The organism is Halpernia frigidisoli, assembly GCF_900113805.1.
GTDB lineage: Bacteria > Bacteroidota > Bacteroidia > Flavobacteriales > Weeksellaceae > Halpernia > Halpernia frigidisoli.
This window is the reverse complement of record NZ_FOQT01000001.1, coordinates 288,358-519,043: the sequence shown is the minus strand read 5'-3', so window position 1 is coordinate 519,043 and position 230,686 is coordinate 288,358. Positions and strand designations below refer to the sequence as shown.

226 protein-coding genes and 3 pseudogenes (2 of these 229 running past the window's edge) are annotated in these 230,686 nt (G+C 33.3%); 113 read left to right on the top strand and 116 right to left on the bottom strand.

From position 1 onward, the window contains the following. From BM238_RS02495 to BM238_RS02480, 4 genes are all read right to left on the bottom strand, one after another. Positions 1-1,852 carry the 5' portion of an efflux RND transporter permease subunit gene (locus tag BM238_RS02495; protein ID WP_090078596.1) on the bottom strand. 1,328 nt of this gene lie to the left of the window's left edge, so the window shows 1,852 of its 3,180 coding nt (coding positions 1-1,852); its start codon is at positions 1,850-1,852; its stop codon lies off the left edge, out of view. A gap of 152 nt (positions 1,853-2,004) precedes the next feature. Beyond that, entirely contained in the window at positions 2,005-3,081 is a 1,077-nt protein-coding gene (locus BM238_RS02490; RefSeq protein WP_090078595.1) for an efflux RND transporter periplasmic adaptor subunit, read from the bottom strand. A 23-nt stretch (positions 3,082-3,104) separates the two neighbouring features. After that, positions 3,105-4,451 carry a TolC family protein gene (locus BM238_RS02485; RefSeq protein ID WP_090078594.1) on the bottom strand — a complete coding sequence of 449 codons (1,347 nt, stop codon included), beginning with the start codon at positions 4,449-4,451 and terminating at the stop codon, positions 3,105-3,107. Between the two features lie 48 nt (positions 4,452-4,499). Then, the gene (locus tag BM238_RS02480; RefSeq protein ID WP_177205411.1) at positions 4,500-5,105 is read right to left on the bottom strand and encodes a TetR/AcrR family transcriptional regulator; all 606 of its coding nucleotides are present in this window, start codon (positions 5,103-5,105) and stop codon (positions 4,500-4,502) included. A 219-nt stretch (positions 5,106-5,324) separates the two neighbouring features. On the opposite strand from BM238_RS02480, the gene BM238_RS02475 reads away from it, so the two are divergent. The 7 genes from BM238_RS02475 to BM238_RS02445 all read left to right on the top strand — a co-directional run bounded on the left by BM238_RS02475 (position 5,325) and on the right by BM238_RS02445 (position 10,707). Continuing rightward, complete coding sequence (locus BM238_RS02475; RefSeq protein ID WP_090078592.1) at positions 5,325-6,077, top strand: hypothetical protein; 753 nt, start codon at positions 5,325-5,327, stop codon at positions 6,075-6,077. Between the two features lie 66 nt (positions 6,078-6,143). Then, positions 6,144-6,533 carry a hypothetical protein gene (locus BM238_RS02470; RefSeq protein WP_090078591.1) on the top strand — a complete coding sequence of 130 codons (390 nt, stop codon included), beginning with the start codon at positions 6,144-6,146 and terminating at the stop codon, positions 6,531-6,533. 10 nt (positions 6,534-6,543) lie between these two features. Beyond that, the gene (csgH, locus tag BM238_RS02465; protein ID WP_143093336.1) at positions 6,544-6,948 is read left to right on the top strand and encodes a curli-like amyloid fiber formation chaperone CsgH; all 405 of its coding nucleotides are present in this window, start codon (positions 6,544-6,546) and stop codon (positions 6,946-6,948) included. A gap of 47 nt (positions 6,949-6,995) precedes the next feature. Then, a complete protein-coding gene (locus BM238_RS02460; RefSeq protein ID WP_177205410.1) occupies positions 6,996-7,280 on the top strand; it encodes a CsgE family curli-type amyloid fiber assembly protein in 285 nt (94 codons plus the stop codon). Between the two features lie 25 nt (positions 7,281-7,305). Continuing rightward, positions 7,306-7,710 (top strand): curli assembly protein CsgF, encoded by a 405-nt coding sequence (locus BM238_RS02455; protein ID WP_090078588.1) that lies wholly within the window; start codon positions 7,306-7,308, stop codon positions 7,708-7,710. 34 nt (positions 7,711-7,744) lie between these two features. Then, positions 7,745-9,202 carry a CsgG/HfaB family protein gene (locus BM238_RS02450; RefSeq protein WP_090078587.1) on the top strand — a complete coding sequence of 486 codons (1,458 nt, stop codon included), beginning with the start codon at positions 7,745-7,747 and terminating at the stop codon, positions 9,200-9,202. Between the two features lie 5 nt (positions 9,203-9,207). Next, positions 9,208-10,707 (top strand): carboxypeptidase regulatory-like domain-containing protein, encoded by a 1,500-nt coding sequence (locus BM238_RS02445; RefSeq protein WP_090078586.1) that lies wholly within the window; start codon positions 9,208-9,210, stop codon positions 10,705-10,707. Between the two features lie 77 nt (positions 10,708-10,784). On the opposite strand, the gene BM238_RS02440 is transcribed toward BM238_RS02445, so the two are convergent. Then, a complete protein-coding gene (locus BM238_RS02440; protein ID WP_090078585.1) occupies positions 10,785-11,426 on the bottom strand; it encodes a response regulator transcription factor in 642 nt (213 codons plus the stop codon). A gap of 201 nt (positions 11,427-11,627) precedes the next feature. Beyond that, complete coding sequence (dnaE, locus tag BM238_RS02435) at positions 11,628-16,223, bottom strand: DNA polymerase III subunit alpha (RefSeq protein ID WP_090078584.1); 4,596 nt, start codon at positions 16,221-16,223, stop codon at positions 11,628-11,630. Between the two features lie 200 nt (positions 16,224-16,423). On the opposite strand from dnaE, the gene BM238_RS02430 reads away from it, so the two are divergent. The 4 genes from BM238_RS02430 to BM238_RS02415 all read left to right on the top strand — a co-directional run bounded on the left by BM238_RS02430 (position 16,424) and on the right by BM238_RS02415 (position 19,697). Continuing rightward, the gene (locus tag BM238_RS02430; RefSeq protein WP_090078583.1) at positions 16,424-17,020 is read left to right on the top strand and encodes a DUF2975 domain-containing protein; all 597 of its coding nucleotides are present in this window, start codon (positions 16,424-16,426) and stop codon (positions 17,018-17,020) included. A gap of 2 nt (positions 17,021-17,022) precedes the next feature. Beyond that, complete coding sequence (locus BM238_RS02425; protein WP_090078582.1) at positions 17,023-17,232, top strand: helix-turn-helix domain-containing protein; 210 nt, start codon at positions 17,023-17,025, stop codon at positions 17,230-17,232. Between the two features lie 170 nt (positions 17,233-17,402). Then, positions 17,403-17,576, top strand: a complete 174-nt coding sequence (locus BM238_RS02420) for a hypothetical protein (RefSeq protein ID WP_143093335.1) — start codon at positions 17,403-17,405, stop codon at positions 17,574-17,576. A 45-nt stretch (positions 17,577-17,621) separates the two neighbouring features. Continuing rightward, the gene (locus BM238_RS02415; RefSeq protein ID WP_090078580.1) at positions 17,622-19,697 is read left to right on the top strand and encodes an alpha-ketoacid dehydrogenase subunit alpha/beta; all 2,076 of its coding nucleotides are present in this window, start codon (positions 17,622-17,624) and stop codon (positions 19,695-19,697) included. A 154-nt stretch (positions 19,698-19,851) separates the two neighbouring features. Here BM238_RS02415 and cax read toward each other — a convergent pair whose 3' ends face one another. Further along, positions 19,852-20,916 (bottom strand): calcium/proton exchanger, encoded by a 1,065-nt coding sequence (gene cax / locus BM238_RS02410; RefSeq protein ID WP_090078579.1) that lies wholly within the window; start codon positions 20,914-20,916, stop codon positions 19,852-19,854. A gap of 302 nt (positions 20,917-21,218) precedes the next feature. Between cax and ligA the strand changes: the two genes are divergently transcribed. The 7 genes from ligA to BM238_RS02370 all read left to right on the top strand — a co-directional run bounded on the left by ligA (position 21,219) and on the right by BM238_RS02370 (position 32,618). Then, entirely contained in the window at positions 21,219-23,228 is a 2,010-nt protein-coding gene (gene ligA / locus BM238_RS02405; protein ID WP_090078578.1) for an NAD-dependent DNA ligase LigA, read from the top strand. Continuing rightward, positions 23,225-23,713 (top strand): hypothetical protein, encoded by a 489-nt coding sequence (locus tag BM238_RS02400; protein WP_090078577.1) that lies wholly within the window; start codon positions 23,225-23,227, stop codon positions 23,711-23,713. Before ligA ends, BM238_RS02400 begins: the two co-directional genes overlap by 4 nt. Before the next feature lie 26 nt (positions 23,714-23,739). Then, the gene (locus tag BM238_RS02395; RefSeq protein ID WP_177205409.1) at positions 23,740-24,165 is read left to right on the top strand and encodes a Fur family transcriptional regulator; all 426 of its coding nucleotides are present in this window, start codon (positions 23,740-23,742) and stop codon (positions 24,163-24,165) included. Positions 24,166-24,207: 42 nt separating this feature from the next. After that, positions 24,208-26,154: a heavy metal translocating P-type ATPase gene (locus BM238_RS02390; protein ID WP_090078576.1), complete on the top strand. Its 1,947-nt coding sequence runs from the start codon at positions 24,208-24,210 to the stop codon at positions 26,152-26,154. Positions 26,155-26,281: 127 nt separating this feature from the next. Then, positions 26,282-26,962 (top strand): leucine-rich repeat domain-containing protein, encoded by a 681-nt coding sequence (locus BM238_RS02385; protein ID WP_090078575.1) that lies wholly within the window; start codon positions 26,282-26,284, stop codon positions 26,960-26,962. A 439-nt stretch (positions 26,963-27,401) separates the two neighbouring features. Further along, positions 27,402-29,537, top strand: a complete 2,136-nt coding sequence (locus BM238_RS02375) for a S46 family peptidase (RefSeq protein WP_090078573.1) — start codon at positions 27,402-27,404, stop codon at positions 29,535-29,537. 354 nt (positions 29,538-29,891) lie between these two features. After that, positions 29,892-32,618 (top strand): M4 family metallopeptidase, encoded by a 2,727-nt coding sequence (locus tag BM238_RS02370; RefSeq protein WP_090078572.1) that lies wholly within the window; start codon positions 29,892-29,894, stop codon positions 32,616-32,618. 53 nt (positions 32,619-32,671) lie between these two features. Here the strand turns inward: BM238_RS02370 and BM238_RS02365 are convergent, their stop codons facing one another. Both BM238_RS02365 and BM238_RS02360 read right to left on the bottom strand, forming a co-directional pair. Next, positions 32,672-34,108 carry a hypothetical protein gene (locus tag BM238_RS02365; RefSeq protein WP_143093334.1) on the bottom strand — a complete coding sequence of 479 codons (1,437 nt, stop codon included), beginning with the start codon at positions 34,106-34,108 and terminating at the stop codon, positions 32,672-32,674. A 61-nt stretch (positions 34,109-34,169) separates the two neighbouring features. Next, the gene (locus BM238_RS02360; protein WP_090078570.1) at positions 34,170-37,037 is read right to left on the bottom strand and encodes a M16 family metallopeptidase; all 2,868 of its coding nucleotides are present in this window, start codon (positions 37,035-37,037) and stop codon (positions 34,170-34,172) included. Positions 37,038-37,353: 316 nt separating this feature from the next. Here BM238_RS02360 and prmA point away from each other — a divergent pair, with 316 nt between their 5' ends. Then, on the top strand, positions 37,354-38,181 hold the full coding sequence (gene prmA, locus BM238_RS02350) for a 50S ribosomal protein L11 methyltransferase (RefSeq protein WP_090078568.1): 828 nt from the start codon (positions 37,354-37,356) through the stop codon (positions 38,179-38,181). Positions 38,182-38,481: 300 nt separating this feature from the next. Here prmA and murI read toward each other — a convergent pair whose 3' ends face one another. The 5 genes from murI to BM238_RS02325 all read right to left on the bottom strand — a co-directional run bounded on the left by murI (position 38,482) and on the right by BM238_RS02325 (position 43,930). Beyond that, positions 38,482-39,312 (bottom strand): glutamate racemase, encoded by an 831-nt coding sequence (gene murI / locus BM238_RS02345; protein WP_090078567.1) that lies wholly within the window; start codon positions 39,310-39,312, stop codon positions 38,482-38,484. A 185-nt stretch (positions 39,313-39,497) separates the two neighbouring features. Continuing rightward, complete coding sequence (gene hemW / locus BM238_RS02340; protein WP_233741918.1) at positions 39,498-40,607, bottom strand: radical SAM family heme chaperone HemW; 1,110 nt, start codon at positions 40,605-40,607, stop codon at positions 39,498-39,500. 204 nt (positions 40,608-40,811) lie between these two features. Beyond that, positions 40,812-41,762, bottom strand: coding sequence for a PorP/SprF family type IX secretion system membrane protein (locus BM238_RS02335; protein ID WP_090078565.1), 951 nt, complete (start codon positions 41,760-41,762; stop codon positions 40,812-40,814). Between the two features lie 48 nt (positions 41,763-41,810). After that, positions 41,811-42,869, bottom strand: a complete 1,059-nt coding sequence (locus tag BM238_RS02330; RefSeq protein ID WP_090078564.1) for an RluA family pseudouridine synthase — start codon at positions 42,867-42,869, stop codon at positions 41,811-41,813. A 50-nt stretch (positions 42,870-42,919) separates the two neighbouring features. Continuing rightward, entirely contained in the window at positions 42,920-43,930 is a 1,011-nt protein-coding gene (locus BM238_RS02325) for a PASTA domain-containing protein (RefSeq protein ID WP_090078563.1), read from the bottom strand. 149 nt (positions 43,931-44,079) lie between these two features. Between BM238_RS02325 and BM238_RS02320 the strand changes: the two genes are divergently transcribed. From BM238_RS02320 to BM238_RS02305, 4 genes are all read left to right on the top strand, one after another. Further along, positions 44,080-45,060: a D-alanine--D-alanine ligase gene (locus tag BM238_RS02320; protein WP_090078562.1), complete on the top strand. Its 981-nt coding sequence runs from the start codon at positions 44,080-44,082 to the stop codon at positions 45,058-45,060. Positions 45,061-45,138: 78 nt separating this feature from the next. Further along, positions 45,139-45,600 (top strand): pantetheine-phosphate adenylyltransferase, encoded by a 462-nt coding sequence (coaD, locus tag BM238_RS02315; RefSeq protein ID WP_090078561.1) that lies wholly within the window; start codon positions 45,139-45,141, stop codon positions 45,598-45,600. 33 nt (positions 45,601-45,633) lie between these two features. After that, positions 45,634-46,008: a four helix bundle protein gene (locus tag BM238_RS02310; protein WP_233741897.1), complete on the top strand. Its 375-nt coding sequence runs from the start codon at positions 45,634-45,636 to the stop codon at positions 46,006-46,008. 51 nt (positions 46,009-46,059) lie between these two features. Beyond that, positions 46,060-46,695 carry a trimeric intracellular cation channel family protein gene (locus BM238_RS02305; RefSeq protein ID WP_090078559.1) on the top strand — a complete coding sequence of 212 codons (636 nt, stop codon included), beginning with the start codon at positions 46,060-46,062 and terminating at the stop codon, positions 46,693-46,695. A gap of 57 nt (positions 46,696-46,752) precedes the next feature. On the opposite strand, the gene BM238_RS02300 is transcribed toward BM238_RS02305, so the two are convergent. Both BM238_RS02300 and BM238_RS02295 read right to left on the bottom strand, forming a co-directional pair. After that, positions 46,753-47,316 carry a hypothetical protein gene (locus BM238_RS02300; protein ID WP_090078558.1) on the bottom strand — a complete coding sequence of 188 codons (564 nt, stop codon included), beginning with the start codon at positions 47,314-47,316 and terminating at the stop codon, positions 46,753-46,755. Positions 47,317-47,399: 83 nt separating this feature from the next. Next, positions 47,400-47,891, bottom strand: coding sequence for a dihydrofolate reductase (locus BM238_RS02295; protein ID WP_090078557.1), 492 nt, complete (start codon positions 47,889-47,891; stop codon positions 47,400-47,402). A 78-nt stretch (positions 47,892-47,969) separates the two neighbouring features. Between BM238_RS02295 and BM238_RS02290 the strand changes: the two genes are divergently transcribed. The 4 genes from BM238_RS02290 to BM238_RS02275 are packed head-to-tail and all read left to right on the top strand — an operon-like array spanning position 47,970 to position 50,314. Beyond that, positions 47,970-48,575: a LemA family protein gene (locus tag BM238_RS02290; RefSeq protein WP_090078556.1), complete on the top strand. Its 606-nt coding sequence runs from the start codon at positions 47,970-47,972 to the stop codon at positions 48,573-48,575. Positions 48,576-48,578: 3 nt separating this feature from the next. Beyond that, on the top strand, positions 48,579-49,004 hold the full coding sequence (locus BM238_RS02285; RefSeq protein WP_090078555.1) for a TPM domain-containing protein: 426 nt from the start codon (positions 48,579-48,581) through the stop codon (positions 49,002-49,004). Continuing rightward, a complete protein-coding gene (locus BM238_RS02280) occupies positions 48,985-49,779 on the top strand; it encodes a TPM domain-containing protein (protein ID WP_090079094.1) in 795 nt (264 codons plus the stop codon). Before BM238_RS02285 ends, BM238_RS02280 begins: the two co-directional genes overlap by 20 nt. Before the next feature lie 22 nt (positions 49,780-49,801). Next, a complete protein-coding gene (locus tag BM238_RS02275) occupies positions 49,802-50,314 on the top strand; it encodes a hypothetical protein (protein WP_090078554.1) in 513 nt (170 codons plus the stop codon). A gap of 77 nt (positions 50,315-50,391) precedes the next feature. Here the strand turns inward: BM238_RS02275 and katG are convergent, their stop codons facing one another. From katG to BM238_RS02230, 10 genes are all read right to left on the bottom strand, one after another. Continuing rightward, positions 50,392-52,674 carry a catalase/peroxidase HPI gene (gene katG, locus BM238_RS02270; protein WP_090078553.1) on the bottom strand — a complete coding sequence of 761 codons (2,283 nt, stop codon included), beginning with the start codon at positions 52,672-52,674 and terminating at the stop codon, positions 50,392-50,394. A 160-nt stretch (positions 52,675-52,834) separates the two neighbouring features. Next, positions 52,835-53,365, bottom strand: a complete 531-nt coding sequence (locus BM238_RS02265) for a GNAT family N-acetyltransferase (protein ID WP_090078552.1) — start codon at positions 53,363-53,365, stop codon at positions 52,835-52,837. Positions 53,366-53,373: 8 nt separating this feature from the next. Beyond that, positions 53,374-55,137 (bottom strand): discoidin domain-containing protein, encoded by a 1,764-nt coding sequence (locus BM238_RS02260; protein WP_090078551.1) that lies wholly within the window; start codon positions 55,135-55,137, stop codon positions 53,374-53,376. 101 nt (positions 55,138-55,238) lie between these two features. Further along, positions 55,239-55,670, bottom strand: coding sequence for a hypothetical protein (locus BM238_RS02255; protein ID WP_090078550.1), 432 nt, complete (start codon positions 55,668-55,670; stop codon positions 55,239-55,241). 179 nt (positions 55,671-55,849) lie between these two features. Continuing rightward, on the bottom strand, positions 55,850-56,101 hold the full coding sequence (locus tag BM238_RS02250; protein WP_090079093.1) for an acyl carrier protein: 252 nt from the start codon (positions 56,099-56,101) through the stop codon (positions 55,850-55,852). A 13-nt stretch (positions 56,102-56,114) separates the two neighbouring features. After that, positions 56,115-57,383: a beta-ketoacyl-[acyl-carrier-protein] synthase family protein gene (locus BM238_RS02245; protein ID WP_090078549.1), complete on the bottom strand. Its 1,269-nt coding sequence runs from the start codon at positions 57,381-57,383 to the stop codon at positions 56,115-56,117. Positions 57,384-57,387: 4 nt separating this feature from the next. Then, positions 57,388-57,816: a 3-hydroxyacyl-ACP dehydratase FabZ family protein gene (locus BM238_RS02240; RefSeq protein WP_090078548.1), complete on the bottom strand. Its 429-nt coding sequence runs from the start codon at positions 57,814-57,816 to the stop codon at positions 57,388-57,390. Positions 57,817-57,822: 6 nt separating this feature from the next. Next, the gene (locus BM238_RS14635; RefSeq protein ID WP_317040665.1) at positions 57,823-58,308 is read right to left on the bottom strand and encodes a helix-turn-helix domain-containing protein; all 486 of its coding nucleotides are present in this window, start codon (positions 58,306-58,308) and stop codon (positions 57,823-57,825) included. Beyond that, on the bottom strand, positions 58,302-58,736 hold the full coding sequence (locus tag BM238_RS14630; protein ID WP_317040664.1) for a hypothetical protein: 435 nt from the start codon (positions 58,734-58,736) through the stop codon (positions 58,302-58,304). Before BM238_RS14630 ends, BM238_RS14635 begins: the two co-directional genes overlap by 7 nt. A 37-nt stretch (positions 58,737-58,773) precedes the next feature. Then, entirely contained in the window at positions 58,774-59,811 is a 1,038-nt protein-coding gene (locus BM238_RS02230; protein ID WP_090078547.1) for an aldo/keto reductase, read from the bottom strand. 210 nt (positions 59,812-60,021) lie between these two features. Here BM238_RS02230 and BM238_RS02225 point away from each other — a divergent pair, with 210 nt between their 5' ends. Beyond that, on the top strand, positions 60,022-61,104 hold the full coding sequence (locus BM238_RS02225; protein ID WP_090078546.1) for an alkene reductase: 1,083 nt from the start codon (positions 60,022-60,024) through the stop codon (positions 61,102-61,104). A 64-nt stretch (positions 61,105-61,168) separates the two neighbouring features. Here BM238_RS02225 and BM238_RS02220 read toward each other — a convergent pair whose 3' ends face one another. The 11 genes and pseudogenes from BM238_RS02220 to BM238_RS02165 all read right to left on the bottom strand — a co-directional run bounded on the left by BM238_RS02220 (position 61,169) and on the right by BM238_RS02165 (position 74,609). After that, a complete protein-coding gene (locus BM238_RS02220; RefSeq protein ID WP_090078545.1) occupies positions 61,169-61,954 on the bottom strand; it encodes an SDR family oxidoreductase in 786 nt (261 codons plus the stop codon). Next, the gene (locus BM238_RS02215; RefSeq protein WP_090079092.1) at positions 61,948-63,000 is read right to left on the bottom strand and encodes a type III polyketide synthase; all 1,053 of its coding nucleotides are present in this window, start codon (positions 62,998-63,000) and stop codon (positions 61,948-61,950) included. The genes BM238_RS02220 and BM238_RS02215 overlap by 7 nt, the downstream gene beginning before the upstream one ends. Positions 63,001-63,227: 227 nt before the next feature. Continuing rightward, the gene (locus BM238_RS02210; protein WP_090078544.1) at positions 63,228-63,938 is read right to left on the bottom strand and encodes a methyltransferase domain-containing protein; all 711 of its coding nucleotides are present in this window, start codon (positions 63,936-63,938) and stop codon (positions 63,228-63,230) included. After that, the gene (locus BM238_RS02205) at positions 63,938-65,077 is read right to left on the bottom strand and encodes an NAD(P)/FAD-dependent oxidoreductase (protein WP_090078543.1); all 1,140 of its coding nucleotides are present in this window, start codon (positions 65,075-65,077) and stop codon (positions 63,938-63,940) included. Before BM238_RS02205 ends, BM238_RS02210 begins: the two co-directional genes overlap by 1 nt. A gap of 30 nt (positions 65,078-65,107) precedes the next feature. Beyond that, positions 65,108-67,015, bottom strand: coding sequence for an acetate--CoA ligase (gene acs, locus BM238_RS02200; protein ID WP_090078542.1), 1,908 nt, complete (start codon positions 67,013-67,015; stop codon positions 65,108-65,110). Between the two features lie 134 nt (positions 67,016-67,149). Continuing rightward, a complete protein-coding gene (locus tag BM238_RS02195; protein ID WP_090078541.1) occupies positions 67,150-69,051 on the bottom strand; it encodes an AMP-binding protein in 1,902 nt (633 codons plus the stop codon). Between the two features lie 65 nt (positions 69,052-69,116). Next, entirely contained in the window at positions 69,117-69,479 is a 363-nt protein-coding gene (locus BM238_RS02190; protein WP_090078540.1) for a response regulator transcription factor, read from the bottom strand. Between the two features lie 5 nt (positions 69,480-69,484). Next, positions 69,485-72,175: an ATP-binding protein gene (locus tag BM238_RS02185; protein ID WP_090078539.1), complete on the bottom strand. Its 2,691-nt coding sequence runs from the start codon at positions 72,173-72,175 to the stop codon at positions 69,485-69,487. 279 nt (positions 72,176-72,454) lie between these two features. Beyond that, positions 72,455-72,682, bottom strand: coding sequence for a DUF6814 family protein (locus BM238_RS02175; RefSeq protein ID WP_090078537.1), 228 nt, complete (start codon positions 72,680-72,682; stop codon positions 72,455-72,457). An 18-nt stretch (positions 72,683-72,700) separates the two neighbouring features. Continuing rightward, positions 72,701-74,017: pseudogene (locus tag BM238_RS02170) on the bottom strand (MFS transporter); the annotation flags it as partial. Between the two features lie 136 nt (positions 74,018-74,153). Then, positions 74,154-74,609, bottom strand: coding sequence for an Lrp/AsnC family transcriptional regulator (locus BM238_RS02165; protein WP_090078535.1), 456 nt, complete (start codon positions 74,607-74,609; stop codon positions 74,154-74,156). 234 nt (positions 74,610-74,843) lie between these two features. On the opposite strand from BM238_RS02165, the gene BM238_RS02160 reads away from it, so the two are divergent. From BM238_RS02160 to BM238_RS02130, 7 genes are all read left to right on the top strand, one after another. Continuing rightward, entirely contained in the window at positions 74,844-75,722 is an 879-nt protein-coding gene (locus tag BM238_RS02160; protein ID WP_090078534.1) for an aspartate carbamoyltransferase catalytic subunit, read from the top strand. A 23-nt stretch (positions 75,723-75,745) separates the two neighbouring features. Next, complete coding sequence (locus BM238_RS02155) at positions 75,746-76,099, top strand: four helix bundle protein (protein ID WP_090078533.1); 354 nt, start codon at positions 75,746-75,748, stop codon at positions 76,097-76,099. A 59-nt stretch (positions 76,100-76,158) separates the two neighbouring features. Next, a complete protein-coding gene (locus tag BM238_RS02150; RefSeq protein ID WP_090078532.1) occupies positions 76,159-77,241 on the top strand; it encodes a carbamoyl phosphate synthase small subunit in 1,083 nt (360 codons plus the stop codon). 33 nt (positions 77,242-77,274) lie between these two features. Further along, a complete protein-coding gene (locus BM238_RS02145) occupies positions 77,275-77,643 on the top strand; it encodes a four helix bundle protein (RefSeq protein ID WP_090078531.1) in 369 nt (122 codons plus the stop codon). A gap of 76 nt (positions 77,644-77,719) precedes the next feature. Next, positions 77,720-80,902: a carbamoyl-phosphate synthase large subunit gene (gene carB, locus BM238_RS02140; protein ID WP_090078530.1), complete on the top strand. Its 3,183-nt coding sequence runs from the start codon at positions 77,720-77,722 to the stop codon at positions 80,900-80,902. A 151-nt stretch (positions 80,903-81,053) separates the two neighbouring features. Further along, positions 81,054-81,362 (top strand): hypothetical protein, encoded by a 309-nt coding sequence (locus tag BM238_RS02135; protein ID WP_233741896.1) that lies wholly within the window; start codon positions 81,054-81,056, stop codon positions 81,360-81,362. A gap of 22 nt (positions 81,363-81,384) precedes the next feature. Then, the gene (locus tag BM238_RS02130; protein WP_090078529.1) at positions 81,385-82,092 is read left to right on the top strand and encodes a YqjF family protein; all 708 of its coding nucleotides are present in this window, start codon (positions 81,385-81,387) and stop codon (positions 82,090-82,092) included. A gap of 15 nt (positions 82,093-82,107) precedes the next feature. On the opposite strand, the gene BM238_RS02125 is transcribed toward BM238_RS02130, so the two are convergent. Then, the gene (locus tag BM238_RS02125) at positions 82,108-82,407 is read right to left on the bottom strand and encodes a type II toxin-antitoxin system RelE/ParE family toxin (RefSeq protein WP_090078528.1); all 300 of its coding nucleotides are present in this window, start codon (positions 82,405-82,407) and stop codon (positions 82,108-82,110) included. Further along, positions 82,397-82,651: a hypothetical protein gene (locus tag BM238_RS02120; protein ID WP_090078527.1), complete on the bottom strand. Its 255-nt coding sequence runs from the start codon at positions 82,649-82,651 to the stop codon at positions 82,397-82,399. The genes BM238_RS02125 and BM238_RS02120 overlap by 11 nt, the downstream gene beginning before the upstream one ends. 132 nt (positions 82,652-82,783) lie before the next feature. Between BM238_RS02120 and BM238_RS02115 the strand changes: the two genes are divergently transcribed. The 5 genes from BM238_RS02115 (at position 82,784) to pheA (ending at position 87,768) form a co-directional block, all read left to right on the top strand. Then, positions 82,784-84,319 carry an ABC transporter permease/substrate-binding protein gene (locus BM238_RS02115; RefSeq protein WP_090078526.1) on the top strand — a complete coding sequence of 512 codons (1,536 nt, stop codon included), beginning with the start codon at positions 82,784-82,786 and terminating at the stop codon, positions 84,317-84,319. A gap of 1 nt (position 84,320) precedes the next feature. Next, positions 84,321-84,962, top strand: a complete 642-nt coding sequence (locus BM238_RS02110) for an ABC transporter ATP-binding protein (protein ID WP_090078525.1) — start codon at positions 84,321-84,323, stop codon at positions 84,960-84,962. 87 nt (positions 84,963-85,049) lie between these two features. Next, positions 85,050-86,093: a bifunctional transcriptional activator/DNA repair enzyme AdaA gene (locus tag BM238_RS14625; protein ID WP_090078524.1), complete on the top strand. Its 1,044-nt coding sequence runs from the start codon at positions 85,050-85,052 to the stop codon at positions 86,091-86,093. A 79-nt stretch (positions 86,094-86,172) separates the two neighbouring features. Then, on the top strand, positions 86,173-86,775 hold the full coding sequence (locus BM238_RS02100) for a DUF2911 domain-containing protein (protein ID WP_090078523.1): 603 nt from the start codon (positions 86,173-86,175) through the stop codon (positions 86,773-86,775). A gap of 153 nt (positions 86,776-86,928) precedes the next feature. Further along, positions 86,929-87,768, top strand: a complete 840-nt coding sequence (pheA, locus tag BM238_RS02095) for a prephenate dehydratase (RefSeq protein ID WP_090078522.1) — start codon at positions 86,929-86,931, stop codon at positions 87,766-87,768. An 81-nt stretch (positions 87,769-87,849) separates the two neighbouring features. On the opposite strand, the gene BM238_RS02090 is transcribed toward pheA, so the two are convergent. Further along, the gene (locus BM238_RS02090; RefSeq protein WP_090078521.1) at positions 87,850-88,701 is read right to left on the bottom strand and encodes a T9SS type A sorting domain-containing protein; all 852 of its coding nucleotides are present in this window, start codon (positions 88,699-88,701) and stop codon (positions 87,850-87,852) included. Positions 88,702-88,906: 205 nt separating this feature from the next. Further along, positions 88,907-90,184 carry a replication-associated recombination protein A gene (locus tag BM238_RS02085; RefSeq protein ID WP_090078520.1) on the bottom strand — a complete coding sequence of 426 codons (1,278 nt, stop codon included), beginning with the start codon at positions 90,182-90,184 and terminating at the stop codon, positions 88,907-88,909. Positions 90,185-90,273: 89 nt separating this feature from the next. Here BM238_RS02085 and yidD point away from each other — a divergent pair, with 89 nt between their 5' ends. The 3 genes from yidD to BM238_RS02070 all read left to right on the top strand — a co-directional run bounded on the left by yidD (position 90,274) and on the right by BM238_RS02070 (position 92,461). Beyond that, entirely contained in the window at positions 90,274-90,534 is a 261-nt protein-coding gene (gene yidD, locus BM238_RS02080; protein ID WP_090078519.1) for a membrane protein insertion efficiency factor YidD, read from the top strand. A gap of 1 nt (position 90,535) precedes the next feature. Continuing rightward, the gene (gene lgt / locus BM238_RS02075) at positions 90,536-91,405 is read left to right on the top strand and encodes a prolipoprotein diacylglyceryl transferase (protein WP_090078518.1); all 870 of its coding nucleotides are present in this window, start codon (positions 90,536-90,538) and stop codon (positions 91,403-91,405) included. A 69-nt stretch (positions 91,406-91,474) separates the two neighbouring features. Next, positions 91,475-92,461, top strand: a complete 987-nt coding sequence (locus tag BM238_RS02070; protein WP_090078517.1) for a DNA topoisomerase IB — start codon at positions 91,475-91,477, stop codon at positions 92,459-92,461. Here BM238_RS02070 and BM238_RS02065 read toward each other — a convergent pair. After that, complete coding sequence (locus tag BM238_RS02065) at positions 92,458-93,957, bottom strand: NAD(P)H-hydrate dehydratase (protein ID WP_090078516.1); 1,500 nt, start codon at positions 93,955-93,957, stop codon at positions 92,458-92,460. The two genes, BM238_RS02070 and BM238_RS02065, sit on opposite strands and share 4 nt — an antisense overlap. Before the next feature lie 92 nt (positions 93,958-94,049). Here BM238_RS02065 and BM238_RS02060 point away from each other — a divergent pair, with 92 nt between their 5' ends. After that, positions 94,050-94,646, top strand: coding sequence for an LURP-one-related/scramblase family protein (locus tag BM238_RS02060; RefSeq protein WP_090078515.1), 597 nt, complete (start codon positions 94,050-94,052; stop codon positions 94,644-94,646). A gap of 80 nt (positions 94,647-94,726) precedes the next feature. Continuing rightward, positions 94,727-95,098: a large conductance mechanosensitive channel protein MscL gene (gene mscL / locus BM238_RS02055; RefSeq protein ID WP_090078514.1), complete on the top strand. Its 372-nt coding sequence runs from the start codon at positions 94,727-94,729 to the stop codon at positions 95,096-95,098. Between the two features lie 67 nt (positions 95,099-95,165). Here the strand turns inward: mscL and BM238_RS02050 are convergent, their stop codons facing one another. Next, on the bottom strand, positions 95,166-96,125 hold the full coding sequence (locus BM238_RS02050) for a D-2-hydroxyacid dehydrogenase (RefSeq protein ID WP_090078513.1): 960 nt from the start codon (positions 96,123-96,125) through the stop codon (positions 95,166-95,168). 28 nt (positions 96,126-96,153) lie between these two features. Next, a complete protein-coding gene (locus BM238_RS02045; RefSeq protein WP_090078512.1) occupies positions 96,154-96,555 on the bottom strand; it encodes an LNS2 domain-containing protein in 402 nt (133 codons plus the stop codon). Between the two features lie 170 nt (positions 96,556-96,725). Between BM238_RS02045 and idi the strand changes: the two genes are divergently transcribed. Together idi and gcvT are read left to right on the top strand one after the other, a co-directional pair. Then, positions 96,726-97,235 carry an isopentenyl-diphosphate Delta-isomerase gene (idi, locus tag BM238_RS02040; RefSeq protein ID WP_090079090.1) on the top strand — a complete coding sequence of 170 codons (510 nt, stop codon included), beginning with the start codon at positions 96,726-96,728 and terminating at the stop codon, positions 97,233-97,235. 170 nt (positions 97,236-97,405) lie between these two features. Beyond that, the gene (gcvT, locus tag BM238_RS02035; RefSeq protein ID WP_090078511.1) at positions 97,406-98,485 is read left to right on the top strand and encodes a glycine cleavage system aminomethyltransferase GcvT; all 1,080 of its coding nucleotides are present in this window, start codon (positions 97,406-97,408) and stop codon (positions 98,483-98,485) included. 73 nt (positions 98,486-98,558) lie between these two features. Here the strand turns inward: gcvT and BM238_RS02030 are convergent, their stop codons facing one another. Both BM238_RS02030 and ruvB read right to left on the bottom strand, forming a co-directional pair. After that, on the bottom strand, positions 98,559-98,906 hold the full coding sequence (locus BM238_RS02030; RefSeq protein WP_090078510.1) for an arsenate reductase family protein: 348 nt from the start codon (positions 98,904-98,906) through the stop codon (positions 98,559-98,561). Between the two features lie 15 nt (positions 98,907-98,921). After that, the gene (ruvB, locus tag BM238_RS02025) at positions 98,922-99,944 is read right to left on the bottom strand and encodes a Holliday junction branch migration DNA helicase RuvB (RefSeq protein ID WP_090078509.1); all 1,023 of its coding nucleotides are present in this window, start codon (positions 99,942-99,944) and stop codon (positions 98,922-98,924) included. A 94-nt stretch (positions 99,945-100,038) separates the two neighbouring features. On the opposite strand from ruvB, the gene BM238_RS02020 reads away from it, so the two are divergent. The 11 genes and pseudogenes from BM238_RS02020 (at position 100,039) to BM238_RS01965 (ending at position 109,061) form a co-directional block, all read left to right on the top strand. Next, entirely contained in the window at positions 100,039-100,707 is a 669-nt protein-coding gene (locus BM238_RS02020; protein WP_090078508.1) for a transporter, read from the top strand. A gap of 131 nt (positions 100,708-100,838) precedes the next feature. Further along, positions 100,839-101,963 carry an MFS transporter gene (locus BM238_RS02015; RefSeq protein ID WP_233741895.1) on the top strand — a complete coding sequence of 375 codons (1,125 nt, stop codon included), beginning with the start codon at positions 100,839-100,841 and terminating at the stop codon, positions 101,961-101,963. A gap of 96 nt (positions 101,964-102,059) precedes the next feature. Then, positions 102,060-103,293, top strand: a pseudogene (gene hutI / locus BM238_RS02010) (imidazolonepropionase). Positions 103,294-103,298: 5 nt separating this feature from the next. Beyond that, a complete protein-coding gene (gene paaB / locus BM238_RS02005) occupies positions 103,299-103,580 on the top strand; it encodes a 1,2-phenylacetyl-CoA epoxidase subunit PaaB (protein WP_090078507.1) in 282 nt (93 codons plus the stop codon). Positions 103,581-103,675: 95 nt separating this feature from the next. After that, entirely contained in the window at positions 103,676-104,425 is a 750-nt protein-coding gene (paaC, locus tag BM238_RS02000; protein WP_090078506.1) for a 1,2-phenylacetyl-CoA epoxidase subunit PaaC, read from the top strand. A gap of 99 nt (positions 104,426-104,524) precedes the next feature. Next, the gene (gene paaD / locus BM238_RS01995) at positions 104,525-104,989 is read left to right on the top strand and encodes a 1,2-phenylacetyl-CoA epoxidase subunit PaaD (RefSeq protein ID WP_090078505.1); all 465 of its coding nucleotides are present in this window, start codon (positions 104,525-104,527) and stop codon (positions 104,987-104,989) included. Between the two features lie 144 nt (positions 104,990-105,133). Further along, positions 105,134-105,934, top strand: coding sequence for an enoyl-CoA hydratase/isomerase family protein (locus BM238_RS01990; RefSeq protein WP_090078504.1), 801 nt, complete (start codon positions 105,134-105,136; stop codon positions 105,932-105,934). Between the two features lie 2 nt (positions 105,935-105,936). Continuing rightward, positions 105,937-106,752, top strand: coding sequence for a GLPGLI family protein (locus BM238_RS01985; protein WP_090078503.1), 816 nt, complete (start codon positions 105,937-105,939; stop codon positions 106,750-106,752). After that, entirely contained in the window at positions 106,752-107,897 is a 1,146-nt protein-coding gene (locus BM238_RS01980; RefSeq protein ID WP_090078502.1) for a 3-hydroxyacyl-CoA dehydrogenase NAD-binding domain-containing protein, read from the top strand. Before BM238_RS01985 ends, BM238_RS01980 begins: the two co-directional genes overlap by 1 nt. 254 nt (positions 107,898-108,151) lie before the next feature. After that, on the top strand, positions 108,152-108,565 hold the full coding sequence (locus tag BM238_RS01970; protein WP_090078500.1) for a PaaI family thioesterase: 414 nt from the start codon (positions 108,152-108,154) through the stop codon (positions 108,563-108,565). A 28-nt stretch (positions 108,566-108,593) separates the two neighbouring features. Then, positions 108,594-109,061, top strand: coding sequence for an acyl-CoA thioesterase (locus BM238_RS01965; protein WP_090078499.1), 468 nt, complete (start codon positions 108,594-108,596; stop codon positions 109,059-109,061). A 157-nt stretch (positions 109,062-109,218) separates the two neighbouring features. On the opposite strand, the gene rny is transcribed toward BM238_RS01965, so the two are convergent. The 7 genes and pseudogenes from rny to BM238_RS01930 form a co-directional block, all read right to left on the bottom strand. Continuing rightward, positions 109,219-110,787 carry a ribonuclease Y gene (gene rny / locus BM238_RS01960; RefSeq protein WP_090078498.1) on the bottom strand — a complete coding sequence of 523 codons (1,569 nt, stop codon included), beginning with the start codon at positions 110,785-110,787 and terminating at the stop codon, positions 109,219-109,221. A gap of 344 nt (positions 110,788-111,131) precedes the next feature. Continuing rightward, positions 111,132-111,335 (bottom strand): annotated as a pseudogene (locus tag BM238_RS01955) (cell division protein ZapA); the annotation flags it as partial. After that, positions 111,335-111,637: a hypothetical protein gene (locus tag BM238_RS01950; protein WP_090078496.1), complete on the bottom strand. Its 303-nt coding sequence runs from the start codon at positions 111,635-111,637 to the stop codon at positions 111,335-111,337. The pseudogene BM238_RS01955 and the gene BM238_RS01950, both read right to left, overlap by 1 nt. Before the next feature lie 216 nt (positions 111,638-111,853). Then, a complete protein-coding gene (locus BM238_RS01945) occupies positions 111,854-112,447 on the bottom strand; it encodes a hypothetical protein (RefSeq protein ID WP_090078495.1) in 594 nt (197 codons plus the stop codon). Between the two features lie 2 nt (positions 112,448-112,449). Continuing rightward, positions 112,450-112,962 (bottom strand): stage II sporulation protein M, encoded by a 513-nt coding sequence (locus tag BM238_RS01940; RefSeq protein ID WP_090078494.1) that lies wholly within the window; start codon positions 112,960-112,962, stop codon positions 112,450-112,452. Continuing rightward, positions 112,959-113,822 carry a M48 family metallopeptidase gene (locus tag BM238_RS01935; RefSeq protein ID WP_090078493.1) on the bottom strand — a complete coding sequence of 288 codons (864 nt, stop codon included), beginning with the start codon at positions 113,820-113,822 and terminating at the stop codon, positions 112,959-112,961. Before BM238_RS01935 ends, BM238_RS01940 begins: the two co-directional genes overlap by 4 nt. 54 nt (positions 113,823-113,876) lie before the next feature. Continuing rightward, entirely contained in the window at positions 113,877-114,188 is a 312-nt protein-coding gene (locus tag BM238_RS01930) for a hypothetical protein (RefSeq protein WP_090078492.1), read from the bottom strand. A 114-nt stretch (positions 114,189-114,302) separates the two neighbouring features. Here BM238_RS01930 and BM238_RS01925 point away from each other — a divergent pair, with 114 nt between their 5' ends. The 3 genes from BM238_RS01925 to BM238_RS01915 are packed head-to-tail and all read left to right on the top strand — an operon-like array spanning position 114,303 to position 115,031. Beyond that, on the top strand, positions 114,303-114,521 hold the full coding sequence (locus tag BM238_RS01925; RefSeq protein WP_090078491.1) for a helix-turn-helix domain-containing protein: 219 nt from the start codon (positions 114,303-114,305) through the stop codon (positions 114,519-114,521). 23 nt (positions 114,522-114,544) lie between these two features. Then, entirely contained in the window at positions 114,545-114,763 is a 219-nt protein-coding gene (locus BM238_RS01920) for a DUF2683 family protein (RefSeq protein ID WP_090078490.1), read from the top strand. 1 nt (position 114,764) lies between these two features. After that, entirely contained in the window at positions 114,765-115,031 is a 267-nt protein-coding gene (locus tag BM238_RS01915; protein WP_090079089.1) for a Txe/YoeB family addiction module toxin, read from the top strand. A gap of 59 nt (positions 115,032-115,090) precedes the next feature. Here the strand turns inward: BM238_RS01915 and porT are convergent, their stop codons facing one another. The 3 genes from porT to BM238_RS01900 all read right to left on the bottom strand — a co-directional run bounded on the left by porT (position 115,091) and on the right by BM238_RS01900 (position 117,266). Beyond that, positions 115,091-115,876 (bottom strand): type IX secretion/gliding motility protein PorT/SprT, encoded by a 786-nt coding sequence (porT, locus tag BM238_RS01910; protein ID WP_090078489.1) that lies wholly within the window; start codon positions 115,874-115,876, stop codon positions 115,091-115,093. Then, positions 115,876-116,538, bottom strand: coding sequence for a bifunctional demethylmenaquinone methyltransferase/2-methoxy-6-polyprenyl-1,4-benzoquinol methylase UbiE (ubiE, locus tag BM238_RS01905; protein WP_394333972.1), 663 nt, complete (start codon positions 116,536-116,538; stop codon positions 115,876-115,878). The genes porT and ubiE overlap by 1 nt, the downstream gene beginning before the upstream one ends. Positions 116,539-116,696: 158 nt before the next feature. Then, positions 116,697-117,266: a hypothetical protein gene (locus BM238_RS01900; RefSeq protein WP_090078487.1), complete on the bottom strand. Its 570-nt coding sequence runs from the start codon at positions 117,264-117,266 to the stop codon at positions 116,697-116,699. Positions 117,267-117,452: 186 nt separating this feature from the next. Here BM238_RS01900 and BM238_RS01895 point away from each other — a divergent pair, with 186 nt between their 5' ends. The 4 genes from BM238_RS01895 to BM238_RS01880 all read left to right on the top strand — a co-directional run bounded on the left by BM238_RS01895 (position 117,453) and on the right by BM238_RS01880 (position 122,240). Then, positions 117,453-118,529: a 3-oxoacyl-ACP synthase III family protein gene (locus BM238_RS01895; protein ID WP_090078486.1), complete on the top strand. Its 1,077-nt coding sequence runs from the start codon at positions 117,453-117,455 to the stop codon at positions 118,527-118,529. Further along, positions 118,530-119,738 carry a metallophosphoesterase gene (locus BM238_RS01890; RefSeq protein ID WP_090078485.1) on the top strand — a complete coding sequence of 403 codons (1,209 nt, stop codon included), beginning with the start codon at positions 118,530-118,532 and terminating at the stop codon, positions 119,736-119,738. Positions 119,739-119,845: 107 nt separating this feature from the next. Further along, the gene (locus BM238_RS01885) at positions 119,846-120,367 is read left to right on the top strand and encodes an NAD(P)H-dependent oxidoreductase (protein WP_090078484.1); all 522 of its coding nucleotides are present in this window, start codon (positions 119,846-119,848) and stop codon (positions 120,365-120,367) included. A gap of 1 nt (position 120,368) precedes the next feature. Beyond that, positions 120,369-122,240 carry a monovalent cation:proton antiporter-2 (CPA2) family protein gene (locus tag BM238_RS01880; RefSeq protein ID WP_090078483.1) on the top strand — a complete coding sequence of 624 codons (1,872 nt, stop codon included), beginning with the start codon at positions 120,369-120,371 and terminating at the stop codon, positions 122,238-122,240. Positions 122,241-122,421: 181 nt separating this feature from the next. Here BM238_RS01880 and BM238_RS01875 read toward each other — a convergent pair whose 3' ends face one another. Next, a complete protein-coding gene (locus BM238_RS01875) occupies positions 122,422-123,672 on the bottom strand; it encodes a CinA family nicotinamide mononucleotide deamidase-related protein (RefSeq protein WP_090078482.1) in 1,251 nt (416 codons plus the stop codon). A gap of 138 nt (positions 123,673-123,810) precedes the next feature. Between BM238_RS01875 and BM238_RS01870 the strand changes: the two genes are divergently transcribed. Further along, on the top strand, positions 123,811-124,722 hold the full coding sequence (locus BM238_RS01870; RefSeq protein ID WP_143093333.1) for a hypothetical protein: 912 nt from the start codon (positions 123,811-123,813) through the stop codon (positions 124,720-124,722). 46 nt (positions 124,723-124,768) lie between these two features. Here the strand turns inward: BM238_RS01870 and BM238_RS01865 are convergent, their stop codons facing one another. The 7 genes from BM238_RS01865 to BM238_RS01835 form a co-directional block, all read right to left on the bottom strand. Then, entirely contained in the window at positions 124,769-125,317 is a 549-nt protein-coding gene (locus BM238_RS01865; protein ID WP_090079088.1) for a lipocalin family protein, read from the bottom strand. Positions 125,318-125,333: 16 nt separating this feature from the next. Beyond that, complete coding sequence (pdeM, locus tag BM238_RS01860) at positions 125,334-125,975, bottom strand: ligase-associated DNA damage response endonuclease PdeM (RefSeq protein WP_090078480.1); 642 nt, start codon at positions 125,973-125,975, stop codon at positions 125,334-125,336. Continuing rightward, entirely contained in the window at positions 125,972-128,431 is a 2,460-nt protein-coding gene (locus BM238_RS01855; RefSeq protein ID WP_090078479.1) for a ligase-associated DNA damage response DEXH box helicase, read from the bottom strand. Before BM238_RS01855 ends, pdeM begins: the two co-directional genes overlap by 4 nt. A gap of 54 nt (positions 128,432-128,485) precedes the next feature. Then, positions 128,486-129,448, bottom strand: a complete 963-nt coding sequence (locus tag BM238_RS01850) for a Fic family protein (RefSeq protein ID WP_090078478.1) — start codon at positions 129,446-129,448, stop codon at positions 128,486-128,488. Between the two features lie 61 nt (positions 129,449-129,509). Next, positions 129,510-131,090, bottom strand: coding sequence for an ATP-dependent DNA ligase (locus BM238_RS01845; protein WP_090078477.1), 1,581 nt, complete (start codon positions 131,088-131,090; stop codon positions 129,510-129,512). After that, on the bottom strand, positions 131,087-132,106 hold the full coding sequence (locus BM238_RS01840; protein ID WP_090078476.1) for a ligase-associated DNA damage response exonuclease: 1,020 nt from the start codon (positions 132,104-132,106) through the stop codon (positions 131,087-131,089). The genes BM238_RS01845 and BM238_RS01840 overlap by 4 nt, the downstream gene beginning before the upstream one ends. A gap of 26 nt (positions 132,107-132,132) precedes the next feature. After that, a complete protein-coding gene (locus tag BM238_RS01835) occupies positions 132,133-133,338 on the bottom strand; it encodes an NAD(P)/FAD-dependent oxidoreductase (RefSeq protein WP_090078475.1) in 1,206 nt (401 codons plus the stop codon). A gap of 183 nt (positions 133,339-133,521) precedes the next feature. On the opposite strand from BM238_RS01835, the gene BM238_RS01830 reads away from it, so the two are divergent. From BM238_RS01830 to BM238_RS01820, 3 genes are read left to right on the top strand one after another with little or no spacing between them, the layout of a single operon-like run. Next, positions 133,522-133,986, top strand: coding sequence for a SpoIIAA family protein (locus tag BM238_RS01830; protein WP_233741893.1), 465 nt, complete (start codon positions 133,522-133,524; stop codon positions 133,984-133,986). A 23-nt stretch (positions 133,987-134,009) separates the two neighbouring features. Beyond that, complete coding sequence (locus BM238_RS01825) at positions 134,010-134,519, top strand: pyridoxamine 5'-phosphate oxidase family protein (RefSeq protein WP_090078474.1); 510 nt, start codon at positions 134,010-134,012, stop codon at positions 134,517-134,519. A gap of 24 nt (positions 134,520-134,543) precedes the next feature. Further along, a complete protein-coding gene (locus BM238_RS01820) occupies positions 134,544-135,050 on the top strand; it encodes a Dps family protein (protein WP_233741892.1) in 507 nt (168 codons plus the stop codon). A 66-nt stretch (positions 135,051-135,116) separates the two neighbouring features. Here BM238_RS01820 and BM238_RS01815 read toward each other — a convergent pair whose 3' ends face one another. Both BM238_RS01815 and BM238_RS01810 read right to left on the bottom strand, forming a co-directional pair. Continuing rightward, positions 135,117-135,896, bottom strand: a complete 780-nt coding sequence (locus tag BM238_RS01815; protein ID WP_090078473.1) for a zinc ribbon domain-containing protein — start codon at positions 135,894-135,896, stop codon at positions 135,117-135,119. A gap of 3 nt (positions 135,897-135,899) precedes the next feature. Continuing rightward, positions 135,900-136,997, bottom strand: coding sequence for a Nif3-like dinuclear metal center hexameric protein (locus tag BM238_RS01810; protein ID WP_090079085.1), 1,098 nt, complete (start codon positions 136,995-136,997; stop codon positions 135,900-135,902). A 53-nt stretch (positions 136,998-137,050) separates the two neighbouring features. On the opposite strand from BM238_RS01810, the gene BM238_RS01805 reads away from it, so the two are divergent. Beyond that, positions 137,051-137,890 (top strand): ion transporter, encoded by an 840-nt coding sequence (locus tag BM238_RS01805; RefSeq protein ID WP_090078472.1) that lies wholly within the window; start codon positions 137,051-137,053, stop codon positions 137,888-137,890. 57 nt (positions 137,891-137,947) lie between these two features. Here BM238_RS01805 and BM238_RS01800 read toward each other — a convergent pair whose 3' ends face one another. From BM238_RS01800 to BM238_RS01790, 3 genes are all read right to left on the bottom strand, one after another. Next, positions 137,948-139,045 (bottom strand): peptidylprolyl isomerase, encoded by a 1,098-nt coding sequence (locus BM238_RS01800; RefSeq protein WP_090078471.1) that lies wholly within the window; start codon positions 139,043-139,045, stop codon positions 137,948-137,950. Positions 139,046-139,057: 12 nt separating this feature from the next. Beyond that, the gene (locus tag BM238_RS01795) at positions 139,058-139,567 is read right to left on the bottom strand and encodes an FKBP-type peptidyl-prolyl cis-trans isomerase (protein WP_090079084.1); all 510 of its coding nucleotides are present in this window, start codon (positions 139,565-139,567) and stop codon (positions 139,058-139,060) included. 93 nt (positions 139,568-139,660) lie between these two features. Beyond that, positions 139,661-140,734: a branched-chain amino acid aminotransferase gene (locus BM238_RS01790; RefSeq protein ID WP_090078470.1), complete on the bottom strand. Its 1,074-nt coding sequence runs from the start codon at positions 140,732-140,734 to the stop codon at positions 139,661-139,663. 83 nt (positions 140,735-140,817) lie between these two features. Here BM238_RS01790 and mnmD point away from each other — a divergent pair, with 83 nt between their 5' ends. Beyond that, positions 140,818-141,507, top strand: a complete 690-nt coding sequence (mnmD, locus tag BM238_RS01785; RefSeq protein WP_090078469.1) for a tRNA (5-methylaminomethyl-2-thiouridine)(34)-methyltransferase MnmC2 — start codon at positions 140,818-140,820, stop codon at positions 141,505-141,507. Positions 141,508-141,529: 22 nt separating this feature from the next. After that, positions 141,530-141,958 (top strand): NUDIX domain-containing protein, encoded by a 429-nt coding sequence (locus tag BM238_RS01780; protein ID WP_090078468.1) that lies wholly within the window; start codon positions 141,530-141,532, stop codon positions 141,956-141,958. Here the strand turns inward: BM238_RS01780 and BM238_RS01775 are convergent. Further along, the gene (locus BM238_RS01775; protein ID WP_090078467.1) at positions 141,941-142,729 is read right to left on the bottom strand and encodes a S1/P1 nuclease; all 789 of its coding nucleotides are present in this window, start codon (positions 142,727-142,729) and stop codon (positions 141,941-141,943) included. The genes BM238_RS01780 and BM238_RS01775 overlap by 18 nt on opposite strands. Positions 142,730-142,796: 67 nt before the next feature. Beyond that, entirely contained in the window at positions 142,797-143,501 is a 705-nt protein-coding gene (locus BM238_RS01770; RefSeq protein ID WP_090079083.1) for a DUF4294 domain-containing protein, read from the bottom strand. Between the two features lie 51 nt (positions 143,502-143,552). Here BM238_RS01770 and BM238_RS01765 point away from each other — a divergent pair, with 51 nt between their 5' ends. The 4 genes from BM238_RS01765 (at position 143,553) to rpe (ending at position 146,351) form a co-directional block, all read left to right on the top strand. Beyond that, on the top strand, positions 143,553-144,629 hold the full coding sequence (locus BM238_RS01765; protein WP_090078466.1) for a M42 family metallopeptidase: 1,077 nt from the start codon (positions 143,553-143,555) through the stop codon (positions 144,627-144,629). A 261-nt stretch (positions 144,630-144,890) separates the two neighbouring features. Next, complete coding sequence (locus tag BM238_RS01760) at positions 144,891-145,244, top strand: hypothetical protein (RefSeq protein WP_090078465.1); 354 nt, start codon at positions 144,891-144,893, stop codon at positions 145,242-145,244. Positions 145,245-145,374: 130 nt separating this feature from the next. After that, positions 145,375-145,689 carry a hypothetical protein gene (locus BM238_RS01755; protein ID WP_090078464.1) on the top strand — a complete coding sequence of 105 codons (315 nt, stop codon included), beginning with the start codon at positions 145,375-145,377 and terminating at the stop codon, positions 145,687-145,689. A gap of 11 nt (positions 145,690-145,700) precedes the next feature. Beyond that, positions 145,701-146,351, top strand: a complete 651-nt coding sequence (rpe, locus tag BM238_RS01750; RefSeq protein ID WP_090078463.1) for a ribulose-phosphate 3-epimerase — start codon at positions 145,701-145,703, stop codon at positions 146,349-146,351. Between the two features lie 133 nt (positions 146,352-146,484). On the opposite strand, the gene BM238_RS01745 is transcribed toward rpe, so the two are convergent. The 8 genes from BM238_RS01745 to BM238_RS01710 form a co-directional block, all read right to left on the bottom strand. Continuing rightward, positions 146,485-148,107, bottom strand: a complete 1,623-nt coding sequence (locus tag BM238_RS01745) for an NADP-dependent glyceraldehyde-3-phosphate dehydrogenase (protein WP_090078462.1) — start codon at positions 148,105-148,107, stop codon at positions 146,485-146,487. 179 nt (positions 148,108-148,286) lie between these two features. Continuing rightward, positions 148,287-148,706, bottom strand: coding sequence for a nucleoside-diphosphate kinase (locus BM238_RS01740; protein WP_090078461.1), 420 nt, complete (start codon positions 148,704-148,706; stop codon positions 148,287-148,289). Positions 148,707-148,883: 177 nt separating this feature from the next. Then, a complete protein-coding gene (gene rsgA, locus BM238_RS01735; RefSeq protein ID WP_090078460.1) occupies positions 148,884-149,816 on the bottom strand; it encodes a ribosome small subunit-dependent GTPase A in 933 nt (310 codons plus the stop codon). Further along, complete coding sequence (locus BM238_RS01730; protein WP_090078459.1) at positions 149,809-150,588, bottom strand: Fic family protein; 780 nt, start codon at positions 150,586-150,588, stop codon at positions 149,809-149,811. The genes rsgA and BM238_RS01730 overlap by 8 nt, the downstream gene beginning before the upstream one ends. Positions 150,589-150,592: 4 nt before the next feature. Continuing rightward, complete coding sequence (locus BM238_RS01725; protein WP_090078458.1) at positions 150,593-151,672, bottom strand: chorismate mutase; 1,080 nt, start codon at positions 151,670-151,672, stop codon at positions 150,593-150,595. 35 nt (positions 151,673-151,707) lie between these two features. Then, positions 151,708-152,271 (bottom strand): hypothetical protein, encoded by a 564-nt coding sequence (locus BM238_RS14485; RefSeq protein WP_233741891.1) that lies wholly within the window; start codon positions 152,269-152,271, stop codon positions 151,708-151,710. A gap of 65 nt (positions 152,272-152,336) precedes the next feature. After that, positions 152,337-153,422 carry a DNA polymerase III subunit gamma/tau gene (dnaX, locus tag BM238_RS01715; protein ID WP_090078457.1) on the bottom strand — a complete coding sequence of 362 codons (1,086 nt, stop codon included), beginning with the start codon at positions 153,420-153,422 and terminating at the stop codon, positions 152,337-152,339. Positions 153,423-153,689: 267 nt separating this feature from the next. Further along, complete coding sequence (locus BM238_RS01710; protein WP_090078456.1) at positions 153,690-157,175, bottom strand: glycosyltransferase family 117 protein; 3,486 nt, start codon at positions 157,173-157,175, stop codon at positions 153,690-153,692. Between the two features lie 324 nt (positions 157,176-157,499). Between BM238_RS01710 and BM238_RS01705 the strand changes: the two genes are divergently transcribed. From BM238_RS01705 to BM238_RS01690, 4 genes are all read left to right on the top strand, one after another. Next, the gene (locus tag BM238_RS01705; RefSeq protein WP_090078455.1) at positions 157,500-158,537 is read left to right on the top strand and encodes a PLP-dependent cysteine synthase family protein; all 1,038 of its coding nucleotides are present in this window, start codon (positions 157,500-157,502) and stop codon (positions 158,535-158,537) included. Between the two features lie 107 nt (positions 158,538-158,644). Next, positions 158,645-159,919: an aminotransferase class I/II-fold pyridoxal phosphate-dependent enzyme gene (locus BM238_RS01700; RefSeq protein WP_090078454.1), complete on the top strand. Its 1,275-nt coding sequence runs from the start codon at positions 158,645-158,647 to the stop codon at positions 159,917-159,919. A gap of 94 nt (positions 159,920-160,013) precedes the next feature. After that, on the top strand, positions 160,014-162,209 hold the full coding sequence (locus tag BM238_RS01695) for a B12-binding domain-containing radical SAM protein (protein ID WP_090078453.1): 2,196 nt from the start codon (positions 160,014-160,016) through the stop codon (positions 162,207-162,209). A gap of 36 nt (positions 162,210-162,245) precedes the next feature. Beyond that, complete coding sequence (locus BM238_RS01690; protein ID WP_090078452.1) at positions 162,246-163,013, top strand: COG4705 family protein; 768 nt, start codon at positions 162,246-162,248, stop codon at positions 163,011-163,013. 63 nt (positions 163,014-163,076) lie between these two features. Here BM238_RS01690 and BM238_RS01685 read toward each other — a convergent pair whose 3' ends face one another. After that, on the bottom strand, positions 163,077-163,358 hold the full coding sequence (locus BM238_RS01685; RefSeq protein WP_090078451.1) for a FoF1 ATP synthase subunit delta/epsilon: 282 nt from the start codon (positions 163,356-163,358) through the stop codon (positions 163,077-163,079). Between the two features lie 91 nt (positions 163,359-163,449). After that, positions 163,450-164,958, bottom strand: coding sequence for a F0F1 ATP synthase subunit beta (gene atpD / locus BM238_RS01680; protein ID WP_090078450.1), 1,509 nt, complete (start codon positions 164,956-164,958; stop codon positions 163,450-163,452). 101 nt (positions 164,959-165,059) lie between these two features. Here atpD and BM238_RS01675 point away from each other — a divergent pair, with 101 nt between their 5' ends. Continuing rightward, on the top strand, positions 165,060-165,980 hold the full coding sequence (locus tag BM238_RS01675) for a bifunctional riboflavin kinase/FAD synthetase (protein ID WP_090078449.1): 921 nt from the start codon (positions 165,060-165,062) through the stop codon (positions 165,978-165,980). Here BM238_RS01675 and BM238_RS01670 read toward each other — a convergent pair. The 10 genes from BM238_RS01670 to BM238_RS01620 all read right to left on the bottom strand — a co-directional run bounded on the left by BM238_RS01670 (position 165,977) and on the right by BM238_RS01620 (position 176,356). Continuing rightward, positions 165,977-168,628 (bottom strand): carboxypeptidase regulatory-like domain-containing protein, encoded by a 2,652-nt coding sequence (locus BM238_RS01670; RefSeq protein WP_090078448.1) that lies wholly within the window; start codon positions 168,626-168,628, stop codon positions 165,977-165,979. The genes BM238_RS01675 and BM238_RS01670 overlap by 4 nt on opposite strands. A gap of 82 nt (positions 168,629-168,710) precedes the next feature. Beyond that, positions 168,711-169,484, bottom strand: coding sequence for a GLPGLI family protein (locus BM238_RS01665; protein ID WP_090078447.1), 774 nt, complete (start codon positions 169,482-169,484; stop codon positions 168,711-168,713). A gap of 4 nt (positions 169,485-169,488) precedes the next feature. Next, positions 169,489-169,803 carry a hypothetical protein gene (locus tag BM238_RS01660; RefSeq protein ID WP_090078446.1) on the bottom strand — a complete coding sequence of 105 codons (315 nt, stop codon included), beginning with the start codon at positions 169,801-169,803 and terminating at the stop codon, positions 169,489-169,491. 226 nt (positions 169,804-170,029) lie between these two features. Then, complete coding sequence (locus BM238_RS01650; RefSeq protein ID WP_090078444.1) at positions 170,030-170,806, bottom strand: GLPGLI family protein; 777 nt, start codon at positions 170,804-170,806, stop codon at positions 170,030-170,032. Positions 170,807-170,855: 49 nt separating this feature from the next. Beyond that, positions 170,856-171,095, bottom strand: coding sequence for a hypothetical protein (locus BM238_RS01645; protein WP_090078443.1), 240 nt, complete (start codon positions 171,093-171,095; stop codon positions 170,856-170,858). A 293-nt stretch (positions 171,096-171,388) separates the two neighbouring features. Further along, positions 171,389-172,159 (bottom strand): GLPGLI family protein, encoded by a 771-nt coding sequence (locus tag BM238_RS01640; RefSeq protein ID WP_090078442.1) that lies wholly within the window; start codon positions 172,157-172,159, stop codon positions 171,389-171,391. A 4-nt stretch (positions 172,160-172,163) separates the two neighbouring features. Then, positions 172,164-172,484: a hypothetical protein gene (locus tag BM238_RS01635; RefSeq protein WP_090078441.1), complete on the bottom strand. Its 321-nt coding sequence runs from the start codon at positions 172,482-172,484 to the stop codon at positions 172,164-172,166. A gap of 193 nt (positions 172,485-172,677) precedes the next feature. Then, positions 172,678-173,031 carry an MmcQ/YjbR family DNA-binding protein gene (locus BM238_RS01630; RefSeq protein ID WP_090078440.1) on the bottom strand — a complete coding sequence of 118 codons (354 nt, stop codon included), beginning with the start codon at positions 173,029-173,031 and terminating at the stop codon, positions 172,678-172,680. A 274-nt stretch (positions 173,032-173,305) separates the two neighbouring features. Continuing rightward, on the bottom strand, positions 173,306-175,390 hold the full coding sequence (locus BM238_RS01625) for a M13 family metallopeptidase (protein WP_090078439.1): 2,085 nt from the start codon (positions 175,388-175,390) through the stop codon (positions 173,306-173,308). A 138-nt stretch (positions 175,391-175,528) separates the two neighbouring features. Next, positions 175,529-176,356: a head GIN domain-containing protein gene (locus tag BM238_RS01620; protein ID WP_090078438.1), complete on the bottom strand. Its 828-nt coding sequence runs from the start codon at positions 176,354-176,356 to the stop codon at positions 175,529-175,531. 76 nt (positions 176,357-176,432) lie between these two features. On the opposite strand from BM238_RS01620, the gene BM238_RS01615 reads away from it, so the two are divergent. The 3 genes from BM238_RS01615 (at position 176,433) to BM238_RS01610 (ending at position 179,394) form a co-directional block, all read left to right on the top strand. Next, a complete protein-coding gene (locus BM238_RS01615; RefSeq protein WP_090078437.1) occupies positions 176,433-178,586 on the top strand; it encodes a M3 family metallopeptidase in 2,154 nt (717 codons plus the stop codon). Between the two features lie 72 nt (positions 178,587-178,658). After that, positions 178,659-178,799, top strand: a complete 141-nt coding sequence (locus BM238_RS14355) for a hypothetical protein (protein WP_177205408.1) — start codon at positions 178,659-178,661, stop codon at positions 178,797-178,799. Between the two features lie 145 nt (positions 178,800-178,944). Then, positions 178,945-179,394, top strand: coding sequence for a DUF4442 domain-containing protein (locus BM238_RS01610; protein WP_090078436.1), 450 nt, complete (start codon positions 178,945-178,947; stop codon positions 179,392-179,394). Positions 179,395-179,398: 4 nt separating this feature from the next. Here the strand turns inward: BM238_RS01610 and BM238_RS01605 are convergent, their stop codons facing one another. Then, entirely contained in the window at positions 179,399-180,037 is a 639-nt protein-coding gene (locus BM238_RS01605; RefSeq protein WP_090078435.1) for a DUF4919 domain-containing protein, read from the bottom strand. Positions 180,038-180,129: 92 nt separating this feature from the next. Next, positions 180,130-180,276, bottom strand: coding sequence for a hypothetical protein (locus tag BM238_RS14350; RefSeq protein ID WP_177205407.1), 147 nt, complete (start codon positions 180,274-180,276; stop codon positions 180,130-180,132). 439 nt (positions 180,277-180,715) lie between these two features. On the opposite strand from BM238_RS14350, the gene BM238_RS01600 reads away from it, so the two are divergent. The 11 genes from BM238_RS01600 to BM238_RS01550 all read left to right on the top strand — a co-directional run bounded on the left by BM238_RS01600 (position 180,716) and on the right by BM238_RS01550 (position 190,316). Continuing rightward, positions 180,716-181,474, top strand: a complete 759-nt coding sequence (locus BM238_RS01600; protein ID WP_090078434.1) for an exodeoxyribonuclease III — start codon at positions 180,716-180,718, stop codon at positions 181,472-181,474. A gap of 152 nt (positions 181,475-181,626) precedes the next feature. Then, complete coding sequence (locus tag BM238_RS01595) at positions 181,627-182,556, top strand: hypothetical protein (RefSeq protein WP_090078433.1); 930 nt, start codon at positions 181,627-181,629, stop codon at positions 182,554-182,556. Between the two features lie 161 nt (positions 182,557-182,717). After that, positions 182,718-183,977 carry a putative DNA modification/repair radical SAM protein gene (locus tag BM238_RS01590; RefSeq protein WP_090078432.1) on the top strand — a complete coding sequence of 420 codons (1,260 nt, stop codon included), beginning with the start codon at positions 182,718-182,720 and terminating at the stop codon, positions 183,975-183,977. 2 nt (positions 183,978-183,979) lie between these two features. Further along, on the top strand, positions 183,980-184,744 hold the full coding sequence (locus tag BM238_RS01585; RefSeq protein ID WP_090078431.1) for a TIGR03915 family putative DNA repair protein: 765 nt from the start codon (positions 183,980-183,982) through the stop codon (positions 184,742-184,744). A 56-nt stretch (positions 184,745-184,800) separates the two neighbouring features. Next, positions 184,801-185,079 (top strand): TIGR03643 family protein, encoded by a 279-nt coding sequence (locus tag BM238_RS01580; protein ID WP_090079081.1) that lies wholly within the window; start codon positions 184,801-184,803, stop codon positions 185,077-185,079. 155 nt (positions 185,080-185,234) lie between these two features. Further along, the gene (locus BM238_RS01575; protein ID WP_233741890.1) at positions 185,235-186,179 is read left to right on the top strand and encodes an FAD-binding domain-containing protein; all 945 of its coding nucleotides are present in this window, start codon (positions 185,235-185,237) and stop codon (positions 186,177-186,179) included. Between the two features lie 138 nt (positions 186,180-186,317). Next, the gene (locus tag BM238_RS01570; RefSeq protein WP_090078429.1) at positions 186,318-186,944 is read left to right on the top strand and encodes a flavin reductase family protein; all 627 of its coding nucleotides are present in this window, start codon (positions 186,318-186,320) and stop codon (positions 186,942-186,944) included. Further along, on the top strand, positions 186,944-187,072 hold the full coding sequence (locus tag BM238_RS01565; RefSeq protein ID WP_177205406.1) for a DUF2256 domain-containing protein: 129 nt from the start codon (positions 186,944-186,946) through the stop codon (positions 187,070-187,072). Before BM238_RS01570 ends, BM238_RS01565 begins: the two co-directional genes overlap by 1 nt. After that, positions 187,047-188,549, top strand: coding sequence for a cryptochrome/photolyase family protein (locus BM238_RS01560; RefSeq protein ID WP_317040662.1), 1,503 nt, complete (start codon positions 187,047-187,049; stop codon positions 188,547-188,549). Before BM238_RS01565 ends, BM238_RS01560 begins: the two co-directional genes overlap by 26 nt. 75 nt (positions 188,550-188,624) lie before the next feature. Further along, complete coding sequence (locus BM238_RS01555; protein WP_090078426.1) at positions 188,625-189,098, top strand: CYTH domain-containing protein; 474 nt, start codon at positions 188,625-188,627, stop codon at positions 189,096-189,098. Positions 189,099-189,143: 45 nt separating this feature from the next. Beyond that, a complete protein-coding gene (locus BM238_RS01550) occupies positions 189,144-190,316 on the top strand; it encodes a BaiN/RdsA family NAD(P)/FAD-dependent oxidoreductase (RefSeq protein ID WP_090078425.1) in 1,173 nt (390 codons plus the stop codon). Positions 190,317-190,374: 58 nt separating this feature from the next. Here BM238_RS01550 and tpx (BM238_RS01545) read toward each other — a convergent pair whose 3' ends face one another. Further along, entirely contained in the window at positions 190,375-190,872 is a 498-nt protein-coding gene (gene tpx / locus BM238_RS01545; RefSeq protein ID WP_090078424.1) for a thiol peroxidase, read from the bottom strand. Between the two features lie 219 nt (positions 190,873-191,091). Between tpx (BM238_RS01545) and BM238_RS01540 the strand changes: the two genes are divergently transcribed. Next, positions 191,092-193,302 (top strand): NADP-dependent isocitrate dehydrogenase, encoded by a 2,211-nt coding sequence (locus tag BM238_RS01540; protein ID WP_090078423.1) that lies wholly within the window; start codon positions 191,092-191,094, stop codon positions 193,300-193,302. Positions 193,303-193,383: 81 nt separating this feature from the next. Here BM238_RS01540 and BM238_RS01535 read toward each other — a convergent pair whose 3' ends face one another. The 3 genes from BM238_RS01535 to BM238_RS01525 form a co-directional block, all read right to left on the bottom strand. Beyond that, the gene (locus tag BM238_RS01535; protein WP_090078422.1) at positions 193,384-194,574 is read right to left on the bottom strand and encodes an MFS transporter; all 1,191 of its coding nucleotides are present in this window, start codon (positions 194,572-194,574) and stop codon (positions 193,384-193,386) included. A gap of 120 nt (positions 194,575-194,694) precedes the next feature. Next, complete coding sequence (locus BM238_RS01530; protein WP_090078421.1) at positions 194,695-195,288, bottom strand: hypothetical protein; 594 nt, start codon at positions 195,286-195,288, stop codon at positions 194,695-194,697. Position 195,289: 1 nt separating this feature from the next. Next, complete coding sequence (locus BM238_RS01525) at positions 195,290-195,796, bottom strand: RNA polymerase sigma factor (RefSeq protein ID WP_090078420.1); 507 nt, start codon at positions 195,794-195,796, stop codon at positions 195,290-195,292. Between the two features lie 74 nt (positions 195,797-195,870). On the opposite strand from BM238_RS01525, the gene BM238_RS01520 reads away from it, so the two are divergent. Together BM238_RS01520 and tpx (BM238_RS01515) are read left to right on the top strand one after the other, a co-directional pair. Continuing rightward, the gene (locus BM238_RS01520) at positions 195,871-197,394 is read left to right on the top strand and encodes a S41 family peptidase (RefSeq protein ID WP_143093332.1); all 1,524 of its coding nucleotides are present in this window, start codon (positions 195,871-195,873) and stop codon (positions 197,392-197,394) included. Between the two features lie 208 nt (positions 197,395-197,602). Further along, a complete protein-coding gene (gene tpx / locus BM238_RS01515) occupies positions 197,603-198,112 on the top strand; it encodes a thiol peroxidase (protein WP_090079080.1) in 510 nt (169 codons plus the stop codon). A 55-nt stretch (positions 198,113-198,167) separates the two neighbouring features. Here the strand turns inward: tpx (BM238_RS01515) and BM238_RS14345 are convergent, their stop codons facing one another. The 6 genes from BM238_RS14345 to BM238_RS01490 form a co-directional block, all read right to left on the bottom strand. Then, entirely contained in the window at positions 198,168-198,335 is a 168-nt protein-coding gene (locus tag BM238_RS14345; RefSeq protein WP_177205405.1) for a hypothetical protein, read from the bottom strand. Positions 198,336-198,452: 117 nt separating this feature from the next. Continuing rightward, positions 198,453-198,788, bottom strand: coding sequence for a hypothetical protein (locus tag BM238_RS01510; RefSeq protein WP_090078418.1), 336 nt, complete (start codon positions 198,786-198,788; stop codon positions 198,453-198,455). A gap of 69 nt (positions 198,789-198,857) precedes the next feature. Continuing rightward, complete coding sequence (locus BM238_RS01505) at positions 198,858-199,535, bottom strand: peptidoglycan DD-metalloendopeptidase family protein (protein WP_090078417.1); 678 nt, start codon at positions 199,533-199,535, stop codon at positions 198,858-198,860. Continuing rightward, positions 199,536-199,850 (bottom strand): hypothetical protein, encoded by a 315-nt coding sequence (locus tag BM238_RS01500; protein WP_090078416.1) that lies wholly within the window; start codon positions 199,848-199,850, stop codon positions 199,536-199,538. A gap of 135 nt (positions 199,851-199,985) precedes the next feature. Next, positions 199,986-200,282 (bottom strand): hypothetical protein, encoded by a 297-nt coding sequence (locus BM238_RS01495; protein WP_090078415.1) that lies wholly within the window; start codon positions 200,280-200,282, stop codon positions 199,986-199,988. A gap of 15 nt (positions 200,283-200,297) precedes the next feature. Continuing rightward, complete coding sequence (locus BM238_RS01490) at positions 200,298-202,283, bottom strand: urocanate hydratase (RefSeq protein WP_090078414.1); 1,986 nt, start codon at positions 202,281-202,283, stop codon at positions 200,298-200,300. Positions 202,284-202,675: 392 nt separating this feature from the next. Here BM238_RS01490 and BM238_RS01485 point away from each other — a divergent pair, with 392 nt between their 5' ends. Continuing rightward, the gene (locus BM238_RS01485; RefSeq protein ID WP_090078413.1) at positions 202,676-203,059 is read left to right on the top strand and encodes an acyl-CoA thioesterase; all 384 of its coding nucleotides are present in this window, start codon (positions 202,676-202,678) and stop codon (positions 203,057-203,059) included. A gap of 84 nt (positions 203,060-203,143) precedes the next feature. Then, positions 203,144-203,572, top strand: a complete 429-nt coding sequence (locus BM238_RS01480) for a DUF1090 family protein (protein ID WP_090078412.1) — start codon at positions 203,144-203,146, stop codon at positions 203,570-203,572. Between the two features lie 62 nt (positions 203,573-203,634). On the opposite strand, the gene BM238_RS01475 is transcribed toward BM238_RS01480, so the two are convergent. Beyond that, complete coding sequence (locus BM238_RS01475; protein WP_090079079.1) at positions 203,635-203,925, bottom strand: hypothetical protein; 291 nt, start codon at positions 203,923-203,925, stop codon at positions 203,635-203,637. Between the two features lie 174 nt (positions 203,926-204,099). On the opposite strand from BM238_RS01475, the gene BM238_RS01470 reads away from it, so the two are divergent. Together BM238_RS01470 and BM238_RS01465 are read left to right on the top strand one after the other, a co-directional pair. Next, positions 204,100-205,077: a beta-ketoacyl-ACP synthase III gene (locus tag BM238_RS01470; protein WP_090078411.1), complete on the top strand. Its 978-nt coding sequence runs from the start codon at positions 204,100-204,102 to the stop codon at positions 205,075-205,077. Between the two features lie 74 nt (positions 205,078-205,151). Further along, positions 205,152-205,976, top strand: coding sequence for an SDR family oxidoreductase (locus BM238_RS01465; RefSeq protein WP_090078410.1), 825 nt, complete (start codon positions 205,152-205,154; stop codon positions 205,974-205,976). A gap of 172 nt (positions 205,977-206,148) precedes the next feature. Here the strand turns inward: BM238_RS01465 and BM238_RS01460 are convergent, their stop codons facing one another. Both BM238_RS01460 and BM238_RS01455 read right to left on the bottom strand, forming a co-directional pair. Next, positions 206,149-207,120, bottom strand: a complete 972-nt coding sequence (locus BM238_RS01460; RefSeq protein WP_090078409.1) for a 2-hydroxyacid dehydrogenase — start codon at positions 207,118-207,120, stop codon at positions 206,149-206,151. 133 nt (positions 207,121-207,253) lie between these two features. After that, positions 207,254-207,904: a protein-L-isoaspartate(D-aspartate) O-methyltransferase gene (locus tag BM238_RS01455; RefSeq protein WP_090078408.1), complete on the bottom strand. Its 651-nt coding sequence runs from the start codon at positions 207,902-207,904 to the stop codon at positions 207,254-207,256. A 240-nt stretch (positions 207,905-208,144) separates the two neighbouring features. Between BM238_RS01455 and BM238_RS01450 the strand changes: the two genes are divergently transcribed. From BM238_RS01450 to BM238_RS01425, 6 genes are all read left to right on the top strand, one after another. Further along, complete coding sequence (locus tag BM238_RS01450; protein WP_090078407.1) at positions 208,145-209,107, top strand: Gfo/Idh/MocA family protein; 963 nt, start codon at positions 208,145-208,147, stop codon at positions 209,105-209,107. 9 nt (positions 209,108-209,116) lie between these two features. Continuing rightward, positions 209,117-209,995, top strand: coding sequence for a class A beta-lactamase, subclass A2 (gene bla / locus BM238_RS01445; protein WP_090078406.1), 879 nt, complete (start codon positions 209,117-209,119; stop codon positions 209,993-209,995). 3 nt (positions 209,996-209,998) lie between these two features. After that, positions 209,999-210,817 (top strand): M23 family metallopeptidase, encoded by an 819-nt coding sequence (locus BM238_RS14620; RefSeq protein WP_090078405.1) that lies wholly within the window; start codon positions 209,999-210,001, stop codon positions 210,815-210,817. A gap of 15 nt (positions 210,818-210,832) precedes the next feature. Beyond that, the gene (locus tag BM238_RS01435) at positions 210,833-211,726 is read left to right on the top strand and encodes a 3-hydroxyacyl-CoA dehydrogenase family protein (RefSeq protein WP_090078404.1); all 894 of its coding nucleotides are present in this window, start codon (positions 210,833-210,835) and stop codon (positions 211,724-211,726) included. 186 nt (positions 211,727-211,912) lie between these two features. Further along, on the top strand, positions 211,913-212,158 hold the full coding sequence (locus BM238_RS01430; protein ID WP_090078403.1) for a hypothetical protein: 246 nt from the start codon (positions 211,913-211,915) through the stop codon (positions 212,156-212,158). A gap of 276 nt (positions 212,159-212,434) precedes the next feature. Beyond that, positions 212,435-214,297: a CocE/NonD family hydrolase gene (locus BM238_RS01425; protein ID WP_090078402.1), complete on the top strand. Its 1,863-nt coding sequence runs from the start codon at positions 212,435-212,437 to the stop codon at positions 214,295-214,297. Positions 214,298-214,418: 121 nt separating this feature from the next. On the opposite strand, the gene BM238_RS01420 is transcribed toward BM238_RS01425, so the two are convergent. The 5 genes from BM238_RS01420 to BM238_RS01400 form a co-directional block, all read right to left on the bottom strand. Then, a complete protein-coding gene (locus BM238_RS01420) occupies positions 214,419-214,826 on the bottom strand; it encodes an META domain-containing protein (RefSeq protein ID WP_090078401.1) in 408 nt (135 codons plus the stop codon). 37 nt (positions 214,827-214,863) lie between these two features. Continuing rightward, complete coding sequence (pheT, locus tag BM238_RS01415) at positions 214,864-217,260, bottom strand: phenylalanine--tRNA ligase subunit beta (RefSeq protein WP_090078400.1); 2,397 nt, start codon at positions 217,258-217,260, stop codon at positions 214,864-214,866. Continuing rightward, a complete protein-coding gene (locus BM238_RS01410) occupies positions 217,260-218,540 on the bottom strand; it encodes a hemolysin family protein (RefSeq protein ID WP_090079078.1) in 1,281 nt (426 codons plus the stop codon). Before BM238_RS01410 ends, pheT begins: the two co-directional genes overlap by 1 nt. A 76-nt stretch (positions 218,541-218,616) precedes the next feature. After that, complete coding sequence (dnaN, locus tag BM238_RS01405; RefSeq protein ID WP_090078399.1) at positions 218,617-219,747, bottom strand: DNA polymerase III subunit beta; 1,131 nt, start codon at positions 219,745-219,747, stop codon at positions 218,617-218,619. A 254-nt stretch (positions 219,748-220,001) separates the two neighbouring features. Further along, complete coding sequence (locus BM238_RS01400) at positions 220,002-221,816, bottom strand: TonB-dependent receptor plug domain-containing protein (RefSeq protein ID WP_090078398.1); 1,815 nt, start codon at positions 221,814-221,816, stop codon at positions 220,002-220,004. 212 nt (positions 221,817-222,028) lie between these two features. Between BM238_RS01400 and uvrA the strand changes: the two genes are divergently transcribed. Then, the gene (uvrA, locus tag BM238_RS01395; RefSeq protein ID WP_090078397.1) at positions 222,029-224,812 is read left to right on the top strand and encodes an excinuclease ABC subunit UvrA; all 2,784 of its coding nucleotides are present in this window, start codon (positions 222,029-222,031) and stop codon (positions 224,810-224,812) included. Between the two features lie 63 nt (positions 224,813-224,875). On the opposite strand, the gene BM238_RS01390 is transcribed toward uvrA, so the two are convergent. Then, a complete protein-coding gene (locus tag BM238_RS01390; RefSeq protein ID WP_090078396.1) occupies positions 224,876-225,310 on the bottom strand; it encodes a hypothetical protein in 435 nt (144 codons plus the stop codon). Between the two features lie 181 nt (positions 225,311-225,491). On the opposite strand from BM238_RS01390, the gene BM238_RS14475 reads away from it, so the two are divergent. The 4 genes from BM238_RS14475 (at position 225,492) to BM238_RS01375 (ending at position 227,482) form a co-directional block, all read left to right on the top strand. Continuing rightward, on the top strand, positions 225,492-225,896 hold the full coding sequence (locus BM238_RS14475) for a hypothetical protein (RefSeq protein ID WP_233741889.1): 405 nt from the start codon (positions 225,492-225,494) through the stop codon (positions 225,894-225,896). Beyond that, positions 225,881-226,273 (top strand): YHYH protein, encoded by a 393-nt coding sequence (locus tag BM238_RS14470; RefSeq protein ID WP_317040674.1) that lies wholly within the window; start codon positions 225,881-225,883, stop codon positions 226,271-226,273. Before BM238_RS14475 ends, BM238_RS14470 begins: the two co-directional genes overlap by 16 nt. After that, positions 226,273-226,866, top strand: coding sequence for a toxin-antitoxin system YwqK family antitoxin (locus tag BM238_RS01380; protein ID WP_221404918.1), 594 nt, complete (start codon positions 226,273-226,275; stop codon positions 226,864-226,866). The genes BM238_RS14470 and BM238_RS01380 overlap by 1 nt, the downstream gene beginning before the upstream one ends. Positions 226,867-226,951: 85 nt before the next feature. Then, on the top strand, positions 226,952-227,482 hold the full coding sequence (locus tag BM238_RS01375; RefSeq protein WP_317040673.1) for an SCO family protein: 531 nt from the start codon (positions 226,952-226,954) through the stop codon (positions 227,480-227,482). Positions 227,483-227,537: 55 nt separating this feature from the next. Here BM238_RS01375 and BM238_RS01370 read toward each other — a convergent pair whose 3' ends face one another. The 4 genes from BM238_RS01370 to BM238_RS01355 form a co-directional block, all read right to left on the bottom strand. Then, complete coding sequence (locus BM238_RS01370; protein ID WP_090078395.1) at positions 227,538-227,846, bottom strand: ATP-dependent Clp protease adaptor ClpS; 309 nt, start codon at positions 227,844-227,846, stop codon at positions 227,538-227,540. Further along, positions 227,846-229,204 (bottom strand): hemolysin family protein, encoded by a 1,359-nt coding sequence (locus BM238_RS01365; RefSeq protein ID WP_090078394.1) that lies wholly within the window; start codon positions 229,202-229,204, stop codon positions 227,846-227,848. Before BM238_RS01365 ends, BM238_RS01370 begins: the two co-directional genes overlap by 1 nt. A 153-nt stretch (positions 229,205-229,357) precedes the next feature. Next, positions 229,358-229,615, bottom strand: coding sequence for a SemiSWEET transporter (locus BM238_RS01360; protein ID WP_090078393.1), 258 nt, complete (start codon positions 229,613-229,615; stop codon positions 229,358-229,360). Between the two features lie 35 nt (positions 229,616-229,650). Then, positions 229,651-230,686 carry the final stretch of an AsmA-like C-terminal region-containing protein gene (locus tag BM238_RS01355; RefSeq protein ID WP_090078392.1) on the bottom strand. Its footprint extends 1,856 nt past the window's final position, so 1,036 of the gene's 2,892 nt are visible here — the last part of the coding sequence; its start codon lies off the right edge, out of view; its stop codon occupies positions 229,651-229,653.

Below are 230,686 nucleotides of genomic sequence, written 5' to 3'. Positions count from 1 at the left end.
CGCCACCAAAACCGTCGCTGGTTTGTCCAACAGTTGTGATAGTTCTCGCAACTTCGCTTTTACTTCTTAGAAATTTTTCAGCTTTTTGCGTCATAAAGTTGGATTGCTCAATTGAAGCATCTTTTGGTAATTCTATTTGCACCAAAAATTCTCCTTTGTCAATTTTAGCGAAAAATTCACCACCGATGAAGCCACCGCCAAATAAGCCGAAAATTGATCCGAAAAATAGAAAAACCACCAATAACATGGTTATTATTTTATTCTTTTTACTTTTTAATGACCAGGTTAAAAGTCCGGAGATCCAGTGTGTGAAATCATCCAGTTTTTTCTCAAAAGCTAAAATGAATCTTTGGAATACATTTTTTCCTGTTAAAACCTCCAATTTTCCAAATCGGGAAGACAGCCAGGGAACGATGGTAAATGAAGACAATAATGAGAGCAAAGTTGCAATCACCACCGTAACACAAAACTGTGAAATAATGTTTGAGACCAAACCTGTGCTTAAAGCGATAGGTAAAAATACCACGACAATTACCAAAGTGATCGCCATTACGGTAAATCCAATTTCGGAAGTTCCATCATAAGCCGCGCGGACTTTATTCTTGCCCATTTCCATATGGCGGTAAATATTTTCAAGAACTACAATTGCATCATCAACCAAAATACCAACAACAAGCGAAAGCCCGAGTAAACTCATTAAATTTAAAGTATATCCCAAAAGATAAATCCCAATAAAAGTAGCGATCAACGAAGCTGGTATGGAAACCATTACGATGAAGGCATTACGAATACTGTGTAAAAATAAAAGCATTACCAAAGCCACCAAACCAACTGCGATCAACAAATCATGCGTTACATTGTCGGCAGCTGTTAATGTAAATTCTGTGGAATCATTTACAATATCAATTTTTACATTTTCTTTTTTATAATCTGTCTGAATTTTTGCGATTGCAGCACGCGTCAGTTCACTTACCTCAACGGCATTTGCATCCGTCTGTTTGACAACCTGAACGATAATTGCCGCTTTTTGATCAACTCTTGCTATTTTTTCTACATCTTTTTGGGCATCCTCTACAAAGGCAATATCTCCCAAACGAACCTGCGCACCATCTTTCGTCTGTAAAACCAGATTATTTAATTCCTCCGTACTTCTGTATTTCCCGGAAAGTCTGATGATTGTAGTATTATCTCTTGTTTTCACATTTCCGGTGGGGAAATCTAAATTTGAACTTAAGATCGCCTGCTGAATTTCCGGTACAGATAATCCGTAACCTTCAATTTTTGCAGGATCGAGATTTACCTTGATTTCACGCTCCTGTCCTCCTATCAAATTTACCTGTGCAACGCCTTTAACTCGTGAAAGTACAGGCTCAATTTTTTTATCTAAAAGATCATAAAAATCTTTCTGATTTAAAGAAGAAGTTGCACCAGCCGTAATAATAGGCAGATCACTAAGGGAAAATTTTAGCAAAGATGGCGGTTTTGCATCTTCCGGAAGATCTGCTAAAATCGCATTGATTTTTCTCTGCGCATCGCTAATGGCATAATTTGTATCAGCTCCAGCATTTAAAGTCACCGTTACCAAAGACAGACTTTCAAAGGATTTCGATTCTACTTTTTTTACATTTTCAAGAGAAGAAATGGCGTCTTCAATTTTCTTTGTAACTGAATTTTCTACCTCACTTGGCGCTGCGCCAGGATAAACTGTGGAAATAGTGATCGTGTTAATATCAAATTTCGGGATCAGTTCATAGCCTAAACTTTTATAACTAAAGATGCCGCCGATGGTAAGAATTGTAAAAAGTACAATAATTAGGGTGGGACGTTTTATCGATATTTCTGCTAATTTCATAAGAATATGCTAATTAATTTTTATGGTCTTATGGAATCGCTAAAGTTTATCAAGGCTAAAATACCATGTTTAAAAATCAGCGATTTCATATGTTTTTATTGTTTTAAATAACCAGAGATTTACCTAAATAACTGGATTTTAAACTTAAATTTTTATTTTGCAACCTGCACTTTCGCACCGTTTGTAAGATTGATCTGGCCGGTTGTTACCACATTTTGATCAGGTTTTAAACCACTGATGATCTCGATCTGATCTCCAAAAATTCTACCCGTTGTCACTTTTGTTAAAGTTACTGAGCTGTCTTTGTTTATCACGAAAACCTGTCCGCTACTTACTCCATCTACAAATGCTTCTTTCGGTACAATTAAAATCGCGTGAGAAATACCTTTGTCTTTAGAAGAAAAAACGGCAGTTCCGTACATTCCCGCGCGCAGTTTATTTTGAGAATTATTATCGATCTGAATTTCCACCGGAAAACTTAAAGAAGCATCTGCCAAAGGCGCAATAAAAGTAATTCTTCCGCTAAATGTTTCTTCCGGGAAAACGCTTGCTTTCACTTCAATTTCATCACCCAAATGTAAATTGGCGACCTGTGTTTCATTAACGGTAACTTTTAGTTTTAAACTGGAAACATTGACAATATCAAACATCTGAGTTCCCGGCGCTACAACACTTCCCGGTTCAATAAAACGTTTATTAACTACACCATTTATAGTTGCTTTTACATTAGTATCTCCCACTCTGATATTGGATTGCTCCAGTTGTGCTTTAGAATTTTTTAGCTGAAGTCTGGAATTATCAACCTGTTGTTTTGTCACGCCACCAGTTTTAAAAGCATTTTCGTAGCGCTGATTATCAATGATAGCATTTTGGTAAGTTGCACGGGCTGTAGAATTATCAACTTCCAATTGGTCTTTTTTAATGGTTGCTAATGTTTGCCCGATTCTCACATAACTTCCTTCATCCACAAAAACACGCACAATTCTTCCGCTGATCTCCGAAGGAAAAGTTAATTCCTGAAATGGCGCAAAAGTTCCGTTTGAAGAATAATCTGTTGAGATATGTTCATATTTTACCACCGCAGAATTTACAATAATTGCAGAATTAGTTTGTGCAACGATCGCCGTCTGTTCCTGGTTTTTTTCTTTATTTCGCTTTAAAGTAAAAGCACCGGCAATAACTAAAATAATGGCTATTGCACCGTAGATAAATGGTCTTGCTTTTTTCATTTTGTATATATTTCTATTAGTTTTTATTTAATGTAATGTTTCAAATCTCCCTGAGATTTGTAATATTGAATTTCTGCGATCTTGTAATCTAAAACAGCATTCGTATAATTATTTTTTGCCTGTACCAAAGAGTTTTCAGCATCAAGCAGATCCGTTAAAGTTGCTAATCCGTATTGATAATTGCTTTTTGAATTACTTAATACTGATTCGGCCAAAGTTACGTTCGCTTTTTGATTGTCAATCGCGGATAAACTGTTGCTGATCTGAGATTTGGCATTTTGATAATCCAGATCTAATGATAATTTTTTGTCTTCAATATCAACATCATTTTTTTCAATTGCGATCTGCGACTGCGCAACTCTTGCCTTTGTTGCAAAACCATTAAAAATGGGAATATTTAGTCCTAAAGAAATGGTAGAATAATCTGACCAGTTCACGCCGTTTGATCTTCCGTTCGTTAAAGGAAAACGATTTCCCTGCCCTTGCCAATTGTAACCTGCATTCAAATTTGCTGTCGGATAATAAGCGGCTTCATCAGCTTTTTTCTGAAATTCAAGCAGTTGTTTTGTCTTCGTTAAAATCTTGATTTCAACTCTCTCATCTGTGGAAACCGTATCGTCTAAAAGATGTGGCGTAATATCCATATCTGCAGGAACTACGGCTATCTCTTTGTTGATAGCCATTCCCATATAAAATTTCAATGCGTTTTCAGCTTGTGAAACTGCATTTTTATTTTGGGAGATGACAGTTTTTATATTTGTTAAATTGACATTTGTTCTGTCAAGGTCAATTTTTTTAGCCAAACCATTATCAAAAAGGCTTTTTATAATATTTCTCGCTTTTTCGGTACTTGTATAATTGCTTTCAAAAGTTTTAAGCTTTTCCTGAGCAGTATAAACCTGGTAATAAGCATTTGAAACGCGCTCGATAATTTGCTCCTGCGTTAAACTTTCATTTAACTGATAAAATTCTTTTGTAGATTTTGCTGCTTTTAAACCCACAAAAACCTGTTGATTAAAAATCGCTTGCGATAAATTAACGCCTGCAACAGAATTCCACTTCTGTCCAAAAGGCACAAGAATAGTTGTTCCCGGCGCGCCAAATATTTCGCCAGGCAAAGCACTTTCCTGCAAAATAGGATTATAAATGAGAGTTGCTGATCCTGTAATTTTCGGCAGTGCACCCGCTTTTGCTTGCATGATCTGGTAATCAGAATTTTTCACATCTAAAGCTGATTTTTTCGCTTCTGCTTTGTTTTGCAGGGCAAATTCTATCGCTTCTTTTAAGGTAATGGTTTGCTGCGCTGCTAATCGGGAAAAAGTTCCTGAAAGAAGCACCGTTCCAATCATTATTTTTGTCCACTTGGTCATTTTCTATAGTTTTTTAATTTTTTTTAAATATTTAAATGATGGTTCTACCTATAATTCAGACTTTATTTTATCTAAAATTTTACGCCCTTTTTCCGTCGTGATAGAGTACAGATAAAATGTCACACCTTCCGCACAAAATGAACTTCTGTCAAATTGCTCATTTTCAAACAAAACAGAATTTTCGAATGACAACATGATCTGTAGAAAAAATCTGATGTTCAGGCTCTCATTAAAATTATCTCTGTAAAGTCCTTCTTCCCGACCCTTTTCAATATTTTTTAATAAAACCTCAGAAATTTTTTCATTCATATTCAGAATATGCTGATCAAAAATGGCGGGATAATATTTTATAAGCTGACGTATAAAAACACTGTGATTTGTACTTGAAAATTTCTCAAAATCCTTATCCTGAATAAGAATTTTTTCAATTGAGTTGGTTTTTTCCGCCTCAATATTTTGTATAGCATCAATTATATTCTGAAGTTTGAAATCCAGAACCGCTGCTAAAAGCTCTTCTTTATTTTTATACTCTTCATACAATGTTCTTTTTGAAATTGAAAGATGCTTTGATACATCATCCATTGTAACGGCTTTTGCGCCATTTTCTAAAAATAACGCTGATACTTTTTCTAAAAAAATTGTTTTTTCACTCATAATCATCTGCAAAGATATTTTAAAAAAACTTAAAAACAAAAATAGTTTTTAAGTTTATTTAATGATTTATTTCATTAATTTTTAATCATTAGTCTGAGGCATATTTTTAATTAGTGTTCTCATTATTATTAATGATTTAAAAATATCATCATTAAAAATGAGGTTTTGAATCTGATAAGAGATATACATTTGTACCACTAACCCCTTAAAATTTTTATGATGAAAAATTTATTATTAAGTGCAGCAACCCTATTTTTAGGAACATTATCTTTTGCACAAGCGAACGTTGACATTACTCAACAAATTGGCAATCTAAATAATGCCAATATAAGCCAGGTCGGAAATTCTAATGAGAACTATATTACCCAAACAGGTAATAGAAATGATGCATCAACTGATCAGCTGGGATCGTTTAACTACAATGAATCTGTAAGTACTGGAAATCGTAATTCAATTGATGTGACACAAGTAGGTTTAGCTAATGAAAATTACACGACACAAGTTGGTAACAGAAATGATGCTGTAGTAGATCAAAACGGTGTAATCAACTTGAGTGTACAAAACCAAACTGGAAACAGAAACTCTGCTACTAATGTGCAGGATGGCTTTTTTAACTGGAGTTTTCAAAACCAAACTGGGAACAGAAATACTGCAGAATCTTACCAATATGGTGATGTAAACACAACTTTCCAAACACAGGTGGGAAATAGAAATTACGCTGGAGCTTTGCAGCTTGGTGATTTTAACACTGCGGATCAATTTCAACTTGGAAACAGAAATTCAGCTGTCGCTTACCAAATTGGCGATTCTAACGTAGTTTCTCAATACCAAGATGGGAACAGAAATTTCGCCTGGGACTATCAACAAGGGAATAACAACTCTATTGATGTAACTCAAATGGGAACTGATCACGTTCATTATGGTGTTCAACTTGGAAACGGAAACTCTCAAACTATTTTCCAAAGCAACTAATTACCTGGACTTATAAATTAGGGAGAAAGATCAACTTTCTCCCTATTTTAATAAAAATCAACTGTTATGAAAATTTTTATTTCTTTAATTTTTTTTAGCGTTCTGGCTAAATCGCAGAGTAATCAGTTTCAACAGATCAATTCGTCAAATATTGGTGCTTTGATGAGTATTTCTGGGGAAAACTCAATAATAGTTTCAGAAAATGTTCTCTCGCAGATCGGTAATTACAATATTGCAAAAATAAATCTCATTGATGATAAAGTTAATCTTCAACAAAATGGAAATAGAAATGAACTTTATTACAGGGATAACAACGGACTTCAATCTTCGAGTATAAATATTATCGAAAATGGTATAAATAATTATATAGACGTTAATGGAAGCAATAGCATTTCTGACGGTATGACGATAAAAATTACTGGAGATAATAGAACCGTAATTGTAAGAAATTATTAAAAACATTGCAATGATAAAATTTTTATTTGTTTTAACATTTCTATCAGCTTTTAATATGATTTTATCTAAAGCCCAAAAAACTCATGATACTGTAGAGATTTCAGCAAAGATCATAATGACGCGGGAAGGTGATATAATGACTTTAAAAGGTACGGCGACAAATAAGAGCAAAGTATTCTATGAATTGAATTATTTACTAATGGTTATTAAACAAGGTTCTGAAGGAAACGCGAATAATAACAAACAGCAGGGTAAATTTGTCATTAATCCGGATGAAACTAAAACTTTGTCGGAAATTTCCATTAATATGAAATCAAGCGACCAGCTTAAAGCCTATCTTTTTGTAAGAGATGAAAATAAAAATTTATTGATATCCAAGGACAGTTTAGAAATAAACGTTGAAAAAAAAAAGTAAATCTGCCAAAAATCATAGCTGATGATATTTCCAAAATTTCGGGAATAGTGATCGATAATACTAAGACGAAATTTGGCAAAGATTTTTTCGATCTTTTTTACACACAATATTCTCAGCTTCTAAAGAAATACGATTTTATTATCACCATTACAGAAAAACCGTCTCTAAATCAAAAAGGACAAATTTTAATAGATGCTGAAGATAAAAATGTTTACGGTTTCATAATGAATCCTAATGAAGAATTTCTTTCATCACAGGTTTACAATCTTTTAAAAATCCTCAATGAATATAATAATAGAAAAGATCTGATCGACAGGGAATCTGCTCCTTAAATTAACTAAGAATAAAAACAAAACCATGAAAACTTTTTATCTGTCGCTTTTGTTGCTCTTCATAGGAAATTATTACAACGCGCAACAATTCGTGTACAAACCTGTAAATCCTGCTTTCGGTGGCGACACTTTTAATTACCAGTGGCTTTTGAGTTCTGCAAATGCCCAAAATCAATTTGACAATGATAAAGACAAGGGATTTAATGAGAAAAGTGCGATTTCAAGTTTTAATGAAGATGTAAACCGGCAGATCCTCAATCAACTTTCCAGAAATCTTTTTGGGACAGATTTCGGATCTTCTTCAAATTTACAACCGGGAAGTTACACTTTAGGCAATCTATATATCAACATCTTGAGATCAACTTCCGGCTTGTATGTGAGTATTCTGGACACTCAGACAGGCGAGCAAACGGAAATCATTATACCCTAATTACGACTTATAACTGAAAAAAAAATGAGAAATTATGTTAACCAAAAAAAAATCAAACCAAAAACTTATGACGGTTTTGTCGTTTGCGATGTTGCAAAGTTGCAGCGCACTCTTCCGACCTCCGACTGAGAAACAAAATTCTACAATGGGCGAAATAACGCCTTACACCAAAATTATAAAAAGTTTACCCGATCCAAAAGAAAAAGTCGTGGTTGCTGTTTATAAATTTAAAGACCAGACCGGGCAGTACAAACCTTCTGAAAATGGTACCAACTGGAGTACCGCGATACCGCAAGGAACAACCTCTATTTTGATAAAAGCTCTGGAAGATTCAAAATGGTTTATGCCAATCGAAAGGGAAAATATCAGTGATTTATTGAACGAGAGACAAATCATCCGGACGACGCGTCAGGAATATTCTGCTTCAAATCCTGTTTTAAATCCAGCAAATAGTTCAGCTTCAAATACTTCACAGAATAATACTATTCAATCACTTCCTCCCTTGCTTTATGCAGGTATAATTCTGGAGGGTGGTATTGTTTCTTACGATACCAATATTATGACTGGAGGATTGGGCGCAAGATATTTCGGTATTGGTGGCTCTTCGCAATACCGTCAGGATAATGTCACCGTTTATCTACGCGCAGTTTCAACTTCGACTGGAAAAATTTTAAAAACAGTTTACACATCAAAGACACTTCTTTTTCAATCTGTTACTGGAAACTTATTTCGCTACGTGGATACTGAAAGATTATTGGAAGCAGATATTGGCATTACTAAAAACGAACCTGTGCAATTAGCCGTGAAAGAAGCGATCGAAAAATCTGTTTATTCATTAATAATAGAGGGCGTAAAAGATAAAATTTGGGATGTCGAACCATCTAAAAAATCTAAGATCGATTCCATAATAGCAGAATACAATAAAGAAGAAATTATAAATGACAATTTCCGTATTGACAATAGGATTCTGGATTCCAGAAGAGGGAAATTCGGCATTGGAGTTAATGCAGAATCAAATACTATCAAAGGTGATTACAATAATGCTGTAATGAAACCGGGTTATAAAATAAATGCAAAATATTTCATCAATGACCATTTCAATATTGAATTGAATTTTGCCAAATTCGAATTGGAAAATACAGATATTTTTAAAAGAAAATTTAGTTCTACGGATCTTAATTTAGAATTTTTATTAATGCCAAATGATAAATTTACGCCGTATTTATTTGGAGGTTTGGGTTATGTTGGTTACAGTTATTCTTATTTTAACCACTTAAAACCAAAAGCCCAGGCAGGTGCAGGTTTGGAATATTTAATCACTAATTATTTAGGCTTGCAGGCCTACGGAGAATATGATTTCGGATTTAATGATGACTGGGATGGACTTGTTGCCGGTAAAAGAGATGATAATATCCTAAAATTCGGACTCGGTCTCAATTTCTATTTTGGAAAAAATAACAATAGTAAGTTTTCTAAAATCAAAAAAAACTAAACATCATGAAAAATATTTATTTAAAACTAATACTTATTTTCGGACTTTTGTTTTTGCATCTAAGTTGTAGCGAAGATTTAGTGGATAAAGTGAAAACAGGACTCATCAAAGGAACCGTTGTGCAATCCAAGACCAATTTACCTTTAGCAAATGTTAAAATTACCACCTCGCCAAGTTCCGAAACAGTCTTTACTGCGGCTGATGGCAGTTTCACATTACCAAATACACCCGTGGGGGATTATTCTTTAAAAGCAGAACTTCAGGGTTATTTATTAGGAATTCAAGCTGTAAGTCTAAAAAATGACGGACAGACAGTAAGTGTAGTTTTTGAAATGAAGGATGATAATTCTCAAAATTCACCGCCTTCCATTCCCATTCTGGTAACACCTGCAGACAATGCGGTAGATCAGCCATTATCGGTTCAGCTTTCCTGGACGTGTACGGATCCGGATGCAAAGGATATTTTAACATTTAAATTAATTGTAAAAAATAGTTTAAATGCGACGGTAAAGACGGTAGAAAATATTGCAGAGAAAACCTACACTTTGGCAAGTCTAAATTACGGTGTCAATTATTTCTGGCAGATCGTTGTTTCTGATGGCATTAATCCTGATGTTTATAGTGCTGTAAGTCAATTTACAACCAACAAAATTCCGGCAAACAGATTTCATTATGTACAGAAAATTTCTGGAAACAACGTGATTTTATCTGCAAATGAAACTGACGTTAACTTTCAATTGACAAGTCCTAATTACAATTCCTGGCGACCTAGAAAAAATAATTTTTCAGGATTGATCGCTTTTTTAAGAACAGTGGGTGGAAATACCCAGATCTTTACAGTAAAACCTGACGGATCAGACGTTTTTCAGGTAACTTCAATTGCGGTTACAGGTTTCAATCTGACAGATTTGGATTTCGCATGGAGTCAAAACGGCAAAGAGCTTCTGTATGCTAATTTCGACAAACTGTACCGGATAAATAAAGATGGAAGCGGACTGCAATTGGTCTATAAAACAACTGATGGCAGTCTGATTTCCGAGTGCGACTGGAGTTCAGATGGAAGCAGAATTGCTGTGAAAACCAATGATTATGATGGCTACAATACCAAAATTTTCGTGATAAATCTTCTTGGTAATATACAAACCACCATTTTATCAGGAGTAAATGGTGCTTCCGGCGGTTTAAATTTCTCAGTTGATGGAACAAAACTCCTTTACACGCATGATATTTCAGGTTTTCAAAATGCAGATTACCGACAATTAAATACCCACATATTTTTATATAATTTCAGCACCTCTACGACAACAGATTTGTCTGAATTCACAAGCATTCCCGCCGGAAGTATTGATATTGATCCTCGATTTTCTCCAAATGAAGCACAGGTAATTTTTACCAATACTTCTAATGATGGAATTTCGCAGAAAAGTGTTTATACCATTCAGATTGATGATGATAATTCCAGAACGTTATTATTCAGCACTGGTGAAATGCCGGATTGGGAATAGGTTACATTTTTTCTCAGTAAGAAATCCCCTGAATTTTCAGGGGATTTCGTTTTTATTGATCTGGTCTAAATTCTAAATCAGTATTCCACAAGTTTATTTTCTAAAGCCAATTTTACAAGACTTATAGAATTATTGACATCCAGTTTATGAAAAATATTTCTACGGTGTGTTTCTACAGTGTTAGTACTGATAAAAAGCAGATCTGAAATTTCCTTACTTTTAAGACCTTTACAGATACTTTCCATCACTTCGAATTCGCGTTTTGTCAACGTCTCAATTTTCTCGTAGATTTTCAAATTTTCTACTGGTTGGTTTGGATGTGTAAAAGAATCAACGAGCTTATTTTTTAAACATTCACACATGTAAAATTCACCCAACTCCACTTTTTTCATTGCTTCTAAAAGTTGCGGGAAACCACCTTTCACCTCCATAAAACCATCGATACCCACCTGAAAAAGAGTTTTTACTTTTTTAAGATCATTGCAAATTGACAGACTTATTATTTTCAGACTTTTTTTTCTTTTTTTAATTTGCTTTATATTTTCTACATTTTCATACTCGTCGACGAGCAAGATATCGGTACTAAAAAAATTCTCCTGTTCCAAAGCCTTATTAAGTGTCGTTGTAGAACCGATAACTTTGAAATTTTTCATCCTAAAGAAAAGAGAAAGAAGCCCATCAATAAGAATTTGATGGTTGTTAACGATAAAGATTTTCATATTTTTTTGTGTTTTTTTTCTGCAATGTTAATTTGCGCGCCAAAAACAAAATCTATAAAAAGAGCTAATGGCGAAATCAAAAATACAAAAATTACTTCATATCAACAAAAATTAATCATTAATTATTAACCAAATCATCACATCATAACGAAATCTACAATTTAACATAACATTTAATATTTAAAAATCAATTCATAAAAATCAATTCAAGAAAAATTCAAACTTATTAAAAGTATTAAAAAGCGACAAAGTTTCCGCATTAATGTTAATATGTGTTTGCATGGAATGAACTTCTAAATGCGATTCTTCCACAGAATTTTTAATATAAAAGTTAAGTTTATGCTCGCCTTTTTTCTGAATTAAAGTTTTGAAAAAATCCACATCTTTTTCCCGAAGATCTTCTACATTTAAAACTACACTCATCGTTTTTGCAAATTTATCAAGCGCTTCACGCAGATCTTCCACATCTGTAATATTCACGAAAACGCGACCGTCGCCGGAAAGTGAATATTTAAACTTTATGATAACAAAACGCTGAACATCAACTTTGTCCCGAAGTCGCAAATAATCACGGTCGCCCAAACGAAAACTCTGACTTCCCGTGTAATCTTCAACCGATAAAAACGCGATTTTTTCCCCACTTCTCGGGCTGTCTTTCACTTCATAAGTGGTTATTAAACCGGCAACTGTAAATTCTTTGCTTCGATCATTTATTTTTTTCCGCTCATTCCAATCAGAAAATAAATCCGGATTCAGATCTGCAAAAACCTGGTTTTTATAAACCTCAACTTCATCTAAATTCAAGAAATTAAATGCGCCTTTTGGTTCTACTTTTTTGGAAATTTCTTCAATAATTTCATCTTCGCCATCTGCAGTTTCAATTAAATCGACAACTTCCTTATCATCATCACTATCATCGGAAATTTCCGTAGGTAAGATCACGCTTTCAATTTCGATTTCTTCTTTTTTAGTTTCTAAAATTTCCTTACGGGAAAGTGCGCCTTGCATAAATTTAAACTGATATTGAAACTCATCCAGCGGATGCGCGGAAAGATAAAAGCCGATAATTTCCTTTTCCTTGTTGAGTTTTTGCATATTTTGCCATTCTGGTGCGGGATTGATTTTTGGCTTTTCAATCTTCACTTCATCCGCAAAATCGGCAAAAAGTGAATGTTCAATTTCATTTTTACTGTCCTGAAAACTTTGTCCATATTTTAGCAAAATTTCAATATTTGTTCTGCCCGAATTATCGACATCAAAATATTGCGCTCTGTGATAATTGTCAACCTCATCAAATCCACCCCCGAAAACCAGACTTTCCGCCACTCTTTTATTCATTTGGGACGACGGAACGCGTTCAAAAAAATCGTAAATACTTTTAAATTCTCCGTTTTTTCTTTCCTTCACAATTGCTTCACTCGGACCTTCGCCGATTCCTTTAATAGCGCCCAATCCAAAGCGAATTTGTCCCTTTTCATTCACTGCAAAATGAAACGCAGATTCATTTACATCGGGACCCAAAACATCAACGCCAATATTTTTACAGTCTTCCATAAAAAGCGTAATTTGTTTGGTGTTATTGATATTATTAGACATCACACTCGCCATATATTCCGCCGGAAAATTGGCTTTTAAATAAGCCGTGTGATAAGCAATTAAGGCATAACAAGTCGAGTGGGATTTGTTAAAAGCGTATTCTGCAAAGGCTTCCCAGTCTTTCCAGATCTTATCTAATTTTATTCTGTCAAGATTATTTTTTTCGCCACCTTCAATAAATTTTGGGTACATTTTATCTAATACAGATTTCTGTTTTTTCCCCATTGCTTTTCTTAACGTATCGGCTTCACCTTTGGTAAAATTGGCTAATTTTTGAGAGAGTAGCATTACCTGTTCCTGATAAACAGTAATTCCGTACGTTTCTTCTAAATATTCCTGTGTTTCTGGCAAATCATATTCTACGACTTCCGATCCATTTTTTCTGTTAATAAAATTTGGAATATACTTAATTGGTCCAGGTCTGTAAAGGGCATTCATCGCAATTAAATCTGCAAATTTATCCGGTTTTAATTCCCGCATATATTTTTGCATTCCCAAACTTTCATATTGAAAAATCCCAACCGTTTTTCCTTCTTTAAAGAGTTGATAGGTTTTTGGATCTTCTAATAACAAGTTATCGAGATCAATTTCAATATTGTGTTTTTGCTTAATTAATGCAATCGCGTGTTTTAAAATTGTCAAAGTTCGCAAACCCAAAAAGTCCATTTTCAGTAAACCCGCATCTTCCGCCACAGAATTGTCAAACTGAGAAACCAAAATTTCCGCATCTTTTCCCGAAATCGTGATCGGAACTAAATTTGAAATATCTTCGGGCGTGATAATCACACCACATGCGTGAATTCCGGTATTTCGAATGCAACCTTCCATTTTTCTCGCCGCATCTAAAACGGCAAATCTTCCATCAGAAGAATTAGCCAAAATAGTTTTCATTTCTTCCGCTAAAACACGGTCTTCCGGACGCAATTTTTCAGGTTTATTTAAGGCTTTTGCGATGTTCATTCCCGGCGTGGAAGGAATTAATTTAGCAATATTATTGGTTTCAGAAATTGAAACATCCATCACTCTTCCCGCATCTTTTATGGCAGATTTCCCACCTAAAACGGAATACGTAATAATTTGTGCTACTTGGTTTTTACCATATTTTTCAACCACCCATTTTATTATCTTGTCCCGACCTTCGTCGTCAAAATCAATATCAATATCCGGCATGGAAATACGTTCCGGATTTAGAAATCGCTCAAAAAGCAGATCATATTTTATAGGATCAACATTGGTAATTCCCGTGCAATAAGCCACAACAGAACCCGCGGCAGAACCACGACCCGGACCAACCCAAACGCCCATTTGTCGCGCCACTTCACAAAAATCCTGCACAATTAAAAAATAACCAGGATAACCTGTATTGGCTACAACCGACAATTCAAAATCAACTCTTTCTTTTATTTTTTCGGTTATTTCGCCATATCTTTTTTTCGCGCCTTCGTAAGTCAAATGCGTTAAATACGCCATTTCGCCACGTTTTCCAGCATCTAACAAATCTTCTTCGTCTAAAAATTGTTCGGGAATTTCAAACTTTGGCAGTAAAACATCTCTTTTTAAAGTGTAAGGTGTAAATTTTGCCAATAACTCTGAATAAGCCTCAAAAGCATCCGGAAAATCCCGAAAATCTTTCTTTAATTCTTTTGAATCTTTGATAAAATAATTGTCACTTTTTAAACCACGTCTTTTGCCAAAACCTTTACCAACTTCGGTTGTTAGTTTTTCGCCATCTTTGATGCAATACAAAATATCCTGAATTTTAGAATCTTCTTTTTCGGTATAAAAAGTTTCATTTTGGGCTAAAATTTTAACCTCATATTTATCTGCAAATCCTAGTAAAATTTGATTTAAATATTCTTCTTCCGGCAAATTATGATTTTGAATTTGAATATAAAAATCCTCGCCAAAAGTATCTTTCCACCATTTGAAAATCTCTTCGCCTTTTTGTTCTCCAAAATTTAAAATAGTATCGGGAATATCGCCATTTAAACTTGATGTTACAGCGATCAGATCGTCTTTATATTTAGAAATCATTTCCCGGGAAATTCTTGGAACGCCAAAATAAAAGCCGTTCACAAAACCCATACTCGACAATTTTGTCAGGTTTTTATAACCGTTCATATTTTTTGCCAAAAGCACCATATTTGTCCGTCTGTCAGGATCATCTTTTGTAAATTGTTTCTGTTCCGGACGGTCTGAAATATAAAATTCACAACCTAAAATCGGGATTAATTTCTTCGGTGCATTTTCTAAATCTGCGTTGTCAATTGGTAATTTATCTTCTAAACTTTTATTGTATTTCTCAACTTCTGTCACGAATTTAAAAGCGCCCATTAAATTCCCCAAATCGACCAAACCAACCGCGGGAAAATTATTTTTTGAAGCCTTCGAAATTAAATCCGCAATGCTCGAAGAAGCCTGCAAAGACGAATAAATACTGTGGTTGTGAAAATTAAAATAATCACCAATTTCTATTTCATCGGTATCGCCAAAATCTGTTTTATTTTTGCGGTTTTTATTAGCTGAAACCTGTCGGCGGATGACGATTGCAAAAGGTTTTATCGGCGAAGAATGTTGGCTTTGGAATGTTCTAAAAACTTCATCGCTTATTTTGAGATCTTCCGCTGAAATAATATTCAAACGCATCATTTCAAAGAAGATCTGTGCCGTTGCGTTGACGTCTGCTGCAGCGTTGTGCGCTTCATCAAACTTTTCACCAAATAAGATCTGAAATAATTCCGTCAGTTTCGGCGACTTCCATTTGCCGTTTCTACCACTTCCTAATTTGCAGTAATCCGTTCCCAGAATCATCGTATCCGCAGACGCCAGATTTTCCAAGGAATTTTCTAAATTTTTGCGTAAAAATTCTGCGCCAACGATATTATAATCAAAAATAATATTGTGACCAACGCCAATTTTTGACCTCGTAATAACTTCCGAAAATTCTACCAAAACTTCCTGCAGATCTCTTCCTTCTTCCATCGCCATTTTAGTAGAAATCCCGTGAATTCTACTGGCATTAAATGGAATATCAAAACCCTCAGGTTTAATAAGATAATCCTGATTTTCAAGCAAAGTACCGTCATCATCATGCAATTGCCACGCAATCTGAACCATTCTCGGCCAATTGTCTGAATCTGTGAGCGGTGCGTTAAAATTTTGAGGTAAACCGGTGGTTTCGGTATCGAAAATTAAATACATTTAAAGGAAGAATTTTTGTAAAATTAGGTTAAAAATAGGAGAAAAAAAAGTTGAAAAATAATCCTATATTCAATAAATAAAAACTAAAATTAAAAAATAAACCAGAATTTAGTCAAAATTAAAAATATTAAAATTTAATATATATTTATTGTAAGTCAATAATTAATTATACATTTGCGATATAATTTAATATTAAACTCATGAAAATCACTGGAACAAACTCACTTGCAAAATATCTCAGTTATTTTGCTTTTTTCATCTTTGCATTTTGCGCTGTACATTTGGTTTATGAATTGGTTGGACATGCGGTTCTTTACTACAAACACCAAAGCGGAAGCCAGATATTCCCTAATACTTTCATTTTAAATAAAAATGTTGGTTGGACTAGAAATAAATGGACGATACCAATGGATCAATTACTGAAGTTTAAAATAAATTATCCATTCAGCAGCGTTCAAGTTGTAACCGGGGTTTACGGTTCATCACAGATCATCTATAATTCCCTTGCTTTTCTATTTCTAAGTTTATTTTTCTTTCTTAGTTATAAGACTTTGAAAGAAATGAGCACCGATAAAATTTTTAATCCAAATGCGATAAAATGGCTTAAGCATTTTGCTTACTTTAATTTGATAGTGGCCATCCTTTTTATATTATACACTGTATTCTTTCATTCAATTGACATTTCAATAATATTTCAAATTTTCTTTTCAGGGTTTTTAGGAATTATGATATTATTTGTCGTTGATTTTTTTAAAAAAGGATATCAGTTGCAGAACGAAAACGATTTAACTATTTAATTATGCCTATAATAATTAACATTGACGTGATGCTTGCAAAACGTAAGATGCAAAGTCAGGAATTAGCAGAAATAATTGGGATCACCCAAGCAAACTTATCCATTCTTAAAACTGGAAAAGCAAAAGCCTTAAAAATAACGACATTAGAGGCAATTTGTAAGGCATTGAATTGTCAACCTCGTGATTTAATTGAATATATTGAAGAAATTTAAAATTTTATTTTGAAACCATTATCTTACCAATCACAAAAATCGAACTAAATTCTTACGCTAAAATCATTTCATTTTTTAAATTTAATAGTCAGATCATAAAACAATTGCAAGAATCGCCTTGCAAAAAATACAAGCTAACGGGAAGTTTTAATCTAAAATTTTGGCACACAATGAGTTTGTGGGAGACCGACGATGAAATTAACAACTTTTACCGAAACGGTATTCATCTTGAAGCCATGAAAAAATCTAAAACATTTTTTTCAAAAATTCAATCTAAAAGAATTACAGTTGAAAATAATGAATTGGGAAACTGGCGAGAATTAAAGAAAATATTTACCTTATAAATTGACGATTTTAAATTTCCAAAACTTTCATTAACTTTGGTTCCTATGGAATTTACGAAAGAAAACATCGTTTCAAAAGACATTTTGCTCAAAGCATTTCATCACATGATGATCGCAAAAGCCACCGCAGATATTTATGAGGAAAACCGGGGAATTACAAAATATGTACATTCTACGTCCCGAGGTCATGAAGCCGTACAATTGGCAACGGCGTATCAACTAAAAAAAGACGATTGGGTTTCGCCTTATTACCGCGATGAAGCGATGCTTTTGGGAATGGGTTTTACACCGTATCAATTGATGTTACAATTGCTAGCAAAAGCCGAAGATCCCTTTTCCGGTGGGCGTTCTTACTATTCCCATCCTTCAAGTTTAGACGAAAATTTACCTAAAATAATTCACCAAAGTTCCGCGACAGGAATGCAGGCAATTCCGACAACCGGCGTTGCGCAAGGTTTAAAATATATACAAGAATTTAATTTAAAACAATTTGATGAAAACCCAGTCGTGGTCTGCAGTTTGGGCGATAATTCGATTACGGAAGGCGAAGTTTCGGAAGCCTTTCAATTTGCGGCTTTGCATCAATTGCCCATTATTTTTTTAGTTCAAGACAATGAATGGGGAATTTCCGTTAAAAAAGAAGAAGCCAGAACTTCAGACGCTTACGATTTCGCCGCAGGATTTGTCGGTTTAGAAAGAATGAAATTTAACGGCACTGATTTCGTGGAAAGTTTTACCCAAATGAAACAGGCTTTTGATTTCGTACGCTCGGAGCAAAAACCTTTATTAGTTTGCGCCAGAACGGTTTTAATTGGTCATCACACTTCGGGTGTTCGACGTGAATTTTACCGGGATGAAGCAGATCTGGAAAAACACAGAAGTGAAGATCCGGGCCTAATTTTAAAAAATTATTTGCTTAATGAAGGTTTTGAGGAAAATCATTTAAATGAAATTGAAGTCGAAGCCAGGAAAATTGTAGAAAAAGATTTTGAAAAAGCCGTTGCTGCAGAAGATCCAAAAACAGAAACCGTTGAAGATTTTGTTTTTGTTCCAACACCAATTTTAGAGGAAACCGGAACCCGAGTTCCGACAGATACAAAAGAAAAAATCGTCATGGTTGATGCGGCCATTCACGCTATTCAGGAAATTATGTACAAGCATCCGGAAGCCTTACTTTACGGACAGGATGTGGGAGAAAGAATTGGCGGCGTTTTCCGTGAAACCGTAACTTTAGGTAAGAAATTTGGCAATAAACGTGTTTTCAATACCGCGATTCAAGAAGCGTATATCATTGGTTCTACGGTTGGAATGAGCGCGGTTGGTTTAAAACCAATTGTGGAAGTTCAGTTTGCCGATTATCTTTATCCCGGTTTGAATCAATTGATCACCGAAATTTCAAAATCCTCCTATTTAAGTATGGGGAAATTTCCAGTGAGTAATATTATTCGCGTTCCGATTGGCGCTTATGGCGGTGGCGGACCGTATCACAGCGGAAGTGTGGAAAGTATTTTGTGTAATATCAAAGGCATAAAAATCGCATATCCTTCGAATGCAGCAGATTTTAAAGGCCTTTTAAAAGCCGCGTTTTACGATCCAAATCCAGTAATTATGCTTGAACACAAAGGTTTATATTGGTCAAAAGTTCCGGGAACGGAAGATGCAAAAACCATCGAACCGGCGGAAGATTATATTTTACCTTTTGGAAAAGCCGACAAAATTTTGGAAGCCGATCAAACTGAAATCGATGAAGGTCGTTCAATGGTCATTATCACTTATGGAATGGGCGTTCATTGGGCAAAAGCAGCGGCAAAAAACTTTAAAGGAAAGGTAGAAATCATCGATCTGCGAACGTTAATTCCTTTAGATGAAAGTCTGGTTTTTGAAAGTGTAAAAACCCACGGAAAATGTTTGGTTTTAACGGAAGAACCTTTGCAAAACTCTTTTGCAGAAGCCTTTGCTTCAAGAATTTCCAAAGAATGTTTTAAATTTTTAGATGCGCCGGTTGAAACTTTAGGTTCTCTAAATATACCTGCGGTTCCTATTAATTTGATTTTAGAAAAAGAAATGCTTCCGAATGCGGAAAAAGTGTCGGTGAAAATTTCTGAAATTTTGGCTTACTGAAAAATACAATAAACCACAAGTCACAAAGATTAGCACAAAGATTTGTTAAGAATAATTTTTAAAAATTTATTAAGCAAAAAACTTTGTGTCCTCTGTGATCAGCAGTTTTAAAAAATCTTTGTGACTTTGTGGTAAAAAACTTTGTGGTAAAAACCTATCCCCACCAAAAAGCCGCCGCAATAATAATATAAAGTCCGATCAGCGCGACACCTTCCAGCCAGATACTTTCGCCGTCAAAAACGATGAACGCACTGACAATTACAGCGAGCGCAAAAGCAGCCAAAAGCAGCGGACTCAACACAAAAGACAAAACCGCGCCTCCCAAAAAGAAAGATAATATAATTAATAAAGGATAAAGAAAAAGTGCAATTTGCAGCGAAGAATTCATGATCACACTCACCGCATAATCGGCTTTATTTTTTAGAGCCAACTGAATTCCCACTAAATTTTCTATAGCATTTCCAGCAATTGCAACTACAATTAATCCAGCAAATACATCGTTTATCCCAAGTGTTGTCATAGCAGGTTTTAGCGCATCAACAAACCATTCTGAGACAAAAGCTGCACCCAAACCTGAACCTGCAAGAACGATTAAAGTCAAAGTTAAAGACCAGCTTTTTTCTTCCGGGCCTTCATCTTCAGGTTCTTCCCCGACAATCGATCGATCACCTTTTATCGAAAAAATCAAACTGCAGATAAATAAAATAATTAAAACTGCCGCCACTAAAATATCCAGCATATTGATATGACTTTCCGCCGGAGTGTGCAAATAATGCGTTAAAGTCGGGACTGCCATTGCTGCGAAAGCCAAAATCATTAACACGGAATTCATTTTTGGCGCTTCTGAATGAAAATATTGTCTTCCATTTTTTAAGCCGCCAAATAAAATCGCCATTCCAAAAACCAAAACTGAATTTCCCAAAATCGAACCAATTAAAGCCGATTTTACGACCGTATCCAAGCCAGCTCTTAAAGCAAAAATACACACAAAAAGTTCTGGTAAATTCCCCAACGCCGATTGCAAAACGCCTGTTGCAGCCGGTCCCATCCTGCTCCCCAACTGTTCCGTTGCCTTCCCAACGATCATCGCGACCATTACCAACGATGCAGCAGCAAGCACAAAAAGCAATACTGAATTTATATCAAAACGTGTCGCAAAACCAGTCACAGCGGCAACTGAAACCGCTGCGATAATTAAAAAAATATCTTTTTTATTCATAATTTTATTCTGCTTCAAATTTATGATTTTTTGTAAATTAATTATTAAAAATAAATATTATTATTATTTTTTGGGCAGCTTTATCCGTCTTCCGTTCCCAATCTTTTTTTTCAAAAGCAAAAAAAAGGATTTCCACTCAAGCCGGGCTGCAAAAGTTTCGTGTCAATCATAACCTTCAAAAATTTGACAATTATTCTTCCTTTTGCGATCTATTATTTTACTTTTAAATAGCAAAATCTTTTGTCCCTTATGTGGTTTTAAAAATCCAAATACTTATTTTTGTATCAAACCACAAAAGAAAAATGTCACAGGAAATTAAAGAAAAAATCGAAAGTCTTCGGAAGGAACTCCATCAATACAATAATGCCTATTATCAAAATGATGAATCTTTAATTTCAGATTTTGAATTTGATTTAAAACTTCAGGAACTTATCAAACTTGAAACTGAAAATCCTGAATTTTTTGACGCAAACTCGCCTACTTTACGCGTTGGTGGCGGAATTACGAAAAACTTCCCGACTATTCCACATCAGTTTAGAATGTATTCTTTAGACAATTCTTATGATTTTGACGATCTCGAAGATTGGGAAAAACGTATTGAGAAAACTTTTGGTAAAGATGAAGTAGAATTTGTCGCTGAATTAAAATACGATGGCGCATCGATTTCAATTCTTTACGAAAATGGAAAAATGGTTCAAGCAATAACTCGAGGAGATGGTTTTCAGGGCGATGAAATTTCTAATAACGTCAGAACTATTTCCAATATTCCATTGACCTTAAACGGTGATTTCCCCGAGCGTTTTTTTATGCGCGGCGAAATTTATTTGACGCGAAAAGATTTTGATAAAATCAATGAAAAACGGGAAGAAGAAGGTTTAGATCTCTTCATGAATCCGAGAAATACCGCAAGTGGAAGTTTAAAAATGCAGGATTCTGCGGAAGTTAGAAAACGAAAATTATCAGCGGTTTTATACCAGTTTATTTCGGAAGAATTTCCCGCAGAAACACATTGGGAATTGTTGCAAAAAGCAAAAACGTGGGGTTTTAATATTTCCAGTCAGGCAAAACTTTGTAAAAATTTAGACGAAATAAAAGATTTTATTAATTATTGGGACAAAAAACGCCACGATCTGCCTTTTGAAATTGACGGAATTGTTCTGAAAATCAACAATATAAAACAACAGCAAACTTTAGGTTATACCGCAAAATCGCCGCGTTGGGCGATGGCGTATAAATTTAAAGCAGAAAAAGTTGAGACCAAATTAGAAAGTGTGGTTTATCAGGTTGGAAGAACGGGCGCGATAACGCCGGTCGCTAATTTGAAGCCGATTCTTTTAGCCGGAACAACCGTAAAAAGAGCGACTTTACACAATGAAGACCAGATTAAAAAATTAGGATTGCACGAAGACGATTTCGTTTACGTAGAAAAAGGTGGCGAAATTATTCCAAAAATTGTGGGGATTAATTTAGACAAAAGATTACCTGATTCAAAAGAAATTGAATACATCAAAAACTGCCCGGAATGTGGAACTGAACTTGTAAAAATCGAAGATCAGGCCAATCATTTTTGTCCAAACGAATTGCATTGTCCGCCGCAAGTTGTTGGAAGGATGATTCATTATGTTTCCAGAAAAGCTTTGGATATTGAAAATTTGGGAAGCGAAACCATTGAGCAATTGTATATAGCAAAGTTGGTGGAAAATCCTGCCGATTTCTATGCTTTGACCAAACAACAATTATTGCCTCTTGAAAGAATGGCGGAGAAATCTGCGCAAAATATTATTGAAAGTATTGAGAAATCAAAGGAAATTCCGTTTGAAAAAGTATTGTTTGGAGTTGGTATAAAACACGTCGGAGAAACAGTTGCTAAGAAATTGGTTAAAAACTTTTCAACAATTGAAGAACTGCGAACTGCGAGTTTAGAAGAATTGGTTCAGGTAGAAGATATCGGAATTAAAATTGCAGAAAGTATTCACGAATTTTTTAAAAATCCGGAAAACATTTTAATGGTTGAACGCTTAAAAGAATACGGCATAAAACTTGAAAAAGATGAAAATTTCAACCAAACTGATTCGAATATTTTAGAAGGAAAAACTTTTCTATTTACCGGAAAATTGTCATTGTTCACACGAGAAGCAGCCGAAGAAATGGTCGAAAAAAATGCGGGGAAAAATATTTCGGCAGTTTCTAAAAATTTAGATTATTTGGTGGTTGGCGAAAAAGCCGGAAGCAAATTAAAAAAAGCGCAGGATTTGGGAACAATCACGATTTTGGATGAACAGGAATTTTTGGATCTGATTAGTCAAAAATGAAAATAAAATTAACATCTATATTAATTTTTATTTTTTGTTTGTCTTTTGGTCAAACTAATTTAAATGTTCAATTAAGAAAAATAATTCATCAAACAGTCAAACGAGCAAATTCTAAATTTTCTGAATCGGGAATTGATAATGGATTTTATAGTAAGTTTCCCAATATCTTGAAAAAAGGTGATACAATTTCATTTTACACAACTTCAAATATTCCTCTATGTGATTTAAATGTGTTATTTTTTTTAAAATCAAATCTTGCCACAATAAATAATTTTAAAAATTGTTCAGAACCAACAACAATATCAACAAGTTCAAAATTTTACTCATTTAAAGTTAAAAAGGATTTACTTAAAATATATTTAGACAGCAAAGAATATTTAGTTTTTAAAATTGTTTCGGTAGAAAAATATAAGACAGAAAAATTTGGCAAGAACTCTTACAAACTCAATTTTGTAGTTGAGAAATTAGATTTGAAAATTGATTAATAAAGTAATATTTAGGTTTTACACAAATGAATTCCAAATTAGTAGAAAAAAAATTAGAACTAAAAAACATCGCCATCACCGCGATGAGAAAACTCGTTTTGGATGTTTTTCTGCAACATAAAAAGGCTTTTTCACTGGCTGATCTGGAATCTATTTTAGAAAATTCCGACAGAAGTACACTTTACAGAACACTTAAAACTTTTGAGCAAAAAGGTTTAATTCATGGCATTAGGGAAAATAATACGACTCAATATTTACTTTGCAACGATGCGTGCGACGCTGAAAATCATTACGATTTTCATTTGCATTTTTATTGCAACCAATGTGAAAAAACAACCTGTTTGGAAGATGTTGATTTTGAAGGTTTAAAATTTCCAAAAGGTTTTACAATTCAGGAATTAAAATTTGTAGCAAATGGTATTTGCAAGGAATGCACGCCAAAAATGCAATAGTGTTGCACCCACTTTTTGGTTAGTTTTGTGAAAAATTATTAAATGTCACAATCCTGCTGCAGCACAGAAGAAACTTCCCACGACCATAATCACGACGATCACGATCATTCCCACGGAAATAAAAATGCAAGCAATTTGCAATTGTTTTTACCAGCAATCATTTCATTTTTACTTTTAGCGATAGGTTTAACTTTAGATTACTTCATTAAACCTGATTGGTTTCAAGGTTGGAAAGGAATTGTTCTGTATGTTTTGGCTTATTTGCCTGTTGGTTTTCCGGTTTTAAAGGAAGCCTTTGAAAGTATCAAAAAAGGTCAGTTTTTCTCCGAATTTTTCCTGATGTCGATCGCGGCAATTGGCGCTTTTGCAATTGGCGAATATCCGGAAGGGGTTGCGGTAATGCTTTTTTACAGCGTTGGTGAAAATTTTCAGATTATGGCAGTTCGTCGGGCAAAAGGAAATATTAAATATTTACTCGATCAAAGACCGGATGAAGTCACCATTTTAGAGAATAAAATTCCTAAAACTATTAAAGCCGAAAAAGTAGAAGTTGGACATTTTGTTCAATTAAAACCCGGTGAAAAACTGGCGTTGGATGGAGAATTGGTTTCGGAAAAAGCTAGTTTCAACACGGCAGCTTTAACAGGCGAAAGTAAACCCGATTCAAAGAAAAAAGGTGACGCTGTTTATGCGGGAATGATCAATCTTAATTCGGTTTCTGAAGTTGTGATCACCAAAAAGTACAACGACAGTAAATTGTCTAAAATTCTAGAAATGGTTCAAAATGCATCTTCTCAAAAAGCACCAACGGAACTTTTCATCAAGAAATTTGCGAAAATTTATACGCCGTTCGTGGTTTATCTTGCGATTGCAATTACTTTCCTACCCTACTTTTTTGTCGCAGATTATGAGTTTAAAAACTGGCTTTATCGCGCTTTGGTTTTTCTGGTGATTTCCTGTCCTTGTGCTTTGGTGATCAGTATTCCGCTTGGATATTTTGGCGGAATTGGTGCGGCGAGCAGAAATGGCATTTTATTTAAAGGTGGAAATTTTTTAGATGTTTTAGCCAAAATTCAAAATGTGGTGATGGACAAAACCGGCACGATGACGGAAGGTGTTTTTAAAGTTCAGGATATTAAAATTGAACAAGGTTTTAACGAGAAAGATATTTTAGATCAATTAAATTTAGTCGAAAGTAAATCTACACATCCAATTGCGACGGCGATTCATGATTATGTGGGCGAAATAGATCACGATCAAAATATTTCTGATATTGAAGAAATTCCTGGTTTTGGTTTAAAAGCGAACTTTGAAGGCAAAGAATTTTTCGCCGGAAATTTTAAATTGCTGGAAAAGTTCAACATTAAATACGACAAAAATTTAGAAGATATTTCGGAAAGTGTGGTTGCAATGGCTTTTGATAATCGGTTTGTTGGTTATATTACGATCGCTGATGAAATTAAAAAAGAAGCAAAATCTGCTGTTGAATCATTAAAAAAATTAGGTATAAAAGTCACGATGTTGAGTGGCGATAAAACCGCGGTTGTTGAAAAAGTTGCGAAAACTTTAGGAATTCAAAATTATTTTGGAAGTCTTTTGCCCGAAGATAAAGTGTCGGAATTGAATAAAATTAAGGCACAAAATGAAACCGTGGCTTTCGTTGGCGATGGCGTAAATGACGCGCCGGTTGTTGCGCTTTCAGATGTGGGAATTGCGATGGGCGGTCTCGGAAGTGATGCTACCATTGAAACTGCAGATGTTGTGATTCAGGATGATAATCCCGCAAAAATTGCGATGGCGATAAAAATAGGGAAAGAAACCAAAAAAATTGTTTGGCAAAATATTATTCTGGCTTTTAGCGTGAAAGCCGTCGTTTTAGTTTTAGGCGCTGGCGGTTTGGCAACAATGTGGGAAGCGGTTTTTGCGGATGTTGGAGTGGCGCTTTTGGCTATTTTAAATGCGGTGAGAATTCAGAAAATGAAGTTTTAGATATTTTAAAATATTTGTGATATTTATTTATCTTTATTGATAATAAATTTTTAAAAATCGAAAAGCGATTAGTAGATAGAAATCATAGTTATCGAAAAGTTTATGAAACAATTAAAATCGTAATATAATGTCCGTACCATTTGGTTATGAAAAAGATGGATTTAAATTCAGAAAAAATGTTTTTAATCCACAAATAGAAGTGATGGCTTTAAGTTCTCGCAAAATTGATGATTGTGTTGCATACATAAAGCATAATAATATTCAAGGCATAGAAATTAATTCCACGTATGGTGCTTATAAAGTAGATACTTTAGATTTATTAGAAAAATTACCTGATTGCAACATAAAAGTAATTGAATTAATAAATGATTTTAAGGACATTTCAATAATTAATCAATTCAAAGCATTAGAACAATTAGTATTATCAGAAAATAAAAAAAGTACTATCGATTTTAATAATTTTCCAAATCTTAGATCGTTAAGTATACACGATAATAAAAACTTTATCAATATTGGGAATCTAATAAATTTAGAGAAATTGGGGATTGGTTCTTTAAATAATAATTCTAAAATTGATTTTTCATATTTGAAAAATTTAAAGGATTTATTTATCGTAAAAGGAAATATTGAAAATCTGAATTTCGTAAATAATCTAAAACTTAATAATTTATCAGTAAATTATTGTAGAAAGTTGAAAGATATTTCTGGAATTGAAATACAAATTGATTCCATTACAGATTTAGAGTTTGAGAGTTGCAAAAGTATTGATAATATTGAAATTATTGGAAATTTAATAAATATTGAATGACTAAAATTATCTAATTTAGTAGAAATTAAAAGTTTATCAGTTATAAAAGACATTAAAACCTTGAAAAAATTATCATTTGTTGATACTAATATTTTAGATGGTAATCTTTCCTATTGTGAAGGGTTAGAATTTGTAGGATTCAATAATAAAAAACACTATTCACACAAATATGAAAATTTAGCACCTTTAAAATAAATACTAAATTTTTCTAATACCCAAAAATCCCTAAGCCATTTAAAAATGCGACTTATTTGCGAAAACTGCGCCCCGACTTGAGTGGAACTCTTTTTCTGACGAAGCAAAGCGAAGGTTGAAAAAAGTGGGAACGGAAGGCGGATACAGGCGCCCAAAAAATTATTTTCAATTTCAAATATGATAATCATTTTATCAATTTTTCCACTCTTTTAAATTTTCCTATTTTAGGGCTTTAAAATTAAATATGAAGAAACAGATAATAATTGCCGCAGTTTTTCTAAATTCTGCAGCCGCGTTTGCGCAACAATACGGTGGAATGTGGATTCCGACCGAGGTGAATGAAAAGGAAATGAAATCTTTGGGGATGAAAATTACCGCAAAAGATATCTGGTCAACGGACAAACCGAGTATTAAGGACGCAGTGGTTCAGTTTAATGGCGGTTGTACAGCAGAAATTATTTCCGGGCAAGGTTTGCTTTTAACAAATCACCATTGTGGTTTTGGGCAAATTCAGGAACATTCTACTGTTGATAATGATCTGCTGTCAAACGGATTTTGGGCCAAAGATATGAATGGTGAACTTTCAAATCCAGGCGTAACCGTAGATTTTATTACCGATATAAAAGATGTTACAATGCAGGTTTTTGCAAATACCCAAAATTTAGGGGAAAAAGAAATGGCGGCATTGATCAAAACAAATATTGCAGCAACGATCGCAGGTTTTAAAACAAATCAGTATCAAAAAGTAATGGTAAAGCCGATGTACGACGGCAACAAATATTATGCATTCGTGACAGAAACTTTTAAAGATATCAGGTTAGTGGGCGCACCACCACAAAGTATTGGGAAATTTGGCTCTGATACAGACAATTGGGTTTGGCCAAGACATACGGGAGATTTTTCTATGTTTAGAATTTACGCAGATAAAAATAATAATCCGGCAGAATATTCCGCGGATAATGTTCCATATAAACCAAAATATTTTCTCCCGATTTCCCTAAGAGATAAAAAGGAAAATGATTTCACTTTCGTTTTTGGATTTCCGGGCAGAACTACAGAATATTTACCTTCAATTGCCATCGAAAAAGTAATTACCGATATTGATCCGGCAAAAATAAAAGTACGTGAGATCACACTTAAAACTCTGGATGAAAAAATGCGCTCAGATGCTGAAACTCGTATTAAATATTCCGCAAAGTATGCCTCAGTTGCCAACTATTGGAAAAAATGGATCGGCGAAGTGGAAGGTTTAAAAAAGTCTAATGCAGTAAAGAAGAAACAGGATTACGAGATGCTTTTAGAACAAAAAAATCCGGAGATTAAAAATACCATTTCAAAATTTAATAGCTTATATAATTCTCAGGCACCGTTTGCTTTAAATAATGCCTATTATGGCGAAGTGATCAGAAATGCGGAAACTTTGCGACTTGCCAATTATTACATCAATTATGTAGAAAGCAAAGAAAATGGTAAAATGACGCCGGAAATGGAAACCCGTTTTTCGCAAACGATCACTGATTTTTATAAAGATTATGATAGCGCTTTGGATGCAAAAGTAACTGCGCAGCTTTTAGCTTTATATCAGCAAAAAACGCCCGCTGAGTTTTTGCCGGCAAATTTTGATCAGTATTCTGATATCAATAAAAATTATTCAACAGTTGAGAATTGGTCAAAAAATTCACTTATCTCCGGTCGTGGCGATTTAAATGGAAAAAAAGCGGATAAAGATATTGCTGCTTTGCTAGGAAATCCAAAATTTATTGAAACTATTAAAAAAGACCCTTTTTATAAGTTAGCGAAAGACATCAAAGAAAATTATATGTCAAAAGTGGACGGTAAATTTAACGATTATCAAAGTCAAATTAATGCCCTTCAAAAAAACTATATGGCGCAACTGATGGCCACGGATAAGGACAGAAAATTCTTTCCTGATGCCAATTCAACTTTGCGCGTTGCTTACGGACAAGTAAAAGGTTCGGATCCGAGAGATGCCGTGCATTATGGTTATCAAACGCATCTTGCGGGTGTAATGGAAAAATATGTGCCGGGAGATTACGAATTTGATGTACCAAAAAAACTGATCGATCTTTATGCCACTAAAAATTACGGCGTTTATAAAGATGCTACTGGTGATGTTCCGGTTAATTTTACAGCAACAAACCACACAACTGGTGGAAATTCCGGAAGTCCGACATTGGATGCCAATGGAAATTTAATTGGTTTAAACTTCGACAGACAATGGGAAGGTACGATGAGCGATATTAATTATGATCCACGTTTTAGCCGAAATATAATGGTCGACACGAAATATGTTTTATTTATTATTGACAAATATGCGGATGCAAAATGGCTTTTAAATGAAATGAAACTTGTAAAATAAAAAATACTTCAAAGTTTTAACATGCGCTTCAAATTTAAATTTGAAGCGTTTTTTGTTTAAATAATTAACTTTTACAAACCTAAATAATAGACGAAAACCGCTAAATCCACTATTTTCAATTTATTACATCAATAAATATGAGCGTATTTTTATTGTTTAAATTTAAAATTTTGATAAATAAATGCTATTTATTACATTATATTTTAATTTAACTATTTAAAACATAAAAGCTTATAACATATTAATTACTCAATTATAAAAATATTTATTTATCATATAAATATATTTTTGTTATTATAGTTGTTATATAGTAAATAATTATAAATTTGAACAACTAATAAATTTATAATTTTTATGAAAAAACAATTATTCTTTGTAGGCACGCTCGCTCTACTTTTTGCCAATCCACTTTTGGCTCAGGATCTCGTAAGCAAAAAAAATATTGACGGAAACGGTCGCGTGGATCTTATCACTTTTGCCTCAGGATTAAGCTCAAAATCAGCTAATACATCTGATATTCTGAAACAGAGTCTAAACCTCGATGCCAAAGCCACTTTAAAAAGTATTAAAGTAGAAGACGGAACAGGTAAATTAAGTACAGATGAAAAATTTCAGTTATTTTATGACGGAATTAAAGTTCAGTATGCTGTTTATACGCTTCATTCCGAAATGGGGAAAATGAAAAGTCTGTCGGGAAATATTTTTTCGATAAATGATGTACAGACTTCACCTTCTTTAAGCAAATTAATCGCTTTTAATTCAGCTTTAAAATACACAAACGCGAAATCCTACATGTGGGAAAACGCAGATTATGTGAAAGAAAGTAAATATGAAAAACCTGAAGGGGAGCTGGTGCTTTTGCCTGTAGAACAACATGACGGTAGTTATAAATTACTTTTAGCATACAAATTTGATATTTATGCAGCGCAACCTTTGAGCAGGGAAAATGTGTTTATCGACGCAAATGACGGGTCAGTTTTAATGACAGATTCTATCCTAAAACATGAAAATGAATATTACAGCAAATCCGAAGCTAAAAACTCAAAACCAGAGATAAATAAAGAAAGCCTTTTAAAAGCCAATCTTCTGGTAAATGGTAACGCCGCAACAAAATACAGTGGCACGCAGGTAATCTCCACAACACTTGTAGGAAGCGCTTATACACTAAGGGACTCATCACGAGGAAGCGGAATTTTCACTTATAATCTAAAAAAAGGAACCGTATTAAAAACAACTGATTTCACAGATGCAGATAATAACTGGACAGCGGCAGAATTTAATAATGCAGCTTTTGATAATGCGGCTTTGGATGCGCATTGGGGTGTGACAAATACCTATGATTATTTCAAAACAAATTTTAATAGAAACAGTTATGATAACGCCGGCGCAGCTTTAAAGAGTTATGTGCATTATAGTTCGGCTTATGAAAATGCATATTGGTCGGGTTCTGAAATGATCTACGGCGACGGCGCTTCTACGTTTTCAACGCTAACTTCTTTAGATGTTACGGCGCATGAATTGGGACACGCTGTTTGTCAGGCAACTGCTAATCTAGTTTACTCAAGAGAATCCGGTGCGATCAATGAGGGACTTTCTGATATTTGGGGAGCAGTGGTTGAAAATGCCTACGCGCCAGCAAAACAAAACTTTTTAATTGGTGAAGATATTACAAAAGTTTCGCCCGGCTATCTTCGTTCTATGAGCGATCCTAATTCTGGATACAGCAAACAACCAGACACTTATAAAGGTACTTACTGGCAAGCGGCTACATCAACCTGTTCGCCAACCAATAATAATGACCAGTGTGGCGTTCATACAAACAGTGGTGTTTTAAATCACTTTTTCTACATTTTAACACAAGGTAAAATCGGAACAAACGATTTAGGAAATGCTTTTAACGTAACGGGAATTGGATTTGTAAATTCTGCCAAAATCATCTACAGAATGGAGACGGCTTATCTTTCAGCAACCTCCACTTACGATAATGTAAAAACCTACGCGATCCAATCTGCTAAAGATCTTTTTGGAGCAGATTCACCAGAAGCTATTGCAACTCAAAATGCCTTGTACGCCGTTGGTTTGGGAACAGCGTACACCACTTCTACAGCAGATACAGTTGCACCTTCAGCACCTTCAAATCTTGCTGCAACCGGCACAACATCCACGGCAACGAATTTAAGCTGGACAGCTTCCACAGACAATGTCGCAGTTTCAAGTTATGATGTTTACAGAAACAGCGTTCTCCTTGGTAATACAGCTACTACATCGACGTCGGTTACAGGGTTAACTGCTTCTACAGCTTATACTTTTTATGTAAAAGCGAAGGACGCTGCAGGAAACGTTTCTGCAAACAGCAATACAATTTCTGTCACAACTTTAGCAGGAACTGCCGTTGCATATTGTGCGTCTCAAGGCAACTCTACAGCAGACGAAAAAATTGGAAAAGTGACATTCGGAACTATAAATAATACTTCCACAGGAACATCCGGTTATGAAAATTACACTACCCTTTGGACAGATGCAACAAAAGGAAGTGCTTACGCAATAACAATCACACCGAAATGGACTTCTACAACTTATAATGAAGCTTATGCAGTATTTATTGATTACAATCAGGATGGTGACTTTAGTGATGCAGGCGAAACAGTTTTCACTAAAGCAGCATCTAAAACTACACCGGTTTCAGCATCAATCACGATTCCGTCCACAGCTTTAACAGGAAATACAAGAATGAGAGTTTCCATGAAATACAATGCAGTTCCAACGGCTTGTGAGGCATTTTCATACGGTCAGGTAGAAGATTATACAATTAACATTAAGGCTGTTGGTACAGTTTCTTCTTTAGTCGGATTAACGACCGAAAGTGCTGTAAGTATTTATCCAAATCCTGTGAAAGATGTTTTAAATGTAAATATCAAAGGTGATTATACTTACCAGATATTTTCTGCAAACGGACAATCTGTGTTGGCAGGAAACGCAACTGACAAAACTGTGAATGTTGCAAAATTACCTGTTGGTTTATATATTTTAAAAATCACTCAGGGTGGAAAAACGTCCAGTCATAAATTGATTAAAAAATAATTAATTTTTAATGTTTTAAAGAAAGAAAGACTGTCAAAATTGGCAGTCTTTTTTTATTCACAATTACAATCAGCTCTTCGGTGTCGTTTAAATTCATTATCCCAGAACGGGTAAATTTTAAGACCAATAAAAAAATCACCAGAATTCAATTTTTTTTGTTTAAAAATTAATGGAAAAAAGTTTGAACTTCCCAAAATTAAGGGTCCTAGTCGCAAATAACCACCAAACTGCAGTTTTTTGTATTCATACAAAGAAACGGAACCGCCGTAACCTACAAAGTTTTTTTGAACGGTATATGATGAAGTGAAAACATTGCTTCTCTTTAAAGAATTTTCAAAAACAGGCGAACGCTGAATTATATCAAAATTTAAATACTGATTTCCCGTAATATTTTTACTTAAATTTAAATGAAGACTTGTTGGTAAACCCACCGTAAAATCTGTTCCCTGTAAAGAAACGTTTTTGTCGCCATAAACAAGATTGCTCAAAAATTCTAGATACTGCTGCGGACTTATAAACTCAGAGTTGTCAAGATCAGGATTATTGACGATCACAAAATTATTGCCTTTAAACACATTTTTTTGTCCTTTAAAATTAATTTTACCCAAATCAAGTACAGAAAAACTGGCTTTAAAATTATAATTATCAGCATTTTCGTCCTTGTCAAGCATTGAGATTCCGAGATCCAGACCAAAACCTTTTCCATTTTGTTTAAGTTCATATCTCCTGGAATCAAAATTATAATTGGTTGCAAAATTGGTTTCCAGATTATAATTTTCTGCGGAGATAGTTTGTTTTTGAGCACCATTTTCCTCCACAAAAGTCTGCTTTAGCTTTACAACATCAAAACTTTTAACATCCACAGCATCAAGACCTATTTCGTATTTAAAGTTTGCACCAACGACCCATTTTTGGGCGGCATACGGAAAAAGTTCTGTTGCCATATTAAACCCAATTTCGCCCCAGTTCACAACTTTCATGTCGAAAGGTTTTAAATCATAAAAATCGGGATCCTGCAAACCCTGATTTCCAAACCTAAAATAATTATCAACTTTTAAAGCAGAACCCTGCGTTCGTAACCGCGAGTAAATTCCCAATTGAAAAACTTTTCCTTTGATGTTTTGCTTTAAACTAAATGAAGGACCTAAAATATCAGAATTAAAATAAAAATTTCCCAGATCTTTATTGTAAAAGTCAAGAACACCCGCGGTATTACTTCCTCTCACATTATTTCTTATATCAGCCGTTTGGATGCTGCCATTTCTTAGGCTCAAAAAGCTTTTATTTGAAATATAGGCATAATCATTCTCCACATTTATGCTTTCGGAAAAAAGATTTACATCCCAAGAATTTTCATTAAAAAATGGTTGTGTTGGGGAAAAAGGCGCAGAATTTATACCGCTAAAAAGATCATTACTAAAAGTAAGATTTTCCTGCCCGGAAGCTGACAAGGAAAATAAAATAAAGAAAAGACTTTTGTTAAATGACAACTTTTGTTATTTAACTTATAACAAATTAATCATCGAAATATTTTATTTATTTAAAAAAATCCTAATATCCAAAAATCTCTTCCAAACTCAATTCCTGAAATTCTCCCAAATTTTCTACCGCTTCCATATCCAGATTTTCTTTTTTACCAATAATTGCAGTGTTAAATTTTAACGGTTTAATATTGGAATTATAAAAATCGGTTAAATCTTTTAAGGTTAAATTTTCCGTTTCGTGATAGACTTTTTCACGCAAATCATAATCAACGCCTAATTTTTGTAAACGCAAAGCATTAAAGAAAACGTTGGTTCTGGTCAGTCTTCCGGCTTCAATTTTTTTCAAAGCAGAGTTTTTAGAGTTGGTAAACTGAAACTCAACTTGCGGCAAATCTTTCATTAAATCATCCATCGCATCCACTGCAATTTTCAATTTATCGGGCTGCGTTCCGATGTAAGTTGAAATATAATCTGGTTTAGAAATTTCTGCATTTGCGGCATAAGAAACGTAGGCAGAATACGCCAAACTTTTACTCTCACGCAATTCCTGAAAAATAATGGACGATAATCCACTTCCAAAATATTCATTAAATACATTTATTTTACCAAAATTTTCAATGTCTACAAGATTTCCTTTCGCCACTTTACTCATTTCCAATTGAACCATTTCATAATCTGCGAAATAAACTTTGCCTGAAGTTTCCGGTTCTGGATAAATTCTTGGCTCTGGAATATTGAATAACTCCGGTTTTATAAAAGGTTCTGCCACACTTTTAAAAGTGTAAAAATCTTTTCCATAAAAAAAGATCTGATATGGAAAACTGAATATCTTTTTAATTTTGTCAGTAAGGTCTTTTACCTTAATATTTTTTAAATTATCTTCAGAAATCACATCGCGCGTTCTGGAAGTTTTTCCAAATTTTGCATAATTTACCAATGCTGAAAAAATTCTGGTTTTATCTTTCTTCGCGGCTTCTCTGCTTTCCAAAATCGTATTTACAAATTCCAGATACGTTTCCTGTTCAGGTTTTGCCGTGCTCATCCAAAGATGCAAAAGCGCCATTCCTTTTGAGATATTTGCCTCTAATCCTGTTAAGGAAATTCTTAACTCGTTTGGTGAAGTTTTAAAATCATTGGAAATTCCAAGTTTATAAAATTCCTGATTCAGTTCATCTGCCGTAAATTTTGGCGTTCCGAGATATTGTAGAACCTGCGTTGCCAGACCTAATTCTTTGTCATGATCGCTTCCAAAGGGAAAAATATAGTGGACCTGTGCCAGATCATTTTCCTTATTTTTGATAAAACTTATTTTCTTTTCACGAATAAAGGTACTTTCAATTTCTTTTTTATAATCGATAAAATAAGGTTTTATGGAAAGTGGTTTTTGTGCTAAAATTTCTTTTAAAAAATCAGATTTTGTATCACGGTTAATTTTAATTGGTGTAATTCCCGGATTATCAACACGGATTAAATCTTCATTTTCGCCCTTTTCTTTGTAAACCGCAACATAATTCTCTTTGAAAAAATCATTAGCAAAAGTTACAATTTCTTCTTTTGTAATACTTTCATATTCAGACATTTCTTCTAATTCCTGCTGCCAGGATCTTCCTTTAATATAAGTGTCATAAAGATTGCTTGCCAAACCATCTGCGGTTTTCAGGGCTTTAAGGCGTTGTAATTTAAAATCATTAAATACGGCTTCCAACAACCAATCCGGGAATTCTCCCTTTTTGATCAAGTTGATCTGTTCTAAAAGCATCGCAATTCCTTCATCCAGATTTTGCTCTTCTTTCGGCACTATAACCGCAGAAAAATAACCATAAATTTTGAAACCTGTCGAAAAAGCTTGTGCATAAAGTGCTTTTTGCGCTTGATTAATGTTCAGATCTAAAAGTCCGGCTTCTCCGCTGTTTGTCAGGATATTTGCACAAATATCGGCAAGTTGAGATTCCCGACTTCCATAACTTTTCGTTCTCCAGGCAATTTGCACTCTCGCAATTGTTGGAGTTCTAACAACTTTTTTCTGAATTTTATTTAAAGGTTTTTCCTCAATTTTTTCTTTTAAAGGCAATTCTTTTGATTTTAATTTTCCGAAATAATCATCAACTAATTTTATGGTTTCATCAAATTCAAAATCGCCTACCAAAACCATTGCGTAATTATTTGGCACATAAAAATCATCATAATATTGATGAATCGCTTTCATAGACGGATTTTTCAAATGTTCCGCTTTTCCCAAAGTTGTTTGCTGACCGTTTGGATGCGTCGGAAAAAGCAATTCCATCAAAGCGTAATTTGAAATTCTGCCGTCATTATCTTGCGCGCGGTTAAATTCCTCGTAAACAGATTCTAATTCTGTGTGAAATAATCTTAAAGTCAGTTCTGAGAAACGTTCTTTTTCAATTTTCAACCATTTTTCAAGTTCATTATTGGGAATATTATTTTTGTAAACCGTTTCATCAAGCCAGGTGTGCGCGTTTGTTCCTGTTGCGCCAAGTGAAGAAATCGCTTTGTCATATTCATTGGCGATGGCAAATTCACTGGCTTTTTGGGAAACCTGATCTATTTTTTTATAGATTACTTTCTTCTTTTCCGGATCATTTTCTTCTTTGTGCGCTTCATAAAGATCTGAAATTTGGTCCAAATATTTTTTTTCTTCCTCCCAATTTGCACTTCCTAATTTTGAAGTTCCTTTAAACATCATGTGTTCCAGATAATGCGACAAACCCGTATTGTCTTTCGGATCATTATTACTTCCCGTTTTTACCGGAATATACGTTTGAATTTTTGGCGCATCAAAATTTTGAGCCAAAAAAACCTGCAAACCGTTCTTTAAAGTATAAATCCGGACTTTATTTGGATCGTTTTCGAAAGTTTTATAAGTGAAATTATTGTTATCTGTAGTGGAAATTTCCGGAAATTGTTCGGTTGTCATTGAAATATTTTAAAAATAAAGAGGAATTTTAAATACAATTCCGCATTGCAAAAATACGGAATTTAGTAAGATTTCAAGTTGGTCTTATGGCTGAATTTCTTTTGGGCAATCCGAAAAAAATATTTTATATTTTTTCCGGCCGGGCTTTCCATTCCAATCTTTTTTGCAAGATATTAATTCATAAAAAGAAAGTTTTCGCAGCAAAAAAGGATTTCCATTTCTATCCCTATTGCTAGACAAGATCCGCTGAAAATTAATTTTGTTTTGGCTAAAAGATAAATCTACAAAAAACCTTATTTTTGCAAAAATATTCACAATGCAAAACTATCTGGAATTCAATTTTAAAATTAAACCACTTCAACCCTGGAATGAAATTCTGATGGCGGAATTGATTGAGATTGGTTTTGATAGTTTTACAGAAGAATATGATGGCATTCTGGCTTACATTCAAAAAGAATTATTTAAAGAAACGGAACTCAAAAGTTTGGATTTATTAAATAATCCTGAAATTGAGATTTCTTACACTTCCGCAGAAATGCCAAATATTAATTGGAACGAAGAATGGGAAAAGAATTTTTCGCCGATAAATATTGAAGATAAAGTTTCCATCAGAGCAGAATTTCATGAACCACAAAATTTACCAACGGAAATCATTATTCAGCCGAAAATGTCTTTCGGAACGGGACATCACGCCACAACTTATTTGATGATCCAACAAATGTTGGATATGGATTTTAATGGAAAAAAAGTTTTAGATATGGGTTGCGGAACTTCTGTTTTGGCGATTTTTGCAAAGATGCGCGGTGCTGCAGATACTTTGGCAATTGACATTGATGAATGGTCTGTAGAAAATTCCGGCGAAAATGCGGCAAGAAATAATGTTGATTTTAAAGTGGAACTGGGAACTGCTGATAATTTAGGCAAAGAAAGTTTTGACATCATTTTAGCAAATATCAACCGCAATATTTTAATTTCAGATATTCCTGTTTATATAAAAAACCTGAATGAAAACGGAGAACTTTTACTTTCCGGTCTGTGCTTTTTTGATGTAGATGATATTTTGGAAGTTTGCTACGCAGAAAATTTGAAACTAAAAAAGAAAATTCAGCGGGAAGAATGGGTGAGTTTGTTGCTGGAAAAATAACCTCAATTTAACCACAAAGTCACAAAGAATTCCTTAAAAGGATTCTACAAGTTCACAAAGAAAAATTCTTCAGTCTTCAAAAAAATATTGTTGGTTAAACTTTTTTTTGGGACATCACTTCTAAATTCGACAATCTACGCCCCGACTTGAGTGGAAATCCTTTTTGCTTAAATAAATTTTCTATTGAAAAAATCAATTTCGAAGTAAAAAGATTGATTTAGAATTTATATTATTTTTATTTGAATCATCGAAATTCGTTCCTCGTTTTGGGAACGGAAGGTGGAAATTGGCGCCCAAATTCTACAAAACCTGCAACTTCAATTCGATAGTTTTGCCGAAGAATTTTTTAGAGATCTTTTCGAAATTTTTAGTGATATCTGAAAGGTAAAAATCATAAGTCGGTTCTGGATTTTTTTCATTTAAAAGATGTTTTTTTTCTAATAAATGCCGAACCTGATTGGCCACAATATTTGGTGAATCTATTACTCTCACACGGTTTCCATAATATTGACGGATTTCATCAATCAACAAAGGATAATGTGTGCAACCCAAAATAAGAGTTTCAATATTTTTTAATTTGTGATTGCTCAGATAATGGTAAATGATGGAATGTGTAATCGCGTGATTCTTTAAACCTTCTTCAATCGCGGGCACGAGAAGTGGTGTTGCCAGTTCATCGACTTTGATAAACTTATTATGTTTACGGATACTTTTGCGGTAAAGTCCGGAGTTTATAGTTGCTTTCGTGGCAATTACGCCGACGTTTGTGTGAATTTCAAAAGCCACCTTTTCTGCAACCGGATTGATAACATCAAAAACCAAAGCCTGATTTTGAACCAGTTCCAAAACTTCTTTCAGCGCATTTGCCGTCGCCGAATTACAGGCAATAACAATTGCTTTGCAGTTTTTTTCTAATAAAAATTGCGCAATTTTTACAGAATATCCGATGATTGCATCCTTGGATTTATCGCCGTAAGGTAAATGTTTTGTGTCGCCGAAATAAATAAGATTTTCATGCGGCATTAAGCGTTTTATCTCTTTTGCAACAGTTAAACCACCAACTCCGGAATCAAAAATACCAATGGGTTGAGAGGCGGAAAGATGAGTGAAATCGGGTTTTTTAGTTTTCAAAAGCTGTAGATTGAATAAACAAATTTAATGTTTTTTTATAAACTTCTGGTTTGGATTTTTTGTAAGATTTTTGATATGAATTGCACAAATATTTTTCATTTTAAAAAACAAATGATACAAATTTGACGTGTTGGTTCTTGGCTCTTGAATCTTGAATCTTGAATCTTGAATCTTGAATCTTGAATTTAAACCAAAAATAAATCACTCGCGATTCCGTCGGAAAGAAACCAATGTTTTTCGGGAATTTTCAGGAAATCATTTTCTAAAACAAGAAATCCGTCTGCGAGTTTTTGATTGATTGAAATTTCTGCTTTTTGAAATAATTCCTCTGATATTTTTTGTTTTAACTTCGGAAAATTCATGCCCCAAATTGTTCGCAATCCGATCATAACCATTTCGTTGAATTGTTCTTTTTCGCTTAAAATTTCTGTTTCAAGCGGTAATTTATTGGAAGCGATTTCCTGAATGTATTTTGAATTATTGGCGATATTCCAGCTGCGTTTCGTTCTGCCATTATAAGAATGTGCGGATGGACCGATTCCTAAATATTCATTGTAATTCCAATAGGCGGAATTATGTTTGGAGTGAAAACCAGGTTTTGCGAAGTTTGAAATTTCATAATGTTCAAAACCATTTTCTTTCAAAAAACCTGACATAAAATAAAATTCTTCATTTTGTTCGGATTCATTTGGTTTGACAATTTTATTACTTAAAACCCATTGGTGAAGTGCAGTTTGAGGTTCAACCGTTAAAGCATAAGAAGAAATATGCGGCACTTTAAGATCGATTGTTTTTTGTAAATTTTCTTTCCAAATCTTCATGTTGGAAGTTGGCGAACCGTAAATTAAATCAATACTTATATTTTCAAAACCAAAATCCTGGGCGCGTTTGATAGAACTTTCGGCTTCTTCGGAATTATGCGCGCGGTTCATCATTTTTAAATCCGGTTCAAAGAAAGATTGCGTTCCGATCGAAAGACGATTGAATTCAGTATTTGAGAGTTCCTTTAAAAAACTTTGACTTAAATCATCGGGATTTGCTTCTAACGTAATTTCAATATTTGGATCAAAAGTGTGGTATTTTAAAACTTCGTCTATTAGAAATTTTAAATCATCGACTTTTAATAATGATGGCGTTCCACCGCCGAAATAAAGGGATTTTAAGGTTTTATTTTCCAGTTCGTTTTGGCGCAGATTTATTTCTTTTGCCATCGCGGAAATCATCTCATCTTTCAAATTTAATGAAGTGGAAAAATGAAAATTGCAGTAACTGCATTTTTGTTTGCAGAATGGAATGTGTATATAAATCAATTAGTTAGCTTGTAGGTTTTAGGAAGTACGAAAAATGAAAATTTTTTTGAATAAAATCTTATTAAAATTAAAATAATTTTCAAATACAGCAAAAATTTGCAGCCCGACTTGAGTGGAGCTCTTTTTTGTGGAGCGCAGCGGAATAAAAAAAGCGGGAACGGAAGGCGGAAAAGCTGCCCCCAAAAAAAACTATCTGTATCTGTAACCTCTTGGATTAATAAAATTTTCAAAATTATAACCAACGCTCAACATAAAACTGCTGCCACCGTAAGTTTGAATGTCGGATAAACCCATATTGTAAGATGCACCAAAAGTAAATCTGTTTATTTTTGCTTTAATTATCGGCGAAATACTAAGCTGCTGACTTCCAACATTGTCACTTGCCGTTCTAAAACTTACTCCTGCCGCGAAAAGATTGGTGTCGCTGTAAACTTTCGCCAAAAGATTATAATCAATTAATTTTGAGGAATTTGTATTTAGGTTCATTAAAATGGACGGTTCTACAGAAATGCCTTCGGTTATAACATAATCATAACCAAGATTTAAAATATATTTCGTGGGAGAAGGCTCGATACCATTGACAATCGGAATGTCGTTACTTAAAGGAATATCCAAAACCGAGGCGCCACCGAAAAAGTTTTTAAAAGTTGCCTGCATACCAATATTTCCGTAAGCTATAAAAATATTATTGTTGCCGTCATAAAGCAAAGGATCGTTCGGGTCTTGCGGATTTAAAGCGCCATAATCAAAGCTTAAATTATAAAAATTGACATTCGTACCGAAAGAAAACTGGTCTTTTCTTTCGCCTTCATCACTTAGCGGAATAAAATAAGACGCACCGGCAGTAATTCCGTTGGAAGAAATTGGACCGTTTTGATCACGAAAAAAAGATATTCCGCCACCCACTCTGTCAAAAATATTAGCGTGAATGCCGACAGATTGGACATTTGGAGATTCTGAAAGTTTGGAAAACTGCTTTTGGTAATTACCATTTAAAACGATATCATCCGTTTCCCCATAATGTGCAGGGTTTATTAAAAACTGACCATCAAGCAGATATTGCTGATAAATCGGCAAAGTTTCCTGCGCAAATGAAATAGCAGATATTTGAATTAAAAAAAGAATATAAAGTTTTTTCACAGTTTTTTAAAATCTAATAACGTCAAATTTAAGTAAAAAATATAAAATCTAATTGTTTTCTAAATAATTTCGCCATTTTTCTACGGCTTGAAGCATATCATCGGGCATCGGACTTTCAAAATACATTTCTTCTTTCGTCACAGGATGCACGAAACCCAGCGTGTGCGCATGTAAAGCGTGTCTTGGTAATATTTCAAATACATTTTGGATAAATTTTTTATATTTTGGTAAATTGATTCCTTTTAATATTTGATGACCTTCGTATCTTTCATCATTAAATAAAGTGTGGCCTAAATGTTTAAAATGAGCCCTTATTTGATGCGTTCTTCCCGTTTCAAGCTTGCATTCTACCCAAGTCATGTATTTAAACCTTTCTAAAACTTTGAAATGTGTAACGGCGTGTTTGCCTTCGCTTCCATCCACATAAGTGAACATTTGCATCCGGTTTTTCGGATGTCGGCCAATATTTCCCGTAATTGTGCCTTCTTCTTCCGCTAAATTCCCCCAGACAAAAGCCCAGTAAAGGCGTTTTGTTTTTCGGTCAAAAAACTGCTTTGCGAGATAGCTTAAGGCATACTCATTTTTTGCAATAACGAGCAAACCGGAAGTGTCTTTGTCAATGCGATGCACTAAACCTACCCGATCAAGATCTGATTTAAAATTTTTATCCTTTTGAAAATGAAACGCCAGCGCATTGATTAAAGTTTTGTCCCAATTCCCATGACCTGGATGTACAACCATTCCGGCTGCTTTATCAACAACCAAAACGTCATTATCTTCATATATTATTTGTAAAGGAATATCCTGGGGAACAATCACATTTTCCCGCGGCGGATGTGCTAAAAGCACTGAAATTTCATCGCCGGGTTTTACGCGGTAATTTTGTTTTACAGCATTTCCATTTACCAACACATTTCCTGCACGACAAGCCTGCGAAACCTTATTTCTGGTAGAATTTTGACGAAAAATTAAAAGATATTTATCAATTCTAAGCAAAGATTGATTGGCGTCAACTTTTATATTAAAATGTTCGTAAAGACCAGTATTTTCCTCCTCATTTTCATTCTCATCATTGAGATCGTCTTCTTTATCTTCTTCTTTTATCATAACTGTTTTAAAATAAAAAAGCTTTAATTTTCTTAAAGCTTTCTAATTATCTATTCTACAACCACTTTTTTAGCTTTTGGCTTAACCGTGACCGGCGTTTCCTTTTTGGCGGGTTGTGTAGAAGTTGTTTTTTCAACCTTTGGCTTCACTGTTTCTGTAGAAGTTTTCGGAGTTGAAGTTGGTTGCGTCTGTTCTGGGATTGTAGGCGTTTCTCTGTAGATCGGCGGTTGGTAATCCCGAATAGTTGGCGTTGTGGTATCAATTTTAATACGGTACATGGAATTTAGCTGCGATATTTTGCCGCCCATTTCGGCTGGTGTTTTTTTACTTGCCCAAATATCAATCTGCATTCCCTGATCGCGAACAGAATAACTTTCCGGATCCTGATAATATACAAGGTCAGATTCATCTTTACCGCCGTCTTCAAAATCAACTAATCCTACTTCAAAAAGATTTTGAGAGATTATCGCTTTTGCTTCCTGCACGGTTAAACCAACTAAATTCGGAATAGTAATATCTCTTCTAGGTCCCGCGCCTATAATTAAATCTATAGTGGAGAATTTAGGAATTAAAGTTCCCGGTTTTAATACTGAACCATTAAACTGCATTCTGATAACCGCATCACGCTGAATACTTGGCTCATAAATAGTGTCACCAACTTTTAACCCAACCAATTCCAGTTGTCTAAAAGCCAAACCTTTATACCGATCCAAAACATCCGGAACGGAAACCGGCGCCCAGGAACGCGGATTTACTGCCAAACGAACGATTCTGCCATCTTTCACGTGCGATCCAGAAGCAGGATAAATTTTTATAACCTGAAAAGGTTTGTATTTTGGATTATATTCTAAACTGTCAACCTCATATTCTAAACCCTGTTCATCTAAAATTTTAATGGCATTTTGTACAGATTGATTGACCAAAGTAGGAACAACGATCTCTTTGCCGTGATTGGTGTGAAATTCTAACCACCTGAACGTAAGCCAAACCAGTGCGGTAAAAATACCCAAAGCAAGAAGCAAATTTACCAATACCTTCCAGTGGAACATTGATTTCAGCATAGTTTTTATTTAGTTAAAATGTAAACGCAAATATATAAAAATTCTTTTTCGGATTTGGTGACTCCTTTAATTTTAATTCTTTAAATAGATTTTAAAATAAATGATTACCAAAAAACATTTATCTAAATTTGCCTTTCAAATTTTCTCACATGACAAAGAAAAATATTGCAGTCGTAATGGGCGGCTATTCCAATGAATCTGTAGTTTCACTCAAAAGTGGACAACTCATTTTTGATTCTTTAAATAAATACCTTTATAATGTATTTAAAGTACAGGTTTTAAAAGAAGGTTGGTTTTTCATAAAAGATGATGGTGAAAAAATTGAAATAAACAAAAATGATTTCAGCGTTGATCTTGACGGACAAAATTTAAAATTTGACGTTTGTTTCAATATTATCCACGGAACGCCCGGCGAAAATGGTATTTTGCAGGCTTATTGGGACGCGGTTCATCAAAAATATACAGGTTGTAATTTTTACCAAAGCGCTTTAACGTTTAACAAAAAAGACACACTTGCAGTCCTTTCAAAATATAATATTCTTTCCGCAAAAAGTATCTATTTGAGAAAAGGAGAAAGCGTTTCCGAAGATGAAGTTATTGAGAAATTAGGATTGCCGGTTTTTGTTAAACCAAATCAATCCGGTTCTTCATTGGGAATTACAAAATTAAAAGACATTAAAAATCTACAAAAAGCTATTGATTTTGCTTTTGCGGAAGACGATGAAATTTTAATTGAAAGCTTTTTAGATGGTATGGAAGTTTCAGTTGGCGTTCTTGATTATAAAGGTGAAACAATAGTTTTAGGAATTACAGAAATTGTGTCAGAAAATGAATTTTTTGATTATGAAGCTAAATATGAAGGTGCTTCACAGGAAATCACACCAGCTAGAATTGATGAAGATACACGGATAAAAATTGAAAATATTGCCAAAAAAGCTTACAACTCTTTGGGAATGAGCGGTTTTTCTCGTTCAGAGTTTATAATAATGGACGGTACGCCATATATGTTGGAAATGAATACCAATCCAGGATTTTCGCCGGCAAGTATCTTACCACAACAGGCAAAAATTTATGGCATTTCGCTGGAAGATCTTTGCGGTAACGAAGTAGAAAAAGCGCTTTTAAAATAATTATAAAAGTTTAATTTTAGATTTCAAATAAAGTGATTAAATCTAAAATTAATAATATAAAATCTAAAATTAATTTATATGAAAACTGCAGTATTTCCGGGTTCATTTGATCCTATCACGCTTGGTCATTTCGATATTGTAGAAAGAGCGGTGCCGCTTTTTGACAAAATAATTATTGCAATTGGCCAAAATTCTCAAAAGAAATATATGTTTTCAATCGAACAAAGAATGGACTTCATTAAAAAAACTTTTAAAAATTTCCCAAATGTAGAGGTTGATTCTTTTGAAGGTTTAACCATCGATTATTGCCGAAGTAAAGACGTTAATTTTATTCTTCGAGGCTTAAGAAATCCCGCAGATTTTGAATTTGAAAAAGCCATCGCACAAACCAACCGAACTTTGACACAGGACAATAAAATCGAAACTATTTTTCTTCTAACATCTGCCGGAAAATCTTTCATAAGCAGCAGTATTGTGCGGGAAATCATTTCATTTAAAGGTAATTATGAAATTTTGGTTCCGGATGCGGTAAGAGTATGAGTAATAAGCAATCTTTAATAAGTAATAAATTAAATGATGAGTAATCTCGATTACAATCAAATTTTTAGGGACAGAACTAAAAAACTTTGTATTTTAATTTTAAAGGAACTTTCCGTTTTGAAATATTCAGAAGATTTAGCTGTCATAAGAAAACAAATTTATAGGTCTTCGACCTCGGTTGCTGCAAATTATAGAGCAGTTGGAAGAGCAAGATCTGAAAAAGAAAAATTTGCAAAATTGTGCGTCGTTGTAGAAGAAGTAGATGAAACACAATTTTGGTTAGAAGTAATTGAAGAGATGTCATATTTATCAACTGAAAAATTAAATCCCTTAAAAGCGGAATGCGATGAAATTGTAAAAGTGATGACAACCTATAAAAAGAAATTACAAGATAATTTACCCCGATAATTAAACATTCTCCAAATTACTCATTACTCATTAAAGATTACTCATTGAAACATGCACGAGCAATTAAATTTTATCATCGAAATTTTAGGAACGATTTCCTTTGCAATGTCGGGCGCGTTTGCTGCGATGCAAAAACGCTTTGATCCTTTCGGTGTCTTAATTATTTCTTTCGTTACGTCCGTTGGTGGCGGAACTGTGCGTGATATTTTAATTGGCGTACCGGTTTTCTGGATGCATGATATTTTTATTTGCGCCGTCATTTTCGGCTCGTGTATGATCGCAATGCTCATTAAATCTTTAGAAAATAAATTTCGTGTCACTCTATTTTTATTTGATAGTATCGGATTAGGACTTTTTACCATAATTGGTGTTCAGAAAGGACTTTCCGCGCATCTTCATCCTATTATTTGTTTGACATTAGGAACAATAACCGGCTGTTTTGGCGGAATTATTAGAGATATTTTGTTAAACAGAATTCCACTAATTTTTAGAAAAGAAATCTACGCCACGGCTTGTATTATTGGCGGCGCAGTTTTTTTGTTCGCTGTAAAATACCTAACATTTTCCTACACATTTGTGCAAATTTTCACCATTATAACAATAGTTGCGGTGCGAACTTTAGCGGTGAAATTTCAATGGGAAATACCTAAGTTTTACTGGTCTGACAAAAATAATTCTGAAATGTAGAATAAAAAAAATCCCGAAAATTAATTTTCGGGATTTTATATTATTGAAGAAATTGTTTTAAAATTTACCTCTATTTCTCATATTCGGATTATGCATATGTTTTTGCATCGTTGGTAATTTCATTTGGTCTTTAAGCATCTTTATTTGTTCAGTCATCATTCCGGCAGTATCCAGTTTTTTTGCTTCCTCTAAAAGTCTTGCGCCTTCCTGTCTTCTACCCTTTTGTAAAGCACCTGCAGCAATATTTAATGTCGCCATTGCGCGATCATGCTTCATATTTAAACCAAACTCCAGGGCTTTTTTCATGTATGGTTCTACTTTTTGCGGTTGATGTTCGGCTAAAGTTAAGCCTTGTAAATAGTGGTAATAACCATATTGAGATTTGTGCAGTTGTTTTTCATAATCTGTGATACTCGTCAACCAATCTGCAGCTTTATCCATTTTTTGTTTTCGTAATTGCAGAAAAGCCAATAATATAATTTCATTTTTAAAAAATAAAAATATTGGGATTCCAGCTAAAATCACAACAACAATTCCCCAACCTATGTTTCTGTTTAACATCAGGAAAATTCCAGCAGCGATCATTAAGGCGGCAAATAAAAATTTTATATACTTGTTCATTTAATTATTTTAAAGGTGCAAAGATAGAATTCGAAATTTAGATTTCAAAGTTTAAAACACTTTGTTTTTAGATTCCGATTTGATCAGTTTTTTTTCCGTTCCCAGGTTTGAAAACAAAAATCAAACTCATTATTTTCGTCTGCTTCATGGCAGATCTCCTCGGTTTTTAAAAATTCTTTTCCTTTAATTTTTGGAAAAAAAGTATCGGCTTTTAACGCAGTTTTTACCAAAGTCACTTTTAAAACATCCGCAAATTCGATAGTTTGTCCATAAATACTTCCACCACCAATCACGAATATTTCTTCATTAATTTTTTTTGCGAACTTAATAGCTTCCTTAATACTTCCCACGATCAATATTCCTTCTTCAAACCAATCGTCTTTATTGCTGATCACAATATTGGTGCGGTTTGGCAACACTTTACCTATACTTTCAAAAGTTTTCCGACCCATTATTATCGGATGATCAGTTGTCAATTCTTTAAAATGTTTTAAATCTTTCGGAAGATGCCAAAGAAGCTGGTTTTTATAGCCAATTTCATTATTCTCACCCATCGCAACTATCAACGTAACCATTCAATTATTATTTTCGGCAAATTTAAGACATAATTTGTATATTTGATCCGCAAATTTAACATTATAAAAAATTAAACTATGAAAAACAGAGGTTGTATGAGCGCCGGAACAATCGGCATCGTTCTCTTGGTAATTGCGGCAATTGCTTTCTTTTGGGGTAAAAGTGGCTACAATAATTTTGTTACAAAAGAACAAAATGTAAACACAAAATGGTCAAATGTTGAAACGGTTTACCAAAAAAGAGCCAACTTAATTCCAGCTTTGGAAAACACAGTAAAATCTTACGCAAATTTTGAAAAAAGTACACTTACAGACGTTATAGAAGCGCGTTCAAAAGCTACTGCAATTAATATCGATCCATCTAATATGACTGAAGCGGATATGGCGAAATTTCAGGCTGCACAAGGCGAATTGACAGGATCTTTAAGCAGATTAATGGCAGTTGTAGAAAGCTATCCAAACTTAAAAGCAGATCAGCAATATTTGAATTTTCAAAGAGAATATACGGCGATAGAAAACAGCGTGAGAACGGAAACAGTTTATTTTAATACGGCAGCACAGGATTACAATACTTCTATAAAAACTTTTCCAAATAATATTCTGGCAAATTTTACCAACTTTAAAGAGAAACCTTATTTTAAAGCAGACGCAGGCGCAGCAAAAGCACCGGAAGTTTTTAAATAAATAATGGAGTTTTTATCAAATAATGATCTTGCTTCTTTAGTAGAAGCCATTCAGACTGCGGAAAATAATTCTACGGGGGAAATTCGTGTACATGTAGATTCTACCACAGAAACTCAAAATGCTAAAATCGCCTTTGAGATCTTTAAATCATTAAATATGGAACATACGGCACAGAGAAACGCCGTTTTGTTTCATATTAATTTTGAACAAAAATATCTTACAATAATTGGCGACACGGGAATTCATGAAGTAGTAAAACAAAGTTTTTGGGATAAAATTCATGATGAAGCGACCAAAGAATTTGCGCAGCAAAATTTTTGTGATGGTTTAAAAAATGCCATCTTAAAAACAGGTATCGAACTTAAAAAATATTTTCCTGTAACTGGAAAAAATGAAAATGAATTATCTGATGAGATCACTTTCTCTTAAACGTTTTTTAACTTTTTTACTGATTGGTTTTAGTCTGCTAATTTCAGCGCAAAATGTTGCAAAAAAACCAGCAGTTTTATATCCGGTTTACGACGAGGCGGGAGTTTTAAACGCACAGGAAAAAGAAACTTTAAACCAAAAATTAATTAAGTTTTCAGATTCTACTTCAACGGAAATTGAAGTCGTCATCATACCAACAACTGGCGGACAGGACGTTAATTTTCTTGCTACAATGTACGGCGAACAATGGGGAATTGGGCAAAAAGGCGTCGACAACGGTGTTGTTTTTTTAATTGCGACCGATGATCACACCATGTCGATTCAGCAAGGTCGCGCTGTGGAACAATATCTTACGGCTTCGGTTGCAGGCCAGATCATGGATTATCTGGTAACGCCTGCATTTAAACAAAATCAATATTTTACGGGAATTGACCGCGGCACAACTGCGATTATGGAAGCTGTGCAGGGAAAATTTAAACCCATAAAAAAACCCGAAAAAAAGGAAGGCTTGAGTTATTTTCAAATTATGCTGATTGTTTTTGTGATTATTTTTCTTTTTAATTTTCTTAAAAATAAAGGTGGTGGCAATAATGATGACGATGATGTCGGTCTTTCACGACGAGGCAGAAGAAATTATCCCGGTGGATTTTTTCCTTTTCCAATGGGAGGTGGCGGTTTTGGAGGCGGCTTCGGAGGTGGTTCTGGCGGCGGCGGTTTTGGCGGTTTTGGCGGTGGCGGAAGTTTTGGCGGTGGCGGCGCGAGTGGTGGCTGGTAAATTTTAACTAAGATAAAAAATAATGAGAAAAATAAAGTTTTACTTCGGTTATGGTTTAATTATTTTCTGCTGTACATTTATCACTGCGCAAAGCAATTTTAAAAAAACCTCTGGTGATTTTAATAATCTGATCGGAAGCTGGCAAGGTTCTCTAACTTATCTTGATTATTCCAGCGGCAAACGTTATACAATGCCGGCCAATATTGAGGTCACAAGAATAAAAAATACTAATAAATTTATTTTTTCCAATAGTTATCCAAACGAAAAAAGTGCGAATTCATTTGATACAATTTCAATCTCAAAAGATGGTTTATATATCGATAAAGAACTTATAAAATCGCGAAGAAAATTACCGAATAGAACTATCGAAATCATTACCGAGCAAACGGGAAAAGATGGAAACGAAAATAAACCCGCAATTATAAAACATACTTATCTTTTTGGGGCAAAAACCTTTAACAACATAAAAGAAGTCAAGTTTTTAGACGAAAATATCTGGATAAAACGCCACGAGTATTCCTATAAAAAAGATTAAAATAAATAATTCTGATATTAAAACGAAAAAGGTGGCTCATTACGAACCACCTTTTTCTATCAATATAACTAACTAAGTTATTTTAAATCGTAGCGACCAAGATTCATTACTTTCGTCCACGCAGCAACGAAATCTTTTACAAATTTTTCTTTGGAATCGCTGCAAGCATAAACTTCTGCAATCGCACGTAATTCTGAGTTTGAACCGAAAATTAAATCAACTCTGGTTCCTTTCATTTTTACTTCACCGGTTTTACGGTTTCTACCTTCAAATAATTGCTGATCGTCTGAAGTAGCGCTCCACGTTGTGCTCATGTCTAATAAATTTACAAAGAAATCATTAGATAAACTTTCAGGATTTTGAGTGAAAACGCCGTTTTTAGAATTATCAAAATTAGTATTTAAAATACGCATTCCGCCAATTAGAACCGTCATTTCGGGAACTGTTAAGGTTAATAAATTCGCTTTATCCAATAATAATTCTTCAGCAGAAACTGTATATCTTGTTTTTAAATAGTTTCTAAAACCGTCAGAAATTGGTTCCATCACGTCGAAAGATTCTATATCAGTTTGCTCTTGTGACGCATCTCCTCTTCCCGCAATGAAAGGAACTTTTAAATCATGACCAGCATTTTTAATCGCTTCTTCAACACCTGCATTTCCTGCAAGAACGATTAAATCTGCAATTGAAACTTTTTTGTTTCCAGATTGAGAGTTATTAAAATCAGTTTTAATACTTTCTAATTTTGTTAAAACTTCTGCCAATTGTTGTGGTTTATTTACTTTCCAGTTAATTTGCGGTTCCAATCTAATTCTTGCGCCATTTGAGCCACCTCTTTTGTCTGAACCTCTAAAAGTTGAGGCAGAAGACCAGGCGGTGAAAACCAATTCTGAAACAGTTAATCCAGTTTCTAAGATTTTGTTTTTCAAAATTTCTGCTTCTTCATCAGAAATTAATTCATGATCGACAGCAGGAATAGGATCTTGCCAGATCAATTCTTCACTTGGAATATCAGAACCTAAATAACGTTCAATTGGTCCCATATCACGGTGTGTTAATTTAAACCAGGCTCTTGCAAATGCATCAGCAAATTCATCGGGATTTTCATAAAAATGTCTCGAAACTTTTTCATAAGCAGGATCTACACGAAGCGCAATATCCGAAGTCAGCATAAATGGTGCATGACTTTTTTCTGGATTGTGTGCATCTGGAACTGTTCCCGCGCCGCCATTATTTACAGGCTTCCATTGATGAGCACCAGCCGGACTTTTAGTTAATTCCCACTCAAAACCAAATAAATTTTCAAAATAATTATTGCTCCATTGTGCTGGCGTTGTCGTCCAGGCTCCTTCTAATCCACTTGAAATAGTATGTTCACCTTTTCCTGTTTCAAAAGAATTTTTCCAACCTAAACCCTGTGCTTCGATGCTTCCAGCTTCGGGTTCTGCACCAACGTGTTCCGCAGAAGCAGCACCGTGTGTTTTCCCAAAAGTGTGTCCACCTGCTATTAATGCAACAGTTTCATAATCATCCATTGCCATTCTACCAAAAGTATCGCGGATATCTTTTGCAGACAATAAAGGGTCTGGATTACCATCCGGTCCTTCAGGATTAACATAAATTAAACCCATTTGAACGGCAGCCAAAGGATTTTCTAAATCTCTGGAATGTACTTTTCCATCTGCATCGTCATCAGAAACCAAAACACCATGATTTTCATCAACGCCTTCAGAACCATATTCATAACGGATATCTCCAGCCAGCCACTTTTTTTCTGAACCCCAATAAGTATCAACATCTGGTTCCCAAACATCAGCTCTACCGCCACCAAAACCAAATGGCTTTAAACCCATTGATTCTAAAGCGCAATTTCCAGCTAAAATATATAAATCTGCCCAGGAAATTTTTTTGCCATATTTTTGTTTGATTGGCCAAAGCAATAATCTTGCTTTATCTAAATTTACATTATCCGGCCAGCTGTTCAGCGGCGCAAATCTTTGCATTCCTGAGCCAGAACCGCCACGACCGTCACCGGTTCTGTAAGTTCCTGCGCTGTGCCACGCCATTCTTATAAAAAATGGTCCATAATGACCATAATCTGCCGGCCACCAATCCTGAGAATCCGTCATCAAAGTAAAAAGATCATTTTTGACCGCTTGTAAGTCAAGAGTTTTAAATTCTTCAGCATAATCAAAACCTTCATCCATCGGGTTTGTAAGATCTGAATGTTGTCTTAAAATATTAACTTTTAACTGGTTTGGCCACCAATCTCTGTTTGTTGTTCCACCTCCAGAAGTTTGTTTAATAGCTTCATGGTTAAAAGGACATTTGCCCATCGGATTTTGATTATCTGTATTCATTATAAACGTGATATTTTATTAAATTTTGATGGCACTAAATTATAAAAATCTTTCTATCAATTTTCATTTTTTGATTGATTTAAACTATAACGTTTGTTTTGATATTTTTTTAACCAAGAAAAAATCAGTTTTTTTATTTTTTAAAATTTGTTTAAAAAGATTAAACAAACCAATTTTTTCTCTTAATCAAATAGAGAAAATTACTTCTCGATTCTTCACTGAAATAAGCAATTTCAACTTCTCCCCTATTTTCAGCACCTAATTTTTCCATAGCTTTTTGCGACCGAAAATTTTCATTTCCCACATAAAAATTCACATAATCAACAAACTGAAAAATATAATCCAGCATTAATTTTTTAACCTGAGAATTGTAATTTTTACCCCAAAACTTTTTTCCGTAAAAAGTATATCCAATGAAAATACTGTTTTCAATTTCATTAAAATCATAAAATCGAGTACTTCCAATAATTTGGTTTGTCGGTTTGTCAATAATTATAAAAGTGCCTTTACTTTCCAAAGCGCCCACAAAAAAGTTTTCAAAAACCTCTCTTTTAAACCGGTTTTTATTGGGATGCTGAGACCAGACTTCTTCATCTGCGGCTTGAAAAAATAAGGCTTCAAAATCACTTTCCTGCAATGGTTTTAAAATTACATTATCATTTGATAATTCTTTTTGAATAGAAAAATTCATAACAAAATTTATTTCGCTTCTTTTATTTCACTTCTTTCCGAAATCCCATTATTATTAAAGGCTTCTATTTGAAAATAATAAGGATCAGCTCTGTCTGCGCCGCCAAAATAATATTCATTTTTGCCCAGAACCATTATATTTCCGTAAAGTTTATCCGGTGATTTTCCGAAGTAAATATTGTAACCGTCTGCTTTATCATTTTGCTGCCATTTCAACCAAACACTTCTTCTTTCCCCAAATTTCGCAGGATCTGTTCGAAGCGGAACAAAATTTTCAACCTTCACAGGTTTGTCACCAGAACCTTTACCAAAAATTCTTAAACCACTTAAGGCAAATTTTCCTGTGGGCATTTTTAAATTTTGCATTTTAAGAAAACGCGCTTTTGTTGGTTTTTCCAATTCAATATAATCGTGTGGAACGTCTTTTTGATTTTTAGATTTATCAATTAAAATTTTCCAGTTTTTACCATCATCAGAAGCTAAAATTTTATACTGGTGCATTTTGCCTAATGTTTTACCTAAAAATTCTGCATCCTGATCAGCATAATTAATTTGAATAGCATTAATAGTCGAAATTTCTCCCAGATCTGTTTGAAACCATTCACCAGAATTTCCGCTTTTTGCACTCCAATAGGTTTTAATATCTTCGTCAACCGCAAAGTTCGGTTGAAAACCGCCTAAAGTTGAGGAAACCTGAACAGGCTTGTTATAATTGAGCAACATCCAGCCGGCAAATAATCCTTTTTGATGATCAGATTTTTTAGAAAAATCTGGTAAAAAAGTAGGATAATCACCAAAAACAGTATTAGAATAAAGTGCATCATCTTTATCAAAACCTGCGGGCCAAATCCCAGTTCTTCGTTCAAAGTTATTTTTTGTCGAAATACCAATGGTTGAAACATGCCAAAATTGTCCATAATTATCTTCAAAAGTAGCACCGTGACCAGCTCCGCGGGCAAAACCGCCCGGCTTGTAAGAAAAAGGATTCTCTTTTTGATAAGCAAAACCGTCCAAAGGCTGATTGCTGGTGTAAACGCCATCCGCATAACCGCTGAACTCAGTACCTGGCGCAGCATATTGCAGATAATATTTGCCTTTATATTTTGTCATCCAGGCACCTTCTATAAAGGGTTGCAGAAAAACATCCTGATTATTTTCCCCAAATCTTTCCCAACCGTGATCTTCCGGATGAAGTTTCAACAAAGGTTTTACATAGCCGTTTGACTGCAGCGTTTTGATATCAATTTCAGTTCCAATAATAGGAAATTCGTTGCTTGAATACCAGTAGAGAAATAATTTATCTAGCTCTTTATCATACAAAAATCCCGGATCCCACGCGCCAACTTTAAAGTCATTCACTGCGACTTCCCAATCATCGGTTGTTCCATCTTTCGTTTTCCACATGGTAAATTCCGGTCCCTGCGTAGATCCAATAACATACATTTCGTCTTTCATAACAAAAACGGCAGGTGCGCAAAGCTCGTCATAAACCTTATTTTTTGGCAGTAAAAATTTACGGGAAACAAACTTCCAGTCTGCCATATCCGTACTCCACCAATAACCCGCTTGATTTGTTGAAAATAAAAAATATTTATTGTGAAAATTGACGATTACAGGGTCTGCTGTTGCACGATGTTTACCCTGTTCGGCAAAATTTGGTATTGGCGTATATCCGTAATCAATATTAATTGGATTGCAGTACGTTTTCTGCTGAGAAAAAGCAAAAACATTTGTGAAAATAAAAGCAAAAAATGCCAGTTTTTTTAATCCCATAATAATTATTTGAAGTAAATATATAGAAGTATTTTGGGAACAAAAAAAATCAGAAGTAAAAGTTTTACTTCTGATTTGGTTGTCTATTTAGAGAAAGACTTTTAGTTTAAAAGAATTCCCTGGTTTAAAGTTAGATGTTTTGCAGATGAGATGGATGGATTGGTATAAACTTCAGCTTTAGCCCGAATGTTTACAATTTTCTTTAAATAATCCAAAGATTTTGCTTCTTCTATATTAACATCATTTAATTCATAAATATGAATTGCTTCGTGATTTGAAAAAATTTCTTTCACTGCTTTTACTTCGTTTTCATTTTTTGCGGAAACGCTTGTGATCAAAGCATCCTTTTCATTTGGGATAAATTTTGGCGTTCTTCCACCAAATAATCTCGTCCATAAAGTGTCTTCCGTCTTACTTTCTTCATTGATGTAAACTATATAATCTTCGTTTGCAAAACCAAAGTTTTCTAAGTCTGCTGCTAATTTTTTTGCGTCTTGTTGTGTAGGAAATAATCCTATAATAATTGTTGACATATTCTTATTGTTTTTATTCTTTTTTGATACCGCAAAATTAGTAACAATTATTGTAAATACAACAATACATTATAAATAATTAACAGATAAATGATAAAAATCAGAATTTATATTATTAATATATCAATGCGATTTAATCTAAATACCATTTATATGTTTTTAAATGCCTTTTTAATAAATTAAAGTGCCAACTTTTCTTCAATTACTGCAATGGCAGATTTTACATCACGCATTTTTTCCATTGAATCTGCATCGATCTCGATATCAAAAACTTCCTCAACATCCAAAATGACATCCACCAAATTGGCAGAATTTATATTTAGATCATTTATGAAATCTGTATCTTCTGTTAAATTATTGAGCGCTTCCTCATTTTTCACATAAGGTTTCACGATAACTTTTAATTTTTCTATTGCTTCCTGCCTGTCCATTTTTTTTATTTGTTTAATATTTTTTAAAGATAACACATCCGTTCACGTCACCAAAACCAAAACTTACTTTCATTGCAATATTTAAATCCGCAGAAAGCATTTCTGTTGGAATCGATTTTTTTGAAATTAAACTTTCAATTTCAGGTTTTAAATCTTCACAATTGACATTTGGTGCCAAAAATTGATGGTACAATTGCAAAACCGTTGCAACAGATTCCACACTTCCCGAACCGGAAAGACAATGACCAACGAGACTTTTTAATGAATTGATATACGGAAAATCTTTACCTTCTCTATTTAATGCTTTGGTTAAATTTTCAATTTCCATCGCATCTTTTGAAGTTGCCGTTAAATGTCCGTTTATATAATCTATTTCTTTAGCTTCGATTCCACTTTCTAAAATAGCATCTTTTACACACTTTTGAACAGCGATCGAATTTGGTGCAGTCATACTTCCATCGCCTCTTTGTCCACCCGAATTTACATTTCCGCCAAGAATTTCACAGTAAATTTTCGCATTTCTCGCTAAAGCAGATTCCAGATCTTCCACCACAAAAGCGCCAGCGCCACTTCCAGGAACAAATCCTGCTGCCGTTTCACTCATTGGTCGTGAAGCTGCTTCCGGACTATTATTTGATTTAAAATTACAGACTTTTATTGCATCAAAACCTGCCCAAATGTATGGCCCGGAATCACTTGTACTTCCGGCTAAAATACGTTTTGCTTTGCCAGATTTTATTCGATCAAAAGCCATTAATAGACTTTCAGTTCCCGTTGTGCACGCTGAAGAATTTGTTGTCACCTGATTTCCCAAACCTAATTTTCCGCCTAAATAAGCAGAAATTCCGCTGTTCATTGTTTGTGAAACCGCCGTACTTCCCAATTTTCGAGTTTGCAGATCATCAATCTTATAAATACTTTCCCGAAATTTATCGATCCCGGAAGTTCCCGTTCCGAAAATAGTTCCGCTTTCCCAATCTGGATTTTCACTTGCGGATGGTTCTAACCCGGCATCTTTCCAGGCATCTAAACCTGCGATTACGCCGTAAAGAATTCCGGTAGAATTAAAGTTTCGTAATTCAAGTTCAGAAAAATAGTCGCGTTTTTTTTCTTCCGAAATTTCGGGTTTGCCGGAAACCTGACAGGAAAAATTAAGATCTGCCAATTGCTGATCAAATTTTATCCCGGATTTTCCAGTTTTTATGGCTTCTAAAAAATCATTAACGGTAATTCCATTTGGCGCAACAACGCCTAAACCGGTGATCACAACTCTTCTTTCCATAAAATTATTCTTTTATAAATCCGGAAATTATGCCTTCACAAACGATTTCATCTTTCTCATTTTTCATTAAAACTTTACATTTCAATTTATCAAATCTAAAATATATTTTCTCAGAAATCACGGTAACTTTTTCATTTGGAAAAACCGGTTTTAAAAAATCAATTTGCGTCGAACTTAATGCGACCAAACTTTTTTCCGTTAAATCTTTAATCAAATAAATTCCCAGACAGACTAAACCAATTTGCGCCATACATTCTGTTAAAATAACGCCCGGCGTTACTGGATTATTTTTAAAATGACCTGTATAAAAATCTAAGTTTTCATTGAAAGTAAAAGTTCCTGTTGCACCATTTTCATCGACGGAAATTAATTTATCAACGAACAAAAATGGTTTACTATAAGGTAATTTTTCTAAAATAGTTTGACTCTGCAAAGTTTTTTAATTAAATGATTTCCGATATTCTAAAGGTGTAAATTTAGTCTTATTTTTAAAAAGTTTGCTGAAAGATTGCGGATATTCAAAACCTAATTGATAGGCGATTTCACTTACTGAATGGCTTGTTCCAATTAAAATTTCTTTGGCTTTTTCTATTAATTTTTCGTGAATGTGTTGCTGGCAATTTTGTCCCATAAGATTACGAAGATGATCACTCAAATAGGCCGAAGACACGTTCATTTCTTCTGCTAAACTTTCAACCGTCGGCAATTTTAAATCAGAATTTTCCTGGAAATACTTTGATAAAACCAATTCAAATTTGGAAAGAAAATCATTTTTTACCATTTTTCTCGTCAGAAATTGCCGGTCGTAAAATCGCTCACAATAATTTAAAAGCAGATCCAAATTAGAAACAATTAGATACTGACTAAAATGATCCAGTCTTGATTTTATTTCATTATCAATATTTTTAACAATTGCTTCTACCAAAGCGTTTTCATCGTCTGATAAATGAAGCGCTTCATTAGCAGAGTAAGAAAAAAAGTTATAATTTTAATAATTTTACCCAAATTATAATTCTGAATAAGGTCCGGATGAAATAACAAAGACCAGCCGATTTTGTTGCGCTCAGGTTCTGCATCAAGGCTTATGACTTGGTTCGGCGCAATAAAAGACATCGTACCTTCATCAAAATCGTATTCATTTTTACCATATTTTAATTTTCCTTTAAAACTTTTTTTAATGGTAATATTGTAAAAATTCAGAACTAATTTATCTGTTTCATTTATATTTCCTAATGTTTCATTTGCATGATCAATAATCGTGATCAACGGATTTAACGGAACCGGCAAACCCATCAAAGTATGTAGTTCTTTAACGGAATTAATCGTGGTAAAAGTTGGTTTTTCACTTTTCATTATTCAAATTTAAACTTTATAAAGGCAAAAAATCAATTTATTTATTTAAAAAATCTTCCCCTGAACTTCTATCGCTGGTCATTGCTTCAATCACATTTCCTGGATATTCCGGCGGTAACTGGCTGACTTCATCTAATTGTTTTAATTCTTCTTCGTTAAAAATAACATCCACAGATTTCAAATTATCTTCCAATTGGTGAAGTTTCGTTGCACCGATAATTACACTCGTTACCACATTTTGATGCAATAACCAGGCGAGCGCCAATTGCGAAATGGAAACATTTTTTGCTTTAGATATTGGTTCCAAAATATCCAAAATATCGTAGGCTCTCTCTTCATGAAATGGCGGAAATGGAAATTTACTTAATCGTCCACCTTCTTTTTCGGCATTTCTTTTATATTTTCCCGTCATTAATCCACCACTTAACGGGCTCCAGATCATCATTCCAATATTTTGATCTTTTAATAAAGGAATTAATTCCCGTTCCGCATCGCGAACATCCAGCGAATAATTGGCTTGAAGAGAAGAAAACCGGTCTAAATGATTGTATTTGGAATACGCCAAACCTTTCATCAATTCCCACGCGGCAATATTACTCGCGCCAAAATAACGGATTTTTCCACTTCTTACGAGATCATCTAAAGTCCGGATCGTTTCCTCAATTGGCGTCAAAGGATCGGATGTGTGGATCTGATAAAGATCGATGTAATCGGTATTGAGACGTTTCAAACTCGCATCTATTTCCTGCAAAATATGTTTTTTGGAAAGACCTTTATTATTCTCGCCTTTACCCGTAGAGCCACGCACTTTTGTAGCCAAAACCAAATCGTCACGGTTTAAACCAAGATTGCCAATGGCTTTTCCAATCATTATTTCCGAAAGACCTTCAGAATAAATATTGGCAGTATCAATAAAATTAACGCCTGAATCAACGACAGTTTTCATCTGTTCATCGACCATATTTTGATCCAGATCGCCCATGTAATTGAAAAATCCTTTTCCGCCATAATTCATTGTTCCCAAACACAAGGTTGAAACTTTTAAACCTGTATTTCCTAAAATTTTGTACTTCATTTTTATTGTTTTAAATTTATGATGCAAAGGTTTAAATTTAATTTCAATGAAACGTATCCAAAAACATCCATTTACTAATCAAAACAAAGTTTAAGATATAATAGAAATTTTCGATGATTTAAAATTTATGCTTTTAACAAAATCTTATCATATGTTATTAAAAAATATGTTCTTGTATCGCTAAATTTGTCTAATTAAAATATTAAAAAAATGAAACTTTTAGACAAATACAGTTCAAAAAATTTACACTTACAAAACAAAATCGTAATGGCGCCAATGACAAGAAGTCGTGCGGATAATGATGAACACGTCGTTACAGATTTAATTCAAACCTATTATTCACAAAGGGTAACTGCCGGATTGATCATTACAGAAGGTGTAAACATCAGCGAAGAATCTGTTGGTTATATCAATGTTCCCGGGATTTACACGCAAGAACAAACAGAATCCTGGAAAAAAGTAACAACAGATATTCACGCGCAAGGCGGAAAAATTTTCGCACAATTGTGGCATGTTGGCAGAATTTCTCATCCTGATTTTCATAATGGCGAACTTCCTTTAGCGCCGTCCGCAGTAAATCCGGAATCTCAAGCCTACACTTACACTGGATTTAAAGATACGGTTACGCCAAAAGCGATGACCACGGAAGATATTAAAAGAACCGTTCAGGATTTCGTGAAAGCCGCAGAAAACGCGATTGAAGCAGGTTTTGATGGTGTTGAAATTCACGCTGCAAATGGTTATTTATTTCATCAGTTTTTTGCTTTGACTTCCAATAAAAGAGAAGACGAATATGGCGGTTCTATTGAAAACAGAGGCAGAATATTATTTGAAGTTTTGGATGCTGTTGGTAAAAAAGTAACGTTTGAGAAAGTTGGCGTAAGATTGTCGCCAGATTTGGACGGTCTTTTCGGAATGGTAAAAGATCAAGAAACACAGGAAATGTTCGAATACTTGACCAATAAATTGAATGATTATGATCTTTCATACCTTCATTTCAGCGGTTTTACAGAAAAAGGTGATCATCCACAAAAATCGATTTTTGAAACTGCAAAACACTATCGCGAAATTTACAAAGGAACATTCATCATCAATGGTGGATTTTTGAAAGAATCCGCAGAAAAAGCCCTTGAAGAAAACCTTGCAGATTTAATTTCTTTTGGTGTTCCATTTATTGGTAATCCGGATTTAGTACAAAGATTTGCAGTTGATGCACCTCTAAATCAGGCAGACAGTGACACTTTTTACGTTCCGGGCGCGAAAGGTTATACTGATTATCCGGCTTTGAAATAATCGGAAATAATTTTTAAATATTAAGATCAGTTCAGATTGAACTGGTCTTTTTTTTGGCTAAATTTTATTGTAAATGTTCGCCGCCATCGACCGGAATGACGTTTCCGGTCATCCATTTTGCTTCATTTTTGCACAACAAACTCACCACATTGGCCACATCTTCCGACATTGTCAATCTTTTATTTGGATTTCTTTCAATAGAATTTTTTATTAAATCTTCACTTCCGGGAATCATTTGTAAAGATCTTGTGTCCGTAACACCGGCTTGAATGCAGTTGCATTTAATTCCAAAGGGTGCAAATTCCAAGGCAATACTTCTCGAAATGGCTTCCAAACCTGCTTTTGCAGCGGAAACGGCAGCGTAATTTTTCCAGGGTTTTGTGCTTCCTTCGCTAGTGAAAGCAATAATTCGGCTGTCTTCTGCGAATAATTTATTTTCAAATAAAAGTTGCGTCCAGTCGTATAAACTGACCGCCATTGCCTGAAAAGTAATTAGAAAATCATCTGAACTTAAAACCGAATTGTCTTCAGAAACCATCGATTTTAAATTGCCTTTTGCAATGCTGTGAACTAAAACTTTAATCTTAGTATTTTCTAATTTATCTTTTAATTCTGAAATTATTTTCGACTTACTTTCTACATTTAAAGCGTCTAAATTCAAATTTAAAAATGAAATATTACTAGATTTAATTTTCTCAAATTCAGCGGAAATTTCGTTCATTTCTGCGCGTGAATTCCGATGAACAATACAAATATTAAAACCATCCTGCGCTAATTTTTTAGCCGAAGCCAGACCTAAACCGGAACTTCCACCCAAAATTAAAGCCCAATATTTATTATTTTCTACCATTCTAATAAAACACGTTGTGCAGAAAATCCAGGTCCAAAACTTAACATCAAACCTTTTTCACCTTTTTTCGGATTTTGATTGATAATATCTTCTAAAACATATAAAACGGTTGCGCTAGACATATTTCCGTATTTTCTCAAAATCTCTTTTGTTGTATCAATATTTTTTCCTAAATCTGAAAACAAACCTTCCACCATTTGAACAATTTTCTTACCGCCGGGATGAAAAATTAAATAATCAACATCTTCTATTTTTAAATCTTGTTTGGCTAAAAAAGGATGTACAATTTCCGGAAAATGTGCCGCAATTGTATCCGGGACTTCAATATCCAAGATCATTTTTAAACCGGAATTCGTGAGTTGAAAACCCATCATGTGTTCATTATTATAAAAATGATACATTTCTTCGGCAATAATTTTTGGACCTAAATCTTCTTCGTAAGAACTCAACAACGCACAACTTGCACCGTCGCCAAAAATCGCGGCACTCACAATATTTGCCATCGAAAAATCTTCCAATTGAAAAGTCGCGGTCGGCGCTTCCACAGCAATCACTGCGGCGCGTTTATTTCGATTGGCTTCAAGGAATTTTTTAGCATAAATTATCCCTGAAACGCCTGCTGCACAACCCATTTCGGTCACAGGCAAACGAACAATATCCTGTCGAAGATTCAATTTATTAATTAAATAAGCATCCAGAGACGGAATCATAATTCCGGTGCAACTTACGGTGATGATGTAATCTAAACTTTTTGCATCCCAGTTGGTTTTTGCAAGCGCTTTCGTTAAAACCTGTTCGCCAAGAATCACGACTTCACGCGCGTAAATATTATTTTTATCTTCAAAAGAAGTTTCCGTAAAAACTTCTAACGGGTCCATTATTGAATAGCGTTCATCAACGGCGGCGCCTTCGAAAATTTTCTTTACTTTTCTTTTAAAACGGTCATCCTGATCTACCAGCCATTGGTCTAGAAATGGTAGAATCTCATCAGTTTTTCGGGAATATTTTGGCAGTTGTTTGGCAACTGAAACTATTTTTACACTCATATTTTTCATTGCGAGGGACTTCAATTTTCGTCATTGCGAGGATCGAAGCAATCTCTTTCTATTAGTAATAATTATTTTTTTTAACCACAAAGTCACAAAGTATTTCTTCTTTAAGATTCTCAAAGTTCATAGAGTTATACAATTCTTAAAACTCTATGAACTATTATAAAAAATAAAATATCTGCACTACTCTTTGTGACTTTGTGGTTGAATTATAAAGTTAAAATCTATTTCCAAATAATCCATTGCCAACGAAACGCCCATTTCCAGGTGATGCTGTACTTTTTAAAATCTAACTGATGGCTAAATTTTTCTAAATCCGGTTTTTTAAAACCTCTTAAAATTGAGATCAAACCATCATTTGCCGTCATTTTTTCTAATCTAAAAACAAAGATTATGGCTTGAAAAAGTCGGTAAGCAATTTTGCTTCTTTGCAAATCATTAACCACAATTCCTTTTCTGACCAAATTAAAAATAACTTTCATTAAATTTAATATTTCAGGGTCTTTAAAGTGGTGTAAAGTAAGTGTAATTAGGGCAATATCTATATTAATTTTCGAAAAATCGTAAAGAAATATATCTTCCGCTAAATAGGAAATATTACTATAATTTTTAGAATTATTTTCGGCATACCTTATTGTTGCAGCATTTGCATCAATTCCAATTAAATTAAAATTTATGTTTTGTCGCTTTCCATAATCGGCAACCTGCCGCAGCATTTCACCGTCTCCACAGCCAAAATCCAATATAGTGATTGTTTCACTTTTTTGATAATTTTTCAATAGTTTTTCAATTCCCTCGATTGTGACTGAATTTCCACCTAAAAATTTATTGATTCGCGCGAGGTCATCCAAAGCAGTAATCAAACCGTCATTATCCATAGAAAAATCGTCCATTGATTCTTCTAAATCGGTTCTGTAAGTAGTATCTAAAGCCATTATTGATTGATCACGATTTCTTTGCCGTGGGTTTTTTTAATAATTAAAGGAAGTAAAAAAGGTAAATACGTGATGAATTTAGTTAAAGTTTCCGACAAAGCAGAATTTTTAAATATTTTACCTAAAAATCTGCCGTAGCGTAGTCTTTTTTTAAAGTTTAAATTCCAGTTTTTCGAATAATTTTCTTCCATTTCTTGACGGGAAATTTTTTCTTCGAAATATTTTTGAACTTGTTCAGATGCCAATTTTGCGCTGTGAATCGCCATTGCCATTCCGTTTCCGCAAAGTGGATGAATTAATCCTGCAGAATCGCCGAGCATTAAAATATTGTTTTCTACATTTTTTTTCTTCTCAAAATTAACCTGGGAAATCGTCAGAGGCTTATCAAAAATCTGAACTGAATTTTTTAAAACTTTACTTAAATGAGGATTTTTTGAAACTACTTTTTGCTGAAATTCCTCGATATTTTTATGTTTTTTGAAAGATTCAAAATTAGTTAAATAACAGATATTAATCTCATCATTTTCCACTTTTGAAACACCACAATATCCGCCTTTAAAATTATGCAAACCGACAATATCATCGGGGAAACTTCCGGAATAGTGAGATTTAACGGCTAACCACGGCGATTTATTTTGAGCAAAATCGCGCTTCAATTCCAGATCTAAATTTGACCTTTTTCCAAAAGCACCTAAAACAATTTGCGATCTTAAAACTTTGCCGGAATTTAATTTAACTTCAAAAAAATCTTCTTTAAACTGAATGTCATTAACCAAATCTTCTAAAACCTCACAATTTTGAGATAATGCTTTTAAATAAAGTGTTTCATCTAAAATATAACGGCTAATTCCAAAACCGCCAAGCGGCAATTTTGTTTCAATTTCTTTCCCGGATTCTGAGGAAAATTTCAAAGTTTTAATATGCGTAGGTTGAAGCGCTTCAATATTAACATTTAACCAAGAAAAATACGGCAAAACCTCATTAGAAATATATTCGCCGCAAACTTTGTGCTTTGGGTAAGAATTTTTTTCGATAACAACCACAGAAAAACCCAACTTTGAAAGATGAATGGCGGAAGTTAAACCTGCTAAACCACCGCCGATAATGATGATTTGTGCGTCGAATGTTAGATTAATCAAATTCTAAAAGTAAATTTATTTTTAACAAAGTTAAACCTTTCCATCCCGAATCTCATCCACAATTTCAGGATTTAATAAAGTAGAAGTATCGCCGAAATTAGAAAAATCACCTGCTGCAATTTTACGTAAAATTCTTCGCATAATTTTCCCGGAACGTGTTTTTGGCAAAGCAGAAACAAATTGAATTTTATCCAGTTTCGCAATCGGTCCCATCGTGTCAGAAATGACGTTGTTAATTTCTTTCTTTAAATTTTCTTTATCTCTGCTTTCGCCGGTGTCTTTTAAAATCACAAAACCATAAAGTGCGCTGCCTTTCACATCATGAGGAAACCCTACAATCGCTGATTCTGCAACAGCCGGATGAAGATTGATGCTGTCTTCAATAGGCGCGGTTCCAAGATTATGCCCGGAAACAATGATAATATCATCTACTCTGCCCGTAATTCTGTAATAACCAACCTCATCTCTTAAAGCGCCATCACCCGTGAAATATTTTCCAGGAAAAGCGGTGAAATAAGTTTCTTTATACCTTTGATGATCGCCCCAGATCGTGCGCGCAATTCCAGGCCAAGGAAAACGAATGCATAAATTCCCATCTACTTGATTTCCGGTAATTTCATTTCGCTTATCATCCATCAAAACAGGCTGAATTCCAGGCATCGGAAGTGTGGCGTACGTTGGTTTTGTAGGTGTAATAAACGGAAGCGGGGAAATCATAATTCCACCAGTTTCGGTTTGCCACCAGGTGTCAACAATCGGACATTTTTTCTTGCCAACATGGTCATTGTACCAATGCCATGCTTCATCATTAATCGGTTCACCAACAGAACCTATCACTCTTAAACTCGATAAATCATGTTTTTCGACCCAATCTGCAGATTCTTTTGCCAAAGAACGGATGGCAGTTGGAGCCGTGTAAAACTGCGTGATCTTATGTTTTTCGATCACTTCCCAGAAACGATCCGGTTCCGGATAAGTTGGAACGCCTTCAAAGATAACGGTAGTTGCGCCATTTAAAAGTGGTCCGTAAATAATGTAAGAATGCCCCGTGATCCAGCCAATATCTGCGGTGCACCAATAAATATCATTTTCCTGATAATCAAAAACATTTTTAAAAGTATAGGCAGTATAAACCATGTAACCTGCTGTTGTATGCAACATTCCCTTTGGTTTTCCTGTGGAACCGGACGTGTAAAGAATAAAAAGTGGATCTTCGGCATCCATAATTTTCGTCACAAAATCCGGCGATGCTTTTTCAAATAAATCATCCAGCCAAAAATCCCGGCCTTCCTTAAAATCGACTTTACATCCCGTTCGTTTGACCACCAAAACTTTTTCTACTAAAGGTGTTTTTTCTATCGCTTTATCTACAATGACTTTTAAATCTATCGATTTATTACCCCGAAAACTACCATCAGAACAGATAATCACTTTCGCACCGCAATCATTCACGCGGGATGCAACAGCAGTATCTGAAAATCCTGCAAAAATAACAGAATGCACCGCGCCCATTTTTGCACAAGCCAAAACGGAAACAGCCAATTCCGGAATCATCGGTAGATAAATACAAACGCGATCGCCTTTTGATACACCTAGATCCGTTAAAACATTTGCCATTTTGCAGACCCTTTGGTGCAGATCGCGGTAAGAAATATGTTGCGCTTCTTCAGTTGGGTCATTCGGCTCAAAAATGATCGCCGTTTTATCGCCACGTTCATTTAAATGACGATCAAGGCAATTTTTCGTGATATTAAGTTTGGCATTTTTAAACCACTCGATCTTGGCATTTTCCATGTCGTATTTTACGACCTTGTTCCAGCGTTGGTACCAAACAAAATTTTCATCGGCAATTTTATCCCAGAATTTTTTCGGGTTTTTTATGGATTTTTTATATTGTTTAAAATATTCCGGTAAATCGTGAATGACGTAATTTTTCATATTCTTTTTTTAATATTTTCTGTTAGAAGCCGGGAACCTGCTTTCCGCTACAATCTTTTTTTTGCAAAAAAAGGATTTCCACTACAATCAGGGCTAGTTACGACTCGTTTTTTTTACAAAGTTTCTGCTTAAATTTATAAAGACTTATTTTTATATTCCTCCATTTTCGTCTGTAATTCTTCTACAATACTTTCATCATCAATTGTTGAGGGCATTTGGTATTCTTTCGCATCCAACATTGTGCGAATCAATTTACGCAAAATTTTCCCGGAACGTGTTTTCGGTAAACGGTTCACCACCATAGCATTTTTCATACTTGCAACAGCACCGATTTTTTCCCGAATCAATTGAACAATTTCTTTCTCCAAAGTTTTTTCCTCAATTTTTGAACCCGATTTTAAAACAGCGATCGCAAAAGGAATTTGTCCTTTTAAATCATCATCAATTCCGACAACGCAACATTCTGCAACTTCTTTATGGCCAGAAACTACTTCTTCCATTTCCGAAGTTGAAAGTCTGTGACCTGCAACATTGATCACATCATCAACTCTTCCCGTCACGAAAATATAACCGTCTTCATCTTTTATCGCACCATCACCAGAAAAATAGTAACCGGGAAATCTCGTTAAATATCCAGATTTAAAGCGTTCTTCATCGCCCCAAATTCCCATCATCGCGCCTGGAGCCAACGGCAATTTGATGACCAAATAACCTTCATGATGCGCTTCTAATTCATAACCTTCTTCACTGAAAATTTTAATATTATAACCTGGAATCGGTTTTCCAGCGGATGCTCTTTTAATTTTTACATCTTCAATTCCGGGCATTAAACCCAACATTGGCCAACCTGATTCTGTTTGCCACCAATGATCAATTGCAGGAACGCCAACAAATTCTTCATACCAATCCAAAGTTGCAACGTCACATCTTTCTCCGGCTAAAAATTGTGTTCTTAAAGAAGATAAATCGTATTTTTTTACAAAATTTCCGTCTGGATCTTCTTTTTTAATGGCTCGAATTGCAGTTGGAGCCGTAAACATTACCGAAACCTTATGTTCTTCAATCACGCGCCAAAAGGTGCCCGCATCTAGAGTTCCAATTGGTTTTCCTTCAAAAATTACAGTAGTATTTCTGTTAATTAAAGGACCGTAAACTGAATAACTGTGTCCAACTGCCCAACCAATGTCGGAAGCCGCCCAAAATGTTTCGCCTGGTTTTGCGCCATAAATATTTTGCATAGAAAATTTCATTGCAACTGCATGTCCACCATTATCCCGAACAACGCCTTTTGGTTTTCCTGTCGTTCCCGAAGTGTAGAGAATATACAATGGATGCGATGATTCTACGGAAACGCAATCTGCTGGTTCAGATTCTGTCATTAATTTTTCAAAATCAGTCAAGGCAGAATCATTTTTAAAATCGACGCGATTTCCCAACAATTTTCTATCAAATGCAATGATGTGTTCTGGCTTAAATTCCGAAAGTGAAATTGCTTCTTTGACGAAAGGTAAATAAGGAATTCTGCGGGAAACTTCCATTCCGGAACTCGCAGTGATGATCGCTTTTGGATTACAATCATCAATTCTGATGGCTAATTCCTGTGGTGCAAATCCGCCAAAAACAACTGAATGCGTAACGCCTAATCTTGCACAAGCTAGCATCGCGAAAACAGATTCCGGAATCATTGGCATATAAATGATCGCGGTATCGTCTTTATCTAAACCTAAATTTTTTAGTCCTCCCGCAAATTTCGAAACATGCTCTAAAACCTGACTGTAGGTATATTTAATGATTCTGTTTGTTACCGGAGAATCGTAAATAATCGCCACTTGCTCTCCAAATCCATCGTTCACATGTTTATCAACCGCAAGTAAACAGGTATTTAATTCTCCGTCTGCGAACCACGTTGGGTAATTTATTTCGTCGTCGGTCAGGATTTTGGTTGGTTTTTTAAACCATTCAATTTGCTCAGCCTGTTCCCTCCAAAATTCTTCTTTGTTGGTAACGCTTTCATTAAACATTTTATCTGACTTCATAATGGTTTTTTTAGGTTCGGGATTAAAGATTCTGAATTAGAGATTTTTGTGTGTCACTTTCGTCTTTACCGCAACAATTCTTCAACCCTTTCTGTAAGTTTTTTTATAGAGTACGGTTTTGTGATGTACGCATCAGCGCCAAGTTCCAGACCTTTTTTAACATCAGCTTCTCCGGTTTTTGCAGAGAGGAAAATCACCTTGGTTTTGTCTAAATTTTTATCTTTTTTAATTTCTGCAAGTGTGGAATAACCATCAACATTTGGCATCATAATATCCAATAAAATCATATCGGGAATCTCTGTTTTCAACAATTCTAAAACTTCAGAACCGTCTCTTGCTATAAAAACTTCATAACCGGCTTTCTTAAAAGCATACTCCAAAGTCATAATTATCTTGTGTTCATCGTCGGCAATTACTATTTTTTTCATATTTCTTAAATATTTTGTTTATCTGCATTTTGTACAGAGTCGTTTTCTTTCTGTAAATAAATCTCGAAGCTGACTCCAATCTCCTTATTTTTCACTTTAATATCACCATTTTGGGCAAGCATAATTTTTTTACAAATCGCTAAACCTAATCCACTACCAATAGGTTTGCGAACATTTTGATTTTTCGACTGGTAGAATTTATCAAAAACATAGTCAAAATCTTCATCCGGAATCGTTTTTCCGGTGTTGAATATGGAAATTTTTAGCTGATCATCATTTTCATGAAATTTTGTTTGAATCATTCCATTTTCGTTGGTGAATTTAAGCGCATTTCCAATAATATTTTGAAAAACCTGAATCATTCTTTGTTCATCAAAGTAATAGATTTCATTTTCTAAAAGATTAACTTCAGAATGGTGAAGATGTCTTTGATCGAAAAGATGATGCAAAGGTTTCAAAGATTTTTTAAAAGTTTCTACAATATTATTATCCTTAATATTCAAGGAAATTGTGCCGGTTTCCAGTTTATCTAAGTACAAAATATCATTGATAATTTCATTTAGACGATCGGATTCTGAAATAATGTTTTCTAAAAATTCTTTTTTAATTTCTGCGGGCATATCTTCATCGTCTAACAAAATCTCACCTGTAGCGCGGATCGCCGTGATCGGTGTTCGTAATTCGTGCGCGACACTATCTAAAAATTCATCTTTTTGATGGTCTTTTTCAATCAGATTTTCATTTGCATTTTGCAGATCTCTGGATAATTTTAATAATTGAGAAGATTGCTCACTCAGTTGTTTGTTAATGGAGATATTTTCTTTGGATTCTTCTAAAATTTTTAAAACTTCCGGGAGAGAAATTTTATCTTCTTTGGTTACACCTTCAATCAAAATTTTCGCCGAAGCAGAACCTATTCTACCACTCAAAAGATTTTCAGAAAACTTGATGAAGCGGGAATCTGCAGAATCATTTCCGCCGGTAATTTTATATTTTAAATTAAATATTTTAAGGGCTTGTTCAGTTTTTTTCTGACCTAAAAACCGTACTAAAATCTTTTGAATATCGGAAATATTTGCAGTTCCTTTCCAGATGTAAGCATTCTCGTGATTTTGAATATAATCATCAATATCAGTGTAAAGTTCAGCGTAATTTCGTTCCCGGTAATTCGCAATGGTGTTGGTTGAAATTATTCCAAATAAACCGGCATTTACCAATACACTCCAAAAGAAGATTTGCGGAATTGGCAATAAATAGGGAATACTGAAAAACGCTAAAAAACCACTGTTGAAAAAACTGCTTTCGACATAATTCTCCGAAAAACTTGGTAAAATCAAACCGAAAAAACATATTGAAATTCCGGCAATAATTCCAGTTAGAGCACCTGCGTAAGTTCCTCTCCGCCAAAAGAGCGCTCCGAAAAAAGTGGGAGCTAATTGCGCAATGACTACAAAAGAAACCAATCCGATACTGAATAAACTCTTCTGCAAAATCCAGAATTTATAAAACATAAAACTCACTAAAATGAGCAGAAAAATACTTATTTTTCTGATGTTGACAATATTCTTGGTATTGTCTTTTTCTGAATTAAATTTAAAATTATTTAGCCATCCGTAAGGAATAATAATATTGTTTGAAAGCATGATGGATAGCGAAATACTCGAAATAATGATCATCGAAACACAGGCACTCAATCCACCAAAAAATACCATCACCGCAATTAATGTATTTCCGAATTTTTGTGGAATTAAAATAGAGAAGAACTCGGCATTAACCGTTTCATTCAGAAAAAGAATTTTTCCGCCCCAAGCAATTGGGAAAACGAAAATATTAAAAATTAAAAGGTACAAGGGAAATAACCATATCGCTGTTTTAAGATGTTTTTCTTTTCTGTTTTCAATAATTGAAACATGAAATTGTCTCGGTAAAAGAAAAATGGCAGACATGGAAAGCAACATCATTAAAAAGCAATTAACTGCACCTTCTAAACCGCCGAAAGTATTTTTAGTAGTGAAATCTGGTAATTTTGACGCTTGATCATAAATATCTTCGAAACCATTAAAAACGCCATAAACGACAAAAGTTCCAAGGATAATAAAGAAAATGAGTTTCAGGAAACTTTCAACCGCAACTGCAGCGATAATGCCTAATCTTTTTTCAGAAGCATCGACGTATTTTGTGCCGTAATAAGAGGAAAACAGGGCAATTATTAAGACAACATAACTTGCAGAATCAAATAGAACATTATCTGTTTGTGAAGTTTTGGTGATCAAATGAAAAGTTTCGGAAATTGCTTTGATCTGCAAACCGATGTAAGGAATAATGGCGATCATGCAAACTGTTGCGATAATTGCGCTTAAAAACCGACTGTTGCCATATCGCAGAGAAATGAAATCGGCGATACTGCTTATTTTATTTACGCGACAAATTCTGATCACTTTCGCATTAATGAAGATCCAACTTGGAATAATAATTACGGGACCAATGTAAATCGCCATGTATTCTAAACCTTGATTTGCTGCAACGCCCACACTGCCATAATACGTCCATCCTGAACAGTAAACTGCCAATGAAAGTGCGTAAACGTAAGGATTATTCACCCAAAAGTTGCTTTTACTTTTTTCCGCAAAATAAGCGATCAAAAACAAAAATCCCAGATAGAGAATAACCAGGGCGAAAAGTAAATAACTATTCATTGAACTTTTTGAAAATGATAAAAGAACTGACGCATGATGCGCCCCAAACGAAGAAAATATAGGCATAAATGAGCGGCAAACTCACGAATTTTTCTGAACTGTTGAATAAAAGCAGAAACGGAACATTGAACAATATTAATAAAGTAATGCTTAAAATAACCAGTTTCTGTTGATGCCGTATTTTCATGTGTAATTTGAGAAAATAAATTTTACTGAAAAAAGTTTCAAGGACTTTGACGCCCTTGAAACATTAAAAAAAACCTTATTAAAATACAAACACTAAATTTCGTCGTCTGAATATTCTCCCTTAAATGAATACCACCCGAATATTCCCAATCCACCAACGATAATTGGTAAGAGAATAAAGGTATAAATAATTGCGGGAATTAAATCTTCCGTTTTGCCTGTCTTAAATTTTGGGATAGACTGTTCCTGCAGTAGATAATAGCCAGCGAAAAGCGCTAATAAAATCCAAACTATTCCTAGAATTTTCTTAATATTATTCATGATTTTTAAATTAAATGATTAATCGTGAGTCGTGTTATGTCCGTTTTTTAAATAAATAACACCGATGAGCAAACTCACTGCACCAATGATGATCGGGTACCAAAGTCCTTCCAGATAAGGTTTGTCGAAAGGAATTCCTAATCCTGCGGCTTCTGCAATTTTATTAGCCGTTTTGGCATTGAGAACCAAAGCCGTTGCAATTGCGGGCAATAATCCACCAAAGATTCCATTTCCAATATGATAAGGCAAAGACATGGAAGTGTATCGAATCTGAACCGGGAACATTTCTACCAAAAACGCGGCGATCGGACCATAAACCATTGTTACAAAAAATATTTGAACAAAGATCCAGAAAATTAAAGTCCATTTTCCACTGTCATTTACTGTTGCATCTATTTTCACATCCATTTTCTTCTCACCTTTCTCGTTTAAAACGGGCATTTTGCTGGCGTCTAAAACAAAAGTTTTGGTTTCCTTCCAGGTTGTTCCATCTGTGAAAACTTTGGAAGTTACATAAACACTGTCGCTTAAAGTTTCGTTAACGACTTTCAATTCAGCAGACTTCGTCATTTTTTCTGCAACTTCGGTTTTATTTTTTACGTTGGTTACTTCATACATTGCGTCATAAATTGGTCGATAAGAAACAATTGCGACAAGAATTCCTGCCATCATAATCCATTTTCTACCAATTTTATCACTCAACCAACCGAAGAATAGGAAAAATGGTGTGGCAAAAGCAATTCCCCAAAGCATGATTGAACCTACTTGCTCAGACAATCCCATTACTTTTTCCAGGAAACTCATTGCGTAAAATTGTCCGGTGTACCAAACTACGCCTTGTCCCATCACTGCACCAAATAATGCCAATAAAACAAATTTGAAATTAAATTTATTGCCAAAAGATTCTTTCAAAGGATTTTTAGAAGTTTTACCTTCTTCTTTCGCTTTTGCAAAAACCGGCGATTCAGACATTTTTCTTCTGATAATAAAAGAAACGATGATCATAATGATGGAAACCCAGAAAGGAACTCTCCAACCCCAGTCCATAAAAGCTTCTTTAGACATTGAAGATTTTGTGACCATAATGACAAGAAGGGAAATAAAAAGTCCCACCGTTGCAGTCGTTTGAATCCAGGAAGTCATAAAACCACGTTTTCCTGTTGGTGAATGTTCGGCTACATAAGTTGCTGCTCCACCATATTCTCCGCCTAAAGCCAGACCTTGCAATAATCTTAAAGTTAAAATTAAAACAGGCGCCATAAAACCGATCGTTTCATAGGAGGGAATACATCCGATTAAAAAAGTAGCACCTCCCATTAATAATAACGTCAAAAGTCGGAAATGACATTGAAAATAATGAATTTGAATATGATGCAAAAGACTTAAATCACACTCATCAGGGAAGTATTGGCAATTTATGTCTTGAAGAAATCACGCATCAATTTCATAAAATCTCTTCCAAATTATTGGCTTAATCGATTTTATATTTGGTGGTTTTTTTAACTTCAGATAAAGCGATCAAACTATGGTATTGCCAGATATTTGGCGAGTTAGATATGACATTAACAGCGAAGTCGTTATAAGAGTTGATGTCCTTTACGATAATTTTCAACATATAATCATATTCCCCGGAAAGACTGATCATTTCCTGCACTTCGTCAAATTTTTTGATGTGATTTTCAAAATCTTCAAGCGTTTTTTTTGACTGTTCTTTCAAGCGAATGTTGCAATAAACAATTATATTGAGCCCCAATTTTTCACGGTTGAGAATAGCAACGTATTTCTCAATCACATTTTGCTTCTCAAGTTGTTTGATGCGCTCGTAAGTTGGCGTAAAAGTAAGTCCGATTTTCTCTGCAACATCCTTCACCGAAATTGTAGAATCTTCCTGAAGTAAACTGAGAATCATTCTGTCTTTAGCGTCCATATTTTGATTTTGAACAAAACTATTAAAAATTAAGATAAAAAATGGATTTCCTAAATAATAGTTTTAATTGTTGCTAAAAATATTTTTAAGATTTCAAAAAATATTCTATCTTTGTGCCCAATGAAAATAAAATTTCCATTGAACGATTTTAGAAAAGACGGTTTCGCCGTTTCACAATATTTTTATTAAACGAAGTCTTAACGGCTTCGTTTTTTTTTGTTTAAAATTTAGAAAATGTACAATTTAGAAAACCTGACCAAAGAAAAAATTCTCGAAATATTATCATTGGCAAATGATTTTAAAAATGGTTTAGAATTTAAACCCAAAACTAAAATCTTTGCCGCCAATCTTTTTTTTGAAGACAGCACGCGCACAAAGACAAGTTTCGAAATGGCTGAACGAAAATTGGGTTTTGAAGTAATTCAGTTTGATGTGTCAAAAAGTTCCGTCAATAAAGGTGAAAGTCTTTATGACACAGCAAAAACTTTGGAAAGTATAGGTGTCAATTTATTGGTGATCCGACATTCTAGAAATAAATTTTATGAAGAATTAGAAAGTTTAAATATTCCGATAATTAACGCAGGCGACGGAACGGCAAATCATCCGAGCCAGACAATTTTAGATTTAATGACGATTCAGCAGGAATTCGGAAGTTTTGAGAATTTAAAAATCGGAATTGTAGGCGACATCAAGCATTCAAGAGTGGCGCATTCACTTTCTGAAACTTTGGTTAAAATGGGTTCGAAAGTTTATTATTCAGGTCCAGAAGAATGGTTTGATGGATCAGATAATTTTAAAAATTTAGATGATATTATTCCCGAAGTTGATGTTTTATTTTTATTGAGAATTCAACACGAAAGACATGAAAATGCGGAAAATTTAAAAATAGAAAATTATTTAGAAAACTTTGGTTTGACAAAAGAACGGGAAAAATTAATGAAAGAAAAAGCAATTATTTTGCATCCTGCACCAATCAACAGAAATGTTGAGATCGATTCGCATTTGGTAGAATGCGATCGATCCAGAATTTTTAAACAAATGGAAAACGGTGTTTTTGCAAGAATGGCAATTTTGAGTGATGCTCTGCATCAAAGAACCAAGAATCAAGATTAAAGAACCAACTAGAAAATAAAAATATGCACAATTTTGAAAATTTGCAATTTTGGAAAAGGTCGATTGAATTAACTAAGAAAATATATTTAGTTTGTTCAAAAATCGAAAAGGATGAAAAATTTGGATTGATTTCTCAAATGAAAAGATCTGCTGTTTCAATTCCTTCAAATATTGCCGAAGGTTCAGGAAGAAATAGTGATAAAGAATTTAATCACTTTTTAGCGATCGCTTTAGGATCTTCATTTGAATTGCAAACTCAATTAATTCTAACAAAAGAATTACAACTTTTAGAAGCGAATAATGTAGATATTTTAATATTGGAATTAAAAGAAATTCAAAGAATGATTTACACTTTCAAAAATAATTTAAATAAATAAAAATCTAGTATGTAATTGTCAATCTTGATTCTTGACTCTTGCATCTTGACTCTGTAACTATGAAAAAAATATTAATATTAGAATCCGGCGAAGTTTTCAAAGGTGAAAGTTTTGGAAATCATGAAAATTCTTTTGGTGAAGTGGTTTTTAACACCGCGATGACGGGTTATCAGGAATTAATTTCAGACCCTTCGTATTGCGACCAATTGGTTTGCATGACGTATCCTTTAATTGGTAATTATGGAATTAATCGCGATGATTTTGAAAGTATTCAGCCTTCCATAAAAGGTCTTATCGTAAAAGAAGTCTGCGATTTTCCCTCAAATTTTCGCTCCCAAATGACTTTGCAGGAATTTTTTGCTAAAAAAAACATTGCAGGAATTTCCGGAATTGACACCAGAAGATTAACCAGAGTTTTACGAAGTTCCGGCGTTGTAAAAGGACGAATTGCAGACGCAGATTCTGATATTTCAACAGTTATTTCTGACTTAAAAAATCAAAATTTTCCAACAGACGAAGTTGCGAAAGTTTCAACAAAAACTTCGTACGCAAATCCGGGACGTGGTTTCAAAGTTGTATTGGTAGATTTTGGTTCGAAATTGGGGATTTTAAGAGAATTAGCAGAACGTGATTGTGACGTCACAGTAGTTTCTCATAACGTCACTTCAGAAGAAATTTTATTAATAAATCCCGACGGAATCATGCTTTCCAACGGTCCTGGGAATCCGGAAGATAATCCGATCGCAATTAAAATGATCCAGCAATTATTGGGAAAAATTCCAATTTTCGGGATTTGTCTAGGTCATCAATTGATTGCTTTGGCTTGTGGCGCAAAAACTTTCAAGTTAAAATTTGGACACCGCGGTGGAAATCATCCAGTTTTAGATTTAGCAAAAAATAAAGTCGCGATTACTTCTCAAAATCATGGTTACGCAGTTGATCAGGAAAGTTTAAAACAAACCGATTTGGAAGAAACGCACGTTGCTTTAAATGACAAAACCAATGAAGGTTTGAAACATACAGTTTACCCTTGTTTTTCCGTACAATATCACCCGGAGGCGAGTCCGGGTCCTGAAGATGCGAATTATTTGTTTGATGAATTCCTCTTGTTAATGTACCAATTTAAAAATGTAACAGTGTAACAATTTTTTAACACGTCAATTAAAAAACCAATTATGATAAATTTTGAGGGAAATCCGTTGATTGAAAAAACAGTTAAATTTTCACTTAATATTATAGAGTTTTGTGAACTTTTAGATCAAAATAAAAAATACGTCATTTCAAGACAGTTATTACGAAGTGGAACAAGCATCGGCGCTAATTCATTTGAAGCCCAAAATCCAAGCAGTAAAAAAGATTTTGTTAATAAAATAAAGATTGCAGCGAAGGAATTGGAAGAGACAAAATATTGGCTTTTTCTTTGTAAACACGCAAAATCATATCCCTTCAATGATGAATTAGAAAAGCAAATTATTGAAATTGGAAAAATAATTTATAAAATATTAAGCACAAGTTTAAAACAAGAAAGTCAAGAAAACATCTAATTAATTTAAAATTTGAATATTGTAACATTCACATATTGTTACACTGTTAAATTGATAAATTGTTACACTAAGAACTATGAAAAGAACAGACATAAAAACCATTTTAGTAATTGGAAGTGGCCCAATAATCATCGGCCAGGCCGCAGAATTTGATTATGCAGGAACTCAGGCTTGTCTCGCTTTGCGCGAAGAAGGTTACAGCGTGATTTTAATAAATTCAAATCCAGCAACGATAATGACGGATGTAGAAATTGCCGATAAAGTTTATATCGAACCAATTTCTTTAGAATTTGTCAGTCATATTATTCGCAAAGAACGTCCAGATGCACTTTTGCCAACTTTAGGCGGACAAACTGGTTTGAATATGGCGGTGGAATTGCAAAATTCCGGGATCTTAGATGAATGCAAAGTTGAGATTTTAGGAACAAAACTTTCAGCGATAAATCAAGCAGAAGACCGCGATCTTTTTCGCAATTTAATGAAAGAATTAAATGAACCGGTACCGGATTCTGATATTGTAAATGATGTAGAAGGCGCTGTCAAATTTGCCGAAAAAATTGGCTTTCCATTAATCGTTCGTCCGGCTTTTACAATGGGCGGAACTGGTGGCGGAATCGCACATTCTATTGAAGAATTAAAAGAAATTACCAGTTTTGGTTTGAAATACAGTCCGGTTCGTCAATGTTTAATTGAAAGATCAATTGCGGGTTATAAAGAAATTGAATACGAAGTAATGCGCGACAAAAACGACAATGCTATTGTGGTTTGTAATATGGAAAACATTGATCCAGTCGGTGTTCATACGGGCGATTCGATTGTTGTTGCGCCATCTCAAACTTTGTCGGACAGAGAATATCAAATGTTGCGGAATTCTTCGTTAAAAATTATTCGCGCACTCGGGATTGAAGGTGGTTGTAATGTTCAATTGGCTTTAGATCCGCATTCTTTTAACTATTTTATTATCGAAGTAAACCCAAGAGTTTCGCGTTCATCGGCTTTGGCGAGTAAAGCAACCGGTTATCCGATTGCGAAAATTGCCGCGAAAATTGCGGTCGGTTTAACTTTAGATGAAATCATGAATCCCGTAACAGGAACTTCTTACGCTTGTTTTGAACCGGCTTTGGATTATGTTGTTACGAAATTCCCAAGGTTTCCATTTGATAAATTTGAAACTGCTGATCGAAAATTATCAACCCAAATGAAAGCCACAGGCGAAGTGATGGCGATTGGAAGGAATTTCGAAGAAAGTTTACAAAAAGCCATTCGTTCCTTAGAAACAGGTTTGAGACATTTAGGTTTAAAAACCAAAGTTGCGGAAGCGATGTCTGATGAAGAAATTGAACGCAGAATAAAAGTTTGTGATGATGAAAGATTGTTCATTATTTGTGATGCTTTGCGAAAAGGTTACGATTGGGAAACCATCGTAGAATGGAGCAAAATTGACAAATTCTTTATCTGGAAATTAAAAAAATTAATAGATTTTGAAAAAGAAATTTCTGCAAATAAATTTGATTTAGAAACTTTAGAAAAAGCAAAAAAACTCGGTTTTTCTGATATGAATATTGCCCATCTTTGGGGAACTTCTCAGCGTGAAGTTTTCGATTTTAGAAAAGAAAATAATCTGATGCCCGTTTATAAAATGGTCGATACTTGCGCCGCAGAATTTGAAAGCGCAACGCCCTATTTCTACGGAACTTACGAAGAAGAAAATGAAAGCATCCCGTCAAATCGTGAGAAAATAATCGTTTTAGGTTCTGGTCCAATTCGTATTGGGCAAGGTGTAGAGTTTGATTATGCCACAGTTCACTCAGTTTGGGCGATAAAAGAATTGGGTTATGAAGCCATTATCATCAACAATAATCCAGAAACTGTTTCTACCGATTTTTCAATATCAGATAAACTTTATTTCGAGCCTTTAACAGAAGAAGATGTCATGAACATCATTGAATTAGAACAACCAAAAGGCGTTGTAGTTCAGTTTGGTGGACAAACCGCAATTAATTTAGCAGATAAATTAGCAGCACACGGTGTGAAAATTTTGGGAACTTCTTTGGAAGATTTAGACCGCGCGGAAAATAGAAATAAATTTGAAGCCGCTCTTCAGGAAATGGGAATTCCGCAACCTTTGGGGAAAACCTGTTTTACGAAAGAAGACGCTTTAATTATCGCCAATGAAATCGGTTTTCCAGTTTTGGTTCGTCCGAGTTACGTATTAGGCGGAAGAGCGATGGAAATCGTGTATGATGCGCATGAACTTGATCATTATATGACGAATGCCGTGAAAGAAAATTCTGAACATCCTATTTTGATTGACCGCTATTTAACCGGAAAAGAAGTTGAAGTTGACGCCATTTGTGATGGAGAGACAGTTGTAATCCCTGGAATTATGGAGCATATTGAGAGAGCCGGCGTTCATTCCGGTGATTCTATTGCCGTTTACCCGCCTCAAAATATTAGCGAAAAACAAATTTCAACTTTAATAGATTACACCGAAAGATTAGCAAAAGGTCTAAATATCATTGGTTTAATGAACATTCAATATGTTATTTCAAATAAAGAAGTTTTTGTGATCGAAGTGAATCCAAGAGCAAGTAGAACTGTTCCTTTTTTATCGAAAATTACAGAAATCCCAATGGCAAATTTGGCCACAAAGGCAATTCTTGGAAAAAAATTAAAAGATTTAGGTTACAAAAATGGTTTAGCGCCAATAAAAAATGGAATTTTTGTAAAAGTACCCGTTTTTTCTTTCTCTAAATTAACGAAAGTTGACATCTCTCTCGGACCAGAAATGAAGTCTACAGGCGAAGTGATGGGCAAAGATTCGACGCTCGAAAAAGCCTTGTATAAAGGTTTAATTGCTTCCGGCAGAAAAATGCCATTGAAAGGTTCGATACTTTTCACCGTTGCAGATAAAGACAAAGAACAAGCAGCGAATTTTGCCCGAAGATTTCAGGAAATTGGATTTACAATTTGGGCGACAGAAGGAACGGCAAATTACTTTAAAAATGAAAATATCCGAACAAAAATTGGCTATAAAATTGAAGAAAATCCTGAAATAAATTTGATAGATTTAATTCAAAATGGAAAAGTGCAATACATTGTAAATACTATGACCAAAGGAAAACAATCCGAAAGAGATGGTTTCCAGATCCGCCGAACTTCAGTAGAAAATGGCGTTCCGTGTTTAACTTCAATGGACACTGTGGAAGCGATTTTGAATGTGATTGAAAGTATGAGTTTTAAAATGGAAATGATGTAAATTTCACTTAAAACACTATTTAAATATCAAATCGAGGGAAATATTTCTCTCGATTTTTTCTATTATTAAATATGAAAATTTAATAAGTTATTTTATTTTTATTGATATTTTAGAAGAAATAGATTTGTATTTTTGAACTTAAATTAAAACTATGAAATTTTTATCAAATTTATTTTTAATTGCGGCTTTCTCAGTTTCAATTTTATCCTGCAAATCTATTTCTACCAATCAATTTCATTCTGCGACAATTGTCAAAGATTGCTCGGGAACTTATTTAAGAACTGCAGAAAAAGTGGATTATTTAGTTTGTAATTCCGAACTTTTAAAAGATAAAAAAGAAGGCGAAAAAGTATCTGTCAATTTTAAAATGACCACAGAATGTCCGGAAAGAAACGGCGAAATCAGATGTATGCTTTACCACGAAAATAAAGGACTGGTCAGAATTTCAAGTTTCAAATAAATCAAAATTTCAATAATATAAAATGAGTTTCCTCACCGCAGAATGGAATAATTTAGCAATGATCAATTACGAAATTGATCCTAAAATTCTGGAAAAATACGTGCCGCCAGGAACGGAACTGGATTTATTTGAAGGCAAATGTTTCGTGAGTTTTATTGGTTTTTTATTTGAAGATGTTAAATTATTGGGTATTCCAATTCCATTTCATAGAAATTTTGAAGAAGTAAATCTGCGTTTTTACGTTCGTCGTTTTGAAAATGGAATTTGGAAAAGAGGCGCCGTTTTCATTAGTGAAATTGTCCCAAAATTAGCAATTTCTTTGGTTGCAAATACTTTGTATAATGAGCATTATCGGACTTTACCGATGAAGAATCAATTGAAGATGAATGAAAATTCCCGCGAATTTATTTACCAATGGAAAGTCAATAATAATTGGAACACGATACATTTAGAAACCAAAAAAGAGGCAATCGATATAGAATTAAATTCTGAAGTGGAATTTATAACCGAACATTATTATGGATTCAATAAATTGAGTGAAACCAAAACCATTGAATACGAAGTGCGTCATCCAAGATGGCAACAATATGAAGTGACGAAAAATGTGTCTAATATTGATATTGAAGGTGTTTACGGGAAAGAATTTGCTTTTATAAAAGATCTTAAACCATCTTCCGTTTTGCTGGCGATCGGTTCAAAAATAAGTATTGAGGTAAAACGAAAATTTTGATTTTTAAGTAATTTCCTATTTTTCAGGATATTTGGAAAAGTCTTGAGATGTTTGAAAAACTCTGTATATTTTAACAGAATTAGTTTTATTGTCAATCTTATAAATTAAAATGTAAGGGAAGTTTTTCAGCGGAAGGCGATGAAAATCTTTGTATATTTTCTCAAAATAATCTACATTTTTTAATGTTTTTTCAGCATTTAATACACTTTGGTAGAAAAGTTCGGCAATCTTTTTTGATGCTTCCCTCTCATAAAAATCAATTCCTTTAAAAATATCTCGTCGTGCTTGTTGGGTATAATTTATGCTAAAAGCCATATTTTTCTTCTACACTTTTATGAAACTCTCCGGCTGATATAAAATCTTCATCTTTTAAATCTTCCATTTCATCTAGTTCAATCATCTGTCCGTCAGATAGTTGATAATTCAAATTTTGTTTATGAAAATCATTTTCTTTTGAATTTGTCAAAATACCTTCGATATATCCTAAAGTTCTTTCTAACACTTTTGGTGATGCATCTTTGAGTAAATTATTTATTTCTTTTAAAGTAGCCGTTTCCATAATCTTTAATTTAACCAAATTTAGAAATTTTATTGCAAATTATTAAATTTAAAATCAAAAATTTATTTAGCAAAAATCTAAAATAATTGCGCAGAAAAAATATAATTTTTACCTTGTATTAAATTATTTTTAATGAATCTTTGGGAACGCCGCACATATTTCGCAAACCTTTTAGCAGAGCACCTTCTACTCTCTTTGGGTTCACTTTTGGCGGTTACTTTTTTGGGAATTTTGATCGGAATTTTTGTTTTTTATTCATCAAAAAGCCGGAAAATAATTTTACCCCTAATTAATTTTCTTTACACAATTCCGTCGATTGCAATGTTTGGTTTATTGATTCCTTTGGTTGGAATTGGTTTGCAAAATGCGCTGATCGTTCTAATTTTATATGGCTTACTTCCTATTGTAAGAAGCACTTACACAGGTTTTAAAGAAGTTCCAGCGCAATTAGTTGAAGCTGCACAAGGTTTAGGTTCTACCCGATCTCAAGTTTTAAAAAATATCTATTTTCCATTGGCTTTGCCATCAATTTTATCAGGCTTAAGAATTACTGTAGTAATGATAGTCGCACTCACAGGATTGGCTGCTTTGATCGGCGCAGGCGGACTTGGACAAGCCATTTTTCGAGGATTAAATACGATGAATACATCATTAATTGTCGCGGGTTCATTAGGAATTTCATTGTTTGCAATTCTTGGTGATCAATGGATCGCGACTTTTGAAAAAGACAATTCTTTGCAACGACTAATTTCTAAAAATGCGACCAGAAAACAGAAAAACAGAATTATTTTCCCAAGTTTAATTGTTCTAATTTTTGCAATTGCTGCTTTAATTTATATAAATCCAATTAGTTCAGAAAATGCTAAAACGATTGTTGTTGCCTCAAAACCGACGAGCGAACAATTTATTTTAGGGGAAATAATTTCACAAGAAATAGAACAAAATACTGATATAAAAGTCATCCGGAAATTTGGAATTGGTGGCGGAACAACCAATATTCAACCAGCGATGCTTTCCGGCGATCTCGATGTTTATGTGGAATATACCGGAACTTCCTGGCTCAATGTTTTAAAAGAAAAATTACCCGAAAATCATTTGATTAATTACATTGATTTAGATAAAATTTATCAGCGAAAATTTAAACTAAAATGGCTCGGACTTTTAGGTTTTAACAATACTTACGGTTTGGCGATTTCTAATAAAGATCAAAATAATATTTCAACCTATTCACAACTTGCCAATCAAAGTCAAAATTATACTTTTGGAGCAGAATTTGATTTTTTTGAAAGAAGCGATGCATTTCCGGGTTTAAAGAAAACTTATCCTTTTAATTTTAAAAAATTGGAAGAAATGGATATTAATCTTCGCTACAAAGCATTTGAAGAAGGAAAAATAAATACTGTTGATGTATTTACAACTGATGCTCAGATCAAAAATTTAAACTTAAAAGTTTTAAAAGACGATAAAAATTACTTCCCAAATTATGAAGCGGGAATTGTGATTCGACAGGAAATTTTGAAAAAATATCCTGAAGTTGAAGGACTTTTAAATAAACTTCAAGGCAAAATTTCTACCGAAAAAATGCAGGAACTTAATTATCAAGTTGAAATTGAGAAGAAAAGCCCGGCAGAAGTGGCAAAAAATTTCCTTAAAACTTTAAAAAATTAATATGGAAAAAAATACCATTATTTCCGTTCAAAATATTGATTTTAGTTTTGGAAATCAAACTATTTTTAAAGATTTTTCAACAGATTTCGAAAAAGAAAGTTTCACCTGTATTTTGGGTGCAAGTGGCAGCGGAAAATCAACTTTATTACGCTTATTGAACGGACTTTTAATTCCAGAAAAAGGTGAAATTAAGATCGAAAATGAAATTTTAACTAAAGAAAATCTTATTCAAAAGCGATTGGAAATTGGTTATGTTTTGCAGGGAAATTCCCTTTTTCCACATTTGACGGTTTATCAGAATATGATCTATTGTTTAAAATTATTAAAAAAATCGGATATTTTTTGCAGAGAAAAAATTAAAGAATTATTGCCTTTAGTTTCCTTAAAAGAAGATCTTTTACAAAAATTTCCACACGAAATAAGTGGCGGACAAAAACAACGCGTCGGAATAATCCGCGCCATCGCACATGATCCAAAAATCGTTTTGATGGACGAACCATTTTCTGCTTTAGACAGCGAAACGCGGAATAAATTACAGATTTTAGTGAAAGATATTCATCAGAAATTGAAAACGACTTTCGTGATGGTGACGCATTCTGAGCAGGAAGCGGAAGTTTTGGGAACGAAGGTTTTGCAATTGTGATTTTTATTAAAACTGAATAAAATTACCTGTCCATTTTTCGGTTGTGGTTAATATTTAATTAAAATAAATTTGTTTTAAATTTAAGAAATGAAATTGACCGACGAAATAATGTACCAAGCCTCTTTAGATAAAAACCCAGATTTTTTGGGTGTTTATTGGATGGCTGTAAAAACCACAGGAATATTTTGTTTGCCAACTTGCACCGCTAGAAAGCCAAAAAAAGAAAATGTCGAGTTTTTTGAATCGTCGAAAGAGGCGTTGGACAAAGGTTTCAGACCTTGTAAAATTTGTAAACCTTTAGAAAATTCAGATTCTACGCCGCCAGAAATTCAAAAACTTTTGGAAGAAATCTCAGAAAATTGTGAGTTAAAATTAAAAGATTCTGACTTAATTGAACGCGGTTTACAGCCTACAAAAATCCGACGCTGGTTTCTGAAAAATCATGGTATGACATTTCAGGCTTTTCAAAGACAATTACATTTAAATAAAGCATTTAAAAAAATCCAAGAAGGAGAAAACATTATGGAAACGGTTTTTAATAGCGGTTTTGAGAGTTTAAGTGGTTTTAATGAAAGTTTTAAAAAAGTATTTGGAAATTCCCCTTCAAATTCTAAATCTCAAAATATTATTGATTTAAAAAGAATTGAGACACCGCTCGGAATTATGTACGCTACCGCGTCAAAAGACGGAATTTGTATGTTAGAATTTGCAGATAGGAAAAGTTTGGAAAAGGAATTTTTAGATTTAGCAAAAGCCTTTAACGGAAAAATTATTATTGGCGAAAATCCATATTTTAAAACATTAGAAAAAGAATTAAAACTTTACTTTGAAGGAAAATTAAAAGAATTCACAATTCCACTTTCACCCGTTGGAACGGAATTTCAAAAATCTGTTTGGGAAGTTTTACGAAAAATTCCTTACGGCGAAATCTGGACTTATAAAAAACAAGCAGAACATTTAGGAGATATAAAAAAAGTGCGCGCGGTTGCTAATGCAAATGGTTTAAATAAAATTTCAATCATCATTCCATGTCACAGAGTAATTGGTAGTAACGGTACTTTAACTGGTTACGGCGGTGGAATTTGGCGGAAACAAAAATTACTGGAATTAGAAAAATCGATTCTTTTCTAAATCTTTCGTTTGAAATGACTGAAATTTTTCGTCAGTAATTTTCATAAATAAAACTTATCTTTAACGAAATTAAAAATTTATGAAAAAAGCAATATTTTCCTTATTATTTGCGGCTAGTTTATCACTTTCTGCGCAAAATTATTCAGTTCCTGCTGCAAGTCCAAGACAAAGTGTGACTCAGCAGTTGTCGGTTTCAAATATTTCTGTAGATTATGGAAGACCTGCTGTAAAAGGTAGAGAAGTTTTCGGAAAATTGGTTCCCTTTAATGAAGTTTGGCGCGCTGGTGCAAATGCGTGTACAAGAATAACTTTTGGACAAGATTTTATGTTTGGTGGAAAAATGATAAAAGCCGGCACTTACGGACTTTTCATAACACCAACAGCGACAGAATGGACGGTAATTTTAAACACAGACTCTACGCAATGGGGCGCATATACTTTCGATGCGAAGAAAAATGTTTTAGAGGTGAAAGTTTCGGTTCAAAAATCTGCTATGAAACAGGAATGGTTTAAAATTGAACTTGATGATTTAACGGAAAGTTCTGTGAATCTTACGTTTTCATGGGATATGACGAAAGCAAGTGTGCCAATCATGGTAGCGCATCCTGCAGAAATCACAAAAATTATTTCTCAACTAACCGAAATAAACAAAGTAAAAGGTGATATCGGAAAAATGAAATAATAAATTATTTTTTACAATATTTAAAAGCCGTTTTTTAACGGCTTTTTTTTATTTATTTTTGTTAAATGAAATCGCCATTTACAAGTCATCTAAATAAACAATGCTAAAGATCAGGCGATACCATATGACCAAAAAAAAATTATACATCTCCAAATGAAAATCGCATATCTTGGTCCGGAAGCCAGTTTTACACAACTTGCAGCTTCTCAAATTTTTGAAAATGAAACATTAGTTCCACATTCCAGTATTTTGGATTGTTTTAATGCTGTGAAAAATGGTGAGGTGAAAAAAGCCGTTGTACCTTTAGAAAACTCAATTGAAGGTACTGTTTCTATGACTTTGGATTATCTTTATGATTTTAAAAATATTTCCATTGAAGCCGAAGTTGTAATGCCGATCGCACATCATCTTTTAGTTAATAAGGAAAATCCAGAATTTGATACGGTAATTTCTCATCCGCAGGCTTTGGCGCAATGCTATCATTCTTTGGATAAAAATTTTAAAGATTATACACGAAAGGACTTTTCTTCAACGGCGGCGGCAGCAAAGTACGTTTCTGAAAATCCGGATAAAAAGATAGCAGCAATTGCAAATTCTTATGCAGCCAATTTATATGATCTTAAAATTTTAAAGAAAAACATTCATGATTTCGAACAAAATCACACGCGATTTATCGTTATTTCTTTAACGAAAAATTCTTTAAAATTAAAACATAAATTGATCGGTGAGAAAACTTCCTTAATAATTACTTTACCTGAAGATCACGCGGGAGGTTTGCATCAGGTTTTATCGGTGTTTGCGTGGCGAAAGATGAATTTAAGTAAAATAGAAAGCAGGACTTTAAAAACTGGTTTAGGAAATTATTTTTTCTATATCAATGTTGCCAATGAATGGCATCCTATTCTGTCAGAAAATGCTTTGGCAGAATTAAGATCAATTGGTGCAGAAGTTCGATTTTTAGGACATTACGAGGAATATTTGGTGAAAGATTAAATTAATCATTAATAAAATTTAAAAAAAATAGCAGCCAACTCAGATTGACTGCTACATGTAAAAAATTAAAAATGAATTCTTTTATTTTACGGAAACTTTTACTGACTTATTTCCTTTCGCTGAATTTACGTTAACAATATAAATGCCTGGTTTTACATTTACATCAATATTTGAGTTTGTTGTCAATGATTTCACTAAACCGCCATTCATGCTGTAAATTTTAACATCACTTCTGTCCGTTATATTAGAAACTGATACCTGACTGTTAGTTGAAAATATTTTCACAGCATTTTTATTTGCAGAATCACTTGTTCCTAGAGTCGGAGAAAATGTGACAACCATTTTGTATAAGTATATCGAAGTATCTGCATAGATATAAATTGTCCCACTTCCGTTTGTAGGATAATCATAACTTAAGATTTCACCACCTGTAGTAGATGTATTTCCCGTAGGAGCAGCTTTTGATATACTGTTTGTAGTTGTACCATCTGATGCATAAAGAGTTCTAACTGTTGTACCGGTTGATCCAGATTTAAACCAAACTTTTACATTACAGTTATAATTAGCAGGCACACTTACGGGAAAAAATAAATATCTGGATGTCGGTTTTCCTGAAGCAAAACCGCCGGAACCGCCATTCATCTGCATACGAAATCCAGCAGTATAATTATCAACCCAACCTGAAGTTGTACTGGATGCAACTGCGCCCATCAAACCCGTAGACGCCGATATTGCAGAACCAAAACCTAAATTGTTCACATAACTTTCAATAGCGGTTGCAGTTGTAGAGGACGTCACACCTGCAAAAGGAGGTGCTGTCCATACAGCGGCATTACCAAAATCCCAGGTTGTATTGGAATTGACCGTTGTTTGCGCGTGTACAGAGATTGCTGAAACTACAGCAAAAAATAAAGAAAATAGATTTTTTTTCATAATAAAAATTTTTTGTTTTTGATTTTTTAAATAATTTTTAATAAAAATTTTAAAGCTATTTTATTTTTCAGCTCTAAAATGTAATCGATTGCACAAATATATAAAATATTTTAATTACAATGATTTCTTTTATTAAATTTTCATTAAAAAATCCAAATATTTAAAATATTTGGATTTAAAGTTCAAAATTGATGTGAATGTTATTTTAATATTTGTCACTCCATTTCTTCGACAAATCTTCTTTTATCTTCTTTTCTGTAGAATTATTTCCTGGTTCATAAAATTTAGATCCTGAAATTTCTTGTGGTAAAAATTCTGCTTTCACAAAACTTCCTTCATAAGAATGGGCATACTGGTAATTTTTACCATAATCCAGATCTTTCATTAATTTTGTAGGCGCATTTCTGAGGTGAAGTGGAACTGGTAAATTTCCTGTTTTTTTAACTAAAGAAATTGCCTCATCAATAGCTTTATAAGTAGAATTACTTTTTGGCGATACAGCCAGATAAACTGCACATTCACTCAAGATAATTCGGGATTCCGGGTTTCCGATTACATTAACGGCTTGAAAACAATTATTAGCAATAACTAAAGCATTTGGATTAGCTAAACCAATATCTTCTGAGGCCAAAATTAAAAGTCGGCGGGCGATAAATTTTACATCTTCTCCGCCCACCAACATTCTGGCGAGCCAGTAAACGGCAGCATTTGGATCTGAACCACGAATTGATTTTATAAAAGCCGAAATAATATCGTAATGCTGCTCCCCATTTTTATCATAAACTGCCATAGTTTCCTGCAAAACAGAGAGCACATCTTCATTATTAATTTCAGTTTTTTTTGAAGTTAAAAATTGATTTAAAACGAGTTCTATTGAATTAATTAGTTTTCGGGCATCTCCTCCGGAATATTGAATAAAAGCTTCTTTTTCTGTTAAAATAAATTTCTTGTTATGAATTCTATTATATTCTTTTGCAGAAATTTCCGCTAATTCTTCTAATTTTTCATAAGTTAAAGATTTCAAAATATAGACCTGACTTCTGGAAAGTAAAGCAGAAACCACTTCAAAACTGGGGTTTTCTGTAGTTGCACCAATTAGGACTACCCAACCTTTCTCCACAGCCTGTAAAAGCGAATCTTGCTGAGATTTATTGAATCTGTGGATCTCATCTATAAAAAGTATAGGAGATTTTCCGGAAAATAGATTTTGCTTTTTTGCATCTTCTATCACTTCCCGAACCTCTTTTACTCCAGAAGAAACTGCTGATAATTTATAAAATTTTCTTCCGGATTGTTTAGAAATAATTTCCGCTAAAGTTGTTTTTCCTGTTCCCGGCGGACCCCAAAAAATTAAGGAATTGAAAGCGTCATTTTCCAGCATTTTTCTAATGGTTCCGGATTTTCCTGTCAGATGTTCCTGTCCTAAAACTTCGTCTAAAACTTTTGGTCGCAATTGCTCTGCCAATGGTTTGTTAGAATTCATTAATAAAAAATGTTGTGAATTATAAATTTGAGTTAATTATAAATAGAGAAAATCAAATTTAAGATAATTTAAACTATTTTTGCAATGTTTTGAAAGTGACACTCAATAAAATCATCACATTTCCCTTGGTAGTTTTAATTAAATTCTACCAGTATGCCATTTCACCATGGCTTCCAAAAAATTGCCGATATGAGCCTACCTGCAGTCATTATATGATTGAATCGCTTAAAGTTCATGGTCTTTTTTATGGTTTTTATTTGGGTGTGAAAAGAATTTTACGCTGTCATCCATGGGGTGGAAACGGTTACGATCCCGTTCCGCCAAAATTTAATTTAAAAAAACAGATTTAGAATGTTCAAATTTTTAGTTACAACGTGGGATCCTTCCACTGGCATACATTTAGGTCCGGTTACACTGCATTTTTATAGTTTAATGTTTATTTTGGCTTTTGGTCTTGGTTACGTGATCATGACGAAAATTTACCGCATTGATAATGTCAACGAAAAATATGTAGAACCTTTTTTTACCTGGACTTTGGTGGGAACGATTCTGGGCGCAAGACTTGGACATGTTATTTTCTACCAACCCGAATTATTTAAACAGGATTTTTGGTCTGTTTTTTTACCAATAAGAACAAAACCAACATTTGAATTTACTGGTTTTTCCGGTTTAGCAAGTCACGGAGCAACAATTGCATTAATCTTCACTACACTTTGGTATTCTTTTAAAATAATTAAAAAAAATCCATTCTGGGTTTATGATAGAATCGGAATCGTAGTTGCTTTGGGCGGTGCATTTGTAAGAATTGGAAACTTTTTCAATTCCGAAATTATCGGAAAACCTACTCCTCCGGGATCAATTTTTGCTGTATTATTTCCACAGCAAAGTTCTGAATACGGACCAATTGTACCAAGATATCCGGCGCAGTTGTTTGAAGCAACAGGCTACTTTTTACTGTTTGTCCTTTTATGGATATTATATCGCTATACAAACAAAAAATACCAGCAAGGTTGGTTATTTGGATTATTCTTCATTATCCTTTGGGCAGTTAGATTCTTTGTAGAGTTCTTAAAAGAGCCACAAGGTGATGAATTTATACATTTTGCAGGTTTAAATACTGGTCAGGTTTTATCCATTCCATTTATGATTGCAGGTGTTGTTATTATGATATACTCAAAAAATAACCGAATTACTGCAGAAGAATCTGCAAAACCTGAATAAATCGCTTTAAATACTAGAAAAATATATTTTTTGGAATGTTTTTAGTATAGTAAAAAGAAATACTAAAAAATGTTTATTAGAAAAGGTTGTGGTAAAGGATTTACATATAAAAACTTATTTGGAAAAACTGTTAGCAAGGAAACCCGAATTTGGATTGAATCATTAATAATTCCACCTGCCTGGAAAAATGTCGAAATTTCCGAAAATCCTGAAGAAAAAATTTTAGTCACAGGTCGTGATGAAAAGAATCGCAAACAATATATTTACAACAAAAAATTCCGCGATGAGCAGAATTTAAAAAAGTTCGATAGAATTGTAAATTTTGCTGAAAATCTTGAGCATATGCGCCGAGTGACCGGACAACATATGCGAAAAAGGAAACTTACCCGGGAGAAAGTTTTGGCAACAATGCTTCGCCTAATGGACGCTGCTTATTTCCGACCAGGAAGTTCGAGATATACGAAGGATAATAAAACTTATGGTTTAACGACGCTTAGAAGCAAACATTTAACCATAGAAAATGACGAACTTATTTTTTCTTACACAGGAAAATCTCATAAAGAGCAGGAAAGACACGTTATTGACGCGAAGATTGCAAAAATCGTAAAGGCGCTTGATGAAATGCCAGGTTATGAAGTATTTAAATATTTAGATGAAAACGACAATATTATCGACGTAACAAGCAATGATTTGAATGCTTATATACATGAGGTGATGGGCGATGATTTTTCCGCTAAAGATTTTAGAACCTGGGGAGGAACGATGATGGCGGCGATCGCTTTGGATGAATTTGGCGCAGTAGAAGAAAAAGATCAAAAAGAACTTGATAAAAGAATAAAAGGCGCCATCATAAAAGTTTCAGAAAAACTTGGTAACACACCTTCCGTAGCAAAAAGTTCTTACATAGATCCACGTATAATAGAAGCTTATACCGATGGAGAAACAATGACCTATTTTAAAAAAGAAATAGAAAAAATGCTCAAAAATTGTGAAAATCTTTCAGGAGAAGAGCTTGGCGTATTATGTTTATTACGTGCAAGATTAAAAAAATCTTAATCCTGAATATATTTAAATACTTTTCCTATTTTTTTAATCAGATCAACAGGCAGCAAAGATTCTTTGCTGCTTTTTTCTGCAGCAAAATCTCCGGCTTTTCCATGAAGCCAAACTCCAAATATTGCTGCATTCTTTGATGAATATTTTTGACTTAAAAGAGATGTTAAAATGCCCGTTAATACGTCCCCACTCCCACCTTTTGCCATACCACTATTCCCTGTTATATTATAGAAAACATCTTGTTGCGGCGTAATTATCTGCGTGTGGTGGTCTTTTAAAACAATAATTAACTTTAATTCTTTTGCCATTTTTAAAGCTAAATCTGTCCGATCAAACGAATTTTGAGTGATTCCGAATAAACGTTCAAACTCTTTTGGATGAGGCGTTAATATTGAATTTTCCGGGATTGACTTTAAAATAGATTTGTTTTTTGAAATTATATTTAAAGCATCAGCATCGATAACCAAAGGTTTTGTTTGATTTTTAAGGAAATTTAAAACACATTTTTCTGTTTCCTCATCTGTTCCTAAACCTGGACCGATTCCGCAAACTGCATTTTTTGGAAGTTCAATATTTGTAATATGATTTTCTCCGCCATTTATAAACATCGCTTCAGGTGCTGAAGTTTGTAAAATGAAATTTCCACATTCGGGCGAAATTGTAAAAATTAAGCCGCTTCCACTTCTCAATGCTGCTTTTGTGGCTAAAACTGCGGCGCCAATTTTACCATGACTTCCAGCGATTATCACAGAATTTCCAAAATTTCCTTTATTTGAAAAATCGTTCCTTTTCTTGTAAATTGATATTATCAAAATATCATCTATGATAAAATTTCGACTTATTTCGCTATCAATTATTTTATGAGAAAGTCCGATATCTAAAATCTTTATTTCGCCGCAAAACTTTCCTGTTTCTGGATATAAAAAAGCTTTTTTCCAAAATTGAAAACTGACGGTTTTATCAGCTTTAAAAATGATAAAATCATCCGGCGTTATTTCATCTGAAAACAATCCGGAAGGAATATCTACAGCAATTTTTATGGCGTTAATTTCATTTAAAATATTTACTAATTCTCCGGATTTTCCTTCTATTTTTCTATTTAAACCAATTCCGAATAGCGCATCAATAACGAGGTCATTTTTATCAATTTTAAATTTTTCTACTTCCGAAAAATCATTGATAGAAATATCTTTGATTTTCTTTAAATCATTAAAATTAATTTTAGCATTTTCTTTAAAATTTAAATTCTCTAAATCACAAAAAATTTTTACATTAAAAAATTCATAATGCAGCAGTCGCGCTAAAGCAAATCCATCGCCGCCATTATTACCGTTTCCGCAAAATATAAAAACCTTTTCACAGTTTTTGTAATCTTCAATAATTTGAGATTTCAACGCTTCTGCTGCGCGTTCCATTAAATTTAAAGAGTGAATTTTTTCAATTTTAATGGTTTCCTCTTCAATTTTTAAAATTTGTTCAGAAGTAAATAATTTCATTGGTTTAAAATATTTAGTTCAAATTTAGATAAATTAAATAAGAGGAATTTTTTAAAATTAGAAAGTTTAGCTTTGACTTTTAAAACTACTTTATGCAAAACTTAAATTATCCTTTAGACTTAAAATTTAAAATCACAACGCTTGCAAATGATTTTACAATGACGGACAGCAATGGTCAAAATCTGGCTTACGTGCGATCCAAAATTTTTAAATTAAAAGATGATGTTCAGGTTTTTAAAGATGAAAGTAAAACTGAAATTTTATATACAATAAAAGCCAATCAATGGCTGGATTTTAATGCATCGTTTTCAATTACAGAAAATAATGGGGATATTTTGGGAAGTGTTTCCAGAAAAGGTATAAAATCTTTTTGGCGTGCAACTTATAATGTTTTAGATATTCAAAAAAATATCATATATACAATCACAGAAGAAAACCCATGGATCAAATTTTTTGATGGTTTAATTGGCGAAATACCTCTGATCGGTCTATTCACCGGCTATTTTTTGAATCCGACTTACCTTGTTAAAGATAAAAATAATACAATTTTATTAAGGCTAAAAAAAATGCCATCTTTAATAGGAAGGCGATTTCAAATTTCAAAAACCTCTGAAATTAATGAAAAAGATGAATCTTTAATACTATTAAGTTTAATCATGTCGATATTGCTCGAAAGACATAAAGGCTAAATGTGACATTTTCAAATTTTTATTTATTTTAAGACCATTTCAAAAATTATTTTATATTTACTGAAATAAAATAAAAAACTATGGGACTTGTAAAAGAATTTAAGGATTTTGCCTTTAAAGGAAATGTTGTAGATCTGGCTGTTGCCGTTATTATTGGTGCAGCTTTCGGAAAAATCGTAACCTCTTTAGTGGAAGATGTCATCACGCCTTTATTGCTAAATCCTGCGCTGAAAGCGGCTGGTGCAGAAAATATTTCAAAACTGGAATGGAACGGTGTCACTTACGGTAATTTTTTATCGGCCGTGATTAGTTTTATCTGTATCGCGATCGTTTTATTTATGATCATAAAAGCGGCAAATAAAATTAAAGGACCGGAAGAAGTTGTCGCTCCGGCAGGACCAACTGAAGATCAAAAATTATTAATGGAAATTAGAGATCTTCTTAAAAAATAAATTAGAAATTACTCATAAAAAAAACGTCTCATATTTTAATGAGACGTTTTTTTATTTATTTAAAATTCTATTGATTTTGCACAATACTTGCAATTTGTTCTGCCAAAGAAATACCTATTCTATCTTGTGCTTCTTCCGTTGCCGCGCCAGTATGAGGCGTCAAAGAAATTTTTGGATGATTTAGAATTTCCTGTGACGGCGTTGGTTCATTTATAAAAACATCCAAACCTGCGAACGATATTTTACCGGAATTTAACGCTTCTAAAAGTGCGTTTTCATCAATAACACCGCCACGTGAGCAGTTAATAATTGCTGCATTATCTTTCATAATATCAAATTGCTCCTTGCCGATCATGAAACCGTCCTTCTGCGCCGGAACATGTAAAGTGATAAAATCTGCATGTTGCAAAACGCCCTGCAAAGGTTCAGTTTCGATATCAACATTTATGAACTGGTTGTTGTAAAATTTCACTTTTATGCTTGCTCTACCAATTTGGTTATCTGCCGCGATCACTTTCATACCAAGACCTAAGGCAATTTTCGCCACTTCCTGACCAATTCTGCCCATTCCGATAATACCGATGGTTTTGCCACGAAGTTCTATTCCTGCTTCAAAATTTTTCTTAAGTTTTGCGAATTCTGTATTACCTTTTAAAGGCATTTCGCGGTTTGATTGCTGTAAAAATCTTGCGCCTGAAAATAAATGGGCGAAAACCAATTCAGCCACAGATTCCGAAGAAGATGAAGGTGTGTTTATGACGTGAAGTCCTTTTGATCGGGCATAATCAACATCAATATTATCCATTCCTACTCCACCGCGACCAATTATTTCTAAACCCGGACAGGCATCAATTAATTCTTTTCGAACTTTTGTTGCACTTCTGACAAGCAAGGTTTTTATGCCTTCTTTATTTATGTAATCTACCAATAAATCTTGCGTAATTTTTTCAGTAAAAACTTCAAAACCTTTTTCTTCCAGAGCAACAATTCCCGAAGGATTTATGCCATCATTTGCTAATATTTTCATGAAATATTCTTTAATTTATTTAAAATAATTAGTCTTTAAAAACTTCTATACTTACATTTTTCTCCACAAGATCGGTAAATTTACCTTTGTATCTCGTTGCTTTTACTAAATGATTATCGATCCAATGGTAATTTCCACCGCGAGGTTTTCCGCAAAGTACGCTGTGGTATTTAAAACCGTTTTTATCTAACCAATCGATTGTTATTTGTTTTAAAGCCTCAGTTCTGGAAGTAAAAAAACAAATTTGATGGCCTTCGTCATACCATTTATTGATTGTCTCAAGCGCATCCAAATAAGGTTCACAATCTACCATTCTTTCCGGCTCTTCATTTGGGATATCATCGGTAATTGTACCGTCAATATCTATTAAATAATTTTTAATGCCACCTTTTAATGAAGGGCTCAAATGTTCTGTGTATTGTAATTCCATAACTTTATTTGAAAGTGCAAAAGTAATCAATTTTTGTTAAATATTTTTTGCCTGTTGGTGGACTTTTAGTTAAAAATAAATACCAATTTTTTGATCAACTAGCGCATATTCAAAGTTTTACAAAAACATTATTATCTCATTTTAAATTATTAAATTTGAACCTTACAAATATGGAAGAATTAGTAGTTTTAGTGACGCCGGAAGATCAGGTTTTAGGGCAAATGGAAAAAATGAAGGCGCACGAAACGGGTCTTTTACACCGTGCCTTTTCTGTATTTTTATTTAATGAAAACGGCGAAATGCTTTTGCAAAAAAGAGCCGCTAAAAAATACCATTCGCCGGACCAGTGGACAAACGCCGTTTGTTCTCATCCGAAAGTAAATGAAACTTATCTCGAGGCTGCTAATCGCAGGTTGAATGAGGAACTTGGAATTTCCACAGTTTTAAATGAAAAATTCAATTTTATTTACAAAGCGGAAGTCGGCCAAAATCTTTGGGAACATGAACTTGACCATGTTTTTGTGGGGAAATTTGAAGGCGATTTTAATCTGAATGAAGATGAAGTGTCTGAAGTTCGGTACATTTCTATGAATGATCTGGAAATAGAAATGACTGAAAAACCGGAACATTTTACGGAATGGTTTAAAATAATCTTAAAGGAATATAAAGAGCATCTTTAAAAGTTTTCGGACAAAAAAATAAAATTTCAAAAATAGCCCCGATTGAAATGGAAATCCTTTTTATTTTTTGAAAAAAAAAGAAAAAGATTGGAATGGAAAGCGGGAAGACTATTCGAAAAATGCACAGATTTTGTGCTTCAAAAATTAAAAATTAAGTAAAAAATATAGAAATGAGTAGAACTGCATTATACGATAAACACGTGGAATTGGGCGCAAAAATGGTAGATTTTGCCGGTTTTGAAATGCCTGTAACCTATTCCGGAATCAACGATGAGCATTTTGCCGTGCGCAAAAAAGTAGGGATTTTTGACGTTTCTCACATGGGACAATTTTTTGTGGAAGGCAAAAGCGCAAAAGATCTTTTGCAGTTTACGTGCAGCAATAATGTTGAAAATCTAGAAAACGGAAAGGCGCAATATACCTGTTTGCCGAACGGAAATGGCGGTATTGTGGATGATTTGATCGTCTATAAAATTGCGGACGACAAATATTTTTTGGTCGTAAATGCTTCAAATATTGACAAAGATTTTTCTCATTTCCAAAAATACAATGAGAAATTTGGTGCTGATTTAAAAAATGTTTCTGACCAAATGTCTTTGATCGCAGTTCAAGGACCGAAAGCAACTGAAACCTTGCAAAAATTAACAGAAACAAATTTATCTGAAATTCCTTATTACCATTTTGCGATGGGGAAAATAGCAGGAATTGAAGAGGTAATTATTTCAAACACGGGTTATACTGGGAGCGGTGGTTTTGAAATTTATTTTAAAAATGAAAACGCCGTAGAAATTTGGGAAGCTTTGACAAAAGCAGGCGAAGAATTTGGCTTAATTCCTTGTGGTTTGGCTTCGCGAGATACTTTACGTCTTGAAAAAGGTTTTTGTCTTTACGGAAATGATATTGATGATTCTACTTCGCCATTGGAAGCAGGTTTAGGTTGGATCACGAAATTTGACAAAGATTTTGTGGACAAAGAATTTTTAGCAAAACAAAAAGAAGAAGGTGTTTCTAAAAAGTTAGTTGCTTTCGAAATGCAGGAAAAAGCAATCCCAAGACACGATTATGAAGTCGTAGATTCCGAAGGAAATGTGATCGGCAAAGTGACATCAGGAACAATGAGTCCAATGAAAAAGATCGGAATTGGTTTGGCTTATGTCGCAAAAGATTTTACAAAAGTTGGAAGCGAAATTTTTGTTAAAATCAGAAATAAAGATATTCCGGCGAAAGTTGTGAAATTGCCTTTTGTTTAAGATTTTATTCTCAAAAATAATAAAGCCAGTTAAAATTTTAACTGGCTTTTTTCTTTACTTTTTTCTAAATCAATTATTTAAAATACTCAATTAAATTTTCAACATTTTTCTTTTCGTTTCCAACAAAAATCTTTTCATCAGTCACAAAAACCGGACGTTTCAAAAAACTGTAATGTTCTAGAATCAAATTTTTAAAATCTTCTTCTGTTAAATATTTTACGTCAATTTCTCTTGATTTTATTTGTGTTGATTTTTTGCTGAAAAGTGCTTCGTAAGAATTTGTTTGTTTATATAAATCTTCCAGTTCTGCTACTGTAATATTCTCAGATTTTAACTCACGAAGTTCCCAATCTGAAAGATCAAACTGGTTCATTATTTTTTTGCAAGTGCTGCAGGTTTTTAGGTAGAATACTTTTTTCACAAAATTTTAGTTCTTTTAAAACAATTCATTTGGTCTTTTCGGTAAAGCAATATTCAGGTGTTTATAAGCTTTTTCAGTCACTTCTCTTCCACGCGGCGTTCTAATAATAAAACCTTCCTGAATTAAAAATGGTTCATAAACTTCCTCCAAAGTTTCGGGATTTTCGCCAATTGAAGTGGCTAAAGCAGAAATTCCTACTGGTTTTCCACGAAAATTTTCAATCATGACGCGCATAATTTTGTTGTCCATATCATCCAATCCAAATTCGTCGACGTTTAGAGAGTCAAGCGCGAATTTTGTGATTTTTATTTCAATCTCGCCGTTGCCTTTTATTTCAGCAAAATCACGAACTCTACGTAATAATGCGTTTGCAATTCTGGGAGTTCCACGGCTTCTTCGCGCAATTTCGATTGCCGCATCTTCATAAATTTTTGAACCTAAAACTCTCGCACTTCTTTCAATGATCATTGATAAAAGTTCAACCGTGTAATATTCTAATCTTGATTGAATTCCAAATCTTGCAAGCATTGGTTTGGTCAGCATTCCACTTCGCGTTGTTGCGCCAATTAAGGTAAATGGATTTAAACCAATCTGCACACTTCTCGCATTTGGCCCACTTTCGAGCATGATGTCGATTTTATAATCTTCCATTGCAGAATACAAATATTCTTCAACAATTGGCGAAAGGCGGTGGATTTCATCAATAAAAAGAACATCGTTTTCCTCTAAATTGGTTAAAAGTCCTGCTAAACTTCCGGGTTTATCTAAAACCGGTCCGGAAGTTAATTTGCATCCAACGCCCAGTTCATTGGCAATAATATGCGCCAAGGTTGTTTTTCCCAAACCTGGTGGACCATGTAAAAGTACATGATCAAGCGCGCCACCACGATTTTTCGCGGCTGCGACAAAAACTTCAATATTATCAAGGGTTTTTCTTTGTCCGGCAAAATCCTGGAAACTTTGCGGACGAATTTTTTCTTCCAAGATCAGCTCATCATCACTGAAATTGTCTTTATCCGGGTGTAAAAAATCTGACATTTATTAGATTGATATCATCCAAAGGTAATATAAATCCGTTAAAATTTCTTATAATTGGCGTGGAAAAAATATCAATGAAAACACTACTTAAACTATGAAATTTAAAATTTTAATATTTACTTTTTTACCGTTAATATTTTTCGCTCAAATGAAAACCGATCGCCCGGGATTTGCAACCGCCACAGATATTGTGAGCAAAGGAAATTTGCAAAGCGAAAATGGCCTTAATTATCTTCATGACAACGATGAATTTAGTTCAGATCACCTTTTCCGATATGGTGTTGCGAAAGATTTTGAACTTCGTTTGGAAACCAATCAAAATTATGACGATGCTGAAAACAGTACTTATACTTTCTCAGGAAAATATAATTTTTTGAATGGAAGCGATTCTTCTCCAGCCCTCACTTTTATTGGGATTTCAGATTTTAAAATAGAAAATTATTCCGCTTTTTTAGCTGCAAATCAGTCTCTTTCTGATAAATTTAATTTACAAATAAATAGTGGTTATAAAAAAGAAGACCATTTTAATTATCTCTTTATGATCACCAATTTGGGTTATTCAATTTCAGATAAATGGTCATTATTTGCAGAATATTATGGCAATTATACCGCAAAAGATTCACCAGATCACAATGCAGATTTTGGACTTTCTTACACGCCTTCCAATCGTCTGGAGTTTGATATTTCTGCAGGAAGCTCTTTAGATAATATTTCCAAAAATTATTTTATAAATGCCGGATTTTCATTCGCCCTATTTAAATAATCAAAATATTAAATTTTTAAAAATCACTAAGATTAAGTAAAAAGCTTTAAATAAATTTTTCTAAAATATCGAAAGATTTACGCAAAATTTTTAAACCTAGATCTTCAAATTTGTAATACTTTTGCAAAATTATGCTCGCATCCAATCAAAGACAGAGAATTGCACTTTCTGCCTATTTTCTTTTATCCGGAATCTGCTTTTCGTCTTGGGCATCCAGAATTCCAACTATTAAAACCAATTTTAATCTTTCCGCGGAAGATTTAGGAAATTTGTTGATGATTTTACCTGCAAGTGCGATTATCGGAATTCCACTTTCCGGTTGGCTTGTTGCAAAATATGATAGTAGAATTCCGCTTCAAATTTCAAGTCTGTTTTTTTTAATTTCACTTTTTTTAATTGGATTTGCTCAATCTTTAGCCGTGATTATTTTTGCACTTTTCTTATTTTCACTTTCATTAAGGATCATTAAAATAGCCATAAATACGCAGTCGATTTCCGTGCAGGAAAAATTTGATAAAAGAATTGTCGGTTCTTTCCACGGAATTTGGAGTATCGGCGGAATTTTAGGCGTTCTCTTTTCAACGTTAATGATTGAGTTTCAAATCTCAATTTTTTGGCATTTGTTATGGATCTCAATTTTTGGATTTGCGATAATCTTAATTTCCTTTCCTCATCTAATTAAAAATGATAAAGCCAAAACAGGTAATAATTTTAAATTAGAAAAACCGAGCAAATATATTTCACTTTTAGGATTGATTGCATTTTGCGCCGCAATTTGCGAAGGTGGAATGTATGACTGGAACGGTGTTTATTTAAAAGAAATCGTGAAACAAGAAGTTTTCACCTACGGTTATTTACTCTTTATGGTTTGCATGACGATCTCGCGTTTATCCATTGACAAATTAATGGAGAAATTTAATATGCAAACACTTTATTTTGCCGGTTCATTTTTAATTATGTTTGGTGTTTCTATTTCGATAATCTTCCCGACTTTATGGACGGTTTTAATTGGATTTTCTATGGTGGGATTTGGCGTTTCCGGGCTTTATCCGATGACCTTTATTCTCGCTGCAAAAGCAAAAAAAAAATTCCACAGCGATTGTTATTTCAATTATCAGCACTTATTCTACCGTCGGCATGTTTTTAGGACCACCAATAATTGGCTATCTCGCTCATGCATTTGGGTTACAAAAAGCATTTATCACCTTTATAATTGGAGGTTTTATGTTTGTGCCATTAAGCAAAATGGTTTTTGATCATTTAAAAAATGTGGAGAATTCAAAAAGTTAATGTCATTTAATTTTGGTATTTTTAAAAATCATTTCAGTTTAAAAATTGAATAAAAATTTACGATGAAATTAATTGGTCAATTCAAACAACTTGTTACTTTAAGAAATCTTCCTTTGCGTGGAAAATTATCAGATAATCAGCTAGAAATTATCGAAAATGGCGGAATTTTAATTGAAAATGGTTTAATTAAAAAAGTTGCTGAATTTGAAGTTTTAAAGGAAGAATTAGAAAATAATAAGATAAGTTTTGACTTAGAATTAATTGAAAACGAACAAATCTGTCTGCCTTCTTTCGTAGATTCCCACGCATATTTTATTTGGTGGAAACCGTTCCAACGATTTTGCTCTGCGAAATGCCGGAAAAACTTATCTTGAAATTGCCGAACAAGGCGGCGGAATCTGGAGTTCGGTTTTACATACTCGCGAAGAATCAGAAGAAGAACTTTTAAATAAATTATTAGAAAGAATTCAGTCTCTTTTAAATATTGGCATTTCAACAATTGAAATAAAAAGCGGTTACGGTTTAAATATTGAAAATGAATTAAAAATGTTGCGGATCATTAAAGATGCGCAAACAAAATCGCCTGCAACGTTGATTGCCACTTGTCTTGCAGCGCATTTAAAACCAAAAGATTTTGACGGAAATAATGAAGATTATCTAAATTATATTTTGATCGAAATTTTACCAAAAGTAAAAGAAGAAAATTTAGCAAAAAGAGTCGATATTTTTATAGAAAAAACGGCTTTTCAACCGGATGAAAGTCGAGAGTTTCTTTTAAAAGCCAAAGAAATGGGTTTTGAAATTACGGTTCACGCAGATCAGTTTACTTCGGGAAGTGGAAGATTAGCAGCAGAAATTGGTGCAAAATCGGCCGATCATTTAGAAGCCACAATTGATGATGATATTGATTTCATTGCAAAATCAGAAACTGTTGCAACCGCACTTCCAGGCGCAAGTTTAGGTTTAGGCGAAAAGTTTACACCAGCAAGAAAATTACTTGATGCAGGCGGAATTTTAGCCATTGCAAGTGACTGGAATCCGGGTTCTGCGCCGATGGGAAATTTAATTACACAAGCCTCAATTTTAGCCACTTATGAGAAGTTAACCACAGCAGAAGTTTTGGCGGGAATGACATTTCGCTCTGCTCATGCTTTGGGCTTAAATAATATTGGAAAATTAGAAGAAAATTTTAAGGCAAATTTTGTAACTTTCAGAACAGATAATTTTCAAAATATCCTTTACAATCAAGGAAGTTTAAAAATGGAAAATCTTTACATTAACGGAAATAAAATTTAGATAAAATGGCAAATTTAGAAGTGTGGGAAGTTTTTATACAGACAAAACCCGGCTTATCTCACAAACACGCAGGAATTGTGCAGGCCGCAACGGCGGAAATGGCGCTTCAAAATGCGCGCGATGTTTACACAAGAAGAATGGAAGGAACGTCAATTTGGGTTGTTCCAAGTAAATATTTGGTGACTTCAGAAGGCGTGGATAAAGAAGCATTTTTTGATCCGGCGGACGATAAATTATACCGCCATCCGACGTTTTACGAGATTCCAAACGATGTGAAAAATATGTAAAAAGACTTTTAGATGTAAGATAATAGACTAATAGACATAATGTTAGTGTATTGAAAATCTATCATCTATCCGTCTATTATCTACAAATCTAATTTATGAAATCACTTACAAAATATACTTTAAAACTCGCCGATGACACGTTGATAATGGGTCAAAGATTGGCGGAATGGTGCGGAAAAGGGCCTTATTTAGAGGAAGATATCGCACTCACCAATATTGCGCTTGACTATTTGGGACAATCTAATAATTTTTATAAATACGCTGCTCAACTTATTGGCGACGGAAAAACCGAAGATGATTTGGCATTTCTACGTGTTGAAAAAGAATATTTAAACGCGCAATTTGTAGAATTACCAAATGAAGATTATGCGCAAACGCTACTAAAAGTTTACTTTTTTTGTACTTATCAAAAGTTGCTTTATGAAAATTTAAGCAAAAGTTCAGATGAAATGTTTTCTGCTTTGGCTCAAAAATCTTTGAAAGAAGTAAAATACCATTACACGCATTCAAAAACGTGGATGAATGTTTTTTCTACCGGAACTGACGAAAGCAAATCTCGATTGGAAAAGGCTTTAGAAAATATTTGGGAATATACGGGCAGTTTATTTGATGAAACTGAAGACGAAGAAAATTTATTTGAATTGGGAATTATTCCTTCATCAAAAGCCCTTTTCACTGAATGGAAATCATTAATTAAGAAAGATTTTGCTGAGTTTAATTTAGAATTTCCAGAAGCAGAATTTATGCAAAAAGGTTCACGAAAAGGCATTCACACGGAATATTTTGGTTTTATTCTTTGTGAATTGCAATATATGCAAAGAACTTATCCGGGTTGCACTTGGTAAAAATTAATGTAGAAATTAAGAAGTGTAACAGTGTAACAATTTTAAAAATTACCTTTTACATTCAGAAAATTAAATATTGTTAACTGTTAAACTGATACATTGTTAAACTTATTAGAATTACTTTCCCAAGTTCCAGATCCGGAAATTCCGGTGATTAATATTGTCGAATTGGGAATTGTGCGCGGCGCAAAAATGCTTTCCGAAGATGAAGTGGAAGTTATAATCACTCCTACTTATTCGGCATGTCCTGCGATGTTTAGTATTGAGGAAGATATTATTAAATTACTGAAAGAAAATAATTTAAAGCCAAAAGTTACAACACAGATGTTTCCAATTTGGACAACGGATTGGATGACGGATGAAGCACGGGAAAAATTAAGAGCGTACGGAATTACACCGCCGGAAAAAGGTGAAGGTGAAAGTCATTTGCATATTCCCAAAAAATGTCCGCGTTGTGGTTCTGAAAACACTAAGGAATTAAGCAGATTTGGTTCTACATTGTGCAAATCTTCTTTTCAATGCAATGATTGTTTGGAACCTTTTGATTATTTTAAATGCCATTGAAAACAAGTAAAAAGTAAAAAATATGTTCTCGCAGATTTTCCAGATGTCGCAGATTTATATTTTAAAATAACTATAAAAAATCTGCTTAATCAATAAAATCTGTGACAGATTTTTTTTGTAAAGATTATAAGAAAACTACGATTTATGTACACACAGTTAGAAATACAAACACTTTTAGAAGGCAAACTTCAGGTCGCCTATCTTAATCAGCCGGAAACTTATAACAGTTTAAATAAAAATTTATTAACTGAGTTGCGAAATTTCATCAACGAATGTAATGAAAGTGAAACAGTGCGTTGTATCGCAATTTCTGGTCGTGGAAAAGCATTTTGTTCGGGTCAAAATTTGAAAGAAGCACTTTCAATGAGCGATGATATGGAAGACGACCGTTTTATCCAAAGAATGGTGATTGATTACTATAATCCGCTGGTTAAAGATATTTCAGATGCGAAAAAGCCGGTAATTTCTTTAGTAAATGGACCCGCAGTTGGAGCCGGAGCTATGCTCGCGCTGATCTGTGATTTTACTTTGGCCACGGAAAGTTCTTACTTTTCACAGGCTTTCGTGAATATTGGTTTAATTCCAGATACAGGCGGAACTTATTTTTTGCCAAAACTTTTAGGCAGACAACAAGCCAATTATTTAGCATTTACAGGTAAAAAATTATCAGCCGCAGAAGCCAAAAGTTCAGGATTAATTGCGGATGTTTTTTCCGACGAAACTTTTGAAAATCAGGCGCTTGAAGTTTTAACTCAACTTTCAAATTCACCGACTGCTGCAATTGCTTTAACTAAAAAAGCATTTAATAAATCCTATTCTAATTCTTTACAAGAACAATTGGATATTGAAGGAATTTACCAACAGGAAGCGGCAGAAACCGAGGATTTTAAAGAAGGTGTTGCGGCATTTTTAGAAAAGAGAAAACCGAATTATAAAGGAAAATAATTATGAAAAAAGTATTATTAATTCTTTTTATTTTAGTTCTTAATATCAGCTTTGCACAAACAAAACAATTTGTTTACGACTATATTTCAGTTCCAGATTCGACACAAAAAAACGTTACAGAATCTGAAATAATGCTTCTAAATATTAACAAAGAAAAATCTGAGTATTTTAGTTTAAATAGGTATATCACTGATTCAACTTTATTTGATGGTAAGAAAAAAGGGTTTGTTCTGATGCCTCCGAATAAAAAAATGTCAAATGATAGAGTTAATAAAATTTCCTACTCAAAAAAAATCGAATTTATTACTCAAATAGGTTTTACGAAATATTTTGTGGATGAAAATGTTGATCTTAAATGGAAACTTTATCCGGAATATATTACGATTTTAAATTATAAAGCACAAAAAGCAACCACAGTTTTCGGTGGTAGAAAATGGACGGCTTGGTTTGCGAAAGATATCCCATTTCAAGATGGACCATATAAATTTAAAAATTTACCAGGTCTAATTGTTAAAATTGAAGATGAATCTAAAAGTCATGTTTTTGAATTAAAAGGTATTAAAAACACAGATTATGATTTTATTTATCCAAATCCTTTTCAAGATCAAAAAATAAGCATTGGTTACAAACAATTTGTAAAGGCCTATAAAAATTATAGGAAAAATCCCCTTGCAAACTCGATAAATTCCTATCCGGATCAGACAGATTCAAGCGGGAATTTTAGAAAAGGTTCAGATATTTTTAGAGAAGAAAAAAAACTTTGGGAGAACAAAATCCAGAAAGACAACAATATTATTGAAATTGATTTAATTAAATAATGAAAAATATAGGAATTATCGGCTCTGGAACAATGGGAATTGGAATCGCACAAGTTGCGGCGACCAATAATTGTCAAGTTTTTCTTTACGATCAAAACAGTTTGCAAACTGAAAAATCTTTGGAAGGTCTTCAAAAAGTTTTAGCAAGATTAGTAGAAAAGGGAAAAGTTGAAATTGAAGAAAGCGAAAATATTTACAACCGAATTAAATTTTGCACCGAACTTAAAGATCTAAAAGATTGTGATTTAGTGATTGAAGCAATTATTGAAAATAAAGAAATTAAGCAAAAAGTGTTTGCAGATCTGGAATCAATAGTGTCAAATGAATGTGTTTTGGCTTCAAATACGTCTTCGATTTCCATAACTTCGATTTCTTCAGATTTAAAAAATCCAAGTAGATTTTTGGGAATTCATTTTTTTAATCCTGCGCCTTTAATGCCTTTGGTTGAAATAATTCCCGGACTTTTAACAGATGAAAATTTACCACAAAAAATTAATGATCTAATGAAATCCTGGGGAAAAGTTCCTGTGATAGCAGAAGATCTACCTGGATTTATTGTGAACAGAATTGCGCGTCCTTTTTACGGAGAAGCATTGCGAATTGTTGAGGAAAGAATCGCCACACCTGCGCAAGTTGACGAAGCGATGCGAACAATCGGAAATTTTAAAATGGGACCTTTTGAATTGATGGATCTTATTGGAAATGACATCAATTTTTCTGTAACAAAAACGGTTTACGCGGATTATTTTTATGATCCAAAATATAAACCTTCACTTCTTCAACAAAGAATGAGCGAAGCAAAATTGCTAGGTAGAAAAACTGGAAAAGGATTTTATGATTATTCTGGAGAGAATCAAGATTCAAGAGCCAAGAATCAAGATAATATCGATGAAAAATTGTATCAGGAAATCTTCATGAGAATTATCTCAATGTTGATCAATGAAGCAGTGGAAGCCAAAAGGTTGCAAATTGCAAGTGATGAAGATCTGGAATTGGCGATGCAAAAAGGTGTAAATTATCCAAAAGGTTTACTGGCTTGGGGCAAAGAAATTGGTTATCAAAAAATTTCTGAAACGCTACAAAATCTTTATGAAACTTATCAGGAAGAAAGGTATCGACAAAATCCACTTTTAAAAACTTTATAAATGAAAATATTTAGTAAACAAAATTCGATTTCAGCTTTTAAAAATTCGCTTCTTTTCACTCTTATTTTGACAATCATACAATTAATTTGGAGTTATTTTGATGATAGTTTTCGAGAAAAAAATATTGAACATTATATATTGCGACAGTCAATCACTTTTATTTTAATGTATTTAATTTATTTTTTTACTGTAAATTATCAAAACATAGGATTTAAAGATTTAAAATCAAAATTTAAAAAAAATAATTCCGATTTATGACACCGCTAGAAACCGCAAAATATATTTTCTCACAAGATGCCTTTTCACAATGGTTGGGAATTGAAATTTTAGAAATAAAAGAAAAATATTGTCATATTAAAATGCCAATAAAAGCAGAGATGATCAACGGTTTAAAAACAGTTCATGGTGGAATTACTTTTGCGTTTGCAGATTCCGCTTTGGCTTTTTCTTCCAATAATATGGGGGAAGCTGCAGTTGCTTTAAATTGTGTTATTAATTTTACAACTGCAGTTCGTTTGGGAGACACTCTTTTCGCCGAAAGTAAATTATTAACGGAAACCCGGAAAACCGGTATTTATGATATTTTAATTAAAAATCAGCAAGAAGATTTGGTCGCCAGTTTCCGCGGAACTGTTTATAAAATTAATAAAAAAGTTGTTGATTTGTAATCTCAAAATATTAATATAAAAAAAAATAATGACCAATTTACCAGTCACTTTTCAATTTATTTCTGAACCCTCAGACGTTAACTACGGCGGCAATGTGCACGGCGGAAGTGTTATGAAATGGATCGATCAGGCAGGTTATGCGTGTGCGACAACCTGGTCAGGAAATTATTCTGTCACAGTTTATGTTGGCGGAATTCGATTTTTTCACCCTATAAAAATCGGTGAAATCGTGAAAGTTGAAGCGCAGGTTATTTACACAGGGAATTCAAGTATGCATATTTCTATTAATGTTTTTTCCAGGAATATTAAGCAACCAATTTTCACGAAGAAAACGCATTGCATTATTGTATTTGTGGCAGTAGATGATAACGGAAATTCTTTACCTGTGCCGAAATGGATTCCGGAAACGGACCAAGAGAAACAGCAGGAGCAATATGCAAAACGTTTAATGGATCTTCGTAAAAATATAGAAGATGAGATGAAACCTTTTTTGTAAAAATGCTTACACTCAAAAACGCAAAGGGATTTACGCAAATACGCAAAGTTTTTTATTGAAAATTCTGCGTAATTTTTAAAATCTGTTGGAGAAAATATTTTAAAAAAAAAGAGCCGATTTAAAATTTAAATCGGCTCTTAATAATATTTAAAATAAATTATCTTGCGATATTTACCGCTCTCGTTTCACGAATTACTGTAATTTTGACCTGTCCGGGATAAGTCATTTCATTTTGAATTTTCTCTGAAATATCATAAGACAATTGCGCTGCAACGTCATCTGACACTCTTCCACTTTCTACCATTACGCGAAGCTCACGTCCGGCCTGAATAGCGTAAGCGCTGGAAACGCCTTCGAAACTTAAAGCAGATGCTTCAAGGTCTTTTAAACGCTGAATATAAGATTCTAAAACCTGACGTCTTGCACCTGGTCTTGCTCCGGAAATTGCATCGGCAACCTGAATAATTGGTGATAATAACGAAGTCATCTCAATTTCGTCATGATGTGCTCCAATTGCGTTTACAACTTCGGCCGTTTCACCTAATCTTTCCGCCCACTGCATTCCTAAAAGTGCGTGTGGCAGTTCAGACTCTTGCTCTGGAACTTTACCAATATCGTGAAGCAAACCTGCTCTTTTCGCTAATTTCACATTTAAACCTAATTCTGCAGCCATTGTTGCCGCAATATTTGCTACTTCTCTCGAGTGTTGCAATAAATTTTGTCCGTAAGAAGAACGAAATTTCATTCTACCAACCACTTTTACCAATTCCGGATGAAGTCCGTGGATTCCTAAGTCTATGACTGTTCTTTTACCAACTTCTATGATTTCTTCCTCGATCATTTTTTGTGTTTTTTCCACCACTTCTTCGATTCTCGCCGGGTGAATTCTGCCATCAGTTACTAAACGATGCAAAGATAATCTCGCGATTTCTCTTCTAACCGGATCAAAACAAGACAATAAAATTGCTTCCGGAGTGTCATCTACAATAATTTCTACGCCAGTTGCTGCTTCCAAAGCACGAATGTTTCGACCTTCACGACCAATAATTCTACCTTTTACTTCGTCTGACTCAATGTTAAAAACAGATACAGAATTTTCAATGGCCTGTTCTGTTCCAATTCTTTGGATCGTTTGAATAACAATTTTCTTGGCTTCAGTTTTTGCGTTTAATTGCGCTTCTGCCATGATATTTTGCACGTGTGCGGCTGCTTTACTTTTGGCTTCAGCTTTCATTGCTTCCACTAATTCATTTTTAGCTTCTTCCGCTGAAAAATTAGAAACTTTTTCCAGCATTTCAACTTTTTGAGAAATAACTTTATCTAAATCCTGTTGTTTGCGTTCTATAACCTCAGTTTTTTTGGAATAATCAGAAATTTGTCTATCTAAATCTTTCTCTAATTTTCCTGCCTTGCTTAGTTCATCGTTCAGTTTTTGCTCTTTATCTTTAACTCGGTTTTCTGAATCCTGCATTTTCTTTTCACGACTTTGAATATTAGAATCGTGCTGAGATTTCAACTCCAGGAATTTTTCTTTCGCCTGAATATGTTTCTCTTTTCTCGTAGCTTCTGCCTGGATATTGCTTTTTTCCAAAAGGATATCAGCATTTTTTTGAGCATCTGCCAATATTGAATTTGCTTTGGCGTTTACCGTACTTTTTCCATATAATAAGCCTGCAAGTGCTCCTAAAATAAGGCAGATCACTCCGGCAATAATTGTTGTTGTCATTTATTTACTTTTATGTTATTATTTGTTTTAATTTATATTTTCTGTTAAGTTTGTCAAATTTTTAAATAAAAAAGCCTACAATAATCCAAATTGATTTTGAGTAAACTCCTAATCGACACGATTTAAGCTCATTTTCCCTGTCTGTAATCCGAAGTAAATCGGCGCGCCATTCCGGGAACATTCGCTCGTTAATTTAATAGTGTTGAGTTTACCTTAATGTGTTAGAACTATTGTAGGCAGATTTTGCGGAAAAGAACAATCTACTTTTCCAGGTCTTCCAAAAGCTGGTTAATTTGCATTACCCGTTCTGTGGAAGATTTAATATTTTTTTCCTGAGATATTTTAGCTACTTCTGCATTAGTGCCCATTTTTAGCGCGCACATTGCAATTGCATCCTGTTTATCTCTGACATCGAAGTTGGCTTCAAATTCTTTAATCATACTTTCAATTTGCTTTCCTACACGGCGAAGCGTTTCTTCCTCTGCGGAAGGTACATTTAGCGGGTAGGTTCTCCCTGCAATATTGATTGTAATTCTTCTTACATCCATTATAAACCGCTGTTTTGTAGTTGCAAGATGCAGGTGTCAACTTCTTTCACCAAACGATTAATGTGATTTTTCATCAACCGATTGTGATCTTGATTTCCTGAAAGTGCTGAATAAAGTTTTATATTTTTCTGTTCTTCTGCTAATTCCTGATTCTTCTTACGCTCCTCTTCGTACTTCTTTTTCATTTGCTCGTACTCCAAACTAAGCTCTGTAAACTGTTCATTCAAATTTTTATAATTCTTATGAAGATTAAGCACTTTTTTTTCTAAAACTGAAAAATTATTTTCTAAGTCTTGGAGCATTTCAGGTTTTTATTCTAACATTTACAAAAATAGATAATTTAAATTTTATATTACCATAAAGTTAAATTTATTTGAATTTTCGAAAAAAACAAAGAGATTTTAGTTTAAAAAATTTCTTTCAAAAATCATTATTTGGTTTCAAAAGTGTTTGCTAGCGAGAGCGGGGAATTTTAGGAAATAAAAATAACTGTCAGGTTAATTAAATTTTTATCTAAGTTATCTCAAATAATGCTCAAATAAATCTAAAAAATTAACCGATGTAATTGAAATACAAATTAATAAAATTACCGAAAAAACAATTGTTTCCTTATTATTGTTAGATTTTATAAACTGAGAAAATATAAAAGTTATGCTACCTATCGCTAAAGTTATATACTGAAAAATTTTGTCATAAAAAAACCATGGCGTTTGTTGTAATTGTTGTGTTAAATCTCCTTTATAATTTAAATTTGCAAGAAAGCTACTATTAAATTCATATAATGTAAATGAAAATCTTAATAATTCTAAAAAACAAAAAGCAATAATTAAATTTATCATGCTCTCTACTATTATCTCAAATTTTGTTTGAAAATCAAAAACAATAATTACAAAGCTATAAAGAAATAGTATTAAAAGAATAAATAAAATCGAAAATAATGATGATACTACCAAACTTATATTACCTGTAATTCTAGCAGTAGTTAAAATGAAGTCCGGTAAGGTATTTAAAAGAATATTAATACGTATTCCACTTGTAAAAACAATTACTAGAAAATATATTAATAATAAAATACCGGTTTCGTAAAACTTACTGTTGATGGTTGTTTTCATCTCTACAAACTTTCAATTATTGACGAAATAAATAATAAAGAGATTGGTATTATAAAATCTGAAATTTTCGGTAAATAAGTTTTTGTTAGATTTCGGTTAATCAAAAAATCCTTGTAAAAGTAAAAACCTTTATAACCTATATTTGAAAATAACATTAATGCAAATAATTCTATTGGAATATGCTTTGAATAATATAAAATATCTGTAATATTGAGAGAATAAAAAGCCATGCTATACACAATCGATAACAGATAACCATTCCAAAAAAGGATTAAAATAGTTAATAAACCTCCTGATAAAAATCCAAGAATAGATAATAGAAATCCGATAAATAAATTATTTAGAAAAATTTGAAAAAAATTCTTATTTGTATCGCCATAAATATTTTTTTTGGGTCTAAAACTATTTTCAATTTTTTCTTTCTTCTTATCTTTATTATAAGATTCATTACTTAATGGGTAATAAAAAAAACCACATGAGAAAACAAGAAAACTAAGAAGAAATAATTTTTTCAAGCAGAAATATTTTTAAGACGTTTTTCCAATGTTGGATGTGTTATACCTCCTTTAGCAACTCTACCATTACTAATTTTATCCAATGAAAGTAATGCGTGCTTATAGTTTTCAATTCCTACTTTCTCTACCGCATATTTATCTGCTTCAAATTCAAATTTTGATTGCACTTTTCCTGGAATATAATATAATAATAACCCAAAAATACAACCAATTATAAATATTGATAATGGTGCAAAAACTGTATTTTCAAAATTAGCCATAAGCCTTTGTCTATAGTAAATGATAACAATAAATGTCATTGAAAAAAATAAATTTATAAGGTAAAGTTTCCAGATATGATTGAGTTTCAAATGACCCATTTCATGATATATAATAGATTCTAAATCCTCATTTTCAAATTTTTCAAACATTTTTTTTCCTACTAACACGGTCTTTGTAAAGGGCAAAATACCAGATGCATAAGCATTAGTTACCTCTGCATTTATAATTCTAATTTTACAATTTATATTACTTCTTTTAATAAACGAGTCCAATTCTTCATTTTTTATATAAACTTTATTTTGTAAAAAATAAGTTAAAGGTCTTTCTATAATAAATTGATAACTTGGGATAAAAGATGTGAAAAGAACAATGAAAATTAAACGTAAATAATTGTTTTCATGTGAATAATTGATTAAATAGAAAAAAAATGAAAAAGTGACAAATAAGAATCCAAATTCAATAATTGTGAATTTAAGATTAAATTGATATTTTTTTATAGGCATTTTGTACAATAACCTATTAATTAAAACTATAGTGTACTTTACCAAATAAAAAATTAAAACTAATTGTAATGATGAAATTAAACTCTCTTTTAACATAATTTTACAAATAAAGTTCCTATTATTTTCACAATAATAGGAACTGTTTAATTACTAAAGTGCTCCTAGACCACCGCTAATTACTGCTCCAAGAGGGCCTCCAAAAGAACCTAACTCTGCACCATATTCTGCACCAGCCCAAGCTCCTACTCCGCCACCCATAGTTGTACTTAGCACTTGGTTTGCACCAGATGAATGTCGGGTCAAATAGTAACCGGCATTTGCATTTGTACTATTTCTAATAGTGTTAAAACATAAAAAAAGTACAGTAACTCCTAAAAGTCCGAAAATTGCTTTTTTCTTTTCCATAATTTCTAAAAATTTAAAGTTAATAATAAAATGATTAATTGTTTTTGCAAAATCCATAATCAAAGATCAGAAAATAGGATCAAAAATATTATTCCATTTGGAATAATATTTAAAAAAGATAATTATATTTAATTTTAATATTTTTGTAACTTTACTTTTAAAAGATGTGTAATGGTTGAAAAAATTGATGATATTGGATTTGAAATTATGAAATTAAGAGAAAATAAGAATATTTCTCAAGAAGATCTAGCTATTGAACTAAATATTTTTCAAAGCAAGTTATCTAAAATCGAAAGTGGAAAAACAAAAAAAATCGACATTATAACATTAATCTCGATTTGTCATTTTTTCTCAATTTCACTATCTGAGTTTCTTCAATATATTTTGTAATTTTGATTAGAATTAAATTTAAGATGGAACAACAAAATATTATCATTTTTGAACCTAGTACTTCCGAAGAAACCAATGCTTTAAAAGCATTTGCAAAGGCTTTAAAGTTAAAATCTGAAGTAAAAGAAAAACCTCACAATCCCGAGTTTGTAGCGATAATTAAAGAAAGCCAAAAACAAGCAAAAGAAGGCAAAGTTACCCGTGTGAAAAAAGAAAATCTAAAAGAATTTTTAGGATTATAAAATAGCTTACCATTTAGATTTTACCGATAAAGCCAAAGAAGATATTGCCACACATAAAAAGTCAGGAAACAAAACGATTTTAAATAAAATCTTTGTTCTTTCTGAGGAACTTGCAGAACATCCTTTTACAGGAACTGGAAAACCTGAACAATTAAAATATAATTTATCAGGTCTTTGGTCCAGACGAATAAACAAAGAGCACCGCTTGATTTACGAGGTAGAAAACAACGTGATAATTATTCTTTCTGCTTTTGGACATTATTTATAACACAAAAACCAACCGAAAAGTTGGTTTTTTTTATTGAATATTTTTTAGAAATTTAAGTTTTATTCAAATTTCAAAACAAACATAAACGCTCTTGTCTGCATTGTAGAAATCGCGGCAGCCCAATAAGGTGGTGTCCCGGGATTATCAGCAACAACTTCGTTATTGGTAAAAAATGTGCCGCGGAAAGCAGGTGTCAATTTAAATCTGCTAAAATAAAACTGAATTCCCAATTCTGCTGTATAGCCAAAATTAGTAGTTGTTGAGCGAAAAATTCCCTGCTGATTATCATCTGCAGAAGCACTATTTGACTGCAAATTCACAGAGTAATTTACACCTACCGCTGCATATGGACGGGAATTATACCATCTATCCCCATGAAATTCCAAAAGTAAAGGAATATCCAGGTAAGTTGATTTTACTTTGCGGATCCTGTCGGCGTCCGTCAACGCTAAAGGTGTAAATGGCTGATTTGTTGGCGTTCCTGCGGCAAACTGATCATTTGATTGCGTGTCAAAAGTCAATTCTCTTTCAACAAATTGTAAACCCGGCTCCAAACGAAGATCAAAATTATCATTCAAACGCGCCTTTCCGATCAAACCTGCACCAAAACTAGCGCTGGTTTTGCTTTGGACCAGATTTTTATTACCGTTAATACCATATTTTGGATCCAGAACAATTTTGTAGTCATACTGATTCGCATTAAGGAAAAAACCGTAGCTCAACTTCGCATCGTCCACACCTTCAAGATTATCCATACGGTCTTTTGTTTTAAAAAGCTGTGCATGAAAAAAATTTGCCGTTGAGAATAATACGATTGCGGTTATTTTTAGAGATAATTTACTCATTATTTTGTGGCTTTGTAAATAGTGGCAACGCCTAAAGTTAATTTTTTATATTCTACCGATTTAAAACCGGTTTCTAAAAGTATTGATTTCATTTTTTCACCAAAAGGAAAAGCGTTCACGGAATCAGGCAAATACGTGTAAGCACGTGTATCTTTGGAAACCAAACGGCCGATCTGTGGCAAAATATTTTTAAAGTAGAACTGATAAAAAGGTCCAAAAAAGCCCTCAACTTTAGAAAATTCTAAAATAAAAACACTTCGGTTATCTTTTACCACTCTTCTAAGTTCCTCCAATCCTTTTTCTAAATTTTCAAAATTACGTACTCCAAATGCAACGCAAACTGCATCGAATTTATTATCTTCATACGCAAGATTTTCCGCATCGCCTTTCACCATTTCAATTTCCGATGACAATTTTTCATCCGCAATTTTAGTGATTCCAACATTCAGCATTTTCTGCGAAAGGTCTAAACCGATCACTTTTGAATTTAATTTTTTTTGAACTGTGATGGCCAAATCGCCTGTTCCTGTTGCAACATCCAAAACTAATTTTGGAGAATCTTCGCCCATCCATTTCACTAATTTATTTCGCCAAAGAATGTCAATTTTTAAAGATAAAACACGGTTTAAAAGATCGTATTTCGGCGCAATGTTATCAAACATATCTTCCACTTCGCGCTTTTTGCCGGCATCTGTATTATAAGGAGTAACTGGTTTCAAATTTATTTTCTTAATTGATTTATATTTTATGTCTGTCCGCTTTTATTAATTTAAATATTTTCAGCAAACTTTCTTTATTCAGGAGAAATCTAAAATTTATTTTAATTTTTATAAACTGATTTGTAGTAATTGATAAAATCCTGCTTTCTGAATATTTTTGTGCGGGATTCTACATCTGCGATATTTTTTATGATCTGGTCGTAATCTTCATCAATGTTGTAATAAAAATCATCCGTATATAATTTATTAAAAAGCCTGGCTCCACCAAGATATCTCCTACCATCAATCACCAAGGATTTTTGAGTTTTTACTAATGAATCTTTATTTAAATTGTAACCATAATATTGCTGGTAAACATAATAATCCTGATGGGAAATATTAATAAGACCTCTGATTTTTTTCACCTGAAAAGCAGAATCAAAAACCGGTTTTTTATTTTCGTCAAAGACAGCTATTTTATTATTGCCTTTATCCATTTTTACTTTCACAGTTTGTCCGGGAGCAATTATTTCCTCCTGTTCACCGTTAATTTTAAAGTAAAAAGTTTTTTGCGAGGGATTATCAACTAAGTAATAATTTTTTTTAGCTAAAAAAAGAAAATAGATCCCAAAGGCAAAAATCACCAGTAAAACAGAAATCACAAAACCTCTTACGGCCGGATTATTTTTCATAAAATTTTATATTATTTTTAAATTTGAACTGTATTTCTCGGTTAAAATCGCGCAGCTAAGCAAAATTCACCACTTTAAATTACCAAACATTTTTAAATAAAGCTTTTGCAAATTTAATAATAAATTTGTTTAGGTTAGGTTTTAATATAAATTCATAACTTTGCTTCTTAAACACTTAGTTTTAGTATGCCAAACACCATTATTATCGGTTCGGGGAGTTATTTACCCGAGAGAATTATCACCAGAGATCATTTTATGGACTCAGAATTTTACTCAGATGAAGGGGAACTTTTGACCAAACCAAATGCCGAAGTTATTCAGAAATTTGTAGATATTACCGAAATCGAAAACCGACGTTATATTAAAGATGGAGAAGTAAATTCTGACCTTGGAGCGAGAGCTGCAGAAGAAGCAATAGCCGACGCAAACATTAGTAAAGAAGATCTTGATTTTATTATTTATGCCAGTAATTTTGGTGATGTTGATGAAAATGGAATGAGCAATTTTATGCCGTCAATTTCATCCAGAGTTAAAAATAAGCTAAAAATAAAAAACAGAAAATGTATCAATTATGATATGATTTTCGGTTGTCCGGGTTGGGTTGAAGCAATGATATTGGCAGATACGATCATTAAATCCGGAAAAGGAAAATTAATTTTAGTGATTGGCGCAGAAACTTTAAGCAGAGTTACCGATCCTCACGACCGAAATAAAATGATTTTTGCAGACGGCGCTGGCGCGGTTGTAGTGAAAGCTACCGATGAAGAAAATGTCGGAATGATTTCTGATAAAACTGTTTGTGATAATGCAGAAGAATTAATGTTTCTCGAAAATTCACCGTCTTTAAATAAATCTGCAGAGCAAAAAACGCTTTATATTAGAATGCATGGTCGTAAAATTTACGAATATGCTTTAAAAAATGTTCCTGATGCGATCAAAGAAACTATTGATGCAGCAAATTTAGACATTGACGATATTGATAAAATTTTGATCCACCAAGCCAACGCAAAAATGGATTACGCCATGATTTCCCGTTTATTCAAACTTTATGGCAAAAAAGAATACGACCACGTTGTATCTCCAATGACCATTCAGGAATTAGGAAATTCATCTGTAGCGACGATCCCGACTATGTTTGATCTTATCCGCAAAGGAAAAATGGCTAATCAATCCTTTAAAGAAGGTGGAAATATTGTTTTTGCATCAGTTGGTGCAGGTATGAATATTAACGCCATCGTTTATAGATTTCCCACAAAAAAATAAATGCAGAAAAATATTTTAATCATAACAGGAATTGTATTTCTGTTGGAATTTTACGTCTATCAAGCTTTTAAAACGCTCACAAGCAATACCTGGTTGCGAATTGGTTTTTGGGTAGTAACAGTTTCCGTTTATGCCTACTTAGTTTTTGAGGTTTTAAATTTAAGACGCAGTGACCGCGATCAACACAAGATTCAAATTTTTGCGTCTATCTTTGTTATTTTTATTTTACCCAAACTATTAATCGTCATTGTTCTATTGATTGATGATTTTATAAGATTGGTTGGTTATGGCATAAATTCTGTGCAATCATCTAATACGACTCATTTTCCAGAGAGAAGAAAATTTTTATCTGTGATTGGCTTAGGTTCTGCTGCTTTGCTTTCTTACGCTTTTATAGACGGTATTATTTTCGGAAAATACCGACACAATGTTCGGAAAGTAAAAATTAAAATAGCCAATTTACCGGCGAGTTTTAAAGGGTATAAAGTAATCCAGATTTCCGATGTTCACAGCGGAAGTTTTTTTCACACTGAAAAATTACAGCAAGCTATTGATTTAATTAATGAACAAAACGCTGATTTGGTATTATTTACCGGAGACATGGTCAATAATTTTGCTGAAGAATTTGAGCCGTTTGTTCCTTTATTTAAAACTATTAAATCTAAAGACGGAAAATTTGCGATCTTAGGAAACCACGATTACGGTGATTATGCAGACTGGCCTTCACCCGAAGCCAAAGCACAGAATATTCCCAAATTAATTCAATTAGAAAAAGAAGCCAGTTTTGAAATGCTTCGAAATGAACATCGAATTATCGAAAAAAATGGCGAAAAACTTTACATATTAGGCGTTGAAAATTGGGGAATAAAACCATTTCCACAATACGGAGATTTAGATAAAGCTTCCGCCGGAGTTCCGCCAGAATCCGCAAAAATATTAATGAGCCACGATCCAACGCATTTTGATTACAAAGTAAAAATGCATCCATCAAATGTTCAGTTGACTTTGTCCGGACACACGCACGGAATGCAGTTTGGGATAGATTTAAAGAATTTTAAATGGTCGCCGGTAAAATTTAAATATCCAAAATGGGCAGATCTTTATGAAAGTGAAGGCAAACATCTTTATGTAAACCGTGGTTTTGGGATTATTGGATATCCGGGAAGAGTTGGTATCAATCCGGAAATTACTCTTTTTGAATTGAGTTAAATATTCTCTTTTCATAATTAAAATTTAAAACAGTTTCAATTTTTTGAAACTGTTTTTTTAGGTTTTTTAATTTTAAATAATTATTTTTACCAAAACCTGACATTTATTTGAAAAATACCTTAGTCCTTTTTGCCCATCCATACTTGGAACATTCCAGGTCAAACCGTGAAATTATTAAATTTTATGGCAAATATGAGCATCTGGATTTTCGGGATTTGTATGAAGATTACCACGATTTTCACATTGCGGCTTTTCGTGAACGCAAAAGATTACCCAATTACGAACGTATTATTTTTCACTTTCCATTGATCTGGTTTGGTATGCCGCCACTATTAAAACTCTGGATCGACGAAGTCTTTGATAAACATTGGCAACAAAAAAACGAGAAAAATCCTTTAGAACAAGTTGACGCAGTTATTTTAATTACCGCAGAAGGCGATGAATCTGATTATACAAAAATGGGCAAATTCCATTTTACAATTGAGGAATTGTTGTCTGGTTTATTGGTTTGTCTTGAGGTGAACAATATTAATTTAAAGGAAATAAAATGTATTTACAACGCTGACAAAATCAGTAAAAAAGAAATTATTTTACATAAACAGCACTTTCAAAAAATATTAGAAGAATAGAATGGACTCAAATTTTGCTATGACTACGCTTATATTTCTTGGCGCGGCAATCATTATGGTTCCGCTCGTGAGAAAATTGGGTTTAAGTTCAGTCGTTGGTTACATTTTAGGTGGTATTATCATAGGACCTTTTGTTTTAAAGCTAACTGGAAATGAAGCAGATAACATTATGCACGCCACAGAATTTGGAGTTGTAATGCTTCTGTTTTTAGTCGGTTTAGAACTGGAACCCAAGAAATTTTGGGGCATGCGGAAGAAAATTGTAGGTTTAGGTTTGACACAAGTTGTCCTCACAACTTTGATTTTATTTGCCATTTTTTATGTTTTAAACTGGCGACCCGATCGGGCTTTAACCATTGCGTTGTGTTTCTCACTCTCTTCTACAGCAATCGTTTTACAAACTTTACAGGAAAAAAACATATTTAATACTGTTGCAGGAGAAGCCTCTTTTTCAACTTTGTTAATGCAGGATATTGCGGTTATTCCTATTCTTGCAATTTTGCCGATCGTCGCGAATTACAAACCAAAAGATGAAAGCGCAGGAACGCTTTTTCTTCAGCGTTTTCCGGAATGGGTACAATCTTTCTCCGTAATATTTGGTGTAGTGATATTAATCGGCTTAGGTCGGTATGTTTTCGTTCCATTCTTGCGCTACGTTTCAAAATCCGGAATGAACGAACTCTTGACTGCCTCTTCCCTATTTTTAATCTTAGGGGTTTCGGAATTAATGATCTTAGTTGGTTTAAGTCCGGCTTTGGGTGCTTTTATCGCCGGCGTAATGCTCGCCAACAGTGAATTTCGCCACGAACTGGAAAGTCATATTGATCCATTTAAAGGTTTGCTTTTAGCCGTTTTTTTCGTCAGCGTTGGTTCTACCATCAATTTTAATGTTATCATGCAAAGTCCGGCATTTATTTTTGGAACGGCCGCAATAGTCTTAATTGTAAAATTCATTGTGCTTTTTGGCATCGGGAAATTCCATAAAATGACTAATGACCAGAATTTTCTTTACGCTTTTGCACTATCTCAAGTTGGGGAATTTGCTTTTGTTTTGCTTAATTATTCTTCAAATTTAGTTTTAATTGATACAGTTTTTCATTCTCAAATGCTGGCAGTTGTTGCCATCACGATGTTTGCAACACCGTTTTTATTAATTTTAAATGAAAGATTGATCGCTCCAAATTTTAATATCAAATTATCTGAAGACAAAGAAAATGACTCTCTCACGCAAGATATTGATCAGCGAAAAATTATCATCGTTGGTTTCGGTCATTTTGGTTCAACAGTTGGAAGATTATTGCGTGCTAATAAAATAAAACCGACTGTTTTAGACCATGATTCAAACCGCGTCCGGATTCTGAGAAGTTATGGTTTTAAAGTGTATTACGGCGATGCAAGACGTTTACAAATGTTGAAAACTGCGGGTGCAGAAAATGCCGATATTTTAGTTTTATGTCTTGATAAACCTGAAGATAATCTTTACATTTCTGAAATGGTTCGGGAAAATTTCCCCCATTTAAAAATGTTCGTTCGCGCAAAAAACAGGAATGATGCTTTTACCTTTATCAATAACGGCATCGATAATATTTACCGGGAAACTTTGGGAACTGCAGTAAATATGGCAGTTGACATTCTACAAACCACAGGAATGCGAAAATATGCCGCACGAAGGATGGCAAAACGTTTTACTTTGATTGATAAAGAAGTAGTGAGAAAATTAGCAAAATCTCAAGTTTCTGATGACTTTACATTTACAACTAGGGATGCTTTAAAACGTGAATCTGAACTTTTGGCTTTAGACAATTTGAATTTTGATGATACAAAATTTCAGGAAAAAGAGGAAGATGATTTGTGTGATAAATCGTTAAATTAAATTACTGAAAAGTATGTTTGTAATTCCGTAGGAATCTAGGCGGTTCATAGTTCGACAATATTTGAAATCAAAATAGTTCTCGCCGATTTAGCAGATCAATCTGATTTTTAAATGCATTTAATCCGCGACATCTGCTAAATCTGCGAGAGAAAAATCATCAACAAATCTTGCGATAAAAATTTTATTTATTAGCAACCAACAATGTCACCAATTCTTGAATAATTTTCTGCGACACAAAATTCACAAAATCACCGCGGTCTAAATAGGGCAGAAATAATTTGAAATTTTCAGTTTTATCTTTAATTCTGATTGCGTAAAAAACCGTTCCCGTTTCGTTTCCATCTTCGCCTTTGTTTGGTCCGGCAACGCCAGTCGTGGAAATTGCAATATCTGTCTTAAATAAATCTTGACATTTTTCCGCCATTTCTGCGGCAACTTCTTCACTTACAACCGTGAATTTTTCTATTAAATTTTTATCAACACCTAAAATTTCTATTTTTTTCTCTGTTTGATAAGGCACAATTCCGCTAATAAAATAATTTGAAGAACCGGAAACTGAAGTGATCAATCTCGCCAATTCTCCACTTGTGCAACTTTCCGCAGTTGAAATGGTGAGTTTTTGTTTAATTAAAACATCGTGTAAAATCTGCTCAATTTTATCTTCATTGGTTGCGATTACGCGATCACCAATAATATCAAACACTTCTTTAACTTGCTTTTCTAAATCGTTTTTTAAATCCTGTAAATTATCGCCACTAGCACTTAAGCGCAATTTCACGCGGTTTCCCACAGGCAAATAAGAAAGCGAAATGTGTTTTGGCAAATTCAATTCCCAACTTTCAATATCGTTCGCCAATAAACTTTCCGGATAATTAACCACAGAGATAATGCGCGATTCTATAAAAGGCAGTTTAAATTTCTGCTGCAAAAACGGTACAATTTGTTTCTTGATAAACGGTTTAACTTCATAAGGAACACCGGGCAAACAAATCGCGATCTTGCCATTTTCTTCCACCATTTGGCACGGCGCGGTTCCATTAAAATTTTGAAAAATATAGGCTTTTGACAAAACCACAGCCTGATCTTTATTGATTTCCAGTAAATATTCGCGGTTTCGTTTGATAAATAATTGCTTCAAATGCTCAAAAGTCGCTTCGTCTAAAACCAGTACATCATTAAAATATTCTTTGTAAGCCGTTTTGGTTCTGTCATCTTTTGTCGGTCCCAAACCACCCGTTGTAATCACCAGATCTGACATTTCAAAAGCCAGTTTCAAGGTTTTTTTAATGGTTTCAACCTCATCAGAAATGGTAAATATCTGCACGGTTTTTATACCAATATTTTTAAGTTGTTCCGCAATAAAAGTAGAATTGGTATCGACTGTATTTCCAGATAAAATTTCGTCCCCGATGGTAATGAGTGTGGCGTTCATTTGACTAAAAAATTTTTGCAAATATAGTTAGTTTAGGAAACTTTTTAAAATGTTAAAATTTAAATCTAATAATTCGCGATTTTGAACATAAATTAAATATTTAAAATTATGTATATTTATAACCAAATTAATCAAATCATGTCTGCATCTAATAATTATACCGAAACAAGTAGGACAATTAATTCCGGATTTTTACTAAATGAACAGGAATTTAGAAGATTAATTGAAATAATTATTGAACAATTTGAGAAAATTGAAGATAAATCTACACCTGATTTTAAATTTATTATTAAAAACTTTAATGGTTTTGTAATTGAAACTCATGATTTAGACTTTATTCTGAAAATGGAGAACGATGGTTCTTCTCAAATCATAGATTTAGAAATTAACTCAGTATCAAAGTCTTTACAAAACACTATAATAATATTATTCTCTAATAATTTTTCTGATAGGACAAAGGAAGATAAATCAATACGTTATTCAATCAAATCTGAAAATAGAGATTGGGCAATGATAAGTAGTTCTTTAATAGATGATAGGTTGAATAAAATCAACATTAATAATAAAGCATTTACTTTTACAAGAAGATTATTACTTTCATTAACAACTTTACTAATGATTGGTATGTTAACGTATTTAATGTTTAATCTTAACTCTATAGAAACAAAAAATGTAAACACTTTGAAAGTTTTAAAAAACTTAGAATTTAAATTAAATCATAACGAAAATATCAATTTCGTTAAAGCACTTATAGAGGTTGAAAGGTCAAAAATTAATAACAATCAAGATATTGCATTTTTTGGAAAAACTAAATATTTTATGTGGGTGATTATTCCATTTCTTTTTATAATGACATTCTTCGATAGTGTAAAGAAAATAATTATAAAGTATTTTCCAAACAGAATATTTTATTGGGGAGATTATATAGATAAGTACGACAAAATAATTAAACGACGAAATATATTTATTGGATTTGTCTTTATTACATTATTTATAAGTATAGTTGTAAACTTATTTTCAAATTTTCTTTGGGCGCAAATAGTTAAGTAATGAAAGAGATTTTATTTATAATAAAAAAATATTTTTAAAAACATTCTTAATTCTTCTCAGTATGATTCACCCAAATTAAATTCTCAGTTTTAAAACCTAAAGATTTGGCTTTGGCTAAAAAACGTTCTTTGTAAGAATCCGGGATTGTTTTTTCACGGGATAAGATCCAGAGATAATTGGTGTTATTGCCGACAACTAATGCATATTTGTAATTTTCATCAATATCAATCACGTTGTAAGACGCCCAAATTGGTTTAAAAAAAGACACTTTTAATTCCGCAATATTTGGATTTTTTGCAAATTTTGCTTCGCCAACAGATTCTTTCCACTTATCTTTTTTGTAATCGTAACCTCGGTTTTCCACTTTCAGATTACCATTTTCTTTTTTGGAATAGGTCGCCGTTACTTGGTCCAGATTTTTTTCAAAAATGTAATCAAATCTTGCAATTTCATACCATTTTCCTAAATATTTATCGGCTTTAAAATTTTGAACTGCCGTTGCACCTTTTGGTAATCCAGCCGCACAAGAATTTAATAAAAATAAAGCGCCAATTGTTGCGCCCAAACCTAATGCTATTTTGCTCAAATTTTTCATTTCATTAATTTTAAAATCAAACTTCAAAAATCAGACCTTTCGTAAATGCAATCGCCTTAAAATTTCGTTTCAAAGTTTTAGTATCTAAACCCGTAAACTCACTAAAAGCCGGCAAAACCAATTGGTTTTTTGAATAAGAAAAACATGGTAATTTCACACTTTCCTTGTGATTTCCTACAACAATTCCAGGATGAATATGTCCGGAAATAGTAAATTCATTTTCCTGAATTTTTGGTTCGTGGACAAAAATAAAAGGTGGAATTTGTAAATGATCTTCAATTAAATCAATGCAATTATCACAATAAAATTCTTTTTTAATTCTGTCGTGATTACCTTTTATTAAAGTGATTTTTAAATGGGAAAACTGTTTTCGCCAGTCGCAGAAAATATCCAGTTCAGAATTTTTTCCGGCGTGAAATAAATCACCAACAATTAATAAATGGTGAACTTCAAAATGATTTAAAAGTTGTTCTAAATTTTCTAAGTCTTTCTTTAAAATATCAGTAGGAATTGCAATGCCATTTTTTCTGAAATGTGCGGCTTTCCCGACGTGAAGATCGCTAATTATTAAAGCGTTTTCCTTTTTCCAAAAAAGTGCGCGTAAATTTGTAAATATTAATATTTCTCCGTGAATTTCTTTCTCTAAAACCTCGATCATTTTCCTTTCTTAAATTTCTTTTTCATTGATGCTTCCTGCAATCGTCGGATTCTGTCACCCAAATCTTCGTTGCTCATAGATTGTCGCAAACTGTCCACTTTTATAGGGAAACTTAGCGGCGTAAAAGCGTTTGCAAATTTGAGGATAATTTTCGACTTTTCAATTCTTTCAAATGCTTCATACAATCTTGCTTCGTCAATTTGTTGGTTAAAAACTTCCGTAAAAGCCTGTTTATAAAGCAAATTTTCGGGATTGTGTTCTTCCAAAACATTGAAAGCCAAACCTGCGGAAGATTGTAAACTCTTGTTATTTTTCTGTTGTCCCGGATAATTCTGCATAACCATTCCGGAAATTACGGCAATATCGCGAAACTTTCTTCGTGCCATTTCAGTTGCGTTAATTGAACTCAAAACATCCTGAATTAAATTCTCTTTGCTTAAAATCTCGGCTAAAATTCCGTCATCGATTGGGATTTCTTTAGCGGAAAATAATTCAAAACCATAATCATTCATCGCCATTGAAAATGATAACTGCTCAAATTTACTTAAACGAAAAGCCATCAAAGCCGACATTACTTCGTGAATTAACCGGCCTTCAAACGGATACATAAATAAATGATAACCTTCGCGCGTGTGAATCGATTCCGCCAAAAATTCATCCGATTTTGGAATATGCGAACGCTCACTTTGACTCGCTAAAAGCGGATGCAAAAATTTTAATTCCTTTTCCGAAGTTTTTGCCGTTAGAGAATCTGATAATTTTAAACGTAAAAACTGTCCAAGATAAGAACTCATCGGCAATCTTCCGCCGAGATAACTTGGAACTCTTGCTTTTCCTTTCCCGCCTTTTACGTAAACGGTCATTTCTTTTATTTGAACGACTTCTAAAACCCGACCTGCCAAAATAAATTTATCATCTTTATTGAGTTTTGTGATAAAATATTCTTCGATCATTCCAATATAACCACCGCTGATAAAACGAACTTTTAACATCGCATCACTTACAATTACGCCAATATTCATGCGATGCAGCATTGCAATTCTTCGGCTCGTAACTTTATAAATGCCGTCTTCAATAACTACTTTATGGAATTCTTCATAATTTTTAAAAGCACCGCCGCCAACGGTTATAAACTGCAAAAGCGAGATCCATTCTTCGTTCGTTATTAAATTAAAAGCAAACGTTTTTTTAATTTGTTTAAAAGTTTCAAGCGGTTCAAAACCTTCGCCAACCGCCAAAGTCACGAGATATTGCACCAAAACATCGAAAGTAAGAACTGTCGGAATTCTGGGTTCAATCACGTTTTGTTTCACGGCTTCTTTTAAAGCGGCAACTTCAATTAATTCCAAAGAATGCGTCGGCACAAAATAGACTTTTGAAGTTTCAAACGGCGAATGTCCACTTCTACCCGCTCTTTGCAAAAATCTTGCAACACCTTTCGCAGAACCAACTTGAATCACTGTGTCAACAGGTTTGAAATCCACGCCCAAATCCAAAGACGAAGTTGAAACAACGGCTTTTAAATAACCTGAACTTAAATTTTCTTCAATCCAGATTCTTAAATCTTTATCAATCGAACTATGGTGAATCGCGATTTGTCCGGCAAAATCTGGATAATAACTTAATAAAAGTTGATACCACATTTCGGCCTGACTTCGGGTATTTGTAAAAACGATAGTGGTTTTACTTTCTAAAATTATCGGCACCACTTTGTCCACTAATTTTCCACCGAGATGCCCTGCCCAAGGTAAAATTTCTACCTCATCGGGAAAAACCGGTAAAATTTCAATCTTCTTTTTTTCTTTGGCGACGATTTTTGTTTTCTTTAAATCATAAGGAATTAAAACTTCGAGCGCTTCATCTAAATTCCCGATTGTCGCGGTAATTCCCCAAATTTTTATTTTTTTTTGGTAAGATAATAATCTGCTAACTCCCAATTCCACCAAAACGCCGCGTTTGCTTGCGAGCAGTTCGTGCCACTCATCTACGGCAACACATTTCAAATTTTTAAAATAACGCTGGTGATTTTTTTGGGCTAAAAGTAAGTGTAAAGTTTCGGGAGTGACCAACAAAATATCGGGCATTTTTTTGACTTGCCTGGCTTTTTCGGCTTGCGGTGTGTCGCCGTTTCTCACGCCGACTGTCCAATCCAGACCGATTTCGGCAATCACTTCTGTCATTGCCTTTGCAATATCTTTTGCCAAAGCACGAAGCGGCGAAACCCAAAGTAGTTTTAAACCATCTTTGTATTGTTCGGGATGATTTAAAAAATCGGTGATAACGGCTAAAAAAACAGAATAAGTTTTCCCAAAACCGGTTGGCGCGATGACCATTCCGCTGTAATTCCTACTGTATTTTTCCCAGGTTTTCAACTGAAATTCAAAGGGCGAAAAAGATTTTTCCCCGAGCCAGTTTTGAATGATTTTATAACCTTCAGAATTTTGAAAATCTGTCATTAATTAAAATATTAAACATCGGATAGATTATTATTACTTCTATCCGATATTAATTTAAGTTTTAAAAATTCTCACTCTGCTCCTTTTCTGCATATATTCTACAACCGCTTTTTCTGTTGTAAGCCAATTTCTACCTTCCTTAAAAGCGTCAATTTTACCAGTTCTTGCTAGCAAACTCACATATTCCTGCCCGTAAGGAACGCTATCTTCTTTCACAATTTCAGAAATATTCATATAATCATCAAAAGTATTATTCAAACTGCTGAGATAAATATCCAGACTTCTCTCTAAAGCCTGCAAAACCAATAATAACAATTTAGAATAATCTTGTTTATTGGCATTATTTAAGGCATCATAATATTTCTTCCGATCATTTTTTAAAATAATAGCCGGCGGAAAACCCATTTTCATAAAGATAATATTAAAAAGCAATCTCGCAGTTCTTCCATTACCATCAAAAAAAGGATGAATCCAGACAAATCGGTGGTGAAAAATTGCTGCTTTAATTAAAGAATTCATTTCTGAATTATTAGCCCAATCAACCAATTCATCAACTAAAGACGAAACTTTTAAGGCGTTTGGTGGATTAAAATTTGCACCTGTAATTCTAACGCCACTTGTCCTAAACCTTCCCGCATAATCTTTTTCAATTTTTGCCAAAACCAAAGCATGAACATCAAGAATATCATTAGTTGTAAATTGATATTTTGGTGACACCAAACTTTCAACATATTCTATTGCATCCTGGTGATTAACAGTTTCAAAATGCTCTCTCAAAGATTTTCCTTTAATTGTAATTCCTTCTTCCAAGACCAATTTCGTCTCTTGAAGAGTCATTGTATTTCCTTCGATACTGTTGGAATTATAAGTCCACTCTATGGTTAGACTTTCCTTGATACTTCTCAAAGCGTAATCTGGAATTGGACGAAATTTATCCAACTGTATTTTTTTATCTACAATTCTTTCCAGATGATTTTGCAATCCTTCAAACTGATAATTATAATCTTGCCATTCCATACCACAAATGTACAAAATTTTTCTTAATATCGGATAATCTAAAAATATTTTTTAACCGATATTAAGTAATCAATTTTTTTACTTCTTCAATATCGTCAATTTCATCTACTTTTTTATCGCGTCGCCATCTTACAATCCGTGGAAAACGAAGTGCAACGCCACTTTTATGTCTTTTGCTAAAACCAATTCCTTCAAAGGCAATCTCGAAAACCAATTCTGCCTTTACAGTTCGAACAGGACCAAATTTTTCTAACGAATTTTTTGTTACGAAACGGCTGACTTCCATTATTTCTTTGTCCGTTAAACCTGAATAGGCTTTCGCAATCGTCACCAATTGGTCGTCTTTTTTAACGGCAAAAGTATAATCTGTGTAAAAACCACTTCGGCGTCCACTTCCTTTTTGAGCATAAATTAGAACCGCATCAATTGTTAAAGGGTCCACTTTCCATTTCCACCAATCACCCTTTTTTCGGCCGGAATGGTATTTTGAAGATTTTTGTTTAAGCATTAAACCTTCAGAATTATTATCACGGGAAGTTTCTCTGGCTTTGGCTAAATCTTCCCAATCTTTACAAATGACCAGTTCAGGAATTTTAATATTTTCTACAATATTACTTTCAATTAAATTTTCTAAAAGTAAACGTCGTTCAATTAAATCTAGATCGCGTAAATCCTTTCCATTAATCTCGAGAATATCGTAAACAAAAGTCTGGATCGGGATTTCCTTCATCATTTTAGCAGAAATTGTTTTACGGTTTAAACGCTGTTGCAACACATTAAAATTTAAAACCTGCTCATCTTGAACTGCTAAAATTTCACCATCCAAAACAAAATCGCCTTCCATCTCTAAAAATGCAGAAACCAGTTCAGGAAATTGTTCGTTCACCAATTCTTCACCACGCGACCATATAAAAACCTCTTCATTTCTTTTAATAAACTGTCCGCGAATTCCGTCCCATTTGTATTCTGCCTGCCAATCGTTAATATCGCCAAGATCTTCCACCGTTTTTTCCAAAGGATAAGCGAGGCAAAAAGGATAAGGTTTGGAATTGTCAGGATTGATATTTTCGCCGGAAATTAATTCTGAAAAATTGGTGGTCTCAACTTCCCATTTTCCCATAATTGAATGCATCAAAGTGCTGCTTTCAATTCCCGAATATTTGGCTAACGAATTAATTAATATTTTTTTTGAAACACCAATACGGAAACTCCCGCCAATTAACTTATTAAAAATAAAACGTTCGGTGTAATCCAGACCATTCCAACTTTCTAAAACATAATCTTTTTTTTCTTCGTCAGATTTACTTTTTAAATCCAACAATTCCTCCATCCATTGATGCAAAGGTTTTTCAATTAATTCCTGTGGTGCAGGTAAAACCAAAGACAAAGTTTCACCTAAATCGCCGACAGAAGAATAACTTTCAAGAAAAAGCCACTCCGGAATTCCTGTAATTTCGTAAACCCATTCTTTCAAAAAATTAGAATTAACGGGTCTTTTTGGGCGTTTTCCGGTAAATAAAGCGAGAAACCACAGTTTGTCTTTTTCGTCTGCAATTTGCAGGTAGTGAACAATTGCGTCCACTTTTGCGGTGGTTTTATTACTGCTTTCAACGGCGTTTATGAGTTCGGCAAAATGTTTCATACTTCTTCTGCTTTAATAGGTTCCGTTGAACTTTCCTCTTCATCGCCAAAATGTGTTTTGACCTCAAAAGCATTGATGCCAATTTCATTTAAATATTTTGTAAAAACTGCGATTTGTCCATGCGTTACGTGAACTTTTTCTGCACCAGTTGCTTTTATGGTATCCAATAAACCATTCCAATCTGCGTGATCAGAAATCGCAAAACCTGCATCATAAGATTTCCAACGTCGTGAGCCGCGAATCTGCATCCAACCAGAACAAAAAGCCGTTGCACGGTTTGGAATTTTACGGATCATATTTGAATCTGACAAAGCCGGCGGCACGATAACAATTTCACCTTTTACTTTTTTAATATCATCATGAAAATCTAAAATTTCATATTCCGGAAGTTTTATGCCGCAACTTTCTATGGCTTCATTTAATCTTCCGATAGAACTATGGACGTAAATTTTTCCTGCGCCTTCAACTGACTTCATAATCCTTTGTGCTTTGCCTAAGGAATAGCCGATAAATGTTGAAGTTTTATCCTGACTTTTATTTAAAGAAACCCAATTTTGCATTTGATTGGCATATTGTTGCGGCGTTAACCAATTGTAAATCGGTAAGCCAAAAGTACTTTCTGTAATAAATTCATTGCATTTCACCAATTCAAAAGGTGTTGAAATTCCATCATCCTGAACTTTATAATCGCCTGTAAAAACGGTAACATAACCTTTGTATTCCATTCTGACCTGGGAAGAACCAACAATATGTCCGGCAGGATGAAAACTAACTTTTACACCATTTATCATAATTGGTTCGTTGTAACCCACGCTATCACAAGTAATATCTTCGCCAATTCTGATTTTTAAAATTGGTTTTGTGAAATTATGACAAATGTATTTTTTCATTCCCCACTTTGCGTGATCGCCGTGACCGTGAGTAATAATAGCGAGATCAACAGGTCGCCAGGGATCAAGATAAAATTTCCCTGGAATGCAGTAAATGCCTTTATTTGTAAATTTTATAAGATTCATAAAAATTAGTAGTTTATAATGAGCAACTATCTTCCGAATTTGAAATATTCTGTAAGCGGGTGTTTTTTATTTTTTAGAAAAGATGAAGCCATTTCCATTCCGGTGACTGAAAATGTGATTCCGTTTCCGCCAAAGCCTAAGACAAAATAAGAATTTGGAAATTTTTTATGCTCACCAATGTATGGCAAACCGTCTTTTGTTTCGCCGAAAGTTCCTGCCCAAGTGAAATCCGTGTAAAATCGGTAATCTGGCTGAACGTTTCTCAAAACTTTTAAAACTTCTTTTTCTTTTTTAGCAATTAATCTATCGCGTCTTTCCGGATCTCTAAAATCTTCATCGCCTCCACCGATCAATAATCTTCCATCGTCCGTCGTTCTCATATAAATGTATGGCGAATCTGTATTCCAAAAAAGTGTGTCGTCTAATTTTTTTAGATTTTCAGGATCTACTTCGCTTACCATGGCAAAAGTGCTTTTAAGATCGACAAATTTCTCTTTGATTAGATTTGTACTTTCGTAACCGATGCAATAAATTATTTTTTTAGCTTTGATTTTAAAATCTTCCGTTGTGGTAATAATGTTAAAATCTTTTTTAGATTTTACGGATTTCATTTCTGTTTTGTCAAAAACTTTTAAACCTTTTTTTGAAGAATATCTTAAAAGTTCATGCGCCAGTTTAAAGGCATCAACGCTTGCGCCTTGCTTTGAAAGAATTCCGCCAAAAGTATTTTTTAAACCAAATTTTTCTTCGATTTCATTGCCTTCTAAAAAATTGACTTCAAAGCCAGCATCAAATCTTGCTTTGAATTCCTCTTCCAACCATTCAAGATCTTTCTTTTTTGAAGCAAAATAAAGTGATTCTTTTCGGGTAAATCCAGCTTCTGAATTAATGCTTTTGCAGATTTTTTCTAATTCGTCAATTGAATCTGAGCACGCTTTATAAGACAAAACCGCGCCTTCCCTTCCTATCTGTTTTTCGAGTTCGTAAAGTGGAACGTCGATTTCATATTGAAGCATGGAAGTCGTGGCGGAAGAACTTCCATTTGCTATTTCGCGCTTGTCAATTAAAACTGTTTTATAGCCTTCGTTTATCATTTGATAAGCCAAAAGACTTCCCGTAATGCCGCTTCCTATGATTAAAACTTCGCAATCAATATCTTCTTTTAATGAAGGATAAGAATCGATAATTCCGTTTTTTACGAGCCAAAAAGGTTCATTAGATTTTAAATCCATAGTAATTAGTTTCAAAAATATGAGCAATTATTGCGCCTTTAAGCCCAAAATTTTAAGAAAAATATTTAAGAAAATTTTAACGTGGAAGGGTTCAAATTTGAATTTTATGGTTTAATTATTGAATGTCTAGAGAAACTAAGATTTTATTAATAGCCCCGATTGAAATGAAAATCCTTTAAAAAAATGATTTTTTTTTTAAAGATTGAAGTGGAAAGCGGGAACTGTTTTGAAAATATCTACAACCTTACTGCTACAAAAAATTACAAAACTATGATCATTACTATCCCTGAAACTCCTGACAATGTTGCCGCTTTTAAAGCCACAGGCGATATTACAAAACAGGATTTTGAAAATTGCGTTATTCCTCAAATTAAAGCAAAAGTTAATCAGTTTAATGAATTGAACTGTCTTTTATTACTGGAAACAGATTTAGAAAATTTTACTTTTGAAGCCTGGATTCAGGATGCTTTATTAGGCTTAAAAAATCTTACAAAATGGAATCGTATCGCAATTGTGACAGATAATAAATCTCTGAGAAATTACATTACGGTTTTCAGTGTTTTTATTCCAGGTGAATACAGCACTTACCCGACAGAAGATCTGGCAAACGCACTCTTCTGGTGCGAGAACGGAAACGAACAAAATTAAACTAGAAAAATAAATTTAATATTATGTCAACAGAAAATTTAGACCATCAAAAAGCGGTCGATAAGTTAAAAGAATTGTCAGAAAGCGCAAGAATATGCATGTTCAGTACAGAACTTGATAAATTGCCAATTAATACACGACCTATGAGTCTGCAGGAAACTGATAAAGAAGGAAATCTTTGGTTCATCAGCAGTGATGCGAGCAACAAAAATTTTGAAATAAAAGAAGATAATAGAGTTCAGCTGTTTTTTATGAATAACAGCAATTCTGAATATCTTTCCGTTTACGGGAAAGCTTTTATCTACAAAGACAAATCTACGATCGAAGAAAAATGGTCACCACTTGCAAATGCGTGGTTTGACGGAAAAGAAGATCCAAACGTAAGCATCATTAGAGTTACACCTGAAGAAACTTATTATTGGGATACAAAAGCAGGAAAATTAGTGACAATGCTAAGTTTTGTTGGTGCAGCAATTTCAGGTCATAAAAGTGATAATTCTGACGGCGTAGAAGGAAATTTAGACGTTAAATAATAAAAAATATTAAAAATAAACATTATGAAAAATATGAAACCAGATCTTGGAATAGCACAAAAAAATCTTGATGGCGTAAATGCTTTGTTAAACAAAGTTTTAGCTGACGGAAACGTTCTTTACATTAAGTTAAGAAAATTTCACTGGAATTTATCTGGCGATAATTTCTTAGAATTACATGAGCTTTTTGAAGCACAATATAACGCAGTTGCAGAAGCTGTAGATTTAACTGCTGAGAGAATTAGTACTTTAGGTGGCGTTGCAATCGGAACAACAACTGAATTTGCTAAAATGTCCCAATTAAAAGAAACACCAGGAAAAGTGCCTGATAACCAATCAATGCTTAGAGAATTAGTGGGTGATCATGAAATGATCATTAAATCTCAACGTGATTTTATTGATCAATGTGAAGATAAATTTAAAGACGTTGGTTCTGCGGATTTCTTAACAGGATTAATTCAGGAACACGAAAAAATGGCTTGGAAACTTAGAAAATATTTCAAAGAAACGCCAGAAACTGCAAAGAAATAATTCTTGCATCAAACAAAAAAGTCCCGAATTAATTCGGGACTTTTTTTTATAATTTTTGGAAAAATATTAAAACTTAATAATGCTTTTCATTTTTTCGTTTTCTTCATTTACCATTTCGTCATCAACTAAAATTTTACCGGAATGCTCATCTATAATAATTTTCTTACGCTGTGCGATTTCCATTTGTTTTTGTGGTGGCAAAGTGAAAAATGAACCTTTTGGCGCACCTCTTTCTAAACCTACAACTGCCAAACCGGTTTTAGAACCGTTACGAATTCTGTGATAAGAAGCCAATAATCTTTCGTCAATTTTTGTAGCGAAATCTTCAGATTTTTTTAGCAAAAATTCCTCTTCTTTTTGAGTTTCAGAAACCAAATTTTCAAGTTCTTCTTTTTTATGACCAAGATGAGATTTTAATTCTCCAATTTTAGTTTTCAGATCACCTAAAGTTTCTTCTTTATGAGAAATCTTCGCTCCGAATTCTTTCATCTTCTTTTCAGCTAACTGAATTTCTAATTCCTGAAATTCAATTTCTTTAGATAAAGACTCAAACTCTTTATTATTACGCACGTTATCTTGCTGCGTTTTATATTTTCCAATTAAAGATTCTGCGTGGCTCATTACCTCTTTTTTGGTATTTACCTCGTCGTTCTGTTCTTTAATTTCAGTTTCAAATTTTTCAGATCTTTTTTCAAGACCTTCGATTTCAATTTCTAAATCTTCTACTTCGATCGGCAGTTCACCTCTCGTATTTCTAATTTCATCAAGACGAGAGTCAATGATTTGTAAATCATAAAGCGCTCTTAGTTTTTCTTCTACTGAAATTTCGATAATTTTTTTTGCCATGTTTTAAAAGAAATATTTAATAGGATTTGTTTTCTCCCCGGATTTTAAGACTGCAAAGGTAGTGAATTTTTGTGATAATTTTTCAAATAATTGACCAACAATATATTGCTCAGATTCAAAATGACCGATGTCACAAAGAAGCATTTTATCTTCAACGGCAAAAAAATCGTGGTATTTTAAATCGCCTGTCAAGTATGCGTCGCAGTTATTTCTCATCGCCGCAGTTATTCCAGAAGCACCACTTCCACCAAGAACGCCCACTTTTTTTATTTTTTGATTTAAATTTTCGCTGTGTTTGATGACTTTTAGATTAAATTTTTCTTTTATTAAATTTAAAAAATCTGCAGTTTCCATTTCATTGTCAAATTCACCAAAACGGCCCAAACCAGAAAAGTGATTTTCATTTTCCAGAGAAATAAAATTGTGGGCGACTTCTTCATAAGGATGATTTTTTTTCATCGCAGAAATTATTTGAATCAATTTATATTTTTCAAAAATAACTGAAACCAAACTTTCGCTGCCCTTTTCTCTTTTACCAATTTCGCCAGAGAATGGAACTGCATTTTCGCCAGGTCGAAAAGTATATTGTCCTTCAGATGTAAAACTGCATTCATCATAAAAACCAATATTTCCCGCGCCGGCTTCAAATAAAGATTCTTTTAAGTTTTCAGCATATTCTGTCGGAATATAAACCTGAAGTTGTTGTAAACTATTTTTTTTAGGCATTAAGATCTGCTGATTTTTTAAACCTAAAACTTCGCAAATTTTATAATTTACCCCAAAGTAATCATTGTCAAAAGATGTGTGAATGGCATAAATCGCAATTTTATTTTCAATCGCTTTTAAAACTGCTTTTTCAACGTAGTTTTTACCTGTAATTGATTTTAAACCGGAAAAAATAATTGGATGAAAAGTTACAATTAAATTGGTGTTTTTTGAAATAGCTTCATCGATAACGCTTTCCAAAGCATCGTGACAAACCAAAATCCCGGAAACATTTCGATCCGGATTTCCACAAAGCAAACCGACATTGTCAAATTCTTCCGCTTCCTGCAAGGGAAATAAAATATCTAATTCTCTACTAACTTCTTTTACAGTCATTTTTTTTTCAGTAATTTTCACGAAGATATTAATTTGTTTTTAATTAAATAAATATGGAAAAAACACCTTTAGAATACGATTATACACCTCAGGAAAATCCGTTTCTGAAAAGAATTTACCGCGTCATTTATTTTTCTGATACCAAAGCCGGAAAATTATTTGACATTGCTTTGCTACTTCTGATTTTCATCAGCACATTTTTAGTAATGCTGGAAACAGTAAATTTTATAAATGTCAAATACAGTGGCTTATTTTTCACTGTTCAAATGATCATTACAGTGCTTTTTTCTATTGAATATATTCTTAGAATCTTGACCATTAAAGACAAAAAAGAATACATTTTTAGTCCATTGGGAATTATAGATTTTATTTCAATTATTCCTTTTTACTTAAGTTTAATATTTCCTGTTTTACACTTTTTTGTAATTGTCCGTATGTTGCGAATGTTGCGAGTTTTCAGGATCTTTAATCTGGCAGATTATCAGCAGGACGGCCGTTTTATCGTAAAAGCATTAAAAGAAAGTAGCCGAAAAATCTATATTTTTTTACTTTTTCTAATCATTTTTATTATCATTATCGGTTCACTCATGTTTGTGATCGAAGGTGGCAGAAATGGCTTTTCCAGTATTCCCCAATCAATCTATTGGGCAGTCGTTACGATTACAACGGTTGGTTACGGCGATATTTCACCTGTAACTTCGGGCGGTAAGTTTTTAGCGATTATCGTGATGCTTTGCGGTTACAGTATAATTGCTGTTCCCACGGGAATCGTTTCTTCGCAATTTCGCAGGCAAAGTCAAAGCGGTGATTCATGCGATCGTTGCGGCAACGGCGAAAACGATAAAAATGCAAGGTTTTGCAAAATTTGTGGAGAGAAGATTTTAGATAAATAAAAAGATCGCCTTCAAAATAATGACGGCGATCTTTTAAATAAATATTTAAATATTTCCCTAAGGAACTTTTACCAGCTCTACATCAAAAACCAACCAGGCGTTTGGTGGAATCACACCGCCAGCGCCTCTTGCACCGTATCCTAATTCTGCTGGAATTAAAAACGTTCCAGTTTCTCCCTCTTTTAATAACAAAATTCCTTCGTCCCAACCTTTGATCACTTGTCCAACTCCAACATTAAATTCTATTGGTTCGCCACGTTTAAAAGAAGAATCGAATTCTGTACCGTCAACTAATTTTCCTGCGTAATGCACAGAAACCATATCACCTGATTTTGCAGATTTTCCTTCCGTTTTTTTTGTGATTTTATAATAAAGACCTGAGTCTGTTTTTTGCATTCCTGCTTTTAAATCTTCTACCATTTTTACTTGATTTGCTTTAAATTCTTCTTCCTTTTTCTTTTTATCCGCTTCAGCTTTCGCTAAATAAGATTTATTATTTTCCTGAATCTTAGATTTTCCTTCAGTAAAAATTTTTGCTGCATCATAATGTTTGTAATAATGACCTTTGGTAATAATGCTTACTTTTTCTAAAACTACAGGCACAACTGGCTTATCTTGTGGGCCTTTTTGTACATTCGCAATAGAATCAACAGTTGGCTCACCTTTGATTACGTGACCAAAAATAGTGTGTTTTCCATCTAACCAAGGCGTTGCAACTTCCGTAATGAAAAACTGTGAACCGTTCGTATTAGGTCCAGAATTCGCCATAGAAAGTGTGCCTTTGCCGGAATGCGTCAAGTCATTTTTTTCGTCTTCAAATTTATAACCCGGATCGCCCATTCCTGTTCCTTGTGGATCACCACCCTGAATCATAAAATCTTTTATAACGCGGTGAAATACAGTTCCATCGTAAAAAGGTTCACCTTTCTTTTTAGATTTATTTTCAATTTTTCCTTCTGCCAAACCCACGAAGTTGGCAACCGTAACCGGTGATTTTTTATCTTCTAATTTCACAAGCATTTCGCCTTTAGAAGTTTTAAGATTAGCATAAATACCATCTTGAAGTCCGTCGTAAGTGTCTTTGTCTATGTCCAATGTTTTACAATTTATAAGTGTTAATAATAGGAATGAATAGGTTAATAATTTTTTATGCATAATTTTTAATAGTTAAAAAACTTTTATTTTAATGATAAGCGGGACATCATTAGAAATCTTTTTATTGTCGCCGTAAGTTCCGAAAGCTAAACCTGAAGGAACCAAAAGCGTTGCTTCTTCCCCAGATTTTAAATAATGTAAAACATTTTCAACAGCTTTCAAATCTTCAAATTTACCAAGTTTGACATTTTGCTTTGAAAAACTACCAGGATAAATTTTTGTGTTGTCAAAGTCATAAATTTCGTACTGATAAGTTACCGCAGTTCCCTCAAATTTTTTAGGTTCTGAAACTAAATTTGCTCGATTAGTCCAGTAATTCATCGCCATTGGATAAAATTTTTCATCCTGATTATTTATCCAAGTCTGAATTTGCGAACGTTCATTTTCATTGAGATTTTTGCTTCGATTGCGCGAAACAGCCAAATCTTCCTGACTTAAAAGTCCACCAACAGGCGGATGAACCTGCGTCTGCTTGGAACAGGAAATTAAAATTACCGAAAAAATTAAAATAAAATATTTCATAAAAACTTCTGCAAAATTAAGCAATTTTGTTCAAATTTAAAAATGAAAAAACCGGGCAAAATTTCCCGGTTTATAGATTTTTACAGCTAAATTTTAAGCTTCTTCAAGAATGTTTTTCTCAACTTTCATTCTCCAGCCAAAAGTATCTTCCGCTTTATTTGTTTGAATATCAGTAAGATCTTTTTTCAAACTTAAAGCAAAACTTTCAGTTTCAGATAATATTGGAAGATTTAAAAGTCTGTCCTGATAACCCAAAGCTTTGAAAACAGAAGTTACAACCGCCGTTCCTACGCCCCAAACTTCTTTTAAAGTTCCGTTATCAAATGCCTCAACAACATCTTTCACTTTAACATCACCGACGATTACTTTAATGCCTTTTTTGTCAGCCAATTTTAAGAAACTATCACGGGTAACGCCGTCAAGAATTTTTTCAGAAGTTTTTGGCGTGTAAATAGTATCATTTATTCTAACAAAAACATTCATTGTGCCGCTTTCTTCAAAATATTCATGCGCGGTATCATCCGTCCAGATCACCTGATCAAAACCTTCGTCATTTGCTAATTTTGTCGGATAAAACGAAGCTGCATAATTTCCTGCCGCTTTAGCTGAACCAACTCCACCGTTTGCTGCTCTGGAATAATGATCAGAAATTTTAACTGAAACCGGCGCAGAATAATAACTTTTCGCAGGTGTTGCCACAATTGCAAACATATATTTATTGGAAATTCTTGCTTTTAAAACTTCTTCAGTAGCAAAAATAACTGGTCTGATGTATAATGACATTCCTTCACCTTTTGGAATCCAGTCTCTGTCAAGATCTATCAAAGTCTGTAAACCTTTCATAAAAATTTCTTCCGGAACTTCCGGCATTGCAAGTCTGCTCGCCGATTTATTTATTCTTTTTGCATTTTTTTCCGGACGGAATAAAAATACATCATCATTTTCATCCTTATAAGCTTTCATTCCTTCAAAACATGCCTGTCCATAATTAACACCCATCATTGCAGGGGAAAATCCTATTGGTCCGTAAGGAACTATTCTTGGCTCGCCCCATTTCTCATTATCATATTCACAGATAAACATGTGATCTATAAAAGTGTCTCCGAAAGAAAAATTTTCCGGATCAAATGAAGATATTCTTGGGGAAGTAGATTTTTGAATTATCATTTTAATTATTATTTCGTTGTCTTACAAATATAATATAATTTTTTTTATATCAAAATTTAACTTTAAATTTGAAAAAAATCAATATGGAAAGAGATATTATTGAAACTAATGATGGCACTAAAACGCTATATATCAAAGATTTAAATGAAACCTACCACTCCACTCACGGCGCACTTCAAGAGGCAAAACACGTCTTTATAGAAAATGGCCTAAAAAAGGTATATTATTGCGATATTAATATTTTAGAACTCGGTTTTGGTACAGGTCTGAACCTTTTGGCAACGATTGATGAATTTTTGAAAACTGACAAAAATCATATTGTAAAATATTATACGATTGAGAAATATCCAATTTCAAGCACGGAAATCGCAGAACTTGCTTATTTTAAACTTTTTAATGAAAAAAAAATTGAAGAAATATTTAAAAAAATCCATAATTCTGAATGGAATGTAAAAATTGAACTTGTTCCAAATTTCTTTTTTAAAAAAATAAAAGACGATTTCCATTATTTAGATCAAATGGAACTTCCTCCTATAAATCTTGTTTATTTTGACTGTTTCGGCGCTCGCGTTCAGCCGGACCTTTGGGAAATTGAACTTTTAAAAAAAATAAAAAATAAGATGGCAGATGGCGGACTTTTGACGACTTATTCTTCGAAAGGCAGTTTTAGAAGGGCTTTACAGGAATTAAATTTTAAAGTTGAAAAACTTAAAGGTCCGCCGGGAAAACGCGAAATGATCAATGCTGTATTAGGAATGGGAGATTTTTCTTAATTTTATATCATAACAAAAAAACATGATTGACAATTTTAATATCCGCGTTTACGCTTGCGTCGTAAAAGAAGAAAAAGTTTTGATATTACACGAAGAATATGCCGGCGATTTTTTGGTCAAATTTCCTGGCGGTGGATTAGAATATGGCGAAAGTGTGATTGAATGTTTGCATCGTGAATTCCTGGAAGAATTAAATGTAAAAATAAAAAATATTTCACATTTCTACACGCAGGAAGATTTTATAGTTTCCAGATTCAGGCCTAACGAGCAACTTTTAACATTGTACTATTCCGCTGAGATCATAGATGAAAATGAATTGTTGATCATGGACCCCTGCATCGAAAAAATAGAATGGCTCCCACTTCAAACTGAAGGAGAGCCATTAAAATTACCTGTTGATAGAATAGTTTTTAAAAAACTGAGAGAGAAATTTTTAGAAAATATCGTTTAAAACTTTCGCTAATCTTAAACCGCCGTAAAGAAGTTGGCGTTCTAAAAGATCTTCAAATTTGTAGTTGTAATCGTAGCTGTAGCTTTTATCCGGAACAGTATTCGCGTAAATATAAGTTGCTTTTTGATGACTGTCATACAACCAGTCCTCTAGTGTTCCAGATTGTATCTGTTTTACTTCTTCGGGAGTTTTAACATCCAAAACATTTGCAAATTCTGTATAACTGTACTGCGTAAAATCTATCAATTTGGAATCCCACAAAGAATGTAAATTGGTGTCCTGACCAAAAAATTTCAGTTTGATCTTATTACCACCTAAATCTCCGAATCGTCCTGTATGCATTGGTTGAGAAAGATCACCAACTAAATGTATCAGGAAAACGAGTGCGATCTGCTTATCTTTTACCGAAGTTTTGTCGTCTTTAAGTTGAGCAGATAATATCTGAATCTGTGTATATAAATTCGGCGCTGGCTGACCTTTTATGGCCATATCAAAATCTTTTTCATTATCTTGTTTATCAATATTGATATAATGCCACGCGGAAGATGCTTTCCAAACGCCTGTAGTATCAGATTTTACAAAATCCGGCCAATTTGCCCAATATGCCATTGGTTCATCACCAAAGATTTTCTTGATGTTTCGCTTTGCCTTATTAGACAAGTGATGCTGTGCAATTTCTGCCACAACTCTGTGCCCGGTTGTTCCCCAAGAATAACCAAAATTATAAACCAGAAGGAAAGTAAAAATAAGAGCAAGTTTCAAATTTTTCATTTGTAAAATTATTTTTTTTTAAAGCGTCAAATTTATTGATTTAAAAATAGAATCGGACTTTTTTGAATTACTTTTTAACCCTGTAATTTTGAGCACCGGGATAGGGAAGTAAAAGTCCGGCATTCCAGTTGGATTGCAAGAGACTTTCCGTAAATTCATCGACTCTGTTCGCATGCGGATCATAAGGTTCTTTGATGTCAATATCGGCAATATTTCCTTTAACATTCCACCAAAACGAACTCCATCCACCGCGTAATTCTTTAATAATATCAAAAACAGTTTTATCGGTTGCACGGTACATCAATTTAGCAAAGATTTGACCTTCAGAAGTCGTAAGATCTTTTAATCTGGCCTCATAACTGTCCGCCAAAATATTTTGACGATCTTTAATATATTCTTTCCTTTTATCTGCATCAATGGATTTTACTTCCTGCTGAATATCCTGATATTCTTCTAAAGCTTCAACAAACAGCGGATAAACCCTATTGAGTTTTTTATTTAAAAAGAAATAATAATTCTGATCAAGTTGATTATTGAAATGTGGCTTTCCGGCTAAAATTAATTCATCCATTACGACAACCGTTTCTCCGTTTATCGAATAAATTTTTGCTTTCTGAGCCTCATCATAAACGTATTTATCTCCAAATTCATCAATTTTGATCATTTCCGGAGGATATTGATCAAGAGATTTTGTCACCAAACTATCTTGTGCAGCAATCTTATTTAGACAACTAAAAAAGAAAATTACCAAAAAAATTCTATATAATTTCATTACTTTTACCATTATTAAAACAAAGCGAATCATCAAAAATCATTCCTCAAAATGAAGTTTAACAAAGAATCATTACACTTTTTAGAAAGTTATTTAAATATTTCTTCACCAACAGGTTACGAACACGAAGGCCAAAAAATCTGGAAAAATTACATTAAAAATTATGTAGACACTGTAGAAGTTGACCATTATGGAACAACTTACGGCGTTATCAATCCAGAAGCCGAGTTTAAAGTCGTGATAGAAGCGCACGCCGATGAGATTTCCTGGTATGTCAATTATATTACAGATGATGGTTTAATTTACGTTATAAGAAATGGCGGTTCCGATCAATTGATTGCGCCATCAAAAATCGTAAATATCCACGGCGAAAAAGGCATTGTAAAAGGCGTTTTCGGTTGGCCTGCAATCCACACCAGAATGGGCGCGGAAAAAGAAGTCACACCAAAAATTGAAAATATATTCATCGATTGTGGCGCAACAACAAAACAGGAAGTTGAAGATTTAGGAATTTTTGTCGGTTCCATGATCACTTATCCAGACACTTTTTTTGAATTAAATGACCGTTATTTCGTTTGTCGCGCTTTAGACAACAGAATTGGTGGTTTTATGATTGCAGAAGTTGCCCGACTTTTAAAAGAAAATGAAAAAATCTTGCCTTTTGGTTTATACATCGTGAATTCGGTGCAGGAAGAAGTTGGTCTTTACGGTGCAGATATGATCGCAGATTCTATCAAACCAAACATAGCGATTATTACGGACGTTACGCATGACACTACGACGCCGATGATTGAAAAGAAGAAAGAAGGCGACCAAAAATGTGGCGACGGGCCGGTTGTATTTTTCGCGCCAACTGTTCATCACAAAATCCGTGAACTTATTGTGGAAACTGCAAAAACTAAAAAAATTCCTTTTCAAAGAGCAGCGTCAAGCCGCGTTACGGGAACTGATACCGATGCCTTTGCACATTCAAACGGCGGCGTTCCGAGCGCATTAATTTCTTTGCCTTTGCGTTACATGCACACCACGGTAGAAATGGTTTCAAAAGAAGATGTCGCAAATGTGATAAAATTGATTTATGAAACTTTGCTAAAAATAACACCAGAAATGAATTTGAAATACCATTAATACGAGATAAAAGACGGAAAGATTAAAGATAATAGACTGTTATATTTTAATTATTTGGGCAGCAATTTCCGCCTTCCGTTCCCAAAACGAGGAACGAGTTTCGATGATTCAAATAAAAATAAATAATAAATTGAATCAATCTTTTTTTTCAAATGCAAAAAAAAGGATTTCCACTCAAGTCGGGCTGCTTAATTATTTGGTAAAAAAAACTCTTAGTTTAAAATAAAATTTTAGAAAGACTTAGATAAAAAATTTGAAATTATGAATGAATTGAATGCTCTTGAATTAAAACTTCTTGATGGTTTAATTAAGAAATATCCGAAACTAAAATTTCATTTAGATTTCCTGAAAGTCTCAGAAAGAAAAATTACTGGCGTAGGTTTATATGTAAATTTTGAGTATGTAAATCCAAAAATAGATTTTGAAGATATTAATGTTTTATTTAGTAACGAGGAAAATATTGAAATTCAAAAATTAAAACACGGAATCGGCTACGTTATTGATGTTACTGATGGAAAAATTTTATATATTGAATTTATAACTTACGGCGAAAATTGGGATGGAAAATTTGATGAATATAAAATTATCAAAAATTCTGGGTACTCAAATTTGTAGAAGTCGATTAAATATTTTAAAATCATCAATATATTATTTCTTAAGTTTTTAATTTTATGAAAACAAAACTAATCTCACCTTCCCTACTTTCCGCAGATTTTGATAATCAAAAAAGTGAATATTGAAAGAAATGAGTTTTCAAGAAACAATAAAAGATTTATATAAAAGACCAACTTTTGTTTCAATTGTTGGAAGCATTTTATTTTTGCTAAGTTTAATTGTAATGTGTTACCAAATATTATTTACAGATTTAGGCGGCGCTGCGAGTTTAGGTTTAATGATTGAAATAATATTTTTTTTAATTATATCGGCAATTATATATCTTGACCGAAAAGCACTTATAAATTTTAGTACGAAAAGGTTGTCGATTATAGAAGCAATACTAATAATAGGGTTTTTAATCTATTATTATTTTACACACAACAACAGTTTCTCAATTGGATAAATTTTAAACTTATGAAAACAAAACTAATCTCACCATCCCTACTTTCCGCAGATTTTGGTAATCTGGAACGCGACATCAATATGCTCAATGATTCCCAGGCAGACTGGCTTCACGTCGATGTGATGGACGGCAGATTTGTCCCAAATATTTCTTTCGGCTTTCCTGTGATGAAAACCGTACAGCAACATTCTACTAAATTTGTTGATGTTCATTTAATGATTCTCGAACCAGAAAAATACGTGGAAGAATTTATAAATCTTGGTGCAGATCTAGTTTCTGTGCATTATGAAGCCTGCGTTCATTTAAACAGAACCATTAATTTAATTCAAAGTTTGGGCGCAAAAGCAGGTGTTGTTTTAAATCCATCGACCCCAGTTTTAATGTTGGAAGATATTATTGAAGACGTTGATCTGGTTTTATTAATGAGCGTAAATCCAGGTTTTGGTGGACAAAAATTCCTTAAAAACACTTATAAAAAAATTGCAGAAACCAAAGATCTGATTTTAAGTAATAATTCCAGAGCCCTGATAGAAATTGACGGCGGCGTAAATCTTGAAAATGCTTCAAAACTTTTCGAAGCCGGCGCAGATGTTTTAGTTGCTGGAAATGCGGTTTTTTCTGCAGAAGATCCAGCAAAAATGATCGAACTTTTGAAAATATAAACCACAAAAGGAACAAAAGACAAAATAAAAATTAATCTTAAAAAGATAAAATAAGTTGATAAGACTAATTTTATCTTTACTGAGAATTAAAACAAGGCTTAAAACTTTTGTTCCTTTTGTGGTTTAAAAAAAATTAAAAAATAAATTTAGTCGAAAGAAAACTTGATTCGTCTTCGCTTACAATTTTATTGATAATTGCTTTATTTTCCATGGTTTCTTTGGTTGCAACCACCGTTCTGATGGAAAAAGAGCGAAGTGCATCATAAACTGACAGTGTTCCCTCAGCAGAATCTTTTCTACCCGTAAACGGAAAAGTGTCGGGACCTCTTTGGCATTGAACATTGATATTTACGCGGGAAACTTGGTTCACCAAACCATCAAGTAAATGCGAGATTTGTTTGGTGTCCGTTCCAAAAATACTCACCTGTTGTCCATAATTTGAAGAAATCATATAATCAATCGGTTCCTGCATATCTGTAAATGAAACGATCGGAACTATCGGACCAAATTGCTCTTCGCGGTATAATTTCATTCCATCTTTTACCGGATAAACTACGGCTGGAAAAAACAAACTTCCATTTTGGATTGCGCCATTTTCATTCATAATTTTGCCACCTTTTGCTTCTGCATCAGAAATACAATCATTCAAATATTTAAATTTATCTTCTTCTGGCAATGGCGTAATTTGCACTTTTTCATCCCACGGCATTCCAAATTTTAGCGCATCTACTTTTTCACAAAATTTCTTTAAAAATTCATCTTTAATATTTTCATGAACAAACAAAATTTTCAATGCTGTGCAACGTTGACCATTAAAAGATAAACTTCCTAAAATACATTCTTCAACAGCGTTTTCAAGATTGGCATTTTCTAAAACAATCGCCGGATTTTTAGCATCTAAACCTAAAATTGCACGCAAACGATTCACTTTTGGATGTGCTTTTTTAATATCTGACGCTACTTTACTGGAACCAATTAAAGTCAAAACATTAATTTTCCCCGTATTCATTAAAGGTTCAATGATCTCATTTCCTTTTCCATATAAATAATTGATGACACCTTTCGGAAAACTTTTTTGAATGGCTTTTGAAAGTGAGAAATGCAATAAACAACCATGTTTTGGCGGTTTAAATAAAATCACATTTCCCATTATCAACGCCGGAATCAGCAAAGTATAAGTTTCATTTAATGGATAATTATACGGACCAATGCACAAAGTAACGCCCAAAGGCGAACGTCGAACTTGTCCAATTACGCCTTCTTCGATAGTAAAAGAAGCAGATTTTCTTTCTAATTTTTTTAAAGATTCAATGGTGTCATAAATGTATTTGATGGTTCTGTCGAATTCTTTTTCAGAATCTTTTTCAGATTTCCCGATTTCCCACATCAATAAATTCACCACTTCGGATCGTAAATTGATCATTTCGCCAACAAATTTTTCGACATGAAAAATTCTTTGCTCCACGGAAAACATTGGCCATTCGCCAAAACCATTATCATAAGCGTTTTCGGAACTTTCTAAACATTCCAATGCTTCTGGCAAACCCGTCTTTGGGATCTTACCAATAGAAATTCGCTCTAATTTTACATCAGTTGTTGGTTTGCAGATTGCTGCATTTACTTCTTTAAAAGGGCCATTCCAATGTTTAAATTTCCCATCGACAAGATATTCTTCCTGATTAATTTGTGGAATTTCTTTAGAATTTACAGATGAAAAAATTTCAAACAAGTGATTTTCAGTAATTGTACTCAGCATAATTTTTGAAATAAGATTTAGACTATGAAATTACGATATTTAAATAAGAAGTAGGAAATTTTACTAAAAACATTTCATTCATGAAAAGTCAAATTTAAAAATAAAAAAAACCACGAAAATTCGCGGTTTAATTTTACTTTAATAATCAAAAACATTGTTCTTGATTTTAGATTCTTTATCTAAAAGATTTCTTTTCCAGCGAAATGAAATTCCGCTTCAATTTGAGCATTCTCATCAGAATCTGAACCATGAACTGCATTTTCACCAATAGATCTTGCAAACATTTTTCTGATAGTTCCTTCTGCTGCATCTGCAGGATTTGTTGCTCCAATTAAAGTTCTAAAACTTTCAACTGCATTTTCTCCTTCTAAAACCGCCGCAACGATTGGTCCGGAAGACATAAAATCTACTAATTCTCCGTAGAAAGGTCTTTCGGCATGAACTTCATAAAATTTTTGAGCATCTGCAACTGTAAGTTGAGTTAATTTTAAAGCTTTGATTTTGAAACCAGCTTCCGCTATTTTCCCTAAAATTGCACCAATGTGGCCGTCTGCAACTGCATCTGGCTTGATCATAGTGAATGTGATTTTTCCTGACATTATATCTGTTTTAATTTGGCGCAAAAGTAATGAATTTAAGTTAGATTAAAAACCTTTGTTTAAAAGTAAAACTTGGCACAACATTTGAAACATTCACCTCGATTCTCATGTTTAATTGAGTTTTCATGGTTATTAGTTTTTACCCCAGCTTCGGTTGGGGTTTTATTTTATATACACTTAATTTTTTTGCAATTCTTCCGCCTCTTCCATTAATTTTAAATAATTCATGTAGCGAGAATGCTGAATCATATCATTTTCTAAACCTTCTAAAACGGCACATTTAGGTTCATTAATATGCATACAATTGTGGTATTTGCAAGATCTTCCAAGTTTAAAAATCTCGGGAAAAAAATGTTGAATATCTTCTTTTTCAACGTCAATCATTGCAAACTCGCGAACGCCGGGCGTGTCAATAACACTTCCGCCAAATTTCCAGAAATGCATTTGGGCAAATGTTGTGGTGTGTTTTCCTTTTTGATGAATTTCAGAAATTAATCCAGTTCTTAGATCTAATCCTGGTTGTAAAGCATTAACTAAAGTTGACTTCCCACTTCCGGAATGACCGAAAAAAACAGAAACTCTATCTTTAATTTTTTCTTTTAATTGTTCTAAATTTAACTCTGAAACTGAAGAAATCAACAAACCTTCGTACCCAATTTTTTGATACATCGTTTTTATCTGTTCGACAAAATCAATTTCCGGTTCCGATAAAAGGTCAACTTTACTAAATAAAATTAAAGGTAAAATATTGTAAGCTTCACAACAAGCCAAAAATCGATCGAGAAATCCAAAAGAAGTTTCAGGTTGTTTTAAAGTAAAAATAAAACAGGCGACATCAACATTTGACGCAATAATATGAGATTCTCTGGAAAGATTTACGGCTTTTCTAATTAAATAATTTCTGCGAGATTCAATTTTTGTGATCCACGCGACATCATCAATTTCAAGTTGAAATTCTACATTATCACCGACTGCCAAAGGATTCGTTAAGCGGGTTTTTATTAGTTTAAACTTCCCACGAATTCTGGCTTCAAAAATATTTTCAGTATTTTCTTCTTTTACCTGATACCAACTTCCGGTAGATTTAATGATAAGACCTTTTTTAGTCATTTTGTAAACTATTTACGGTCATTAATAAAAAATCCAAAGATTTGGAATAATCAAGTTCGGTATATTCTAAACCGATTTTTTTTAAATTAAAATAATAAGGATCCAAATTTTGATAATAATTTCTTTCTAATGCAATTGAAAAGGCTTTTCTACCTAAAAATTCTTTTAAAAACCATTTTTCTAGCAGTCTTCCACTTCTTCCATTTCCATCATTAAAAGGATGAATTTTGACAAAAATCAAATGAATTTGAGAAGAAAAATAAAAAATTTCTTTGATATCTAAAGCTTGCGACAATAGAATTTTAACATCATCAAAAAACTTTTCTATTTCGCTTTGCACCAATGATTTATCTGTCGCAACATATTCTATTTGTCCATTATTATTTATAATGAACATCTGGTTTTGCCGAATTTTTCCCTGCTGTGAAATTGGCAATAGGTTTTTGCTTAAAATTTTATGGCTTTTTAGGAAATTTTTATAATTCAAGACGTTATTTTGCATCCATTCATAAGCATCAAATAAATCATCTGCACGTTTTGTATAATCTGGAAGAAAATCAATGTTGAGAAATTTATGCTTAAAAAAACTGTCCAACTCTATTTCTTCACCTTCGATTTTTGACGAAAACACGGATGAAATGGCGTGATTTGTTTTAAAATAATCAAAAGAAATTTCTCTTTGCTCAAACTTCTCAATTCTTTCCATTAAGTCAAAATTTACAGAATTTTTGAATTCTTCTAAATTTGCAGAATTGAGAATTTTGAACTTCATTAATTTATTTATTAATCATAATGCTATTCTGAACTTCGATAGATTCTTCGTGAATTGCTTTAAAAACTTTCTCGATAAATTCACTGCTCATACCAGTTTCTTCCGCTTTTTGAGAAGCATATTCGGTAATAATTTTCCATCTGTCCGGTTGAAAAATTGCTATATTATTTTCCTTTTTTAAAGTCCCGATCTTCTCAGAAACTTTCATTCTTTGGTTTAAAATATCAATTAACTGAAAATCAATATCACTGATCAAAGTTCTGTGACGCGTCATTTCATCATCCATTTTAGAAATATCAGAATTTCTAATTTTTAGATTTGAAATTAAATCCGCTAAAACAGCAGGCGTAATTTGCTGTGAAGCATCGCTCCAGGCATCATTCGGTGAAAAATGAGATTCAATCATCGCACCTGTATAACCGACGTTTAACGCTTCTTGTGTAATCGCCGCTAAACCAGTTCTATTTCCGCAAATATGAGACGGATCAACAATCATCGGGATATTTGGAAACTGATGACGGAAATCTAGAGCGATTTGCCAGTTTGGAATATTTCTATATTTTGTTTTCTGATAAGTTGAAAAACCACGGTGAATAGCGCCTAAATTTTCCACACCTTGACCTAAAAGTCTCTCCATGGCGCCGATCCATAAAGCCAAATCTGGATTTACCGGATTTTTAACAAAAACTGGTTTTTTAGTTCCTCTTAAAGCAACTGCGATTTCCTGAACTGTAAATGGATTCACTGTTGAACGTGCACCGATCCACAAAACATCAACATCTGCTTCTAAAGCGGCAAAAACGTGATTTGCGTTCGCAACTTCAGTCGCAGTTTTAAAACCGTATTCTTCTTTTACTTTTTTTAGCCAGTTTAAACCAATTACACCAACGCCTTCAAAACCGTTTGGTTTTGTACGAGGTTTCCAGATTCCTGCACGGAAAATTGGAATATCTGCATTTGATTCTTTGATTTCTTTCGCCGTTTGAAGCATTTGAGATTCACTTTCTGCACTACAAGGTCCGGCAATAATTAGCGGTGTTGGGAATTCATTTACCCATTCATTTTTCAGTTCTTTTAATTCCATCTAAGTTTTGGCTTTGCCAATTTTTTTATCATTAATTAAGAAAAATCAAATTTCATAAGATCATTAAGATCATTTAAAACTGGATTTATCTCGGCAAATTTATCAAAAATTTTGCGTTTTGTGAGTATTTCTTTTTTTAGCTTAATATCAATTTTAAAATTTAAGTTGATATGGTAATTATTCACCTGATGTTTAAAATGGTTTAAAAATTTTCCACTCACATTATTAAATTCAGCTTTTGCGGAATCTGAAGGACAGCAAATTTCAATATCATGTTCGTTAATTTTGGTTAGTTTAAAACCATTTATGGCGTTGAAAACCATTGTATTACTGGCTTTCATTTCATCTAAAAATAAATGCCATTCTTTTTGTAGATCAGTTTCTGAAAAGTGATTTTGCGGTAAATCTTTTGTTGATAAAACTTCGGTAATTACTTCCTTTTTTTCTTCAACCTTTAATGCATCCGAAATGCTGAATTTCGATTTTTCCTTTTTTTGGATTAAAGGTTTTTCTGCAGTTTGAATTAAATTTTTTTCCGGTAATTCTAATTCAGCTTCTGATTCTTTTACAATTAAAATTGGTGAAATTTCTTTCTCCAAAACTTTACCTGAAACCTCTGAAACTACTTTTAAATCTAACTTTTCACTAAGAAACGGCGCTAGAATTAAGAATTTTTTTTTTTAGAATCTAAAGAATTTTGATTTAAACTTGATAATTGCATTAAAGCAATTTCGACAGTCAAACGGGGATTTTTAGAATTTTTATAATTGATATCTGCGTGATTGCAAATTTCAACTGCATCAATTACATCCTGCGCGGACCAGTTTTTACTTTGTTCGCTGTATTTTTGTTTACTTTTCTCGCCAACTTCGATCAACGCTAAAGTCATGGGATTTTTTGCCATCATTAAATCTCTGAAATGACTTCCCAAACCGGCGATAAAAATATGCGGATCAAAACCTTTTTTGACAATTTCATTGAAAGCAGAAAGTACTTCCGGAATTTTATTTTCCTTTGCCAGATCTGCAATGTTTAAATACTGGTCGTAATCTAAAATATTTAAAACTTCCGCAGTTTTTTCTAAAGTAATGTTGTTTTGAGAAAAAGTCACCATTCTATCAAAAATAGAAAGTGCGTCACGTAAAGCGCCATCGGCTTTTTGGGCAATTAAAAATAAAGCGTCTTCTTCATAATTTACTTTCTCTTTTTCGGCAATTCCTTTTAAATGACTTTGAATATCTTCAATTTGAATTCTTTTAAAATCATAAATCTGGCAACGCGACAAAATTGTTGGAATAATTTTGTGCTTTTCCGTTGTTGCTAAAATAAATATGGCATGTTCCGGCGGTTCTTCCAAAGTCTTCAAAAAGGCATTAAAAGCCGCTGAAGACAACATGTGAACCTCATCAATGATATAAATTTTATACTTCCCTACTTGCGGCGCAAAACGAACCTGATCCGTTAAATTTCGAATATCATCAACGGAATTATTAGAAGCGGCATCGAGTTCAAAAATATTATAAGCGAAATTATCTTCAGAAGTTGAACCGTCTTTTTCGTTGATTTTTCTTGCTAAAATCCTTGCGCAAGTGGTTTTACCAACGCCTCGCGGTCCACAAAAAAGTAGAGCTTGTGCCAGTTGATTATTTTCAATGGCGTGGTCGAGAGTGTCTGTAATGTGGGATTGTCCGACAACAGTATCAAACTCTTGCGGACGGTATTTTCTTGCAGAAACCACGAAATTTTCCATTGTTCAAAAATAGGGAAATTAGTGAGGAATAAAAAATGGATTTTGAAATTTGATATAAAATTTAGCCAAAAATAAAAAAATATGAAAGAAGAAATGCCTCTACTTCTAGCCCTGATCGCAGTGGATACCGCTTACGTCTGAAAAGAAGTAAGTGGTAGAAACGAAGAGCAGGAAGGGTTTTCGCGCAAAATCAATAACTTCATGCTCCAAAAAAAAACCGACTCAAAAATATTGAACCGGTTTGATTTTAAATATAATTTAAATAAATTATTGCGTTGCTTTTATTAAATCGTTACTGATCTGGTCCAGTTTTTCATTGGTGTAAGTGGAATCGTAAGGTTTCATTACCTCAAATAAATATTGGTAAAATGGCGTTATTTTTTGCACATCTTCAGATTTATCCATGGCTTTTACTTTACCCATTTCTTTTAGATCTTTAATAAAAGTACTAAATCTTTTATCGATCGGAATAATCGACTTCACCAAATAATCGTAAGCTTTAGTTTCATTGCCTATTTTCTTGTAAGCATCAGCAACAGCGCCGACTACAATTGAATATTCCATTGGTTTTGTGCGCATTTGTCGACCTAAATATTTCTGATCCTGCGGAGTTAATGAGGCGTAATAATCATATTCAGTGAAAATTCCTTTTTTCAATTCTTCGGCTAATTTTAAACCTTTTTGCTCCTGTCCCGAAACTATATACCCGTAAACCATTGAACTTAATGATCTTGGATCGTTATATTTCTTCACCGGAATTTCTTTGGCTGCAAGATCTAAAATTTCAATCGCTTTATTTTTTTCGCCATTCAGCGCTAATGCTTCAGCAGCACGACTTGCGGAATTTCTATAACTGATTATATTTTGTGTACAGGTTTCGTCAAAGTGAGCATTTAAATCTTTAAAATTACCCCAACGGTAATTTTTTACGATTTTATAAAGATTATCAGCATCTACTCTTCCCATATCGCCAGACTCTGTCTGTTTGGTTTCTAAAGGTGTGAGGCGATAACTAAACCCGTCAAACTGAAGGAAATCCTGCATATAGAAAATATTTTCATCATCATAGATTCCACCAGAAGAGAAATTAATTGGTCGGTTCCAGTCAAAGTTTGCCAAAATATCCATCATCAACAGATTATTTTTAAACATACTGTTGCTTTTATAAGTGATCATAATTTGGTCAACTGCTTTTGCGGCATCGTGTGGTTTTAAAATGCCGGATTTTACAGCATTTGCTTTATTGACAGGCAAAATAAATTTACTACAAGGAATGAAATTATATTTATCATATTTTTCGTCGCCAAAGACCATTTTTAAAATATCATTTTTATCTTCAGATTTACTTTTAATGAAATTCATAGCATCTTTAAAAGTCATGGAATCCTGAGTTAAATATTTTCTGTATTCTGACATCGCAGTATCAGGGGCGCCGGATTCTTTTAAATTAGAAAAAATAGTTTGCCAGTCTTTTTTCGTCATTAAATAAATCTGGTCATTCGTACCGTCCCGGTAATCAAGATGATTTAACTGGGAAGGAACGGGCATAGAATTGTACGTTCGTCTTTTAACCTGATCAATATTCCAGGGTGTTGAAAGAAGTGTAAAATTTACGACTTTTACATCAGGACGGAATTCTGAGGTTTCCTGTAAAGCCCAAACGGGATAAGTATCATTATCCCCATAAACAAACAAAATGTCATCTTTTGGGAGAGATTTTAAACTTGAGTAAGAATAGTCATATGCCGTGTAGCGGTTGCTTCTGTCATGTACATTATAATTCTGGTAACCCATCATAAAAGGAACTCCTAAAAGCACAACTCCTGCAACTATGTTTGCGGTATTATTTTTAACTTTTTTATTTAAAAACCAGATAACCGCTGCGGCACCTAATCCGATCCAGATTGCAAAGGCGTAAAACGATCCGACCAAAGCATAATCTCTTTCACGAGGCTCGAAAGGTTTCATTCCGGTATAAAAAATTATTCCGACACTCGTAAGCACAAACAATGCAAGAATGGCATAAAAACGACCAAAATCTTTATTTAACTGAAAGAAAAAACCAATTAAACCCAATAAAAAAGGTAAAAAGAAAAAGGCAACAGTACTTTCATTTTTAAATTTCGCAGGCATATTTTGTTGATTTCCCCAAAAATAATTGTCAATGAATGGTATACCGGAAATCCAGTTTCCATTGGTATTTTCCATTTGTCCCTGAAGGTCATTTTGTCGGCCGACGAAATTCCACATTAAATATCTCGCGAAATAATATCCATTCTGAAAAGTGAAAAAATAATTAAGATTTTGACCTAATGACGGTCGCTGAACATTGACAAGATCATACGATTTTGCCTGCATATAATCAGAAACTTTTATTGAACCGTCCTCGTATTTTTTACGCATTTCATCAAAAGCCTGTTTTGCCTGTGGATTATCTGCAATATCAGGATTATCATAATTGAAGCTGAAATCTGGCGCTCCATACATAGAAATATAGTTAGACATCACATCTTTATCTTCAGAAAACATTCTTGGCATAAAACTGACCTGTTCCTTGGAGAAAATATAATCAAATCTCTCACCTGTTTTTCTGTAAGTTCCGGTTGATTCATCTTTTTCGTAAACGTCATCAGTTTTCTTGGTTTTAAAACTACCGTCTTCGTTTTTTTGAATACCGTTTGGATCAAGATAAGCGGTGTAGTTTTGACCGTAAGACGTCGGCCAGTCACCATATTGAGCACGATTATAATAATCTAGCATACCAATTGCATTGTCGGGATTATTTAAATTCATTGGCGGATTTGCATTGGCGCGGATAGGAATTACCATCCAGCAAGAAAAACCAATGATCATATAAACCAGCGATAGGGAAATAGTTTGATAAATTCTTTTAGAAGATTTTCGTGATATTCTAATAATTAAATAAGACAATCCTATTAAAATAAGAAATCCTAATATTGTCCCGGAGTGGAAAGGTAAACCTAATCCATTGACGAAGAATATCTCAAGTTTGCCGAACATTGCCATTACGAAAGGAAAAACACCTTTAAAAACAAGCGCTAAGATAATTAGTGTAACAAAATTTGCAATCAGAAAACTTTTCCAACTGAAGGTATAATTTCTCGCATAATAAATTAAACAAACCGCAGGAATTACCAACATACACATCATGTGAACACCTACTGAAAGACCAACGATAAAAAATATAAGAATGATCCAACGTTCATTATCATCATCGTGAAATTCATTTTCCCATTTTGTGATCAACCATAAAATTAAAGCAATAAAAAGAGAAGCCATCGAATATACTTCACCTTCAACTGCAGAAAACCAAAAACTATCAGAAAAAGCAAAACACAAAGCGCCTACCAAACCGGAAAACAAAATAGTGATTTCTTCACTTCTTGTCACTTCAGCGAATTCTTTATGAAACATTCTTCTAATCAAATGCGTAACTGTCCAAAATAAAAATAATATCGTAAAAGCACTAAATAACGCAGACATAGCATTGATCACTATAGAATAATGGTCAGGATTTCCCAAGGCAAACATCGCGAAAACTGCACCAACTAATTGAAATAATGCCGCACCCGGAGCATGCGTCACCTGCAATTTTACGGCAGAAGATATATATTCACCGCAATCCCAAAAACTAAAATTGGGTTCTATGGTAGAAAGGTAAGTGAAAAATGAAATAACAAATACAGACCATCCTAAAATGTTGTTCCATTTTCTAAAAGACCAGTTTTTCATACAAATGATTTATTTATTTAAATTAAAACAGATTCGAACTCCCAATTTTTGCAAAATAATTCGCGTTTTATACAGGAAAGCTTCTGTTTTTTTATAATGCAGCGAAATTAATGATTTTAACTTACAGATTGTATTATTTAACAAATTTTAAAGATTTAAGTAAAAAAAATATCTTTAGAAAGACTTCCTTTAAAAAAATTCTTTTGCTAAACATTCTTTCTCTTTGCTTTAAAACCACATTTCAGATTTAGAAGTCGATTTTTTTTTGGTTGAATTTTTTTTGTTATTTTTGCATTCAGTTTTTTAGAGACAAAATGAATAAAAATGACTAATGTACACGATAATATTCTGGGATTAATTGGTAATACACCAATGGTTAGGCTCAACCAGGTTACGAAACATATCCCGGCGAAAGTTTATGCAAAACTGGAATCTTCTAACCCTGGACACTCAACTAAAGACAGAATTGCTCTTCATATCATAGAAGCCGCTGAAAAAAGAGGACTTTTGACACCAGGTTCCACTATCATAGAAACCACTTCGGGCAACACAGGATTTTCTATCGCGATGGTAAGCATTATAAAAGGTTATAAATGCATCTTATCTGTTAGCGATAAAACAAAACCGGAGAAAATAGCTTATTTAAAAGCACTTGGCGCAAAAGTTTATATTTGTCCGGCTTCAGTTCCAGCTGATGATCCAAGATCATATTACGAAGTGGCAAAAAGAATTGCCAAAGAAACTCCAAATTCAATTTACATCAATCAATATTTTAATGAACTGAATATTGATGCACACTACCAAAGTACGGGTCCGGAAATCTGGGAACAAACAGACGGAAAAATTACCCATATTTTTGGTTGTACAGGAACTGGCGGTACACTTTCAGGTTCTGCAAAATTTTTAAAGGAAAAAAATCCGGATATTAAAGTTATTGGCGTTGATGCAGATGGATCTATTTTAAAAACATACCACGAAACCGGAAAAGTTGACGAATCTGAAATCCATTCCTATCAAATCGAAGGTTTAGGTAAAAATTTAATTCCTGGCGCCCTATTATTTGACAAAATCGATGAGTTTGTTCGTGTGAATGATGAAGACAGCGCTTACAGAACAAGAGAAATTGCATTAAGAGAAGCAATTATGGGTGGTTATACGACAGGTGCAGTTGTTCAGGCTTTAATTCAGTATGCACAAAATAATACTTTAACAGAAAAAGATATTATTGTTTTGATCTTTCCAGATCACGGTTCCAGATATATTTCTAAAGTCTATAGCGATGATTGGATGGCTGAACAAGGCTTCTCAAAAAATGGATTTAGCAGTTATGATGCTGTTTTAAAAACCGAAATGGAAAAATAAAACATATTTATATAAGATAAATCAGCCTTTTGTGAAAACTTAAGGCTTTTTATTTATCGTATATTTCATTAACTTTGCAATTGCAAATTTATATAGAAAAAAATTAAATGGATATATTTGAACGTATTAGACAAAATCCAGGCCCTTTAGGTCAGTTCGCAGATTATGCAGAAGGTTATTTTGTGTTCCCAAAACTTGAAGGTCCGATCGGTCCAAGAATGATATTTCAGGGAAGAGAAGTTATTTATTGGAGTGCTAATGATTATTTAGGACTTTGCAATCATCCTGAGGTATTAGAAGCTGATGCAAAAGCTGCAGCAAAATATGGTTTATTTTATCCAATGGGCGCAAGAGCGATGTCCGGAGAAACAGATCAACACCAACAATTAGAAAGAGAATTAGCCTCATTCGTTAAAGAAGAAGCAGCTTATTTATTAAATTTCGGCTATCAGGGAATGGTTTCTACTATTGATTCCCTTCTTACAAGACATGATGTTGTGGTTTATGATTCTGACTCGCACGCTTGTATCGTAGATGGTATCCGTTTACACATGGGGAAAAGTTTTACTTTTAAACACAATGACCTTGAAAGCTTAGAAAAAAATCTTCAACGTGCGGAAAAAGTTGTTGCAGAAACAGGTGGCGGAATTCTAGTAATCACCGAAGGTGTATTCGGAATGCGCGGTATGCAGGGAAAAGTAAAAGAAATCACAGATTTAAAATCTAAATACAGTTTCAGACTTTTTGTTGATGACGCACATGGTTTCGGAACTTTAGGAGCAACTGGAGCAGGTGTTGGCGAAGAGCAAAATTGTCAGGATCAAATTGATATCTACTTCTCGACTTTTGCCAAATCAATGGCTGGATTCGGTGCATTTATCGCAGGTGATAAAGAAATTATTCGTTTTTTAAAATACAACATGCGTTCTCAGATTTTTGCTAAATCTTTAACAATGCCTATGGTAATTGGTGGTTTAAAAAGATTAGATCTTTTACGTTCTAATCCGGAATTGAAACAAAAATTGTGGGACAACGTTAACAAACTTCAAAACGGTTTAAGAGAAAGAGGTTTTGATATTGGCAATACAAATACTTGCGTAACGCCTGTAATGATGAAAGGTGAAACGATCGAAGCTACTATTCTAGTGCGCGATCTACGTGAAAATTATGGTATTTTTACCTCTGTGGTGATTTATCCGGTAATTCCAAAAGGCATGATTTTGCTTAGATTAATTCCAACCGCTTCTCATACTGATGCCGAAATTAATGAAACGTTGGATGCATTTGATGCGATCCATGAAAAATTGGTTTCAGGTCAATATAAAGCACAGGCAGAAGCGTTTTTAACGGAAAACAATTTGGCTTTTAAGGAGTCTAAATAAATTGTAAGATAATAAAACATAAACCGTTTGAATATTTTCAAGCGGTTTTTTATTTACTTAAAAATTTTAAAATAAATTTGTAAAAAAATTTCTCTTGAAAGATCTTTTAATAATCACACCACCTTTTACGCAACTCAATACGCCGTATCCTGCAAGTGCCTATATCAAAGGATTTCTGAATACAAAAGGTATTTCGAGTTATCAAATGGACCTGGGAATTGAGGTTATTTTACAGTTATTTTCGAAAGAAGGTTTACAAAAAATATTTTTAAAAATAATTGATCTTAAAACAGTTTCAGAAAATTCTCAACGTATTTTTGCTTTAAAAGAAGATTATATTTCAACAATTGGGCAAGTCATTTTATTTCTTCAAAATAAAAATTCAACTTTAGCACGACAGATTTGCAGCATGAATTTTTTGCCGGAAGCCTCGCGTTTTAACCAACTTGACGATCTTGAATATTCCTTCGGAAATATGGGTTTGCAAGATAAGGCGAAACATCTTGCTACACTTTATTTAGAGGATATTTCAGATTACATTGTTGAAAATATTGACGCTGATTTTGGCTTTAGTCGATATGCAGAAAGAATCGGACAAAGCGCCAATTCTTTTGATGAATTGTATTTAAAATTAATTGGTGAAAAGTCTTTCATTGATGATTTTACCTTAAAAATATTAGAAAAAAAACTAGATCAAATTCAGCCAAAACTGGTTTGTTTTTCTGTTCCATTTCCAGGAAATTTATATTCGGCTTTCAAATGCGCGCAGTTCATTAAATTAAATTTTCCAAACATAAAAGTCGCAATGGGTGGCGGTTTTCCAAACACAGAATTGCGCGAATTAAAAGACAAACGCGTTTTTGAGTTTTTTGATTTTATTACTTTAGATGATGGAGAATTACCTTTAGAACTGCTTTTCGAAAATGTTTTTCATTCTGAACAAATTAAAGAATCGCAATTTAAAAGAACTTTTTTACTTCAAAATGGTGAAGTTGTTTATAAAAATAATTCTACACGTTCAGATTATAAACAGGCTTTTGTCGGAACGCCAGATTATTCAGATTTAAAACTGGATAGTTATATTTCGGTGATAGAAATCGCAAACCCCATGCACAGTCTTTGGAGTGACGGACGCTGGAATAAACTCACAATGGCGCACGGTTGCTATTGGGGAAAATGTACTTTCTGCGATATTTCTTTAGACTACATAAAAATCTACGAACCAATTTCTGCTAAAATTTTAGTAGATAGAATGGAAGAATTAATTTCACAAACTGGAGAATCCGGTTTTCATTTTGTAGATGAAGCCGCGCCTCCAGCATTAATGCGTGAAGTTGCCTTAGAAATTTTACGCAGAAATTTGGTCGTAACCTGGTGGGCAAATATTAGATTTGAAAAAAGTTTTACCAGAGATCTTTGTTTTCTATTAAAAATTTCTGGGTGCATCGCCGTTTCCGGTGGTTTGGAAGTGGCAAGTGACCGACTTTTAAAACTAATTGATAAAGGTGTTTCTGTCGAACAGGTGGCGCAAGTCACAAGAAATTTCACTGAAGCCGGCGTGATGGTTCACGCCTATTTAATGTACGGTTATCCGACACAAACGATTCAGGAAACGGTAGATTCTTTAGAAATGGTGCGTCAACTTTTTGAAATGGGAATTTTGCAAAGTGGTTTTTGGCATCAGTTTGCAATGACAGCGCATTCACCGATTGGTAAAAATCCTGAGGAATTTGGTGTGACGCCAATTTTGAAAGAAATCAATTTCGCACACAATGATATTGATTTTACGGACGAAACCGGAATTGATCATAACCAATTTAGTTTTGGTTTAAAAAAATCTTTATTTAATTATATGCACGGAATCAATTTCGAATTGCCGCTAAAAGATTGGTTTGATTTTAGAATTCCAAAAACGTCGATCGATTCAAATTACATCCACGATTGTCTTTTGGAAGTTGACAATTTTGAATTTAAAGGAAATACTAAGTTATTATTTTTGGCTAAAAATCCACAAATCGAAAATTATACAAAAACCAAAAAAGGAAATTCTTTCGAATTCTCGCAACTTACTTTTCATTTAAAAACCAATATTTTAAAGATAGAATTGCAAAAGGAAAAATCAGATTGGTTTCAAAAAATTATTTCTGAAAATCCTTTAGAAAATCCGAAAAAAATAACACTTCAACAACTCAAAAATAACTTTGAAGAAAATTTTGAAGATTTTGAATTATTCTGGTTTTCAAAACCTATGCAAAAACTGAAAGAAAATGGCGTAATTTTAAGTGTTTAATTATTTCCTTTAAAAGAAAATTCAACCCACAAAAATATGGATTCATCTACAAAAACAACATTTAATAAAGTGGCCGAAATTACTTTACTATTTTGGTTAATGAAGATAGTCGCCACAACATTGGGCGAAACATTAGGTGATTTTTTTGCTCAAACTTTAAACTTAGGTTACGCCATTGGAATCGGAATAACATTGGTTTTTTTCTTAATTGTTTTAGGAATTCAACTCTCTGTAAAAAAATATACTCCGGCTTTTTACTGGCTTGTGATCATTGGAACGACCACTTTAGGGACAGAAATCTCAGATTTTATGGACAGAAGTTTGGGTTTAGGTTACGCTTTGGGAAGTTTAATTCTGATTGCCGCCTTACTTTTAACTTTGTTTTTATGGTACAAAAAATTTAAAGATCTCAAAGTCTATCCGATTTTTGTGAGAAATAAAGAAATTTATTTTTGGATCGCTGTGCTTTTTTCTAATAGTTTAGGAACTGCTTTTGGCGATTTTCTAAGTGACAATCTCGAATTAAGTTATCTTACTGGCGCTATCATTTCCGGTGGAATTATTTTAGTTGTCGTTTTACTGCACTATTTCACAAAACTTAATGAGATCCTTTTATTTTGGATCGCCTTCATTTTTACACGTCCATTTGGCGCCACATTCGGAGATTTTTTAACGAAGCCTTTAGCAAAAGGTGGTTTGGATCTGGGAACATTAAACGCTTCTGCAGTTTCTATCGGTTTAATTACCGTTATGATTATTATCGTACATCGAAATCATAAAAAGCGGGAAGCTTTAACGAGATAGTTATAAAAATAAAATCCCGCTAAGTTTAGAACTCAGCGGGATTTTTTTATTTAATTAAGATAATTATTCTGCTAAAATAATTCCTTTATTATGGTTAAATTCTATCACACCACTTTTAACCTGAAATGAATAAACGCTGTCATTTTCTTTCTCTTTCGTGAAAAATTTTGAATATTCATCAGCAATCGCAGAAGTGTAAAGTTTAACTTTTCCAGCAACCAATGAAGAAACAATGGCAACGTGATTATTCATGATTTGAAAATCACCATTTTTCCCGGGAATCAAAACCGAGTTGATCTCACCTTCAAAAATAACGTGTTCTGGTGTTAATATTTTTATATTCATTTTTTAAATAGATATAAGAGTCAAGAGACAAGAAACAAGATTTTAACCTAAAAAGTTAATCTTGATTCTTGATTCTAAAATCTTGTTTCTCCTAAGCGTTTTCCGCTAATAATTTTTCACCTGCTTCGATGGCTTCTTCAATAGTTCCTTTCAAGTTAAAGGCCGATTCTGGTAAGTGATCTAATTCACCATCCATAATCATGTTGAAACCTTTGATGGTATCTTTAATATCAACTAAAGATCCTTTCAAACCTGTAAATTGCTCAGCAACGTGGAAGGGTTGAGATAAAAATCTCTGAACTTTTCTCGCTCTGTAAACTACCAATTTATCTTCTTCGGACAGTTCTTCCATTCCAAGAATTGCGATAATATCCTGTAATGCTTTGTAACGCTGTAAAATTTCTTTTACATCTTGCGCACATTTATAATGTTCTTCACCGATAATTTCAGGTGCTAAAATTCTTGAAGTTGAAGCCAAAGGATCAACCGCTGGATAAATACCTAATGAAGCAATTTTACGATCTAAAACCGTTGTTGCATCTAAGTGGGCAAAAGTTGTTGCCGGTGCTGGATCCGTTAAATCATCCGCAGGAACGTAAACCGCTTGTACAGATGTAATTGAACCATTTTTAGTTGAAGTAATTCTTTCCTGCATCGCTCCCATTTCTGAGGCCAATGTTGGCTGATAACCTACTGCAGAAGGCATACGACCTAAAAGTGCAGAAACTTCTGAACCAGCTTGGGTAAATCTAAAAATATTATCTACAAAAAATAAAATATCTCTACCTTGACCAGATTCGCCACCGTCACGGTAATATTCCGCTAAAGTTAATCCAGAAAGTGCTACTCTTGCTCTTGCTCCAGGAGGCTCATTCATTTGTCCGAAAACGAAAGCCGCTTTGGATTCTTTCATTACTTCCATGTCAATTTTGGATAGATCCCATCCGCCATTTTCCATAGAATGCATGAATTCATCACCGTATTTTATAATGCCAGATTCTAACATCTCTCTTAAAAGGTCATTTCCTTCTCTCGTTCTTTCACCAACTCCAGCGAAAACTGAAAGCCCACCGTGTCCTTTCGCGATATTATTAATTAATTCCTGGATCAAAACTGTTTTACCAACTCCTGCTCCACCGAATAAACCAATTTTTCCCCCTTTTGAATAAGGTTCAACAAGGTCAATTACTTTAATTCCTGTGTAAAGAATTTCTGCTGAAGTTGAAAGTTGATCAAATTTAGGAGCGTCTCTGTGAATTGGCAATCCGCCTTCTTTAGAAACCTGTGGCAATCCGTCAATAGCATCTCCAACAACGTTAAACAATCTTCCGTTGATACCTTCACCAACCGGCATTGTAATTTGCTGTCCCTGGCTTACAACATCGTAACCTCTTTGAAGACCGTCAGTTGCATCCATTGAGATACATCTTACGGTATCTTCACCGATATGCTGCTCTACTTCAAGAATTACTTTTTCACCATTTTTCTTGGTGATTTCTAAAGCGTCGTAAATCTTTGGAAGTTCCTGTGCGTCTGCGAAAACAACATCTAGAACCGGACCGATAATTTGGGAAATTTTACCTACTATTTGGTTTGCCATTGCTAATTTTTTTCTTGGTGCAAATATAGGAAAACCTACGAAATCTGCAATTGGTTCTAAAGAAGATTTTTATCATATTTGCATACCGAAAAAAACCGTCTTTGGAAACCTTTAAAAATCTGGATTTATACTCTTCAAAAAAACCACTTGCATTGTCGATCGGAATGTTTGATGGTGTTCATAAAGGTCATCAGTTTATCATTTCACATTTAAATAAAGTCGCAGAAAGTTTAAATTTAGAATCTGCAATTTTTACTTTTTGGCCACATCCAAGAACTTTTTTTGATCCGGATTGTGATCTGAAATTATTAAACACAATTGAAGAAAAGGGAAATTTACTTCAGGAAAATAGGATTCAAAATTTATTTTTGCAAAAATTTGATGAAGATTTTCGCAATCTTTCGGGAGAAGAATTTGTACGAAAAATTTTGGTTGAAAAATTAAATGTAAAATATTTAATTATCGGTTATGACCATACTTTTGGAAAAGACAAATCCGGAGATTTTAAATTATTGCAAAAATTAGCACCCGAATTAGGTTTCGAATTTTCTCAACTACCTGCCGTAGATTTTCACCACAAACACATCAGTTCTACGCAAATTAGAAATGCGCTTTCAACCGGAAATATTTTAGAGGCCAATGAAATGTTGGGTTACAAATATTCACTTTCAGGAAAAGTTGTAGATGGTAAAAAATTAGGACGAACAATTGGTTATCCGACGGCAAATTTAGAAGTTGATGACATTAAATTGTTACCGAAAAATGGCGCTTATATTGTTGAGGTTTTTCATGAAAATAAATTCTACAAAGGCATGTTGAGTATTGGTACAAACCCAACTGTCAATGGTGAAACCAAAACTGTTGAAGTTTATATTTTGGATTTCAATTTAACTATTTACGGTGAAACTTTAACTCTAAAATTTCGGGATTTCTTACATGAGGAAATAAAATTTGAAAGCCTTGAAAAATTAATCGAAAGACTGGATGAAGATAAAATTTTAATGGAAAAGTTTGAGTTTTAAAAATTCTTATTTATTCCGAAAAGAATATTTCTTGAAATTAACCTTTGTGTATAAAGACTTTCGCTGATATTATCAATAGAATATCTTTGTATAGATCTGACATTTAATAAATTATTGCCTTTAATGAATAAATTCATTTTATACTTTGTCCATTTATAATCTAAATTTAGATCTAAAAACTGAATGGATCTCTGCGCCGTACTTCCATATCTGTAAATCTCGTAGTTTGATAGTAAATTAAACACTTGCGAAATTCTAAAATACAGATTTACAAATCCTTTCTGATCCGTGTATTTGTTTGAATTAATATCGGACCGTATATTATTAAATGTGAAATTATAGCCAAGTTCGTAATTTAAAAATTTTGTCCAGCCTGATTTCATTTCGAAACCTGCTTTTGCATTTGAGAATTTAGTGGTAATTAACGGTTGTTTATTAACGCTGTTTTGATAGTCAGAATTAAAATAAGAACCAATTAAACTAAACCTCGAACTTATAAATTTTATATAACGCTTTGCCTGTAAATTGCCAGAGATATTGTGATTATTTTTTACTAGTATTTTTTGGAACAAACTGTAATCTGGATTAACGATCACATTATTAGACAGATAATCTTCGTTTCTAAAATAGGAAGCATTAAAAATTAACTGGTCTGAAAGTTCACTCCCTATGCTGTAACCAATATTAAAATTGTAAGAAGGCAATAACCTAAAACCAACATCGCTCTTTTGAAAACTCCTGTTTCCGCTGTAAATATAGTTGATATTTAGATCATTAATATTTGTTTGGGAAAAACTTCTGCCGCCCGACAGGGAGAGACTTCCAAAATTTTTGCTTTCAAAACTTATATTTAAAATTGGTGAAACAATAAATTGATTGTCTTTATTTTCATTAAAATTAGTGGAAATTATCTGGGTTAAAAGATTTCCACCAAATGATAACTTTTTAATTTTCCGGTTATATTTTCCCTGTGCGAACAATTTGTTTTGCCTAAAATGAATATTGTTTTTAAAGGCGCTTTTTTCAAAATTAATTTCTGACCCCGAATCGCTGAAAACAGAAATATCAGATGTTAGATTATTATTACGGAACTCATCGCCTATCTGGATTTCAAGATTATGATCTTCTGCATATTTCTTTAAGTAAGATAATTTTCCACCACCAAAATACATATCAGAATTGATGTTTTCTAAAATATTTTGCGCATTTTCATTTTTTAACAAAGACTGAAAAACATTGCTTTTTTCTCTAAAATGGTAAGGTCGGTTCTGCGAAATAAATTTTACCACAGCGACAAATGCCTGTGAAGAATCTATCTTTTTGGTATAAACCGCTTTATTTTCGCTCGAAAAAAGACGGTTATCCCCAAGTTGGTTATTTGGCGTACCGTTGAAGATAAAGCTGTTATCATTATCTTCCTGCAACCAGGAAAATTTATTGTAAAACTTAAGGCTTGCCTCTTGCTTGAAATCCTTTACGAGTTCTATTTTTGCGACAATGTTCTGTTTCTGCTGCTGCCAGGTTTTACTTTGCGTGTTTGTAAAATTTAAACCCTGGTAATTATACCTGTAGAGACTTTCGGTAAAATTTCTATTTTCCGTCTGATTAAAAATGGTGACAAATTTTAATTTCCAGTTGTTTTTAAAATTGTTGATGTAGTTTAGCGACGCCAGTTTATCATTATTAAAATTGGTTCTTTTATCCTCAAACTGGTAATTTTTTTGATGAAGATTTAAAATCGAAAGTGTATTTATATTTCCACCCACATTTTCTACGTCTTTGTCTGAAGAAGGATTTATGAGATACTCTACGCCATTCATTTCATCCAGACCCAGATTATTGCCATTGAATAACAAGTAGAATTTTTTCTTTTTAGAAAAATTCATCAGGTTGAATTTTGCCTGCCTCATATCTTCCTTATAACTCGTGGAAGCCAGCAAAACGCTGCCAAACCACTGGTCTTTCGCATCTTCTTTTAGGGTAAGATTTAGCGCGATACTTTCCGAGTTTTCTACGCCTTTTAGTAATTTATTTTTAGAATAATGTTTTAAAACCTGCACAGATTTTAATGGTTGGGACGGCATATTTTGCGTTAAAGTTTGGTAACCTCTCTCAAAAAGATCGTCGTTTTCTACCAAGACGTGATCTACTTCTTTGTCCCCATATTTTATTTTTCCGTCTTTATCTATTTTAATTCCCGGTAGTTTTTTTAGCAGATCTTCTACATTTTGCTCGGTACCGTTTGAGAAACTTTTTACCGAATATTCTATGGTGTCTTTTTTAACACGAATTGGTATTTTCCGTGAGATTACTACTTCTTTTATTTCGGTTTCTTTTAATTGAACCAAGGTAATTTTACCTAAATCAATAGGTTTATTTTTATTGATAATTGAAATATCTAAAATGTTTGGGTGAAAATTAAGTGCTGTTATTTTTAATTTAAAATCGCCGGTTTTTTGACTGTTTATAACAAAACTTCCGTCTTTACTGCTAAAGACGAAAGTGATAATATTATCCTTTGAGTTGAGCAAAATAATATTTACACTTGCTAACGGTCTTTTATGATCATCAATTACCGATCCTCTAATTTCTGTTTGTGCAGAAATTTTAAGTGAAAAAATAATAAATAATATTGTAAAAAACTTCATTCAGAAATTTGAGAAAAAAATTTGAGAAAATAAAAATGGCAGATTTTATTTGCCATAAATTTAATAATTATAGATTTTAAAATTAAGGTTTTTCAGGTTCATTTTCCCACTCAAATTCCGTTTCTTTAGAGCTATTTCTAATTGGGGGATTTTGAAAAACAGTTCCAGAAGGATAAGATGCCATTATTTCACTTCTTCTACCATTTAAATACTTATTCTCAAGCAAAATAACTTCTTTGAGATTTTTCGAATTAGGAATTTCTTTATCAAAATATTCTTTTTCGATTATTGGTTCTTCTAAATCAGAACTGATAATAATAGATTTCGCAAGATAATTATATTGCCCTTCAACATCACGGGCTTCCAAAACCAATCCTGGAAGACCTTTTAATTTCCATGGTCCTTCACTCACAGGAATATCTTGGGCAAACCAAACTATATAAGTTCTTCCTCTAAAAATGCAACTTGCTTTTTGACAATCATAACCTAAAATCTCTTTATGGTCTGCGTCTATTTTCCACGGAATTTTAGGTAATAATTCCCAAGCTAAAAGTGGTTTTGGTTTAACTGCCACTTTATATTCAAAAAGTTTACCAGTATTTGCAGAATAAAATAACCTAACAGTTCCTAGATCTTTATTTTCGTTTAATTCTGTTAGAGCACTTTTATAATCTGTTTTATCAAAATGATCATAAATACCTCCAACACCAAAATAATACGAAAAACCATCTTCAATAAAAAGATATTCACTAAACTTATCATCATTATTAAAAACAAATTGATATTCAACTCCAACTCTATTTTGTGAATAAATAAAATTTGAAAAAAATAATAAGAGAAAGAAAAGACATTTCATCTAACTAATTAATAGCAGCAATTGCTGGTTTGTTATTATGAATTGTCATATGTACCGTGCCATCTGCATCTCCAGGTAAGCATGCTCCTGCATAAGCAACAGTGATACTAGAAGTAAGATGACCTGAAGAATCATAGTCATTCCAGGTTGTACTATTCCAACAGTCCATAGTATATTTTAATTTTAAATATTTACCGATACTTAATTGTTTTTCAGATGTTGACAAATCCAAAGAACTTTTTTTTGCAACAGAAGAATTTGCCATTGCAAAACTAGAAATTCCAACTGTCAAAAACAGTCCTAAAATTAATTTTTTCATTTTAATAAATTTTTTAAGGTTAAATTAAGTTTTTGTTGCCAATAATTGTACACTTACTTTCAACCTTGTAAAGAAAAAAAAAAAAAAAAAAAAAAAAAAAAAAAAAAAAAAAAAAAAACAGATTTGCAAGATAAATTCTTAATAATTTTAAAAGCAGACCTTTTATTTCAGTTTGTGCAGAGATTTTAATGCAAAAAAGTAAAAAAAATAAAAATATTTTATTCACTTACAGTTTTTCTGGAAAAATTTCCCATTCAAAAGTTATTTCTTTCAGAGCTTCGCGAAGGTTTTGGTTAGGTGCCATAATACTTCCAGCAGGCATATTGGCTAAATTTCTTCTATTAAGATCCTTTAAAAAATCATTTTGTATTTTGATATAGGATTTTAAAGGGATTGGATTTTTTTCCATTTTTTTCGTAAATTCATTAAACTTATCCGGGGTTTTTAACGTATAATTTTGCATCACCTTTCTTGCATAATAATTATACAGATTTTTACTATCAATCGCTTCCAAAATTAAACCTGGTAAGCCAGAAAGTTTCCAGGGACCGATTTTGGATGGGATTTCCATAGTATACCAAACCGTATATGTTCTACCTCTAAAAATACATTGCGCTTTATTACAATTATAATTTAAGATTTTCTTTGCATCAACTAATAATTTCCAATTTATTACAGTTTGTTCATCCTTTATAAATTCTACTTTTGGTAAAACACGCCATCCAGATTCAATAATATCACCAGAATTTTCGCGCTTAATTACATAGTTTAACTTTTGTAAATCAAAATTGGCAAAAACTTGATCAATACTTAGTACAGCGTTACTTTTACCGTAATTAAAATACAAATTCTCATTATCTGACGAAATTAAAAACTCATTAAAACTATCATTAGCTCCGTTTTCGTCCTGAACCATAGAATACTCTACTACCAAATTTTTTACTCCTTGGGAAAACATTACAAGAGAAAGGAAAAGAAAGAAAGTAATAAATCTTATTTTCATTTTTTTTATTTATAAAATCTGAGGCTCACTGAAAGCCTCAATTTAAAATTTAAGGAGCGGTAATTCCTTCTACAACTCTTTTAGTATTAATTAGTACTAGACCATCAGTAGCGCCATCACATTCTGAACCTGACCCAGTGGTTTTATATGTTATATTAGATAATAGTGTCCCACCCTGATCATAAGTTTTAACATTTGCGCTAATGTTACAATCTGCAACTTTTAAAAAATCTTTCTTCAAAAGACGCTCTGCATTACCATCATTTTTTGCAAAAGCAAAAGTTGTCATACCAACTGTGATAAAAAGTCCGAAGGTAATTTTTTTTAAAATTAATAAATTTTTAAAGGTTAAAATTTAATTTTTTGTTGCCAATTATTGTACACTTATTTTCAACCTTGTAAAGAAAAAAAAAAAAACAGATTTGCAAGATAAATTCTTAATAATTTTAAAAGCAGACCTTTTAATTCAGTTTGTGCTAAAATCTTAAACCAAAAAATAAAGAAAAATTTCACAAATGATTTTTAAAAATAAAAGAAGGCAGAACTTTTCTACCTTCTTTTTGTTGATAATGAAATCTAACATTACTGCTTTTCATTTTCCCATTCAAAATTAGCTTCAATTTCTAATTTTCTAATAGGTGGAATATTTGTCAATTGTACACCTTTCGGCAAATTAGCCATCATCTTTTGTCTAAATACAGACAGTGCATTGTTTTCTTCGAAGATAAATTCTGAATATTTAATTATTTTTTTATCATTCTCACTATAAAAATTAATTAATTTCCGGGGAATAACATAACTAGAATTTGAACTAATTCCAGATGCAGTAAAACTAAAATAGCCATTTGAGTCAGTTGCTTCAAGTATCAGACCTGGCAGACCGCTAAGTTTCCAAGGACCATCTGAAATAGGAATTTCAGTTGTAAACCACACTTTATAATCTCTACCCCTAAAATTTCCAACTGCTGATTGGCAATTAAAATTAAAAATTAATTTAGTTTCGCTAAGTATTTTCCATTTGATTTCAGGTGTAAAATCTTTATAAATCTTTATTATTGGATTATTTGGTATATAAGCAACTCCTAAAATGTAATTATCTGTTTTTTTTAAAGAATTCATATATCTTCCAGAATCTGCATAATCCTGATCATTTAATAATTCATCATAATTTTTAAATACTTTATGAAAAGGCATTATGTAATAACTTTCCGTTTTATTTGAAACTAAAAACTGACCGTATATTTTAGAAGTGTTATCTGTATTTTGTACAAAATCGTATTTAATAACTATTGAATTTTGCGAGAAAGAAAATATTGCGCTTAATACATATAAAAATAACAAAAATCGTTTCATACAATTAATTTGTTTGTCCTATGCAATCTTCCGATAAAAAGGTTCCCATATAATGCAGGACAACCGACCCATCTTCACTATTTCCGCATTCGCCCGGAAAACCACCCATATCTACGCTGTGCGAGTTTCCTGCACAGTCAATCAACGTGGCTTTGAAACCGTGGTAACAGTCTACTAAATTAGTAGTTTCTAAAACATTTTTAATATTAATTTTTTTTTCAATTTTTGAAAATTCTTTATAATTTTTAACAAAAACGGATGTATTTGCCATTGCAAATGCTGAGACACCAACTGTCATAAACAGTCCTAAAATAATTTTTTTCATTTTAATAAATTTTTAAGGTTTAAACTAAATTTTTGTTACCAATAATTGTACACTTATTTTCAACCTTGTAAAAAAAAAAAAAAAAACAGATATGCAAGAGAAATTTTAATTTATTTTATTTATTCTTCAAATAAAAATACTAAAAAATAGTTTTTAAATACTAAAGATTAACTATAGTTAAATTATATCTAAATTACGGGTTTACAACCTCATCTTTTATTTTCTTAGTTAAAGACTGAAATATGATATCATAAGATCTATCAATTAATTCTTTTATTAAATCTGGTTTAATTCCTTCACAAATGACGGTGTTCCAGTGGGTTTTATTCATGTGATAAGCGCCTTCGATCTGGTAATACTTTGTGCGCAGTTCGATATTTTTTTCAGTTGTATTCTTTAAAGAAATTTTTAAAGGTTGAGATTCTAGTGACATCAACAAAAAAATTTTTCCACCCACTTTAAAAACCAAAGTTTCATTTTCAAAAGGAAAAGATTCCGTCACGCCTTTTTTTTGTAAGCAGCAATTTTGGATTTCTTCGGCTTGCATATTTTTGGTTTTCGGTTGTCGGTTGTTAGTTGTTAGTTGTCAGTAAATAAATATCAAATTTAAAAAATAAAACTTGATTTTTGCGATAAATTGCAGCCCGACTTGAGTGAAGCTCTTTTTACACGAAGCAAAGCGAAGTGGAAAAAAGCGGGAACGGAAGGCGGATAAAGCTGCCCAGAAAAAATATATATTAAGCATTCGATGAAATCAATTGTCTGCCCAAAAAAACCACTTTCAATTAAATGAAAGTGGTTTGAAATATATAATTTAATTTTTACCAGATCTTAATTCTATTCTCCGGTGTTTTGTAAAGTTTGTCGCCGGCTTTTACATCAAAAGCCTTATAGAAAGCATCCGTATTTACCAACGGACCGAAAGATCTGTAGTAACCAGGCGAGTGTGGATCTGTTTTCGCTGCATTCATTTTGCTTTGATCTGTCGCTAATGTTCTCCAAACGGTTGCCCAGGAAAGGAAAAATCTTTGGTTTTGCGTATAACCGCTGATTTTTGGTTGAGCGCCGTGGTCTTTTAGATACATTTGAAGCGCATCAAAAGCGATATTTACACCACCAAGATCGGCTATATTTTCACCATTCGTAAAAGTTCCGTTCACGAAAGTTCCTTTTACAGGTTCGTAAGTGTTGTATTGAGATGCCAATGCTTTTGTTACTTTATCAAAATTTGCTTTGTCAGCCGGCGTCCACCAGTCTTTTAAATTTCCGTCACCATCAAACTGGGCGCCGGAATCATCAAAACCATGAGTCATCTCGTGACCAATAACGGCACCAATTCCACCAAAATTAACGGCAGGATCTGCTTTTGGATTAAAGAATGGCGTCTGTAAAATAGCGGCCGGGAAAACGATCTCGTTATTTACCGGATTATAATACGCATTAACCGTTTGTGGCGTCATTCCCCACTCTGATTTGTCAACTGGTTTACCGATTTTAGCAAGATTTTTGGTGTTTTGCCAAGCTGCAACATTTGCTAAATTACTGTAAAGTGAACCGCCATTTGCCTCAGATTTTATATCTAATTTAGAATAATCTTTCCACGTATCCGGATAAGCTACTTTTACGGTGAATTTATTTAATTTATCTAATGCTTTTTCTTTTGTCGTAGAAGACATCCATTGCAAATTATTAATATGCATGGTAAAACTTTTCTTCAAATAACCGATCAATTCTACCATCTGAGTTTTCGCTTCTGATGGAAAATATTTATCAACATATAATTTTCCAAAAGCTTCCCCTAAAACACCGTTAATCAATTGATAACCTCTTTTGTTTAAAGCGCGTTGTTCTTTTTGGCCATTCAAATATTTGCTGTAAAAATCAAATTTAGCATCACCAAGATCTGTACTTAAAAATTGTGCATTGCCGGAAAGCAAATGAAATTTCATGTAATCTTTGATTAAAGGCAGATTTGCAGTATTGATAAATTTATCTAAATTTTGGTAATAATTGATCTCACCAACGATCACGCGGTTTGTATCTACGCCGATACTTTTTAAATAATCAGGAAGATTTACATTATTAACCAACCCGGAAAGTTCAGGTAAAGTTTTTGGGTTATATTGTAAATTAGAATCACGAAGTTTTTCGTTCGTAAGTAAAGTTTGCGCCATGCTGTTTTCAAAAGCAACAATTTTTGCAGCTGTTTCTGAAGAATTTGTATAGCCTAATTTACCCAACATTGTTGAAACATATTTGGTATATTCCGCTAAAACTTCCGTATTTCTCGGACTTGTTTTTTGGTAATAATCTCTACCAAGACCAAGACTTGCATCGCCTAAATAAACAGCGTTCATTTTTGAGTCTTTCAAATCTGCATCAATTCCCCAACCGTAGAAAGGATTATCGCCTTTTGCTGTAGCAGCATCAATATATTTTTGAAAATCTGCAAGATTCTGAATGGCATCAATTTGCGCTAAATCAGATTTTATTGGATTAATTCCGTCGGCATCTCTTTTTGAAGTATCCATATAAGAGGCATAAAGATCCTGAATTTTCTGACCTTCACTGTTTGCAGCAAATTTTTCAGAAAGAAGAGAATTTAAGATAGACATAGAATGATCATCTGTGTCTTCGGCTAATTTGTTGAAACTTCCCCAACTGGTTTTATCGGAAGGAATTTTTGCAGTTTTCATCCAGGAACCGTTTACATAATCGTAAAAATTGTCCTGCGGACGCACAGATTTGTCCATTTCAGCAAGATTAAGACCTGCTTCTGAAACTTGTGGCATTGCTTTAAATTGTTTTTGAGAAGTATTTTTCGTCATTTTAGTTTTTTGCGCTGTGACATTACTAAATGAAATAATTCCTAAAAAAGCTAAAACACCAATATTAAAATTTTTCATATTGAAAGGGTTTATTTTACTATAATAGTCGGAGGTAGTTTTAATATGTTACGTATTAAATAAAAAAAATTCAGGTAATATTTAAATTTGATAAAAAAAATTTAAATAGTACCTGAATGCCAAATTATCATTTATAAGTTATCTCACATTTACAGAGCCGCCACTACTCTCTTTTCTGTTTTGAATATTTAAATTTCCTGTTTTTTGAATATCAATACCTCCGCTGGAACTTGCTGAAGCATTTAATGTATTGGAAACTTTCATCGCAATATCACCAGAACTTGAAGCTTGTAAATCAGCATTTTTTGTAGTAAAATTTCTCGCATCTAACTTTCCTGAAGAAGAAACTCTAAATTTAGAATTTGTAGAAGACCCGGAAATTGTAGCATCTCCCGAAGATGAAATCTCTCCGCTAAAATCCACCGCCCATAATTTTCCTTTAAAATCTCCGCTGCTGGAGATTTGAAGATTTAAATTATTAGCTTCCAGATCGCCTTCGATACTTCCGGAACTTGAAACATCAATATCCATATTATCTTGTGTAAATTTATCTTTTACCACAATTATCCCGCTGGAACTTGCTGATAATTTACTAAAATCTTTCGCGTAAATGGTTGCTTTTACCCTGTCAGAATTTCTGATATTTAAATTTGGTTTAAAATGAATGTGAACCTTATTGCCGCTTTGCTCGACCCAAACTTCATTTAATAAATCCGATGGCGCCGAAATAACAATTTTTTCAACATCTGATTTTATAACTTCCGCATTAATACTGCTGGAAACTTTTAATTCATCAAAACTTAAATTGTAAGTTTTTTCCTGAACATCACCTGTTCCATTAATTGATTTTGAATTTGAGAAGAGATTCCCCATGCTGTCAGAATCCTGTCCTTTGTCATTTATTTTAATGCTGCACGATGTGAGCAAAGCAAAAGGAATTAAAAAAAGAATTTTGTTGGTTTTCATAGCTGTTGTTTTATTGGTTAATTAATTTTAGATAAAAATAGTATATTTAGACCTCTAAAAATATAACAACTTAACAATGAAAAATATTACATCTGTAGTTTTGATTTCTTCTTTGGGACTTGGCATTTCCTGTTCCAGCGTTAAACCAATTCCACCGAAACCAGTTATGAAAAATTCTACCACAATGCAAAGTGATTCAGTTTTTGTAAATCCTTTTGCTAAAAAAAGTCAGCTTCAATATGAAGCACCGGAATTTGATAAGATAAAAGATTCTGATTTTAAACCTGCTTTTGACTACGGTTTAAAAATTAATGAGCAGGAAATTGATGCAATTGCAAATAACAAAGCAACTCCAACTTTCCAAAATACAGTTCTGGCTTTAGAAAACAGCGGACAGGTTTTGAAGCGGGCAATGATCGTTTTCTACAATTTATCAGGTTCAAATACCAACCCGACTTTGCAAAAAATAGAAGCTGATTATGCACCGGTTTTTGCAGCACACAATGATAAAATTTATTTAAATTCTTCTATTTTAAACAGAATGAAAGCACTTGACACAAAAGGTCTTGATGCTGAAGATCTGCGTTTGATAGAGGTTTACAAAGAACGATTCGAACTGGCTGGCGCAAATCTTACCGATGCGCAAAAAGTGGAGATGAAAAAGATCAATGCAGAATTAGCAACACTTTCTACCACTTTTACAACAAAATTACTTGAAGCTAGAAAAAACGGTGCGGTTTTAATTTCTAACGTTAAAGAATTAGACGGTTTATCCGCTGATGAATTGGCTGCGGCAAAAAAAGATGCAACAGATGCTGGACACGACGGAATGTACCAACTAACTTTATTAAATACAACTCAGCAACCGTTACTTCAAAATTTAAAAGTAAGAGCAACGCGTGAGAAGTTATTTAAAGCTTCCGTTGTAAGAGCTCAAAAAGGTGATGCAAATGACACACGTTCGACTTTAGAAAAAATTGCTTTGCTCAGAATGGAAAAAGCACATCTGATGGGTAAAAAATCTTACGCAGAATTGAACCTTTTAGATCAAATGGCAAAAAAACCAGAAAATGCTTTAAACCTTTTATCACAATTGGGAACTCCTGCTGTGGCTCAGGCAAAAGTAGAAGCAGCAGATATTCAGGCAATAATTGACAAACAAAAAGGTGGTTTTAAAGTAGAACCGTGGGACTGGAATTTTTATTCTGAGCAGGTTCGAAAAGCAAAATATGACCTTGATGAAAGCGAGATAAAACCATATTTTGAAGTCAATACGGTTTTAGAAAAAGGTGTTTTTTATGCTGCAAAAGAATTTTACGGCATTACTTTTAAAGAAAGAAAAGATCTTCCAGTTTATCAGTCAGACGTTAAAGCCTATGAAGTTTTTGACAGAGACGGAAAATCACTCGCTATTTACTACCTTGATTTCTTTACAAGAAGCAATAAAGGCGGCGGCGCGTGGATGAATAATTTTGTAAATCAATCTTACGTGAACGGCACAAAACCAGTAATTGTAAATGTTTTTAATTTCCAAAAACCTGCCCCGGGAAAACCTTCATTAATTTCTTTTGATGATGTGACAACGATGTTCCACGAATTTGGACATAGTTTGCACGGTATGTTTGCAAGTCAGAAATATGAAACTATTTCCGGAACTTCAGTTCCAAGAGATTTCGTAGAATTCCCTTCTCAAATAAATGAGTTTTTTGCTTTGGAACCTTCAATTCTAAAAAATTACGCTTTACAGTATCAAACAAAACAGCCAATTCCGCAGGTTTTAATTGATAAAATTAAAAAAGCAGCTACTTTTAATGAAGGTTATGCAAGTACGGAATTAGTTTCTGCTGCAACTTTAGATATGGCCTGGCATTCTGTGACCGACAAATCTCAGTTTAAACCGGCTTTAGAGATGGAAAAAACTATATTAGATCAATATGGTTTTACTTTAGAGGCAGTTCCGCCGAGATATCATACGCCTTATTTTGCTCATATTTGGGGCGGCGGTTACGCAGCTGGCTATTATGCTTATATGTGGAGCGATCTTCTGAAATCTGACGCCTGGGATTATATCACCAAACATGGCGGAATGACGCGTGAAAATGGTGATAGATTTAGAAAATATATTTTATCTGTCGGGAATTCAAAAGACCTGAATGAAGCTTACAAAGATTTTGCAGAAAGAAATCCAACCATAACGCCTTTGCTGAAAGACAAAGGTTTTATAAAATAATTTTACAAATATCTTAAACCGTTCTACATTCTGTAGAGCGGTTTTTTTTAAAAAATACCTTATCTTTATTTAATGAAAAAAATATTGCAATCTTCCTTTCTTTATGAGATTGAACTTTTAAAATCAAAACTTTCTTCCAGAAATATTGATTCTTTTATAGAAAACGAATTTATAAATAATGTAGCTTACGGTTTATCATTTTTGCAGAATTAAGAATTGCTTGTGAATGAAAGCGATTTTGAAAAAGCGGTTGAAATTCAAAACGAAAAATTTGAATCAGATGATTTCGAAGTTTAAATACTATTTAACGGATAAAGAATTCTTCGCTTTCTTTTCTAAAAATATATAAATTTGTTTAATGACAAAGCTTCAATTCCACCTTTATTTACTGGCAAAAATCCCCATTTCCTATTTGGCGGGCGTTCGTTTAGAATCTTTAAAAAAGGAAGAATGTCAGACGAAAGTAAAATTAAGCTGGTTTAGCCAAAACCCATTCAATTCTATGTTCTGGGCGGTTCAGGGAATGGCCGCAGAATTTTCTACCGGAATAATGTGCGCGGAAAAAATCAGAAAATCCAAACAAAAAATTTCAATGCTGGTAACTGAACAAGATGCCGAATTCACCAAAAAAGCAACCGGAAAAATTATTTTTAAATGTAATCAGGGAAGAGATATTGACAACGCAATTCAACAAGCGATTGAAACTGGCGAAGGCGTCGAACTGATGTTATTTTCAACCGGCATTAATGAGATGGGTGAAATTGTTTCAAAATTCTCTTTTAAATGGAGTTTTAAAGTGAAAAACTGATTTTTTAAAGTTCATTATCCTGCATCACTTTAAAGATCAATTGCTTTTTACCGTCTTTCCAACGGTCGTACGTAGCATCTTCAGCCATTTTTGAAGATCGTCTATAAGTTTGCAGATTTACTTTTAAAAAACCCGCCAAAACATATTCATCCGGAATCGACATTACCGTAAACTCAAGATTTTCATTATCATTCGTCCCAGATTTCAAAATGGTTTCTATCAAAAGTTTCAATTGCATCGCGCGCAAACCAAAATCAGCAGCTTCCTCACTTTCCCGTGAATAAACCTGTAGCAAAATTGCCAAAACTTCCAGATCAGTTGGATCTTTAAATAACAAAGCGTCCGCCGCTTTTACATTCTCAGTAAGACTGGCTTTTTTAAAACTTTTTACAAAATTTAACTTGTCCACATTAAGCGGCGCACTCTTATATTTTGAATAAAATTTACCGTAATACAGATGTTTCATTTCCAAAGAATCCAGCATTGTCGGGTCATACTGAAATCTGTAAACCAATCGGTCATAAAAATATTTTGATGCAGAATCATTCACATTCGTTTTTATATCGTCGAAATTAATCGTGGATTTTTGTGCAAAGCTGTTAGAAAAAATCAGAAAAAATAGAAATATATAAAAGTTCTTCATGTCTTAAATTGAAAATTTTAAATAAATATAAACCAAAAAAATCACATAAAATCAACGCTGGAAAAACAATTCGCTTAAAGATTTTCGAAAACTTAATTAGTGGGAAATTTAGGAGCAAGAAGATTTTGCTTTTTCCGAAAAGTCTTCCCGTCTTCCACTCTATCTTTTTTGGCGCTCGCTTCGCTCGCGCCAAAAAAGGATGCCGTTTCAGCCGCGGCTAAAAAAGAAGATTTTTTCATTTTCCGAAAGGAGAATAAGTATCAAATAACATTCATATACGACCTCGGAAACGGAGCCGTTAAGAATATTTGATTTTAAACCTTTATGAAATTTTTTCTGTTTGAGTGGCGGCAAATAACAAATAACTCAGAAAAAAATTGAACTTTCCGCCCGAAACCTAACGAAGTGATTCGACGAAGTTCTGTGAGTCAATTCAAAAATTTTAGGTTTAAATTTTAATTTTTAGGTGAGATTCCACTCTTGATTTTTTGGTTCTTTTTTATCAAGAAAAAAGAACAAAATAAATACAAGAAATTTTCATAAAAGATATTTGTAAATTTGGTTTTAAATAATTAAAATTTAACATTGTCATTCTGAATATAGAAAATCGAAACGGAGAATATTTGGCTAATAAAGATTCTTCCATCGTCAGAATGACAAAAACAAATAATAAAAAACATGAAAATAATTTCCTATAACGTCAACGGAATCCGCGCTGCTTTTACAAAAGACTTTCTCGGTTGGCTAAAAACCGAAGATCCAGACGTCATCTGCATTCAGGAAAGCAAAGCCGGATCTGACCAGATCGATATTGAAAGTTTAGAAAAAGCCGGTTATTTCAGCACCTGGCATTCTGCGCAAAAAAAAGGTTACAGCGGTGTTGGAATTGCGTCTAAAGTTGCCCCAAAACACATTGAAATTGGTTGCGGCATAGAAAGTTACGACAATGAAGGCAGAATTATGCGCGCTGATTTTGAAGATTTTTCGGTGCTTTCAGTTTACGTTCCTTCGGCGTCAAATATTGACCGATTAGAATTTAAAATGCAGTTTTGCCATGATTTTTTAAATTACATCAAAGAATTACAAAACAAAATTCCCAATCTTATTATTTGCGGCGATTTCAATATTTGCCATGAAGCCATTGACATTCACAATCCAAAAGGTTTAGCAAACACTTCCGGATTTTTACCCATGGAAAGAGAATGGATGACCAACTTTATGAAAGAATGCAATCTCACAGACAGTTTCCGCGAAATGAATCCGGATTCCCAACAATTTTCCTGGTGGAGTTACCGCGCCAATTCCCGTGCAAATAACAAAGGTTGGCGTTTGGACTACCATTTCGTCACCAAAGGATTAGCGAAAAAAATAAAATCTGCTGAAATTTTAGGACAGGTAAAACATTCTGATCATTGTCCGATATTGGTGGAGATTTAGATTTTAAAAAAATGAATAAAAAATATTTTAAAATTATTTGTGTGGTTATTTTAACTATTCTGATATTATATTATTTAATAGATTTATATGTTTCGTATTGCTTTGCTTTGCATCCTGCATAATTTTTAGATGATAAGAATAAATAAAATTTTATGGAAGATAAAGTACTTAGATATTTTCAACTTTTAGAAAAACTTAAACAGAGTAAAGGTTATATCATTAGTAAAAAAATAAATTTATTTTCACTATCGACTTACATATTTACCGAAAATTACAATCAACTTATTAATCAGATAGAATTACAAACTAATCCTAAAGGCTCCCAAGAAATTCATTCAGTTGAAAATAGAGAAAAATTAAGGGAAGTTCAAATTGAAACTTTAAGATTTTTACATAACTTTCTTGCATCCGCACAATCTTTAATTGATCACACTCGGGTTTTTGTAAATGATTTATATGATGATAACGAATTATTTAAGAAAGAATTTATTAAAAAAATAGAACTAACATTTACAAATGACGAAGTTTCTACATTTATTAGAAATTTTCGACAATATCTTCAGCATTTCAAAGCACCAAGTATTTCAGTTGTTACCAATTTATTATCAAAAGATAGAAATTACCAACGTAGAGTAATGATTTCTGTTTCAGATTTGCAACAATTTTCAGGTTGGAAATCATTAGCGAAAGAATACATTTCAAAACATGACAAAAACATCGATTTATTTTTAGTGTCTACAACTTATTTCAACAAGGTGAATAATTTTTATAAATGGTTTTCTGAAAAACAAGATTCTCTTCACAAGTCTGAATTCAAAGAAATGGAAAATATTAAAATTGAAATGACAAGTGCTAATATTAAAGAAATAATAAACGACTTCATCAAAAATGTGAATATGTCTAAAGAGGAATTCGATTTAAATATTACAGAAGTTATGACCGTTATGGAAAAAAAAGCATTTTTATCATTTAATCAATCTTCAAAATTTAAATATGTATTATCAATTTGCAAGAAAAATAAAATTCAATTAGATCAAAAAGAAATATTAGTTCTAATAAAAAGGTATAGGACGATAAAATAAAAGGATTAAAAAAGATATAAATAAAATAACCATCTACTAATAAACTTTATTCTAAATAAATCTTGCTAAAATCTATAGCAATTTTCCATCATTTTTAAAATTTTAGTAAATAGTTTTACTAAAATTTTGTAAATTTACTTATTGAAAAATCTTCAAAGTAAATGAATTTAGAGCGAATAAAAGAGAAATTAGAAATACTGGCAGATGCTGCAAAGTATGATGTTTCCTGCTCTTCCAGCGGTGGAAATCGTAAAAATAAAAACGGTGGTTTGGGCGACAGTCACGCTTCCGGGATTTGCCACACTTACACAGAAGACGGCAGATGCGTTTCGCTTTTAAAAATTCTTTTGACCAACCATTGCATTTACGATTGCGCTTATTGCGTTTCCCGAAAAACCAACGATATCAAACGCGCCGCTTTTACAGTAGAAGAAGTTGTCGATCTGACCATTAATTTTTACCGAAGAAATTATATTGAAGGTTTATTTTTAAGTTCCGGGATCTTTAAAGATGCCGATACGACCATGGAAAGATTAGTTCATGTGGCAAAAAAATTACGCCAGGAACACAATTTTAACGGTTACATACATTTAAAATCCATTCCCGGCGCGAGCGATGAGATCATGAAAGAAGCCGGACTTTACGCCGATAGATTGTCCATCAATATTGAAATTCCCACAGAAAAAGGTTTAAAACTTTTGGCGCCTGATAAATCACATTCTGAAATGATAAAACCAATGGGTTTTGTAAAAAATGAATTGATGCTTTATAAGGAAGAAAAAAAATTATTCAGAAAAGTTCCGAAGTTTGCACCTGCTGGACAATCCACGCAAATGATTGTCGGCGCAACCGATGAAACGGATTTAAAAATTATTAAAGTTGCGGATCATTTTTACCAGAATTTTAATCTGAAACGTGTTTATTATTCCGGTTATGTTCCGATGTTGACGGACGCAAGATTGCCGTCGATTGATTCGCAGGTCCCGATGTTGCGGGAAAACAGATTATATCAGGCAGATTGGTTGATGCGGTTTTATGGTTTTCAGGCTGATGAAATTTTAGAAAAAGAAAATCCATTTTTAGATCTGGAAGTCGATCCAAAATTGGCTTGGGCGTTGCGTCACCGCGAGCAGTTTCCAGTCAATGTAAATACCGCGACAAAACAAATGTTGCTCAGAATTCCCGGAATTGGCGGGAAATCGGTTAATAAAATTATAAGCGCAAGACGTTTTCAAAAATTAAATTTAGATAATTTAAAGAAAATGGGTGTTGCCTTGAACCGCGCAAAGTACTTTGTAGAATTTGATACGCATAATATTTTCAACAAATATATTGAACAGCAGGATTTCAAAAAAATCATCATGACTGGAATGAAATCTAAATTTCAGAATCCATTTTCAGAACAGTTAAGTTTATTTTAAAAATGACGACTTTACTTTATGATGGCAGTTTTGAAGGACTTTTGACGTCGGTTTTCGAGGTTTTTGAATATAAATTTTCGCCCGCTGAAATCATTTCAAAAGAAAACTATCAAAGTGAAAATATGTTTTCGGAAGTTCACGAAGTTTTTACGTCAAAGGAAAAATCGGAACGCGTTTTAAAAAAACTGGAAATAAATTTAGAAAAGTCAGGAATTTCTCAATTGCTAAAAGTTTATTTATCAGAAAGAAATGATTTAGAGTTTTTAATTTTAGATGCGATCCAAAAATCGTTGAAAAATCCAACGCAGAATATTTTGCAAAATTACGCTGATGAACAGATCCTGGAAATTGCAAAAATTAATAAATCAATAAATCGTGAAATTCACAGAATGCACGCGTTTGTGAGATTTGAAAAACTGAAAGACGATGTTTATTTTTCAAAGATTGAACCAGATTTTAATGTTTTACCATTAATTGTGAAACATTTTAAAGACCGTTATCAAGATCAAAAATGGATGATATTTGACATTAAAAGACATTACGGCGTGTTTTATGATTTGAAAACAACGGAAGTTTTTTATCCCGAAAAAGATCAGGATTTTAATTTTAAAAAAATAGAAAAATTATTCCACGAGGAAGAAATCAGATATCAAAAATTGTGGCAGCGCTATTTTTTTAAAACAAATATTCCGGAAAGAAAAAATTTAAAATTACATTATCAACATGTTCCAAAAAGATATTGGAAATATTTAACGGAAAAAATTTAATTACAAAAATTAAAAAGAGATTAATTTTAATTTTTGAAACTTTAAATAAAAAATTAATGAAAGAATTTACATTAAGAGAAAGCGACAGAATCATCGAAATGGCGTGGGAAGACAGAACGCCGTTTGAAGCAATCACCTTTCAATTCGGGATTTCCGAAGCGGAAGTGATTACTTTGATGCGAACAGAATTGAAAGAAAGTTCGTTTAAATTATGGCGAAAAAGAGTGAATTCTGGTGTGAGCAAAAAACATTTGAAGAAAAGAAGTGAAGAAATTTCCCGGTTTAAATGTTCAAGACAACGAACAATCTCCCACAATAAAATCTCAAAACGATAGACTTCCATACTTCCATATTACAAATCGAAGCAAGAATTTCGGCGATAAATCCGGTAAAATATGCCTCTACACGAAACTTCAAAAATGGCGCAGTCACAAAACTGAGTCCATACATTTCGCGCGGCGTTATCTCCACTTTTGAAGTTTATCTGCATTTGAAAACATTAAATTTAAAATGGTTTGAAGTTGAAAGATTGGTTCAGGAATTAGCGTGGCGGGAATTTTTCCAAAATGTTTGGTCACATAAAAAAGACGGCATTTTTTCTGACATAAAAAACCAACAAATTAATGATGAAAATTCTGGAATTCCAAAGGCTGTTTTGAATGCAGAAACTGGAATTGAAGTTTTGGATGATGCTGTAAATGAACTTTACGAAACTGGCTATATTCACAATCATTTGAGAATGTATTTGTCTTCAGTTTGCACTAATATTGCGCATTTTCATTGGTTTGAATCTGCAAAATGGTTGTATTACAATTTGCTTGACGGAGATTTGGCGAGCAATCATTTGAGTTGGCAATGGGTTTGCGGAACTTTTTCGAGTAAAAAATATTTTGCGAATCAGGATAATCTAAATAAATACTTCAATAGCAAACAAAAAAATACATTTTTAGATGTCGATTATTCTGAATTTGACGATTTAAAAGTGCCAGAAATCTTGAAAGAAAGTCAGAAATTAAATTTAATGACAATTCTTCCGATTCTTCCAAAACCAAACTTAGAAAATAAAAAAACATTACTTTTTAATTATTATAATCTTGATTTTAAATGGCACAAAGACAAAGATTTTCAAAAAGTATTTTTGCTTGAACCGTCTATTTTTGAGAAATTTCCAGTTTCAGAAAAATGTATTGAATTTGCTTTAAAATTATCTGAAAACATTCCAAACATTAAAATTTTTATTGGTGAATTTTCTGATTTAGTTTCTGAAATTTCTGCTGAAAACATTAGTTTTAAAGAACATCCTCTAAATTTACATTACGAAGGAAATTCAGAAAAAATTTCGAACTTATTTACTGTTGAGACAGAATGCTCATCGTTCTTTTCTTACTGGAAAAAAGTAAAAAAGGGTTTGCAAAAGGATTTTGAAACGAATTAAAAATTACACCGTCAATTCTTTCGCGCACAGATTTCACGGATTTGCACAGATGTAAGAAATACTTTTTGAATAAACTTATCAATAAAAAATCTGTGGAAATCTTTGGAATCAGTAAGAAAATTTTTAAAAACTTGAACTATGAATTTAAATAAAACAGAAATAGAAAATCTGGAGAGAAAATACCGCTTAAATTTAATAAACTCAATAACCGGAATCAAACCAGCCAATTTAATCGGAACAAAATCAAAAACAGGACAGGAAAATTTGGCAATATTTTCGTCAGTTGTGCATTTGGGTTCCCATCCAGCGCAATTAGCAATTGTGCTTCGTCCACAAGAAGAACGCGAAACAGACACTTTTAAAAATATAAAAGAGACGGAAGTTTACACCATCAATCACGTTCCAGAAAATTTAATTAAAAACGCACATTACACATCCGCAAAAGTTTCTCACGATGTTTCTGAGTTTGAAAAAATGAATATCGAGAAAGAATATATCGATGATTTCTTCGCACCATTTGTAAAAGAAAGTCCGGTAAAAATTGGGATGAAATTAGATACAATGATTGATTTACCAAATAATTGCCGATTTATTATTGGGACTGTTCAAAAATTAATTTTATCTGACGAAACTGTCAATGAACTAGGACAAATTGATTTGGAAAGTTGCAAAACTTCTGGAATTTCAGGTTTAAATACCTATTATTCTTTGAAAAAATTGGATACATTTCCATACGTAAGAAGTAATGAAATTCCTAAATTTTAATGAAAAAAGAACATCTTCCCACAAAAATATGTCCCGCTTGCAAACGTCCTTTTTCCTGGCGAAAAAAATGGGAAAAAAATTGGGATGAAGTGAAATATTGCAGTGAAAAATGCCGAAGAAATAAGTAAAATGTTTAAAACTGTTAATTTAATTTTTCCAAATCAGTTATTTAAAAATAATCCTTTATTTGAAAATGAAGGTGATTTTTATTTAATTGAAGAATATCTTTTTTTTAAACAGTATAAATTTCACAAGCAGAAAATCGCTTTCCATCGCTCTTCTATGAAATTTTATCAAAAATATTTAGAAGAAAAAGGTTTAAATGTTGTTTATATTGAGTGTGAAAATCCATTATCAGATATTCGTAATTTTAGAAAAGAAATTTTAGAAAAGGATATTACGGAAATAAATGTCATTTATCCCGCAGATTTTTATCTTGAAAAAAGACTGAAAGAAATTGCTAAAAGTATTAAAATCAACATTTTAGAATCACCGCAATTTATTAATAATAAAAAAGATTTAGAGGTATTTTTTAATCCTGATAAAAAGTCATATTTCCAAACGGCCTTTTATAAACAAGAACGTATTCGCCTTAATATTTTGGTGGATGAAAATAAAAATCCCGAAGGTGGAAACTGGACTTATGACGTGGATAACCGCAAGAAATATCCAAAAGGAAAAACGCCGCCTTCTATTCATTTCCCTGAAAGATCCAAAATTTGGGACGACGCCGTAAAATACACCGAAGAAAATTTTGAAAATAATTTAGGCAAAATCTCAGAAAACACCTTCTACCCTACTTCTCACGAAGCAGCGGAAAGTTGGCTGGAACAATTTTTAGAATACAGATTTATAGATTTTGGAATTTACGAAGATGCAATTGTAGAAAAAGAAATCATTTTAAATCACAGTTTGCTTTCGCCATTAATTAATTCCGGTTTATTGACGCCAATCGAAGTCATCGAAAAAACGCTCGATTTTGCAAAGAAAAATAAAATTCCACTCAATTCTTTGGAAGGTTTTATTAGGCAGATAATTGGTTGGCGCGAATTTATGCATGGGATGTATCTGTTTAAAGGCATTTATTCCCGCACAAAAAATTACTTTGGTTTTAAGAGAAAAATGCCTAAAAGTTTCTATGACGGAACTACGGGAATTTCACCAATTGATGAAACTATTAAAAAGGTTTTAGAAACCGGATACTGCCATCATATTGAAAGATTGATGGTTTTAGGGAATTTTATGTTGCTTTGCGAAATTCACCCCGACGCTGTTTATCAATGGTTTATGGAATTATTTATTGACGCTTATGATTGGGTAATGGTGCCTAATATTTACGGAATGAGCCAGTTTGCAGACGGCGGAACTTTTGCGACAAAACCTTATTTAAGTGGTTCAAATTATATTAAAAAAATGAGCGATTACGGAAAAGGCGAATGGGAAGCCATTTGGGACGGACTTTTTTGGCGATTTGTTGGCGAACATCGAGAGTTTTTTAAAGGAAATCAACGCGTTTCCATGATGTACTATTCTTATCAAAAAATGGATGAAGAAAAACGAAAATTGCATCATAAAAATGCGGAGGATTTTTTATTAAAACTTTAAATAAAAAAGTTAATATTAAATCTGATTTTAAAAAGAAAAAATAATTGATAATATTCATTTTAAAAAATTCACATAGTGGGAATTGAAATTGAGAGAAAATTTTTGGTAAATAGGGAAAAATGGCAATATATTGAAAAACCAACTGGCGAAAAATACAGACAAGGTTATTTAGTTACTGATCCAAAAAAAACGATTCGCGTAAGGCAAACGATTGATAAAGGTTTTTTGACAATAAAAGGAATTTCAATAGGCGCAAAAAGATCAGAATTTGAATATGAAATTCCGTTTGAAGAAGCACGAGAATTATTAGACCAATTTTCAGTTGCTGAACTTTCAAAAATCAGATATAAAATTTTGTTTGATAATCACATTTGGGAAATTGACGAATTTTTCGGAGATAATAAAGGTTTAATTGTCGCAGAAATTGAGTTGAAAACTGAAGAAGAAAATTTTACAATTCCTGAATGGATAGATAGAGAAGTGACGGAAGATGAAAAATATTATAATTCTAATTTGGTTCTGAAACCTTTTAAAGATTGGAAAATATAAATTAAATAGCTTCTCGGAAATCAGAATGAGTACTTTTGCAGAGAGATGCAAAACAATCAAATTATAATCATAGGCGCCGGTCCCGCTGGATTAATGGCAGCGCAAATTTTAGCCGAAAAAGGTCTTAAAGTTTGCGTTTACGAACAAAATAAAGCCGCAGCAAGAAAATTTTTGGTGGCTGGAAATGGCGGATTTAATTTGACACACAGCGAAGAAATTAAGTCATTTTTAGAAAAATATGATTCAAAAGAAATTCAGGAGATTGTTGAAAAATTTGATAATCAAAAAGTAATTCAATGGCTTTCAAATCTTGGAATTACGACTTATGTGGGAAGTTCCGGTAAAATTTTTCCGACTAAAAATTTTAAACCAATTCAAGTTTTAAGGGCTTGGTTGGATCATTTAGAAAAATTAGGAGTTGAAATTTATTACGGCCATACTTTTTTAGATTTTGATGAAAATTCTGTTTATGTAAAAAATGATTTTGGCGAAATTAAAATTAATTATTCAAAATTAATTCTCGCAATGGGCGGCGGAAGTTGGAAAAAAACCGGCTCTGATGCAAAATGGATTGAAACTTTAAGCAAGAAAAATATTGAAATTACACCTTTGCAATCTGCAAATTCTGGTTATGAAACGCTAATACTTTTTCATCAATTGCAAGGTCAATATTTAAAAAACATAAAGATTTCCTTTAATGAAAACCATAAAATTGGCGAAATAGTTTTCACAAAATATGGCATTGAAGGAAGTCCGGTTTATTTCATGAATCGCTTTACCAGAAATTTCGATTTTCCTTTGACTTTATTTATTGATTTAAAACCAAATTTATCTGAAAATGAAATTTTGAACCACTTGAAAGGAACTGAAAAAACCAGTTCAATTTTAAAAAAGAAAATAAAAATCTCTACAACTGGTCTTAATTTGCTAAAAGCTTTAGATAAAGAAAGTTATATGGATATTGAGAATCTTGCTAAAACGATCAAACAATTTCCCATAGAAATTCAAAGTTTTAGACCAATTGATGAAGTCATTTCAACTTCGGGTGGCGTTGCTTTTTCGGAATTAAATGAAAATTTGGAACTTAAAAAATGTCCCAATGTTTTTTGTGCCGGCGAAATGATTGATTGGGAAGCACCAACTGGCGGATATCTTTTGCAGGCTTGTTTTAGCACGGGAAGTTGGGTCGCAAATTCAATTGCAAAATCTTTAAAATAAAAAAAGAGAATTACAGTTAATTTCTATAATTCTCTTTTTAAAATCTTAAAATATCTTTTTATTTTAAAGATGAAAGTGCCGCTTCATAATTTGGTTCCTGCGCGATTTCCGGTACTTGTTCCGTATAAATAACTTTATTATTTTCATCGGCAACGATGACAGCGCGACTTAGCAAACCTTTCATCGGTGAATCTACCAACTCTACTCCATAATCCTGTCCAAAACTTCCTCTAAAATCTGAAAGACTTTCAACATGGTCTAAACCTTCTGCTGCACAAAAACGACTTAAGGCAAAAGGCAGATCCTTTGAAACATTAATGACAACCGTGTTTTCTACATCTCCGGCTTTTTCATTAAATTCACGTGCAGATTTTGCGCAAACGCCAGTATCAATACTTGGGAAAATATTTAATATTTTTCTTTTTCCTGAAAAGTCTGACAGAGATTTTTCATTAAGATCAGAGTTGGTTAGTTTAAAATCTTTTAGATCTGAACCATTCTTTGGAAGTTCCCCAACAGAGTGAATTGGATTTCCACCAAGTGTAATATTTGCCATAATAATTTATTTTTTGTGTTTCAAATTTAGTTAAAAATGCCTGTAAAATTTCGCTTTTAAAGGTTAAATAATTCTTAAAAATTAAAGAAGAAAACAAATATGGCTAAAATCAATTCCATTTTTATTAAAAATTTACAAACATGAATTTTTCATTATAAAACTGAAATTTCAACAAAAATCATTATTTTTGTGAACTTTCAAAATAAAATTAAAAAAACAATGTCTAAAATTTATTACACTTTAACGGATGAAGCGCCAATGCTTGCAACGCATTCATTTTTACCAATTGTAAAAGCCTTCACAAAAACTGCTGATATCGAAATTATTTCAAGCGATATTTCTTTAGCAGGAAGAATTTTAGCCAACTTTCCGGAATTTTTGAAAGAAGATCAAAAAGTGAACGATGCTTTAGCACAATTAGGCGATTTAGCAAAAACACCAGACGCCAATATTATTAAATTACCAAATATTTCTGCTTCAACGCCGCAATTAGATGAAGCGATCGCAGAATTGCAAAAAGATGGTTATAACGTTCCAAATTATCCTTCTGAACCAAAAAATGAAGAAGAAAAAGCAATAAAAGCTAAATATTCTAAAGTTTTAGGTTCGGCTGTAAATCCAGTTTTGCGTGAAGGAAACTCTGACAGACGAGCACCAAAAGCCGTAAAAAATTACGCAAAAAATAACCCACACAGAATGGGTGAATGGAAATCTGATTCTAAAACTGAAGTCGCTTATATGACTTCCGGCGATTTTTACGGAACTGAAACTTCCACAACCATTGAAAATGATGGAAAATATAAAATTACTTTCTACGGAAATGATGGTTCTTCAAAATTATTAAAAGATTTTGCGCCTTTGAAAGCAGGTGAAATAATCGATTCTGCGACAATGCATCTTAATTCTTTAAAATCTTTTGTAGAAAAAACTTTAGAGGAAGCCAAGGAAAAAAACGTGATGATCTCTGCGCATTTGAAAGCAACGATGATGAAAGTTTCCGATCCAATTATGTTTGGGGCAATTGTTGAAACTTACTTTAAAGACGTTTTTTCTAAATATGCTGAAGTTTTCAAACAACTTGACATTAACCCAAATAACGGTTTACAGGATCTTTATGATAAATTAAAAGGAAACGAAAAAGAGCAGGAAATAAAAGAAGCGATTGCTAAAACTTTTGAAAACGGTGCTAAAGTAGCGATGGTGAATTCTGATAAAGGAATTACTAATTTCCACGTTCCATCTGACGTAATTGTTGATGCTTCAATGGCGGCTTTAGTTCGTGGCGGCGGGAAAATGTGGAATAAGGAAGGAAAAGAAGAAGACACTATTACAATAATTCCAGACAGAAGTTATGCTGGATTTTTTGAGGCTGTAGTTGAAGATATGAAGAAAAATGGCGCAGTTGATCCAAGAACAATGGGTTCTGTTCCAAACGTTGGATTGATGGCGCAAAAAGCGGAAGAATACGGTTCTCACGATAAAACTTTTCAAGTTTCTGCCGATGGAAATGTGAAAGTTGAAAATGAAAATGGAGACGTTTTACTAGAACAAAAAGTTGAGAAAAATGATATTTTCAGAATGTGTCAAGTTAAAGATGCACCGATCCAGGATTGGGTGAAACTGGCTGTAAACAGAGCAAGACTGTCTGATACACCTGCCATTTTTTGGTTGGATAAAGCAAGAGCGCACGACAGAGAAATCATTAAAAAAGTTGAAAAATACCTTAAAAATTATGATTTAACAGGTCTTGACATTCAGATCTTGGATGTGAAAGATGCTATGAAATTAACGCTTGAAAGAATTCGCGAAGGAAAAGATACAATTTCAGTTTCTGGTAATGTTTTAAGAGATTATTTAACGGATCTTTTTCCAATTTTGGAATTAGGAACTTCTGCAAAAATGCTTTCAATTGTTCCATTAATGAATGGTGGCGGACTTTTTGAAACCGGCGCTGGCGGATCTGCACCAAAACATATTGAGCAATTTATTGAAGAAGGTTATTTGCGTTGGGATTCTTTAGGTGAATTTTTAGCGTTGCAGGCGAGTTTAGAATTTATTTCTCAAACTAAAAATAATAAAAAAGCACAAATTTTAGCAGATGCTTTAGACGCGGCAAATGATTTGTTTCTCGCTAATGACAAATCGCCTGCAAGAAAACTTGGAAGTATTGATAATCGCGGTTCGCACTTTTATTTGGCCATGTATTGGGCACAAAAATTGGCTGAACAAACACAGGATTTTGAACTTTCAAATCACTTCAAAAAAGTAGCAGAAGATTTTAAAAATAATGAAGAAAAAATAAATTCTGAATTAATTGGCGCACAAGGAAAACCACAGGAAATTGGCGGTTATTATTTCCCGGATTTTACAAAAACTGACGTTGCAATGCGACCAACTGAAACTTTAAATAAAATTATTTCTGGAATTTAGAATTTAATAATCAAATTTAAAAGCCATTTTCTTAACTTAGAAAATGGCTTTTTTATGAGGAATTATTTAGATAAATAATAATTAAATATTGGCTTTCCGAATTTTTGTTACGAGCAAAACTAAAAATCCCAAAATCGCCAAAACAAAGTAACCTTCAGCCACTTTAATTTGGATTTCAGGTTTTAAAACGGCAACAATTCCATAACTGACTGCTGACGTAAGGATAAACGCAACGCCGCCCGTTAAACCGCCTGCAATACCTGCAGAATCCGGAAATCTTCCGATGCAGAATGCAAAATAATTATTAAAAATAAAACCGGCGGTAATATGAATCAGAAAGGCAAAAGCCACCAGACTGTAAATCGTATTTGTGAAAAATGATGCAAAAAACATGGCAATAATTACAGCCAACTGGATATAATTTGCTGTTTTTATTTTCGGCATAAAAGGTTTATCAATTAGAAATTTGCCTAAAAAACCGCCAGCCATCCAGGCTAAACCTAGAAATAAAGACACGTAACCGGCAACGACTTCAGAATAACCCATTTTGTGCTCGATGATAAAAGCGCCGCAAAGATTGAAAAAAATTACTATACCGTAACTCAAACCGCACATTAACATTCCGTAGAAAAAATCGCGCGTCCGGAACATCATATTGTATTCTTTGATCAAATAATCAACTTTAAAAGGATTTTTAGTTTTTAAAGTTTCACCGGAAAAAATAAATTCTAAAATGAGCAAAAGAAAACTGTAACCCGCCAAAATATAAAAATTTGATTGCCAGCCAAAATGTTTCTGCAAATAACCACCAATAAAAGGCGCAATAATTGGTCCTACAGACCAAACAATCGTCATTATACTGAGATAATGCTTACGTTTTACGCCCTCATAAACATCCACAAAAAATGCACGTTTGGAGACAACAACAATTCCCGCTAAAGCGCCCTGTATAACGCGCATGGCGTAAATCACCATAACACTTTCCGTTGTTCCGGTAATAATAAAACTGACTACAAATAATGCCAGGGAAATGAGTGAAATTTTATATCTGCCAAAAGCATCTACCACGCTTCCCGCAAAAAATTGCGTAAAACCGTAACTGATCAGAAAAATTGAAAGAGTCAATTGAATGCTGCTTTCCTGTTGTCCCAACTGTTTCGCCATTTCCGGCATTGACGGCAAGTAAATATCGGTTGATAATCCCGACATCGGAATTACGGCAAAGGCCAAAATCGTCGCGATGTATTTGTTTTTTTCTTTTAGAGCACTCATTTTTTAAGTCAAGATTTAATTTAAATAAATCAAGCTGCAAAAATCCTGTTTTTTTATGGATAAATTGACTAAAGAACAAATAAACTAAACATTGATAAAAACGATTTATCGAAAAAAATTCTATTTTAAATCATCAATTAATTTGGTGATCATGATAAAATATCTACCATAAAATTTCTGAAACCACCATTTTCCAACGACATACAAAGCACTTAACATCAAAAGGCAAAATAGTAAAAATGAAGCGACAAATGCGAAACCGTCCATTGTTTTAAAATTTGGCACAAATTCATAAATCAATAAAATTTCGGCAATAGAAAATGGGACAAAAGCGATATAATACGCCAGATAATATTGCTCATTTAATTTAAATTGAAATTTAAGATCTTTTAAATTGTCTAAAACATTTAAATCAACTGCACTTAAATTTTTATAAAGAAGAAAAAATTTGTAGTAATAAAAGGCTGTTACAAGCATCATAGAAACTACTAAAGTAATAATGTATATTTTAAATTTAAAAAAATGAAAATCTACAACCGATAAAAATATAATGATGAAAACAAACATTATAGAAGTTGACCAAAATTCTTTTCTCATATTTTTGCGCAATTTTTCTAAAGGAAAATGCAATTCTTTTTGTTTTTCCAAAGAAATTTCCGGCATAATATCTGGTCTTTCTTCGTTCCAAATACCTTTTATATTATCTAAATCCATTTTAATTTTGGTTTAAAAGTTCTTTTAATTTTGTTTTCGCGCGGTTCAGTTTTACCCGAACGTTCACTTCTGTAATTCCCATTTCTTCGGCAATTTCTTTTCCGCTAAAATTTTCTAAATAGTAAAAAATTAATGCTTTGTCGATATTATTTAACTGATTAATTGCTGCGTACATTTTACTTAAATTTTCTTCTTTCTCTGAATTACTTTCCTCATTTAAAATTGTAAAATTTTCAATTTGATCAGAACTTACAGTTAGTTTTCGCTTTCCTTTTTTAAGGAAAATTATCGCCGTATTTAAAGCAATTCTGTAAACCCAAGTCGAAAACTGACTTTCCCCACGAAAATTGTGTAATGATTTCCAGGCTTGATAAGTTATTTCCTGAAAAAGATCTTTCTGATCTTCGGCATCATCCATATACATTTTAGAAATTTTAAATAAAATTCCTTTGTGCTTTTCGATCTGTGTTAAAAATTCCTGTTCCGCAGAAGTGTTTTTCACCGCCATATTTGGTTAGTAGATAATTGCAAATTTTGTTACAAAATAGTTTTGGTTTTATTAGTTTTGGTTAAAATTTAGATTTGAAAAAAACAGTTTATTTTCTGATAGTTTGCCTTTTTACTTCGTGTGTTTCGGTGAAAAACTATAATGAAAATTTAGAAAAACCAATCGCGGCCGACAAATTAAAGGAAGATGTAAATTTTGCTTATTTAAAACTTCATCAATTTCACCCAAATCTTTATTGGTATATTTCCAAAGATTCATTGGATTATAAGTTTGATTCCCTAAAAACAACCATCAATAAACCTTTAAAACCATTAGAATTTTATTTGAAATTAGAACCTGTTGTAGCAAAAATCAGAGAAGGTCATTTGCGCGTGACAATTCCCACAAGAAGGTTGACTAAAAAAGAACAAAAATACCTTTTAACTCAAAAAGGACTTTTTGGTCGTTATAATTTCGCAATTGATGGTGATCAATTATTTGTTTTAGACAATGCCGAAAAAGTTCCAAATATGCAGGTCGGGACGGAAATTTTAAAAATCAATGATCATCCAACACTTGATTATTTAAAAAAATACAGGAAATTAATTACCAGCGATGGCAAAAATCAGACATTTCAAAAATATTATTTAGCAAAATCCTGGTCATCATTTTTTACTTATGAAAACGGTATTTTAGACAGTGTAAAACTGGAAACAAAATACCAAAATGAGATCAAAACTTTTTATTTAAAACGTGAGAAAATATCAAAAGTTGAGAAAAAAGTAGAAAAAGTAGAAGTCAAAAAAAAGCAGCAGCAAAATAAAAACAGTGATTATAATGTTGCCAGGAAATTATACAACCGTAGTTTGACCTTTGAGAAAAAAGACAGCAGCATTGCTTTTATGAAAATAAATTCTTTTTCAAATACGCGTTCAGCAAAATTTTACAAAGAAAGTTTCGCGACTTTAAAAAAAGCAAAAACGAAATATTTGATCATTGATATGCGCAATAATTTTGGCGGAAGCGTCGCGGAAATTAATAATCTATATTCTTATCTGACCGACGAAAAATTAAAATTCCTAAATGATATTGAAGTGACATCCAATAAATCAATGTATCACGCGGATTATTTTAACCAGGTTCCGAATTTAATTAAACCTTTGGCAGCGATCGCCTACCCTTTTTATCTGGTGGGAACGGCTTTTTCAAATAAAGAAAAAGATGGAAAGCATTATTTAAGAGCAAATTATAAGATCAGAAAAATCAAAGAAGATAATTTTAAGGGAAAACTGTATGTCTTAATTAATGGTGGCAGTTTTTCTGCGGCGTCCATTTTACCTTCAAAATTAAAAGGTGATAAACGCGCCTTTTTAGTCGGCGAAGAAACTGGCGGCGCGAATGATGGAAGCGTCGCAGGAAGATATTCAACAATAACATTACCCAATTCAAAACTCAAATTACCAATTAGCTTGATGCTTTTTCAGCCAAATATCACTTTTACAAACACTGAAAAAGGCGTTGTTCCTGACAAAGAAATTATTCCAACAATTTCTGAAGTTTTGCAGAAAAAAGATATTGAATTGGAATGGATTTTAAATGATATTGCAAATCAAAAGTGAAAATTTTAAAGACTTTTTTTGAATTGATTTTATATATGAAAGTCATTTAATGGCATTTATCTCGCGCAAAACAATACATTTGTTAAAAATTACAAATATGTTTTCAAAATTAATTTACAGCGCCGTTTTGCTTTTCGCTTTATCTTCCTGCAACAAAACCTCAACGGATAAAACTGTGGCCGCAACCTCAACCGATTCTACAGCAAACATGAAATCTGAAAATTCAGTTTTAATGGGTGGCAAAACTGTTCATACTGTGGGGAAACTACCTGCGACAGGCACAGAAGCACCGGCTTTTACTTTGGCAGATGTTGAAATGGGTGATAAAACGCTTGATGATTTTAAAGGAAAATCTATAATTTTAAATATCTTTCCAAGTGTTGACACAGGCGTTTGTTCGGCTTCTGTAAGAAAATTTAATAAAGAAGCAGCCAACCTTCCGAACGCGGTTGTTTTGTGTATTTCTAAAGATCTTCCATTAGCACAGAAAAGATTTTGTGGCGCAGAAGGCATTAAAAATGTCGTGATGCTCTCAGATTACCGTTCAGATTTTGGAAAAACTTACGGCGTTCAACTTACTGATTCGCCAATGCGAGGACTTTTGAGCCGTGCAGTTGTGGTGATTAATCCCGAAGGAAAAATTGTTTATGAAGAACAGGTAAGCGATATTTCTCACGAACCAAATTACGAAGCGGCAATAAAAGCGGTAAAAGGTTAAGAATTTTTCATTTAAAATATTCAATAAAAACCTGCTGTTTGGCAGGTTTTTTTAATTATCCTTCTCTTAAAATATCTTTGTAATTTTCTTCCGGATCCTGAAAGTTTTGTATAATTCTTATAACGTCATCTTTTATTACATAGATTAACGTATTATGTTTTGTAATTAATATTTTACGATAAATTGTCTCTTCATATTTTTGAAAAACTACAAATCCACCCATTATGATTTGTAAACAATGGTCTAATTTAAAGTTAAAATCTTCCAAAACTTTATCGTTTCACTATATAATAGATAATCTTCTATTTTATCTAAATCATCGAAGGCTTCTTTACTAAAGTCAATTTCCATTTCTGTAATTTTCTAACCTTTTTTTACTTCTTTCTTTCACTTCTTCATAAGAATGCACTCTTCCATTTTTAAAATCTTCTTCTGAACGTTTCAACGATTCCAAAATTTCTTCCTTTGTTTCGTTTCGCCACGTTTTAGGTTCTACATTTTGGGCGATTGTTAAAAGTTCTTCTGCTGTAAATCTTTTTTCCTTTAATTTCTTGAAGAAAGTTGGTTTTTTAATTCCTGATTTTTCAATTATAAAAGATAATTTCACTGGCGAATTCTTCAAAATGACATCGATATTATTTTGAATTTCAATATATTTTTCTATTTCTGCTATCATTTTATTATAATTTTAAGTATCATTTTATGATACAAATTTAATACATTTTAGATTTGATAAACTACTTTGTCAATAAATTTTCAATAATAAATTCGGATCCGAGCAATTTTCTGTGTAAAAATCTAAATCTTTAGAACTGCAAACGCCGGGATAATCGCCTTTTTTACCTTCAATATCTTTAATAATTTGAAAATGTAAATGTGGTGCATAATCGCCGTTAATTGGTGGTTTTCCCAGTTCTGCGATCTTTTCGCCTTTCTTAACAATTTGTCCTTCCTTTTTTCCATCCAAACTTTCCAGACTTAAATGGCCGTATAAAGTATAAAAAATAACGTCTTCCATTTCATGCTCTAAAATAATTGTCGGACCATAATCGCCGTGCGCTGTATTATTTTGAAAACTGTGAATTTTTCCGTCTAAAGCGCTTAAAACCGAAGTTCCGGCTTTTATCCAGAGATCTAAACCGATGTGAATATTTCGTTCTTCAACATTTTCCTGGTTAAAATTTTCACTTCTTTTATAAAGATTTCTTTTTTCTAAATAACCCCCGAAAGCGACTTTTGCATTGTTTTCTGAAAGATGTTTTTCTATAAATTCTTCGAATTTACTGGCGTCTGTTAAGTCTAAATTGAGTTTATCTGTTCTTGATTCGGAAAGATCAATTGCGACGTAATTTTTGTAATCGATGGTTGCATCGATTACTTTTATGTTGGTTTGGTTTTGAAGGATATTCTCTAATTTTTTCATTTATTTTATAAAAGTTTCTTTATCTCGAAAGTCGAGCGGTATCGGTGAATAGGTTGGATACTTATTTAAAATCAAACTAACTTCTGTGAAATTTGATGAATCAAAAAATTTAAAAGTAGAAATTTCAGAAAGTTCCAAAATAGGGTTTTGATTTCCGATATTTAAAACGAACCCAAAAGGTGGAAATACAAATTCACATATGCCGCCATTGATATTATCAAATGTCCAATTGCCATTTTTTATTTGTCCTTCATCGTTCAAATACATATAAAATCTGAAATTATCTGGTAAATTAATGTAATTTTCATTTCTCACAAATTCTAATAATTCTGGATATGATTCTGCGAACCAATCAGAATTATTACATAAGAAAATTGATGTGATCTGCTTTAAAAAATTCTTTAAATTAACTTCATGACTAAAAATTTTAAATTCAACTGCTTTAAAATCTTAAACAGTTCTAATTAACCCGTATGCTATTTTAGCAAAACTGACATAATCATTAACATATTTTAGCCCTAAAAAATTATTACAATCTTCGCATAAACAATATTTTCCCAATCCACCCTGATTTAATTTGGCTTTTGGTCTTTTGCCATTTATATATTCAGTAAAATTTTGGTAATAATCATCTGATGGAACAGAAAAAAATCTGGTTTGCTTATTATATGCAGATCGAGGTGGAAAATGCTCATAATTCAACAAATTCCATTTTCTACAAATATGACAAATTCCTTCAACTTTCATTGTAATATTTTTCTTTTAAAACAAACTCTCATCCACAAAATTCGGCAAAGTCACTTTCAAGTTGGGTTCATGTTCCATGGCACGTTTGATGGCAAAAACTGAGTTTTCATTTCTTGCCCAACTTCTGCGGGAAATTCCATTATTCACGTCCCAAAAAAGCATCGATTTTAATTTTCGTTCTGCTTCTGCGCTTCCATCAAGCAACATTCCGAAACCGCCGTTAATTACTTCGCCCCAACCAACGCCGCCGCCGTTGTGAATTGAAACCCAGGTTGCGCCACGAAAACTGTCGCCAATTACATTCTGAATCGCCATATCTGCCGTAAATCTGGAACCGTCATAAATATTTGAAGTTTCCCGATACGGCGAATCTGTCCCCGAAACATCGTGGTGGTCGCGACCTAAAATGACTTCACCAATTTCACCGTTTTTTATGGCATTATTAAACGATTCGGCAATTTTCATTCTTCCTTCCGCATCGACGTAAAGAATTCTGGCTTGCGAACCAACCACCAAATTATTTTCCTGCGCGCCTTTTATCCAGGTAATATTATCCTGCATTTGCTGCTGAATTTCAGACGGCGAATTTTTCATAATTTCCTCTAAAACTTCACAAGCAATTTGATCTGTTTTTGCTAAATCTTCTGGTTTTCCACTAGCGCAAACCCAGCGAAATGGGCCAAAACCAAAATCAAAACACATTGGTCCCATAATATCCTGTACATAACTTGGATATTTAAATTCCCGGCCTAAAGTTGGATTTTCTGCTAAAATATCTGCTCCTGCCCGACTCGCTTCCAATAAATAAGCATTTCCATAATCGAAAAAATAAGTACCTTTTTCCGTGTGTTTGTTGATGGCATCGGTTTGTCGCCTCAAACTTTCGTAAACTTTTTCCTTAAAAATTTCGGGATCTTCTGCCATCATTTTATTGGAATCTTCAAATGAAATTCCCGCCGGATAATAACCGCCGGCAAAAGGATTGTGAAGTGAAGTTTGATCTGAACCAATATCAATTCTAATATTTTCCTGATCGAATTTTTCCCAAACTTCCACCACATTTCCAAGATAAGCAAGCGAAACAACTTCCCTATTTTCCTTTGCCTTTTTTACTCTGGATACCAGTTGATCTAAATGTTCATGGATTTCATCCACCCATTTTTGTTCGTGGCGAATTTTTGCAATTTTAGGATTAACTTCGGAAATCACCGTGATGCAACCAGCAATATTTCCAGCCTTTGGTTGAGCACCGGACATTCCGCCTAAACCTGAAGTCAAGAAAAGTCCACCCTTTGGGGATTTTTTTATTTTTCTAAAAGCATTTAAAACCGTAATTGTCGTTCCGTGAACAATTCCTTGCGGACCGATGTACATATAACTTCCCGCGGTCATTTGTCCGTATTGCGAAACGCCTAAAGCATTCATTTTTTCCCAATCGTCGGGTTTGGAATAATTTGGAATGACCATTCCGTTGGTTACGACAACTCTCGGCGCATCCTTTGAGGAAGGAAATAATCCCATCGGATGACCGGAATACATCGTTAATGTTTGTTCATTCGTCATTTCTGACAAATATTTCATCGTCAAAAGATATTGCGCCCAATTTTGAAAAACCGCGCCGTTTCCACCGTAAGTGATGAGTTCGTGCGGATGTTGCGCAACTGCATAATCCAAATTATTTTGAATCATCAACATTATTGCTTTTGCCTGTAAAGATTTTCCGGGATACTCTGAAATTGGTCTCGCTTTCATTTCATAATCTGGACGAAAACGATACATATAAATTCTGCCGAAATCTTCTAATTCTTGACGAAATTCAGGTAATAATTCAGCGTGAAATTTTGGTTCAAAATAACGCAAGGCATTTTTTAAAGCCAGTATTTTTTCTTCTTCGTTGAGAATATCTTTTCGCTTTGGCGCGTGGTTGATCTGAGTTTCGTAAGGTTTTATTTTTGGTAATTCTGCGGGAATTCCTTGTTGAATTTGTTCTTGGAAAGTCATTCGAGAAGTATTAAAATTCTTATGGTTTAAAGGTATTCAAATTTCATATTACTGCAGTTAAATTTGTACAGAACTTCCTTTCGAAAGAGAAAATACCTGAACTTCTTAGCCCGAATAGGAATGGAAATCCTTTTTTTTCGTGCATTTGACGAAAAAAAAGATTGGAATGGATAGCCGGACGACGATTGAAAGAAGAAATAATTGTGTTGCTTCAAAGTCCATGATAAAACTTTATCTTCGCCATTCAAAAAATGGGTGAATCGTGTGGAAATCACGAACTGTCGCGCAACTGTAAACTGAATTTTCGGTAAGTCAGATCCCCAAAAACTTTCGCGGGTGAAGTAGAAAACATGAGGTTTTCTATTCATTTTTAATTTTAAAATTTTAATTAAATGAATTACGAGACAGAAATTCAAAAGTCTATTACCAAAGTTTTTAAAGTGGTTTTCCCCAATACGACCAATCATCACAACACGATGTTTGGCGGAAAAGTGATGGAAATGATGGATGAAGTGGCGTTTATGACGGCAACGAGATTTGCCAGAAAAGCCTTTGTGACGGTAAGTTGCGATCGCATTGATTTTAAAAAACCCATTCCTGCCGATACTTTGGTGGAATTGATCGGGAAAGTGAAATATGTGGGAAACACAAGTCTGAAAGTAAATGTTGAGATTTTTGTGGAAGAAATGTATGGCGAAAGTCGAGAAAGAGCCGTGTCAGGGGATTTTACATTGGTTGCGATTGATGAGGATAAAAAACCAAGTTCTATTTTTTAAATTTTCGGATAAAATTTGATCAACAGATAAAATTTTTAACCTTTATTTTATATCTTTAAATTTAATTATTTAAAAAAATAAACTATGAAAAAAGTATGGTTAATTGCTGCGGCAGCAGGTTTTACATTCCTTACATCTTGTAATAAAGATGCAAAAATGGAAACCGTGCCAACTGATGTGGCAACTGTGACGGGCGAAAATGTGGCTGATGCACAAAAAGATCTTAATGAAAATGTTGCAGATGCACAAGATGCGGTGAATCAAGCGCAAAAAGAACTTGATGAGGCGAAAGCAAAAGGCGATCAGGTTTTATTGGGCGCTGCGCAGACAAAACTGGATGAACTTCAGGCAAAATTAGATGCCGTGAAAAAAAGCGCTGGTGAGACAATTCGCGCGACAAATGGCGATATGAAAGGTGCTAACAAGCAACTGGACAACACAAACGATGCAGCCAAAGAGCAACTAAAAGAAGTTGAAAAAACAGCTGGAAAAGTGGAAGATAAAGTGAAATAATTACTTTCAAATTAAAAAAAAACCGGAAAATTTTCCGGTTTTTTTTATTTATTTGGTGAAATTTAAGAAATTAAATCATCATTTACTTCCTCATGATTGTCATTATTATCACTTGTGCTGTAATAATTATTCTCCTCGTCTTCAGAACCAATTTCTTCCTGCGCATTGTCAAGTTCCGAACCAGGAACATCTAAATTAGCTTCCATGCCGTCCAAAATATTTTCGTTCTCAGTCAAATTTCCATTTGCGTCGATAGAAATGTGATCTTCCTTCGCGAAAATATCTTCGCTTTTTGGATAATCAAGTTCTTCAAGATTTTTTTCTATTTCGTTTTCGTTGTTTTCTGTGCTCATAATATTTTTTTTAAAACGTAACAATTTTTTTGCCACAACATTATTTAGGACGAAATAATTTTTATATGACATTTTATTTATTTAAATCCAATTTATATAATACTTAGTAACTTTTACTAATAAAAAGACAAAGATTTTAAATATTTATTTGATATTTGCAAACAATTATAAAAAATGACGAAGATAAACGCTTACATAAAAGGAACTGGTTCTTATGTTCCGCCAAAAATTTTAAAAAATGACTTTTTTGAAGCCGTTGGTTCTTCAGATGAGTGGATTTTTAAAAATTTAGGAATCAGGGAGCGCAGAATTGCGGTGGGCGAAGTAACAAGCGATTTGGCTTATAAAGCAGGTTTACGCGCGTTGGAAGGAACTGACGTGAAACCCGAAGATCTAAATTTAATTATTGTTGCGACTTCCACGCCAGACAGACAAGCGCCTTCTACAGCGTGTTTTGTACAGGAAAAAATGGGTGCATTTCAAGCAGTTGCTTTTGATATTTCTGCTGTTTGCTCGGGCGGACTTTATGGAATTACGATCGCATGTCAGTTTGTGCAAACAGGATTATATAAAAATGTTTTGGTAATTGGCGCAGATACTTTTTCAACGATCACAGATTGGGAACGAAAAGATTCTGTGTTTTTTGGTGATGGTGCAGGTGCAATCTTAATCTCTGCAACGACTGAAGATAAAGGTTTTATGGATTTTAAACTTCATGCGGATGGACGCGGAAAAATGCATTTTAATATTCCTGCGGGAGGATCGGAAATTCCTGCATCGGAAGAAACATTGAAAAACAGACAGCATTATTTTCAAATGAACGGCAAGGAAGTTTATGAAACCGCAACCAAAGTTTTACCTGAAGTGATTACGGAAATCCTGGAAGCCAATCAATTAACATCAGATAATGTTGATTGGGTAATACCGCATCAACCGAGTATCAGGATTTTACAGGAAACGGCAAGAAAAGTCAATATTCCTTTTGAAAAAGTGATGACGAATATGGATAAATACGCCAATACTTCTGGCGGAACAATCCCAATTGTGTTGGATGAAACCTACAGAAGCGGAAAAATTCAACCAGGAAATTTATTACTTTTCGCAGCGGTTGGTTCAGGATGGACCTGGGGAACAGCGCTTTATAAAGTTTAGTTGTCGGTTGTCGGTTGTCGGAAAATAAATAAAAAACTTTTTACTTTTTACTTTTTACTTTTTACTAAAAAATTATGCTTTCAAACAATACATTTTTAATCACCGGAATTGCAGATGAAAATTCCTTGGCCATGAAAACGGCGGAAAAAGTCTTACAAAACAACGGAAACGTTGTTTGCACAGGACTTGGCGTAACGCAATTTCATCAAAATTTATCTGAAAAAGCGAGTGATTTTTTAAATAAAAATTATGATGATTTTAAAAGTGCCGTCGAAAAAGTTTTAGGTAAAGACATTTATACTGAGCCTTTGGATGTTACAATCCCGGAAAGTTTGACTTTTTTAGCGACAGATTTAAAGGAAAAAAACATCGAATTAAATGGCTTTTTACATGCCATCGCAATGGACAAAACCATTAGAAATAAATCGGTAAAACCAATGCTGGAAGTAACGCCGGAAGAGTTTAATGACACGATGAACGTGTCCGCGTTTTCTTTAGTTTCGCTCTGCCACGCCTTGCTTTATGGCGGTGTTCTGCAAAATGGCGCTTCAATTGTTTCTTTAAGTTACATTGCAGCCGAAAAAGTGTCCTTTTTTCCTTACATCAATATGAGCATCGCGAAGGCGGCATTAGAAAGATTGACGATTGAAATGGCTTATGAACTGGGAAACAAATACGGAATCAGAGCAAATGCTTTGAGATTTTCACCTTACATGGGAAGCAAGGCGGGAAACGCGACTTTAAAAGACGAAGATGTAGAAAGAGCGCACAGAATCAGTCCGCTTGGAAACGCTTTGCCGGAAGATCTGGCGCATGAAATCGTGCATTTATTTCGTCCCGAAACCAGAATTACGGGGGAAATTCGTCATGTTGATGGTGGTTTTCATATTATGGGATAGATTATTTGTAATGAGAAATTGGTAATAAGTAATTTTTCAAAATACTTAAAATATTTTCTCGCAGATTTTGCTGATTTCGCAGATTTAAATTAAAAAAAATCTGCTCAATCTGTAAAATCTACTAGATATTTTTTTATATAAAGTATTTAGTTGAAAATTAGCTGCTGAAATTTTAAATATAAACTTCCGGATTTACACAAGTTTTCATCTTCTCGCCTTTTGTAAAACTGACCGCATTTTCAGCCGCAATTTTTGCCATTCCATTTCTTGCTTCAATTGTTGCAGAACCGATATGCGGCAAAACACAAACGTTTGAAAGTTGTAATAATGAATTTGATTTTTCCATCGGTTCAGGGTTTGTAACATCTAAACCTGCGCCCCAAATTGTTCCGTTTTTTAATGCTTTGTATAAATCTTTTTCATTTTGAAAACCGCCCCGTGCAGTATTTATGAAAATTAAATTGGGTTTCATTTTTGCGAAAATTTCAGCATTAAATAAATTAGAATCTTTAGCCTCGAAATTCGCATGAATACTTAAAACATCAGAATTTTTCACCAATTCTTCAAAAGAAACATATTTTGCCCCAAGTTCTTTTTCTACTTCTTCATTTCTACTTCTGTTGTGGTAAATAATTTCCATATCAAAAGCGGCTTTGCATTTTTTTGCCATTTCAAAACCAATTCTTCCCAAACCAAAAACACCCAAAGTTTTGCCATACAGTTCCTGACCTAAATTTTCCATCGGATCAAAACTTCCCCAGTTTCCGTCTTTTACTTTTTGAAAATTATGACTTGCCAATCGTGAAACAGATTGCATCAGCAAAAAAGCAATATCAGAAGTTGCACGACTCAGAACATCCGGCGTATTTCCCACAGGAATTTTTCTTTTTGTTGCTTCAGCAATATCAACAGAATTATAACCGACTGAAAATAACGAAATCGCTTTTAAGTTTGGACAATTATCAAAAAATTCTTTGTCCAGTTTATTTCCGCCGACGTTTAAAATGACGTCTGCATTTTTGCAATATTTTAAGAATTCTACATCAGAAATATTTTCTTTTGCAGGAATGATAATTTCGTTGTTTGAATCATTTAAAATTTTCATTCCCACTTGTGGAATGGCTTTATTTAGGAATATTTTCATTTTGATTTTATTTATTTATTTCAAAAAACTAATATTTTTCTCTCGCAGATTACACAGATGATGCAGATTTATTTTAAATTAAAATCTGCCAAATAAAATAAATCAGAGAGAAAAAAAATTCACAATTGTGATTTTAAATATTTGTATTTCCAAGCATTGGCACAAATTTATACGCGCCAAATGCTTCTTTATGAATTTCTTTTTCTGAAACTTTTGTAAATCTGTAAAGAATCTGTTCGTCAGTTTTTCCCATTGGAATAACCATTTTTCCACCAATTTTTAATTGATGTAAAAGTTCTGTCGGCAAATTTTCTGCGCCACAAGTCACTAAAATTTTATCAAAAGGTGCGAAAGTTGGAAGTCCGGCAAAACCATCACCAAAACTTTGGAATTTTGGTCTAGAATGCAATTCTCGTAATTTATTTTTAGAATATTCAAACAAATCTTTTTGTCTTTCGACTGTGTAAACCAAAGCATTCATTTTCATTAAAACCATGGTTTGATAACCGCAACCAGTGCCAATTTCCATGACTTTTTCATCTTTTTTCAATTCTAAAAGTTCACTTTGTTCGGCAACTGTCGATGGATGAGAAATAGTTTGATGCGAAGCAATTGGAAAAGCGCGGTCTTCGTAGGCAAATTCTTCAAAAATACTTTGGATAAAAAGATGGCGAGGCACTTCATTAATTGCATTTAAAACATTTTCATCAGAAATCCCGATTTTATTCCTCAGATATTCTACCAAAAATTTTCGCTTGCCTTTATGTACAAAAGAGTCCGTCACTTTAGTTGTTGGTTGTCAGTTGATAGTTGTGAGTATATTACATTTGGATTAACAATAAAAAATCATTTACCAAATTGAATGATTAACAAATATAAAGATTCCAGTTTTATCTTGCAATTTGCCTGTTAATTTTCGAGATAAGAATTATTATTCCATAATTTCTAAGTTTTTCCGACAACGGACAACCGACAACTATCAACTAATTATTATCTTTACAAAACTTAAAAAAATAAATTTTCTATGTTGAATGCAGGTTTAGTTGGCGCAGGTCATTTGGGTAAAATTCATTTAAAATTATTGAACCAATCTGAAAAATATAATTTGGTTGGTTTTCACGATAAAGATGTGGCAAACGGGAAAAAAATAGAAGCAGAATTTGGCTACAAATATTTTGAAAATTTCGAAGATCTTTTGGCGGAAATCGAAATGCTTGATATTGTAACGCCGACAGTTTATCATTATGATTACGCCATGAAAGCCATCGAACATAGAATTCCTTTTTTCATTGAAAAACCGGTGACTCAAAATTTAAAGGAAGCGGAAGAAATTCTTTTTAAATGCAGAGAATATAATATAAAAGCGCAAGTTGGTCATGTTGAAAGATACAATCCTGCTTTTATTGGATCAAAAGATTACATCAAAGATCCGATGTTTATTGAGATTCACCGTTTGGCAGAATTTAATCCGCGCGGAACTGATGTTTCTGTAGTTTTAGATTTAATGATCCACGATCTGGATATTTTGCTCAGTTTGGTAAAATCAAAAGTTAAAGTTATTCACGCTTCCGGCGTTTCAGTGGTTTCAAAATCACCGGACATTTGTAATGCGAGAATTGAGTTTGAAAACGGTTGTGTTGCGAATTTAACAACGTCTCGAATTTCTATGAAAGCCATGCGCAAATCACGTTTTTTCCAGAAAGACGCTTATATTTCTGTTGACTTTTTAGAGAAAAAATCTGAAGTAATTCGCATGAAGGAAGCGCCGGAAAATCCAAGTGATTTTGATATGATCATTGAAAATGCAGAAGGTGAAAAAAACCAGATCCTGTTTGAATATCCGCCAATTACACCAAATAACGCAATTTTAGATGAACTAGAAAGTTTTGCAGATTCTATCACCGAAAATAAAAATGTAGAAGTGAGTCTGGAAGACGGAACTGAAGCGTTGAAAGTGGCGTTGGAAATTGTGAAGATGATTTCTTAAATTATTACAATGAAAAACCTACTCTACTTATTTATAATAATTTTTACGACTTCCTGCGCACAAAAAAAGGAGGATTTAGAATCTCAAATTAATAAAATAATTGCTGGAAAAAACGCAACTGTTGGTGTTTCTATTTTGGGAATTGATAAACCTTTTGTCTTAAATATGAATGGCGAAAAGCATTTGCCTATGCAAAGTGTTTTTAAATTTCATATTGCTTTGGCGGTTTTAAACTTGGTTGATGAAGGAAAATTAGATTTAATCCAAAAAATATTAGTTAAAAAAACAGATCTTCTAGAAAATACATGGAGCCCGATTCGTGAAAAATATCCAAATGGAAATGTGGAATTAACATTAGCGGAAATCATTAAATATACCGTTGCACAAAGTGATAATAACGGTTGTGATATTTTGTTAAAACTGATAGGCGGCACAAAAACCGTTCAGGGTTTTATAAATTCCAAAGGTGTGAAAGATTTTCAAATTAAATTTAACGAAGAAGAAATGCATCAAGACTGGAAGGCACAATATGAAAATTATAGTTCTACCAACTCTATCGTAAAACTTTTAAAAGATTTTCACGGAGGTAAAATTGTTTCAAAATCTTCTACCGATTTTTTAATGAAAATTATGATCGGAACTTCTACCGGAACAAATAAACTCATCGCTTTTTTACCGGAAAATATTATAATTGCACACAAAACCGGCTCATCTGGAAAAAATAATGCAGGTATAACCGGCGCAGAAAACGATATGGGAATTGTAACTTTACCGAACGGAAATCATTATGCAATCTGCGTTTTTGTGAGTAACTCCAAAGAAACGGAAGAAGTAAATTGCAAAATGATTGCTGATATTTCTAAATTAACTTTCGATCATTTCAATTAAAAAATGAAAAAATTAATTCTCTATATTCTCATTTTTGTTCCTTTCTTCGCCTCAGCGCAAAGCGTGGGAACAATAAAATATTTTACAGAAAAACTTCCAAATTCTTTTGAATTATACGCAGAAAATCTGGAATTAATGCCAATGTCTGCATCTTTAGTTTTTACTTTAGACAATATGAAAAGTTCTTTAGCAAATAATCAAATTGTTGTGATACCAGCACAAACTAAAAGATTTTTGGTTGCTAAACTGACACCGATTATTGCCAATAAAAAATTTGGTTACAGCACGAGCAGCAAATATACTTTTGGCGATATTACGCAGACAAGTTATGACGAAAATTACGTTTATGATCTTCCTTTTGACAGCAATAAATCTTACAGTATTTTTCAAGGTTATAACGGGAAAATTTCTCACATGAATCAGGCGGCATTAGATTTCAATTTTAAAGTTGGCGAGAAGATTTTTGCGGCGCGAGAGGGAAAAGTAGTCGCAACGGAAGAAAGAAATAATACCAATTGCAATTCAAAAGACTGTGCGAAATACAACAATTATATCTTAATTCTACAGCCGGACGGCACTTTTGCGGAATATTTACATTTGAAACAAAATGGCGTAGAAGTAAATGTTGGCGACGAAATCAAAAAAGGACAATTTCTTGGTTATAGCGGAAACACGGGTTGGTCAACTGGTCCGCATTTGCATTTTGCAGTTTTTCTAAATAGAATGGATAAAGACCGTGAATTTATTAAAACAAAATTTAGAACTTCCAACTCGACAGGTGAATATTTATTGGAAAAAAAATCTTATCTTAAAAATTATTAAAATATAAAAATAGTTATGCTCAAAAACATAGTCGTGATCGGCGCCGGAACAATGGGAAACGGAATTGCCCACACTTTTGCACAGAAAAATTTTAAAGTCACTTTGGTTGATGTAAAAAAAGAAAATTTAGAAAAAGGTCTTGCCACGATTTCAAAAAATCTTGACCGAATGGTCGCAAAAGAAAAAATTTCTGAAGATGATAAAAACAAAACTTTAGAAAACATCATTCTTTCAACTGATTTAAACGAGGTTACAAAAACTGCCGACCTAATTGTAGAAGCGGCAACAGAAAATCTTGATTTAAAGATAAAAATCTTTAAGCAAATGGATGAATTTGCACCTGAAAATTGCATTTTAGCGACAAATACATCTTCAATTTCCATCACTCAGATTGCTGCCTCAACTACCCGGCCGGAAAAAGTGATCGGTATGCATTTTATGAATCCCGTACCGATTATGAAACTGGTAGAAATAATTAAAGGTTATTCCACTTCAAAGGAAACTTTTAACAGCATTTTTGAACTCAGCAAAACTTTAGACAAAACACCTACGGAAGTCAATGATTATCCCGGTTTTGTAGCCAACAGAATTCTGATGCCGATGATCAACGAAGCCATAGAAACACTTTACAACGGCGTTGCAGGTGTGGAAGAAATCGACACCGTGATAAAACTTGGCATGGCGCATCCTATGGGACCTTTGCAACTGGCAGATTTTATCGGACTTGACGTTTGTCTGGCGATCTTAAACGTTATGCACGACGGTTTTAAAAATCCAAAATACGCACCAAATCCATTATTGGTAAATATGGTGATGGCGGGCAAAAAAGGTGTGAAATCTGGGGAAGGATTTTATGATTATTCTGAAAGTAAAAAAGCAGAAAAAGTCTCTAAAGCATTTTTAAAATAGTTTAGGGCGCCTGTATCTGTCCTCCGTTCCCACTCTTTTTTATATTTCGGCTGGCGCAGAAAATATAAAAAAGGAGTTCCACTCAGGCCAGGGCGCAGGAAATTTTATAATAAGAAGTTAATCTATTTTAAATTAAATTTTAAAAGGAAATTCTTATCTTTGCCCCGAAATTAAAATTATAAAACAATGAAATTACCAAAGTTTTTATTAGCGGATAATTCCGACAATCCGGAAGATTTATACGTGGTACACACAGAATATCCAAGATTCGTTTTAAACGTTGAAGAGGAAGAAGTAGAATGGTTCGACGATTTAGAAGGCGATGATGAAGAATCAATGGCAGACGAAGCTACGAAAGTTGTAGAGCAGGCTTTCAAATGGTGTGATGACGAATTAGCCAAATATGACGAAGAAGATGAAGACGGAGAATAATCTCTAAATAAACTTCAAAAAATTAAAAAGAACTCAGAAATGGGTTCTTTTTTTATTTTTATGAAAAATCCTGCATGAGGGCGCAGGTAGAAATCCTTTTTTTATTGCTAAAAACTAAATGACCAATTTAAAAAACATTTCTAAAGCAATAAAAAAAGATTGGAGCCGAAGACCGACGTTTTTCTATTTAGAAATCTAACTTTTTTGCGAAAATAGTCGCAAGAAAAAGGACATGCCCAAAAAATTAATTATAAATTAGTGGAAATTTTATAATCTATGAAAAAATTCAGTTCAGCTTTTCTTCTTTTTGTCTTTGTTTTTAGTTTCTCACAAGACCAAAAAAGAGCGGTAGATCCTTATGTTCAGGATCATTACACCAAAAAAGAAATGTACATTACAATGCGTGACGGCGTAAAATTATTTACTTCTGTTTATACACCAAAAGACATTTCCAAAAGTAAAAAATATCCTATGGTGATGCAAAGAACCTGCTACAGCATTGCGCCTTACGGTGAAGATAAATTTGCGACACGTCTTGGTCCAAATCCATTTATGATGAAAGATGGCTACATTTACGTTTATCAGGATGTTCGCGGAAGATACATGAGCGAGGGAAACTGGACGAATATGACGCCGCAAGTGGAACATAAAACCAAGAAAGATGTAGATGAAAGTACCGATACTTACGACACAGTTGACTGGTTGGTAAAAAATATTCAAAATAATAATGGTAAAGTTGGGCAATACGGCACTTCTTATCCGGGATTTTATACTGCAGTTGGGATTTTGTCAAATCATCCTGCTTTAGTAGCTTCTTCGCCACAAGCACCAATTTCAAATTTTTGGAATGATGATTTTTTACACAACGGAAGATTTTTGTTAGGATATTTCAGAACTTTTCCTGTTTTTGGAATTCAAAAAACTAAACCAACTACAGAAGCTTGGTACGGTGACACGATGATAAAAAAGTATTCTAATGATGGTCTGAAATTTTTCACCGACATGGGCACTTTGAAAGAAGGTGTTGATAAATTTTATAAAAATAATTTCTTCATGCAGGAAATTATGTACCATCCTAATTATGATCAATTTTGGCAGGAAAGAAATTTATTGCCTCATTTTAAAAACGTCAATCAGGCGGTTTTAGTTGTGGGTGGTTTGTTTGATGCGGAAGATCTTTCCGGACCATTAAACATTTATAAAGCAATCGAAAAAAGTTCTCCAAAAGCCAAAAGTACGCTCGTGATGGGACCTTTTTCTCATGGTGCGTGGGGAAGAGAAACTGGAAAAGCCTATCATAACGATATTTATTTTGGTGACAGTATTGCGACTTATTACCAAAAAAATCTTGAAACAAAATTTTTCGCTCATTATTTAAAAGGAAATACGAAAGAAGATGCAGGACTTCCTGAAGCAATATTATTTGACACTGGTTCAAAGAAATGGCATGAATTCGCAAAATATCCTTCACCAGATGCAAAGAAAACAGATTTCTATTTTGTGAATAATAAAATAGAAATGGAGCCTTCACAAACGACCACAGAATATTACAGTGATCCTTCAAAACCAGTTATTAGCTCAGAAAATCTGAAAGATCTAAATGGTTTCACTCCAAGAAATTACATGAGTGAAGACCAACGGTTTGCAGAAATGCGACCTGATGTGGCAACTTTTACAACGGATGTGTTAAATGATGATGTTACTTTTGGTGGGGAATTAATGGCAAAATTAAACATTTCTTCCACTTCAGATGACGCCGATTTTATTGTAAAATTAATTGATGTTTATCCAGATAATGAACCAGAAAATGCAGATAAACCAAATGTGATTTTGCAGAATTACCACCAAATGGTAAGAAGTGAAATTATGCCTGCAAGATTTAGAAATTCTATTGAAAAACCTGAAGCATTGGTTCCAAACCAAAAAACAGCGGTTGATTTTAAATTGCAAGACGTAATGCACACCTTCAAAAAAGGACATAAAATACAAGTACAAATTGAAAGCACTTGGTTTCCTTTATTTACGGTTAATCCGCAGAAATACATTCCAAATGTAAATCTTGCTACAAAAGCAGATTACACCAAAGCGTTCATTAAAATTTATGGCGATAGTAAATTAGAAGTAGACGTGATAAAATAGTTGACGGTTGTCACTTGATAGTTGTCAGATTTAAATAAAAAAAGTGCAGAAATTAGTTTCTGCACTTTTTTTATTTTTGATTTTTAAATCTTGATTCTTGGTTCTAAAATCTTAGATCTGTTTACATTTTATTAAATCTCAACAATAACAAATTATCTTTGTAAAGTTCAAGAACGTTGTCTTTAACCACATATTTTGTAGTTGCATCAAGCATTTTCAGGAAGTTGGTTTCAACATCCATATTGTCACACATCTTTCTGGTTGAGCCAATATTTTTTACACTAAAATTTCCCGCCGTTGGATCTAAATTAATTTCCGTGGAAAAGTAATTATTACAACCTGCATTTCCAGAAATTCTGTCGCCACTTATTAATAAAGTAGGCGCAGTTCCTTTTACTTCCGTTGCTAAAGTCCAACTTGAATTGTTTAAGGAAGCCTGACTTGCTCCGGATTTAGATTTTAAACCGTTGACTGACGAACAAGACGCCAATAAAATTACTGCGCAAAATGCTAAAAGTATATTTTTCATAATTTATTATTTTTGTTAAAATTAAACAATTAAAGTCTTACCTCAATTCCGCATTAAATTCCTTTTTAAAAGAATTGATCAAAGCATTCATCACTTCAGAAATATCTTTTTCTTCCAAGGTTTTTTCTTCATTCAACAATTCAAAACTTAAAGCATAAGATTTTTTTCCTTCCGGCAAATTTTGTCCTTCATAAACATCAAAAAGATTAATATTTTTTAAGAATTTTGACGGATTTTTCTTGGCTAATGTATGGAGTTCTGCGTAAGAAATCTGCTTGTCTAAAAGCAAAGCCAGATCTCTTCTGATCTTATTAAACTTCGGAATATCAATAAATTTAAAATTATCTTTTACTCTTAAGTGCTCGCAATTTTCAAGTTCAATTTCTGCATAGAAAACTTCTTGGTTTACATCAGAATCTTTCAAATTTTCTACTGAAACTTTTCCTAATCTTGCCAAAGTTTTTCCTTCTGAAATCAATTCTAAACCTTCTGAAAAGCGGGGATCATCTAAAGGCAATTCCTGATAAGTCAGTTTTAATTTATCCAGTAAAAGCGTAACATAAGATTTTAAATAATAGAAATTGGTTGCAGATTTTGGCAAAGTCCAGTTTTCTGCATGATTTCTTCCTGTTACTAAAAATGCCAGTTGTTTGCGCTCTTCATATTTCTCTTTTTTGTGATAAATTTTACCCAGTTCAAAGAATTTTAAATCTGCGTTTTTCCTGTTAATGTTGTACGCTGCATTTTCTAAAAGTCCTTCCAAAAGTGATTTACGCATAAAAGCCAGATCACCACTTAAAGGATTTAATAATTTTACCGCATTGGTTTCATCTTTCACGGAACGCAAAGAATTATTCATCACTTCATTAAAACCCTGACTTTGGAGCGTTCTTGCCCACGAATTTTCCAAAGCATCCTGATCGTCAAGATTTAAAGCGACTGGCGAAAAAGAAAATTTTTCCGGAACATTGATTTTATTGTAACCATAAATTCTCAAAATGTCTTCTATAACGTCGATTTCGCGCGTCACATCTGCTCTGTAAGTTGGAATCGAAAGTTCTAAACCATCATTTATTTCATTTAAAACTTCAATTTCCAAAGATTTTAAAATTGTTTTAACTTTCTCCCGGTGAATTTTCATTCCCAAGATCTGATCCAATTTTGAATAACGAAAAACAACGTAACTGTTCTCAATTTTCTTCGGATAAGATTCTAAAATTTCACCAACTAATTTTCCGCCAGCAATTTCCTCAATCATTTTTACTGCGACCAATAATGCCTTTCTCGCTTTATTGATATCTACGCCGCGTTCAAATCTAAAAGATGCGTCAGTATTTAAACCATGAGATTTAGCGGCTTTTCTAATCGCAACTGGATTAAAATAAGCACTTTCTAAAACGATTTTTGTGGTTTCCGGCGAAACCCCAGAATTGGCGCCACCAAAAACCCCCGCTATGCACATCGGATTTTGATCGCCATCTTTTATCATGATTTCCACACCATTTAAAGTGCGTTCAATTCCATCCAAAGTGGAGAATTTTGTTCCTTCTTTTAAACTTCCAACAATAATTTTATTGCCTTTAATTTTTGCCGCATCGAAAGCGTGCAAAGGTTGACCAAATCCGTGAAGAATATAATTTGTAATATCGACAACATTATTTATTGGGTTTAAACCAATAGCTTTTAATCTGTCTTTCAACCAGTTTGGAGACTCTGAAATTTTAATATTTTCAATCACCGCACCTAAATATCTTGGAACCAGTTCTGCATTTTCAACTTCAATGTGAAAATCGTGACTTCCGGAAATTGTTGGTTCTTCAACTACTAATTTTTGAAAATCAGATTTCAACTGGTTGCTTGACAGAAACGCATTTAAATCCCGCGCAACGCCATAATGCGACATCGCGTCGGTTCTATTTGGCGTTAAACCAATTTCGTAAACCTCATCTTTCGAAATATCAAAATATTTTGAGAATAATTCACCTTTTTTATAATCCTCATTTAGGATCATAATTCCGCCGTGGTCGTCGCTTAAACCCAATTCGTCTTCCGCGCAGATCATTCCTTCAGAAACTTCACCGCGGATTTTTGCCTTTTTTATTTCAAAAGAATTTCCGGATTTATCGTACAATTTTGTACCAACAACCGCAACTGGAACAGTTTGCCCAGCAGCAACATTTGGCGCGCCGCAAACGATTTGAAGAATTTCTGGACCTCCAACATCTACGCTTGTGATATTTAATTTGTCGGCATTTGGATGTTTTTCGCAGGTCAAAACTTTGCCCACAACAATTCCCTCAAGACTGCCTTTTATATTTTCAAATTTTTCTACACCTTCCACTTCCAAACCAATATCCGTAAGATATTCGCTAATTTTATCTGTATTTAAGTCGGTGCTTATAAAATCTTTAAGCCAATTATTTGAAATTTTCATTAAGTCGTTTTATTTTTAACTAAAATCTTGTCAATTCTCTGGTTGTCTTTACTCAAAATTTCAAACTCGAAATTTTCGTAATCCACCTTCTCACCTTCCGTCGGAATTCCTTTAAAGTAATGCGTCACGAAGCCGCCAACGGTCTGGATATTTTGAAGAATATCATCATTAATACTGATCGGAAATTCCTTTGAAAAATTACGAAGTGAAAATTGTCCATCCACTTCCCAGGAATTTTCTGTTTTTGTTATTATTTTATATTCATTTTTTTCTTCGTCAGACATATCGCCGACCAATGCGTCCATCACATCATCCATTGTTATCATGCCCTGCGTAATTCCATATTCGTCAATCACAATTCCGAAATGAATTTTGCTCTGTCGAAAATTTTCTAAAATTTTGTAGGCACTCGTATTTTCGGAAACGTAAATTGGTGATTTTATGAAATCTTTTAAATTAAATTCATTTTCTTTAGAATAGAAAAAAAAATCTTTAATTAAGACAATTCCTTTTACATCGTCCGTATTTCTATTTTCTGAAACCGGATATGCGGTGTGCGGATCTCCATTTATTTTTTTAATAATTTCCTCATAAGAATCATTAAAATCGAAGAAAGTCAAATTGTTTTTATGTGTAAAAAGATTGCTTGCTTTTGTATCGCCCAACTCAAAAACGCGTTCTACAATATTCTGCTCTACATCGTCAATTTCACCACCTTTAGCACTCTCTCTGATAATTGATTTTATTTCATCTTCAGAAACGTGGCTGTTGATATTTTTTTTAATGCCAAATAAACGCATTAGCAAAGTGTTGCTGCTGGTCAATAACCAAACAAATGGCGACGCAATTTTAGCCAAAATGGTCATCGGTCTGGAAACCAAAATGGCAATTTTTTCCGGGAAAATCATTCCCATTTGTTTTGGGAAAAGTTCACCGAAAACAACTGATAAATAAGTAATAAAAATAATAATTGCCGGACCGGAAATTTGTTTTGCGTATGGTGCTAAAAATGATATTTTTGAAATAATAGCCGCAAAATGATTTGTAAGCGCGTCGCCACTGTAAAATCCTAAAATAATTCCGATCAAGGTGATTCCGATCTGCGTGGTCGATAAAAATCTGGAAGGTGTTTTAGAAAGTTCAAGTGCCGATTTCGCACCTGCATTTCCGTGGTTTTTAGCGCTTTCTAACTTAAATTTTCTGGAAGAGACCAAGGCCATTTCAGACATTGCAAAAACGCCGTTCAGTAAAACTAAAGCAAAAATAATTATAAGTTCCATTACTGTTTTCAATTAAATAAGAAGAGATTTGAAATACATCTCAAATCTCAATCTTATTAAAATATTTGTTATAATTCTACATCCCAATTACTGGCATAGAAAGCATTAAAATATGTTCGTTATCTTCTAAACCATCAACTGGTTCAATAATTCCGGGACGGTTTGGTTGGGACATTTTCATCGTGATATCGTCAGAATTTAAAACAGAAAGCATTTCCGTTAAAAATTTAGAACTGAAACCAATATTAATATCTTCGCCATTGTAATCACACGGAATCTGCATATCTGCTTTGTTCGCATATTCTGTATCTTCTGCGTGAAGGTGAAGAATATTGCCGGATAATTTAAACCTGATTTGGTTCGTCGATTTATTCGACATAATGGACGCTCTTCTTATTGCGCTCAATAAAAGTCCTCTGTTAATTGTCAAAACATTCGGATTTTCTTTTGGAATTACCGCTGTATAATTTGGATATTTTCCATCGATCAAACGACAAATCCAAATGTTATTTCCGAAGGTAAATTTCGCCATATTTTCATTAAAATCAATTGCTACATCTTCGTTAGAATTAGCCAAAATATTTTTGAAAATTGACAATGGTTTTTTCGGCATAATGAACTCCATCGGCTCTGCATTTACCAAATCTTCTCTTTTGTAAACTACCAAACGGTGAGAATCTGTAGAAACGAAATTGGTTTCATCTTCTTTAAATTGGAACAGAACACCCGTCATTACGGGACGAAGCGAATCATTACTCGTTGCAAAAAGTGTATTTGCCAAAGCCTCAGATAAAATTCCTGAAGGCATTGTGATACTTTGTGAAGACTCAAATTCAGGAATATCCGGATAATCTTCAGCGTTGTCTAAAGCGACAGCAAAATTATCTTTTTCGTCTAAAATTTCCAACAAACTTCCGTTTCCATCTTCAGATTCTTTCACAGAAAGCGTTAAAGGCTGTTCGCCATAAGTTTTAACAAAATCCTGAAAAATTTTCGCAGGAACTGCAAATTTACCTTCGTCGTCAGATTTTACCTCAAGCGAAGTAATTAAAGTGGTTTCACCATCTGAGGCGGTCAATTTTAAGGTATTTTCCTTTAAATCAAAAAGAAAATTTTCCAGAATTGGTCTGGATTGAGAAGTCGAAATTACGCCGCTTACGATCTGTAAAGCCTTTTGCAATTCGCCACTGGAAACTATAAATTTCATAAAGATTTTAATATTTGACAAATATAACGATTTGACTTTAAAAATGAAAAGCCAATTTTGGTTAAATAATGTTAGATTGAAAAAGTTATCAACAACAATGAAAATCATTTAAAGATATTAACATAATTGGCAAGTTAACAAAGTATCTTTCAAAATCTCGCCGATTTTACAGATAGCGCAGATAAATACTTTAAATTAGTAAAAATCTGCCAAATCTATAAAATCTGCGAGTCGATATCCACTTAATCTTTAAATCAATTAGAAAATTTAATTTTATAACTCAAACCTACATGAAACCATCTTCCCGGCATCGGAACTAAACTTGTTTCAATGTATTTTGAATTGGTTAAATTATTAATTAAAACATAAACGGCAAAATCGTTAAAGTGATAATTTAGTTTTTCATCAATCAAATTATAACTTCCTAAATTGACTCTTTCGTTATATCTGTAAGTTAAGACATTAGTGAAATTTTTTAGAAATTTATTTTCCAAAGTCGCGACAAATTGGTGCTTTAGATTTTCTAAATTATAGCGGGAAAGCCTTGTGTCAGAATCTTTTTGTTGATTATCCAGATAAGTGTAGCCCAAACTGTATGATTTAAAAAAGCCGGAAAAATTTTGCTTAATTTCCACTTCTACGCCTTGCAAATATACTTTTCCAATATTTCTTGCAGTCCATTTTGCGTCGGGCGTATCTTTTGCCCAATCAATTAAATTATCAGAATCTCTGGTAAAAAAACTGGTTTTTGCAAGGAAATTATCGGTTTTAAATTGATAACCAACTTCTGTAGAAACCGCGCTTTCTGGTTTTAGATCCGCATTTCCTTGTTCAGTTCCGCTCGTGTAATACAGATCTGTAAAAGTCGGAACGCGGTGAACTTTTGAAATATTTCCGTAAATTTTATGGTTTTCATTAAAAGTAAATCCTGCGTCTAAACCTGGATAAAAAAAGTTACCTTCTTTGGAATAATTCGCATAAGAAATTCCCGGGGAAATGGCCAATTTATCATTTAACAAAGAAAAATGATGTTCAAAGAATAACTGAGAAACAAAACGTTCTCTGCTGCCCAAATTATTACTGACCAAAATCTCTTTTCGCAAAGCAACGCCCAAACCTGTTACGCCAAAACCTGAATGATAAGAAGTATTAAAATCGCCGCTAATATTATTTCCCAAATGTAAATTCCTATATATTTGCGGTTTATATCTGTTAAATAAGTAAAGATCCTGACCGCGGCGCCAGGAAATATTTGAATTAAAATCCCATTTATCAAAAGTTTGACGTCCCGAAATACTCACAATTGAAGCCTGCGTTTCCTCATATTGTTCTGTTGCTTTTGGTGAAGAATAAAAACCGTTGGCGCCAAACTTTTTTTCTGAAAATCCTGCTTGTAAACTCAACGCACCATTTTTAATTTTTAGATTATTCTGGTAATAAAAATTATTGATCTTGTAATCCGTATTGTGACGGTAACCGTCTGATGCCGAAGAATGGATCTGAAATAAATTTGAAAACTTTTCATTTCCTATATTAGCATTAGCGCCAAGATCATAAGATTTATAATCGCCGCCTTCTGCAGAAATTTTCACTGATTTTTCGGCTAAAGGTTTGGTAATGATGTTAATAACGCCTGCATAAGCATTGTTGCCATAGCGTTGCGCGGCCGGACCTTTTATAATTTCAATTTGCTGAACTGAATCCAGATCAAAAGGAATATTTAAAGTATTGTGACCGGTTTGACTGTCGTTCATTCTAACGCCATTTACTAAAATTAAAACCTGCTCGAAAGAACTTCCACGGACAGAAACATCGGACTGAACGCCATTTGAACCGCGTCTTCTAATATCTAAACCAGTGTTTAACTGCAACAATTCATCAATACTATTAGCCGGTGATTTCTCGATTTCGGCTTTTGTAATGATGGTAATATTTTCATTAATTTTTGAAACCGGAAGATTTAAAAACTTCCCCTGCACATAAACTTCATCTATGTCTGATTGTTTTTGCTGCGCTGAAAAGATTGCGAAAAAACTTAAAAATGAAACTAAACTAACTTTTGTAATCATAAATTTTAACTCTAATTATAAAATCGTAAATATTTCTTTAGAATGACAAACACTCTCTCTCAAGCATTTTTCTAAAAAATTTCAGCGCAAATATAATTAACATATTCTTAATAAATAGATATTTTTTTATTAATTTTTTAAATAAAACATTAACATTTACCATTTCCTTTTCAAGCCAAAATAAAGATTAAAATCGTTAATTTTGTACTCTTATGACTACTGAAGAAATCGACATCAAAAAATATCTTTTCGTAAAGAATGCGCACCTCAATAATCTCAAAAACATTGACGTTCTTATTCCTAAAAACAAATTAATCGTTATTACGGGCGTGTCCGGAAGTGGAAAATCTTCGCTTGCTTTTGACACAATTTATGCCGAAGGACAAAGGCGTTATGTGGAAAGTTTGAGTTCTTATGCGCGGCAATTTTTAGGCAAATTAGAGAAACCGAAAATTGATGACATTAAAGGTTTAGCACCGTCAATCGCAATTCAGCAGAAAGTGATTTCTTCAAATCCACGTTCAACTGTTGGAACTTCTACAGAAATTTACGATTATGTAAAACTTTTATTTGCCAGAGTTGGACGAACATTTTCGCCGGAATCTGGTGCGGAAGTGAAAAAAGACAGCGTATCTGACGTGATTGATTTTATCCAAAATGCTAAAAATACGCCGACTTTTACTTTAAGCGCGCCACTAATTTTTGAAGTAGAAAAATTTAAAGAGCAACTTAAGATCTTAAAAATGGCAGGTTTCACGCGTTTGGAAGTTGCGGGAAATGTGGTTGGAATCGAAGATCTGGAAAGTTTCGGTTTTGAGCCAGAAAAAGATGCCGTCATTAATTTGGTTATCGACCGTTTTACTTATGAAGACGATGAAAATTTTCTTCAAAGATTGGCAGATTCAATCCAAATGGCATTTTATGAAGGTCGCGGTTACTGTTATTTAAAAAATGAAAAAAATTCTGAAACCAAAGAATTTTCAAATAAATTTGAGTTAGACGGAATCGTTTTTAACGAACCAACCGTTCATTATTTCAGTTTTAATAATCCTTTTGGCGCTTGTCCAACTTGTGAAGGTTACGGAAAAGTGATTGGTATTGACGAAGATTTAGTGATTCCAAATAAAAATTTATCCGTTTTTGAAGACGCAGTTGCAGCGTGGCGCGGCGATTCCATGAAAGAATGGAAACTGGCTTTCATTAAAAAAAATAAAGATTTCCCGATTCACAAACCTTATTTTGAACTATCGAAAGAACAGAAAAAGTTTTTGTGGAAAGGAAAAGCAACGAAAGATGAACCAACAATTGACAACTTTTTCAAGATGTTGGAAGGCAATTTATATAAAATTCAATACCGCGTAATGCTTTCCAGATACCGTGGGAAGACGCTTTGCCCGACTTGTGAAGGTTACAGATTGCGCCCGGAAACGGAATGGGTGAAAATTGATGGTCATAATATTCAGTCATTTATCGAATTGCCTTTGGATGAACTTCTTCCTTTAGTTAAAAGTTTAAAATTAAACCAACACGATGCGGATATTGCTAAAAGATTACTTTACGAAATCACGTCGAGATTAGAATTTTTAACGAAAGTTGGTTTGGGATATTTAACAATTAACAGGACTTCAAGTACGCTTTCTGGTGGGGAATCTCAAAGAATTAATCTCGCGACTTCGCTGGGAAGTTCTTTGGTGGGAAGTATTTATATTTTAGATGAACCTTCGATCGGCTTGCATTCTAAAGACACAGAAAATTTAATAAAAGTTTTAAAAAATCTGCGCGATTTAGGTAACACGGTGATTGTCGTAGAACACGATGAAGACGTGATGAAAGCGGCGGATTATATTATTGACATTGGTCCGGAAGCCGGATATTTGGGCGGTGATCTGGTTTTCGCTGGTGATTATGCAGAAATTAAAAAAGCAAATACTTTAACTTCAAAATACTTAACGGGCGAACTTGAAATAAAAGTGCCAACAAAACGACGAAAAGCCAAAGATTTTATCAGAATAAAAGGCGCAAGAGAAAATAATTTAAAAAATATTAATGTTGACATTCCTTTAGAAAGTTTGGTGGTGATTTCCGGGGTTTCGGGAAGTGGAAAATCAACTTTGATGAAGGAGGTTTTAACAACAGGTGTTCAATTAGAATTGGAAATGGGCGGTAAAAAAACCGATTTCGATTCTGTGACTTTTCCTGAAAAATTAATTAAAAACATTGAACTGATTGACCAAAATCCAATAGGGAAATCGAGTCGTTCAAATCCGGTAACTTATTTAAAGGCTTACGACGATATTCGCGATCTTTTTTCTAAACTGAAAATGTCTGCGATGATGAATCTTAAGCCAAAACATTTCTCTTTCAACGTCGATGGCGGAAGATGTGACGAATGTACAGGTGAAGGTGTGATCAATGTTTCGATGCAGTTTATGGCAGATATTGAACTGGAATGTGAAGTTTGTCACGGTACAAGATTTAAGGATGAAATCCTTGAGATCCGTTTTGACGAAAAAAATATTTCGGATATTCTGCATATGACGGTTGATGAAAGTATTGCGTTTTTTACAGAAAATGAACAGAAAAAAATTGTCACCAAATTGAAACCTTTGCAGGATGTTGGTTTGGGATATTTGCAATTGGGACAAAGTTCTTCCACACTTTCTGGCGGTGAAGCGCAACGTGTGAAATTGGCGTCGTTTTTAGTTAAAGGAAATACGACCGATAAAACCTTATTTATTTTTGATGAACCTTCTACAGGATTACATTTCCACGATATTAATAAATTACTGACTTCGCTTCAAGCCTTAATTGAATTAGGACATTCTGTAATCGTTATTGAACACCAACCGGATATTATAAAATCTGCTGATTATATCATTGACATTGGTCCGGGAGCCGGAAAATATGGTGGTGAAGTTGTCTTCAAAGGAACACCTGAAGAATTGGCGAAAGATAAAGTAAGTGAAACCGCGCGCTATATCGCGGAAAAACTATAAGCTCTACCTGATTTTAAAAATAAAAAAAACCTGCAAAATGCAGGTTTTTTTTATATATTTTAATTAATGTTTTCCCTTTCCATGGCCTTTTTTATTCCCATGACCTTCACGTTGCTCGTGACTGTAAGATTTTCCTTTGGATTTATAGTTATTTTTGTTTCTGTTATAAACAGCAACAGGATTTTGACCTTTGTAGTTTTTATTTTTAAACTTTTTATACTTTGTTGGTCCCATTATTCTCTGGATCTCAGCATTTCTGTCTGTTCTCCATCCATTTGGATTACTCTTATAATGGCTGTCCCAAGAATTGTAATCTGGATATCTGTTATTTAATGATGTTAACTGACTGCTTTGCTGTGTACTTAAAAGTAAGTCTGTAGCAACAGATTGCCAATTAACACCTGAAATGCTGTTTTGATAATCATTGTAGTAATTTGATTGCGCAGAAGCGAATGAGAATGTTCCAATGAATGCGATGAGTGCAATTATTTTTTTCATAATATTTAATTATAAAATTATTTCAAAAGTATAGCCCATTATGATGCCAAAAAAAAATATTTAAATTCTAACTGATATAAATTTATGTACTCGCTAATTATAAATAATAGTATTTGAAGATTATTTTAATATTAGTTTTAACTTTTCTTTAAAAGATTAATCAAACCGAAAACTAATGAACATGACTTCAATTAAAAACAAAAGCTATTTTTGCTCATTTGGCACTTTTGTATTTTTCATTATTTCATCCTGTAGCAGTGGCAATGAAACTGGACAGGTTTCTACATTACCAACTTCAACTCAGATTCCGACAGTTTATGCCAAAATTTATGGCGCTACAAGTATGAGCAGTGATGGCACATTTATTACCATAAAAACAAATGATTTACCAGATCATAAAAGCATATATTATCCTGCAAATAATGCCTTATACGAAAATTTTAGCGGAACTACTTTTGGAGGAAATACATTTAAAAAAAATCCAAATTTGATCATTTCTCAGAATCTGACTTTTAAAATTCCCGTAAATCCAAAGGAAGCTACAAATCATGCCGCACGCCTCTTGGCGCAATCGGTGTTTCATTAAATGGTATTCCTTTTTACAATCAATACGCAGAACCAAATAATCAGGCTCTAACTAATGAAATTGAAAGTTTTGATCAAAATTATGGACATCCTCAAGCGACGGGACAATACCATTACCATGTCGAACCTGTATATTTAACAACCGTAAAAACCACAAAATCAGGATTATTGGGATTTCTTTTAGATGGTTTTCCTGTTTACGGGCCACAGGAAGAAAATGGAAGTACTGTAACAAACAGTCAGCTTGACGTTTATCACGGACATATTCACGCCACTAAAGATTTTCCGAACGGAATTTATCACTATCATTTTACAGTGGATGCGCCTTATCTTAATGGTAATGGCTACTATGGAACTCCAGGAACTGTCACACAATAATGAAAATTTTCAGGTATTTTATTTTATTTTTATTGTTCATTTCCTGCTCAAAAAATAGTGCGGAGAAAGATATTGTAATCAAAAAAATTCCAAAGATCTATAAAAATGCAAACGATGAAAATTTGAAGTTAAAAAATGACACATTATTTGTAAATCATCAGCTGTTTTCAGGCTTTCTGTATCGATTAGATGAAAATAGAAATGATACACTATCTTTTGAAAGTTACTATGAAGGTTTACAGAGTGGTGTTTCAAAAAAATGGTTTGGCAATAAAAATTTAATGGAAATGCGTTTCTATTTTAAAGGAAAAAAGGAGGGAAAACAGATTGCTTTCTGGGAAAATGGTTATAAAAGATTTGAATTTTTAGCCAAAAATGATATTTATGAAGATGAAATGAAGGAATGGAACAACCTTGGAAAACTAATTCATCTAGCCACTTATAAAAATGGGCAGGAAGAAGGCCCGCAAAAACTATGGTATGATAACGGCAAAATCCGCGCAAACTACGTGATCATAAGTGGAAAAAGATATGGATTATTAGGAACCAAAAATTGCAAAAATGTATCGGATAGCGTGTTTACTGTTAGGTAGTTTTTTAATTTTAAGTTGTACGGGTGACAAAAAAAATTCTTTGTCTTTGCCATAATACAATGAACCTACATTTACGCCCGTATTTATCACTGGTAAAAATGAAATTGAAAAAACAATCACACACAAGATTGCCGATTTTAGCTTATTGAATCAAGATTCAACGGTTATAAATGAAAAATCGCTAAATGGAAAAATTCATATTGCTAACTTTATTTTTACATCATGTGGAAGTATTTGCCCAACGATAACCAAAAATATGAAGACTGTGAGCGATTACTTTATAAGTGATAAAAATATTCAATTTTTGTCTTTTTCTGTTACTCCGTGGATCGATACGCCGTCAGTTTTAAAACAATTTAAAGCCAAATATAATATTAAGACTAAAAACTGGAATTTCCTGACAGGTAATAAAAGTGAGATTTATAAAATTGCCAGAAAATCTTATTTCGCAGAAGAAGATATCGGTTTTAGCAAGGACAGCACGGAGTTTTTACACACAGAACATTTTATTTTAGTAGACAAAAACAGAAGAATAAGGGGAATTTACAATGGTACATTAACTTTGGAAATGCAACAGTTAATTGATAATATTAAAACTTTAAAGAGAGAAAACTAGTAAAAATTTCCTTTTAGGATAATTAAGATTATTTAGTAAATTTTAATACTGAAATTTACTCTATTTCACTTGTCAAACTTCTGGACAACAATTTTTGGTGCATTGGCAACAATTTCTCCAAACTTCCAGTCTTTACACGGCATTTTCCTTTGTAATGGATCAACATTGTGCATTGCTCGGCTTGTTCTAAAGTGTGCCCACAAATTTCCACCAAACATGAAATTACGTAATCAAATGTATTAACATCGTCGTTGTAAACTACCAGTTTGTTTTCAAAACTTTGGTCTTCCAAGACCGCGACATCCTCCTCATATTCGCGTTTTGGACTTTCATAATCTTTGATATTTAAAGGAAAAAAAGTCATTAAATATTGGTATTGATATCTTCAAGTGAAATTTCATCCTGTGCTATTGGTTCGAAAGTTAATTCTACCAATTCCACGCTCATATTTTTCATCTTAAGAATTTTAAAATGATAATCTTCGATTTCAAACTCTTGATTTTCTTCCGGAATATCTCCTAAAAAGTGCATTATAAAACCCGATAAAGTATTAAAATCACCTTCTTCAGGAAGTTCTTTCGGCAAATATTCATTAATTTCTTCTAACGGCTGCGTCGCCTGAACCCAAAATATATTGTCACCAACTTTATCAACGATCGTCTCTTCATCATCTTCTTCATCCTGAATTTCACCAACCAGTTCTTCCAAAATATCCTCTAAAGTGATAACACCTTCTGTGCCGCCAAATTCGTCGATAATAATTGCCAAATGCTGTTTTTTCTGCTGAAAAATTTTAAGTAGATCTGAGATTTTTTTACTTCCCACCACGAAAAAAGGTTCGCGCATTAAGCCTTTAAGATCGTCGTGAGAAAGTTCACCCTTTCTTTTAACAAATTCCCGGATAATTTCTTTGGTGTAAAATATCCCGATAATATTATCAATAGAATTTTCATAAACCGGAATTCTGGAATAACCACTTGCCATGATAATATCCATAATTTCCTCTAAAGTATCTTCAAAATCAATACTTAAAATGTTTTGTCGCGCAACCATGATCTGTTTTGCGGAATGGTCTGTAAAATCAAAAGCATTTTTAATGATCTCGTAATTTTCTTCCTCAATTTCTCCACCCGCAGCAGATTGTTTCACCAATAACTGCAGTTCTTCTGTTGAGTGAATTTCCTGTTCTGAAGCCGGATGAATTTTCATTAACCTTAAAAAAAAGTTTGACAAAGAGTTCATCAACCAAATAAAAGGACGAAAAATATTGTAAAAAATTCTTAATGGCGCTGCTATGAAAAAAGTAGTTGATTCTGATTTTCGGATCGCAATGGATTTTGGAATTAATTCCCCAAAAACAATGTGCATAATCGTAATGATCAAAAAACTACAAATGACAGAAACAGTTGTAATGGTCGTTTCCGCTAAATTGATGTTGAAAGTGTGAAATAGACTTAAAAAAATATCGTGTAAAGCACTTTCACCAACCCAACCTAAAGCCAGCGAGGCCAGAGTGATACCGAGTTGAGTGGCAGAAAGATAAGCATCAAGATTTTTTATGATCTTTTCAGCCTGTTTTGCCATCTTGTTTCCTTCAGCTGCTTTCAGCTGAATTTGCGAATACCGGACTTTTACTATTGAGAATTCTGCTGCAACAAAAAAACCATTCAGCAGCACTAAAAGAATGGCTATTAAGATCTTGACGAAACTGTCGGGGTCCATTTAGAAATTATAAATAATTAGTTGCAAAGATATGCTTTTTTTTAAAATGAAAAGATATTGATACGTCCCATTTTTAATGATTTAAATTATTTAATATCTGATAATTAGCTCTTTAAATAACTGAAAATATTAAAAATGATTTTAGTTAAATTATTATTTTTTTCTGTAAATAATGTAAGATATCAAAAGACAGATATTTACCAAAACCGCAAATGCATTAGATAAAATAATTGGCAATTCATCCTTTAAAAAACCATACCAAACCCAAAGTGACAAACCTGAGATCAAGGTCAAAATCATCACGAGCGACAGATCTTTTACATCTTTTTCCTTTAAAACTTTTATTAATTGCGGCAACATCGCGACTGACGTAATCGCACCAGCTACTAAACCCAAAATATTTTCATCCATCTCTTTTTCTTAATATTTAATATCTTCTAAAAATCCTATTTTTTCTTTACGTCCGTCGAAATTTTATTTTCAGCAGTTTTCGCTTTCTTTTCCTGTGCTTCCTGATCTCTTCTTTGCTGTCTCCTGGATTTTTTTTCTGCCCTTTTTTCCTGACGAATCACTTTGTTTGACTTTGTATTATATAAAGCGTCCACAATTCCCTGTCCTGTTTTGCTAAAAATTTTAATTTTAGGATCAGCCTGAGTTCCAGTCACCACGATCGGGAAACCGATCCATCCGCCGGGCGGAAGTCCAACTCGGATTTGCAGATCCAAAAGTCCATTAAAACTACTAGTCCCACTGATCGTAGGTCGAAGCAACGAAACTTTAAAGGTAAATTCATCGATATGAATGAGATTTTTTGAAATATGCGTTTCGATATTAACACCTTTCATGTCGGGATCGTTAAAGGCTTTTGCACCAATACTGTTTCCAACAGTTGAAAGCATTTTCAGATTTTTGACTTCCACATCTCTAAGATTTACCAAACCACCACCTTCTAAGGACGGATAAATAGGCGTCATATTTTTATCAAAATCACCTTTTAATTTGTAATCTATGGCAACAATTCCCTTCACATCTTTTGCCGCGGTCGCCATTTTCCGCACCATTTCGATTTCTTTGTAAGCTCTTTGAACATTAAAATCCTGAACTTTTAAAGCGATATCAAAATTTGCGGTCAAAGGTGTTTCATCCTGATAACGCGCATCAACATTCATTTTACTGCCAATGATATTGAAATCTGTATTTTTTAAATAAACCTGTCCTTTGCTAATTGACGCTAAACCTTTCAGATCATTTAAATTTAAACCTTTAAAATCTACTTTTTTTACATTCGCTTCCAGACTTACGTCGAGATTTTTTGGTACGATAACCACGCCGCTGCTTTTAGGATTTTCAGCTTTGGCATAATCAACTTCAATTGATTTATTAGTATTATCACCTTTTTGCAACGCCATAAATTCATCAACTAAAATATAATTGGAATTCATCACAAACTTCCCATGAAGCGTCCCTTTTCTCTCTATAAAA

Bases quoted from the DNA above. Each gene is read 5' to 3' on its own strand.
- BM238_RS02490 (WP_090078595.1), bottom strand. From the start codon at position 3,081: ATGAAAAAAGCAAGACCATTTATCTACGGTGCAATAGCCATTATTTTA.
- BM238_RS02485 (WP_090078594.1), bottom strand. From the start codon at position 4,451: ATGACCAAGTGGACAAAAATAATGATTGGAACGGTGCTTCTTTCAGGA.
- BM238_RS02480 (WP_177205411.1), bottom strand. From the start codon at position 5,105: ATGAGTGAAAAAACAATTTTTTTAGAAAAAGTATCAGCGTTATTTTTA.
- BM238_RS02475 (WP_090078592.1), top strand. From the start codon at position 5,325: ATGAAAAATTTATTATTAAGTGCAGCAACCCTATTTTTAGGAACATTA.
- BM238_RS02470 (WP_090078591.1), top strand. From the start codon at position 6,144: ATGAAAATTTTTATTTCTTTAATTTTTTTTAGCGTTCTGGCTAAATCG.
- csgH (WP_143093336.1), top strand. From the start codon at position 6,544: ATGATAAAATTTTTATTTGTTTTAACATTTCTATCAGCTTTTAATATG.
- BM238_RS02455 (WP_090078588.1), top strand. From the start codon at position 7,306: ATGAAAACTTTTTATCTGTCGCTTTTGTTGCTCTTCATAGGAAATTAT.
- BM238_RS02450 (WP_090078587.1), top strand. From the start codon at position 7,745: ATGTTAACCAAAAAAAAATCAAACCAAAAACTTATGACGGTTTTGTCG.
- BM238_RS02445 (WP_090078586.1), top strand. From the start codon at position 9,208: ATGAAAAATATTTATTTAAAACTAATACTTATTTTCGGACTTTTGTTT.
- BM238_RS02440 (WP_090078585.1), bottom strand. From the start codon at position 11,426: ATGAAAATCTTTATCGTTAACAACCATCAAATTCTTATTGATGGGCTT.
- dnaE (WP_090078584.1), bottom strand. From the start codon at position 16,223: ATGTATTTAATTTTCGATACCGAAACCACCGGTTTACCTCAAAATTTT.
- BM238_RS02430 (WP_090078583.1), top strand. From the start codon at position 16,424: ATGAAAATCACTGGAACAAACTCACTTGCAAAATATCTCAGTTATTTT.
- BM238_RS02425 (WP_090078582.1), top strand. From the start codon at position 17,023: ATGCCTATAATAATTAACATTGACGTGATGCTTGCAAAACGTAAGATG.
- BM238_RS02420 (WP_143093335.1), top strand. From the start codon at position 17,403: ATGAGTTTGTGGGAGACCGACGATGAAATTAACAACTTTTACCGAAAC.
- BM238_RS02415 (WP_090078580.1), top strand. From the start codon at position 17,622: ATGGAATTTACGAAAGAAAACATCGTTTCAAAAGACATTTTGCTCAAA.
- cax (WP_090078579.1), bottom strand. From the start codon at position 20,916: ATGAATAAAAAAGATATTTTTTTAATTATCGCAGCGGTTTCAGTTGCC.
- ligA (WP_090078578.1), top strand. From the start codon at position 21,219: ATGTCACAGGAAATTAAAGAAAAAATCGAAAGTCTTCGGAAGGAACTC.
- BM238_RS02400 (WP_090078577.1), top strand. From the start codon at position 23,225: ATGAAAATAAAATTAACATCTATATTAATTTTTATTTTTTGTTTGTCT.
- BM238_RS02395 (WP_177205409.1), top strand. From the start codon at position 23,740: ATGAATTCCAAATTAGTAGAAAAAAAATTAGAACTAAAAAACATCGCC.
- BM238_RS02390 (WP_090078576.1), top strand. From the start codon at position 24,208: ATGTCACAATCCTGCTGCAGCACAGAAGAAACTTCCCACGACCATAAT.
- BM238_RS02385 (WP_090078575.1), top strand. From the start codon at position 26,282: ATGTCCGTACCATTTGGTTATGAAAAAGATGGATTTAAATTCAGAAAA.
- BM238_RS02375 (WP_090078573.1), top strand. From the start codon at position 27,402: ATGAAGAAACAGATAATAATTGCCGCAGTTTTTCTAAATTCTGCAGCC.
- BM238_RS02370 (WP_090078572.1), top strand. From the start codon at position 29,892: ATGAAAAAACAATTATTCTTTGTAGGCACGCTCGCTCTACTTTTTGCC.
- BM238_RS02360 (WP_090078570.1), bottom strand. From the start codon at position 37,037: ATGACAACCGAACAATTTCCGGAAATTTCCACTACAGATAACAATAAT.
- prmA (WP_090078568.1), top strand. From the start codon at position 37,354: ATGCAAAACTATCTGGAATTCAATTTTAAAATTAAACCACTTCAACCC.
- BM238_RS02330 (WP_090078564.1), bottom strand. From the start codon at position 42,869: ATGATAAAAGAAGAAGATAAAGAAGACGATCTCAATGATGAGAATGAA.
- BM238_RS02325 (WP_090078563.1), bottom strand. From the start codon at position 43,930: ATGCTGAAATCAATGTTCCACTGGAAGGTATTGGTAAATTTGCTTCTT.
- BM238_RS02320 (WP_090078562.1), top strand. From the start codon at position 44,080: ATGACAAAGAAAAATATTGCAGTCGTAATGGGCGGCTATTCCAATGAA.
- coaD (WP_090078561.1), top strand. From the start codon at position 45,139: ATGAAAACTGCAGTATTTCCGGGTTCATTTGATCCTATCACGCTTGGT.
- BM238_RS02310 (WP_233741897.1), top strand. From the start codon at position 45,634: ATGATGAGTAATCTCGATTACAATCAAATTTTTAGGGACAGAACTAAA.
- BM238_RS02305 (WP_090078559.1), top strand. From the start codon at position 46,060: ATGCACGAGCAATTAAATTTTATCATCGAAATTTTAGGAACGATTTCC.
- BM238_RS02300 (WP_090078558.1), bottom strand. From the start codon at position 47,316: ATGAACAAGTATATAAAATTTTTATTTGCCGCCTTAATGATCGCTGCT.
- BM238_RS02295 (WP_090078557.1), bottom strand. From the start codon at position 47,891: ATGGTTACGTTGATAGTTGCGATGGGTGAGAATAATGAAATTGGCTAT.
- BM238_RS02290 (WP_090078556.1), top strand. From the start codon at position 47,970: ATGAAAAACAGAGGTTGTATGAGCGCCGGAACAATCGGCATCGTTCTC.
- BM238_RS02285 (WP_090078555.1), top strand. From the start codon at position 48,579: ATGGAGTTTTTATCAAATAATGATCTTGCTTCTTTAGTAGAAGCCATT.
- BM238_RS02280 (WP_090079094.1), top strand. From the start codon at position 48,985: ATGAGATCACTTTCTCTTAAACGTTTTTTAACTTTTTTACTGATTGGT.
- BM238_RS02275 (WP_090078554.1), top strand. From the start codon at position 49,802: ATGAGAAAAATAAAGTTTTACTTCGGTTATGGTTTAATTATTTTCTGC.
- katG (WP_090078553.1), bottom strand. From the start codon at position 52,674: ATGAATACAGATAATCAAAATCCGATGGGCAAATGTCCTTTTAACCAT.
- BM238_RS02265 (WP_090078552.1), bottom strand. From the start codon at position 53,365: ATGAATTTTTCTATTCAAAAAGAATTATCAAATGATAATGTAATTTTA.
- BM238_RS02260 (WP_090078551.1), bottom strand. From the start codon at position 55,137: ATGGGATTAAAAAAACTGGCATTTTTTGCTTTTATTTTCACAAATGTT.
- BM238_RS02255 (WP_090078550.1), bottom strand. From the start codon at position 55,670: ATGTCAACAATTATTATAGGATTATTTCCTACACAACAAGACGCAAAA.
- BM238_RS02250 (WP_090079093.1), bottom strand. From the start codon at position 56,101: ATGGACAGGCAGGAAGCAATAGAAAAATTAAAAGTTATCGTGAAACCT.
- BM238_RS02245 (WP_090078549.1), bottom strand. From the start codon at position 57,383: ATGGAAAGAAGAGTTGTGATCACCGGTTTAGGCGTTGTTGCGCCAAAT.
- BM238_RS14630 (WP_317040664.1), bottom strand. From the start codon at position 58,736: ATGAAAAGTGAAAAACCAACTTTTACCACGATTAATTCCGTTAAAGAA.
- BM238_RS02230 (WP_090078547.1), bottom strand. From the start codon at position 59,811: ATGAAGTACAAAATTTTAGGAAATACAGGTTTAAAAGTTTCAACCTTG.
- BM238_RS02225 (WP_090078546.1), top strand. From the start codon at position 60,022: ATGAAACTTTTAGACAAATACAGTTCAAAAAATTTACACTTACAAAAC.
- BM238_RS02220 (WP_090078545.1), bottom strand. From the start codon at position 61,954: ATGGTAGAAAATAATAAATATTGGGCTTTAATTTTGGGTGGAAGTTCC.
- BM238_RS02215 (WP_090079092.1), bottom strand. From the start codon at position 63,000: ATGAGTGTAAAAATAGTTTCAGTTGCCAAACAACTGCCAAAATATTCC.
- BM238_RS02210 (WP_090078544.1), bottom strand. From the start codon at position 63,938: ATGGCTTTAGATACTACTTACAGAACCGATTTAGAAGAATCAATGGAC.
- acs (WP_090078542.1), bottom strand. From the start codon at position 67,015: ATGAAAAATTACGTCATTCACGATTTACCGGAATATTTTAAACAATAT.
- BM238_RS02195 (WP_090078541.1), bottom strand. From the start codon at position 69,051: ATGAAGTCAGATAAAATGTTTAATGAAAGCGTTACCAACAAAGAAGAA.
- BM238_RS02190 (WP_090078540.1), bottom strand. From the start codon at position 69,479: ATGAAAAAAATAGTAATTGCCGACGATGAACACAAGATAATTATGACT.
- BM238_RS02185 (WP_090078539.1), bottom strand. From the start codon at position 72,175: ATGAATAGTTATTTACTTTTCGCCCTGGTTATTCTCTATCTGGGATTT.
- BM238_RS02175 (WP_090078537.1), bottom strand. From the start codon at position 72,682: ATGAATAATATTAAGAAAATTCTAGGAATAGTTTGGATTTTATTAGCG.
- BM238_RS02165 (WP_090078535.1), bottom strand. From the start codon at position 74,609: ATGGACGCTAAAGACAGAATGATTCTCAGTTTACTTCAGGAAGATTCT.
- BM238_RS02160 (WP_090078534.1), top strand. From the start codon at position 74,844: ATGTACAATTTAGAAAACCTGACCAAAGAAAAAATTCTCGAAATATTA.
- BM238_RS02155 (WP_090078533.1), top strand. From the start codon at position 75,746: ATGCACAATTTTGAAAATTTGCAATTTTGGAAAAGGTCGATTGAATTA.
- BM238_RS02150 (WP_090078532.1), top strand. From the start codon at position 76,159: ATGAAAAAAATATTAATATTAGAATCCGGCGAAGTTTTCAAAGGTGAA.
- BM238_RS02145 (WP_090078531.1), top strand. From the start codon at position 77,275: ATGATAAATTTTGAGGGAAATCCGTTGATTGAAAAAACAGTTAAATTT.
- carB (WP_090078530.1), top strand. From the start codon at position 77,720: ATGAAAAGAACAGACATAAAAACCATTTTAGTAATTGGAAGTGGCCCA.
- BM238_RS02135 (WP_233741896.1), top strand. From the start codon at position 81,054: ATGAAATTTTTATCAAATTTATTTTTAATTGCGGCTTTCTCAGTTTCA.
- BM238_RS02130 (WP_090078529.1), top strand. From the start codon at position 81,385: ATGAGTTTCCTCACCGCAGAATGGAATAATTTAGCAATGATCAATTAC.
- BM238_RS02125 (WP_090078528.1), bottom strand. From the start codon at position 82,407: ATGGCTTTTAGCATAAATTATACCCAACAAGCACGACGAGATATTTTT.
- BM238_RS02120 (WP_090078527.1), bottom strand. From the start codon at position 82,651: ATGGAAACGGCTACTTTAAAAGAAATAAATAATTTACTCAAAGATGCA.
- BM238_RS02115 (WP_090078526.1), top strand. From the start codon at position 82,784: ATGAATCTTTGGGAACGCCGCACATATTTCGCAAACCTTTTAGCAGAG.
- BM238_RS02110 (WP_090078525.1), top strand. From the start codon at position 84,321: ATGGAAAAAAATACCATTATTTCCGTTCAAAATATTGATTTTAGTTTT.
- BM238_RS14625 (WP_090078524.1), top strand. From the start codon at position 85,050: ATGAAATTGACCGACGAAATAATGTACCAAGCCTCTTTAGATAAAAAC.
- BM238_RS02100 (WP_090078523.1), top strand. From the start codon at position 86,173: ATGAAAAAAGCAATATTTTCCTTATTATTTGCGGCTAGTTTATCACTT.
- pheA (WP_090078522.1), top strand. From the start codon at position 86,929: ATGAAAATCGCATATCTTGGTCCGGAAGCCAGTTTTACACAACTTGCA.
- BM238_RS02090 (WP_090078521.1), bottom strand. From the start codon at position 88,701: ATGAAAAAAAATCTATTTTCTTTATTTTTTGCTGTAGTTTCAGCAATC.
- BM238_RS02085 (WP_090078520.1), bottom strand. From the start codon at position 90,184: ATGAATTCTAACAAACCATTGGCAGAGCAATTGCGACCAAAAGTTTTA.
- lgt (WP_090078518.1), top strand. From the start codon at position 90,536: ATGTTCAAATTTTTAGTTACAACGTGGGATCCTTCCACTGGCATACAT.
- BM238_RS02070 (WP_090078517.1), top strand. From the start codon at position 91,475: ATGTTTATTAGAAAAGGTTGTGGTAAAGGATTTACATATAAAAACTTA.
- BM238_RS02065 (WP_090078516.1), bottom strand. From the start codon at position 93,957: ATGAAATTATTTACTTCTGAACAAATTTTAAAAATTGAAGAGGAAACC.
- BM238_RS02060 (WP_090078515.1), top strand. From the start codon at position 94,050: ATGCAAAACTTAAATTATCCTTTAGACTTAAAATTTAAAATCACAACG.
- mscL (WP_090078514.1), top strand. From the start codon at position 94,727: ATGGGACTTGTAAAAGAATTTAAGGATTTTGCCTTTAAAGGAAATGTT.
- BM238_RS02050 (WP_090078513.1), bottom strand. From the start codon at position 96,125: ATGAAAATATTAGCAAATGATGGCATAAATCCTTCGGGAATTGTTGCT.
- BM238_RS02045 (WP_090078512.1), bottom strand. From the start codon at position 96,555: ATGGAATTACAATACACAGAACATTTGAGCCCTTCATTAAAAGGTGGC.
- idi (WP_090079090.1), top strand. From the start codon at position 96,726: ATGGAAGAATTAGTAGTTTTAGTGACGCCGGAAGATCAGGTTTTAGGG.
- gcvT (WP_090078511.1), top strand. From the start codon at position 97,406: ATGAGTAGAACTGCATTATACGATAAACACGTGGAATTGGGCGCAAAA.
- ruvB (WP_090078509.1), bottom strand. From the start codon at position 99,944: ATGTCAGATTTTTTACACCCGGATAAAGACAATTTCAGTGATGATGAG.
- BM238_RS02020 (WP_090078508.1), top strand. From the start codon at position 100,039: ATGAAATTTAAAATTTTAATATTTACTTTTTTACCGTTAATATTTTTC.
- BM238_RS02015 (WP_233741895.1), top strand. From the start codon at position 100,839: ATGCTCGCATCCAATCAAAGACAGAGAATTGCACTTTCTGCCTATTTT.
- paaB (WP_090078507.1), top strand. From the start codon at position 103,299: ATGGCAAATTTAGAAGTGTGGGAAGTTTTTATACAGACAAAACCCGGC.
- paaC (WP_090078506.1), top strand. From the start codon at position 103,676: ATGAAATCACTTACAAAATATACTTTAAAACTCGCCGATGACACGTTG.
- BM238_RS01990 (WP_090078504.1), top strand. From the start codon at position 105,134: ATGTACACACAGTTAGAAATACAAACACTTTTAGAAGGCAAACTTCAG.
- BM238_RS01985 (WP_090078503.1), top strand. From the start codon at position 105,937: ATGAAAAAAGTATTATTAATTCTTTTTATTTTAGTTCTTAATATCAGC.
- BM238_RS01980 (WP_090078502.1), top strand. From the start codon at position 106,752: ATGAAAAATATAGGAATTATCGGCTCTGGAACAATGGGAATTGGAATC.
- BM238_RS01970 (WP_090078500.1), top strand. From the start codon at position 108,152: ATGACACCGCTAGAAACCGCAAAATATATTTTCTCACAAGATGCCTTT.
- BM238_RS01965 (WP_090078499.1), top strand. From the start codon at position 108,594: ATGACCAATTTACCAGTCACTTTTCAATTTATTTCTGAACCCTCAGAC.
- rny (WP_090078498.1), bottom strand. From the start codon at position 110,787: ATGACAACAACAATTATTGCCGGAGTGATCTGCCTTATTTTAGGAGCA.
- BM238_RS01950 (WP_090078496.1), bottom strand. From the start codon at position 111,637: ATGCTCCAAGACTTAGAAAATAATTTTTCAGTTTTAGAAAAAAAAGTG.
- BM238_RS01945 (WP_090078495.1), bottom strand. From the start codon at position 112,447: ATGAAAACAACCATCAACAGTAAGTTTTACGAAACCGGTATTTTATTA.
- BM238_RS01935 (WP_090078493.1), bottom strand. From the start codon at position 113,822: ATGTTAAAAGAGAGTTTAATTTCATCATTACAATTAGTTTTAATTTTT.
- BM238_RS01930 (WP_090078492.1), bottom strand. From the start codon at position 114,188: ATGGATTTTGCAAAAACAATTAATCATTTTATTATTAACTTTAAATTT.
- BM238_RS01925 (WP_090078491.1), top strand. From the start codon at position 114,303: ATGGTTGAAAAAATTGATGATATTGGATTTGAAATTATGAAATTAAGA.
- BM238_RS01920 (WP_090078490.1), top strand. From the start codon at position 114,545: ATGGAACAACAAAATATTATCATTTTTGAACCTAGTACTTCCGAAGAA.
- porT (WP_090078489.1), bottom strand. From the start codon at position 115,876: ATGAGTAAATTATCTCTAAAAATAACCGCAATCGTATTATTCTCAACG.
- ubiE (WP_394333972.1), bottom strand. From the start codon at position 116,538: ATGTTTGATAACATTGCGCCGAAATACGATCTTTTAAACCGTGTTTTA.
- BM238_RS01900 (WP_090078487.1), bottom strand. From the start codon at position 117,266: ATGAAAAATAATCCGGCCGTAAGAGGTTTTGTGATTTCTGTTTTACTG.
- BM238_RS01895 (WP_090078486.1), top strand. From the start codon at position 117,453: ATGCCAAACACCATTATTATCGGTTCGGGGAGTTATTTACCCGAGAGA.
- BM238_RS01890 (WP_090078485.1), top strand. From the start codon at position 118,530: ATGCAGAAAAATATTTTAATCATAACAGGAATTGTATTTCTGTTGGAA.
- BM238_RS01880 (WP_090078483.1), top strand. From the start codon at position 120,369: ATGGACTCAAATTTTGCTATGACTACGCTTATATTTCTTGGCGCGGCA.
- BM238_RS01875 (WP_090078482.1), bottom strand. From the start codon at position 123,672: ATGAACGCCACACTCATTACCATCGGGGACGAAATTTTATCTGGAAAT.
- BM238_RS01870 (WP_143093333.1), top strand. From the start codon at position 123,811: ATGTCTGCATCTAATAATTATACCGAAACAAGTAGGACAATTAATTCC.
- BM238_RS01865 (WP_090079088.1), bottom strand. From the start codon at position 125,317: ATGAAAAATTTGAGCAAAATAGCATTAGGTTTGGGCGCAACAATTGGC.
- pdeM (WP_090078480.1), bottom strand. From the start codon at position 125,975: ATGATCGAGGTTTTAGAGAAAGAAATTCACGGAGAAATATTAATATTT.
- BM238_RS01855 (WP_090078479.1), bottom strand. From the start codon at position 128,431: ATGACAGATTTTCAAAATTCTGAAGGTTATAAAATCATTCAAAACTGG.
- BM238_RS01850 (WP_090078478.1), bottom strand. From the start codon at position 129,448: ATGGAATGGCAAGATTATAATTATCAGTTTGAAGGATTGCAAAATCAT.
- BM238_RS01845 (WP_090078477.1), bottom strand. From the start codon at position 131,090: ATGAAACATTTTGCCGAACTCATAAACGCCGTTGAAAGCAGTAATAAA.
- BM238_RS01840 (WP_090078476.1), bottom strand. From the start codon at position 132,106: ATGAATCTTATAAAATTTACAAATAAAGGCATTTACTGCATTCCAGGG.
- BM238_RS01835 (WP_090078475.1), bottom strand. From the start codon at position 133,338: ATGGATTTAAAATCTAATGAACCTTTTTGGCTCGTAAAAAACGGAATT.
- BM238_RS01830 (WP_233741893.1), top strand. From the start codon at position 133,522: ATGATTTTTTTTTTAAAGATTGAAGTGGAAAGCGGGAACTGTTTTGAA.
- BM238_RS01825 (WP_090078474.1), top strand. From the start codon at position 134,010: ATGTCAACAGAAAATTTAGACCATCAAAAAGCGGTCGATAAGTTAAAA.
- BM238_RS01820 (WP_233741892.1), top strand. From the start codon at position 134,544: ATGAAAAATATGAAACCAGATCTTGGAATAGCACAAAAAAATCTTGAT.
- BM238_RS01815 (WP_090078473.1), bottom strand. From the start codon at position 135,896: ATGGCAAAAAAAATTATCGAAATTTCAGTAGAAGAAAAACTAAGAGCG.
- BM238_RS01810 (WP_090079085.1), bottom strand. From the start codon at position 136,997: ATGACTGTAAAAGAAGTTAGTAGAGAATTAGATATTTTATTTCCCTTG.
- BM238_RS01805 (WP_090078472.1), top strand. From the start codon at position 137,051: ATGGAAAAAACACCTTTAGAATACGATTATACACCTCAGGAAAATCCG.
- BM238_RS01800 (WP_090078471.1), bottom strand. From the start codon at position 139,045: ATGCATAAAAAATTATTAACCTATTCATTCCTATTATTAACACTTATA.
- BM238_RS01795 (WP_090079084.1), bottom strand. From the start codon at position 139,567: ATGAAATATTTTATTTTAATTTTTTCGGTAATTTTAATTTCCTGTTCC.
- BM238_RS01790 (WP_090078470.1), bottom strand. From the start codon at position 140,734: ATGATAATTCAAAAATCTACTTCCCCAAGAATATCTTCATTTGATCCG.
- mnmD (WP_090078469.1), top strand. From the start codon at position 140,818: ATGGAAAGAGATATTATTGAAACTAATGATGGCACTAAAACGCTATAT.
- BM238_RS01780 (WP_090078468.1), top strand. From the start codon at position 141,530: ATGATTGACAATTTTAATATCCGCGTTTACGCTTGCGTCGTAAAAGAA.
- BM238_RS01775 (WP_090078467.1), bottom strand. From the start codon at position 142,729: ATGAAAAATTTGAAACTTGCTCTTATTTTTACTTTCCTTCTGGTTTAT.
- BM238_RS01770 (WP_090079083.1), bottom strand. From the start codon at position 143,501: ATGAAATTATATAGAATTTTTTTGGTAATTTTCTTTTTTAGTTGTCTA.
- BM238_RS01765 (WP_090078466.1), top strand. From the start codon at position 143,553: ATGAAGTTTAACAAAGAATCATTACACTTTTTAGAAAGTTATTTAAAT.
- BM238_RS01760 (WP_090078465.1), top strand. From the start codon at position 144,891: ATGAATGAATTGAATGCTCTTGAATTAAAACTTCTTGATGGTTTAATT.
- BM238_RS01755 (WP_090078464.1), top strand. From the start codon at position 145,375: ATGAGTTTTCAAGAAACAATAAAAGATTTATATAAAAGACCAACTTTT.
- rpe (WP_090078463.1), top strand. From the start codon at position 145,701: ATGAAAACAAAACTAATCTCACCATCCCTACTTTCCGCAGATTTTGGT.
- BM238_RS01745 (WP_090078462.1), bottom strand. From the start codon at position 148,107: ATGCTGAGTACAATTACTGAAAATCACTTGTTTGAAATTTTTTCATCT.
- BM238_RS01740 (WP_090078461.1), bottom strand. From the start codon at position 148,706: ATGTCAGGAAAAATCACATTCACTATGATCAAGCCAGATGCAGTTGCA.
- rsgA (WP_090078460.1), bottom strand. From the start codon at position 149,816: ATGACTAAAAAAGGTCTTATCATTAAATCTACCGGAAGTTGGTATCAG.
- BM238_RS01730 (WP_090078459.1), bottom strand. From the start codon at position 150,588: ATGAAGTTCAAAATTCTCAATTCTGCAAATTTAGAAGAATTCAAAAAT.
- BM238_RS01725 (WP_090078458.1), bottom strand. From the start codon at position 151,672: ATGGAATTAAAAGAACTGAAAAATGAATGGGTAAATGAATTCCCAACA.
- dnaX (WP_090078457.1), bottom strand. From the start codon at position 153,422: ATGGAAAATTTCGTGGTTTCTGCAAGAAAATACCGTCCGCAAGAGTTT.
- BM238_RS01710 (WP_090078456.1), bottom strand. From the start codon at position 157,175: ATGAAAAACTGGTCTTTTAGAAAATGGAACAACATTTTAGGATGGTCT.
- BM238_RS01705 (WP_090078455.1), top strand. From the start codon at position 157,500: ATGACTAATGTACACGATAATATTCTGGGATTAATTGGTAATACACCA.
- BM238_RS01700 (WP_090078454.1), top strand. From the start codon at position 158,645: ATGGATATATTTGAACGTATTAGACAAAATCCAGGCCCTTTAGGTCAG.
- BM238_RS01690 (WP_090078452.1), top strand. From the start codon at position 162,246: ATGGATTCATCTACAAAAACAACATTTAATAAAGTGGCCGAAATTACT.
- BM238_RS01685 (WP_090078451.1), bottom strand. From the start codon at position 163,358: ATGAATATAAAAATATTAACACCAGAACACGTTATTTTTGAAGGTGAG.
- atpD (WP_090078450.1), bottom strand. From the start codon at position 164,958: ATGGCAAACCAAATAGTAGGTAAAATTTCCCAAATTATCGGTCCGGTT.
- BM238_RS01670 (WP_090078448.1), bottom strand. From the start codon at position 168,628: ATGAAGTTTTTTACAATATTATTTATTATTTTTTCACTTAAAATTTCT.
- BM238_RS01665 (WP_090078447.1), bottom strand. From the start codon at position 169,484: ATGAAATGTCTTTTCTTTCTCTTATTATTTTTTTCAAATTTTATTTAT.
- BM238_RS01660 (WP_090078446.1), bottom strand. From the start codon at position 169,803: ATGAAAAAATTAATTTTAGGACTGTTTTTGACAGTTGGAATTTCTAGT.
- BM238_RS01650 (WP_090078444.1), bottom strand. From the start codon at position 170,806: ATGAAAATAAGATTTATTACTTTCTTTCTTTTCCTTTCTCTTGTAATG.
- BM238_RS01645 (WP_090078443.1), bottom strand. From the start codon at position 171,095: ATGACAACTTTTGCTTTTGCAAAAAATGATGGTAATGCAGAGCGTCTT.
- BM238_RS01640 (WP_090078442.1), bottom strand. From the start codon at position 172,159: ATGAAACGATTTTTGTTATTTTTATATGTATTAAGCGCAATATTTTCT.
- BM238_RS01635 (WP_090078441.1), bottom strand. From the start codon at position 172,484: ATGAAAAAAATTATTTTAGGACTGTTTATGACAGTTGGTGTCTCAGCA.
- BM238_RS01630 (WP_090078440.1), bottom strand. From the start codon at position 173,031: ATGCAAGCCGAAGAAATCCAAAATTGCTGCTTACAAAAAAAAGGCGTG.
- BM238_RS01625 (WP_090078439.1), bottom strand. From the start codon at position 175,390: ATGAAAAATTTTAATATTGGTGTTTTAGCTTTTTTAGGAATTATTTCA.
- BM238_RS01620 (WP_090078438.1), bottom strand. From the start codon at position 176,356: ATGAAAACCAACAAAATTCTTTTTTTAATTCCTTTTGCTTTGCTCACA.
- BM238_RS01615 (WP_090078437.1), top strand. From the start codon at position 176,433: ATGAAAAATATTACATCTGTAGTTTTGATTTCTTCTTTGGGACTTGGC.
- BM238_RS14355 (WP_177205408.1), top strand. From the start codon at position 178,659: ATGAAAAAAATATTGCAATCTTCCTTTCTTTATGAGATTGAACTTTTA.
- BM238_RS01610 (WP_090078436.1), top strand. From the start codon at position 178,945: ATGACAAAGCTTCAATTCCACCTTTATTTACTGGCAAAAATCCCCATT.
- BM238_RS01605 (WP_090078435.1), bottom strand. From the start codon at position 180,037: ATGAAGAACTTTTATATATTTCTATTTTTTCTGATTTTTTCTAACAGC.
- BM238_RS14350 (WP_177205407.1), bottom strand. From the start codon at position 180,276: ATGAAAAAATCTTCTTTTTTAGCCGCGGCTGAAACGGCATCCTTTTTT.
- BM238_RS01600 (WP_090078434.1), top strand. From the start codon at position 180,716: ATGAAAATAATTTCCTATAACGTCAACGGAATCCGCGCTGCTTTTACA.
- BM238_RS01595 (WP_090078433.1), top strand. From the start codon at position 181,627: ATGGAAGATAAAGTACTTAGATATTTTCAACTTTTAGAAAAACTTAAA.
- BM238_RS01590 (WP_090078432.1), top strand. From the start codon at position 182,718: ATGAATTTAGAGCGAATAAAAGAGAAATTAGAAATACTGGCAGATGCT.
- BM238_RS01585 (WP_090078431.1), top strand. From the start codon at position 183,980: ATGACGACTTTACTTTATGATGGCAGTTTTGAAGGACTTTTGACGTCG.
- BM238_RS01580 (WP_090079081.1), top strand. From the start codon at position 184,801: ATGAAAGAATTTACATTAAGAGAAAGCGACAGAATCATCGAAATGGCG.
- BM238_RS01570 (WP_090078429.1), top strand. From the start codon at position 186,318: ATGAATTTAAATAAAACAGAAATAGAAAATCTGGAGAGAAAATACCGC.
- BM238_RS01565 (WP_177205406.1), top strand. From the start codon at position 186,944: ATGAAAAAAGAACATCTTCCCACAAAAATATGTCCCGCTTGCAAACGT.
- BM238_RS01550 (WP_090078425.1), top strand. From the start codon at position 189,144: ATGCAAAACAATCAAATTATAATCATAGGCGCCGGTCCCGCTGGATTA.
- tpx (WP_090078424.1), bottom strand. From the start codon at position 190,872: ATGGCAAATATTACACTTGGTGGAAATCCAATTCACTCTGTTGGGGAA.
- BM238_RS01540 (WP_090078423.1), top strand. From the start codon at position 191,092: ATGTCTAAAATTTATTACACTTTAACGGATGAAGCGCCAATGCTTGCA.
- BM238_RS01535 (WP_090078422.1), bottom strand. From the start codon at position 194,574: ATGAGTGCTCTAAAAGAAAAAAACAAATACATCGCGACGATTTTGGCC.
- BM238_RS01530 (WP_090078421.1), bottom strand. From the start codon at position 195,288: ATGGATTTAGATAATATAAAAGGTATTTGGAACGAAGAAAGACCAGAT.
- BM238_RS01525 (WP_090078420.1), bottom strand. From the start codon at position 195,796: ATGGCGGTGAAAAACACTTCTGCGGAACAGGAATTTTTAACACAGATC.
- tpx (WP_090079080.1), top strand. From the start codon at position 197,603: ATGAAATCTGAAAATTCAGTTTTAATGGGTGGCAAAACTGTTCATACT.
- BM238_RS14345 (WP_177205405.1), bottom strand. From the start codon at position 198,335: ATGGGTGGATTTGTAGTTTTTCAAAAATATGAAGAGACAATTTATCGT.
- BM238_RS01510 (WP_090078418.1), bottom strand. From the start codon at position 198,788: ATGATAGCAGAAATAGAAAAATATATTGAAATTCAAAATAATATCGAT.
- BM238_RS01505 (WP_090078417.1), bottom strand. From the start codon at position 199,535: ATGAAAAAATTAGAGAATATCCTTCAAAACCAAACCAACATAAAAGTA.
- BM238_RS01495 (WP_090078415.1), bottom strand. From the start codon at position 200,282: ATGAAAGTTGAAGGAATTTGTCATATTTGTAGAAAATGGAATTTGTTG.
- BM238_RS01490 (WP_090078414.1), bottom strand. From the start codon at position 202,283: ATGACTTTCCAAGAACAAATTCAACAAGGAATTCCCGCAGAATTACCA.
- BM238_RS01485 (WP_090078413.1), top strand. From the start codon at position 202,676: ATGAATTACGAGACAGAAATTCAAAAGTCTATTACCAAAGTTTTTAAA.
- BM238_RS01480 (WP_090078412.1), top strand. From the start codon at position 203,144: ATGAAAAAAGTATGGTTAATTGCTGCGGCAGCAGGTTTTACATTCCTT.
- BM238_RS01475 (WP_090079079.1), bottom strand. From the start codon at position 203,925: ATGAGCACAGAAAACAACGAAAACGAAATAGAAAAAAATCTTGAAGAA.
- BM238_RS01470 (WP_090078411.1), top strand. From the start codon at position 204,100: ATGACGAAGATAAACGCTTACATAAAAGGAACTGGTTCTTATGTTCCG.
- BM238_RS01465 (WP_090078410.1), top strand. From the start codon at position 205,152: ATGCTTTCAAACAATACATTTTTAATCACCGGAATTGCAGATGAAAAT.
- BM238_RS01460 (WP_090078409.1), bottom strand. From the start codon at position 207,120: ATGAAAATATTCCTAAATAAAGCCATTCCACAAGTGGGAATGAAAATT.
- BM238_RS01450 (WP_090078407.1), top strand. From the start codon at position 208,145: ATGTTGAATGCAGGTTTAGTTGGCGCAGGTCATTTGGGTAAAATTCAT.
- bla (WP_090078406.1), top strand. From the start codon at position 209,117: ATGAAAAACCTACTCTACTTATTTATAATAATTTTTACGACTTCCTGC.
- BM238_RS14620 (WP_090078405.1), top strand. From the start codon at position 209,999: ATGAAAAAATTAATTCTCTATATTCTCATTTTTGTTCCTTTCTTCGCC.
- BM238_RS01435 (WP_090078404.1), top strand. From the start codon at position 210,833: ATGCTCAAAAACATAGTCGTGATCGGCGCCGGAACAATGGGAAACGGA.
- BM238_RS01430 (WP_090078403.1), top strand. From the start codon at position 211,913: ATGAAATTACCAAAGTTTTTATTAGCGGATAATTCCGACAATCCGGAA.
- BM238_RS01425 (WP_090078402.1), top strand. From the start codon at position 212,435: ATGAAAAAATTCAGTTCAGCTTTTCTTCTTTTTGTCTTTGTTTTTAGT.
- BM238_RS01420 (WP_090078401.1), bottom strand. From the start codon at position 214,826: ATGAAAAATATACTTTTAGCATTTTGCGCAGTAATTTTATTGGCGTCT.
- pheT (WP_090078400.1), bottom strand. From the start codon at position 217,260: ATGAAAATTTCAAATAATTGGCTTAAAGATTTTATAAGCACCGACTTA.
- BM238_RS01410 (WP_090079078.1), bottom strand. From the start codon at position 218,540: ATGGAACTTATAATTATTTTTGCTTTAGTTTTACTGAACGGCGTTTTT.
- dnaN (WP_090078399.1), bottom strand. From the start codon at position 219,747: ATGAAATTTATAGTTTCCAGTGGCGAATTGCAAAAGGCTTTACAGATC.
- BM238_RS01400 (WP_090078398.1), bottom strand. From the start codon at position 221,816: ATGATTACAAAAGTTAGTTTAGTTTCATTTTTAAGTTTTTTCGCAATC.
- uvrA (WP_090078397.1), top strand. From the start codon at position 222,029: ATGACTACTGAAGAAATCGACATCAAAAAATATCTTTTCGTAAAGAAT.
- BM238_RS01390 (WP_090078396.1), bottom strand. From the start codon at position 225,310: ATGAAAAAAATAATTGCACTCATCGCATTCATTGGAACATTCTCATTC.
- BM238_RS14475 (WP_233741889.1), top strand. From the start codon at position 225,492: ATGACTTCAATTAAAAACAAAAGCTATTTTTGCTCATTTGGCACTTTT.
- BM238_RS01380 (WP_221404918.1), top strand. From the start codon at position 226,273: ATGAAAATTTTCAGGTATTTTATTTTATTTTTATTGTTCATTTCCTGC.
- BM238_RS01370 (WP_090078395.1), bottom strand. From the start codon at position 227,846: ATGACTTTTTTTCCTTTAAATATCAAAGATTATGAAAGTCCAAAACGC.
- BM238_RS01365 (WP_090078394.1), bottom strand. From the start codon at position 229,204: ATGGACCCCGACAGTTTCGTCAAGATCTTAATAGCCATTCTTTTAGTG.
- BM238_RS01360 (WP_090078393.1), bottom strand. From the start codon at position 229,615: ATGGATGAAAATATTTTGGGTTTAGTAGCTGGTGCGATTACGTCAGTC.